Raw genomic sequence first — 192360 nt, forward strand, 5'->3', positions numbered from 1 at the left:
CTGCCAGGGAGCGCCCAGCGCCGACGCCACCTTCCCATACTGCTGCGACGCTTTTCGCACGATGGCGATATCGATCTCCCCGTCCTCGGCCAGTGCTTTCAGCGCTGCAATCACAATGGATGCACGATCCACCTCGAAGAACTCGCGCAGTGCCTGACGCGTGTCGCTGCGACCGAAGCCGTCGGTGCCGAGCGTCACGTAGCGACGCGGCACGTAAGCGCGGATCAGTTCGGGCACGGCGCGTACATAGTCCGTTGCCGCGATCACCGGGCCGCGCGATGCAGACAACATGGTGCTCACATACGGCGCCGGAGCCATCTCGCCGAGACGCGCAAGCCGTTCAGACGCCATGCCGTCGCGCTGCAATTCGGTGAAGCTCGTCACGCTCCATACCGCTGCCTCAATGCCCCAATCGTCGCGCAACATTTTCTGCGCCGCGATGACCTCGACGAGTATCGCGCCGGCGCCGAGCAACTGCACCTGCGCCGTCGCGTCCGGTGCCGTCGCGAGCGGATACATGCCTTTGAGGATGCCCTCGCGCAGGGTCTCGAGGTCGCCGCCGGGCACCGATGGCTGCGCGTAATTCTCGTTCATCACCGTGACGTAATAGAACACGTCGCGTTGGCGCTCGACCATCTCGCGCATGCCTTCGTCGACGATAGCCGCGAGCTCATAAGCAAACGCGGGATCGTAGGCGCGGCAGTTCGGTATCGTCGATGCCACCAGGTGGCTGCTGCCATCCTGATGCTGCAGCCCTTCGCCGCCAAGCGTGGTCTTGCCCGCAGTCGCACCGATCAGGAACCCGCGTGCGCGCTGGTCCGCCGCGGCCCAGATGATGTCGCCAATGCGCTGAAAACCGAACATCGAGTAATAGATGTAGAACGGCAGCATGGGCAAATCGTGCACGCTGTACGACGTCGCCGCGGCAATCCATGACGACATTGCCCCCGCTTCCGAAATGCCCTCTTCAAGAATTTGTCCTTTGGTGTCCTCGCGGTAATAGAGCATGGAACCGAGATCTTCCGGTTCGTACAACTGCCCGAGCGGCGAATAGATGCCGACCTGTCGGAACATGTTCGCCATGCCGAAGGTGCGCGCTTCATCGGCGACCACGGGCACCACGCGAGGGCCCAGCGTTGCATCCTTCATCAGCGTACCGAACATGCGCACGATCGCCATGGTGGTCGACATCTCCTTGCCGGCCGCGTCGATGGCGAACTGGCCCCAGGTTGTCATCGGCGGGACGATCAGCGCCTCCGACGCCACTCTCCGCCTTCTGGGCAGATAACCTCCAAGACCTGCGCGCCGTGCGTGCAGGTACTGCATCTCCGGACTGTCTTCCGCAGGTTTGTAGAATTTGACCGCTTCGACATCGGCGTCCGACAGCGGCAGGCGAAAACGATCGCGGAACGCCTTCAGGTCATCGAAGCCAAGCTTCTTTTGCTGGTGCGTCGTCATCCTGCCCTGACCCGATGTACCCATGCCGAAGCCTTTCATCGTCTTGGCAAGGATCACGGTTGGCTGGCCTCGATGACCCAGCGCCTTCGCGTAAGCCGCGTGCAGTTTGCGCACATCGTGGCCGCCACGGCGCAAGCCGTCGATATCTTCATCGCTCAGATGCGAAGCCAGCGCGGCGAGTTCGGGATTCTGGCCGAAGAAGCGCTCGCGGTTATAACCGCCATCGTTGGCCGAGAAGGTCTGGAACTGGCCATCGACCGTATGGGCGAACGCACGCAGCAACGCGTTCGTCTGATCGCGTGCGAAGAGCGCGTCCCAGTCGGAACCCCACAGGACCTTGATCACGTTCCAGCCCGCGCCAATGAACTGCGCTTCAAGCTCGTCGATAATGCGGCCGTTGCTGCGCACCGGTCCGTCGAGCCGCTGCAGATTGCAGTTGATGACGAACACCAGGTTGTCGAGTTGTTCGCGCGCAGCGAGGGATAACGCGCCAATCGATTCCGGCTCGTCCATCTCGCCATCGCCAAAGAAGCCCCACACCTTGCGGTCCTGCGTCTTCGCAAGGCCGCGGTTTTGCAGGTAACGCATGAAGCGCGCTTGATAGATCGAGTTGATCGGACCGATGCCCATCGAGCCCGTGGGGAACTGCCAGAAGTCCGGCATGAGCCACGGATGCGGATACGAACACAGTCCGGGTCCTGCTATCTCCTGCCGGTAATGCTCCAGATGTTCTTCGCTAAGAAAGCCTTCGAGGTACGCGCGGGCATACACACCCGGCGATGAATGCGGCTGGAAATAGACAAGATCGCCACCCGTGCCCACGCCCGCGTCCGGTGCAGCCGCGCGGAAGAAATGATTGAAGCCCACTTCGAAGAGATCGGCTGCGGACGCATAGCTCGCTATGTGACCGCCAAGCTCGCCGTAAGCCTTGTTGGCGCGCACGACCATCGCGAGCGCATTCCAGCGCAACGCGGCGGCGAGCCTTTCCTCGATCTCCAGATTGCCCGGATAACGCAGCTGCTCTGCAACAGGAATGGTGTTGATATAAGGCGTGACACGCGCACGTGACGACTCGATACCCAACGAAAGCGCATGCTCCGCGAGGCGGTCATAAAGGTATTGCGCGCGATCCCGGCCGACGTGTTCGGTGACTGCATCCAGCGCCTCAAGCCATTCGGCGGTCTCCTCAGGATCGGTGTCTTCGCGACCTCGGGATATCGACAGAATCTGTTCGCTTCCGCTGGATAAATCAGTCATGGCACGGCTCCGCATTGAATGGGGGAATAGCGTTGGCATTCAATACAGCTTAACTATTACGCCGCAGAATGTGCCTCTGATTTGCTTTTAATCAGGCTCAGGGATAGTGTATTTATTCCGCGTATGCCCATTTCCCCAGAATATTCGAGCTATGACCACATCGCCTAAACGGCTGGACCGCATTGACATCGGCATCCTGAACCAGTTGCAGCAGAATGCGCGCATCACCAATTCGGAACTGGCGCGGGCAGTCAACCTGTCGCAAACGCCTTGTTTCAACCGGGTTCGCGCGCTCGAAAAGCTGGGGCTTTTTAAACAGCAGGTCACGTTGCTGAATCCGGAACCGCTGGGGCTTCGGATCAACGTGTTCATTCAGGTGAGCCTGACGAAACAGGATGAAGACGCGCTGCGGCGTTTTGAAGAAGCGATCGGCGAGCGGCCTGAGGTCATGGAGTGTTACTTGATGACGGGCGACGCGGATTACCTGCTGCGCGTGATGATGCCGGATATCCAGGCACTGCAGCGGTTCATCATTGAACGGCTCACGAAGATACCGGGCATCTCGAACATCCGTTCAAGCTTCGCGCTCAAGCAGGTACGCTATAAGACGGCGCTGCCGCTGCCGCTGTCGGGGTTGACGTTGCATGAACCTGACGAGAATGCCGACGCGGAGTGGAGTTAGCTTCTAATAGTCTGTGGGTTTGGCGTGGAAAGCGTATCGAATGGCATTGACGCCGCAGCGCGTCCGGTTGCCGCTCTCTAAAGTCGGAGGGTCAACCACACCAAGGAGTACATGATGCGCGCTGCAGATATTCTTCCCGATCACCTCAACGAAGCCACGCTAAACGGCATCACCGTCCGCAAAGGCACCGTTGGTGCATTCCTCGCCAATGCGCGAGTCTGGATTGATCCTTTAACGACGGCGAATGAGCGTGCAGCAGCGGAGAACGATATTGTCGATGCCGTCCCCGCATTGCGCGCGCTTGGCGTGTTCGATGTGCTGGAGATTCGTGACGCCGGTTTACGGGCGCTGGTTGACTCGCACTAACGCGTAGCTACCTAAAACCGCGATGTGCCCGCAAGTACATCGCGTTCATCTTCACACTCATTTAATACAATAATAATTCAATTAACTTTCATTTTCTTTAATTCACCCACTTAACCGAAAGCTACCCGATTGATCCGTTGCGCGAAAAGCATCAAACCGCACCGGGGTTAATACCAATTTGGCGGATCGTTGCGAGCATTGAATTAAACAGCGGCGTACACTCCAACCTGCCGACACCAGCCGAGCGCCTTATTCGGCGCGGCGCAGAGAAGGCCTCGGTCACGTCGTCATGGTTGATCAATTACGCGAAATGGGGAGATTACGGTAATGAGCTGGACGCGAGAACAAAGAAACGTGACGATTGCGGCCTATTTAGGCTGGACGCTCGATGCCTTCGATTTCTTTCTAATGGTTTTCATATTGAAAGATATCGCCACTGAATTCAATACGAAGATTCCGGCAGTCGCTTTAGGTATTACGCTGACACTCGCGATGCGGCCTATTGGAGCGCTGATCTTCGGCCGTCTCGCCGATAAATACGGCCGGCGTCCAACGTTAATGGTCAATATCGCCATCTATTCGCTGCTGGAATTGCTGTCGGGTTTCTCGCCGAATCTCTTTACGTTGCTCGTGCTGCGCTCGCTGTTCGGTATTGCAATGGGCGGCGAATGGGGCGTGGGCTCTGCCCTCACCATGGAGACCGTGCCGACCAAAGCGCGCGGCTTCGTCTCGGGCCTTTTGCAAGCGGGTTATCCGAGCGGCTATTTGCTGGCGTCTATTGTGTTCGGCCTCGCGTATCAATACGTCGGCTGGCGCGGTATGTTCTTCATTGGCGTGGCGCCCGCATTACTGGTTTTATATGTGCGCGCACACGTGCCTGAATCGCCGGCATGGAAGGCCATGGAGAAAAAACCACGGCCCGGTTTGCTGAAGACGCTCAAGCAGAACTGGAAGTTGTCCGTCTATGCGATTGTCCTGATGACCGCGTTTAACTTCTTCTCGCATGGCACCCAGGATCTTTATCCGACCTTCCTGCGCGAACAACATCACTTCGATCCGCACACGGTTGCGCTCATCACGATCGTCCTGAATATCGGGGCAATCTGCGGCGGGCTGTTCTTCGGGTCGATGTCGGAGAAAATCGGGCGCCGCTGGGCAATCTTTATTGCCGCGTTGATCGCGCTGCCGGTATTGCCGCTGTGGGCGTTCTCGAGTGGCCCGGTAGCCCTGGCCGCCGGAGCGTTCCTGATGCAGATCTCGGTTCAAGGGGCCTGGGGCGTGATCCCGGTTCACCTGAATGAGATTTCGCCCGACGAAATTCGCGCCACCTTTCCCGGCCTTATTTATCAGTTGGGGAATCTGCTGGCTTCGGTCAATGCCACCATGCAAGCGTCTATCGCCATCAAGAATGGCAATAACTATGGACTTGCCATGGCGCTGGTCGGCGGCACGGTTGCCGTGGTGATCGCGGGGCTTATTTTCTTTAGCCGAGAACGGCGAGGTATCGATATGACCGAATCCGCCAAGCAGGTCGCGGCGACCAGTACGGTTTAAGTATTTTTTATCCGATGGAGACGCGCTCGCGTCTCCATTTTTCCACTCGATTCAACTCTGTTTGCTCCCTCCCCGCGCACGATCGTTCTCTTTCTAGAGAGCACGCTCCATGAAATGGCTTGTGGATACGCCCAAAGCTTTTTATCTTGATTAGAACGCCCGTTTTAATTAAAGGCTTTACTCGACCATTCCCAGAATGTGGACCGCCGCCGCGGTCCCGGAGACGCTAGTGCCAACCCGTTCCACGCTCGCCGCATCTAGCCGCCCATCGAGTCGTCCAACATCGCGCACGGCCGGCGATACGAAAACCCGCTTGCTCGACGCCGCCGAATCGCTGTTCATCGACGCCGGTTACGAAGGCATGTCGATGCGGCTCATCACCGCTCGCGCCGACGCCAACCTTGCCGCCGTGAACTATCACTTCGGCGGCAAGGACGCACTGATCCACGCGATGCTCACGCGCCGGCTCGATGGTCTTAACCAGAATCGCCTGGCCCTGCTCGAACGCTTCCAGTCGTCATTGGGTTCGCAACTCACTTGCGAGCACATCCTCGGCGCACTGTTTATCCCGGCGCTGCAGCAATCGCGCTGCGTCGAGAAAAGCGGCCCTGCTTTGCTGCGCCTGCTCGGCCGCGCTTACACCGATCCGTCGCCGTTCATCCGTAACTTCCTGCGTGGCATTTATGCGGATGTCGCCGAGCGCTTCTTCCATGCGTTTCAAACAGTCCTGCCTCATTTGCCTCGCGAAGAGCTTGGATGGCGGCTGCACTTTTGCATCGGCTCGCTTAGCGGCATTCTGGCCGGCGCCGATACGAGCAGCCTTATCGCCGATTTCACGCAGGGCCAGCGTCTGGAGGACTCGCAATTAATCGCCCGTGTCGCGCTCGTCATGGTGGCCGCGCTCAAAGCGCCCTTGTCTGCGCCAAACGGTGTGTGCCCGTTCGCTTCCATGTTCTTCGAGCGCGAAACGGCATCGGATGGCGCGTTGTGTGCGAGCTCTGTGAACACAAATTCGTTCGCGCTGGATACCGCGTCGCAACATGCCACTGCCTGAATCAAAAACGGTGAGGACGCGCGCGCCGGGAATGTAATGTGCTGAACAATAAGCTGCCGATGCACGCCGCCTCCGTCCCGTTCCAGCGCACACTATCGAACAACAACAGGAGAGGTCGTCATGACAGCCAGCTTCGTGGTCGCACTGTTTATCGTGAGCGGTGCTCTGCTGTATATGCAAGCGCCCGCCGCCGCGTGGCTCGCGTGGACAGTGATCTGGGTGGCTATCGGCTGGTTCGCGGGCGTGACCGGAGCGGTCGTCACCGCGCTCCTTGCGATCGTCTTTGTGCTGCCCGCGCTCGTGCTTGCGATCAAGCCGCTGCGCCGTGCACTACTAACTAAATCCATCTTCGACCTGTTCCGCAAGATCCTGCCCGAGATGTCGCCGACCGAACGCGATGCAATTGAAGCCGGCACGGTCTGGTGGGATGCATCGCTGTTCTCAGGACGTCCAGAATGGGACACGTTGCTCGCGCTCGGCGCACCGGTGCTCACGGCTGAAGAGCGCGCGTTCATCGATACGGAATGCACGCAACTCTGCGATCTCGCGAACGACTGGGAAACGACGGCGGTCTGGCAAGACCTGTCACCACAAACGTGGCAGTTCATCAAGTCGAAGGGCTTCCTCGGCATGATCATCCCGAAGCAGTACGGCGGCAAGCAATTCTCCGCGTACGCGCATTCGCAGGTCATCATGAAAATCGCCACGCGGTGCTCTGCGGCAGCGGTTTCGGTGATGGTGCCCAACTCGCTCGGCCCTGCCGAATTGCTGATGCACTACGGGACTGACGCGCAGAAGAATCACTATCTGCCGCGTCTCGCTCGCGGCGATGAAATCCCCTGCTTCGCGCTGACCAGCCCCTACGCGGGCTCGGACGCGGCTGCGATCCCCGATGTTGGTATCGTTTGCAAGGGCTTGCACGACGGCCGCGAAACGCTCGGCTTTCGCGTGACATGGGAGAAGCGCTACATCACGCTTGGGCCGATCGCCACCGTGCTCGGCCTCGCGTTTCGCGCGCTCGATCCCGATCATTTGCTTGGCGCCAGCGACGAAGCCGGCATCACGTGCGCGCTCATCCCGACGAATCACCCGGGCGTGAATATCGGCCGCCGTCACTGGCCCCTGAACGCGGTGTTCCAGAACGGACCGAACTGGGGCAACGACGTCTTCATCCCGCTCGACTGGGTGATCGGCGGGCGCGAGCAGGTTGGCAACGGCTGGCGCATGCTGATGGAATGTCTCGCAGCAGGACGCGCCATTTCATTGCCCTCATCGAACGTCGGAATGGCGAAGCTGGCCGTGCGCGGCACCGGTGCGTACTCGGCAGTGCGGCGTCAGTTCCGTACCGCCATCGGCAAGTTTGAAGGCGTCCAGGAAGCGCTCGGGCGCATGGGCGGCAACCTGTATGTGATGGACGCGGCACGCCGCTTGTCGGCACAAGGCGTTGATCTTGGCGAGAAACCATCGGTGATTTCGGCGATCGCGAAATATCACATCACCGAGCGCGCGCGCAAAGTAATCAACGACGGCATGGACGTGGTCGCGGGCAAAGGCATCTGCATGGGGCCATCGAATTTCCTGGCGCGCGCTTACCAGCAGGTGCCTATTTCAATCACGGTGGAAGGCGCAAACATCCTCACGCGCTGCCTCATCATCTTTGGTCAAGGCGCGATCCGCTGTCATCCGTATGTGCTCAAAGAGATGACCGCTACGCGCAATGCCGACCGCGCCCAGGGCCTGCGTGATTTTGACAACGCCTTCTTCAGTCACGCGAACTTCACCGCATCGAATGCGGTGCGCAGCTTCGTGTTCGCGCTGGGCGGCAGCGCGCTGATCCCCAAGCCTACCCGGGCCGACGCGCGTCTTGTGCCTTACTATCGCGCGGCCACTCGCCTCGCCACGGCATTCGCGCTGCTCGCGGATGTCTCGATGTTCGTCCTCGGCGGCGAACTAAAGCGGCGCGAACGCCTGTCGGCAAGACTCGGCGATATCCTCTCGCAGCTCTACCTGATCTCGGCCACGCTGAAGCGCTTCGAAGACGACGGCCGTCCTGAAGCCGATCTTCCGCTCGTGCGCTGGGGTGTCGAAGACGCGCTGCATCAAGCGCAAATGGCCTTCGAAGGCGTGCTTGCGAACTATCCGAAGTCGCTGGCGGCAGGCTTCGTGCGCGTGCTCGCGTTTCCATTCGGCATGACGCATCGCGTGCCGCGGGATCGGTTGGGAACGGCTATCGCCGAGTTGATGACCACGCCCAGTGACGCCCGCGAACGTTTGATTGCGGACTCGTACGCGCCGCCCGTGCATATCGATCCGCTTGGTTACGGCGAGCTAATGTTCGCGCTGAGTCCGCGCTACGCCGAGATCGAGCACAAGCTGCGCGATGCGGTCAAAGCAAAGAAAATCCCGCCGATGCCGCAAAACCTGCCCGATCTCGACGCATGGGCGGCGACCTGCGAAATGCAGGGTTTGATCGATGCAAGCGAACGTCAGGTACTCTCCGATTACGCGCGTTACGGCGTGGAAGTCGTCAAGGTCGACGACTTCGGGGCGGATTTCGGTATGCTCGATGCATTGAAGAAACGCCAGGAAGCATTGGCGAACGAACCTGAAGAAATCCACGCTTGAGTTTGTACCAAGCTCATTCAGGCCCCGCTCCCGGGCAAACGCTAAACCGCTTTTCAGGCAGGCATGAAAGATCGTTATCTCGACTTCGTCAATTCCCCTTTCGGCGCGAGCGTTGCGCGTTCTATCGGCTTGCCTCAGCCCGAAGTTCTGCGGCGGCATGCACAAGGCCGCGCGGAATTCGACGGTATAGCCGCAATAGGAGCCGGCCCCTCGCCCACGCTGTTCGAGCCGTTGATTACGCTGCTGACTGCTCTCGGCATGACGAGCGTCGCCCACGAAAGTGCGCTCGGGTCGTGGCTGCCCGTCGCGGCAAAACATAGCGCCATGAGCGGACGCTTCGAACCGCGCTCGGCCGGCGCGCCGCCGAACGACCGCGTTCAAGCGCTGATCTTCGACGCCACGGGTATCACCGACAGCACGCAACTGCATGCGCTTTACGGCTTCTTCCACGATGCAATCCGGTCGGTGGCGAAGAGCGGCCGTATCGTTGTGCTGGGACTGCCACCGCAATCCTGCGCGTCGCCGCGTGCGTGGACCGCGCAACGTGCGCTCGAAGGCATGACGCGTTCGCTCGGCAAGGAGGCGCGTGGCGGCATCTCGTCGAATCTGCTTCAGGTGGAACCGGGCGCCGATATTGAAGGAGCATTACGTTTTCTGCTCTCGCCGCGCTCGGCGTATGTATCGGGGCAAGTCGTGCATATCGATACCACGCCATCCACGCCGCCCGCCGAATGGAACCAGCCGCTCGCGGGCAAACGTGCGCTTGTCACCGGCGCGGCACGCGGGATCGGCGCCGCAATTGCCCAGGTGCTGGCCGATCGCGGCGCGCACGTGCTCGGGCTCGATGTCCCGCAGGCGCAAGACGCGCTCGACCAGACCATGCTCGCGCTGGAGGATGCGTGGCCGTCGCAAGGGGCGCACACGGCGCTCGTCGCGGATATCGCGGCACCCGAGGCGCCCGCGACCATTGCGGCCGCTCTGCTGGCCATGGGCGGTATCGATATCGTCGTACACAACGCCGGCATCACGCGCGACAAGACCATCGCGAAGATGACGGAAGCCGCGTGGGACAGCGTGATCGATGTGAACCTCTCCGCGCAGGAACGCATAGATGACCTGCTGCTCGATCAGAACGTGCTGCATGCGGGCGGGCGGATCATTGGGGTATCGTCGATCAGCGGCATTGCCGGCAATCTCGGTCAGACGAATTACGCGACCTCGAAGGCCGGCGTGATCGGCCGCGTGCAAAGCATGGCCGAAGCGCTGCGCGCGCGGGGCATCACGATCAACGCGGTGGCGCCGGGGTTTATCGAAACGCAGATGACCGCCCGGATTCCGCTCGGACTTCGCGAAGCCGGACGACGCATGAATTCGATGAGCCAGGGCGGCCAGCCCGTGGATGTGGCGGAGACCATCGCGTGGCTCGCCAGTCCTGCGTCCGCCGGCATCACCGGCAACGTGGTGCGCGTGTGCGGACAAAGCCTGATCGGAGCATGACCATGGGCATTCCGCCTCTGTCCAACTCGCCGTCAGGTTCATCCTCAAGCTCGGCACGCATGCGCACGGTGATCCTTGGCGCCCTGCCGCCACCGGCGAAACTTTATGGCCGTGCGTTGCAGGGCATTTTTAAACGGCCCGAAGCGGTCGATCAACTACCGCTGCTGCGCCTCGTTCGTCCAAACGTGGCACTCGATCCCGAACAGATCGGCCGCTATGCACGCGTATGCGGTTTTATCCCCGAGCAAGGCGTGCCTGTCACCTTCCCTCACGTGATGGCGTTCCCGTTGCACCTGATGCTGCTCACCGATCCCGCGTTTCCATGGCCAGCGATGGGTCTCGTGCATGTGTCAAACAGCGTACGCTTGCGGCGCACGCTGCACTCGGGACAGGCGTTGCGCATTGAAGTGGAAAGCGGTGAACTGGTGGCGCACGACAAGGGCCAGGCGTTCACGCTGCATACGCGAATTTATCGAGGCGGTGAGGCGGTCTGGGATGCGGACAGCGTGTATCTGAAGCGCGGCGTTGCGAATCACCATCACGTTTCCATTCCTCAAGCCGACACCACCAAGCCGACGCCGCCCTTGCTGATCCGTGAAGCGCGTTGGCAGCTTCCCGCGCAACTCGGCCGCGATTATGCAAAAGCGTCCGGTGATTTCAACCCGATTCATCTGCACGCCCTTTCGGCGAAAGCGTTCGGCTTCCGGCGCGCCATTGCGCATGGCATGTGGACACTCGGACGCACGCTGGCGGCGTTACAACCGTCAAAGCAACTCGATGCCGCGAATGTGCAGGCAGACTTCAAGTCACCCATCTTCCTGCCAGCCGAAACCACGTTATGGACAGCAGCTTTGTCAGCGACAGGACGCGACTTTGAAGTTCGAGATCTGGTGGGTGAACGCTTGCATCTGCGCGGCCGCTTCGAGTGGAAACTGCCATGATCGCGGCCCGTGTTTTATACCTGATCATACGGCGTTCTAAACAATTTACGCTGACCGAACCCGAGCCTGAAGCGCCCATGGTATCCCTCGACGAGACCTCATCATGACTGTGAGCGCCCTTCCCGCCGTGCGTCGCGTAGCCATTCTCGGCAGCAACCGGATTCCGTTCGCCCGCTCCAATACGGCGTATTCGACGGCATCGAATCAGGACATGCTGACGTTCGCGCTGCAAGGGGTGATCGACCGATACGACCTGCACGGCCTGCGTCTCGGCGAAGTCGCGGCGGGTGCGGTGATCAAGCATTCACGTGACTTCAATCTCACGCGCGAGGCGGTGCTGTCCACCACGCTCGCCCGGGAAACGCCCGCTTACGACGTCAGTCAGGCATGCGGAACGGGCCTTGAAACCGCCATCCTGGTCGCGAACAAGATCGCGCTCGGCCAGATCGATGTGGGTATTGCAGGCGGCGTGGATACCACTTCGGACGCACCCATTGGTGTGAACGAACGGATGCGCAAGATCCTGCTCGAAGCGAACCGCGGCAGGTCCACGGCACAGCGCATGAGCGCGCTGGCGAAGCTGCGGCCCGGCATGTTGCTCAAGCCCATGCTGCCGCGTAACAGCGAACCCCGTACCGGCCTTTCAATGGGCGAACATTGCGAACTGATGGCCAAGCGCTGGAAGATATCGCGCGAGGCGCAGGACGAACTTGCACTCGATAGTCATAGGAAGCTAGCGGCTGCGTACGAGCGCGGTTTTTTCAACGACCTGATGACGCCGTACAAGGGCCTTTCACGCGACAACATCCTGCGGCCGGATCTCACGCCCGAGCGGCTCGCTGCGCTGAAGCCCGTCTTCGACCGCGACGCCGGTACGCTGACGGCCGGTAATTCCACGCCGCTCACCGATGGCGCATCGGCGGTGTTGCTGGCATCGGAAGAATGGGCCGCCGCGCGCAACTTGCCCGTGCTCGCTTATCTCACGCTCTCAGCAACCGCGGCCGTCGATTTCTTCGACAAGAAAGAAGGCCTCCTGATGGCGCCAGCGTACGCGGTCCCGCGATTGCTGCAACGAGCGGGACTGGCGCTGCGGGACTTTGATTTCTACGAGATCCATGAAGCATTCGCCGCACAGGTGTTGTGCACGCTCGCAGCTTGGGAAGACGAGGAATACTGCCGCGCGCAACTCGGCCTGGACGGCCCGTTCGGCTCGATCGAGCGCAGCCGCATGAATATCAACGGAGGGTCGCTGGCAACGGGGCATCCGTTTGCGGCGACCGGCGGACGGATCGTTGGGACGCTTGCGAAGATGCTGGCGATGCCGGCGCAAACGCCCGGCGACTTGCAAACGCGCCGAGGTCTCATCTCGATCTGTGCGGCGGGTGGTCAGGGCGTTGTTGCCATTCTGGAGCGATGACGCAGGTGGCTAAACGAAGATAAACCCCGATAAAACAAAGCGCACTGGAATTTAAGCTCTCCGTGATCCGTTCTAACCTTCTGACGTTCTAACAAACGGAAATTTGTTCGCCGTGAACTGCGCGACGAATACGCAGCCCAAGCAACATAAACGGTCACGGAGAACTTCATGCATCGAGCACGAGCGCGTCGACAAAATAGCAAGCTGATCCGCGCATGCGCATGGGTCCCGGCTCTGCTGGCCGCCCTCGCCCTGTCAGCCGTGACCATGAGCATGCCCGCGAACGCACAGCAGGCAGCCAGCACGGCCATGGCCGCGCTGCCAACGTCCGCTGCCACCTCCGCAGCCGGTCCGGCGCTCTCCACCAATGCAACGAGCACGCCGCCGAAGACGCCCGCGGCGCAGGTCGGCAAACTCCCGCTCGACGGCCAGGTCCGCTGGCTGACCCACGCCGCGCGCAGCGGCATGCTCGCCAACATGAGCGACACGGCGTTGGTTTCGCTATTCAAATCGCTGGATCCGCTTACCGTGCCGCGCTATCTGAAGAATGGCCCGAACGGTTATCCGTCGTATGAGTTCAGCATGTTGCGGCGTGAACGCATCCACGGCATGTGGCCGAGTCAGGAAGACCACATGCTGGTGCGCGTGACACGCGACCCGCTGCGGGTCTACGCAAAATGGCTGCCCGATGGCGGACATGCGGGCCAGGAGATTCTCTACGACGAAACCGCGCGCCCCAATGAAATGTATGGGCATCTGGGCGGCCTGCTCAAGGTGATTGCGATCTGGACGTCACTCGACGGCTCGCTCGCGCGCTCGCAATCGCGGCATTCTGTCCGCGATCTCGGGACCGAATACATCACGCAACAATTCCTGGCCGAAGGCAAGAAATTCGCCGACGCCGGGGTTACGCGCGCCAACAACATCGAAGTGAAAACGATTGATGGCGCCCGCGTGGTCGCGTTCACTTACGAAACTCCTTCAGGACAGCCCGACTTCTACGCAAAGAAGGAGATCCTCGGACTGGACCTGAGGCGGCCGTATTTCCGGACGGCCGAATCCTTCGATAACGACGGCAAGATTTTCGAAAGCATCGTGTTCCAGAACATTGCGCCAAAGACGTTCGACGACGCCGCGTTCAACCCCAAGAACCCCGCTTACAATTTTTAACTTCTTCGATCACAATTTTTCGTCTCGCCAATCGTCCTCATAGCAGACGCACGCGTGGCATTTGGCCTGATTTTAAGTCTCGCCTAAGAGTTGATCGATACCCTTGCCCAACTTTATCGAAACTTCACGCGTTGCTGTATGGTGCAATCGACGCGCTGCACGACACAAAGACAAAGCATTAACGAAAGGAGTTCGTCATGAACCTCCGCAACGCATCGGCTCCGGTACGGGCCATCAAGCGATTACTCAGTCACCACGAAATCGCCACGCTGCTGTTGCTGCTGCACGCGCCGATCGACGCGATGGCCGCGCCCCCCGACGTTGCTTCGCTGAGCGAATACGGCTACGTGGAAATGGTGTCGCCTACGCCGGGCGAGTCCAAGTTCCGCTTGACCGATGACGGCAATGCAGTGCTGCGCGGCCTCGGCATCAGGTAACTCCGCTTTACTCACGCTTTAACCCGGCACCGCGATCTCTGGAATAATCGGTTAGTGACGCTCTCACTCAATCGAAAGGAGATGTGCAATGCCCGCTTCAATTTCTGCTTCGCTGGCTGGGTCTCTGCCTGGCTCCCGGCCCAGACTCGCACGCGTTCTGCTGACCAACGACGATGGTATCGACGCACCCGGCCTGGCCGTGCTCGAAGCGGTGGCCGCTGAAATCGCGGACGAAGTGTGGGTCGTCGCCCCCGAGCACGATCAAAGCGGCACGTCACATTCCATCAGCCTCCATTCGCCGTTGCGCGTGAGCGAGCATGGCAAGCGCCGCTTCGGCGTGCTCGGAACTCCGGGTGATTGCGTAGTCATGGCCGTGCGCCACCTGATGCAAGACGCGCCACCCACGCTGGTGCTGTCGGGCATCAACCGCGGCGGCAACCTGGGCGTGGAAACCATGTTCTCCGGCACGGTCGGCGCGGCCATGACGGCCTTGCTGCTCGGCTTGCCATCCATTGCATTGAGCCAGACCTTCAGCGACCGCGACAACGTGCGCTGGGATACGGCGCGCGAACTCGCGCCCGGTGTGATCCGCTCACTGGTCGACTTCGACTACGATGCGCCCACCTGCTTCAACGTGAATTTCCCCGATATTGACGCCGCGTTGGCCGGCCCGCTCACCGCGACTCGCCAGGGTGTGGGACTGGTCGAAGGTATCGAGGTACTGCCGCAAACTGATCCGCGTGGCTTGCAATATCACTGGCTGCGTTTTCAGCGCAGCGCGCGTGAGAATTCAGCCGACAGCGAGACGACCGTGGTCGGATCAGGACGCGTGTCGGTGACGCCATTGCAATTCGAACGCACCGACGAACGCACGTTCGCTGCATTGACGAAAGCATTGGCGTAGAAGTTAAGCGCGGCGAGAGCGTTATTCTCGCCGCCGTTCGCAACGTCCTAACCCACCACACGCGTTTCCGGTTCTTCATCGAAGATCTGGAATTTGCGCATTTTTTCCCACAGCACCTTGCGGCTGATGCCGAGGTTACTCGCGGTATCCTGGCGCCTCCAGCCATTCGCCTCGAGCGCGGCCAGCACGCGGTTGCGTTCGTTCATGTCCCACTTGCTGCGGTCGACCATCACTTCAGCGCTCAGCTCCGGCGGAACCGGCTGGGCAGTGCGGGCAAGCGCGAGCAGGCGCTGCAGCCGCGCGGTGTCCCAAGATCCCACTTGCCGCACGGTCACGCCTATGCGCTCCGCCAGATTGCGCAGTTCGCGCACGTTGCCGGGGAAATAACTATCGGCGACAGCATCGGCCAGCCAGTAAGGCAACTCGGGCAAGGTCGCGAGTTTTTCCAGCCCCACCACCTGCGCGATGAACGACTTGAACAACGCAATCTTGTCGACGGCCCCGCGTTCTTCCAGCGACGGAATCTTCAACTCGATCACCGCCAGCCGGTAATAAAGATCCGCGCGAAACTCACCTTCCTTCACCCGTTGCGGCAGGCTCTTGTTCGTCGCGGCAACCAGCCGGAAATCGACCTTCACTGGCGTAGCCGAACCGATCCGCGTGACTGCACTGTCCTCCAGCACGCGCAATAACTTGACCTGCTGATACAGCGGCATATCGCCGATTTCATCGAGGAAAAGCGTGCCGCCGTCGGCCTGCTCGAAGTAACCTTTATGCGCGATCACGGCGCCGGTGAACGAGCCTTTCGCGTGACCGAAGAACAGCGATTCGAACAGGCCATCGGGGATCGCGCCGCAGTTGACCGGCACGAACGGTCCCTCGGAATAACGCTTGTGCTGCTCGTGCAGCATCTGCGCAATGCGTTCCTTGCCCACGCCGGTTTCGCCATGCACGAGCACACTGGTATCGCAGTCGGCGAAGGTATGTACTTCGTGCAGCAAGGCCTGCATGCATTCCGCATTCGCTATCAGCGCACTCGGTTCCTGCGCTTGCTCGCCATGCGCGCGCAGTTGCTGGGCAAGCTTCGCCACCATCCGGCGCAACTCGGCGCCGGTGAAATCGAGCGGCAGGATATGCGAGTAGTCGGTGGGGAAAACGCTCGTGTCGCGTTCGCGCGGCGCGGCGCCCACCCAGATCACCGGCATGCCGCGATGCGCTTCCCAATCGCGCAAGGCGAACGCACCCGTATCGATCACGCTCACACTCACAATGGCGATTGCCTGGCGTTGCGAATCCTGGCCCGCGGCAATCTGCATGCCGTCGGCGCGAATCACATCGACTTCAAAACTCGACATGCAGTGCACCACCTGCTCGACGATATCCGCCTTGCCTTCCCACACGTAAATATCGAGGTCATCGATTTTTGTCGCTGGTCTCATTGCTTGAGTCTCATGGCTTTCGTTACTGCGTTAACGGCGCCCGCTAGTCGTGGGTTCACTCATCTATCAATACTGAAGCTGCGACTGACCACATGTCAGCGATAAATCGTGGATCGTGCTGACGCCGATCTGCACGCCCAAGAGTTGCAGGACCGGGACGAGGACCGAATCCAGTGCACCCAGTACCGGTGTCAGCAAACCGACGAGCGTGCTCAGCGTCGCGCTAACCAGGCCAGGGATCAGCAATTGAATCACCACATTCAGGATGGGCACGGGCGTATCCACCACCAACCCGCCTTGCGAGATCGCCGTGGAAAGATTGGTCAACGCGTAGCTGATGACGTGGCCCGCACGGTTCGAGTTCACCGTTTGATAATCATCGGCATTCCCTGCGATGCCATCGAATGACAGCGTGGAGAGGCTGTCCGCTGGAACAACGGCCGTTATCGGCGCTTTCACCGAGATGGTGAGAAGCGGAACTCCCGGAGTGAGGCTAGGTACGGAAACCAGCGTTGCGGCCTGCGAACAACTGAACGCCGCCGACGCGGACATGTTCGAAGGCGGATTGCCCACGCACACGTTGGCAATCCCCGGCTGCACGCCGACGACGCTATTGCTCGCGGCTGCCGTCGCGGCGCATTTAGTGGACTCGAGCCGGGCGGTTCCAGGCGCGACTTCAATTGATATCGGTAATTTCAGCAAGGGCGTCGAACCCAGGCCGATAAACGAACCGGGCACCGCTCCCAGGCTCACGAGGAGATAAGCACGTACCTGCGATGACGTCGCGGTGGTTCGCCACACGCCGGCCGGCGTCTGCCCGGCCTCGCCTATCGCCAGCACCGGGGGCTGGATCACCTGGACTTGCAACGAGGCGGCTGCGATACCGAGATTCAGGCCGGTGCTTACACTCACGGCAGATTTGCCCGCTTGCGCCATGTCGGCCATCACGAACAGCGCATCGAACGGGCTGATGGTCGCTTTCAGCGCGGATTGGGTATCGGCTAGTCCGACTTGCAGCAGACCCGCGGCGCCGTTCATCGCGCCGATTGAAATGGTCTGCGAGCCAGGAATATTTGCGTTCACGACAGCCTGCAGTGCACCAACCGCCACCGACAGATTGGCGTTCGCCACTTGCGTGTTCTGTAAGGCAGTGAGCATGTAATTGGCGAGTTGCGCCGCCGTGAGGTTGAGCGCGAGCAACTGGTCCACGGTACCGACCCCCGCCGCTGTCATCAGGTCGCCAATCTGGATTCGAGATTGCGCCAGACCGGCGTAACCCGCTGCCGATATCTGCAACGCGTTGATGTTCGTCCCGAGCATTGCGTTCAGCAAGCCGGTGATGACGGTCGGGTCGATGCTTGCCGTCGTCGTGCCAATCGTGAACGCCCCGACGTTGACCGCTTGCGCCAGTCCCGTCGCACCGACTGCACGTCCTTTACCCAGGAAGAAGTAAGGCACTTGCTTCGACACCGTCACCTGCACCGCATTACTCGGCGTAGCGTTCGCCGCGTAGTAGGCCGGACCGGCATAAAGCGTCGGATCCCAGCGCCCGCAGGTCGTGGTAATCGAACTGCCCGACGCCGACGCGTTGAAGCCGTTTGCACCTGCAATACCGAGCGCGGTGGCAGGGGCGCGCGAGCAAGCGTTATCGACGACCTGGGCACCCGCGTTCGCCGCCATGTCCGCGATGTTTTGCATCACACGCCGTTGATAAAACACGTTACCTACGTCGATTGCGGCAAGCGCTGCGACCGCTACGAGAAGCCAGAACACCGCCAACACGCTCGCCACGCCGCGCTGCCGTTTGCGGCTGGGCGGTATTGGTTTGCATGGCGCTGTCGGCAGGCGGTTCATGTCAGTTCGACGCTCCACTGCTTATCGCGCCGCCGACCGCGCCCACCGATGAATCCATATGTTCGGGAATCGGATGATCGAAGGACTTCAGATAACGCGCGTACGCGGCGCTCGCTTCCGCACCCAACATTGGCCGAGCAGGGGCTGCCAACTGGCCGCTTCGCTGCAACGCGAGCATCGATAGCGTGGCATCGCCGATCAAGGTGACATGACGGGTCCCGGCCGCTGTTTCTATCGGAGCCGGGGCTTGTGCTTGCGGTTGTACTCGCTGCTGGATCTGTAGCGCTGCCGGTGGTTCCTGCGACGTCAATGGTGTCTGCGTCTGAGCCGCCCCGCTGGTAGCGATCGCCATTGCACAAAACCCGACGATCAATGCTGCAGTCATGGCGGTCATCCTGTCAGGCCCTCGCCTCGTTCGATACTCGTGCATGGTTCGTCCCTCACCGTGCGACCGGTTGCGGTTGTTTGCCCGACATCGCGGTGGATTGATCGTAGGCCTGCGTCAGCGGCAATTGCGCGTTGAGCAGGGCGTCGACTGTTTGCGGTGCACGGACCATGGGAACGCGTGCGCTCTCGGTTGTCGTTGCCGCAACCTCAGCCGCCCGCGCGCGCGTGGCTTGTGTAGAAGCCGCCGCAATGCGCTGCGCATCCGCGCGGATCGCCTGCTGCACTTCCGGCGAAAATTTCTGCTGCGCGATCAGCCCTTGCGCAGCAGCAGCCTGACCGTCGGCGAGCAGGAACAGCGCGACGTTGCTCAGGATCTTGGGGTTGTCCTGCGCCAACTCCGCGGCTTTCATCAGCGGTACGCGAGCGCCCGCGACATCGCCCAGACGCAAGCGCGCGTAACCCAGATCCGATAGCGTGAGCGCATCCGTTGGCTGCCGGCGCGTGGCGGCATCGAACGATTCGGATGCCTTATAAAACTCTCCTGCTGCGCCAGCCAGCAAACCGAGTCCTCGATACCCCCGCGCCGCCAACGGCGTGTTCAGCAATTTTGTGTATGAATCAGCGCTGCCCTGGGCCTGGCCGGTCTGCCGCAAGGCATCGGCGCGTAGCAAAATTGTGTCGGGGGTCGAGCCGTATTGCTTCTCGTAGGCGTCAATGTGCGCGAGCGACGCATAGAACAAACCTTGCGCCTGCATCCGGTCGATCAGCGCGAGATACATGCCGGGCGTATCGGGCGCGTCCTGCTTCTGCTGCGATTGCTGTAGCGCGGCTTCGCGCTCCGCCTGTATGCCGACGCCATAACCGCTTTCCATCTTTGACGCACAACCGCCCAGGCCCGTTAAAACACTGCAGGCAAGCATCAGGGCCACAGCAGGCAGGCGGTTCTCGATTTCGATTGTTTTCATGAAATCACTCTCTTCAACGTTCATTTATGCATCGTGGACAGCGAATGGAACACGGCGATAAACCCCGGACCGGCCGTCATGATCAACAGTGCGGGCAGCAACGTCAGCACCATCACGCCGGTCATCTTCACGGTCAACGCGCCAATCCGTTCACGCAATGTCGCGCGGCGCGTTTCGCGCAGTCGGTCGCCGAACTGGCGGAGCGGTTCCTGTACCGCACCGCCGTGTTTGTCGACCTGGACCACCAGCCGCATCACTGCATTCAGGTCATCGCTTTCGTAGCTCGTCGCGAGCCGGCTCAACGACTGCTCGCGCGTGCGCCCGGTGGTGAACTGCCGGTGGGCCAGCGCGAGTTCTTGCGAGAGCACGGGCAGCACGGTCGCGAAATCGTTGATCATCACTTGCAGGCTCTGGTCGAGCGACAGGCCGACGCCCTGCAGCAAACGCAGCAAGTCGACGAACATCGGCAATTCATTTGCTACCGAGCGTTGACGCGTTTTCGCGCGGCGCTGCACGAACCATTTCGGCAACATGAAGCCCAGCACGAACGCGGTGATCATCCACAGGGTGAGGTGCGGTTCTCCATTGAACCAACCCAGCGCAAGCAACGGCAGCAACGCGGCGCACCCTATGCGCGCGGCGAAGAAACGCGCGCGCGTGTTGGCATCGAGGAAACCGCATCGGTCCAGCAATCGCCGGTCTTCGGGCGCCACGACAATCGCGCCAAGCCGCGTGTCCAGCCAACTTACTGCTACGCGGCTGAGTGCATCGGCGAGGCGCGACAGCGCGCTGCCTTTGGCCCGTCCCCGCTCCGCCTCACCTGCGTTCTTCGTGTCCTTCGCGTCTGTCATCTGCCGCGTCTCCCTACCCGCTGCAATCGCGCGCGCTGCCGAACTGGCCGCGCGTTGATCGAGCGCGTGGTCGAGCGTGCGCACGCCGCGCTGCATGCGCGCAAGGCCCATGAACGCGAGCACGCCCAGCAGCGCGCAGCCGATAGCGGCGACGAGCAGGGCAAGAGCGAACACAGTGTCAGCGGCCATGATCAATCCTTCAGGCGTGCGAGCCGATAAAGCAGGAAGGCGCCCAACATCTGCAACCCGAACGCCGAGTACACCAGGCGCTGGCCGAAAGGATCGGACCACATCGCCTGAAAATACGACGGGTTGGAGATCATCACGACGCCGCCCAGCAGCGCCGGCAATAACCCAAGCACCCAGGCAGACAAACGCGTCTCCGTGGACAGTGCAATTAATTCGCGCTCGGCTTGTTCGAGATCGCGCATCAGCACTGCCATGCGGTCGAGCATCACGTCGGAGCGCCCACCGAATTTCACCGATATCCGCAGCACGGAGCCAACCAGTTCCAGCTCGCGCACGCGATACACCAAAGCCACCTGCTTTAGCGCCACATCTATTTCGACGCCCGAACGCAACATCCGCGAGACCTGGTCGAGGCACTCGCGTAACGGCGCGTCGGTGGTTGTCAGGGCGGCCTGGAACGCGGCCGGCACGCTGTTGCCAATCGTGATGAGCCGCACGATGCCATCGAGAAATACGGGCAACTGGCGCGAGATGCGTTGATAGCGTTTTTGTGCGCGCCACGAGAGGAACGCAAACGCGCAGAGCATTCCGAAGGCGATGAAGCCCAGCCCAACGAGCCAGTGCGTACGTGCGCCGACCCAACACGCCGCCGGCAGGATCACCGCCCCGAGGCCCATCAAAAAGTTGCGCGGGCTGGCTATGCCTGCCCGGCTCATCAGGTTGCCAAAGGCATACGCCACGCGCATCTGTAGATGTCGCGCATTCTCACGAATACCTCGCTGCGCTGCATTCGATGACATCGCGGCAGAAGCGGCCGGGCGAGTGCGCTGACCGTTCCTGGCAGATGCCGAGCCTGCCGATGCACCCGACGTCGCCCCCGGCGTTGCGCCCTGTATGGACGCCACGCGCCGGTCGACAAAACGATCGGTCAGCGCGCGTTCGCGGTTGTCCTGTGCGCGCTGCCATAGCAGCAAGCCGCCGGCCGCGCAGAGCAGCGCAACGACCAGCACGAGACCGATACCGCTAGACATTGAAGCTCCCTCCGGAGCGTCCAAAACCACCACCGCCGCCACTGCCACCCCGTCCGAAGCCGTCGTTGAAGTTATCCCCGCTCCTGTCGTTGCCGAGGGATTGACGGTACTTGGCGAGCTTCGGCGAGCTGGGATGAATGCCGAGCGAGACCCAGTTATCCTGCTCCTCGCCGCCTTCCATGACCGGCTCGTAGCGGTACAACTCCTGGGTCGCGACAATGTTGTCCGAGAGTCCTGTCACTTCTGTCACCGACAGAATCCGCCGCCGCCCATTGGAAAGACGCCCGATCTGCACGATGAAGTCGATGGCATTCGCAATCTGCCGCCGCAAGCTCGACTCAGTGCCCTGAAAACCCGCGAAACCTGCCAGCATCTCAAGCCGGTAAAGACACTCGCGCGCCGAGCTTGCGTGGACGGTGCCCATCGAACCGTCGTGGCCGGTGTTCATGGCTTGCAGCATCTCCAGCACTTCGCCGCCACGCACTTCACCCACGATTATCCTGTCCGGACGCATCCGCAGCGTATTGCGCAAGAGGTCGCGGATGGACACCACGCCTGCGCCGTCGAACCCGCCTGGACGGCTTTCCAGCCGCACCACGTGCGGATGATTCAGCGAGAGTTCGGCGGTGTCCTCTATCGTCACCACGCGCTCGTGCTTCGGAATAAAGAACGCGAGCGCATTGAGCAGCGAGGTCTTGCCCGAACTCGTCCCGCCCGACACCAGCACGTTGCAGCGCGCAGCGACCGCTGCGTCGAGCAACCTGCAGATTTCCTGATCGAAGGTACAGTTCGCGAGCAAGTCGTCGGGGCGCAGCGGATCACGACGAAATTTGCGTATGGATACCACCGGCCCGTCGAGCGACAACGGCTCGATTACCACGTTCACCCGGCCGCCGTCGGGCAGGCGGGCATCCACCATCGGATTGGATTCGTCCAGCCGCCGCCCGATCGGGGCGAGGATGCGCCGCACGATCCGCAGCAAATGCGCGTTGTCTGCAAAGCGCACCGGGATCTTCACAAGCATGCCGTGGCGCGACACGTAGACATCGTCGAAACCGTTGATCAGGATGTCCTCTACGGCAGGATCCGCGAGCAGGTCTTCGATCGGCCCGAAGCCTGCCAATTCCTTCGTCAACGCCTCCGCGACCAGCCGCACTTCGCTCTCGTTCAGCGGAATGCGCCGCATCCGGACGAAGCCGTCGATCTCCAGGTCAACGAACTGCTGGATCGCCTGGCGCGACCAGCGTCCGAACTCCGCGCCCAGCTCTTCAATTCGCGTGAGCAGATGTTCGTGCGCTGCATTCTTGATGTCCTGGAACTGCTGCGTATGCGCGAACGCAGTTGCGTCGTCGGCGAACTCGATGTCTTTTTCCATCGTCTATGACCGCTTGGTGAAAGTGGGAAAGAGCCGCTTGATGAATTGTTTCGATCCGCCCGGCGTGTCGGTATCGGCTGGGTGTATTGCATCGGAGTCCGACGCATCTGCCAATGGCCCGGATGCGGACGTGATGCTCTCTGCTGCGGCGATCCTTTGGCCGCCGAGTCGCGCGACTAGCGGGTCCAAAGCCCGCACATAGGCATCGCGCTCAGCAACATCCGCCAGCAGGCGCCCCTGATTCACCGCGCGCCCAAGCGCCTGTGCACGTGCGGGCAATACCGCGAGCAACGGCAACCCAAGCCGCTCTGCAATCTGCTCGGCGCCAAATTGCAGCGCCGGATCAAATTTGTTCACGATCAGATGCAGCTTCTGCGGCGCTTCGGCGGCCTCGCGATCCTTGGGCAAGCGTGTGTTGGCATCGTGGACACGCAGGCCTTCCAGCAACTCCACGGCGGATACCACCGACGCCACGTTCGGATCGCACACCAGCCACACGTTATCTGCCGTGCGAACCATCTGCGCGACGAACTCGAGGTTCGTAAAACCACCGAGATCGATGATCTGGTGATCGAAGAAAGTCCGCAGCCGGTTCACCAGATTTACCGCCGATGCATACGACACCTCGCGCATCGCCGTGAGATCTGCGGGCAGCGTGGTCACCGCCAGGCCGCTGGCGTGGCGTCCGAAAGCGGTATGAACGAAGGTCTGGTCGAAGCGGCGCAGGTTACGCACGGCATCGACGAAATTGAATTCGCTTTGTGTGTCGAGCAGCACCGAACTGTCTGCCGCGGGAATGCCGAGGTCGAGCAGCGCGGAGGTCTTCAATGCAGCCGCGCCGCGTTTTTGCACCCTCACCGCCAGGTTCGCTGCCAGCGTGCTGACGCCCATGCCAACGCGCGCACCGAGCAGTACCGTCATATGGCCGTGGCGATTAGCAACGTGTTCCGTCTTCGTGGATCGGCTGGCTTGCTCGATTAATTGCTTCGCTATCCGAAGTGCTTCGCCGGGTTCGCCTTCAACATCGATAAAATCGCGCACGCCCGCGCGCAATGCCGCAATTGCGCTCGCCGACTGCTGCAGCGAACCGAGTGCAACGATGGCGACCCCCGGGAATGCATCGTGCACCGCGCTTGCCATGGCCGTTGCGCTTGCAATGCTTGATTCGGGCGCTTCAAGCGGTGCACGGGCGAAGTCAATGAACACCATCGTCGCGCCCAAAGTCGATATCTTCGGCATCAGCGCGACAGCATCGAACGGCACGTGCTCGATCGCGCCCAGCGCACCCAACGCGCGCGCGAGCCACGCCCGGCGCCCCGCATCCGAACAGACGCACAGGAACCGGACGCCTGAGGGGGCCGCGTCTACATCAGTCAAAGAGTGAACTCTTGCGTTCATTGCCGCTTTCTCCTGCCACATCTGCGCGAGCAGCGTTGCCAGCACATCTCATTGCATCCATCGCTTTGCCCGACCCGGCGTCCGTCATTTCGAGAATCCCGGCACCGCTTCACGCGATGCAAAACCACCGATGAACGAGCGCCACACCGGTCCGTCCCGCCGCTCGGATTGCTCGCCCGGCGTGGCCGGAAGTACCGCTCCTTTTGCAATCGGCGAGACCAGATGCGGCGTTACGACGATCACCAGTTCGCGATCGTTTTGCGTGTACTGCAGGGTCTTGAAGAACGCGCCGATAACCGGCAAATCACCGAGCATAGGGACCTTGTCGATGTTCGAGGACGTTTCGCGATCGATCAATCCGCCAATCACGAAACTCTCGCCGTCGCCGAGTTCGACCGTGGTATCCGCCCGCCGCGTAGTGATCGCCGGCACTGATATGCCGTTGATGGTCAACGCATGCTGAAAATCAAGCTGGCTTGCTTCGGGCGCGACTTTGAGCGCAATGCGGTTCGCTCCGAGCACGGTCGGCGTCACCGTCAGCCCGATACCGTAGGGTTTGTAGACAATGCTGATCGTGCCGAGCGACTGCGGCACGGGCACCGGAATCTCGCCGCCGGCGAGGAAACTCGCGCTCTGTCCGGACAACGCGACGAGCGTCGGTTCCGCCAGCACGCGTGCGAGGTTGTTCGATTCAAGCAGGCTGAGGTTCGCGAAAATACCCCGGGAACCCAGGTTCACAATCAGGTTGAAGGCGCTGCTGATAGGCGACGCGGACACAACCTGTAGATTGGTAGTCGCGCCGCCTGTGTACGACGACATCGATGAAGGCGCGAAGGTGCCGAACGCAAATGCGTTGTTCTGCTTGAAGAGATTAAAGCCCGCTTCCTTCAGCACGGACTTGCTGAACTCGACCACTTTCACATCAACCTGGACAACGGGACTGGTTGCTATCGTGGAGGCATCGAGGACCGTGCCTCCTTTCGCACCCTTGTCCCCTCCAGTAGCAAGCGGGTCAGATGAGCTGTCGTTTTGCGACCCGGCATCTTTGCCTTGCGACTCTGACGAGCCCGCACTCCTAGCGACCGATTCCTTCGCCACGGCCACGGCGAGCTGGTGTGATTCCATGCCCGCAGCGGACCCGGTGATCACCGCTGTGCGGCCAAGCACGTTGACCGCAGGGGTATCGCTGCCGAGCAACTCGCGGGCTGCTAGCGTGGTGACGTTGATCGTGTAAGTGTGCGGCGTCGCTTGACCGCGCTCCCACACCATCATCTCCGTGCGTCCCGCGCTTTTTCCGACCAGCAGCAAACCGCCGTTCGCGCCGCCATTGCTCTTGAGCCAAAGCACATCGGCGACCGAGGGGTCTCCCACGGCCACACGCTGCAACGTGCGTCCCATCGCAATTTGCTTCTGAGTGCCAACCACAATATCGATGATCCGCGACGCAGCAGAGTCGGTCGTGCCTGCTGCCGGCATGGAAGTCTTTGCACCGGCGAGCGGCGCTGCCGCGCACGTGCCTATCAGCGCGGCGAGCAACAACTGGCGCGCGCCAGACACACCGCGTCCTCGATAGAAACTCTTGGCTTTCATGATTTTTATATATCGACTACATACTGCGTTGTCGCCATACGGCGGCATGGCCCCGAACTTCCTTTTAATGCTTGCTACTCGTCCTTCTAACTTTGTTTACGGCGGCGCCATCGTTTTCAGTACGCCAATTTTTCCCTATGTGCACCACGAATCAACTCAAGATCATTCGACACCGCCTGAACACGCGGCGCGCGCGCCGCAGGCACGTAAGGCATGGCCGGTAACGCCGGAATAGAAGACGGGCGCGCCGACCGCTCACCGTGGGCACCCGCCAGCGCCTCCAGCGACAGCCCCGCAGCCGCACGCGATGCACCATCGTTCGACATCCTTTTCGATGCAAGAAGCGGCGCCATGGCGAGTGGTTCGGCTGTGTCTGTATCGGCGGGATTGCGCAGCGCCAGCACCAGGCGGCCTGCACCCTCCGCGAGGGTGAGCGCGTCGATATCCGCAGTGCGCACGGCCAGCACCGCCGTCCTCGCACCCGCGCTGCGCGAGGCGTTAGCCGCGTTGGATGCATTAGCCGCGACGTCCGTTGCGTCCGACGTGCCGGGAACGGTCGCGTCACCGAAACTGAGCACGCGAACCCTCGACAACAACAGCCGCGCTTGCGTTGCATCCACCTCTCCATTCGTGCCCAGGCCGGCGGACATATCGCGCTTGAGCATGAAAAATACATCGACGAAATTGCCGGGTCGCACCCGGTTGCCCACCGCATTACCTTCGTCCACTCGGACCGCGATAGCCCGTTCGCCGGACGCGATGGCATCGGCGAGTCCGGTCGTGAGGTTGGCCTCGGAGAGCGGCATATTGGCGCCGATCGCGGCCAGCGGCACGCGCCCGACGAGACCCGTTGCGTCAGCGAATTCACCGGTTCCACGCGATGGCGCCATCCGCAAGGTCAAGGCATCGGCGTCGATCGGTTTGCCGGCCGGCAGGTCGCGTGTCGCCACGACCACCGGAAAGCTTGCCTGCCCCTGCACGATTTGCGGTACCGGCGCCGGGGGACGACGCGAGATCGACCAAGCGAAAATGCCGAGCAGCACGGCAAGTGCGATCAGGGAAACAGCGAGGATGCGGGTAATGTTGGCCATGATCGTGTGGGTTATTTCAAGCGTGAACAACGCCTAAAACAGGTTCTCCGGGTTCAATTGCACCATCGCACTTGCCGTGAGACTTTTCGGCACCGGCAGCCCGATCAAAGGGAGTGACGGCACCAGCGGTCGGCTTGCGTAGTCGTAGTTGAGCGCCACCTCCACGCATTGCATCGACGTGTCGAAGCTGCATCCCGCGTACGTCGCCGTGCATGGAGCGCTGCTTGCGAGCCAGTTCACAAGACCCTTCGCCGTCGCGCAAGCCGCGCTCGCGCGCAACGCGAGCGCGGCGGTCGCGTTGGTCGCGCCGGGCTGGTAGCGCAACGCAGCGCGTGCTCCCTCCGATGCAGCCAGCGTCAGTGACTGCTGCGCGACGAAGACCATGCTGTAGGTGACGATCGCGTAGAACACCAGGAAGAACAGCGGAAACACAATGGCGAACTCCACAGCCATGGATCCTCGCTGCGTCCGCCGTCGAGTGTTCCTTGCCTTGGTATGGGCCGGGGAATGCGCGTGATCACGGCGGCTGGCGTCGGACGCGACGGGTCGCGCAGATTTGAGAGCGGTCATCGGGCGGCCTCGAAGACGTGCAGCGTCAGAATCCCTATCGCGGACACGGCGAGCAACGCGGCGTACGGTGTTGCGCGGCGGCCTCGAACACTAAAGGTGTATCGGGATGATCGTTCGGCTCTGCTCCCGGTCACGTCATGAGAGCGGTTCGGGTAGTCATCTGAATTTGATGAGGATTCCGATGAACTTTCTACACTCTCGCGCCTTCGCTCGATCACCGCCGACGCAAGCAAAACCAGCGCATGAATACCGGCGGCAATGCTGGCCATGATCCACAGCGCGGGTAATGCGTGAAAGCCGCACCATGCGCCTAGCGTGGCGAACACCTTGACGTCGGCGGCGCCCATCAGGCCAATCAGGTAGAACGGCAAGAGTGCAAGCAGTCCGGCTGCGAGACCCAGAGCGGCATCGAACAGGTCGATCTGAAATGGCGAATGGCCAATGGCGACAAGCACGCCAGCCGCCACCAGTCCCCCAATAACGAGCCAATTGGGAATACGGCGCCACCGGCAATCGAATAAAACGATCACGAGTGCCCAGCCAATGAATAACGTGGCGTTAGTCATGATATGAACTCGCTTCAACCAGGCAAGCAAATCCCGCCGACCGTTTTTTAAAGCGGTCGATTGAAGAGAGCAGGCATCACATTGACTAACCGCCGGTTGCCCACGCGCGAATTAATGCGACACGGCTTATCCAGCTATACCGGAGCAAATACCGGTATAAGCGTAAGCTGCCACGTGAGAAAAGTGTGAGCCTTCGAGCCAGCCGAGGCGATGCTTCAGGTTCCGCCGAGCGTGGTCACGATGGCGGTGAACGCCTTTGTCAACGCCCCGGTGAGCGAGCCTATCGACAACGCGAGTGCAGCCGCTATAAGCCCTGCGATAAGCGCGTATTCAATGGCAGTGACGCCGCGTTCGTCTTTGACGAAGCTCTTGATGAAATTAGACATGACGCATTCCCTCGGATATTTTTAATGGCCGCATGGCAAATGATCCGGCATTTTTTTGGGTCGCTGCCAGCGGGTTCTCTCTTCCCCGCGGGCGTTGCTCCCATGCCTGGATGCGCGTCGCTGCGCGCGATTTTCAATCGCCGTTTCTCTCAAGTTCTAGACGTGTAATCGATGCTGCTTCCAGCAGTCGGGATGTTAAATGATGCATCCCTGAAACGATTTATAGCCGAACGCTATCTCGAAATCAATGGGTACCGCGCAATAATTTCATCAGTTGTTACCCTTGATCGGTAAGCTTTGTGCGATAACAACGCTTTGTACTCAAACACTTACCAGCGTTCGTCAAATTTTGTTGGATTAACCGAGCGGTCTGTCGGCTAACAACTTGATGAACGAAAGCGCTCTCATTAACTTTTATAAAGTTTTATCTAGCGTGTACTCTCTAGTTCGTGCGCGTTATTTCGCTTGCTCAATGACGACGCCCTATTAGTCGTTGTTCGCACTGCCGTTGAATGATTGAATAGTGGGCACGCTAGAAACCCGCGGTTGTGATCACGGATCGCGGATCGCGAGTCAAGCATTGAACACGTTGCCGCACGCGTAACGGGTGTTACGGCGTGAGGCGTAACACTCTCAACCGCACGTTACGTTACGTGATACCTCAACGCGGCGTCGCTGCATTTCCTCCAGACCCCCAGACCACCGGCAAAGCCATGCCAGGCTTTATATCGTCTGGTTGGTAACGTGTGCATGCCGATCGTTCGTCATCCTCCATACAAATGGCACGCGTCCTGCAATAAGACGATGGCAGTTCTAAAAAGCAAAAAACTAAATCCATCCGAGGGCGTTATGAAAACCATCCATATCCAAAGCGGCGCTTTGCGCCTCACCTTCCTCACCGCTGCTATCGCGGCCATGTTGACCCTTGGCGCCTGCGGCGGCTCGGGATCAACCAGCAAACAATTAGGCAGTTCGGGATCCGGAGCAATACCGACCACTGGCGGCTCAGGTAGCGGCTCAGGTAGCTCAGGTAGCTCAGGCGGTTCAGGCGACGGCGGCGGAAGCACCACGGTCGGCGGTGGCACCGACGGCGGCGGCACTGGCACCGCTATAGGTGCGGGTGGTGGCGCGGGCACGGGCAGTGGAGGCGCAGGTGCTGGCGGCGGGACGGTCGTGGCCGGCGGAGGCACGGGCGGAGGAACTGGCGGTTCGGGTGGCGGCTCAGGTGGTTCAGGTGGTTCAGGCGGCGGTGGCGGAGGCGGAACAGGCGGCGGCACGTCGGTGATAGCTCCGGTTGCGGCCGTAGCTGGCGGCGCGGGTAACGTCGTATCGGCAGCGGGCAATGCAGTGACGGACGTAGGCACGGTAATCGGCGACGCGAAAATTCCCGGCGTCAGCTCCGCCACGACACAGGCAGCAGGCGGCGTCGTCTCGCATCTGGGCGACGCGGTCGATGCGCTGGGAACTGGTGTCTCGACGGGGCTCGGCCAGATTGGTTCGAGCGCTAATCCCGTAGGCACGACGCTCGCCAGCACCGGCAACGTGGTTCAACAAGCCGGCGCGGCCGTCAGTAGTACCGGCGATCTGGTAACCAGCGTCGGCAGCGGCGCCCTTTCCCCGCTCGCGCCTGTAACAACGCCATTGGGCAACGTGGTAGGCACCCTCGGCAACGCCGTCACGCAAACTGGCGGTGCACTTGGCACAACGCTTTCCACCGGCGTAGTCAACCAGGTCACGCAGCAGGCCAGCACGGCGATCACACCGATCACCGCGTTAGCCGGCGCGCTGACGCAGACCGTTGGCTCCGCAACCGGCCTCGGCGCACCCACCGACAATCTGCTCGCCATGCTCGGTGGTGTGTTGAAGTCGACGGGCGGCACGGTCGCTTCAACAGGCGACAATCCGCTTGCGACCGGCCTTGGCGGCATCGTGTCCACGACGGGCAGCACGCTCGCGTCGGCCGGCGGTCTTGTGAACGGCACACCGGGCAGCAACCCCTTCTCACCAGTCACCGGCATCCTCTCAGGCCTGACGGGGGCCGCAGGTGGGACAGGCGGATCGAGTGGCCCACTCGCGCCCGTCACGGGCCTCGTGAGCGGCTTGACGGGTGGTCTGACAGGCGTTGGCGGTACGGGCGCAGCAGGCGGCGCGCTCTCTCCGATAAAAGGGCTGGCCGGCGGCGTTGCAAGCACGGTCTCAAGCCTTGGCGCCGCACCGGGATCGGCCGGTCCGTTGGCGCCCATTGCGGGCTTGGTCAGCGGCGTGACGGGTGTCGCAGGCGGCGCCGGTTCTGCACCGGGTGCAGGTCCGACCGCGCCTCTTACCAGCTTGCTCGGCGGCTTGACGAACACCGTAGGCGCAGTGGCCACCAGCGTAACCACACCTGTAGCCGGCGTAGTAGGCGCCACCACGAGTGCCCTGACCGGCGCAACATCGGGCTCTGGGACGGGCGCAGCCAACCCGGTTGGCGGGTTGCTCGCATCGGTCACCGGAACAGTCGTTGGCGCAGGCGTAGGCGTGGGGGCCACGACGACGAAGTCGCCGTCGACGGGTGCAACGACAACCACCGCCGGCGCAGGCGTTGGAGTAGGTCTCTTGAGCACCACAAGCGGCGGTACGGCCGGCAGCGCGCTAAGCAATCCGCTGGGTGGCGTCACCTCGCTGCTGGGCGGCTTGCTCGGCGCGCATAACAAGTGATCTGACGCTGCCACGAAGCTTGGGCCTCGTTGCTTGTCACCCGGAGCGATAACTCGAGGCCATCGGGTCCGTGACCCGGACCGCCCCAAGTTCGGGTCACGGTTTGAAACATGCGTTCGTCACGTCCTCGCGACGAGGAGGTCGGGTACCGAAACCCCTCAACGATCCTTTCAGTGTCCGGTAAACATTTCGTCATCCCCGGCGCCGCCCTCGGCGCCGGGCTCGCTTCCGGCCGGACATTTTCTGCGTGCATTCAAAGACCATCCAAGACCACTAGGACAACCGATAATCCCGAATAGATCGAGCCAGCAACAAACAAAGCCAAAGGTTATTGCTACAAAGAGCCGTAATACAGAGGCATGCAATAGAAGCATTAGAAGTCGTACCCAGCATTAACGATGACGAACGCAGCAGGACCACGGGTCATGTCGATCCGGCCTCCTCCGCAGTTCTCACGAAAAAAACCACCGAGGGCCGTACCGTGAATATCAAAGAATGGAAATGGACGCTGCTGCTTGCGGCGGTGTCGGCGCATGCCGTCCAGGCGCAGACCAGCGGGCAGCTCGCGCGGCCCGCACTGGCGGGCAATCCACTGGATGCGTTGCCGCAAGTGAACGCGCCGCAAAAACCACCGGCCGTGACCGTCGATGTCCAGCCTCAGACCCCGCACGTCCAGGAACTTCTTGCACGTCATCTGACGCCACAGAAGATTGAAGTGGAAGGTGTAAAAGCCATTCCCTTCGATGAAGTCGCGCAGCGCTTCACTCCGCTCGTGGGCAAGGACGTCACCATCGGCGAATTGATGGAGACGGCGAGCGGCGTGACCGCGCTCTACAAGGAACGGGGTTACGCGCTCTCCTTTGCTTTCGTGCCCGCGCAGACCTTCGAAAACGGCGTCGTACGCGTCACCGTGGTCGAGGGTTACGTCGCCGATATCAAGATCAAGGGCGATCCCGGCACCGCTGAGAAACGCATTCGCGCGATTGCTGACCGGATTCGCGCAGACCGGCCGCTGCGGCAAGAAACCTTCGAGCGTTACGTCAATGTGCTGGGCCTCACGCCCGGCGTGAAGATCGCGGCGACCGTCGCGCCGCCGCAGACCACCGACGGCGCGACCACGCTCGATCTCGATGTCGAGCGCAAGCCGTTCAATATCGCGACCGGCATCGACATGAATCATCCCGGCGTGCAGGGCATTGTCACCGCGACGGAAAATGGCCTGCTCGGCCAGGGCGAAACGCTGGGGGTCTCCGCGCTACTGCCAAAGGGCCGCAACGATCAAACCTATTTCGATGTCAACGGCTCGCTGCCAATAGGCACCGATGGCTTCACCGTCAAGGCAGATGCTTCGCATTACTACGGACATCCCGTCGATAACCCCGGCCTGCCATCTTACGTCGAGCGCACGGTCGTCAATGACAAAGCGGGCTTGTCCGCGTCGTATCCGTTCGTGTTGAGCAACACGCGCAGCCTGATAGGCACGGTGGGCGCATACGCTTCGCACGATGAGGACCGCTACAAGAACACGATCACGGGCGCACAACTTGGGCAGCGCTCGCAAGTGCGTGTGACGACTTTGCAACTCGACTACACCGGCGTGGATACGGGAACTGTCCGGCGTGCGAGCTTGAACGTCGCGAAAGCGTTCGATGTACTTGGCGCATCAAAGTCGGCGGACACGAATATCCCGGGCGTTATTACGACCAACCCCGCATCGCTCACATTCGTGCGAACAGGTGCGACCGTTTCGCAGACCAATGAATGGCCGTTCAAGATCCGCACTTCGATTGCAGCAACCGGGCAATACAGTGCGAGCTCCTTGCCGACATCGGAACAGATTGCGTTTGGCGGCCAACGCTTCGCGCTGGGTTATCAGCCGGGAGAAGTATCGGGTGATTCGGGCTGGGCCGCGTCGGCGGAAATCAACCGGCCGTTTGCGATCGGACTGGCGTTCCTGAAGATCTTCACGCCCTACGTTACCGTCGACACCGCCCACACGTATCTTCACACCGCCGGTGCGAAACCAAGCCGCCTTGCATCAGTCGGAGTCGGTTTCCGGATCTCCGATGCCAAGTACTACAGCCTGGATTTATCGCTGGCGAAACCCGTTGGCGATGCACCGGTGGAAGGGAACGGCTCGCGCAGCCCGCGCGTCAACGCGACCTTCTCCTACCAGTTCGATTGAATGGGACAGGCTCAGGCGAACAACCTGTCCGACTAGAGGGTTTGTACAAAACGCTCCCCATGCTTTGTCGTATTCTGTCCGGCACGCGGCACCCGCGATAGCCGGCCACAGCCGGCAATAATGACGACATGGCCAAAGAAATAAGAGACGTTTTACCTCAAGGAGGAAGCATGACGGGATTTACCGAACGCGCGCATCGGCATGTGGGACGCATCCTGCTTGCCGGTGCACTACTCGCCTCAGGCGCAGCCAGCATGGCGCAGGCGGCATCGCCTGCGGGACTCTGGCAAACCATCGACGACAAGACTGGTCAGCCCAAGGCGCTTGTGCAAATCGTCCAGGACGGCGACGGCACGCTCACCGGCAAGATCCTCACCGGCCTCGGCAGCAATGACGACCCCACTCGCCGATGCACCGCCTGCACGGATTCACGCAAGGACCAGTTGATGAAAGGCATGACGATCATCGACGGCATGAAACCCGATGGCGATACGTGGGACGGCGGACAGATTCTCGACCCCGAGAACGGCAAGCTGTACAAATGCAAGATGCACCTGGATGACGGCGGACAGAAACTCGTGGTGCGCGGCTATATTGGCGTATCGCTGCTCGGACGTTCACAAACCTGGGTTCGGCAGCAGTAGACAGCAGGAACGCTGCGTCTGAATATGTAACGCATAAAGAAAACCCGGCTGGAGACGTTAAGTCTCCAGCCGGGTTTTTTATTCACGGGTGAGCGTCAAGCCGCGCGGCGCACACCGTCCCGCAGATATTCAACTGGTTCTGGGCTGAGCGGGCCGAGCGGAACGAGTGGCATAAGCATTGGCCTTGCGTCGCCATGCCACGCGGCATCTGCCGCAATCGCATGGCCGCCCAATCCCTCGGGCAACTCCGTTGGTACTCGCATGCGCGACGTCATCAACGAATACAAACCTTCACTCGCCACGCCGAACAACTGCAGCATCACCCGCCCGAGCACACCGGAGTCGTGCCATGCCTTGAAGCGCCGGTGACACGTCTGATACGACGGATATTTACGCGGTAACGTTGACCATGAAGCGCCGCTATACATCACCCAGAGCACGCCATTGAGCACTGCTCGCGTATTGGCGAGCGGGCGCCCGCGCAACTCGGAACGGGGCCGCAACTCTGGCAACAACGGCGCGACCATTTGCCATTCTTCGTCGGACATATCGCGGTAAGGCTTCATGGTTCTCTCCAATCACAAGTAAGTGATTAGAAGATACCGATCTGTCCGGTACCCCGGAATAAGACATGTCCGAATCTTGAAATACGCTCCAAAGCCTTACGGCAGTGAGCTCACGTCGAAATTATGAGTCTCGCATTGTCAATTCGGCCGTTCGGCCAACGCTAAGTCAATGAACCAGGTCAACGAGCTCAGGTCAGCGATGTATCCACCAGCCGGCGCTCCGACTCCAGATATTCCTTCGACTGCATCTCGGTGATGCGCGACACCGTGCGGGCAAACTCGTTGGCCATCGGACCTTCCACGTAGAGTTCTTCCGCCGGCACCGCCGCCGACATCAACAGCTTCACCTTGTGGTCATAGAACACGTCGATCAGCCACGTAAACCGCCGCGCCTCCGACGCATTGCGCGGCGACATCTTCGGTACCTCGGAGAGAATCACCGCGTGGAAGCGGCTCGCCAGTTCGAGGTAATCGTTCTGTGAACGCGGGCCGCCGCAGAGCGTCGCGAAGTCGAACCAGACCACGCCGTCGGCTTTGCGTAGCGCCTTCAATTCACGCTTCTCGATGCGCAAGATCGGGCTTTCGTCCGGCACGGCGGCCAGCTTCGCGAAGTCGGCACGCAGCGCTTTGTCAGCGGCCGCGCCCAGCGGCGTGTGATACGCCGTCACTTGCGACAAAGTACGCTTACGATAATCCGTGCCGGCATCGACGTTGATCACGTCCAGCTTCGACTTGATCAGCTCAATGGCGGGCAGCAACCGGTCGCGATGCAAGCCATCCGGGTAAAGCAAGTCCGGGTCATAGTTGGACGTCATCACGAACTGCACGCCGGCGCCAAACAAGCGGTCGAGCAGCCGATAAAGAATCATGGCGTCGGCAATATCCGAGATGTGAAACTCGTCGAAACAGATCAACCGATAACGCTTCGCCACGCGTCGCGCGAGTTCATCGAGCGGATCGGACGTGCCCTTCAACTCTTCCAGCTCACGATGCACCTCACGCATGAACTCGTGGAAATGCAGGCGCGTCTTGCGCTGAACCGGCACGACCGCGAAGAAGCTGTCCATCAGGAAGCTCTTGCCGCGCCCCACGCCGCCCCACATGTAGACGCCACGCGGCAAATCCGGGTGCGAAATCAGTTTCTTGAACGCGTTCGAGCGGCGCGCTTTGTAAGCGACCCACTCGTCGTAGCAGCGTTGCAAACGTTCGACCGCGGCCAGTTGCGCTGCGTCCGACTGATAACCCCGCGTCTGCAGTTCGTTTTCGTAGTATTCGCTAACGTTCATGATGCGGTTCATGGTGCGAGGTTTTTCAAGGCAAAGAAGCTAAGAAAGCTGAGGGCCGTGGATAAAACAAAGGCGAGCGGGAAAACTCCCGCCCGCCTTCGTCCTGCTGCTCAAACGATGCTGCAATTACATATTGAGCGCGCGTTTATCGACGGCGAGCGCTGCTTCGCGCATCACTTCCGACAACGACGGATGCGGATGGCAGATCCGGCCGATATCTTCCGATGCCGCCTTGAACTCCATCGCCACAACCGCTTCAGCGATCAGGTCCGACGCATTCGCCGCGATGATGTGGCAACCGAGCAGTTCGTCGGTCTTCGCATCGGCGATCATCTTGACGAACCCGTCCGCCTTGCCGATACCCAGCGCGCGGCCGTTCGCCACCATCGGGAACTGGCCGGTCTTGATCTCGCGGCCTTCAGCCTTGAGCTGCTGTTCCGTCTTGCCGACCCACGCAATTTCCGGTTCGGTGTAGATCACCCACGGAATGCAGTTGTAGTCGATATGCGGCTTCTGACCGTCGATGATCTCAGCCACCAGCACGCCTTCGTCTTCCGCCTTGTGCGCGAGCATCGGGCCACGCACCACGTCGCCGATCGCGTACACGTTCGGCACAGTGGTCGCGCAATGGTCATTCACAGGAACAAAACCGCGTTCGTCCGTCTTCAGGCCGATCGCTTCCAGACCGAGATTGTCCGTGTTCGGCACGCGGCCGATCGACACGATCAAACGGTCGGCGTCGAGCGTCTGCGCGTTGCCGTCCTTGTCCGTGTACGCCACCGAAACGCTTGAATCCGTCGTTTTCACTTCGCCGATTTTCACGCCGAGATGAATGTCCAGGCCTTGCTTCTTGAATTGCTTCGCAGCTTCTTTCGCGAGCGAGTCATCGCATGCGCCGAGGAACGCGGGCAGCGCTTCGAGCACCGTCACGTCCGCGCCCAAACGACGCCACACCGAGCCCAGTTCCAGCCCGATCACGCCGGCGCCAATCACGGCGAGCTTCTTCGGCACGGCATCGAACGACAGCGCGCCTTCGTTGTCCGCGACAATCTTGTTGTCGACCGGAATGCCCGGCAGATGACGCGCCTTCGATCCCGTCGCGATGATCACGTTCTTCGCCGTCACGGTTTCGGTTTCCGCTTCGCCGCTCACTTCGATCTGCACGCCGGCGTCCGTCTTGCCCGTGAACTTGCCATGACCCTTCAGCCACGTGATCTTGTTCTTGCGGAACAGGAACTCGATGCCCTTCGTCATCTTCTCGACAATGCCTTCCTTGCGGGCAAGCATCTTCGTGAGATCGAGCTTAACGTCGCTCACGTTGATGCCGTGATCGCCGAGGTGATGCAAAACGTTTTCAAATTCTTCCGACGATGCCAGCAACGCCTTCGACGGAATGCAGCCCACGTTGAGACACGTGCCCCCAAGCTTCAGGTTACCGGCCGGGTTCTTCCAGCCTTCAATACACGCAACCGACTTGCCGAGCTGCGCTGCACGAATCGCCGCGATGTAACCACCAGGGCCTGCACCAATCACGACGACATCAAATTCTTTGGACATGACTATCCTTCTCTTGTTGGATACACGACGCACCGGGCCTACCGAACGCGCCATGAGTCCCAAATAAGGTTTTACTGCCAGATTTAAAGGGCCAACAACGGCTTAGATGTCCAGCAACAAGCGAGACGGATCTTCCAGCGCATCCTTCATCGCGACCAGCGACAACACCGCTTCGCGGCCGTCGATGATCCGATGGTCGTAAGACAGCGCCAGGTAGTTCATCGGACGAATCACGATCTGGCCGTTCTCGACCACCGCGCGTTCCTTCGTTGCGTGCACGCCCAGAATGGCCGACTGCGGCGGATTGATAATCGGCGTGGACAACATGGAACCGAACACACCGCCGTTCGAGATCGAGAACGTACCGCCCGTCATTTCTTCGATAGACAGCTTGCCGTCGCGTGCCTTCACGCCGTATTCAGCAATCTTCTTTTCGATGTCAGCCAGGCTCAATTGATCCGCATTGCGAACGATCGGCACCACGAGACCACGCGGCGAGCCGACAGCGATACCGATATCGAAGTAACCGTGATAAACGATGTCGTTTCCGTCGATCGACGCGTTGACCAGCGGGTACTTCTTCAGCGCGTGGACAGCGGCCTTCACGAAGAACGACATGAAGCCGAGCTTCACGCCATGTTCCTTCTCGAACTTGTCCTTGTACTTGTTGCGCAGGTCCATCACCGGCGCCATGTTCACTTCATTGAACGTCGTCAGGATGGCGTTGGTCTGCTGCGATTCGAGCAGACGCTCGGCGATACGTGCGCGCAGACGCGACATCGGCACGCGTTGTTCCGGACGGTCCTTCAGCCATTGATCAGCGCCCGGCGCCTTCACGTCCGGCAGGGACGGCTTGGCGGCCTTGGCAGGAGCGGCGGGCTTTGCAGCAGGCGCGGAGACCGCAGCGGAAACAGCCGGCGCGCCTTGCGTGGCGGCCAGTGCATCGCCCTTCGTGATACGGCCATCGCGGCCCGAACCGGAAACCTGATCGCTCGAGACGTTCTTCTCTGCCAGGATCTTCGCAGCCGATGGCGAAGCCGAGGTGTTCGAAGCCGAAGCGCTCGCCGTTGCCGGTGCAGCTTCCTGTTGCGGTTGGGCGGCCGGTGCCGGCTGCACTTCGGCAGCGCCTGCGGCGGCGGCGACGGGCGCTGCGCCCGCTTTCGCATCCGTATCGATCGTCGCGATCAATTCTTCTGCCGTCACTATGTCACCGTCATGCTTGATCACTTGCCCCAGCACACCTGCAGCCGGTGCCGGCACTTCCAGCACGACCTTATCTGTTTCAACTTCGACGAGAATTTCGTCGATGGCAACAGCTTCGCCAGGCTTTTTCTTCCACGTCAGCAAAGTGCCTTCGGATACGGACTCAGAAAGCTGGGGAACCTTGACTTCTACGATAGACATTATGTTTTTTCCTGAATGTATCTGGGTACAACGTCAATTCCTGGAGAGTTCGACGCCGTCAATTTCTGGATGACCAGAGCGTGTCAATGCAGCGCGTCTAACCAATCAATGGCGAGCGCTGCTTGTGCATTCCACGTTCAAAATCGAAACTTGAATCACAGGACAGCGCGCGAAAAACCGGGGAGCCGCTAACAGCGGCGCTCCCCGGTCACAGCCGTTACTTCGAGATCGTCTGTGCGCCCTTCAACCGGCCAAACGCGCCTTCGATCAGCGCCTTCAGCTGCTCGTAGTGTTTCGCGTAATAGCCGACTGCCGGGGATGCCGATGCCGGACGGCCGCTGTACGCCAGCTTCTGTCCTTCACGCATGCCTTCACGCAGATGATGCTCGACGTAGAACCAGGCGCCCTGGTTCTGCGGCTCGTCCTGTGCCCAGACCACTTCGTTCGCATTTTCGTATTTCTTGATTTCCGCGTCGAACTGCTTGTGGGCAAACGGATACAACTGCTCGATACGGATGATCGCGACGTCGTTCGCCTTCGCTTCGCGACGATGCGCCACGAGGTCGTAATACACGCGACCCGAACACACGATCACCCGCTTGACCTTCTTCGGCTCGATCGTGCCGTCCACTTCGCCGATGATCGGCTGGAACGAGCCCTTCGCCAGTTCCGACAGATCCGACACCGCTTCCTTGTGACGCAGCAGCGACTTCGGCGTGGCGACGATCAGCGGCTTCCTGAACAAGCGGATCATCTGACGGCGCAACAGATGGAAAATCTGCGCCGGCGTGGTCGGCTGGACCACTTGCATGTTGTGGTCCGCGCAAAGCTGCAGGAATCGTTCGATACGCGCCGACGAGTGCTCCGGACCTTGACCTTCATAACCGTGCGGCAGCAGCATGGTGAGACCCGAAACACGACCCCACTTCACTTCGCCCGACGAGATGAACTGGTCGATCACGACTTGCGCGCCGTTCACGAAGTCGCCGAATTGCGCTTCCCACGCGACCAGCGTGTTCGGTTCCGCGGTCGAATAACCGTACTCGAAACCGAGCACCGCTTCTTCCGACAACACCGAGTCGATCACGGTGAACTTCGCCTGACCTTCAGCAATGTTCTGCAGCGGAATGTACGTGCCGTCGTTCCAGCGCTCGCGGTTCTGATCGTGCAGCACAGCGTGACGATGCGTGAACGTGCCACGGCCCGAATCCTGGCCCGTGAGACGCACGGCATAACCCGATGCCACCAGCGACGCGTAAGCCAGATGCTCGCCCATGCCCCAGTCGAGCTTTGCTTCGCCACGGCCCATCGCGCGACGATCGTTGATCACGCGCTCGACCAGCGGATGCACCTTGAAGTTATCGGGAACCGTGGTGATGCGGTCCGCGAGACGCTTCAGTTCAGCCAACGGAACGGCTGTATCAGCGGCGTCGGTCCACTTGCGGTTCAGGAACGGAACCCAGTCCACCGCGTACTTGCTCTTGTAGTTCGAGAGCACCGGATCGACCGTGTGATGACCATCGTCCATTGCCTGGCGATACGCCTTCACGTAACCATCTGCGTCTTCCGCCGTGATCACGCCTTGCTGCACGAGCTTTTCAGCGTACAGCGCGCGCGTACCCGGATGCTTCGCAATCGTCTTGTACATCAACGGCTGCGTGACTGCCGGCGTGTCCTGCTCGTTGTGACCTAACTTGCGGAAACAGATGATGTCGACAACCACGTCCTTGTGGAACTGCATGCGAAAATCGATAGCCAGCTGCGTGCACAGCACGACCGCTTCCGGATCGTCGCCGTTCACGTGCAGCACCGGCGCTTCGATCATCTTCGCCACGTCCGAGCAATACAGCGTCGAACGCGCATCGCGCGGGTCGGACGTCGTAAAGCCGATCTGGTTATTAATGACGATATGCAGCGTGCCGTGCGTGCCGTAACCGCGCGTTTGCGCGAGGTTCAGCGTTTCCATCACCACGCCCTGACCGGCAAACGCCGCGTCGCCGTGGATCTGGACCGGCAGCACTTGCAGGCCGTCGATGTCGCCGCGGCGATCCATCCGTGCCTTGGCCGATCCTTCGACCACCGGGTTCACGATTTCAAGGTGCGACGGGTTGAACGCGAGCGACAGGTGGACCGGGCCGCCGTCGGTTGAAACGTCCGACGAGAAACCCTTGTGATACTTCACGTCACCGGCCGGCAGGTCATCGACGTGTTTGCCTTCGAATTCGGCGAAGAGATCAGCCGGCATCTTGCCCAGCGTGTTCACCAAAACGTTCAAACGCCCGCGGTGTGCCATGCCGATGATGATTTCCTGCACGCCCGCAGCGCCGGCGTGACGAACGACTTCGTCCATCGACGCGATGAAACTCTCGCCGCCTTCCAGCGAAAAGCGCTTCTGGCCGACGTACTTCGTGTGCAGGAAACGCTCAAGCCCTTCGGACGCCGTCAGGCGCTGAAGAATGTGCTTTTTCTTGTCGGGGGAGAAATTCGGGGTGGAGCGGATCGATTCGAGCTTTTCTTTCCACCAGCGCTTCTGTTCCGGATCGCTGATGTACATGAACTCGGCGCCGATCGTGCCGCAGTACGTGTCACGCAATGCCTTCACGATCTCACGCAGCGATGCCTGCTCGAAACCGAAATACAGGTTCTGCGCATGGAACATCTGATCCATGTCGGCTTCGGTGAAGTCGTAGAACGCGGGTTCGAGCTCAGGAATAGCTGGGCGCTCACGGCGCTTCAGCGGATCGAGGTTGGCCCATTGGGAGCCGAGGAAACGGTAAGCGCCAATCAGCGACTGGACGTAGACCTGCTTGCGCGCGGTCGCCAGATCACCACTACTTTCGCGCGGCACGAAGCCGTTCGATTTCGCGCGTTGCGCGAACGATTCGACGATCGGGCCGTGGGCCACGTCGTTGTGATTCGTCCCATCCGATGCAGGCACGTTCTGCAACGCATCGAAATAGGTACGCCAGGTCTCGGGCACTGACGCGGGATTATCGAGATATGCCTCGTACTGTTCTTCAACATACGGGGCATTACCGCCGAACAAATAGGAGTTCAGCTGGGAATTCTTCATCATTTTTACGCTCACCTTTCTTCGAGTTTCTCGAGAAATAGCGGGTTACTCAACCTTCCGCAACACGGCCTGACCGTTTAGCGGATTGCGCGAATCAAGTCTGCTTGGAAGGACCTAAAACTGGCAATACTTTCTCTAGCATAGCACAGATCAATACGTCGACGCGCCGATAGCCGCACCCCGAATGCTTATCCAGCGGGCTTTCGAGGACCTTTCGCGAATAAGGGACACATGAAAAAGGACGTGCTCAGGACTCGCCGAGGCAATAAAAAAGCCGCCCGAAGGCGGCTTTTCCCAACACGCGGCTTCGCGTGAATCAGTCCACTGCGCCCTTGCGGCTGGCGCTACGACGCTCGTGTTCCTTCAAGTAACGCTTGCGCAGACGGATGGACAGCGGCGTCACTTCGACCAGCTCGTCGTCATCGATAAACTCAACGGCGTATTCCAGCGACATCTGGATCGGCGGCACGAGACGCACCGCTTCGTCCGTTCCCGACGAACGCACGTTGGTCAACTGCTTGCCCTTGATCGGATTCACGACCAGGTCGTTGTCACGGCTGTGAATGCCGATGATCATGCCTTCGTACAATGCGTCGCCCGGCGACACGAACATGCGGCCGCGATCCTGCAGCTTCCACAATGCGTACGCGACTGCGGCGCCGTCGTCCTGCGAAATCAGCACGCCGTTACGACGCTCACCCACACCGCCTTCCTTCACCGGCTGATACGAATCAAACGTGTGGCTCATCAGGCCCGTGCCGCGCGTGAGCGTCAGGAATTCCGACTGGAAGCCGATCAGGCCACGCGCCGAAATACGATACTCAAGACGCGTACGGCCACGGCCATCCGACGCCATGTCGAGCATTTCGCCCTTGCGGCGACCCAGCTCTTCCATCACGCCGCCTTGGTTTGCATCTTCCATGTCGACGGTCAGGTTTTCGTACGGCTCGTGCTTCACGCCGTCGACTTCGGTCATCACCACGCGCGGACGCGATACTGCGAGTTCGTAACCTTCACGACGCATGTTTTCCACAAGAATGGTCAGGTGCAACTCACCACGGCCCATCACTTCGAACGTGGTTTCGTCACCGGTTTCATTCACGCGCAACGCTACGTTGTGGTTCAGTTCCTTGAACAGGCGGTCACGGATCTGACGGCTCGTCACGAACTTGCCTTCACGGCCAGCCAGCGGCGACGAGTTCACCAGGAAGTTCATGGTCAGCGTGGGTTCGTCCACGGTGATCATGGGCAATGCTTCCGGGGTGTCGATGGCGCAAATGGTCACGCCAATGCCAATTTCCTCGATACCGTTGATCAGCACGATGTCGCCGGCTTCGGCTTCTTCGACCTGCACGCGCTCCAGGCCCTTGAACGACAGTACCTGATTGATCTTGCGGTTCAGGATCGCGCCGTCAGGACCCGTACGCACGGCGACAGCCATGCCCGGCTTGATACGGCCACGCGTGATCCGGCCAATGCCGATACGGCCAACGTACGACGAAAAGTCGAGCGACGTGATCTGAAGCTGCAGCGGCGCTTCCGGATCAGCCGGGCGAACCGGAACGTGTTCCAGCACGGCGTCGAACAGCGGACGCATGTCGCCTTCGCGCACGTCCGGGTTCAGGCCGGCATAACCGTTCAGGCCCGATGCATAGACGATCGGGAAATCGAGTTGTTCTTCGGTAGCACCCAGCTTGTCGAACAGGTCGAACGTCTGGTTGATCACCCAGTCGATCCGCGCGCCCGGCCGGTCGACCTTGTTGATCACCACGATAGGCTTGAGTCCCAGCGCCAGCGCCTTCTTCGTCACGAAGCGCGTTTGCGGCATGGGGCCTTCAACGGCGTCCACCAGCAGCAGCACGGAGTCGACCATGGACAGTACACGCTCCACCTCGCCGCCAAAGTCGGCGTGTCCCGGGGTGTCGACGATGTTGATATGCGTGCCTTCATACTCGACCGCGCAGTTTTTCGACAGGATCGTGATGCCACGTTCCTTTTCGATGTCGTTCGAGTCCATCACGCGCTCGACCACTTGCTGGTTCTCTCGGAACGTGGCCGTCTGGCGGAGCAATTGGTCGACGAGCGTAGTCTTGCCGTGGTCGACGTGGGCGATGATGGCGATATTGCGGAGGGCGCGAGTCATAGGAGGCTGAGGAGCTTGTACATACAGTTGAGCGCCGTGGGTGGGTGCAAGCAGCAGGCCATGGAATCAACTCAGAAAGAAATCTCCACGCCCCCCGCACTCGGCGCGATGGGAACCCGAGAGTGTAACACGCCGGCGTGTCCTCTTCCGCCCCATCGTGCAATAGGACATAACCCGGAAGCGTTTTCCTATTTCAAGACAGCCGAAAACCGGCGTCAACACCTGCCGTCACCCCTCAGCGGGCCTTGAGCAAATCTCAAAATAACAACACCTCGTGACAGAACTCACTAATTAAGAGAATTCTTAACGCGAAGGTTGAAGTCCTTGCCGTGTCAACTATGTGATTCTATAATCTTGCATAGTCAATTATTGCAAGCGCACGAGAATCCATGAGCGACACCCCCGAGCCGATTCCCGAAATCGCGGCCTACGAACTCAGCGAAAGCGTGGGTTACCTGCTTAGCCGGGTCCGCTCGACCTTGTGGAACAGCGTCACCCAGCTCACGATGGCCGATCTCGGCATCACGAGCACGCAAGCCAGCATCATGTTCATGCTGGCGAGCGGCAGGAGCCTTGCCGCTGCGGATCTCGCCCGCGAATATGGCATCGACGCCAGCGCCGTGACCCGCCTGATCGACCGTCTGGAAAGGCGCGGACTCATTACACGCTTGCGCAGCGAGGAAGACCGCCGGGTCGTCCGGCTGGCGTTGACCGAGGAAGGCCGCGCCCTTGCTGGACAGATTCCGGCCATCTTTACAGGGGTGCTCGACAGGCTGTTAAGCGGATTTACGCCAGAGGAAGTAGGCTTCCTGAAAAGCATGCTCCGTCGAATCCTACTGAATTCGGGCGACCCCGCCGCTATTGCGTTGCTCGGCCTGCAGGATAAATCCGCACCCAAACCCTCCTATTGATGACACGTCGCGCGCCGCTTGATGGTGCCCGCGCAATGACCGCACTTTCCGGTCGCGCGACCGGTATCGTAATAAAAATGAAAGAAATTAGTTGCAGCGTCCATCTTTACCCTCCCTATCAAAGAGCCGAGCGATGAAACTCTTTTATTCGTCCGCGTCCGCGCCTGTCGCTGCGCGCAGCGCCCTGGCTGCCGCCGTGGCGGCGTTCGCGCTGGCAGGTTGCGCAAATTACGCCGGCATCAAAAGCGACAAGCAAATCGCCCAGCCGCAAAGCGACGCGCTGCAAGCCGCGCAAAGCCTGCCGTCGCAAGGCGGCCAGTGGCCGTCACTCGACTGGGCCAAGCAGTTCGGCGATCCGCAATTGACGCAATTGATCGATGAAGCGCTGGCCGGCAGCCCGTCGATTGCGCAGGCGCAGGCGCGGATCGCGAAGGCGTCGTCCTATATCGAGTCGTCGCGCTCCGCGCTTTATCCGAAGGTGAACGGCTCGTATTCGTGGACACGCGAACTCTATTCCGCCAACGCGCTGTACCCGCCTCCGTACGGTGGGTCCTGGTATAGCGAAAACAACGCGCTCGTGAGCGCGTCGTGGGACCTCGATCTGTGGGGCAAGAATCGCGCACGGCTGGATCAGGCGGTCTCGCAGCAGAAGGCCGCCGAGGCCGACATGCAGCAGGCCCGCGTCACGCTGGCAGCGTCCGTTGCGCAGACCTATAACCAGCTCGCGTTGCTCTACGCTTTGCGCGACGTGGCTCAACGGGAGATCGCGAACCGGACGGATATCGGGCGCATCACGAACGGCCGGGTGCTGGCGGGCCTGGACACGAACGTGGAAAGCCGTACCGCCGAAGGCAATATTGCGACGAGCCAGACCAACCTGTCCGAACTCGACGGCCAGATCACGACTACGCGTTATCAGCTGGGCGCGTTGCTCGGCCAGGGTCCGGATCGTGGCTTGAAGATCACTACGCCGGTACTGAATACGAAGGTCGAGGTCACGCTGCCGGACAACGTGCCGGCCGATCTGATTTCGCGCCGTCCGGATATTGTCGCGGCCCGCTGGCAAGTGGAAGCGGCGACATCGGACATCAAGGAAGCGAAGGCCGAGTTTTTCCCTGACATCAATTTGTCGGCGGCAGCAGGCTTCGATGCGTTCGGGTGGGGCCGTTTCCTCAACTTCACCAGCCGCCAGTTCCAGGCAGGACCCGCCATCCATTTGCCGATCTTCGATGCCGGCGCATTGCGCTCGCAGTTGAAGGGCCGGTACGCGGATTTTGACCTGGACGTAGCCAACTACAACCAGGCCCTGATCAACGCGCTCAGCGAAGTTGCCACGCAGATCTCGTCGATCCGTTCGGTCGATCAGCAGACCAGCGACGCAGTGCGCGCACTCGATGCCTCGACGCATGCGTACCAGCTCGCTGTGATTCGCTACAAAGCGGGTTTATCGCAGCAACTGCAAGTGCTCACCGCCGATCAGAACCGGCTGGCGAACGAGCAGACCGTGACGAATCTGCGCATGAAGCGCCGCGACCTGCAAGTGGGTCTCATCAAGGCGCTGGGCGGCGGATTCGACGCCGCGGATACGAACCTGGCCATCGACGGGCAAGTGTCGAAGAGCGCACCGTCGCAGACCGCGTCGACTGCGCCCCAGACAGCCAACTGAATCTGAATCGACTAGCAGCAACCCAAGACAGAGAATACGGAGCCATTCATGAGCGACCCTCAACAAAACGCCGCAGCCGCGCCGGCGCCCAAGACCAACAACACCAAGCGCCGGGTGCTGATGAGCCTGATCGTACTGGTCGTGATCATCGCGGCGATTGCTTACGGGCTGTACTACTTCCTGATCGCGCGTTTCCACGAAAGCACGGATGACGCTTACGTGAACGGCAATATCGTGCAGATCACGCCGCAAGTGGTTGGCACGGTGATTTCGGTGAACGCCGACGACACGCAAACCGTGAAGATGGGCGACCCGCTCGTCGTACTCGATCCCGCCGACTCCAAGGTCGCACTCGATCAAGCCGAAGCGAATCTCGCGCAGACGGTACGCCAGGTGCGCACGCTGTTCGTCAACGACAACCAGTACGCGGCGCAAGTCGCGCTGCGTCAGTCGGATCTCTCGCGTGCACAGGACGACTTGCGCCGCCGCATGACGATTGCGCAGACGGGCGCGGTCTCGGGCGAAGAAATCTCGCACGCCAAGGACGCGGTCCGTGGTGCGCAAGCATCGCTTAACGCCGCGCAGCAGGAATTGCAGTCGAACCGTTCGTTGACGTCGAACACGACCATCGCCAGCCATCCGAACGTGCTCGCCGCTGCCGCGAAGGTCCGCGATTCGTACATCAACTTTGCCCGCAACACCATGCCGGCGCCGGTGACGGGTTATGTCGCGAAACGTTCGGTGCAGGTTGGCCAGCGCGTTTCGCCGGGTAATCCGCTGATGGCAATCGTGCCGCTGAACGGCGTATGGGTCGATGCCAACTTCAAGGAAGTGCAGCTCACGCATATGCGCATTGGCCAGCCGGTTGAACTCACCGCCGACGTGTACGGCTCGAGCGTTGTGTTTCACGGCAAGGTGATCGGCTTCTCGGCGGGCACCGGCTCGGCGTTCTCGCTGCTGCCGGCGCAAAACGCCACCGGGAACTGGATCAAGGTGGTGCAGCGTCTGCCGGTGCGCATCGGGCTCGACCCGCAGGAACTTGAGAAGCATCCGCTGCGCATCGGTTTGTCGATGAACGTGGACGTGACGATCAAGGACGAGAACGGCGGCCAGCTCGGCGCGGCGCCCAACACGGTGTATCAGACGGACGTGTTCGCCAAGTACGGCGATCAGGCCGACGCCGAGATCGCCCGGATTATCGAAGCGAATGAAGGCGCGTCGGGTCCGGGTACGGGCGGTTCGCAGAAAACGTCGAAGGAAAATGTTCAGCCGGCGACCAAGCAAGACCTCGCCAAGCTGATGTAAGCGCTCGCACACGTTTTCCGGAATCGTTATATGTCTCAACCCAACGCCGCTCATCCGCCGCTAGAGGGCGCGAAACTCGTGATCGGTACGATCGCGGTCTCGCTCGCGGTGTTCATGAACGTGCTCGATACGTCGATTGCCAACGTGTCCATTCCGTCGATCTCCGGTGACCTCGGGGTATCGTCGGATCAGGGCACGTGGGTGATCACGTCGTTCGCCGTCGCCAATGCAATCTCGGTGCCGCTGACCGGCTGGCTCACGCAGCGCTTCGGGCAGGTGCGCCTGTTCATGACGTCGATCGTGCTGTTCGTGCTCGCTTCATGGCTGTGCGGACTGGCGCCTACGCTGCCCTTCCTGCTCGCCGCGCGCGTGTTGCAAGGCGCGGTCGCCGGCCCGATGATCCCGCTTTCGCAAACCTTGCTGCTTGCAAGTTATCCAAGAGCGAAAGCGCCCATGGCGCTCTCCATGTGGTCGATGACCACGCTGATCGCGCCGGTCGCCGGGCCAATCCTCGGCGGCTGGATCTCGGACAACATTTCCTGGCCGTGGATCTTCTACGTCAACATTCCGGTGGGATTCGTCGCGGCCATTGCGACGTTCATGATCTTCCGCGACCGGGATTCGGTGATCCGCAAGGCGCCTATCGATACCGTGGGTCTCGGTCTGCTTGTCCTATGGGTCGGCTCACTGCAGATCATGCTCGATAAGGGCAAGGATCTCGACTGGTTCAACTCGACCACCATCGTGGTGTTGACGCTGATTGCCGTGATCGCGCTGGCATTCTTCATTGTGTGGGAGCTGACGGCGGAGCATCCGGTCGTCGATTTGTCACTCTTCAAGCTGCGCAATTTCACGGGCGGGACGATCGCGCTCGCGGTCGGCTACGGACTCTATTTCGGCAACCTGGTGCTGCTGCCGCTGTGGTTGCAGACCGATATTGGCTACACGGCGACAAACGCAGGTCTCGTCCTGGCGCCAGTCGGACTGTTCGCAGTCTTGCTCTCACCGGTGGTCGGCAAGTTCCTGCCGCGCATCGATCCGCGCAAGATCGCGACCGTCGCGTTTCTCATCTTCGCGCTCGTGTTCTGGATGCGCTCACGCTATACCACGGGCGTGGACACCTTCTCGCTGATGATGCCTACCGTGATCCAGGGGATCGCCATGGCTGGGTTTTTCATCCCGCTCGTGTCCATCACGCTGTCGGGGTTGCCGGGAAACCGGATTCCAGCGGCATCGGGATTGTCGAACTTCGTGCGGATCATGTGCGGCGGCATTGGCACATCGATTTTTTCGACAGCCTGGGATCATCGATCCAATGTCCATCACGCGCAACTCATGGAGCAGGCTAACGCGTATAACCCGACCTTCAATGCATCCATGCAGCAGTTCGGTGCGGCGGGCTTCAGCCAGTCGCAGGGGTATGGGCTCTTCAATAGCATGGCCACGCAGCAAGCTGCGCAGTTGGGCGTGAACGATTTGTTCTATATATCGGCAGGGATTTTCGTCGCGCTGATCGCGTTGATCTGGATCACGAAACCGGAGAGATCGGGCGGCGGGGATTCAGCGGCCGCAGCTTCGGCGGCGCATTGAAGCTCGGTTGATGTCAGTTGATCTGCAATAAAAAACGCCACGAAATTTCGTGGCGTTTTTTGTTCCTTGGCCGCTCTTCAAGCCGCCGATACCACCAGCCGCTCCGGCGCCAACACACCCTCGCCCGCTCGCGCTACGCCGAGCAAACGCTGGTCATCGAGCGCATAGACACGCACACGGTCCGCGGTCGCGGGTGCGTCCGCTATATCCGACAACTTCAGCCGCTGCCCTTGCGCGAATCGACGCGTGGCATCGGCGTCGAGATGAACTGCCGGGAACGTCGACAATAACGCATCCACCGGCTGCAGCCAGCTGTCGCGCTCGGCAGGCGCAGCGTCTTCAAGCGTGTCGAGCGTGATTGCATGTTCGAGCGTCAACACGCCTACGCCCGTGCGACGCAGCGCAACCAGATGCGCGCCACATCCCAGCTTTTCACCGATATCTTCAGCAAGCGTCCGCACATAAGTGCCCTTGCTGCATGTCACGCGAAACGTCACATCCGGCAACGCGCATGCAATCAGATCAAGCGCGTGAATGGTCACGTTGCGCGCTTCGCGCTCAACCGTCTGACCGGCACGCGCGTATTCGTACAACGGCTTGCCATCGCGCTTGAGTGCGGAATACATCGGCGGAATCTGCGCGATATCGCCGCGAAAATGACCCATCGCGTCCTGGATCGCGGCTTCGTCACAGGTCACATCACGCGTTTGCAAAGCTTCGCCTTCTGCATCACCAGTCGTCGTGCGCACGCCGAGACGCATGGTTGCTTCGTACGTTTTATCGGCCTCGAGCAAATCCTGCGAAAACTTGGTCGCTTCGCCGAAACACAGCGGCAGCAGACCCGTCGCAAGCGGATCGAGCGTGCCGGTATGCCCAGCCTTCTTCGCGAGATAGATTTTCTTGGCGCGAATCAGCGCGTCGTTACTCGACAGTCCGAGCGGCTTGTCGAGCAGCAACACGCCATCCAGTAAACGACGCGGAATCTTCGGACGGGTAGAACCGTTCATCGATCAGGCGCCCTTCTCGTCGTCTGTTTTGTTTTCTTCTTCGCCGTTTTGCTCAGGCGCTTCGTCGTCCAACGCACGCGTGGAATTCGCCTCATCGATCAGCTTCGACATTTCCACCGCCCGCACCACGGTCTGGTCGTAATGGAAATGCAGCGTTGGCACCGTATGAATATGCAGACGCTTGAACAACAGATTATGCAAATGCCCGGCTGCGTGATTCAACCCGGCTTCCGTTTCCTTCGGATCGCCGGTCAGCGTCGTGAAGTACACCTTCGCGTGAGCGTAATCGGGCGTCAGTTCGACGCTCTGAAACGTCACCATGCCAATGCGCGGATCTTTGACATCGCGCACCAGTTCGGAGAGATCGCGCTGGATCTGATCCGCAATCTGCACATTGCGGTTGGGTGAAGTACGTTTCTTGGCCATGATGTTTCCGTAAATTGGTATGCGCCGGACTCGTGTGGGCGCTCAAGGGCGCTCGCCCAGGAAATGCCCATGCAAATAAAAAGGGCGGAGCGGGCGTGAAGCCCCCTCCGCCCTCGAGTCCAGCGGTGAATCTTTTATAGCGTACGCGCGACTTCCGTCACTTCGAAGATCTCGAACTGGTCACCTTCGACCATATCGTTATAGTTCTTCAGCGAAATACCGCACTCGAAGCCTTGACGCACTTCCTTCGCATCGTCCTTGAAGCGCTTGAGCGAATCGATCTCCCCCGTGTGGACGACCACGTTGTTGCGCAGCACGCGCACCATGGAGTTCCGCTTGACGACGCCGTCAGTAACCATACAACCCGCGATCGCGCCAATCTTCGGCACACGGATGATCTGGCGAACTTCCATCATGCCGGTCACCACTTCGCGTTTCTCCGGCGCCAGCATGCCCGACATGGCTGCCTTCACTTCATCTACAGCGTCATAGATGATGTTGTAGTAGCGAATGTCGATACCGTTCGACTCCGCCACCTTGCGCGCCTGAGCGTCGGCCCGCGTGTTGAAGCCGATGATGACCGCCTTCGATGCCGTTGCCAGGTTGACGTCCGACTCGCTGATCGCGCCGACCGCGCTGTGCACGATCTGCACGCGCACTTCGTTGGTCGACAGCTTGATAAGCGACTGCACCAGCGCTTCTTGCGAACCTTGCACGTCGGCCTTGACGATCAACGGCAGATTCTGCACGTTGCCTTCCGTCATGGACTCGAGCATGTTTTCGAGCTTCGCTGCCTGCTGCTTTGCCAGCTTGACGTCGCGGAACTTGCCTTGACGGAACAGGGCGATTTCACGCGCCTTGCGCTCGTCCGGCAGGACCATGACTTCTTCACCAGCGCCCGGCACTTCCGACAAACCTTGAATCTCGACCGGAATCGACGGACCCGCCGACTTGATCGGCTTGCCGGTTTCGTCGAGCATGGCCCGAACACGACCAAAAGCCGAACCCGCCAGCACGATGTCACCGCGATTCAATGTACCCGACGTCACCAGGATGGTCGCAACCGGACCCTTACCCTTGTCGAGCTTCGCTTCGATCACGAGACCCTTCGCAGGTGCATCGACCGGCGCCTTCAGTTCCATGACTTCGGCTTGCAGCAACAGGTTTTCCAGCAAGCTTTCGATACCAGCACCGGTTTTCGCCGACACTTCGATGAACGGCGAATCACCACCGTACTCTTCCGGCACCACGCCTTCTGCAACCAGTTCCTGCTTCACGCGCTCAGGCGCCGCACCCGGCTTGTCGATCTTGTTGATCGCCACGACGATAGGCACGCCACCCGCCTTCGCGTGAGCGATGGCTTCCTTCGTTTGCGGCATCACGCCGTCATCCGCTGCGACCACCAGAATCACGATGTCCGTTGCCTTTGCACCGCGAGCACGCATGGCCGTGAAGGCCTCGTGACCCGGCGTGTCCAGGAACGTAATCACGCCGCGAGGCGTTTCCACGTGGTATGCACCAATGTGCTGCGTAATCCCGCCCGCTTCACCCGACGCAACTTTCGCGCGGCGAATGTAATCGAGTAGCGAGGTCTTGCCGTGGTCGACGTGACCCATGACCGTGACAACCGGCGGACGCGGCAGGCGTTCGCCCACTTCTTCCTGCGTTTCGCCTTCGGACAGCAACGCTTCCGGATCGTCCAGCTTGGCCGCAACCGCGCTGTGACCCAGTTCTTCGACGACGATCATCGCCGTTTCCTGGTCCAGCACCTGATTGATTGTGACCATCTGGCCCAGCTTCATCATCACCTTGATGACTTCCGAAGCCTTCACCGACATCTTGTGCGCCAGATCCGCGACCGACACGGTTTCCGGCACATGCACTTCCCGCACCACTGGTTCTGTCGGCGCTTGGAAGTTCGTCTGATCCTGATGCTTGCCACGACCCTTCGGGCCGCCACGCCAGCCGCGATCTACACCGCCGCTGGTGTCGCCACGCGTCTTGATACCGCGACGCTTGGCTGCATCGTCCTGCCAGCTGCTCTTGCCGCCGGCCTTCTTCTTGTCCGGTCCCAGCGACGGCGTGGTAGCCGCCGGTGCACCTGCAGCCGGCTTTTTAGCCACTGCCGGACGGGCAGGCGCCGAACCTTCCGGACGGGCTGGCTTGTGCAGCGTACCTTTGGCTTCCGCGGCCTTCGCGCCTTCCGCTGCTTTGGCGGCGACAACCGCTGCGGCAGCAGCAGCCACGGCAGCAGGCGACGGCTCAGGCGGTTTCGCCTGTTGAGCCTTACGCGGCGTGTTCATCATTTCGCGGATAGCACGCGCTTCGGCTTCAGCCGCTGCACGGCGTTTCGCGATCTGGTCGTGCTCGGCACGCGCCTTTTCGGTCGCGGCGCGCGCGGCGTCTTCCGCCTTCTTCGCAGCTTCGCGTTGCGCGGCACGTTCGGCAGCGGCCTTCTCGTCGACTTGCGGTGCGGCAACTTCAGCCTTTACCGGTTCGTCAGCGACCTGTTCCGTCTTTGACTCCGTGCGGGATTCCTTACGCGCTGTAGAAGCAGCACGCGAGATTTCCGCGGCTTCCGCCTGAGCGGCAGCGCGCTTCGCCTCTTCTTCCTCGGCACGGCGACGCTCGGCTTCAGCAGCCGCTTCACGCTCGACCCGCTCAGCCTCTTCGCGCTCGAAGCGTTCCTGGCGTTCCTTCAACTCCAGCGCTTCTTTCTCGAGCAATTCGGCAGCATGACGCGCCTCTTCGTCGCGACGCTGCAATTCAGCTTCGTCGACTTCATCTTCTTCGACGTGGTTCGCACCTTCAACGACCTGTTCAACACCGCTCTGATCGCGCTGAACAAACACGCGCTTCTTGCGGACCTCGACCTGAATGGTGCGAGCTTTACCCGTAGAGTCGGACTGTTTGATTTCCGACGTATGCCGGCGGGTCAAAGTGATCTTGCGTTTGTCGGCATCGGCGGAACCGTGCGACTTGCGCAAGTGTTCGAGCAGGCGCGACTTGTCCGTCTCGGACAAATCGTCGTCTTCGCTCGCTTTCGTGACGCCAGCCGCCTGCAACTGCTCGAGCAGGACGCCCGCAGGCATTTTGAGTTCCGCGGCAAATTGGGCTACGTTGTTACTCGCCATTCATTCCTCTTGATGCAAGGACAAATTCCCTGCTGTTTGATCGGGGTCATGCGGCCTAACGGCCGCGATATGTCAGTGCGCCATGGTCATTTCTCACTGGAACCAGTGTTCACGTGCTTTCATGATCAACGCCTTAGCGGCATCCTCTTCAATACTGGTCATCTCGACCAGTTCATCCACAGCCAGCTCGGCGAGTTCGTCGCGCGTCCGGATCTGGTGTTCTTCGAGCTTCGCGTACAACTCATCCGTCATACCTTCGAGGCTCTTCAGGTCGAGCGCAACACCTTCGACCTTCTCTTCATTCGCGATCGCCAGCGTCAGAAGCGCGTCACGGGAGCGGTTACGCAACTCGTGAACAGTGTCTTCGTCGAAGGCTTCAATTTCGAGCATTTCGTTGAGCGGCACGTACGCGATCTCTTCGAGGCTGGTAAAGCCTTCGTCGATGAGAATGTCGGCCACTTCTTCATCAACGTCGAGTCGCGCCATGAACAGGCTGCGTAGCGTGCCACGCTCTTCGTTTTGCTTCAGCGCGGACTCGTCCGGCGTCATGATGTTGATTTGCCAGCCGGTCAATTCGCTGGCAAGACGCACGTTCTGGCCGCTGCGGCCAATAGCAACCGCGAGTTCGTTCTCGTCAACGACGACGTCCATGGAGTGTTTTTCTTCATCCACGACGATCGACTGTACGGCAGCCGGCGCGAGCGCGCCGATCACGAACTGTGCGGGGTCCTCTGACCATAGCACGATGTCGACGTTCTCGCCACCGAGCTCATTTCGCACCGCCTGGACCCGCGAACCGCGAATTCCGACGCAGGTGCCAATTGGGTCGATGCGTTTGTCGTAAGCAATCACCCCGATTTTCGCACGCACGCCAGGATCACGCGCGGCCGCCTTGATTTCGAGCAGACCCTGCTCGATTTCCGGCACTTCCATTTCGAACAGCTTCATCAGGAACTCGGGTGCCGTGCGCGAGAGTTCGATCTGTGGACCACGTGCCGTGCGGTCAACCTTCGCGATATAAGCGCGAACCCGGTCGCCGACTCGCAGGTTTTCCTTCGGAATCAACTGGTCGCGGCGCAACAGCGCCTCCACACGGCCCGATTCGACGATGAAATTGCCCTTGTCCAGACGCTTGACCGCGCCGGTCATGATCTTTTCGCCGCGTTCCAGGAAGTCGTTCAGGATCTGCTCGCGCTCAGCGTCGCGAACCTTCTGAAGAATCACCTGCTTCGCAGCTTGCGCGCCGATCCGGCCGAACTCGATGGACGGAATGGGTTGCTCGATGTACTCATCGATTTGCGCGTCAGGCTTCTCTTCCTTCGCTTCGAACAGCAGGATTTCCTGGTCGGGTTCCTGCAGGCCGGCTTCGTCCGGCACCACTTTCCAGCGACGGAAGGTTTCGTGCTCGCCGCTTTCACGGTCGATTGCCACGCGGATATCCACGTCTTCCTCGAACAGCTTCTTCGTTGCCGAAGCAAGCGCTGCTTCGAGCGCTGCGTACACCACGTCCTTGTTGACGTTTTTCTCGCGCGCCAGCGCATCCGCCAGCATCAAAACTTCGCGACTCATTGTTTGCGGCTCCTAAAGTCAACTTTGGGGACGAGACGTGCTTTATCGAGGTCTGCGAGCGTGAAATCGAGCATCGCAGCGCCGCCGTCCTTCCCTTCGAATTCCAAACCAATCGACTCGCCTTCCGGGGCATGCAGGATGCCACGGTACGACTTGCGCCCGTCCAGCGGCTTCTTTAATGTGATAGTGACTTCGCTGCCTGCGAAGCGTTCGAAATCCGCCAATTTCTTGAGCGGACGGTCGAGACCCGGCGACCCGACCTCGAGCCGTGAGTAATCGATATTCTCCACTTCGAACAGATACTGAAGCTGACGTGTGACTTTCTCACAGTCTTCAATCGCGATGCCGGTGGGCTGGTCGATGGAGATACGCAGCAAACCGCCCCCCGCGCGCTCGATATCGACAAGTTCGTAGCCCAGGCCCGAGACCGTGGTTTCGATGATTTCCGTCAGTTGCACAGTGAAAGACTCCAAGATGTTCGCGCGCTCCACGCCGAACACCTGCGGACCGCGCCTTGAGCTGGCGCACTTTCGTTGCCCCAAGATGCTGAACCGAACGGCCAAAAAAAAATGGGCGCAACGCCCATCCTTCTGTACCGAGATCACATCCGGGCGGCGAAACAAACACCATGCCCAGCGACTTCGTGATTTTAGCCATTTTTCGGGATAAACGCAACCAATGCGCCCTGTATATAGCCATTTGACGGCCATTTACAAGGCAAATCGAAGGCACTCATCACGCTTTTACCGGACTTTCTCCGGGGCTAAAGTCATCGTGCTGAATTTAAGGGACGTCTCAGGCGGGCAATTTGGTCGCCCGCCTTTCGACCCTAGTCACATGCCGTGCCACGCAAACCTGCGAGTTGGCGCGACGTTTGACTCTTAGCGACCGCGCGTCCGGTTGCGCGGTGCCGGGCGAGCACCGCCGCGGCCTGCGCCGCCCGCGTTACCGCCGTTACCTTGCGGCCCGGCGCCGGCCGGACCCTGACCTTGGCGGCCGCCTTGGCCCGGGCGCTTGCCGCCGCCATTTGCCGAGCGTCCACCTGCGCCGTTGCCACTACCCATCGCGGGTGAACCCGGCGGACGACTCCCGCGCGGGCCGCCGGCGGAACCGCCTGGACGCGGCATCGCGCGATTGCCATTCGCTTCGCCGCCGCCTGCACGATTGCCGTTTGCTTCCCGGCCGCCGTTGCTGCCGCGCGCGCCGTAGCCACCGCCGCTGCCGCCGTTGCCTGCATAACCGCCACTGGAACCGCCACCGAACCCGCCCGGTGCGCCGCGCCTTCCGCCTGGACCGCCAGGACCGCCGCGTGTAGGCGTCGTCTGGGCGAATCGGCCGTGCGAACTGAGCACCGGCTCACGCGTGATGATGCCCATCGACGTTTGCAGCGGATCGGGCTGGATACGCGGTGCAGCGCTGCGCGCGCCCCGCTCTTCCGCCGGCGCCTTGAGTCCGACCGATGCGAGAAGACCACGCACTTCGTTGTCTTCAAGTTCTTCCCAACGACCGCGTTTGAGGCCCTTAGGCAAAGCGATCGGGCCGTGCCGGGTACGAATCAGCCGGCTTACCATCAGGCCGGCGGCTTCGAACATGCGGCGCACTTCGCGGTTGCGGCCTTCAGCAAGCGCCACGTGGTACCAATGATTCGTGCCTTCGCCGCCGCCATCGCGGATACGAAGGAAGTTCGCCGGGCCATCTTCCAGCTCCACGCCGTGCAGGAGTTTCTGACGCATGCCTTCCGACAACTCGCCCACCACCCGCACCGCGTATTCACGCTCGACGCTGTAACGCGGGTGCATGAATCGGTTAGCCAGGTCGCCAGACGTAGTCAGCAGCAGCAAACCTTCAGTGTTGAAGTCGAGCCGCCCGACCGCAAGCCATTTGGCTGTTTTCATCGGCGGGAGATTGTCGAAGACCGAAGGACGGCCTTCCGGATCGGCGTGGCTGACAATCTCGCCAGTCGGTTTGTGATACAGCAGGATGCGCGGCGGTTTGCTCGCGAGCTTCCGCTTGACCGGCTTGCCGTTGATGCGAACCTGGTCGGTCGGCATGATGCGCTGGCCGATATGCGCCGGCTCACCATTCACCGATACCCGCCCGGCTACGATCAGCTCTTCCATGTCGCGGCGCGAGCCCATGCCTGCTTCGGCGAGCACTTTGTGCAGCTTCGGCGTGTCGTCGTCCGCTTCGAGTACGCGTTTTTGCGGGGCGGGCCGGCCACGGCGCAACATCGGAGCGCGCAGGTCGCCCGAGGTGTTGTCGGCATCGAAGGCCGGCGATGTCACATACGCGAAAACATCGTCTTCGCTACCAGTTGCGGCTGCCGACACAGCCGGTGCTGCCGCGTCATCGCGGCGACCGCGTTTTTGACCTTGTCCGGGTTGAGCCGATTGAGCCTGCCGCGGCGGGCGACGGCCACCTTCACGCGGCGGCTGGCCTTCGCGAGCGCCTTCAGCCGAAGCTTCGCGCCCTTCACGCGGAACGCGGGGCTTGCCACCTGACCCGGTGCGTGCGCCGTCCGCGCTACCTGCGCCGCTGCGCGGTCCACGCGAGCCTGCGTCCTTGCGCGGCATGCGCACCTGCGCCGCGACCACGCCATCCGGAGGTGTCTCAGCGATTACGCCAGCCGGCGCCGGTAACAGCGTACCGTCGGCACCCTTGTTCTTCGCGACGGCGCGACGGCGGGCAATCAGGCTGCGAGGCCCGCGCCGCAATCCGCGACGCGGTCGTTCTTCGCCGTCAGCGGGTTCGTCGTTGCGTGTGCGTTCGCCTGCATCGGCCTGGCCATGTGCTTCATCGGCACGAACGGGGCGCTCGGATTCGGGCGAATCGCTGTCGTGGGAATGTGTCAAAACAACCTCAATTGTGTCGGGTCGCGCGCCTGTCGCAGGCGCGTCAAAAAATCCGGCCGATGGTGATTAGCAGCCGAATGAAGGTTCGGGCAAACAGGCCTCAGGCGCGGCGCGCAGTCTGGTCGTCCGGTGCGTTGAATTCGTCGGTTTCGTTTGCTTCGTCCGGCGCATTCGATGCGTCGAATAGCTTCGATGCATCCGGTGTATCCGCGTTGTCAGCGCCATCGGATTCATCTGCGGCGTGCGGTAATGCGTGTCGCGCAGCGTCGCTTGTCAATGCGCCGGCAACCGGCACCGCCTCGCGACGGTTGGCCGCGTCGCCGGGCGTTGTTTTTACTGAGTCCTGCCCGATATCCGTCGCCGCTTCGCGCGGTTCCGAACCGGTCAGGGGCACCGCTTGCTGCGGTTTGAATTGCACCGGGGCGTTCGTTCGCGCATCGGCGTTCTCCTCGTTCTCAGGCTCGTCAGCGCGAGCATGTGAAGGCAAAAACGGTTCGCCTGCAACGTGGACTGCTTCAGCCGCCGCGGGTTCCTGCGGATGTGACGACTGGGGCGCTTCATTCGTGTTCGGTGTATCCGGTGTATCTGCTTCGGCAGCATCGACAACCACTCCATGCTCGCCATTCGGCTCGCTGCCAGCGATAGCCGGCGCGGTTGTGGTCACGTCAGCGTCAGACAAAAGCGCGGATAATGGCGGTTCGTCCGCGTTCGATGTGTCCGGCAATAAAACAGGTCCGCCCTTCGATTCCAGCCCTTGCACCAGCGCAGCGCCGATGGCGGCAGCGTCGTCGCCGGGGAAATCGATCGCATGTTGCGCGAGCAGCGACGCTTCCAATTGCGCCGACGGGTTGTCGAGTGCGGGCAGCTCGTCTAGCGCGCTCAAGCCCAGGTCATCCAGGAACTGCTTGGTGGTGGCGTAGAGCGCCGGCCGGCCCGGCACGTCGCGATGACCGATCACCTCGATCCAGCCGCGGTCTTCCAGTTGCTTTACCACCTGCGTGTTCACCGTGACACCGCGAATTTCTTCGATGTCACCGCGCGTTACAGGTTGCCGGTAACCAATGATCGCGAGCGTTTCAAGTACGGCTCGCGAATATTTGGGCGGCTTTTCCGGGTGTAGCCGATCGAGATAGGCCCGCATTGCAGGTTTGCTCTGAAACCGCCATCCGGACGCCAGCGCCACAAGCTCCACGCCGCGTCCTGACCAATCCTGCTTCAGGGCGTCGAGCAAGGTGCGAACTGTGTCTGCCGATATATCGTCGGCGAAAAGCTTGCGCAACTCGGCGAGTTTCAGCGGCTCCTGCGCGCAGATCAAGGCAGTCTCGAGGACGATCTTCGCCTCTTGGGTATTCATGCAGCTAGATAGGACCCTGTATGGTCTATGAACCGGTCAAGTCAGGCCGAATCGAATGACGCCGACTACTCGAACCATTCGCTACGTTCAGACTGGAAAACCGTGGACGAGGATACTGACGACGCGCTCGCCCGATTTCTGATCGGTCATATTGATTGGGAGCACGCACCGGGGGGGAGGCAAAACACGGGATCAGATCCTGATCGCCGAGCTTTTCCCAGCCGGACGAAGTAGCGCTTTCCAAGGCGGAAGCACGTGACTGGACGCATATTACGCAAAAACAAACGATGCGTAAAGGTGAAACATAAGGTCGCCGCCAGACTCACGTCCGGCGGCCTTCTGGAGCCGAAATCCTGGCTTCCTGTCCCTGTTTATTCGCCCATTGCGCCGCGCCGCGTGCAACTCCGTACCGGTTTGGCCGCCAGCTTGGTCATTTACCCGGCCGCGTTTGCCTCCGGGTTTGCCTCCATGAACGCTCGCAGACGTGTGACCCCGGCGTCCAGGCGAGCGGTATCGCACGCGTAGCACCAGCGCACAAACCCCTCTCCTTCAGGACCGAACGCACTTCCGGGAGCGAGTCCGAGCGCGCTTTCGCGCACGAGCGCCTTGCACAACTCGAGACTGCGGTCAGCACCCGGCAGTTTGAAGAACAAGTACATGGAACCGGCTGGCGCCCGTACGTCGATACCCGGAATCCGCTGCAGTGCCGTCACGAGGTAATCGCGGCTAGCCCGAAGGTCGGCGACCAATGCTTGCGTAAATTGCTCGCCCTCCTTCACCGCGGTAATCCCGGCCATCTGGACGAACGACGGTGCGCAAGACGTGTTGTACTCAACCAGCTTGCCGAGATCCTCCATCAGGCGCTCAGGCGCCACGATCCAGCCGAGCCGCCAGCCCGTCATCAGCCACGCTTTGGAAAACGAATTCACCGCTATCACTCGTTCGTCGCGAGTCGCCAGATCAAGGAACGAAGGCGCGACCGTGGCGTCATCGCCGTAATAGAGGCGCTCGTAGACTTCGTCTGCAATCAGCCAGATGCCGAGTTGCCGGCATCGATCAAGCACGGCCTGCTGCTGCTCGCGTGTCATGACCCAACCGGTAGGATTGTTCGGCGAGTTGATCATCAACATGCGCGTGCCGGGTGTCAGAGCGGCCAGCAGTTTGTCGAGATCGAGCGTCCAGCCGTTCGAGCCATAGGTCAACGCGACCGTTTCCACGGTAGCACCAAGAATTTTGGGGATTTCGACCAGATTCGGCCACAGCGGCGTGACCGCGACCACGCGGTCACCTGCGCCCGCGACCAGTTGCGTTGCCAGCATCAGTGCATTGACCCCGGCGCTCGTCACCGCAATTTCAGCAGGCCGGGTGGCGCTATGCAGCTTGCCGACATAGTCAGCAAGCGCCTCGCGCAGCGGCGCGATGCCCAGGTTATGCGTATAGAAGGTTGCACCATCGGCGAGCGCGCGGCTGGCGGCGTCGCGGATGAACTGCGGCGTGACCTGATCTGACTCGCCAAACCAGAAAGGCAATACATCCGGGACACCGAAACCTGCATTGGCGACCTCTCGGATCTGCGACGGGCGCAGCGCGCGGACGGCGTCACGGGCATTCGGCGCACGTTCGCCTTCTGCCTGTGCGCTTGCTGCTGCGCTGGTGGGTGCATTAGTCAGCACACCAAGTTCCGAGATAACCGCCCCTTCTGACTCGCTCATTGCCGCCTCCGCCGATGGAAAGCGAAAGTCTAACGCGACGCCTTCCGAAAAGCGCTGTACGGCGCTCGCGTTAGCCATCAGGCCAGTTCTGGCGCGCTGGGTGGCGGGTCGATAGAGCAAAAGCCGAGGAAATCCCGCGACAACGGCCCGCACATTTAGCCCTCACGCGATCAAGCAATCGGCTAAGCCAGTTCTTCCACACGTTTTGCCAATCCGGCGACCAGCCCCCACACCGACTCGGCGGCAGGCGACAACGAACGGTCACGCCGTCGCACCAGTTCGACGGTTCGCTCGACGCGCGGCACCAGCGGCAACGCGACCAACGACGAATTCGCCGGCAATGGGAGCGCCAGCCAAGGCAGCACGCTAATGCCCACGCCCGCCTCCACCAGTCCGAACACCGTAGCGGAATGACCTAGTTCCTGCACCACGTCGGCGATAACGTGATGTTCACGGAGCACGGCATCGATAATCGGACGGCTTCCGGAGGCGTGATCCAGCATGACCAGGCGTTCGCCGGACAATGCGGCCCACGGCACTTCCCGCACCGCCGCCAGAGCATGGTCTCTTCGCACAACCGCACAAAACGAATCGGTCATCACAACTTCCCCATACAGGTCGTCATTGGCATACGGACCGATCGCCACACCAAAATCGACTTCGCCAGACTTGACCTTGCGAATGACGTCGCTCTGGAGGTCATCGCGCAAACCCAGCGAAATCAGCGGAAATTCACGAACACAAGACGAGATGACGAGCGGCATGAGACGGCAGGCCACCGTCGGACTGGCCGCGACAATGACCCGTCCACGCCGTTGCTGGCCGAGATCGCAAATCTCGCGAAGCGCTTCATCGAGATCGGACAACAGCCGTGACACGCTGCCCACCAGATTCGCGCCGACATCGGTGAGTTGCACTTCGCGCGTGGTCCGATCGACCAGTTTCAGGCCGATTTCCCCCTCGAGCTCACGCACGCAACGGCTTACCGCCGACTGCGTCAGCCCGATTTCATCGCCGGCCCGGCTGAAGCTTTGCAGCTTGGCGACTTCGATAAACACGCGCAGCTGTCGCAACGTCACATTGAGCGCCCGGCTCATACCATTTCCTCATCAATCCACTGCATAAATGCAGATTGTACATCGCCACGCTTAAGAAAACGGTTTCATCGAGCGGCACGCTGCGGTGCAGCAAAAATGCATTCGCGCACGCAGGATGGGCTTATTGCACTTGATTGGTGATTGTCCCGATTTCATTAACTGCACTTATAGCGTCTCATACGGGCCATGCTGGCATCGCGCCAGCCTACTGCCGCGAGGCTTTCCGACCGATCGATACACGCATGGCACGGTTCTCGCATTTACTTGTGCAGAGGTCGGCGCCATTGCAGTTCTAAACGCAAATCGTCCGTCGCAATGCTTGCTCCGACCTTACCTGGGTTCGATCTTCGAATTCCGACCAGAGTGCGCGGCGCGGGGCAGCGCACCGGGGTTAGCTTCGCTGAGGTGAAACATGATGTTCGACGATCTAAGAGATAACGAGTGGGCGCTGGTTGAGGCCTTGTTTTGCGCAGAACCGGCACGCAGCGAACGACGCGGTCGTCCGCGTGTGGAAGCACGCGCTGTCGTCAATGCCGTCCTGTGGGTCCTCTCCACGGGCGAAGGCTGGTCGAAGTTGCCGGGCCGCTATCCGTCGCCGCCGACTTGCCGTCGACGATTCGACGAATGGCAAGCTGACGGTACGCTTGCTGAGATCGTGAAACGGCTGGGCAACAACGGTCGCGAGGTGTCGTTGCGGGGCCGGATCGGTTCCACCGCTGCGAAGCCGCCTGCACCGCCGAGCCGCGATCGTCTGCGTGGCGCATTCTGGACGAATCCGGAATCGTGGCGCGCGCCGGTCAAGATGGCCTGACAGCCTGGAACAACGCGGTAACCGGCACGTTCTTCGGGCTATATCGATGATCGCTGCACGACCGCGTGTACCGCTAAAGTTACGCGAAGCACCCGCGAGCAGGTTTCCTGCGTTTTATCCCGGTTCCACCCGATGTAACTCCTCGGGTGATGAATCGACGGTCTGCGCTCGCAGGCCATTCTACTCAGCCAAAAAGTTGCCGGCAGGCGCTCGCCTTTCGTTCATCGAAAGGGAGCGCATGGGGTGCATGGCCTCCACACACAGTGACGTCGCGCTCCACGGGAGCGTTTGAACGTGCGACCTCCGACGGCTTGTCGCAGCCAATCAGGGCCGCGGGGAAACAACTCTTTACCAATATTTACAGCATCCTTTCGCATGCTGGCTTAGCTTAGGAACCTATAGCTAGCGAGCCAATATCGGTTCGAAGGGGAGTTTCGATCATGAAACCAATGTCACTGCTCGTGTGCGGCATTGTGCTTTCATCACTGAGTACGGGGCTGACAGTGCACGCGGAGTCGTCCGCGGGCAACTTCGCGCTGCGCCCGAATACACAAGTGAGCTTGCAGGACTGGAGGAAGGAACAGGTGCGTGGTGCGGAGCTGACCGAATCCGCGCCGCGTGGGGACTTGCGAGGCGATATCGCGAGCAATGCGCGCGCACGTCCCGAGCCGGATCGCGGAGGCCGCTCGCATAAGCATTGAGAAGACTGCGCATTGAGGAAACCGCGTAAGTTCAAGCGCGGTGAGTCATGAGGCGAGCAAGACCGCCGGAATGGCGCGGCTTCAAACCCTATTTGTGTCGATCGCGGTTCTTCCGGGAACCCTTCTTCATCGCGTCAGTCGGACGTTATGCCATGAGCACAGCGTGGCAGAAGTAGATCCGGTAAGCCCGTATCCTCGTGATACGGGCTTTTTTTGTCGGCGGTTGACCGATGTCGTGAGTCGGCCGCTTTCACAGATTACCCATTCGACGCAGAAATGGCGCTATTGCAGCCGCAACCGTTTGCCCGGCGTAAGACCACTAGATCTGCGCTGAAACGCTAAACCCTTTACTGCGAAAGTTGGAAGGGCTTCAGGCGCGCGCTTCGGCCAACGGTTCCTGAAGGACGGCCGGAGAATACGCTGCATTGCGATGCAGATCCCAGTCCATCGAACGCTCGTCACGGGCGAGACGGGAGAACTCCAGTTTGCCCCGCTCGGTCACTACCGCAATGTCCACGGGGGCGTGAAAACCGGGAGCGGGCGCTACGGTGCGCTGCCGGACCAGTTCCAGCAGGCCCAGGTCGCGTAGATGGCTGAAAACGTTTGGGCGCCTTGCCCACGGAACTTGACGATACTGAGCTCGCCGGAGCGCTTCAAGTACGGCTTCGTTTGAATACGTGGTCATCTCGTTATATCTTCCAGTGCAGCCGTGACGACGCCACATGGCAGTAACTGACTGCCAGCGGCACCGACTAAACGCGGCACGCCCCGAAACCAGTCAAGACGCCAACTTCGCGGCCCCTGACCGGAACTCGCAGCCGCCGCTTGCGCTAGGTGCTGCTTATTTCTGCTTACCGCTGCTTATAATTTCGAGCGCCCGTTAAACGCGCACTACACAACGCGTTCCGCAGTTCCGGCGATGCATTCCTATGAATGCGATGACCACGATGCGGATTATCTCGAAAACCTATACGTTACCTCAAACCAAATTGGTTCTTATAACTTTATTGCTGCTTTTCTTTGCACTGTTCGCAGTTTGGCGACAACACCGGCGTGCAGTCGCGCTTGTTTGCATCGTGCTGTTCTGGGCGCTGGGCGCAGGTTGGCTTTCCGCACCCCTGCTTCACCTTGCACAGCGCGGGTTTGAGGAGAAATCGACGCCACAGCAGGTGCATTTCGCATCGCGAACGACTTTTATCCTGATGGGCGGCGGCACGCGTTATGACATCGACAACCACCTGATTCCAAAACGCGATCCGTTCACACGTATTGTTGTCACAGCAGAGCTGTATCGCGATTGCCGTCGAGCGGGCGGTGCTTGCAGGGTGATCGTAAGTGGCGGCAACCCGCAGCATCACGATCAAGCTGAAGCCGACAACTATGGACCCTTCCTGCTGGCTCGCGGCGTAAGCGCGCGCGACCTCGTGCTCGAAAACGAAAGCCTCAATACGTACCAGAATGCGCGCAACGTTGCGAGCATCGTGCAGCCGGAACACGATGAAACCCTGGTGCTGATTACGTCCGCTTATCACATGCGCCGGTCATTGCTCGCCTTCAATGCCTTTGGCCTCGACACGCAAGTTTTCGTCAGCAATGTGCGGCAATCCACGCCGACCTTCTTTCCGCGCTTACGCGGTTTCGTCGATGCGGAAACTGCCCTGCATGAACTGATTGGCATCGCACGCTTTTGTGTGTACCGACGCATGGGGCTATATTGAATCGCATCGTGATTGCGAGCCGCTGGAATTGCGAGGCATGTGTCAACACCGTTACTCATCTCGAAATTCAGTACTAGAAACCAATGCGCTTCGCCGGTATTATCGCCGGCTCAGTCAATCGACTGGCCGGGCTGATGCTCTGTTAGAGTCAAACCGCAGGGTCATTGCTTAAATGTGACGGCACTGTAACTACATGTAACGATCCGCGAGCAGGATCGGTATTTGCTTCGCAGCGTGTAATGTCTCGCTAATCGGGACAGGCCAACCCGGGTTCAACGAGTCTATGGAGGTAACAATGAAGAAAATGTCCCTGGCAGTCTTGTTTTCCCTGAGCGCAATGACCAGTGCAGCATTCGCACAGTCCGATCAAGGCGTCACGATGAGTACGGATCCGGCCAAAATCTCGGATATCGAACAGCGCGCGCAGGACCTGCAATCGCGCCAATCGGCTATGCCGAGCGACATGCCAATGCACAAGGGCTCCACGCATCACAAGAAGGGCATGAAGCATTCGAAAGGCATGGCCGAATAAGCGATAAGGTTTAACCGTCGCAACGGCCCGCAAACGTTAGCGGTTGGCGAACCCGTTTGCCAACCATTCAACGAACCGCTCGCCCCAAAAAGCCGGATATGACGCACAAGGCGTTGTATCCGGCTTTTGTACGTTTGCGACGACTTCAGGAAACCTTCAGGAATCGATCCGTTCACCGGCGCGGCGTATGCTACATTCCGCGTCGATAAAATTGAATCGCACTCGTGTGCGGAGGATCGTATGAGCAACATCCAGCTGGATATCGAATGGACCGAAGCAGCATCACGCAAGATTGAAAAGCTGATGCCGCGCAACGCAAAGGACAAGGACGCGTATCTCGCGCTGCCGCCCGTGGAATGCCTGCCTATGGAAGGCGATGTGCTGTTCCTCGGCCCGGACGGCAAACAACAGCCGTTTATCGTGGCCGAGCGTCAGTATCATCATGACGGCGACGCCGACTGGACCATCATCCTGATCCTCGACGTACCGCACGAGACTCACTAAGTGCTGATGCGGTTTGGATGATCGGGCAGTCAGAAATGGCTACGCGGACGCAGTGACTTTTGCGCGGCCTGTTTAAGCGCTCAGAGCTTTGCCACTACGTTGATTTCGCCGTGTTCAATCAGGTCCGGCAGGGTTTTGCCGAGCGCCTGAATGTGCGGTGTTTGATTGTGCTCAGCCAGCGCCGCCTCGCTCTGCCAGCGCTCGTAGAATACGAATCGGCGTGGCTCCTTGATGTCACGATGCAGGTCATACTGCAGCGCTCCGGGTTCTTTGCGCGTAGGCGCCACGATGCCCTGCAGGACCTCCCTCAGCTTGTCTTCGTTACCCGGTTTGGCGACGAACGTTGCGACCACGGCGATTTCTGTCATGACTTGACTCCAGATTAAAAGGATCAAGCATAACGTCGACACTGCACGCTCGCTGAAACGACTTTTGAAACAACAAGAAAAAAGCCCGCGTCCCTTTTGGGGAGCGCGGGCAAAAGCCGTCGCCCTACGAGGATAGGCGACGGGGCCATCGAGATCCGCTTGGCCAGCGGATCACAATTCGTGAAAGAAAATTGGGTGACGTATGGTTGCGTGAAGCAGGAGGCAGCTTCGTCCAGGCGCCACGCAGATTACATGCCACACATACAATGTAATCCCTATGCAGTTGATTCCTATAAGCTTTCCCGCACATAAAAAACCAAAAACAGCGCCTGATGCGAACACGTCACTATCGGCTGTCACGTGACAGCGCCATCATGAAGGTTCGCCTACTTCCCTCTGATGTCTGTCGCCCGAAGCGTAACGCAGCGGTCGCATTCACTCGCGCGCGTTACCGCGCATTCGAATGCAAAAGGTATCTTCGAAACCCTCAACTAAACTCAGAGGTATAAAAAAACCCGCCTGAACTTCAGGCGGGTTAGTCGCGAACTTGGTCATTCCGCTCAGTCTTTCTGTGACATTCCGCTTACTGCCCACTGATTACGCTTATTGATTCAATTTGCTAAATCAGCCACGTGAACCACGTTTGCAGAAGGTCACTGCAGTTTGCCTCAACGCAATTGGTCGTCGAGCAAGCCCATGATCTGACGTGCTTGCGGCGAGGAATCGACGTCACCCTTGCTGTCGATGATCGACACACGCGTCTGCGTCTCTGTCAGCGCCCGCACGTTGATCTCGTAGTTCTTGGGTAGCTTCTCTTTCTTACCGTGGAACACCTGGCTCCAGAAGCCCTGCTCCGCCGACGTCAAGTCCTTCGGGTCGACATACCGGACGAAATAAATACCACGGCCACGATCCCGGTCATCGACAGTGAAGTTCGTCCGGTCGAGCGCCAGACCGACGCGCAGCCATGCGCGATCGTAGGGTTCCGGCAAGTTGAGCTCAACCGAATTTGCTTCAGGCACCACGTCTTCCTTGATCGGCGTCTGTGCCGAGAGCGCAACGTTCTGTGCCGCTCTCTGCGCTGACGTGGTGGCCGTGGGTGAGCTCCCTGCCGCGGCCGCTGCCATGGCAGCGTCGGTGGCGCCGGTCTGACCGCTAGCCTGGCGCGCGTCGGCCAGTGCGAGGTTCGCCATCAAGCGCTTCAGGTATTCACCTTCCAGGGCGGGGTCGTTCGGCTTGGCCTGCCACTGGCTTTGATCGTTGTTGGTTCCCGTCAGCGCTTCACGCATGCCCTTCTGGCTGATGAACACGTACGTGCCGCCGTTCGGTGCGGCCTCGAGGCGAGTGCGGTACTTGTTGCGTTCGGCTGCAACGTACGAGTTGCCCGTTGCTATTGTCAGCGTGTTGCGGATCAGCCCGTCTGAGATCGCCGGGTGGGTTTCGTTCCAGTCCGTTTCCATGACGCCCTTGGCGCGCGCGTCCACGACAAGCAGAAAGCCCTGTTCCTGCCAGAAACGGCGAATCTGCGGCCAGACCTGCTCCGGCGCCTTGGCGTCGATAACCAGCCAGCGCTCCGTGCCGTCACGCTGAATATGCATGCCAGAGACGGGCGGGATGACCGTGGGCGCGCTCGGCGCGGCCTTCTGCACCTGCTGGAGGTCCGAAAGCGAAGCCTGCCCGCCTTGAGGCGGTAACGAACGCTGATCCCCCGTTTCGTCGAGCAGATTGGGCGGGACCGCGAGCGATGCCTGTTTTGCGCGGCCATCGCTCTTGTAATTGATTGCATCGGGAGACGACGTACCGCATCCGGCAACAAGGCCTCCCACCATCAAGAGGGCCGCGACCTTCAAAGCCGGCTTGTTCACACGAAAATCTGTCATGTTTGGGAAATCCTTCCGCTACGCCACGGCGTTTTCCGTGGATCAACCAAGCATTTTACCGGTCCCGCGCGTCGCCGTGCAAAAACAGTGCCCCCGACGTCGTAATACCTGGACGACGCGGCCCGGGGAACGCCTCCCTTGCATGAATTTCAAGCAGGGAAATTCGCGCTGGTATTGCACGTCTGGATAGACGAATCAGGCCACGCTTGCAGACTTACCTGCATCCATTTCCCCCTCGCTTTCCGGCTTCATTTTCTCGCCCGCCAAAACCCACTTTTCATCTCATAAATCGCAGCTTCGATGACCGCGAAGACAATTTATGACATTTACTCTTGCTTTGTCCTAGTCTATTTTTAGCAACCAACACATTGTTTAATAAGCACTTTTAACTAATTTTCGAGGCGTTTTCAAAGGCCCTACAAGACAATTCCTATCTCGTTTTTTTAAAGCATATCTATCCTAAAATTAGTTCTCGATAACAAGAACGGCCATGAGAACGGAGTAACACCATGCCTCACTTCGAGTCCCTCGCCCCTCTTCGGGCAACCGCTGCCGCACTGTTGATCGCGGCAAGCGGATCGGCGCATGCACAACTTGGTAGCACCGTCGCGATCGCGGCATCGGGTACAGCAAGTTCGTCCAACGCAGCGGATGGCACTGCCCAGGTATTGCATCAGGCCGAGAACAGCGCAGCGCGCTGGCAGGAATCGACCGACGCCAATCAGATTCGCATGCGCCAGTACGTATCTTCCTCGGGCCAGGTCTATGCCGTCAGTTGGGACGGCCCGGCCATGCCCGATGTCGCAGCGCTGCTCGGCAACTGGTTCGATCGGTATAGGCAAGAAGCAAGCGCTGCGTTACCGAACGTAAGTGGGCTGCACTCATCGCGGGGAAACAGCAGCGATCTCATGGTGGAAACGGCAGTGCGCCTGCGCGATTTCAGCGGACGTGCGTGGCTTCCCAGCGCGTTGCCGGCCGGCGTCACGGCAGCAGACATTGAATAGGGGAAATCATGCGAAACCTGACTTGCGTACTTATCACGGCGATTGTTGCCGCTAGCGTCACGATAGCCGGCTGCGGCGGCGGCAGTGGCGGTAATGGTTCAACCGGCGGCGCAGCACCCGCGGCAAGTTCCCCGGCGGCCGCAAGCGCTCCGCTCGCGTCTAGCGGCGCTTCCGCTGCCAGCGCCCCTGTTGTCGCAGCTCCATCCGAACTTATCGCGCCAGCCAACACGGTGACTCAATCGACCACACCGAACGTGCAGCCCATTACCGTCGCGCAAATCGCGACCGGTACGCGCAACATGCTGCAAACCAGCGTGACGATCTGCGTTCCGAGAACAAGCACGTGCCAGACGATCGACAATATTCAGGTGGACACGGGATCGCAAGGATTACGCATTCTTGCTTCCGCGCTCTTGCCATCTTTGGCGCTACCCTCCGTGACGACCAGCACGGGTGCAACGGCGGCAAGCTGCACCGTATTCGGATCGGGCTACACATGGGGCTCGGTCCGCACTGCCGACGTGCATCTGGCCGGTGAGGTACCAGCGGCGACATCGATCCAGGTCATTGCGGACCCGGTTGTTCCGGCTGTGCCCACGGACTGCGGTAACTCGGGCCTGCCGATGCTGACCGCTACCGCTCTGCGCAGCAACGGTATTCTCGGCGTAGGCCCGTTCAGCGCCGACTGCGGCGGCGGCTGCGCCACGACCGCGCTGCCACGCTGGTACTACAGCTGCTCAACGAGCACGTGCGTGGCAACTGCGCTACCGGTTGCACAGCAGGTGACCAATCCGATCAGCCGATTCGCCACCGACAACAATGGTATTGTCATCGACCTTCCCGCCGTCGCCGCTACCGGAGCAGCGAGCGTTACCGGCACCATGACGTTCGGAATCGGCTCACAGTCGAACAATCTACTTGGCAGCGCTCAGGTCCTCCCGAGTAACTCGACGACAGGGTTTGTTTCGACAGCATTTCAAGGACAAACCTACAGCACGAGCTTCATCGACAGCGGCTCGAACGGCTTGTTCTTCGCACTGAGTTCCGCGCCAACATGAGGCTTCTGGTTCTGTCCAACCGCCGTGCAAAGTCTGGCTGCAACCGTTGCCGGCATCAATGGCGCGACAAGCAACGTAACGTTCACCATAGGAAACGCGACGTCGCTATTCGCAAGCGGCAACAACGCGCTCGGCAATCTGGCGGGACCGGCAAGCAACTATTTCGACTGGGGTCTGCCCTTCTTCTTCGGGAGACGGATCTTTACGGCTATCGAAGCGAGTGTGACACCCGCGGGCAATGGTCCTTACTATGCGTTCTAGGCCCTAAGCAATGTGCCGCGACGGCTCCTGATCAGCGAGCTGCCGCGGCAAACGTTGAAGGCTTCGTCACGATTCGCGCGTGCTCGAACTCTCCCGGTTCCGGGTGCTCGCGAACATGCATGTGCTGTGTTACCCGCAACAGCCCCGCTTCCAACGATCTCTCGCATCGATCTCGCTTTTTGCCACATCGATCCAGCATTGATCTCTGTAGCCAAAATAGTTGTCCTTGCGTTGATCCAGCTGGTCCAGTCGTGCTTGCAGTAGGTCCAGCGCCTCTCGAGGTTTATCGATTCGCCCATAGACGCTGCCCCAAGGCTGCACGGCCGCACCCGCTTGCGTGCTTTGCTGGGTGCCGAACCCCGTTTGCAGAACGGTAGGGTCCTGGATGCCCAGACTGTCACGCAGTTCCGTGTTGGCGCAACCCGCCAGCGTATAAACGCAGGCGGCGGCGAGGATAATGTTTTTCATGGTTCGACCCGGTGACATCCGGGGCATCAAGCTCCGTGGACTGGCTGTGCGTACCGCCCGTGACGGCGGCAAAGTTCAATTCGCTACGCGGGTCAACTGCCGAACACGTAACCCACGCCCGCACGCACGATGGTGCTGTTGCCACCCGACGACGACACTCCGCCATTGAAATTGATATTGCCCTTGTCATTCCAGCGCGAAACACCAATGCCCATCGCCGCCTGCCCGCGATAAGCTGCGACGCCTGCATTCAACGTCGTTCGCCCCGGCAGGTACGGCGTCACGACGTTGAGCGCCGACGCAGACGCAATCCCCTTGCGCGTGTTGCGATCGAGGTCGCGAATTTGTTGGTCGGTATTGTTGAAGCGCTGATCGGTATAGCTATTGGCCTGACTGAGCGTAGAACTGGCCGACTGGTTCAATTGGCTGAGGTTGACAGCGTCCGTTGCCAACGTACCGGCCGCAACATTCGTAATCTGCCGTTCGTTGCCCACCGCTCCCACCGATACCGACGACGCACGATCCGCCAGCGAGCCCGCCCCCAGCGCCACCGAATTGGCCGCGCTGGCTGTCGCGTTCGCCCCCATTGCGACGGCATGAGTGCCGCTCGCAGTGGCCGCTTCGGTTGATGTATCTCCGGCAGCGCTGTAAAGCGCGCTGCTCGATGTCACGAAGTTGCTGACATGAGTGACGATATCGTTCAACTGAGCCAGGTTCACGGCGTCGGTAGCGAGCGTCCCTGCCGCCACGTTATGGATTGTGGTGCCGCCTGCAATGCCCTGTCCGAGCGTGACATTGCTGAAATCCGTCGCGCCGCTTGCGTTCTTGTCATAGGAGAGTGCGGTGACTGCCTTGCCAGTCTGGTCGACCAGACCTGCGCTCTTCAGCTGCCCGACGTTGACCGCGTCGGTGTCGGCCGTGCCCGCCTGCACATTGGTAATCTGCCGCTCGTTGCCCGATGCGCCCACCGACACGCTGTTTACGCGATCCGCCACCGAGTTCGCGCCGATGGCAACCGTGTTACCGGCAACGGCTTGTGCGTTACCCCCGATCGCAGTGGCGTTGAGGCCGCTTGCGGTTGCTGCGGCAAGCGTTGTGTTCGATACAAAATATTTGAGCGCGGCGCCATTCTGAAGACCGTCGACAAGTTGCGCTGTCTGGAACAACTGGTCACCGTTGATTGCGTCCGTACTGCCTGCTTTTACGGCGCCAGCCGCCACGTTGTGCAATGCGACGGGCGACACAGCGTCCGAACCACCTAGCGTCACGCTGCTTCGATTAATCGCGCCATCCGCGTTAGTGTCATAGGTGATGGCCGAAAGCGTATTGCCCTTCGAATTGATCAACCCGGCGTCCTTCAGTTGAGCGACATTCACCGCGTCCTGATCCGCCACGCCCGCCTTCAGGTTCGAGAGGACAGTGCCGCCGGTTCCACCCAGCACGACATTCCATTTGGTGTCGCTCGTGTACGCAAGTTTCAACGGTTCCGCTCGAGTCAGCGTGGCGAGCGAGGTAGCTACGTCTTGAACGTTTGTATTGGTCGCGTTCAGTTGGGCACCGTTGACCGCGTCGCTGCTCTGCGTGCTCAACGCGCCCGCCTTGAGGTTCGTGATCGTCACGGCAGGCGCGGCTGCCTGCCCCGGCGTTCCCGGCAATGCTCCGCGCAGCGTAATCACATTTTTATCGACACCGTCATAGGCCACAAAGGCGTTGGTCATTGTGCCCAGTGCGTTCGTGGTCGCACCAAGCGCCTTTAGTTGACTCACGTTGACCGCGTCCGTTGCACTCACCCCAGGCGCCGCGTGCGCGATTCGCCGCTCCGACCCAACGTTACCCACGGATACCACGTTGGCTAACGAACCATCGCTGTTCGCGCCGAGCACGACGCTGTTATTTCCGCTTGCCGTTACATTGCTGCCAAGAACGAACGAATCTGCGCCAAAAGCCTTGTTACCGTTTCCCACTACGTAGGTTCCCGCTCCGCCCACGAAGTTGTCCTTGCCGATTCCTCCCGCGCCCGCGGAATAAACCTGCGTGGCCGAGCCAATTGCAAGTGAATCCGTGGCATCCGTGCTAACACTTGTGCGCCAGCCCATGGCAAGTCCATGGTCGGAAGATGCACTTGTGCGAACGCCGAGTGCAGTTGATTCATTACCCGTTGATGACACCCTGACTCCAACCGCCGCCGAGCCCGCAGTCGCGCTCACGTAAGAGCCCACCGCAACAGAATAATCCCCGGCCGCGTGAGCGTTCACGCCCATTGCGACCGCATTCGTGCCGACCGCGGTGGTAGGAGTCGAGCCGTCGATTGTCCCGGACACGATCAACTGATCCGGTGTAAGGCCGGACCCGTATAACGGGACCGCCGCAAGCCGGCCGGCACCTTCACTGCCCGACCCGGAGGCGCGTGGGGCAACAGCGCTCAATGCCTCGCGTACTTGCGATGAATAGACCCGAGCGCGTTCGTTCGAACCTTCGCCAGGTTATCGACAAGCACAGCCCTCGATACTTGCGGCATCAACATCAAGGAAACGGGGGCAAGCGCCAGGAATACCGCGGCGCCCATTCTCGTTCGCCGGCTGGAGCAAGCGATCTTCGAAACACCGGATAAGCTAGCCACACACAAGTCGACCGACACTTCATTTTGTTTCTTCACTACCACGCGCTGCGTCTTGTTCATTTTTTTTGCTCACTCAGGTCTTAGACACGCGGACGCGCCCTCGGAATCATTGGCATCGGGTCCCGGATAGTCGATCGATCGGGACCAGCGACTTTGAGCGTGCGCAGGAATGCACACAGCCATCGAATTGCTTCGGTAGCCAGCAGACGGTCTCAGTGCGGTTCCTGTCAGGCGGAAAGCCGCTAGCACGCTCGTGTGCCACTGTGACAGGTCAAGATAAATTTCCCCTATCAGCAAACTCATAAAACGATGGGAGATAGGCCATTCGATAGGGGTTTCGAGTCTTCAGTGTGCGGTATTTGTGCTTATTTTGATGTGGTGGTCAAGATGAGATATCCAGGATCGACCTCTCGCACGTATCCTGAATACGTTAATTTGCTAGGTGAAGTGAGTGAGCGGGCGTCAACCCCGCTACCCCAAATGCAAAGACGGCGGCGTGGTTCACCACGCCGCCGTCCTGATCAAACAACACCCAACCATCGTCTTATGAACCGTCACACATTGAGCATGGCGCTCAGCGAGCCCATGCTTGTCTCCGCCTTGCTCCTGAATTTCGTTTGTCCGTCAGGACGATCGCTACGCCGCGCGATCGTCCTCGTCAAAGATTTTTTGTGCCAGATGAAACGCCGAATTCGCTGCCGGAACACCGCAATAAATCGCTGTCTGCAGCAGCACCTCTTTGATCTCGTCGCGTGTGACGCCGTTGTTTTTTGCCGCCCGCAAATGCAGCGCGAGTTCTTCGCTGCGGTTGAGCGCGACCATCATCGAAATGGTCAAGAGGCTGCGGGTATGGCGCGGCAAACCGGGACGTGTCCAGATGTCGCCCCATGCGTAGCGCGTAATCAGGTTCTGGAATTCGGTCGTGAGATCCGTGCGGTTCTCGAGCGAGCGCGTGACATGCGCATCGCCAAGCACCTCGCGGCGTACGTTCAATCCCGCTTCGTAACGTTCGTCTTCAGTCATGTCAGGCACCCAGGAACTCAAGCAGCGTTTTCGTGTAAACGTCCGCTTGCTCGATGTTCGACAAGTGCGCGGCATCGAGTTCGACGTAACGTGAGTCTTCGATATATCCGGCCAGTTCGCGCCCTTGCGCAGCGGTCGTGGACTGGTCATGCGTGCCCGAAATAACCAGCACCGGCGCCTTGATGGTCTTCGCTTCTTCGCGTGCATCGGCATCCCGGATCGCTTCGCAATTCGATGCGTAACCTTCGCCGGAGGTGTGACGGAACACATCACGAATGCCCGACATGACAAGCGGCTGCGCGGCCATGAAGCCAGCCGTGAACCAGCGCGGCAGAACGGCGTCGGCCAATGCCGGCATGCCACCCTCCTCGCGGGCTTTGGCGGCCCGCGGCGTCCAGATTGCGTCCGAGCCGATCAGCGCCGCCGTATTCGACAAGACCACGCGTTCGAAGCGCTCCGGGTGGCGTGCAGCGAGCGCGATGCCGGTCAGCCCGCCCATCGACAGCCCGCAATAGTGCGCGCGCTTGACACCGAGTGCGTCGAGCAAACCGATCACGTCGCCGACGAGCTGGCTCAGCGTGTACGGCCCCTTGGGCACGTCCGATCGGCCATGACCGCGCGTGTCGTAACGCAACACGCGATATTTCGCCGCGAGCGTTTCGACTTGCGGCGTCCACATCGAGGCATCGGCGCCGAGCGAATTCGACAACACGAGCCAGGGTGCATCGCTGCCGGCGGTGGCATCGATGCGATAAAAAAGTTGAATACCGTTGACGGCGGCAAAAGGCATTACGAAAAACTCCTGGAGGAAGGGACTCGATGCAAACGCAGCGCGGCATCGACAAAAGCGTGCGCCTGGCCCACGTAGTTGGCCGGGTCGAGCAAGGCTTGCAGTTGAACAAGCGAGAGATGTTGCGTGACGCGTGCGTCGTTCGAGAGCACGTCGTAAAGCGTTGCGCCGGTTGCCACGGCTTCTTTCGATGCATGTTCGACGAGCGTGTGCGCGTCGAGCCTGCCAATTCGGTCACCGAGCGCGAGCATCACCGCTTCGCCGAGAATCAGTCCGTGCGTCAGATCCAGGTTGGCTGCGAGACGCCCGCAATTTACTTCGATGTTCGAAACAATCGCCGTGATCTGCGCGAGCGCACCGCCCGTCAGGCGGGCAAGATCTGGCAGCGCTTCCCATTCGGCCTGCCAGCCCCCGAGCGCGCGTTCATGTTCCTGGACCATGCCGCTGAACACAGTTGCGACCAGATTCGGCGCGCGCATGGCGGCTGTTAAAACAGCAGCGCAGCCCACGGGGTTGCGCTTATGCGGCATCGTGGATGAACCGCCCTTGCCCGCTGCGGCCGGCTCGGCCAGTTCGCCGACTTCCGTTTGCATCTGCAGCGATATGTCGCGGGCGATTTTTCCGAGCGTCCCGATCAGCATCCCGAAACATGCCGCCGCTTCCGCGATGCGATCCCGCTGGGTATGCCACGGCAGCGCAGGAAGTTGCAAGCCGAGGTCATCGGCAAGCGATTGGGCGACCGGCGGCGCCTTGTCCCTCAGGCTCGCCAACGTGCCCGCCGCACCGCCGAACTGCAACGCCAGCGCCCGCGAACGGCACTGCGCAACACGCTCGCGATGCCGCGTCAACGCGTCGAGCCATTGGGCGAATTTAAGGCCGAGCGTGACCGGCAACGCCTGCTGAAGCCAGGTCCTGCCGATCGCCGGCGTCGTCCGATATGTCTGCGCCTGAAGCGCGAGCGCGTCGCAAGCGTCATGCAAACCCGCTTCCAGCAAATCGAACGTGGCACGCAGTTGCAAGACAGTACCGGTATCGATAATGTCCTGGCTCGTCGCGCCCCAATGCACGTACTTGGCGGCATCGGCATCTTCAAGCTTGACCGCCGCGGTCAGCAGCTTCACCAGCGGAATGGCGAGATTGCCGCCGGACGCAGCGCCGGCCATCAACGCGTCAGCATCGATCAGATCGGCGTTGCAAGCGGCCACGATCGCCGCCACTGCACTAGAAGGAATCACGCCATGTTCAGCCGATGCCCGCGCAAGCGCCGCCTCCACATCCAGCATCGACTGGACGGTCTGACGCGCGGACCACACGGCGTTCATCTCGCGCGTGCCGCAGATCAGGTCCGTCAGCCGTCCCGACACCGCAAATGTCGGCTCAGACATCACACACGCTCGATAGCGATCGCAATGCCCTGACCCACGCCAATACACATCGTGCACAGCGCAAAGCGTCCCCCGGTCCGATGCAGCTGATACGTCGCGGTCGTCACCAGGCGTGCGCCGCTCATGCCGAGCGGATGACCAAGCGCAATCGCCCCGCCGTTCGGATTGACGCGTGGATCGTCGTCCGCAATACCGAGCATGCGCAGTACAGCCAAACCTTGCGATGCAAACGCCTCGTTTAGCTCGATCACATCGAATTGATCGATGGTCATGCCCAGGCGCTTCATCAGCTTCTGCGACGCGGGCGCCGGGCCAATGCCCATCACGCGCGGCGGCACGCCAGCAGTCGCAATGCCCAACACGCGCACACGCGGCACGAGACCGAAGCGCTTGGCGCTGTCTTCATCGGCGATAAGCAAAGCCGCCGCGCCATCGTTCACGCCCGACGCATTGCCTGCCGTCACCGTGCCATCGGGACGCACGACGCCCTTCAGTCTCGCGAGCGCTTCCATGCTCGTTTCACGCGGATGTTCGTCCAGCGAGACCAGCACCGGATCGCCCTTTTTCTGCGCGATGGAAACCGGCACGATCTCCTGCGCGAGCGTTCCGTCCTTCTGCGCGCGCGATGCTTTCTGCTGGCTGCGCACAGCAAACGCATCCTGGTCCTCGCGGCTCACCTTGTAGTCGGTCGCGACGTTTTCGGCCGTTTCCGGCATCGAATCCACGCCATACATCTTCTTCATCAGCGGGTTGACGAATCGCCAGCCGATGGTGGTGTCGAAGATCTCTGCCTGACGCGAGAACGCCGTGGTCGCCTTGCCCTGCACGAATGGCGCGCGGCTCATGCTTTCCACGCCGCCCGCGATCATCAGCGCCGCTTCGCCCGACTTGATCGCCCGTGCAGCCACGCCGATTGCATCCATGCCCGATCCGCACAAACGGTTGATCGTCGAGCCGGGAATGCCTTCAGGCAAACCGGACAACAAAGCCGACATGCGCGCGACGTTGCGGTTGTCTTCGCCCGCCTGGTTCGCGCAGCCGAAGATCAGGTCATCGACGGCGCTCCAGTCCACGTCCTTGTTGCGTTCCATCAACGCGCGCAGCGGCACGGCGCCGAGGTCATCGGCACGAACTGAGGACAACGCGCCGCCGTAACGGCCTACCGGTGTGCGAATCGCGTCGCAAATAAAGGCTTCTTTCATGCACTTCTCCTGATTACGCGTCGAGCGTGTTAGCCGCTTCGAGCGGTTCAAACGTCAGCGGCACTTGCGCCAGTTTCTGCAGTTCGTCGAACGACAAGCCTTCGATAATCTCCCGCACCACGAACCCGTTCGGCGTCACGTCGAACACGCCGTGATCCGTGTACACGCGATTCACGCAATTCACGCCTGTCACCGGATACGAACACTCGGGCACCAGCTTGCTTTCGCCTTGCTTCGTGAGCAGCTCCATCATCACGTAGACCTTCTTCGCGCCGATCGCCAGATCCATCGCGCCGCCGACAGCGGGAATGGCATCGGGCGCGCCGGTATGCCAGTTGGCGAGGTCACCCTTCGCGGACACCTGGAACGCGCCGAGCACGCAGATATCGAGGTGGCCGCCGCGCATCATCGCGAACGAATCGGCGTGGTGGAAATACGCGCCGCCGGTGAGCAGCGTCACGTGTTGTTTGCCGGCGTTGATGAGTTCGTCGTCTTCCGTGCCCTTCTCCGGCGCCGGCCCCATACCGAGCAGACCGTTTTCGCTGTGCAGGAAGATTTCGCGATCCGCCGCGAGATGGTTGGCGACGAGCGTCGGCACGCCGATACCCAGGTTCACATACGCGCCTTCCTGAATGTCACGGGCGACACGTTTCGCCATTTCGTCACGAGTCAGTTTTTTCATATCGATGTCCTTGCTTGATGCATTCGTTATTGCTGCCGGGCTAAGAGGCTTGCGCTCAAGCAGCGCTTGCTCAAGCCGCTTTATCCGCCGCCAGCGCTGCCGCGTGCACCGCTTGCGGCACCTCGATCACGCGCTGCACGAAGATACCCGGCGTCACGATGTCTTCCGGATCCAGCGCGCCGAGCGGCACGACTTGCGAAACCTGCACGATGGCCGTTTTGGCGGCCATTGCCATGATCGGCCCGAAGTTACGCGCCGTCTTGCGATACACGAGATTGCCCCAGCGGTCGCCCTTGAACGCCTTGATCAGCGCAAAATCGGCGTGCAGCGGCGCTTCAAGCACGTAATGGCGGCCATCGATAAAACGCGTTTCCTTGCCTTCAGCCAGCTTCGTACCGTAAGCCGTGGGCGTGAAAAATCCGCCGATACCCGCACCCGCCGCGCGAATGCGTTCTGCGAGATTGCCTTGCGGCACGAGTTCAAGTTCGAGTTCGCCCGCGCGATACAAACCGTCGAACACTTGCGAATCGCTCTGGCGCGGGAACGAACAGATGATCTTGCGCACGCGCTTCGCTTTTAACAGCGCCGCGAGGCCGGTCTCGCCATTGCCCGCATTGTTGTTCACGATAGTCAGTTCGCGCGCGCCCCGCTCGATCAGCGCATCGATGAGTTCTGACGGCATGCCCGCCGTGCCGAATCCACCGATCATCACGGTCGCGCCGTCCTGAACGTCCTTCACCGCTGAACTCAGTGAGCCGAAAATCTTGTTGATCATGCCGTGTCTTCCTTAATCAAAGCGCGCCGGGTGATTTGATTCCGACCGGCATTGCTTGCATTTTTAAGTTCGCTGTGCGAACATGGATTCGTTTAGCGAACAAACGTATGGTATTCCCGCATTCGTTGCGCTGTCAATGAACCTCGGGTTTGTACCGATGCATTGGCAATTTGCCTGACGGACAGGACCAAAAGGACCAGACAGCGATGACCACGTCCCCTGCTGAAGCCGATCTACCTGATCCAGAATCTCCTTCGCGGCCCGGCGATGCTTATGTGCAATCGTTCGCGCGCGGTTTATCGGTGATTCGCTCCTTCGATGCTACGCGCCCGGCGCAGACCTTGTCGGAGGTCGCCGCCGCGTCGGGGCTGACGCGCGCCGGCGCGCGGCGCATTCTGCTGACGCTCCAGGCGCTTGGTTACGTCGACGCCGACGGGCGGTATTTCACGCTGACGGCGAAAATCCTCGACCTGGGTTTTGCCTATCTGACGTCGATGCCGTTCTGGAATCTTGCTGAACCTGTGATGGAAGAGCTGGTGGGCCAGGTGCATGAAAGCTGTTCGGCAGCCGTGTTGAACGGCACGGAGATCGTGTACGTGTTGCGCGTGCCTACGCATAAGATCATCACGATCAACTTGTCTATCGGCAGCCGGTTGCCGGCGTTCTGCACGTCGCTCGGACGCGTGCTGCTCGCCGCGCTCGACGAAGACAAACTCGATGCCGTACTCGATGCCAGTCCGCTGGAAGCCCGCACGCCGCGCACGCTCACCGATAAAACCGCGCTGAAAGCCGCGCTGGCGGTGGTGCGCAAGCAAGGCTGGTCGATCGTCGACCAGGAACTGGAAGAAGGCCTGATTTCGATGTCCGCGCCCATCCGCGACCGGCAAGGACGCGTGATCGCGGCGCTGAACATCAGTGGCAACGCGCAGCGCAAGAACGCGAAGCAGATGGTGAAGGCATTCCTCGATCCGCTGCTGGACGCGGCCCAGCGTGTCTCCGAGATGGTCGCGAGACGTGGCTAAGCCCTGGCGGAGGCCGATCAGATCATGCCGATGAAACCCGGTGACCTCGCGCTGCACGAACTCGATCTGAACCTGATCCCGTATCTCGTCGCGATCGAGGAGACACGCAACGTGAGCCGCGCGGCCGAGCGGCTTGGCGTGAGCCAGCCGCGTGTCAGCACGGCGCTTGGCCGCTTGCGCGAGTATTTCAACGATCCGTTGTTCGTCCGGACATCGCGCGGCATGGAACCGACGCCGCGCGCCCTCGCACTGGTGCCCGCGGCACGCGAGGCGCTGAACCGGATCGAACGCGGCTTGCTCGACACGCAGCACTTCGATCCCGCCCTCACCACCGATACCTTCGCCATCGCGCTATCCGATGTGGGCGAAATCGTGTTCTTGCCGCGCCTGTTGCAGACGCTCGCCAGCGTCGCGCCACGGGCAAACCTGCGGTCGGTATCGCTGAAACACGATCAGGTCGAACGCGCTCTGGAAAGCGGTGACATCGATCTGGCCATTGGCTATTTCCCCGATCTCGCCGGCAACAACTTCTTCCAGCAGCGGCTCTTTTCGCATCGCTTCATCTGTCTGATGCGACGCGATCACCCCTATTCGCGCGGCCCGCTGACCCTTGAGCAATATGTTGAATGCGGCCACGCGGTCGTGCGCGCCGAGGGCCGAAGCCAGGAAGTCCTGGAAAATTTCCTGGAGAAGAAACGCATCCGCCGCCGCGCCGTGCTCGAGACGCCGCACTTCATGTCCTTGCCGTTCATTCTGTCGCGCACTGACTTGATCGCCACGGTGCCGCATGCCATCGGCTATGCGTACGCGGCTGAACATGCGGCCATTACGCTGGCCGAACCGCCGCTGCCCTTGCCGCACTTCGATCTGAAGCAGCACTGGCATCGTAAGTTTCACAACGATCCGCGAATCCTGTGGCTACGCGGCGTGGTCGCGTCGCTTTTCAACGATGAACTCGACGAGTGGCCCAAACGCCCCGAACAATCGAAGCGCGAAGATAAACGCCGGTAAACTGAGCACTTTCTTTCCTATCAGGAAAGTGTCATGGACGCTGAGATATGGATGCCGAGTCATGGACGCATTAACTAGTCTGCGAGTGTTCCGCGATGTTGTAGAAGCTGGCAGCTTTGTCAAAGCCGCCGAGCGGCTCGATATCTCCACAGCGATGACCAGCAAGCACGTTGCCAATCTCGAACGGCAACTGGGTGTTCGCCTGCTGAACAGGACCACGCGTCATCTGAGCCTGACGGAAGCTGGCAGTGTTTATTACGAGCAGTGCCGGGAAGCGCTGGATATCCTGCAGGCCGCTGAAGCCGCAGTCGGGTCACAAACCGATCAACCGCGCGGCGTACTCAAGATCACGGCGCCGGGCTGGTTTGCGACCGCGAAGTTCGCCGATATCCTGGTTGCGTATCGGGCCCGTTATCCGGAAGTACTGATCGATCTGCGACTGGAAAACCGCTTCGTCGATCTGGTGGAAGAAGGCTATGACATGGCGTTGCGTGCGACGTCGGAACCGTCGCCTACGATGATCGTGCGACCGCTCTGCAGAGTGCCGTTCGTGCTGGTGGGATCGCCGGATTATCTGAAGCAGCGCGGATATCCGCGGCATCCCAGCGAACTCGGCGAACGCCACGAAATCGTGCTGCCGACTTACACCAGCGTGGAGACGGTTGAGTTTTCCGGACCGGATGGTGTTTTCGCGGTGAAGAACAGCGCCGTGCTCAAGACCAACGACAGTTCCATGATGCTGCAGCTCGTGCGCGCTGGAATTGGACTTGCCTACTTCCCCGAATGGATCGTTGCGCAGGAGTTGGCATCAGGCGCGCTGACGCGTCTTTTCCCCGATTACACGACGTTCGCACCGCGCGTGTACGCCGTCTACACGAGCCGCAAATACATGACGACCAAGGTGCGTACCTTCATCGATTTCATCTCGGCAGCACTCGCCGCCGATGATTCCGTCGATGGCTCCATGCCGCGTCCAATAGCCCCGCCGCGCTCGCGGGTATCTTCGCCCGCGCCTGGAAAACTAGGATAAATCGTATTCAAATCACATTACCGCTCGTGTGAAGATCGCGCCGATGCGCTTGTTCGACTCTCCGAAATCGACCACCGATGGCCCTGCTCCTTCCACTACCAAGACTACCAAGCGGCGTGTGATGAATTTCCCCTGGTTTCCGTTGATCCTCAATTTCCTGCTGTTGGGGGCGTTTGTGTTTGTATGCAACACGCTGAACACCGGGCGTCGCGCCCCCGTGTTTAACGGCGCGCTGATTTTCATTGGCTTTTGCTGCCTGGCGATGCTGCTGGATTTCATTTTTGCTTCAGCTACCACGACCGATCGTGAGCGATATATCGATCTGTCGTCGTTGTCCGCTTGTGGCGAGCGCGCAGTGGCTTACGCCATTCCGTGCGTGGTTGCGGCTGTGATGGCGCTAAGGTTTCGCGCGAGGAACCGGAGTGCGGTCGAGCCATCGGTGACTATTCATACCTCTGATTACACGCAGTCCGAGTTGCGGTATTGAAGTTGCGAACTTCGGCGTGCCGCGCGCTGGCGGAATGAACGTCATTTGCGCGATGTAAGAGTGAAACTGACGGGCTTTTGCTTCGAAGATGCTCTCCAGGTTCTAAAACTTAAGAGTCTCTGATATACTCCTCCTTCTTTCGGGGCGTAGCGCAGCCTGGTAGCGTACCTGCATGGGGTGCAGGGGGTCGCAAGTTCAAATCTTGTCGCCCCGACCAAGACAGCAGTAATGAAAACAAGGACTTAGCTCTCACGGGCTAAGTCCTTTTTTCTTTGCTTCATGCATTCGTGCACGCTCCCACTCAGACGGAGTGCGTGCGAACGGTTGAATCGAAGTACGTCGTTTCAGCTCACAGACAGAGCGTCGATCCCAGCTCAACTCGCAATCAAAACGTCGACTCGCACATCACGGGAGATCTCGCCCATTGGCGCCACACCGCTGATCTGCTCATGCAGAGCGGCTAGCCGCAATTTGTCCTGAACCCGAAGTCCGGGGCGCGCTTGAAGCCCCTCTATATGCGTTGACCAATAGCTGCTTCGAATCAAGCGTGGACGTCGAACGAGCTCATTCAGCGTCTTTTCCACCATGTCGATTTCTGCGCTTACCGACTTCATTGCGATCTCCGGTCTAATAGGTAGCGCTCTGTATGACGACAGGAATCGGAAAAACTTTAGCTCAAGTACGATTTCGGGCGATGGAAACGGTAATAACGGACCTTTTAACCAAGGTTTTTTGCGCGCTCAAAAGGTTAACGCGAGTCCCAACGACGCGGAACCCTCGTAGCGATAGATCACGTACACTTTTATGGTTCGGGGAGGACGGACCATGGGAAATAGATATGAACGCTTTCGCATGTCGCGGCCGTTTACGTACAGGGGTGTCCAATACCATCCAGGATTGCTGGTGGTTCTTGCCGTGCAGTTGCTCTGTTTGAGTGCGTTCGCGTTTTCACCGCATAGTCTCGATCACAACAAGTGGCTGTCTGCGGCAATCGCATTCAGCCTGCTCTTCGGACTGATCCTGTCACTGGGTTTCTTTGGAACGTGGAATCAGTTCAGAGACGATGTCGGTTTTTGGACGTTCCTCAATACGAACCCGGTTGACTCTGCGGTCGCGATTGCCGCTGCCGGTGAGGTAGTCACGATCTTGTTGATACCGCTAGGCTGAGAGACTTCACGCAAGTCGACCCGCACACGACCTGCTAAATCGGCCCACTTTTTTACACAGGTATCCGAATCAATCTGCGTGATTTTGCCTCGAGGGCAAAGCAATTACTTACCGTGCGAAGTGACTTCCGATCTGATCCAATGCCAGCATCGCGTCAAACGTTTGCGTATCCACCGCATATGGCTTTAAGCATTCAATGACACCGGCGGCGGGAAAAATAATCATCGTAAAAAGCGAATTTTGTTGCACTGCACGCATCCGATTCCGACACCGCAGCGTATATATTCGGGATGACCGCATCGCTTGATGAAGCGGCATCTATAACCTGTTCAGCCGGGGCGCCGCGGAGACAAAATTACCCGTCTGAACACACTGCATCCAACAACTATAAAAAATTAACCAGCCAGGCGCGGATTGTTCTCGCCGCCGCTGCTCTGCTGAAACCGGGGTCACACACATGAGAGCCAGTCAACAAAGCCGGACACCAAATATCAAAGCCACTTTCGACACAAAGACGTGTTCCGTTCACGCAATGATCGTGTCGAGAAGCGCTTCGCATATTGCGAGCACGTTGTCCGAATCACAGCGTAACAACGCACTTGCCGAAGCTATCGCTGAAGTCAGGAAAGACTACGGCGACAAATCTGTCGAACCGTTTCTGGATGCGTTGAAAGAGTGGTTCAATCAACGCGATTATCGGGTGGCCGCCGAACTGACCGGATACTTTCAAAGGCACGGATGCCTGCCGGAAATCGAGCAGTCCGCATCGCCGCGACGCCGGATCGCTCGGGGTACATCGAAGGCGGAAAGCACTCTCTCGGCGCGTGCCGCCTGAATCGCGGCGTTATAAATCAGCGCTCTGAAATCGGGCGTCAAGCGCGCCGCCTATGCCGGGCGCGAAAACGCCCGGTTATCGAATCCGACAACCGGGCGTGTTGCTACATTTAGCGCCTAAAAATGCCTCAAGCCATCAACGCAAAGCGGAATAAGCCGTCGGCGACAGAAAGTGGTTTTCAATCCGCTCGACAATAGGCTGCTTCGCCTCCGTTTCCGCACGCTTCGCGATCCATTCAGCATCGGCCTGGAACGCGTTCCACTTGGTTTCGCGCTCAGCCAGGCTTTCCCATTTCAGCAGATAGGTCAGCGCGTGGTTGCTCGGACCGGCCAGCGTGGTCCAGAAGCCGATCGGTTCGATCCCGTATTTCTTGAAGAAGTCGAGCGTAATGTTGGTGAACCGGTCGTTCAACGCGGGCAGACGGCCCGGCGCGCAGTGATAAATACGCATTTCAACGATCATTTTTTCCTCATGGACATGAAGTAATGCAGCGATCAGAACCGCTGCGGTTGGAAATCGCCATGAGTGAATCGTACCGCGTTTGGCGCAGCCGGCTTGCGGCCAGGCGATCATCACCGGCCGCGAGCAGACATCAAGCGGGGATCACGCTTGTTTGACGGTGACGGAAGCCGTATCGAAATCCTCGGCGTCGACGTCATAACCCGACGGTTCCCATCGAATTGACAGCAGCGCGATCAGCCCGGCAAGGGGCGCCACCGCGATGATCCAGAATACCTTCGTGCCAAGTGCCGCTGAAAGGACGGGGAACAGGAACAACGAAACAGTCGAACTCGCGCGCATCAGCGTCTGGTTGAAACCCACGCCCACACCACGCAACGACGTCGGATAACTGAGCGACGCAAACGTCATGCTGTGCGAACCCGGACCAAAGCCCTGCCCCAGCAGGAAAATCGCGAGAAACCCGATCGCCAGAACGACTTGCGCGCCACCCGCGGGACGGCCGACCACCGCCAGTCCGATCAACGCCGTCAATTGGAACGCGTAACCCAGCACGGTCAGCTTCCAGGCGCCGACTTTCGGCACCGATCGCACGGCGATCAATCCGCCCACGAACGCAAAACACAGGTTCAACGCGAGCGAGGCGAGGATGGTGGTGAGCATCGACTGCGCGAGAAAGCTGGAAATGATGACCGGAAGTCCAAACGCCACGGCGTTGTACGCAAACGATGAAGCCACCGCGATGACCGTCGCGAGCACCGTGCGTCGCAGATACACGCCGCGCAGCAATGCGCCGTAGTTGCTCCATGCCGCTTTATGCACAGGTTGTCTAACGCTTTGCAGTGCGCCCGAATCGACCTCGACATCAATGCCATACGAGCGTTTCAAAATCTGCGCCGCGCCGCGCAAATCGCCCTGGTTCGCCGCCCAGACTGGCGACTCGCTGATATAACGGCTGCGAATCGCGATGATCACAAGCGCCGGCAACGCGCCGAAACCCAGCGTCAGCCGCCACAGCCAGCCCGAATGGCTGGCCGGCAAGACCGCGTACAACGCGAGCACGAGCAAATAGGACACACTGATGGCGGCATACCACGTCGGGCACCACATCGCGATGCGCGCCGCCTTGTTGCCGCGTCCGTTCAGCCGCGAAAATTCGGCGAGGAACGCCATCGCGACCGGCAAGTCGATGCCAACGCCCAGTCCCATCACGAATCGCGCCCCGCCGAGTACCCAGGCATTGGGCGCCAGCCCGCACGCGATGGCCGCGACCACGAAGAAGAACATATCGGCCATGAAGACGCGATATCGGCCGATCTTATCGGTCAGATAGCCGCCCAGGAACGCGCCGATGATCGCGCCAAACGTAATAGCTGATGCGACAAAACCGGTCGCCGCCGGCGTCAGCGAAAACTCGCGGGCGATATCCTTCACGCCGAACGCCAGCGCGCCGAGATCGTAGGCGTCGAGGAACACGCCCCCGAGTGCGATGGCGATGACGATGCGCGCGTCGCTGCCGACTGCGGCACCGCGATTGACGAGTTGCGAGACATCGGCCGCGCTGCGAATAACGGGCCGCGCGGTGGCGCCGGTGGACGCGGATACTGCCGCGACGGCGGGCTCGGGCGCAAAGGAAATCGACATGGGAGGTGCAATGACAAAGGCTGCGGAACGCGCGATGCTACCGGCGTACGCCCGTCATCCCAAATTCATTTTTGTTATTTGTCGAATGACGGCGGCGCCGCGGACAGGTTCGACATTCAAATACGCGGCGCCCTGCTAATCATTGAAGCAAACTTCTGACATTACGTCGGCATCATCTTGGCCATGCCTTCGCGGATCTCACCTTCGGTCAGATCGCGCATATGCGTCGCGAGAGACCAGCGATGGCCGAACGGGTCTTCGATCTGGCCGTAGCGGTCGCCCCAGAACATATCGGTGACGGGCATGGTGGCCTTTGCACCGGCTGCGACGGCTTGCGCAAAAGCGGAATCCACGTCTTTCACATACAAATGCAGCGTGACGGGCGAGCCTTTCAGCGTCAACGGTCCGCTATGGCCGCAATTCGGGAACTCCTCGGCAAGCATGAGCGTCGAGTCGCCAATACCCAGCATGGCGTGCATCACCGATCCATCGGGACCGGGCAATCGCGATTGCTCGACCGCGTTGAATGCTTTTTTATAGAACTCGATGGCGTCGGCCGCGCCCTTGCAAACCAGGTGAGGCGTGATCGTATGCATCCCTTCCGGGATCGGTTTGACAGCTGCATTGGACATTGCTTTGCTCCTGGATGTAACAGGTTGACCAAATAACTTGAGAGAAAGCGCTGAATACGCGCCCTCTGTCGACACGACGTGCGATCGGCCCGCAAATCGACACGTCGGGCGGACTTTTTTTATGCGCTCGAAGGCGTCGGTTCGACTGTCCATTGTCCTGTAACGACCCGGCTATTTCTTTGACAGCGCACAGCGGAGAGTCCGTTTTAAGACTCGCCTCGATGGCTTATTTGCGCTTGCGCCCGGCTTTTTGCTATTCGATCTGCACCCAGCCATTCGCCTTCGACGATGCCAGCACCGCATCCACGATGCGCGCCGAGCGCCAGCCGTCGTCGAATGTCGGCAGACCTTCGCGCGTTTCGCCACGAATCACCGCGTAAGTGTCCGCCACGAACGCCTCGAAACATTGCGCATAACCTTGCGCGTGGCCGGCCGGCAGCGTCGCCAGGCGACGCTGCTCCGCGCTTCCTCGCGACGGATCTCGCACCAGCAGCCGCGTGGAATCGCGTTCGCCGACCCACAGCCGCTCCGGATCCTCCTGATCGAATACAAGGCTCGCCTTCGCGCCATCGATTTCGAACCACAACCGGTTCTTCCTCCCCGCCGACACCTGGCTGACCGTCAGCGTAGTCAGCACGCCGGTTTTAGTGCGCAGCAAGGCACCAGCGATATCTTCCGTGCCCACCGTTTGCGTCGGACCGCCCTTCTCTGCCGACGTAAACGACTGCACCGAACCAGCGGGCCGCTCAGCGACCGTTGTCTGCAAGCTCGCCACAACTGAATCGAAGCGCTCGCCGCCGATCCATTCCACCAGGTCGCACCAATGCGAGCCGATATCCGCAAATGCCCGCGATGGACCACCCAACGCTGCATCGACGCGCCAGTTGGTATCGTCCACGCCCAGCAGCCAGTCCTGCAGATAACTGCCGTGGATCAGTTGCAGCGCCCCCACGCTGCCGTCCTGCACGAGCGCACGCGCTTCACGGACCATCGGGTGATAGCGATAGACGAACGGAACCGTCGCGACACGACCCGCTTTGCGCGCAGCCAGCGCCAGCGCTTCGGCATCGCTCGCGCGAGTTGCCAGCGGCTTCTCGCAGACGACATGCTTGCCGGCATCGAGCGCGGCCATGGCTTGCGAAAAGTGGCTGGCGTTCGGCGTGCAAACGTGAATAACCGATACAGAAGGGTCCGCAATCGCCTCTTCCACCGACGCATAAGCCCGTTCGATTCCCAAGCGAGCGGCCGCCCGCTCCGCGCGGCTTTTATTCGACGACGCGACTCCGCACACCTTCGCGCCAGCCAGCCGTATCGCTCGCGTGTGAACCTCGCCCATCATGCCAGCGCCGATAATCGCAACCCCCAATGTCTCCGCCATGCTCCACTCCCTCCTCGTTGTCTCGAAACACGATACCCGCTGAGCGTGGAATGGAGCAATCGGGGGATTCGTGTCGTCATGTGTTATGTCCCCGTTTTGCGCTCGTCTGCCCCTGTTTTGCTTGTGTACACTCTTGCTCCGGCGCGTTTTCGACAACGTCGAGACGACCGCGCGACGACTTCCCCACAAGTTTCGGCGCTCACCTATTTTCGCCAGATTCACCCTAAAGTTTTTTTACCCGCTGCCGAAAGCCCTTCTATGGACCACGAAATCAACCAACCAGCCGACTCAAACGATCCCACCTTCCAGAGGGCGCGAGCGTTGAGTCTGAGCGTCGGCGCAATCCGGAAAGCGCAGGGGAAAAAATGCCCCGGCGATTTCCCGGTTGGCACTATTGAATGGCATGCGGTGGTTGAGGAATTTGCGAATGATGTACTGAAAGCGATGCTGTCAGAACCGGATTTGCCGATCCTGGAACTCAAGCGCGACAACGCTCGAAAATAACAGCCTCGGGCGAAGTTTAAAACTCGTAAAACCGCACCCGTTCCCGCTCGAATCAAAAATGAAAAAGGCGTCGCCGATTAAATCAACGACGCCTTTTTGCTTGAGTTTCTGCTTGATTCTGACGAATCGTCAACCGCCCAGTAAATCGATCACTTGCAGAATCTCCTTACGCAATTGATCGACATCGACCGACACATTTGCTTGAGGAACCGCGCCGCCTTCCTGCGGATCTTCGATATCACCGGCCGAACCGTTCGGGCGACCATGTGAATCGAGACGATTGCGCGCACCGTTGATTGTAAAACCCTGCTCATAAAGCAATTCACGAATGCGCCGGATCAGCAGCACTTCGTGATGCTGATAATAGCGGCGATTGCCCCGGCGCTTGACAGGCCTCAGTTGCGTGAATTCCTGTTCCCAGTAGCGCAGCACATGCGGCTTGACGCCGCACAGCTCGCTCACCTCACCGATGGTGAAGTAGCGCTTGGCTGGAATCGGAGGCAGGACGACTTTTTCCATCGTCAATCAACCAATAGGGTGAATGTCGCGAATGGGGCTAATGTCGCTAATAAGCGGAGAGGCGGCACTTGGCAAATGCCCGTCACTTCAGCGGCCGAAACTGTTTTCAGCACCGGCTTCCACCAGCGCTTTCAACTTCTGACTCGCATGAAACGTGACAACACGACGCGCCGCGATGGGAATCGCTTCCCCCGTTTTTGGATTACGTCCGGGACGTTGCGGTTTGTCGCGTAACTGAAAGTTGCCAAAGCCAGATAGCTTGACACTGTCGCCGCTTTCAAGCGCGTCGCGAATGACCTCGAAAAATGCTTCCACCATATCTTTGGCTTCGCGCTTATTCAACCCGACATGGTCAAATAGCATTTCGGCCAATTCGGCTTTTGTCAGCGTAGGCGTTTCTGCCGTTGCCGCACCGTTCGAAGTGGGAACATCTCGGATCATGGCGCTGCGTTGCGCCGAAAGAAGGGCTTCGAAATCACTCGAGTTCATTTGGTTCATATCGAAAAAATGGCGTAACGATGAAGACGGAGGGGGCCAACTGCAGGCTATCCGCGCAATCGCGCGCCATGTACTCGAGCCAAGCGTTCCACCAATGTTTTGATGGCCGTTTCGACCGTTTCGTCCTGAAGCGTCCCGCCAGTATCTTGCAACGTTACACGGAAGGCAAGGCTTTTCTCATGCGCGTCCAACCCACCGGAAGTGCTTGATTTTGGACGAAATTCGTCGAATAAAGCAACCCTGGTGACATGCTTGCAGGCGGCCTCGGAACGGGCGCTTTCCAGCTCGTCGATAAGCGCCTGCACTTCCACTTTCTGGTCCACGACAATCGCGATATCGCGGCGAACCGGCGGGAATTTCGGCACTTCTGACGGAACCGGCAACGCGCGCTGCATCAGCGCTTCAGCGTCGATTTCGAACAAAACCGGCGCGTTCGGTAAATCGTATTTCTGCATCCAGCGTGGATGCAGATCACCGATCCAGCCCACGGCCCGGCCGTCAATTTCGATTCGCGCGCTACGCCCCGGATGCAACGCCGGATGTTCGGCTTTCACGAAACGCGGGACGACCGGCGCGAACAGCGCTTCCACGTCGCCTTTCACATCGAAGAAATCAACGGTGCGTAACGGTTTCGTTCCCCATTGCTCTTCGAGCGCGGGGCCGTAAGCCAGGCCGCCTATCATCTTCGGCTGGTCAAAACCTTCAATAGCCAGTTCGCCTGCTTTGATCGCCGGATCGTGCAGGAACACACGGCCCGCTTCGAACACGCGAATCCGGTCTGCGCGCCGGTTCAGGTTGTAACGCAGCACGCTGATCAGGCTGCCGAACAACGTGGTGCGCATGACCGAAAGCTGGCTGGCGATGGGATTCAGCAATTTCACAGGATTCGTGTTGCCGGCGAAATCCGCTTCCCACTCGGCATCGACGAAACTGAAGTTCACGGTTTCCGCGTAATCGCGTGCGGCCACGGCGTGGCGCAGCACGTGAATCGAACGCTTCGTTTCGTTGGTCGGACGCATTTCGCTCGTCGCGACCGGCGGCCGCGCCGGGATCTTCTCGAAGCCGTAAATACGCGCAACTTCCTCGATCAGGTCTTCTTCAATCTCGATATCGAACCGATACGGCGGCGGCGTGACAGCAAACGTGTCGCCTTCGCGCGTGAAGGTGAGGCCTAAACGCGTGAAAATCTGCGCGATTTCCTCAGCGCCAATAGCCACGCCGATAATCCGGTTCGCCCGCGACACGCGCATGCTCACCGGTTCGCGCGTGGGCACGTTCAGCGTCTGGTCATCGACGGGACCGGCGTTACCGCCGCAAATATCGAGGATCAACCTGGAAATACGCTCGATATGCTCAACGGTCGTCGAATAATCCACGCCGCGCTCGAAGCGATGCGCCGCATCCGTAGAAAAGTTGTACCTGCGCGCGCGGCCACGAATGCTGTCCGGCCACCAGAACGCGGCTTCCAGGTAAATGTTGGTCGTCTCGAGCGAGACGGCGGTGCTGTCACCACCCATGATACCGGCGAGGCTTTCGACCTGATGGTCATCGGCGATCACGCCGACGGTTTCATCGAGTTCCACGGTGTTGCCGTTCAGCAGCTTGAGCGTCTCGCCCTTCTTTCCCCAGCGCACTTCGATCCCGCCGTGGATCTTGTCTAGATCGAATACGTGCGTCGGGCGGCCGAGTTCAAGCATCACGTAATTCGAGATATCGACGAGCGCAGAGATGCTGCGCTGACCCGAACGTTCGAGACGTTCGACTATCCAGTGCGGCGTTTTCGCGTGCGCGTTCACGCCGCGAATCACGCGGCCTGAAAAGCGTCCGCACAGGTCCGGCGCCAACACTTTGACCGGCAGCACTTCGTTAATGGTGACGTCAACCGGCGGCATCTCGAGCGCATGCAACGGCGCGCCCGTGATCGCAGCGGTTTCCCGCGCGACGCCGAATACCGACAAACAATCGGCCTTGTTCGGCGTGAGCTTGATTTCGAAAACGGTGTCGTCGAGATTGAGCGTCTGGCGAATGTCCTGGCCAATCGGGGTATCGGCGGGAACGATCAGCAAACCGCTGTGATCTTCCGACAGCTTCAATTCGCGCGCCGAACACAACATGCCCTGACTTTCGACGCCGCGCAGCTTGGACAACTTGATTGCGAACGGTGCACCGCCCGCTTCCGCCGGCGGCAATTCGGCGCCGACCAGCGCGACCGGCACCTTGATGCCCGGCGACACGTTCGGCGCGCCGCACACAATGGTCAGCGTCTCGCCGGTACCGGCGTCGACCTGACACACGTTGAGCTTGTCAGCGTTCGGATGCTTCGCCACTTCCAGCACCTGCCCGACGACGATCTTCGTGGTCGGCGGCGCCACGGGCGCGAGCCCTTCCACCTCGAGACCCGCCATGGTCAGCGCGTGCGAGAGTTCATCGGTCGAGAGCTTCGGATCGACGAAAGTTCTAAGCCAGGATTCCGGGAATTGCATGTGTGTCTAGTTTCGAAATGAGGTTCGACATAAGTCGTGTCTGCGTCCGGACTGTTAAATCTCTATGTCCGGACAACGGCCCGCAGCAAGTTGCATTCAGGCAAATTGCTCGAGGAAACGCAGATCGTTTTCGAAGAACAGGCGCAAGTCCTGCACGCCATAACGCAGCATGGTCAGGCGTTCGAGGCCGCTGCCAAACGCAAAGCCGATATACCGCTCCGGGTCGAGTCCCATGTTGCGGATCACGTTCGGATGAACTTGTCCCGAACCCGAGATTTCGAGCCATTTACCGGCGTTCTTGCCGTGCTCGAACATCATGTCGATTTCAGCGGACGGCTCGGTGAACGGGAAATACGACGGCCGGAAACGCACGAGAATATCGTCGCGCTCAAAGAATTTCTTCAGGAAGTCCGAGTACACGCCTTTCAGGTCGGCAAAGCTGATGTTCTCGTCGATCCACAAACCTTCGACCTGGTTGAACATCGGCGAATGCGTGGCGTCGCTATCCACCCGATACGTCCGGCCCGGCACGATCACCTTGATCGGCGGTTTATTCATGCGCGCGTAGCGCACCTGCATCGGACTGGTATGCGTGCGCAGCAGCAGTTGCCGGCCATCCGCATCCTTTCCATCGATATAAAACGTGTCCTGCATCGAGCGCGCCGGATGGTTTTCCGGGCTGTTCAATGCAGTGAAGTTGTACCAGTCCGTTTCGATTTCGGGGCCATCGGCCACATCGAAACCAATCGTGCTGAAAATTTGTTCCACGCGTTCCCACGTGCGCATCACCGGATGCAGGCTGCCGGCGCCGAGACCGCGGCCAGGCAACGTGACATCGATCGATTCCGACGCAAGACGCTGATTCAGCAACACGTCCGCCAGCGCCTGACGGCGCGCGTTCAGCGCTGCTTCCACCTGCTGCTTGGTCGCATTGATGCGTGCGCCCTCGGTCTTGCGGGCTTCAGGATCGAGTTTGCCCAAGCCTTTCAGCAGATCCGTGAGCACACCGGACTTACCAAGAAAGCGGGCCTTTTCGTTTTCGAGCGTAGCCGCATCGGCGGCATTTTCGAAGGCATTTCGCGCGTCGGCGACAATCTGGTCCAGATCCATTGATCCCATCATTTCCGCGTCAAAGTTCTTCTGATCGTTCCCGGGCCGATGTTTGCGCAAACGGTGCTTTGTTGCGTTTCAGCCCAGCTTCACCGGCTTCACCAACAAAAACGGGGCTCGACAAGAGCCCCGTTTTCTGTCGCTGCGCTGTCCGGTTAGAGACAGCGCTACGACGAACAATGCAATACCAATCCAGCTAAATAGCTCGATCAGGCTGCAACGGCGGCTTTTACCTGCTTGACGATCGCAGCAAAAGCAGCCTTGTCGAACACAGCCATGTCGGCCAGCACCTTGCGGTCGAGTTCGATCGAAGCCTTCTTCAGGCCGTTGATGAACACGCTGTACGTCATGTCGTGCTGACGCACCGCCGCGTTGATACGCGTGATCCACAATGCACGGAACACACGCTTCTTGTTGCGGCGATCGCGATAGGCATATTGCCCGGCGCGCATGACCGCTTGCTTGGCGATGCGATAGACGTTATTGCGACGGCCGCGGTAACCCTTGGCCAGCTTGATAATCTTCTTGTGACGGGCCCGTGCGGTAACCCCACGTTTGACTCTAGGCATAATGCGCTCCTGTGAGTGTCAGTTAAGGGTTAAGCGAACGGCAACATTGCGCGCACGGAGTTCATATCAGATGCATGAACAGCCGTGGAACCGCGCAAATGGCGTTTGACCTTGGTGGTCTTCTTGGTAAGAATGTGACGCTTGAAGGCTTGACCACGCTTGATGGTACCGCCCGGACGCACCACGAAGCGCTTTGCAGCACTCTTCTTGGTTTTCATCTTCGGCATGAAACTACTCCAGTTTATTAGATGGATATGGGTGTGCGGTCGATCCATTCGATCCTGACCCGCCCTTCGAAACCCACATGCCACTTATGAGCGGCAGACTTTTGACAGCCACCGCTTTTTCATGAGCACCGCCATTATCCGGTGATGCCCTGAAACCTGCTCAAACGATGCCGCGCTGACCTTTGATGCTTTCCGGCCGCGCGATCCATCGCCTAATTCTTCAATTACTTCTTTTTCTTCGGGGCCATGACCATGATCATCTGGCGCCCTTCCATCTTCGGCATTTGCTCGACTTGACCATGCTCTTCGAGGTCGGTCTTCAACCGCTCGAGCACGCGCATGCCGATTTCCTGGTGAGCCATTTCCCGACCGCGAAAACGCAACGTGATTTTCGTCTTGTCGCCATCTTCGAGGAAGCGCGTGAGATTGCGCAATTTCACGTTGTAGTCACCGTCGTCGGTGCCCGGCCGGAACTTGACTTCCTTGACCTGAACGATCTTCTGCTTGAGCTTGGCCTCGTGCTGCTTCTTAGCTTCCGAGTACTTGAACTTACCGTAATCCATCAATCGGCAAACAGGCGGAACGGCCTGCGGCGCGATTTCGACGAGATCCACGTCCTGCTGTTCCGACATGCGGAAAGCATCGGCCAGTTTCACGATTCCGAGTGGCTCGTTGTCCACTCCGACCAAGCGCACTTCCGGTGCAGTAATTTCCCCGTTGATGCGATGTGCAGACTTATCAGTAGCGATGTTACGTTTCCTCTAAAAATCTAAAAAAACTAGCCGCGCTGCGGGTGGGCTTACTTGTACGCCTGCACGTCCTGCTGCAGACGCTCAAGGAATGCATCGACCGGCATCACGCCAGCATCGATACCGCCACGAGCACGCACGGCTACGGTTTGTGCCTCACGCTCCTTGTCCCCGACGACCAGCAAATACGGGACCTTCTGCAGCGTGTGCTCTCGTATTTTATAGCTAATCTTCTCGTTGCGCAAATCGCTCTCTACTCTAAGCCCTTGTTTTTGCAACGATTGGGTCACTTGCAGTGCATATTCCGCCTGAGTTTCAGCGATATTCAGCACCACAGCCTGCACCGGCGCGAGCCAGGAAGGCATTGCACCAGCGTAGTGCTCGATCAGAATGCCGAGGAAACGTTCCATGGATCCGACGATTGCACGGTGCAACATCACCGGGCGCTTGCGGCTGTTGTCTTCCGACACGTACTCCGCGCCGAGGCGTTCCGGCAGCACCATGTCGAGCTGCAGCGTTCCGCATTGCCACGATCGGCCGAGCGCGTCCTTGATGTGGTACTCGACCTTCGGACCGTAGAACGCACCCTCGCCCGGCAGTTCTTCCCATGTGAGACCGCACGCCGTCAGCGCTTCGCGCAGGCCCTGTTCGGAGCGATCCCAGGTTTCGTCGGTACCGGCACGCGCGTCGGGACGCAGCGACAGCTTGATGTCGATCTGATCGAAGCCGAAATCCTTGTAGATGCTCATCGCGAGCGTATTGAACGCGATGGACTCTTCGATGAACTGGTCTTCCGTACAGAAAATGTGGGCGTCGTCCTGAACGAAACCACGCACGCGCATCAGGCCATGCAACGCGCCCGACGCTTCATTGCGATGGCACGAGCCGAATTCCGCGTAACGCAGCGGCAGGTCGCGGTATGAACGCAAGCCATGATTGAACACCTGCACGTGGCCAGGACAGTTCATCGGCTTGATGGCGTAATCGCGCTTCTCCGACTCCGTCGTGAACATGTTTTCACGATAGTTCTGCCAGTGGCCCGACGCTTCCCACAACGAGCGGTCCATGATCATCGGCGTCTTGATTTCGAGGTAACCGACTTCGCTCAGGCGACGGCGAATGTATTGCTCGACTTGTTGCCAGATCGCCCAGCCCTTCGGATGCCAGAACACCATGCCCGGCGCTTCTTCCTGCAGATGGAACAGGTCGAGTTGCTTCGCGAGCTTGCGGTGATCGCGCTTCTCGGCTTCCTCGAGCATGTGCAGATACGCTTCCTGGTCTTCCTTCTTCGTCCAGGCCGTGCCATAAATGCGCTGCAATTGTTCGTTCTTCGAATCGCCGCGCCAGTAGGCGCCCGCGACCTTCATCAGCTTGAAGACCTTCAGCTTGCCCGTGGACGGCACGTGCGGGCCGCGGCAAAGATCGGTGAAACCGCCGTGTGAGTACAGCTTGATGTCGTCGGTGGACGGGATCGATTCAATGATCTCCGCCTTGTACTTCTCGCCAATGCTCTTGAAGTAGTCGACCGCTTCGCCACGCGTGACCACGCGGCGCGACACCGGCTCGTCCTTCTTCGCGATTTCGGCCATGCGCTTTTCGATCTTCTCGAGATCTTCCGGCGTGAAGGGACGGCTGTACGCGAAGTCGTAGTAGAAGCCGTTCTCGATCACCGGGCCAATGGTCACTTGCGCGTCCGGATACAGATCCTTGACGGCGTAAGCCAGCAAATGCGCCGTGGAGTGGCGAATGATGTCGAGACCGTCAGCGTCTTTTTCCGTGACGATAGCGAGCGACGCGTCGTGATCGATCAGCGTGGATGTATCGACGAGCTCGCCGTCGAGCTTGCCGCCCAGCGCAGCCTTCGCGAGTCCCGCGCCAATCGACGCGGCGACTTCCGCAACCGTCACAGGGTGGTCGTACTGTCGAACCGACCCGTCAGGCAAACGTATCGAAACCATTTCGTTCTCCAAGACGCCGGCGGCCGGCGCCCAAGTTCATTCAACAATGCCTTGCAAACGCCAGGTCAACCGCGCGAAGGCAAAAAAAATGCGGCCCCACATTTTGAGGGGCCGCATTCACTTTTCCTACAACTGCAAAGGCGAAAGTGGTCCTCGACTAGCGTCGCTCCGAAGTTGTTTCGGTCAACGTTCGCGGTGCCATCTTGTTCATTTGCCTTTCGCGCCAAGACGCTTGCTGCAGTTCTGAAAATCCAGCGTGAACCGGATTTTCACTTTCGTTGGTAGGCTCGATTGGACTCGAACCAACGACCCCCACCATGTCAAGGTGGTGCTCTAACCAGCTGAGCTACGAGCCTGAAGAAGCGAAATTATATGGAGCGTTTTGAATCTTGGCAAGTGCTTTCCTGCGATGACACTGCAGATATTCGTCGATACGTTTAAGAAGCATCAACAATGCGCTTCAAATTCAACGCGTTATGGGCGTATCAAGCGTGTGCGGCAGCAAGTGTTTTTCTCGCGAGCCCGCAACTCAGGCCCGTCGCGACGCGCTCACCACACCCTGTACTTCACTCAGCAACGAGCACGCGCGCTGAATTTGCGCGGCGCTCGACACCTCTACCGTAAATTGCATGTACGCTACGTTGCGCCGGCTTTGCGTCTTCACGCCGGTCACGTTCATCTTCTCGCGTGCGAAGACTTCCGAAATATCGCGCAGCAGGCCTTGCCGGTCGTTCGATTCCACGGCGAGATCGACCGGATATACCGACGATCCGCGCCCGTTCATTACGTCGGCCGACCACGCTGTTTCAAGCACGCGCTCAGGCGAACGCTCGGCCATGCGCTGGAATGTCGGGCAGTCACTGCGATGGATCGACATGCCCTTGCCGCGCGTGACGAAGCCCGCGATGCGATCCGGCGGAGCCGGACGGCAACACCTTGCCAGTTGCGTCAACAACGCGTCTACGCCGACGACCAGCACGCCGGTAGACGCACCTTGCGCCACGCTTTGCCCGCTGCTGCGCTTCTCGAATTGCGCGGGCGCTTCGGGCTCCGGTTCCGGCGGCGGCGTGTCGTGCAGCGCCTGCTCGATGTTGCGCAGGCTGAACTCTTCCTTGGCGACAACCGCGTACAGATCTTCTGGTGTCTTGAAGCCGAGCTTCGACGCCAGCTGGTCGAGGTTGACCGAAGTCTTTCCCTCACGCTGCAGCGTCTTTTCAACCAGCGCGCGCCCGTTCGCGATGTTTTCTTCGGAATCGACCGCGTTGAACCACGCGCGCACCTTTTGCCTGGCACGCGGGCTGTGCAAATAGCCGAGCAACGGATTGAGCCAGTCGCGCGACGGGCCGCCCTCCTTCACTGCGACGATCTCAACCGTCTGGCCATTTTGCAACGGCGTGTTGAGCGGCACCATGGCCCCGTCGACACGAGCGCCACGGCAACGATGCCCAAGCTCGCTATGCAGGTGATACGCGAAGTCAACAGCGGTCGAGCCTTGCGGCATGGCGATCACGCGTGCTTGCGGCGTGAGCACGTAGATATGGTCGTCGTCGAGCGTGGCCTCGCGCAAATGTTGCCACGGCTGCGCACCCGGCTGATCGCCCTCGGATACGTCCTCTTTCCACGCCAGCAACTGACGCAACCACGCGATCTTTTCGTCGTATTTGTCACTGGCCGTTACCTGGCCGCCATAAGCGCGCGTGCCGGCTTCCTTGTAGCGCCAGTGGGCCGCCACGCCGTATTCGGCGAAACCGTGCATTTCCTGCGTGCGGATCTGGACTTCAAATGCTCGCCCGTCATCGCCTACCACGACGGTATGCAGCGACCGGTACCCATTCGCTTTTGGCCGCGAAATGTAATCGTCGAACTCCCGTGGCACCGGTTGCCACAAGTTATGGACGATACCAAGCACCGTGTAGCAATCCTTGATGTCGTCGACGATCACACGAAACGCGCGCACGTCATTCAGCTCGGAAAAATCCAGTTCCTTGCCGCGCATCTTTTTCCAGATGCTGTAGATGTGCTTCGGCCGGCCGCTCACTTCCGCCCGGATGTTCGCGGTGGCCAGCTCCTTCTGCAAGCGTGCGATAGCGTCAGTCACATAGGCTTCGCGCTCGACACGTTTCTCGTCAAGCAACTTGGCGATACGCTTGTAGGTGGGCGGTTCCTCGAAGCGAAACGCGAGGTCCTCCAGTTCCCACTTCAATTGCCAGATGCCCAGCCGGTTCGCAAGCGGCGCATAGATCTCAAGTGTTTCACGCGGCACATCGGGCGAAGGCTCAAGCTTGTTCGCGGCGTAGTAGCGCAATGACTGCAGCCGTGAAGCCAGCCGGATCAACACCACGCGGATATCTTGCGCGAACGCGAGCAGCATCTTGCGCAGTGCTTCGACCTGCGCACGGCGCGCCGCCTGCGCGTCGCGTCCCGTCTCCGGCAACGTTGCCTGGGTAGCCCGTGAACTGAGCGAACCCAGCCGCCACAACTTGCGGACATCGGCGACGAGGCCTTGCACTTCCGCGCCGAACCGCTCGCTGATGACAAGCTCCGGATTGTCGATGTGCGGCGCAATGGCAAACAGCGCCGCCGCCACGATGGCCGCCGGATCGACATTCAAGGTCTGCATGATGCGCGCCGTGCCGGCAGCGTGCTCGACCAGCAATTCCCCGTTCGTCAACCGCGCGTCTTTCGCATGTTCGCGGACGTACGCGAGCGCGTCGTCGATGGACGGCGCCGGGTTCAACGCAGGGGGAACGGCGGGATCAGGCATACGGGTTAATCTATTGCTCGCAATGTTTCGGGCTTAGCCAAGCACGGCAGCAACGACCACCACTTCCACGAGGCAAGCCGGATTCGCAAGCTTCGCTTCCACGGTAGCGCGCGGCGGCGCATTGCCTTCCGGTACCCACATGTCCCACGCCGCGTTCATGGCGGCGAAATGGACCAGGTCGGCGAGATAAATCTGCACTGACAAAAGCTGCGTCTTGTCGCTGCCGGCTTCTTCCAGCAAACGGTCGATATGGCCAAGAACTTCGCGGGTCTGGCCCGTGATGTCCTGGTCGGTGTCTTCAGCGATCTGGCCCGCGAGATAAATGGTGCCGTTGTGGATCGCGATTTCCGAAAGACGCGCGCCAACATGGTGACGAATGACTGCCATGAGTGTTCCTGAGTGAATGGTCAAAAAATCCGGACGAAGCTCAATATTATGCCTCGGACGTTTCAGTATCGAGGAAGAACCGGTACGCAATCTCAATCTGATCGGGCGCCAGGAACGCCGGCGCGTGACCCACGCCCGCGATCTCCCTGGCCGTCACGGCGTGCCCGCTCGCGACCATTTTTTCGACGGTCTCGCGTGACAGCAAGTCCGAATGCTCACCCCGCACGACCAGCACCGGATGCTGAATGGACGCCAGCGAACGCCACAGGATCGCCTCGCCGAGCGAGGCCGCGTTCGCGTCTGCCGCAGCGAACGGGACCGCGATCTTCGGGTCGTATCGATACCCCCAGCGCCCTTCGCGCTCCTGCATCAACGGCATGTTGATCGCCCGCCATTCGTCGGCGGTCAGCGGCCCGAACGACGCGGCGAGTTGCGCCGCGTTGTCGATGCCTTCCTGCAGCGTGGCAAAGGTTTCGCCGCGGCCGAGATACGTGCCGATACGTTCCAGCGCCACCGGTTCAATATGCGGCCCGACGTCATTGAGCAGCATTTTCCGGATGGGTGAATTCGGCAATCCGGCGAGCCCAAGGCCGATCAGTCCGCCCATGGACGTTCCAAACCAATCCACCGTTTCAACATTCAGCCGTGCAACGAGCGCGACCATGTCGCACACGTACTGGGGCACGCCGTAATGCTTGGGATCAACCAGCCAGTCCGATAGACCCCTTCCGACCACATCCGGACACACCACCCGATACTCGCTGGCGAACGCCTTCGCGACTTCGTCGAAATCCCGGCCTGAGCGCGTCAGCCCGTGCACGCAGACAAGCACGCGCGGGTTCGCCGGATCACCCCATTCGGTATAAGCCATGCGATGCAGGCCCGACGGGCTGATGCACTGCACGTGGCGCTGGCGTGGCGTGGGAACAAACGAAGGCGCAGCTTCGACGATAGACGCGGACATAAGATTTTCCTCGGTGCGATGGCGCTGCGGCAGTCGGATAACTCAACTGAAATCGATTGTAAACGCTTTGCCGAATGCGCTTCGGCGCGATGCCGCAGCGTTAGCCGAACGGTCTGAACAAAGGCGCCATGTGCGGCCTCAAAACGCGAACCGCAAGCCCGGTTACGGCCCGATCGGCCTGTAGCAAACGCAGCAAGCCAAAAATAAAAAACCGTTCCGACTCACATCGGAACGGTTCAATTCGGCTGATAAAACAACCGTTGCGAAAAACCTTACTTGACGCCGCTCACATCTAACCGAGCGCCCGTTTTCTGCTGGATCTCTTCCACGCTGACGCCCGGCGCGAGTTCGACAAGTTTCAGTCCGGCATCGGTGACATCGATCACGCCAAGATCCGTAATGATCCGGTCGACCACGCCAACACCCGTCAGCGGCAACGTACAGGCTTCGAGAATCTTGTGCTGATCGCCCTTCGCCACATGCTCCATCAACACGATCACGCGCTTCACGCCCGCGACCAGATCCATCGCGCCGCCCATGCCCTTGATCATCTTGCCAGGGATCATCCAGTTGGCCAGGTCACCCGTCTTGCTGATCTGCATGGCGCCCAGGATGGCCAGGTTCACGTGGCCACCACGAATCATCGCGAACGAATCCGCCGATGAAAAAATCGACGATCCCGGCAGCGTGGTCACCGTTTGCTTGCCGGCATTGATCAGGTCGGCATCGACTTCTTCTTCCGTCGGCGACGGCCCGATGCCGAGCAGGCCGTTTTCTGATTGCAACCACACTTCCATGCCTTCCGGCACAAAGTTAGCCACCAGCGTGGGCAAACCAATGCCCAGATTCACGTAAAAACCGTCCTGCAATTCCTTGCCCGCCCGCGCGGCCATCTGGTTCCGGTCCCATGCCATGATCAGTCTCCTTTTGCGCGCACGACGCGTTGTTCAATGCGTTTTTCCGGATGTGCGTTTAGCACGATGCGCTGCACGAAAATGCCCGGCGTGTGAATAGCGTCGGGATCGAGCGCGCCCGTTTCCACGATTTCCTCCACTTCGACCACCGTGATCTTGCCTGCCATGGCGCACATCGGGTTGAAGTTGCGGGCTGTGCGGCGATAAATCAAATTGCCCGATTTATCGGCTTTCCACGCTTTCACCAGCGCGACATCAGCGGTGAGTGAATGTTCGAGCACGTAGTGATTCTCGCCAAATTGACGCGTTTCCTTGCCGTCCGCGATCACCGTGCCATAGCCCGTGTTGGTAAAAAACGCCGGAATACCCGAGCCGCCCGCGCGCAACTTTTCGGCCAGCGTGCCTTGCGGCGTGAATTCGAGTTCGAGTTCGCCGGCCAGATACTGGCGCTCGAATTCCTTGTTCTCGCCGACATACGACGAAATCATCTTCTTGACCTGACGGGTTTCGAGCAGCAGCCCGAGTCCGAAGCCGTCAACGCCCGCGTTGTTGCTGATGCAGGTGATGCCCTGAACGCCCGTGTCGCGCAATGCCGCGATCAGCGCTTCGGGAATGCCGCACAGACCAAAACCGCCCACGGCAAACGTCTGCCCGTCCTTCACGATGCCATCGAGCGCCTCTTTCGCGCTGGGATAGACCTTGTTCATCTGTTTGTCCCTTCCTGATCTGGATGAAATTTGTTTGTTTAGCCGTCTACGCGACTGATTTGCTTGGCGCGAGACGACTTTCTCACGTGGCGAAAGAGTACGACGCCGGATCGATCCGGCACAATACGCAAAAATACATAAGTAGTAGCCGTATTGAACAGATTGAAATAGTTAAACCCGACACGTGCGAGCCAAATGCGTCAACTGGATTACCAAACAGCGTTTCATCTTGCGCCAGTCGGACTGGTGTTGTCACGAGAACGGATCATCGAAGACTGCAATGCGCAGCTCTGCGCAATTTTCGGTGTCGCGCCGGAAGCTTTGCTGGGCCAGTCGTTCCAGGTGCTGTATCCGTCGCCCGTGGAGTTCGAGCGGATCGGCGAGCGCATCGCCGCGTTGATGCATCGCCAGGGCAGCTACGCCGATGACCGCATCATGAAACGCGCAAACGGGGAATTGTTCTGGTGCCACGTGACAGGGCGCTCGCTCGACCTGAGCGCGCCGCACGCGGCCGGCGTATGGACCTTCGAGGACCTGAGCGCGACGCGGCGGGTAGCAATCGAACTGACGCCCCGCGAGCGCGAAATTGCCGCGCAACTCGTTACCGGCAAGACCAGCAAGCAGATCGGCCGCGCGCTTGATATCAGTTCGCGGACCGTGGATATCTACCGGTCGCGGCTCATGCGTAAATATGACACGGGCAACGCGACCGAGTTGCTGCAACGGCTGTTAGGCGACTAGACGGGCGTTCCCGCTGTCTCGATGGCATGGCGCAGCAGATCAGGAATCTGCACCGATTTCGCCGCCGCGTAGTCGATCCACACGCATTTCGCCGTGCCCCGGGCATAGAGCGTAGCGGGATCGTCGGCGCGATAGAGCTCGAAACGCGTGTCGAAACTGCTGCGGCCCGGCGGCCCCACGAACATGCTGCCGATCACGTCGCCGGGATAGTGGAGCTGCCGCAGGAATTCCATCGATGCATTCACGATCACCGGCCCCTGCCCTTCAACGTTGGCGCCGGCCAAGGCCAGTTGCCGGAACCACGAGATCCGCGTTTCTTCCATGAACCGGAAGTAGACCGTGTTGTTCACGTGGCCGAAGGCGTCCATGTCGCCCCAGCGCAGCGGCATGGGCAGATCGATGACACGATGAAAACCGGCTGTCGCGCTCGTCTGATCGAGAACCTGGCTCATAGGCCAAACCCGTCGTCGGCGGCGATTACCGAGCCGTTGATGAACTGTGATTCGTCGGCGGCCAGCAGCAGCAACAAGCCATCAAGGTCTTCAGGCGTACCCACCCGGCGACGCGGCAGCATGGACAGCAGTTTCTGGCCAGCCTCGCTTTTCCAGTGATGGTGATTAAGCTCGGTATCGATATAACCCGGGCAGATCGCGTTCACATTGATGCCGTGACGCCCCCATTCCTGCGCCATCGCCTTCGTCATATGAATGACTGCGGCCTTGCTCATGGAGTAGATGCCGATCTGCGGCAAGGTTTTGAGCCCCGCCATGGACGCGATATTGATGATCCGGTAGCCCGGTTTGGTCGTGCCGTTGCCGCGCATGATCATCCGTTTGGCGACTTCCTGCGCGACAAAAAACGCGCCGCGCGTATTGGTATCGAATACGAAATCGAAGTCGGACGGCGTCACATCCGTCAATTTTTGCTGCGTCGAGACGCCCGAATTGTTCACGAGGATGTCGATCGTGCCGGCCTCCGTCTCCGCGTGGGCGACGGCCGACTTGATGCTCTGGTAGTCCGTGACGTCGAGCGACACGACGTGCGCCGCGCCGCCGGACGCCTCGATCTCGGCGCGCAATTCCTTCAGGCGCTCGGTGCGTCGGCTTGCCAGCACGACCCTTGCGCCCGCCTGCGACAGCACTTGCGCGAAGCGCTTGCCAAGTCCGCTGGAGGCGCCGGTGATCAGCGCGCATTTGCCTTCCAGGTTAATCGAACGGCCCATTGTTTTTCCTTGGTTGAAAGCGATTGAGGTGCCCGGATCGAACTGGCTTTACGTTGTCCGCCCTAAGGTTCGCTCCACGATTCGCCCTAAATAAGCATCGAACAGCGTCGAATCCAAACAGCCGATATGCTATCCTAAAATAATACGGTCGTGCTAATTTCAGGATCGCCGGTTGCACCCCGCGAAGGGTTCCCTGACAATACGCGATCCCCAAAAAAGCATTCTAACGTTAGACAGGAGCATTGGATGACCCCGGAGAGTCTCATCGAGCAGTACGGTCCCCGTGAATCCATGGAGTACGACGTCGTGATTGTGGGCGGCGGTCCTGCGGGGTTATCGGCGGCTATTCGGCTGAAGCAGCTGGCGCAGGAAAAAGGCGTGGAGCTGGGTGTCTGCGTGCTGGAGAAAGGCTCGGAGATCGGTGCGCACATTCTGTCGGGCGCCGTCATGGACCCGCGCGCGTTGAGCGAATTGCTGCCCGACTGGAAGGCTCAAGGCGCACCGCTCAATGTAGAAGTCGCCGAGGATCGCTTCCTGTTCTTGTCGAAGGACAGTGCAAAACAGGTGCCGAACTGGCTGCTTCCCGACAACTTCAAGAACCACGGCAACTATGTCGTGAGCTTGGCGAACGTGACGCGCTGGCTGGGGCAACAGGCGGAAGCGCTGGGCGTCGAGATCTTCCCGGGCTTTCCTGCAGCCGAAGTGCTCTATACGGAAGACGGCGCCGTGCGCGGCGTGGCGACGGGCAACATGGGCGTGGGCAAGAACGGCGAGGCGACCGGCAACTTCCAGCTCGGCATGGAATTGCACGCGAAATACACCCTGTTCTGCGAAGGCGCGCGCGGCAACCTGGGCCGCCAGCTCATGGATAAATTCAAGCTCGGCCGCGATGCCGATCCGCAGGTCTACGGCCTTGGCATTAAAGAGCTCTGGCAGATCGATCCGTCGAAACATAAGCCGGGCCTGGTGATCCACACCGCCGGCTGGCCGCTTGAAACAGATACCTACGGCGGCTCGTTCCTCTATCACATGGACGATAACCAGGTGATGGTCGGCTTTGTCGTCGGTCTGGGGTACTCGAATCCGTACCTCTCGCCGTTCGAGGAATTCCAGCGCTACAAGACGCATCCGGCGATACGCACGTTCCTTGAAGGCGGCAAGCGTGTTTCGTATGGAGCGCGCGCGATTACGGCCGGCGGGTTGATGTCGCTGCCGAAATTGGTGTTCCCGGGCGGAGCGCTGGCCGGCGATGATGCCGGGTTCCTGAATGCATCGCGGATCAAGGGCAGTCATGCCGCGATCAAGTCCGGCAAAATGGCCGCCGAAGCCGCGTTCGACGCCGTGCAAGCCGGTCGTCAAGCAGACGAATTGAGCGCCTATCCTGAAGCGTTTAATAGCTCGTGGCTCAAGACGGAGCTATATCGCGCACGCAATTTCAAGCAGTGGATGAGCAAGGGCCTGTATCTCGGCACGTTCATGGTCGGGCTCGAGCAGAAAGTCATGGGCGGCAATGTGCCGTGGACGCTTCATCATCAACACGCCGATAACGAAACACTCAAACCTGCGTCGCAATGCAAGCCGATCGTGTATCCGAAGCCGGATGGGAAGCTGACGTTTGACCGGCTGGCGTCGGTGTTTATATCGAATACGAATCACGAGGAAAACCAGCCTCCGCATTTGACGCTGAAGGATGCATCGGTGCCGGTGGATGTGAACTTCAGAACGTATGCGGGACCGGAAGGCCGATATTGCCCGGCGCAAGTGTATGAGTTCGTGAAGAACGACGACGGCAGCGAGCGCCTGCAGATCAACGCGCAGAACTGCGTGCACTGCAAGACGTGCGATATTAAAGACCCGACGCAGAATATCGTGTGGGTACCGCCAGAGGGCGGCGGCGGGCCGAATTATCCGAACATGTGATCGTTCGGGTTTTTCTTGAAAAATAGCGCCGGTTCTTATGTCCAGAACCGGCGCTATTTTATTTGGCGATATGCGCAGCGATGTGAGGCGTCGTCGTCACCACATCGCCATTTTGCGCACGATGCCGTAACGCATGATCGATCAGTACGAGCGCGAGAAGCGCTTCGGCTATCGGCGTCGCCCGGATGCCAACGCACGGATCGTGACGGCCGAAGGTTTCGACGGTGGCCGAATGGCCGGCTTTATCGATGGATTCACGCGGCGTGCGGATGCTCGACGTCGGTTTGATCGCAATCGATACCGTGATGTCCTGCCCGCTTGAAATGCCGCCCAACACGCCGCCGGCGTTGTTCGCCGCGAACCCCTCTGGCGTCATTTCGTCGCCGTGAACCGAGCCGCGTTGCGCGACGCTCGCGAAACCCGCGCCAATTTCAACGCCTTTCACGGCGTTGATGCCCATCATCGCTTTCGCGATGTCGGCGTCGAGGCGGTCATAGAGCGGCTCACCCAGCCCGGCCGGCACGCCCGTCGCAATCACGCCGATGCGCGCGCCGATGGAGTCGCCGTCCTTGCGCAGCGCGTCCATATATTCTTCGAGGCGCGGCACGATCTCCGCATTCGGCGCGAAAAACGGGTTTTTGCGCACGTGTTCCCACGCAACGAACGGAATCGGGATCTCGCCAAGCGCGCCCATGAAACCGCGTGTTTCGATACCCATACGCTCACGCAGCCATTTCTTCGCCACCGCGCCGGCAGCCACGGTCGGCGCCGTCAGCCGCGCCGACGACCGACCGCCGCCGCGATAATCACGGATGCCGTACTTCTGCCAATAGGTGTAATCGGCGTGCCCGGGACGAAAGGTCTCGACGATATTGCCGTAATCCTTGCTGCGCTGATCCGTATTGCGGATCAGCAACGCGATAGGCGTGCCGGTCGTCTTCCCTTCGAACACGCCGGAAAGAATCTCGACCTGATCGGCTTCCTGACGCTGCGTCACATGCCGCGACGTACCCGGTCTGCGCCGATCCAGTTCGATCTGGATATCGGCCTCCGAGAGTTCCATTCCCGGCGGGCAGCCGTCGATCACGCAGCCGATCGCGGGACCGTGCGACTCGCCGAAGTTCGTGACGGTGAAAAGCGTGCCGAGTGTGTTGCCGGACATGAGCGTCGTCCTGAAAAAGCGAAAGAGCCAATATTATGCCAGCCGAGCGTGGATTAAGCCCCCGGGCGCGGGGGCGTTCGGCTGCTCCGTGCTGCGCGAGGCCCTACTCGCGCCCTATTTGCGGACGCCTCGCAGCGTCGAGACCACTTGTTGCAGATGCTCCGGCGTGGCATCGGCGGGATCGATCGGCTCACCGACTGCCAGCGTCAAGCGGCTCATCACGCCGCGATGAATGGGACGCGGCCAGCGGTTGTCGTCGTGGCGCGAAAAAACGCTGCCCCACAAACCGCGTAAAGCGATGGGCACCACCGGGGCCGAATGGCGCTTGAGAATCTCTCTGATGCCATGGCGGAACGGGTTGATATCGCCAGTTCGGGTGAGCTTGCCTTCCGGGAAGATGCAGACCAGATCGCCGTCGGCGAGCGCACGGCCGCAAGCGTCGTAGGCTTTTTCCAGCAGTTTTGCGTCTTCGTGAGCAGGCGCAATGGGAATGGCCTTGACGTGACGGAACAGCCAGCCGATCAGCGGCGAGCGGAAAATCCGATGATCCATGACGAAGCGGATCGGGCGTGGACTTTCCGACATGATCACGATGGCATCGACGAAACTCACGTGATTGCACACCAGCACGGCGGCTCCGTGTTCGGGAATGCGCTCGGCGTTCACAAGCCTGATCCGGTAGAACGTATGCACGAGAATCCACGCGAGAAAACGCAGCAGGAATTCGGGCACGAGCGAATAAATATATGCGGCCACCACGATGTTCAGCAACGCCGTGGTGAGAAACAGCCCCGGAATGCCGACGCCCGCGGACGTCAGGCCAACCGCCATCAGCGCCGACACAATCATGAAGAACGAGTTGAGGATGTTGTTCGCGGCAATGATGCGCGCACGGTGCGTCGGCTGGCTGCGCGACTGGATCAGCGCGTAGAGCGGCACGCTGTAGAAACCGCCGAACATGGCGAGCAGGAACAGGTCGGCCAGGATGCGCCAATGCACGCCTAGTTGAAGAAATTCACCGACGCCCATCAGATGGCCCGCCGGCGTGATGCCGTGACTGGCAAAAAACAAGTCGATGGCAAAAACGCTGATGCCAATGGACCCGAGCGGCACAAGTCCGACCTCGACACGGCGATTGGAGAGCTTTTCACACATCATCGAACCGATGCCAATACCAATCGAAAACGTGCCGAGCAACACGGTCACCACATCCGGATTCGCCGACAGGACGTCCTTCGCGAAGTTGAAGAACGACGTAAGAAAAGTCGCGCCGACGAACCACAGCCACGAAATCCCAAGCAAGCTCAGGAACACGGTACGGTCCTGGCGCGCGAGCGCGAGGTTGCGCCACGTCTCGCTGAACGGATTCCAGTTGATCTTCAGATCGGGCTGCAGCGCCGCGGTTTTCGGCACGAAGCTTGATGCAACGCGTCCGATCAGCGCGACCGTCAGGCAGGACGCGGCGAGCAAAATGGCGCCGTGCTCGGCCCAACCTGCCGCCGCGCCGCCCATGATCGTCCCGATCAGGATCGCCACGAACGTCCCCATTTCGACCAGTCCGTTACCGCCCACAAGTTCCGATGGCTGGAGATGCTGCGGCAAATACGCATATTTCACCGGTCCAAACACAGTCGAATGCACGCCCATGAGGAACGTGCAAACGTAAAGCAGCAGCGCGCTGTGCCATATGAATCCCGCGCCGCCAATCAGCATCACCACGATTTCGAACGTCTTGACGAAGCGCGTAAGTGTGGCCTTATCGTATTTATCGGCGACCTGGCCTGATGTCGCGGAAAAAAGCACAAAGGGGATGATGAAGATGGCGGAGATCAGAAAGGCGGCGGTTTTCGGATCGACGCCCGAAAAGCGTGCAGCCTGAAACGTGACTAGCGATGTAAAGCCGACCTTGAAGACGTTGTCGTTGAGCGCGCCGAGAAACTGCGTCCAGAAGAACGGTGCGAAACGGCGTTCACGCAACAAGCGGAACTGACCGTCGCCATGTTCGGCGCCGGCCTTTTTCGCGCGGGCTGATGGGGATGTTTCGCTCATGGATTGTTGGAGTTGGCAGCTGAGAGAGTGGTGATCTGGTGAAGAGGCGAAAAAAAAGCGCGCCGCTCGGGCGCGCATTTTGTGCGTGATGTTGTGAGGCGCTGTGCGTTTCGAGCGGGTTAGTGCTAACGGCGCTACTCGCGCGGCACCCCGATCAACGCGCCTCTTCTTGCTGCTCCGGCCAGTCGCGGATATACGCCTTGAGCATCTTGTTCTCGAAACCCTGCTCTTCCACTACGGCCTTGGCCACGTCATAGAAAGAGATCACGCCCATCAACACGTTCTTTTCCATGACCGGCAGATAACGAACGTGATGCTCGAGCATCATCCGGCGCACTTCGTTCACGTCCGTTTCCGGTGTACACGTGATGGGGTGGTCGTCCATGACCTTGCGGATAGTGGACGTGCCCACGCTGCCGCCGTTTTCGCTCAGCGTGAGAATAATCTCGCGGAACGTCAGCATGCCGGCGAGATCGCCGTATTCGATCACCACGAGTGAACCAATGTCGTGTGACGCCATTGTGTTGATTGCTTCATGCAGCGGCGTATCGGGTGTCACCGTAAAGAGCGCGTTGCCCTTGACGTTCAAAATGTCGCTGACTCGCATGATTGTCTCCTCGCGAAAAGCCTGAATATCTATCGATCCTAGCGGAAAGGCACTTAAAAAGAAAGCGCGCAGGAACCCCGTGTTTTGTCTGTAAAAGCCAAGCGGGGCGGGCTTTTGCACCGGGTCGGCGCGTGCAGCGCCAAGGCTGCCCTTGCGCTGCATGGCCGCGCGCCGGCCCAAACGCCGGCGCTGGCGTCTACCCCAAGTTTGTCGGAACACACCCGATGTTACGATAAATGACTCTTTTCCATGGTAGCCCGCCCACGATGCCCGCCAACCGCTTCGACACGCTCGTGCTGCACGCCGGCGCTGCGCCCGACCCCACCACCGGCGCCCGCGCCACGCCGATTTACCAGACCACGTCTTTCTCGTTCCGCGATACCGACCACGCTGCTTCGCTCTTCAACATGGAGCGCTCAGGACATGTCTACTCGCGCATTTCGAACCCGACCGTCGCCGTTTTCGAGGAGCGCGTAGCCGCGCTGGAAGGCGGCGTGGGCGCGATCGGCACCGCCAGCGGACAGGCCGCGCTGCATTTGGCGATAGCAACGCTGATGGGCGCGGGTTCGCACGTGGTGGCATCAAGCGCGCTCTACGGCGGCTCGCATAACCTGCTGCATTACACGATTCGGCGCTTCGGCATTGACACCACCTTCGTGCCGCCGCACGACCCCGACGCCTGGCGCGCCGCCATTCGGCCCAACACGCGGCTGCTGTTCGGCGAAACGCTGGGGAATCCCGGACTCGATGTTCTCGACATTGAAACCATTGCGGACATCGCCCATTCGAACCACGTACCGCTGCTGGTGGATTCGACCTTCACCACGCCGTATCTGCTGCGTCCGTTTGACCATGGCGCTGACTTCGTCTACCACTCGGCGACCAAGTTCCTGGGCGGCCACGGCACGACAATTGGCGGCGTGCTGGTGGACGGAGGCACGTTCGACTTCACATCAACCAGCCTCTTCCCCGAATTCACCGAACCCTACGACGGTTTTCACGGCATGGTCTTCGCCGAAGAAAGCACTGTCGCACCGTTCCTGCTGCGCGCCCGTCGCGAAGGCTTGCGCGACTTCGGAGCCTGCCTGCATCCGCAAGCTGCATGGCAACTCTTGCAAGGCATTGAAACCTTGCCGTTGCGGATGGACCGGCACGTCGCCAACACCCGCAAAGTGGTCGAATTCCTGCTTGCCCACCCTGCCGTGGAAGGCGTGGCTTATCCGGAACTCGACAGCCATCGCGACTACGCGCTCGCTAAACGCCTGCTGCCTCGCGGCGCGGGCGCCGTCTTCAGTTTCGACCTGCGTGGCGACGTAGCGGCAGCTCGACGCTTCATTGAAGCGTTGACGCTGTTCTCGCATCTCGCGAACGTCGGCGATGCACGCTCGCTTGTCATCCACCCTGCTTCGACCACGCATTTCCGCATGGACGCCGTCGCCCTCGCCGCAGCGGGTATTGCACCGGGACGTATCCGGCTGTCGATTGGCCTGGAAGATCCCGACGATCTCATTGATGACCTCAAGCGCGGCCTGAAGGCATCGCAGAAGGCTGCATCGAGCGCTCCCCGGAGTGGCGACGGGAGCCGCGCATGATGCTCGACGTCGAGGGCGCACCGGCCTACGCCTACACTGGCGGTCACGCGTTCGAGCCTGACCGTCCGGTGGCCGTATTCGTGCATGGCGCCGAGCACGATCACAGCGTCTGGGCATTGCAGACGCGCTACTTTGCGCATCACGGCATGAACGTGCTCGCTGTGGATCTTCCCGGTCACTGCCGCAGCGCAGGCCCGGCGCGGCGAAGCATCGCAGCGCTCGCGGACTGGCTGGTGGCGTTACTCGACGCCGCCAAGGTCGACAAGGCGATGCTGATCGGCCACAGCATGGGCACGCTGATCGCGCTCGATTGCGCCGCGCGTTATCCGTCCCGCGTCACCCGTGTTGCGCTGCTCGCTACCGCCTTTCCAATGACCGTGTCCGATACGCTTCTCGATGCCGCGCTCGATCGCGAACCCGATGCCATTGACATGGTCAACCAATGGTCACACTCGTCGATCGCGGCAAAACCTTCCTGCCCCGCGCCGGGCTTCTGGCTACATGGCGCCAACCAGCGCCTGATGGAACGAGTGACCACTCGCGGTGAATCCGGCCTCTTCCATACCGATTTCAATGCCTGCAACGCGTATGCAGACGGACTGGAACGAGCAGCGGCGCTACGTTGCCCGGTGCAGGTCATTGCGGGTCGCCTGGATGCCATGACGCCACCGCGCGCCAGCCGCACACTGATCGACGCGATGAAGCAGGCGGGCGTATCTGTTGAAACAGTCATGCTGGACGCAGGCCACGCACTGATGAGCGAGCAACCCGATGCAACTCTCGCCGCATTATTCCGTTTTGCGATGCAACCGGCTTAAGTGACAGATCACGTTTCCGTTCATCAACTTAGTTCATGAATCAAGCTTAACTGCCCTCTTCCCGCTCCGCCACTAGCCGGATGGGAGGGGGTCTCAAACTTTTTCCAGGTCCGAATGAACGCAGTTGCGCGGCGGGCTCAATCGCCGGAGAATGAATCTTGCTGAGCCAACGCTGCAACCTGCTCGAAGGAGACTGTCATGGCCCAAACCGCGCATTCGGATCACTTCGCGAGCTTCGCCGAGTTCTATCCGTATTACCTCGAAGAGCACCGTAACGTGGTGTCCCGCCGGCTGCACTTCATCGGTTCTCTGGGTGTCATTGGCTGTCTTGCAATGGCCATTGCCACGGGCGATTGGCTCTGGCTTCCGGCCGCAGTCATTTGCGGCTACGGCTTCGCCTGGGTCGGCCATTTCTTCTTTGAGAAAAACCGCCCGGCCACCTTTCGTCATCCGCTCTATAGCCTGATGGGCGACTGGGTCATGTTCAAGGACATCTGTATCGGCAGGATTTCGCTTTAGGGGCGGTCACCCTCAGGGGCGGTTTTTCAGGCAGCTTGATGCGGCATGGACGTCACCGCTTGTGCCGCGGGAGCACCTTCCTGACGAGATGCTGCGCGCGCCGCCAGCAGGGTCGCCAACGTAATCTCAAGTTTCTCGTTGCTCAGCGCATTCATTAACGCGGCGCGGTCAATGTGCGAGGAATCGAGTCGCAACTGATAGTCCAGCTCGTCGCGTTCAATCACGAACAAATCAAACAGACTTGCTACCGTGATCTGTTGCGGATTGGAGATCAGCACATAGCGCGGCACCCGAAGGTTCTCCAGCCTCGCAATCCATTCCAGAGAGTCGAGCTTGCGAACCAGGCGCATGGATGTATCCACGTCACAACGCAACATCCGTGCGAGCTCGAGGCCGGTGTAACCTGGTAGCCCGGCTTCACGCGCTTCCGCAAGGCGAGCGAGTAATTCGAGGGCATCGAGCAGATCGCTCCCCGGAAAATCATTTCGATGAAACTGGCCAATCCGGATTGCCGGCAACGCGGACGTGAGCATTGCACCGATCAGTGTGATCATCCAGCACAAGTAGACCCATAGCAGGAACACGGGCAACGCAGCGAACGCGCCATACACAGCTGTGTAAGTTGGGATACGGCGCACGTAATAACCGAAACCGCGCTTCGTCAGTTCGAATGCGATAGCTGCCACGAGTCCGCCAACGAGCGCGTCGCGCCACTCCACTTTGCAATTCGGCAGGAACACATAGAGCATGGAGAACGCCAGCATGGTGAACGGCAGCGTCGCGCTGGCGAGCGCCCACTCGATCACCGGTGGCAAAAGATTATGCGAACCGGCAAATGCGATGGATTGCGCAAACAGGTAAGACGACATCGACAAGCTCACGCCAAACAGAATTGGGCCGAGCGTGATGATGGCCCAATACACCAGGACGCGTTGAGCAAATGGCCGCGATTTGCGCACGCGCCAGATCACGTTGAACGCGGACTCGACGGTCATCATGGTCATCACCGACGTGACGAACAAGATGATCATGCCGACCGTGGTCAACCCCTTCGCCTTCGACGCAAACTGATTCAGGTACTTGAAGATCTGGCTGTTGATCTGCGACGGCATCAGGTGCGCGGCAAGGAAATCCTGCAACGACATCTGGAATGAAGCGAAGATGGGAAACGCGGTAAAGAGCGCGAACGCGACCGTCGCAAGTGGCACGAGCGACAGCACGGTGGTGAACGTCAGACTGCCGGCCACCTGCGGCACTCGATCCTCACCCGTACGACGGGCGACGAAGCCGGCAAGCCGCTTCGTTGTGTCGAGATTGATGGGAAACTTCAGCAAGAACCTCTCTCCTTGAAACATGACAACAGATCCGCAAGGCGGCTTGAACAGCCAAGCAAAAGCACGCCAAATGCCACGTCCACGCACCCGATCCTTATAATACCCGTTCACCGAAAAGGCTCATGAACGACATTCTCGTGCTCTATTACAGCCGCAACGGCGCCACCCGCGAGCTCGCCCAGGCGATCGCTCAAGGCGTTGACAGTGTGCCCGGCATGCAGGCGCGCGTGCGTACCGTGCCCACTGTCTCCACCGTCTGCGAAGCTACGCAGCCGGATATTCCCGTCGATGGCCCACCCTACGCCGAAGTGCGCGACCTTGAAGAATGCGCCGGCCTGGCGCTCGGGTCGCCCACGCGGTTCGGCAACATGGCGGCATCACTAAAATATTTCCTCGATGGCACTTCGCCGCAATGGTTGTCCGGCGCGCTCGCCGGCAAACCCGCGAGCGTCTTCACTTCCACGGGCAGCTTGCATGGCGGGCAGGAAAGCACCCTGCTTTCCATGATGCTGCCCTTGCTCCACCACGGCATGCTGATAGTGGGCATTCCGTACACCGAGCCGAAGCTGACCACTACCCAAACCGGGGGCACGCCTTATGGCGCGTCCCACTTCGCCCGCGCTGAAACGGCCGGCAGCGGCATCTCTGCGGACGAGAAAGCATTGGCCGTGGCGCTCGGCGCGCGTCTGGCCACGACCGCGCTTGCCCTTGAACGCGGCGCCTGATCGATGACCACTACGCCCGTCCCGGACGCAGCCAACACCCAACCCGGCTTTGCACGCGGAGCCCTGCTGAGCCTGATTGCGCTGATTGCATTGTCGATTGCGTGGGAGCTTTGGCTCGCGCCGCTGCGACCGGGTGGCTCCGCGCTTGCACTCAAGGCAGTTCCGCTGCTGTTCGCGCTGCGCGGCACGCTCCGGCGCAACGTGTACACGCTGCAATGGGCGTCGATGCTCGTGCTGCTTTACCTTGCCGAAGGCATCGTGCGCGGCATGACCGACGGCGGATTGTCAGCACGCCTTGGCTGGCTCGAAGCATTGCTCGCCCTTGTGTTCTTTGTCTGCGCGCTTGGCTTTGTTGCACCGTTCAAACGCGCTGCGCGCGCCGCGAAGCGAGCAAGGGCCGCTGCCGTCTCAATACCGGACTCAACGCCAGACTCATCGTCAACCGGAAATCATTTGTAGCACGGAATATTCCGCGCCGACGAGACCTATGCCGTCCGGCCAGGGTTCGCCCGGCCGAACGTTACGCGATACTGTGCCACCTGTCGTCCACGCCAACGCTTTTCGAAACCCATGACCGCATCCGATCGTTCACGTAACTTTGTTGAAGCCTGCATCGAAGCAATTGGCGCCGCCCACGTGCTGACCAACGCTCATGACACCGCGCCGTTTCTCACGGACTGGCGCAAGCGCTATCACGGTCAGACGTGTGCCGTGGTGCTTCCCGGCACGACCGGGCAGGTCGCCAAAGTGGTGCAGCTCGCGCGGGAATTCCGCTTCCCTATCGTGCCGCAAGGCGGCAACACCGGACACTCCGGCGGGGCAACGCCAGACGCCAGCGGCACACAGGTCGTCATCAGTTTGCGCAGACTGAGCCGGATTCGCGATGTCGATCCGCTTAACAACACCATCACGGTGGAAGCGGGCGTCATCCTTGCCGACCTCCAGGCGCGCGCCGAGCAGGAACAGCGGCTCTTTGCCCTGAGCCTCGCCGCCGAGGGCAGTTGCACCATCGGCGGCAATCTTTCAACGAACGCCGGCGGCACTGCCGTTCTGCGCTACGGCAACACGCGCGAGTTGTGCCTCGGGCTGGAAGTGGTGACGCCGCAGGGTGAAATCTGGGACGGCTTGCGCGGGCTGCGCAAGGACAACACCGGCTACGATCTGCGCGACCTGTATATCGGCGCGGAAGGGACGCTCGGCATCATCACCGCGGCGGTAATGAAACTGCATTCGGCGCCTGTCGCTCGCGTAACGGCACTGGCAGCGCTCGCCTCACCGCAAGCCGCGCTCGATTTCCTTGCTACCGCGCAACGATATGCAGGCCCGTTGCTGACGGGCTTTGAACTGATGTCGGACTTTTCGCTTCATCTCGTCACTACGCATTTCCCGCAGATGCGTTATCCGTTCAGTCAGAAACACGGCCAGACCGTGTTGCTCGAATTGTCCGATAGCGAAAGCGAGGAGCATGGCCGCGCGTTGTTCGAACGGCTCATGGAACATGCAATGGAACAAGGACTGGTCAAGGATGCAGTGGTTGCAGAGAATTTGTCGCAGTCAAAGGCGTTCTGGAACTTGCGCGAACACATTCCGCTCGCACAGGCCGCGGAAGGACTCAATATCAAGCACGATATTGCGGTGCCTATTTCCCGCATCGGGCATTTCATCGAAGCGACCGACGCGCTCATCGCCCAAGCCATTCCAGGTGTGCGCATGGTGACCTTCGGCCATCTCGGCGACGGTAATCTGCACTACAACGTGCAGGCGCCGGAAGGAGTCGATCCCAAAAGCTTTCTCGCCGAATTCCAGGCCCCGGTCAATGCGCTTGTGTATGAAAGCGTGCACGCGCATCGTGGCAGTATCAGCGCCGAGCATGGCTTGGGACAATTGAAGGTGGCCGAAGCAATGCACTACAAATCACCGGTTGAGGTGCGGCTCATGCGCGCGCTCAAGGCAACGCTCGACCCCGAGAACCTGATGAATCCGGGCAAGGTCCTGCCGGACGTGCGTGCGCCGGGCGCGTCGCACACGTTTTCACAGTAGTAAGGAGATAAGTGCCGTGAAGATTCGCGTTCTGTCCGACCTGCATCTAGAGCACGACGAACCCCTGGCCATTCCGTATGCGGAGGCCGATCTCGTCGTGCTTGCCGGCGACATCCACAATCATGCGGAGGGTCTGCGCTGGGCGGCGGAAAACTTCGGTTCGCAGGTACCCGTGGTTTATGTGCCGGGCAATCATGAATATTACGACGGCGAATTCGGCGCACTCGAAAGCGCCATGCAGGACGCCGCGCGCAGTTTGCCCAACGTGCATTTCCTGAACAACACCACCCTCACTGACCGATACGGGAAATGGCGCGTGCTCGGCACTACGTTGTGGACAGATTTCGCGCTGTTCGGCGCGAGCGATGAAGACATGCGCGAGTCCATCGCAGCGTCGGAGCGGGTAATGCTCGACTACCGTGGCGTGATCCAGGTCGCGTGGCCGGAGCCGGAAGACGAGCCGCGTTCCTTCAGTCCCAGCGACTCGCTGGCGCTCCACGGGCAAGCGCGGGCCTGGCTTGCGGATGAGTTGGCAAAGCCCTTCGATGGCAAGACGATTGTGGTCACCCACCACGCGCCGCTCAAGCAAAGTCTGGCTGAGAAGTTTGCGACGGACCGGGCATCGGCGGGTTTTGTGAGCGATCTACCTTCGCTCGTGCGTGAACCGGTCGCGCTGTGGGTTCACGGCCACACGCATACCGCATTCGATTATTTCGTAGGAGACACGCGCGTGATCTGTAACCCGCGTGGATATCGGGATAGGCGCACGGGTGCGCCTGAAAATTCGTCGTTCAAATGGGACACCGTGGTCGAGATCTGAACAAGCGAGGCGCGAAAGACGCGTTTTCGGAGGGCGGCGATACAGGCATGTCTGACCGGTGCAAACTAACCGGCCAAGAAGCAACCGTTCGACCGATCAGCGTGATGACTAAAAACGGGCTAAAAACGCCCGTTCCAGGACGAAAAATCCCAAACGTCAGACGCGCACTAAACCAGCGGCCGACAGCCGGCGAGATACAATTTCCCCGGCGCAGGTCCAAAAACACTGCGCCATAAAAAAACAAAAAGACCGATAGCTCGGTCTTTTTTCTCAACGATCCGAAGAATCGCGCGATTGACGGTTCTTACGTTCATTGATACGGATCGGGATCAGGCGCGCGCGTTTCGCGTTTTCGCGGGCCGTACGCAGCAGTTCGCGGGTGGCAGGCACGGCGATCAGAGCCAGCAGTGCATAGATGGCGATCATCAGCGGCGTATTCATAACTTCCTCAGATATTGTCGAATCGGTAAAAAGTGAATCGGTGAAGCTAAAAGACAGACTACAAGCTATCAAGATGCAGCCGAAATAGACGTAAGCAAGTGTTGCATTGCGACAACTATACAGCATCGATAAAAGCACATTAAGCAGCCGCACGTTAACCAGCCCCTTAACTACCTCATTACCGGCTTAGCCCATTGTCCTGCTCATAAGCTTATGACGCCACAAATTCTTGCAGGGATTTTTCATCGGCGGCGAGTGCGGCAGGCAACTCAGCACGCAAATACTCGACCCAGGTCCGGATCTTCGCGTCCAGGTACTGACGCGAGGGATACAACGCAAACAGATTGAGCATCTGCATGGTGTATTGCGGCAAGACACGCACCAAGGACCCCGCGCGCAACGCAGGCAGGGCCGATGAAGTGGGCAATATTCCCACGCCCATACCCTCGCTGATTGCCACTGCCATGGCTTCCGCCACATTCACCGTGAAGGTCGATGGCCCGAGGGTGACGGTTTCCTGTCCGTTCGGACCATCGAAGGTCCATTTGTTCGGCGGAAACGCGGGCGTAATGAGTTGCAAACACGTGTGCCGCACCAGATCGGACAAGACATGCGGCACACCGTGTTCCTGGATATAGCCCGGCGACGCACAAGCGATGCTGAACGCGCTTCCCAGGCGCTGGGAAACCAGCCCTGAATCGGGCAGCTCGGTCCCAAGCACAATAGACACGTCAAAACCTTCATCCAGCAGGTCGGGCACGCGCTGCGCAAGCGTCAGGTCGATCTGCACCGATGAATGCAGTTTTCGGTAACGCGAAATCATCGGCACGATGTAATGCTGGCCGATACCCGCCATGGCGTGCATCTTGAGCTTGCCGGCCGGGCGCGCGTGCGCGTCGCCGGCTTCCGCTTCCGCCTGATCCACATACGCCAGAATCTGCTCGCAGCGCTGCAAATAACGCTCGCCGGCTTCGGTCAGCGCGATCCGGCGCGTCGTCCGGTTGAGTAAGCGAGTGCGCAAGTGCGCTTCGAGATCGGAGACGGCGCGCGATGCGTAAGCGGTGGTCGTGTTCAGTTGCTGAGCCGCGGCAGTGAAGCTGCCGGCTTCAACAACCCGCGAGAACACGCGCATGGTTTGAAGCGTATCCATGAGCCTTGGGTCTCGTTCCGGTGATCCCGCATTGTTACGCCATAAGCAACGATGATTACATCAAAACGCGTAACAATGCTTTTCATTTTTGCCAGTTACTCGCCAATCGAGGCAAAAATATAATTCTGGCCTGTGTCTCAATCCGATTTGAGAAATAATTTTGCGAATTCGCACGATCAGAAAAACCATCGTTCCGATGGTTCTTACATTAATTTTAACAATAGCAGGCTGCGCGAGCACGAAAAACGTCAGTCCCGAAGATACGCTTCAGGACACGTCGTCGCTCGATGCCGGCGCGACGCTGCGTGCGGCCAACACCGACGCGGCGTGGCCGGCGTCGACATGGTGGCGCGCCTACAACGACCCGCAACTCGACGCCTGGGTTGCGCGCGCGCAAGCCGGGAATCCGACGCTGGCGCTGGCCGCCGCACGCGTGCGCGAAGCCCGTTCGATGGCCGGCGTGGCGCAAGCCGCGCTCGCGCCTCAAGTCGATGGATCGATGGCGATCAACCGCCAGCAGTGGCCGGAAAACGGCTATTACGGTCCCGGCCCGTACAACAACGTCAACACCTGGGACAACACGGCCGCGCTGCAGCTCTCGTACAACCTCGACCTCTGGGGCCGCGACGGCAACGCGGCGGAACGCGCGCTGGATGCCACCCACGCGCGCGCCGCCGATGCCCGTGCAGCACAACTCGAACTCGAAGCGAACGTGGTGCGCGCGTACATCGGTTTATCGCAGGGATTTGCGTTGCGCGACATCGCTCAATCCACGCTCGACCAGCAGCAGAAAATCGCGGCGCGTGCGCGTCGGCGGCTGCAGGGCGGGATTGGAACGCAGCTTGAAGTGGCGCAGGCGGAAGCGTCGTTGCCGGATTACGAGCGCCAGGTCGAGACCTACGATGAAGCGATCGCGCTCGCCCGCAATCAGCTTGCGGCGCTCGCCGGCGCGGGCCCGGGTGCGGGCGATTCGATCACGCGTCCCGTGCTGTCGCTCGCAACGCCTCTTGGCTTGCCATCGGCTTTGCCTGCTGAACTGATCGGACGTCGACCGGATGTGGTCGCCGCACGCTGGACTGTAGCCGCTCAGGCGCGCGGTATCGATGTCGCGAAGGCGCAGTTCTATCCGAACGTCAACTTGATGGCGTCGCTGACGCAAATGTCCGCGGGCGGCGCGCTGCTGACCTTCCTCACCGGTAACGGTAGCGGCTGGACTGCGGGACCTGCCATCACGCTGCCTATCTTTGAAGGCGGCCGGCTGCGCTCGCAACTCGGGGCGGCATCGGCGCAATACGATCAGGCCGTCGATCACTACAACGCCACTCTGGTTGCAGCATTGCGCGACGTCGCCGATCAGGTCGTACGGCTCCAGTCGCTCGATCGCCAGCTCGACTCGTCCGGCCGCTCGGTCGCCGCCGCGCAGAAGAGTTATCGGCTGGCTGACGAGGGGTATAAGCGCGGCTTGACCGATTACCTGAACGTGCTCGTCGCACAGACGCAATTGCTGCGCGCCCAGGACGGCGAGGCACGCGTGCGCGCCGAACGGCTCGCCGTGTATGCGACGTTCTCGGCGGCGTTGGGCGGCGGCATCGACAGTTCCACCGATAGCCCCGCGAGCAGTCCCACAGACACGCAGATGAAACCGGCGAAGCATATCGGGCCGTTCGCCGAGCACAGAAACGCGTCATCTGGCGAGCGGAGCGAGTGAGCATGTCGACGCCCTCCTCCTCGCTGAACCGACCTCATTCGCTGCTGGCAGACTGGGCAGCGACCGACGGTCTCGCCTGGATTCACATCTTCAAGGCGGCGTTGGCAGCGTTCCTCGCGCTGTGGATTGCAATGCGTCTCGACCTGCCGCAACCACGCACCGCGATGACAACCGTGTTCGTCGTGATGCAACCGCAAAGCGGCATGGTGCTGGCGAAAAGCTTCTACCGTTTCTGCGGAACGCTCGTCGGCCTCGTAGTGATGCTCGCGTTGATCAGCCTGTTCTCGCAACAGCCGGTTTTGTTTTTATCGGCGACAGCGCTCTGGGTCGGCATCTGCACCGCGGGCGCGGCACGTAACCGTAACTTTCGGTCGTACGGGTTTGTGTTGTCGGGCTATACGGCCGCGCTCATTGGCATACCGGCTGCGCAGCATGCGGACGCCTCGTTTCTGTCGGCGATGACGCGCGTTGCCGAAGTATCGTTAGGCATCCTGTGTTCAGGCGCAGTCAGCGCGCTCGTGTTTCCGCGCCATGCCGGCGCGCAAGTCCGGACCTCTGTGCGCACGCGTTTCACCGCGTTCGTGGATTACGTGTCGAAGGCGTTGGGCGGCGGTATTGAACGTTCGCAAATCGAGCGCATCAATGCGGCATTCGTCGCGGACATCGTCGGGCTTGAGGCTGCGCGGAGTGTGGCCGTGTTCGAAGATCCCGACACACGCATGCGCAGCGGCCGGGTCGCGTTACTGAACGCCGAGTTCATGAGCGTTTCGACACGCTTTCACGCGCTGCATCAGTTGATGAACCGTCTGCGCGTCAACGGTGCAGCAGCGACGGTCGACGCTTTGGAACCCTATTTCCGCGAGGTCGCGCCGTTGCTGAGCGCAGCGGGCGGGCCGGTGGAGAAAGCCGCCGATGCAGCTCACGCCGCCGCGCAACTCGATACCTTCAAGGCCTGGCTGCCCAAGCGTATCCGCGCAACGCGACGCGCGCTTGATCCTGCAATCGATCTGCTCGAATTCGATACCGCCGCCGAGTTGCTGTATCGCTTCGTGGATGACCTGCATGCCTACACGCTGACTTACGCGTCGCTCGCGGTGCCCACGCACGAGCGCGAGCACCGCATCACGCGTTATGTGCCGAAGACCAGCTTGCTCGCAGCCGGCGTGTCCGGACTGCGGGCGTTCGCCGTGATCCTGGTCCTGAGCGGCTTCTGGATCATATCGGCGTGGCCGAGCGGCGGCACGGCCGTGCTCGACGCGGCAGCGGTGATTGCGCTCGCCTCATCGTCGCCGCGACCTACGCAAATGGCCTTCCAGATGGCCGCAGGCACGGCGCTCGCGACCGTCGCCGGCATGATCGTGGTGTTTGGGTTGTATCCGCATATCGATGGATTCTTGTTGCTGTCGGCCGCGCTCCTGCCGTTCCTGATGCTGGGCGTCTTCATCAGTACGCGGCCCGGCATGATGGGCGTCGGCGTCGGGTATTGCATCTTCTTCTGCTTTCTAGCGGGTCCCGACAACGTCATTCAGTACGATCCGTCGGGCTTTATCAACGACGCCATTGCGCTCGTCGTTTCCATGCTTGCTTGTTCGATGGCCTTTGCCGTGCTGCTGCCCACCGACGCGCCATGGCTGCGCCGTCTGCTGTTGCGTGAACTGCGGCGGCAGGTGGTGACAGCGAGCCAAGGCAGCCTGACCCGGCTCGCGATGCGCTTTGAAAGCGGTGCGCGCGATTTGCTTTCGCAGATCGACGCGCTTGCAGCAGGTCGTGAGGATCTGCAGCGCGAAGCATTGCGCTGGCTGTTCGCGGTGCTTGAAGTGGGCCACGCGGTGATTGACCTGCGTACCGGGTTGAGCCGCGCGGACAGCGATACCGGCGCTACCGCGCGCGCGTCCAAGGCGTCGATCACACAGGCATTGCATCAGGTAGCGCGCCTCTTCGATCATCCCACCACTCCGCGCTTCGATGCCGCGTTGTCGGCGACCGCGGTGGCTATTGAACATCTGCGGGCGCAGCTCGATACCGTGCATGAGCCGCGCGAAGAAAGCCATCGGCTGCATCGGATGTCGAGTCATCTGCATTTCATTCGTACGGCCTTGCTCGATCCACAATCGCCGCTGGGCCATCTCAGCCAGCGCGAACGCCCGCAAGAAGGAGCGCCCCATGCCGCGTGATATCGCAATTCTCGACGCCTACGTACCGACGATCCTGCTGCTGTTTATCGCAGGCGGCTTGCTGACGTGGTTTGTTGATCGGCTACTGGCGCTCACGGGCTTGTATCGCGTGGTGTGGCATCCCTCGCTCTTTCGCGCGTGCCTGCTCGTGTGCACCTGCGGGCTGTTTGGGCTCGCGGTGTATCGCTAAGCCGTCGCTGAACATTATTGAAGGATTAAAACCGCATCATGATCATCAGGAAAATTTTCGGGCTCTTCATGACCGCGCTCATTTTCTGCGCGGCCATTCTGATCGGGCGCGTGCTGTGGGTGCATTACATGGACCAGCCGTGGACCCGCGACGGACGCGTGCGCGCGGACGTGATCAACGTCGCGCCGGATGTCTCCGGCGCGGTCGTGACCATGCCGGTCGCCGATAACCAGCTCGTCCACAAAGGCGACCTGCTGATGGAAATCGACCCGTCGCATTACAAGATCGCCGTCGAACAAGCGCAGGCTACCGTCGCCGCGCGCCAAGCGGATCTACGCATGCGTCGCGACGACGCTGCGCGCCGCGCCGATATGGACAACGAGGTGGTGTCGAAGGAGTCACGCGATAACGCAAGCCAGGCCGCATCCGGTGCCGCAGCGAACTTGCAGCAAGCGCAGGCAGCGCTCGATGCCGCCGAGCTGAATCTGGCGCGCACGAAAGTGTTTGCGCCGGTGGACGGCTACGTGACGAACCTGAGCGTACATCGCGGTGACTACGCGACAACAGGCGCAGCGAAGCTCGCTATCGTCGATAGTCATTCGTTCTGGGTCTACGGATATTTCGAGGAAACGAAGCTGCCGCGCGTGCGTATTGGCGATAAGGCCGAGATGCGGCTGATGAGCGGCGGCGTGTTGAAGGGCCACGTACAGAGTATTTCGCGCGGCATCTATGACCGCGACAATCCGCAAAGCCGCGAGCTGCTCGCCGATGTGAACCCGACGTTCAACTGGGTCCGCCTCGCGCAACGCGTGCCGGTGCGGATTCATATCGACGAGGTTCCAGCAGATGTCGTGCTGGCTGCGGGGACGACCTGTACCGTGGTCGTGGCCCCTACTAGCAAGCAGAGCAACTTATAACGAATCGAATGTTTCCTGAGTCGTATCGATAACCATAAGCCCAGCTCTCAAGCCCGGCTTGACCGTCGAATTCGGAAACACGATGCGCTCCTCGTCTTGCAGCACTTCGTACGCGTAATCGCCATCTTCGGCGAGCACCGTGCCGCGCGCGAACGGCGTGAAGTTCGCGACATCGCCGGCTACGTGCAGCTTGAACGCCTCACTCTGTTTGTTGATTTGTCCGACGACGGTGAACACTTTCAATGTCTGGCCAGACGGTGCGGCCGGCGCAAGCCCGGCAATCAGCCGCCGCAACGCGGCGTCTGATGCCGCGAAACGCGATAGATCGTTGTGCCCGAACGCCCGAACCTTGCCAAGCTCCAGCGTGCACGCGAGCGCCCCGCATTGCTCTGCAGTGAAATGCGTGAACGTGTTCGACTTCTCCTTGTGCAGCAATACCGCCGACAACCCCGCATCTTGTAACCAGTCGAACATCGCGCGCGACAAAGGCTCAGCCGTGTAAGGCAGCAGCGCAAACTGCTCGAACACAGATGGACGGATAGCCGTGTGCATATCGATGTGCCACTTCGCGTGAATAGCGTCGCCCTCGGCTTCCGCGAAAAACGCCCGAGTGACATTCTCAAGTTCCGCTGCGCGCTGCGATTCATGACTCGCAGCGAGCTCAAGATAGCGGCCATTGAACAGCCGGTTGAGATCGTCATCACGATACCGGCACGACGCACGCATCGCGTCAATGTTGCCAAAGATGACCAGCACGCGGCTCTTCAACGCCGCTTTGCCGCTCGCGATATCCGCGACGAGCATCGACAGCATTTCGATCGGCGCGGTTTCATCGCCATGAATTCCCGCCGATGCCACCACGCTTTGCAACGTCGCGTCCTGTGGTTCGAAGCGAACGATGCCGTCGCCGAGCCACGTCCACTTCACGCCGCTCGGCAACGTGCCTTCAGTCAGTGCGGGCTTTTTTCCATCGAGCACAAAGTCGAGAAAGTTCGCGAACATGGCCGCCTCAGCGCTGGAAGTCATAGATAGCACCAAGCTTGAGAATGCCAGTCAACGCATCAAGCGCCGCGCGTGATTCATCGAGAAGTTTCAGGTCGGCGAGATCGCCGGGTGCAATACGGTCCCGATAGTGCGTGTCGATCCAGGCATCGAGTTGGGCGAACAATGCGTCGTTCATCCACACGCCGGGGTTGACTATGCCCCGCTCCGTGTCGTTGAGCACTACACGAAGGCGCAAGCACGCAGGACCACCGCCGTTCTTCATGCTTTCGCGAAGATCGAAGACGAGGACATCGTCAATGGACGTGGCGCGTCCTTTCAATGAATCAAGGTATTTGGCGACCCGTTCGTTTTCGCGGCACTCCTGCGGCACAACCAGCACCTGCCGGCCGTCTGGCCGCGTCAGCAACTGGCTGTTGAACAGATACGACGAGACGGCATCGGCCACACTGACTTCGTCTTCCGGCACTTCAATAGCGGTGAACGCTCCGCCATGCGTTTCGAGTTTCGCCCGAAGCTGGTCGTACACACCGGCTTGATCGAGGAACGCGCGCTGGTGGCAGAACAGCGTGTTGCGGTTGCCCACGGCGATCACGTCGTTATGAAACACGCCGGCGTCGATCACATCAGGAAGCTGTTGGGCGAACACAGTCGCGTCATCCGATAGCCCGTGAAGGCGAGCGACCGCGCGGCTTGCTTCAAGCGTTTGGCGTGCTGGAAAACGCTTCGGTTCTGCCGTACCTTGAGCGTATTCGCTGCGTCCGTAGACGAAAAATTCCACGCCCTTCTCGCCATACTCGCTGCAAAAACGCGTGTGGTTTGCCGCGCCTTCATCGCCCAACGCAGGCGTACCGGGCAATGCGTGATGGATCTTGAAATGTTTCTCATCGGAGAAAATGGCCGAGAGCGAACGGCGCGTTTCTTCATGCTCGATCGCCCGATGCAACTTCGTGCTGAGATTGGCCGGCGTGAAATGCGCGCGGCCATCGTTCGTATCCGCCGATGGACTCACCGTCGCCGCGTTCGCCGTCCACATGGCCGAAGCGGAGCTCGCAGCGGCCAGCAACTCTGGCGCTTCACGCGCAGCGCGTTCGACGACCGTAGCGTCGTCACCGGTGAAACCCAGGCTGCGCAGCAACTTGAGCGACGGGCGCTCGAGCGGTGGCAATACACCTTGATGAAACCCAAGGTCGGCCAGTTGCTTCATCTTGCGCAAACCCTGCTTCGCTGCGGCCTTCGGATTGGCAGCCGATTTCTCGTTGTTGCGCGACGCGACGTTGCCGAACGACAGCCCCGCGTAGTTGTGCGTCGGGCCGACCAGCCCGTCGAAGTTCGCTTCGAATGCTTGCATCGTGGTTCCTCAGAACTGAAGGCCGGGCGAGACGCTCGCGGGCATTTGCAACTGGGTACTTTCGACGGACGCCATAGGATACGAGCAATAGTCCGCTGCGTAAAAGGCGCTCGGACGCTGGTTGCCGGAGCGGCCGATACCACCGAACGGCGCCGCTGACGACGCGCCGTTAGTCGGCCGGTTCCAGTTCACAATGCCGGCGCGAATGGTGCGCTGGAAGTGCGTCCACGCCGCTTCGTCGTCGGCTAACAGGCCCGCGGACAAACCGAACGCGGTGTCGTTGGCGCGCTCTATTGCCTGATCGAAACTGCTGTAGCGCGTGAGTTGCAGCATCGGGCCAAAGTGCTCTTCGTCGGGGACGTTGCGCGCATTCGTCACGTCGATGATCGCAGGTGTAACGAAACCAAGCTGCGCCGAGCGTTGCGTCATTTGAAGCAACGGCTTGCCGCCCGCTTCGATCAACTGCGCCTGAGCCTGCACGAGCTTTGCGGCTGCGCGTGCCGAGATCACCGCGCCCATGAACGGTTGCGGGTCTGCGTCGAAGGCGCCCGTCTTGATCTTCGACGTCACATCGATCAGGCGCTCGGTGAAGCGCTCGCCGAACGCATTGTCTGGCACGAACAACCGGCGCGCGCACGTGCAGCGCTGCCCGGCTGACAAATACGCCGACTGGATCGTGTGATGCACGGCGGCATCAATGTCCTCGACTTGAGCCACGACCAGCGGATTGTTGCCGCCCATTTCCAGCGCGAGCACGATCTCCGGACGGCCGCCGAATTGCCGATGCAGCAACGTGCCGGTATCCGAGCTGCCAGTGAAGAACAGTCCATCGATCTGCCGATGATTCGCAAGCGCAATGCCGGTGTCCTTCTCGCCTTGCACCAGGTTCAGCACGCCGGCGGGCAAGCCGGCTTGCGCCCACAAATCCACCGTCAGCGCGGCGACACCGGGCGCGAATTCCGATGGTTTGAACACGACCGTATTCCCCGCGATCAACGCCGGGACAATATGCCCATTCGGCAAATGTCCCGGGAAGTTGTACGGGCCAAACACGGCCACCACACCATGCGGACGATGCCGAAGTACGGCTATGCCGTCGGCCATTTCCTGGCGTTTCTCGCCGGTGCGTTCGTGGTACGACTTGACGGAGATATCGACTTTAGCGGACATCGTCGCAACTTCGGTCCGCGCTTCCCACAACGGCTTGCCCGTCTCGAGGCCAATGGTATGAGCCAGCGTTTCCTTGTGCCCGGTCAGCAACGCCGCGAAACGCCGAGTGATGGCTATGCGTTCGTCCAGCGTCAACGCGGACCACGAAGCGAAAGCGCGTCGCGCTGAAAGCACGGCGTGCTCGACGTCCTGAACCGACGCGCTCGCGCCTTCCCACACCACGTCACCATTGCCCGGATTGCGCGACGCGAACGGGGCGCCCGTGCTCTCGGTCCACGTTCCGTCGATAAACAATTGAGTCGAAATCTTCGTCATGATCCTTGTCCTTAACTTGCTTTCTTTGAGCGCGGCTGCGATGCCAAGACGCGCACCGTATCGCCGGCTTGCACGCGAAGCGCATCGGCTTCTTCAGGCGTCAGCAAAAAGCTGCCGTCTTCGGGCACGCCGAACGTCGCGCCGCAGCGGAAGTCGTCCAGCGACGTATTCGATACCAGGCTGCGAGCCTCGCCGTGCACTGCACGCTCACCCACGCGCACCGTCATCAGCACGCTCTCGCGCACCGTGCGCAAGTCGGCTACGTGGCATTCGAGGACCGGGCCGGCATCGAAGATATCGACGTGATTTTCATAGCGCAGCCCTTCCGTTTCGAGCATCTTGCGGGCAGGCATGGTGTCGCGATGCGTCAACCCGACCGCCGCTTGCGCGTCTTCCGGCAGCATGGCGAGATAGACCGGATATCGCGGCATCAACTCGGCCAGGAACGACTTCTTGCCGTGCGAGCTGAGATAGTCGGCAGCGTTGAAATCGATCTGGTAAAAGTGCGATCCCACTGCCTGCCAGAATGGCGATGCGCCGCTTTCGTCGAAGTGACCGCGCAGTTCGGCGCAAAGACGCTCCGGAAAGCGCTCGCGGAATTGCGCGATAAACATGAAGCGCGAACGCGACAGCAAACCGCCCACGCCGGCCGTGCGATATCGCGGGCTTAAAAAAAGCGAACAGACTTCGGCATAACCGGTGAGATCGTGTGAGATGTTGAGCAGCGACATCTTGGTCCACACGCCCAGGTCGCGGCTCGCATGCACGACCGTCGACACGCGATAGTTATAAAACGGCTGCTCCAGTCCGACTTCCGTTTCAATACCGCACACGCCCGCAATGTCGCCGGTGGCCGTGTCTTCCATCGCAAACAGATACCCTGCTTCGAAGGCTGCAGCTTCGTCGGCAAGCGTGCGTCGTGCACGTTCAACGCGCGCGGTCAGCGCATCGCGATCGGGCTTGAAGGTGGTGAGTCCCGGTCCGGTCTCGTGCGCGAGCGCGACAAGCGCGTCGACATCTCCAGGCTGCACGCAGCGGACAACGATCATTGCAATTCTCCCGAAGCCTGATGAAGTGGCACACAACGCACCGTATCGGAATCTTTCACGCTTAGAACCTCGCACAGCTCGGCGGACAAGGGCGCACCGCTCACACGCGACGACGGCAAATTGACCAACGCGCATCGAAACGCGTGCGCGCCGCCGGCTGCGATCAGGTACGGCGTGCCCGACGTGCCCGTGTCGTCCTGAGCCGCTCGCACGGCGCGAACTTCGTTCGCCAACACGGACGCACTGCGTTCAACCGCGACGGTCAGAACAGGGCCTGCATCGAAGATATCGACGAAACGATCCGGCTCGAAACCTTCCTCAAGATGGATGTCATACGCGAGCAACGCGCCGTCGTCCGGTTCGCCCAGCACGCGTTGTGCTTCGGGCGGCAACAAAGGCACGTAGAGCGGATAACTCGGCATGACTTCTGCGATAAACGTACGGCTGCGGCCGCCCGATTCCAGTTCAACCTGCTCGAAATCGCGGCCAAAGAATTTCCGCCCAACCGCTTCCCAGAATGGCGACACACCCGCTTCGTCGGTGACGCCGAGCATGAGCGAGAAGATGTCGTCGGAGAAACGCTTGCGGTTCGCGGCCACGTACATCATGCGTGCGCGCGAAAGCAGATGTGCGGCGGCATCGTGCGTGGCCTCGCGCACCGACGGGTCAATATAGAAACCCGTCAGACGGCTCTTGCCCGTGAGTTCATGCGACATGGTGAGCGCGTGGATCTTGCGGTTCACCTTGAGCTCGCGCGACGCGTGGATCAGCGCGTCATTGCGGAACGCGTAGAACGGTTCCGAATATCCCGCCGATGCCACGATGCTCGAACTGCCAAGCAACGCACCGTTCGTGGTCTCTTCGAGCACGAACAGGTAAAACTCCTCGCCCGGAAACTCGACTTCCGCGCGAAACGAGTCTTCGGAGAGCGCGACGCGCGTTTCCAGCACACGGCGGTCGCGCGGCAACGAATGCAGCACCGGATGCGCGGCATTCGCCATCCGTTCGAGCGCGTCGAGATCGGCGAGTCTTGCGGGGCGGACGATTAACATCGGCGGTTCCGTTGGTTGAAAGATTTGACCGAAGCCCGCACGCTCAATGCGCCAACTCGGCGATGGCCTTTTCGATGCGCGCAAACCCTTCGTCGAGATCTGCCATGGGCATGATCAGCGACGGCGCGAAACGCAGCACGTTCGGCCCTGCAATCAGCATGATCACGCCGTTTTTCGCGGCGGCGGTGAGCACGTCCTTGGCGCGGTCCTTGTAGGCATCGGCGAGTTCGGCGCCAATCAAGAGACCCTTGCCGCGGATCTCCTTGAACACCGAGAAACGGTCATCAATGCGCTTCAAATGTGCCTTAATCGCGGCGCTGCGTTGCTGCACGCCTTCGAGCAAGGCGGGGTCGCTGATCAGTTCAACCACCTTGTCCGCGATAGCCGCGCCCAACGGATTGCCGCCGTAGGTCGTTCCGTGCACGCCGACCTTAAAATGCGCGGCGATCTTATCCGTGGTCAGCATTGCGCCGATCGGGAAACCGTTGCCGAGCGCCTTCGCGGTCGTGAGAATGTCCGGCGTCACGCCGTAGCCCATGTACGCGTAGAACGTGCCGGTACGGCCCACGCCCGTTTGTACCTCATCAAAAATCAGCAGTGCGCCATGCTGGTCGCAAGCCTCGCGCAGACCCTGGAGGAACGCGGGATCGGCGGGCAGCACGCCGCCTTCGCCCTGCACCGGCTCGACGATCACCGCGCAGGTTTGCGGTCCGATCGCGGCACGCGCGGCAACGAGGTCGTTATACGGGAGATGCGTGATGCCTTGCGGCGTCGGGCCGAAGCCTTCCGCGTATTTCGGCTGGCCGCCCACGCTGACAGTGAACAACGTCCGGCCATGGAACGACTGCGTGAAGGAGATGATTTCGACTTTCTGCGCACCGGTGTTGTCGATCGCGTAACGGCGCGCGAGTTTCAGCGCGGCTTCGTTCGCTTCCGCGCCGGAGTTGGCGAAGAACGCGCGGTCGGCGAAGGTCAGGTTGGTGAGGCGAGTGGCGAGGCGCAGCACCGGTTCGTTGGTGTAGCCATTGCCGATATGCCAGAGTTTCTGACCTTGATCGTGGAGCACTTTCAGCAATTCGGGATGCGCGTGACCCAGCGCCGTTACCGCGATACCGCCGGCGAAATCGACATAGTCACGACCTTCCGTATCCCACACGCGGGAACCAAGTCCGCGATCCGGCACGAAATTCGCCGGGGAGAAAAGAGGCACCATCACTTCGTCGAACGTACCGCGCGTTACATTGAGATCCGTCATGAACCGCTCCTTAGCTTGTTCGGGTAGTCAGCTTATGTTCCACCATATACATCGTTCTCAGATGGTAGGCGCGCCCGGGCGCCGCGTCTTGCGGGAACGCGACAAGGTTTCATGGTATTCGAGGGGATTGACGCTCGAAAGTCAGCCGAAAGGCCTGGGCGTGCGGAGCGATCACGCCGATCGCCCCGCCTAAGCTATGTAACCGCGCCGATAAGCCCAGCCTTACTTGAGGCTTCCAGAGAGGAACTGCTTCAGCCGCTCGCTCCTGGGCGTGCTCAGCACTTCAGCCGGCGCGCCCTCTTCTTCTGTGCGGCCCTGGTGCAGAAACATCACATGATTCGATACATTGCGCGCAAAGCCCATCTCATGCGTCACGACGATCATCGTGCGGCCTTCTTCAGCCAGCTTCTGCATGACCTTGAGCACTTCGCCCACCAGCTCGGGATCGAGCGCGGACGTGGGTTCATCGAAGAGCATCACGTCGGGATGCATGGCGAGCGCGCGGGCAATGGCCACGCGCTGCTGCTGCCCGCCCGACAAATGCGACGGATATTGTTTCTCCACCTTGGGCGCCAGTCCGACCTTCTCGAGGCATTCCCGTGCCCGTTCGCTTGCTTCCTTCTTCGATAACCCCAGCACGTGCATCGGCGCTTCCATGACGTTTTCAATCGACGTCATGTGTGCCCACAAGTTGAAATGCTGGAACACCATCGCGAGCTTCGTGCGCACGCGCTGCAACTGCTTGTGGTCGGCGACTTCGAGATTGCCCATGCGGTCGGTTTTCGTGCGCACCGGCTCGCCGTCGACGATGATCTCGCCCGCGTTCGGCCGTTCGAGAAAATTGATGCAGCGCAGGAAGGTACTTTTGCCCGAGCCGCTCGAGCCGATGATGCTGATCACATCGCCGGCGTTGGCCGCGAGCGAGACGCCCTTGAGCACCTCGTTCTCGCCGAAGCGCTTGTGGATATCGCGGGCGACGAGTTTGACCGCGGCGTTCTGCGCGGCGGCCGATGCAGCATTTTGTGCGGATGATTCCAACGCATTCTCCCCGGAAGATGGGTCTGGCGGGCTTCATGAGCCTGATAGCCCGCCCTATGTCGATCATGGCTGCGGATTCTACCGAAAGCCGCCGGCGAGCAGGCATAGGGACAAACGCCCTCGCCCGGCGGCGGCCTGACGGTCACCTGAGAGTCACTCGTTTTCAGCAGGTGCTGGCGTGACAGCGCGCACTTGCTGCGCCACGCGCCCATTGGCGATCGCAATCTCGGGACTGGTTTGGAGCAACGGGAGGTATTGGGCGTCGAAAGCAGTATGGCGATCCTTCGCGCCGAACATGGCCGTGACCGCGTGCGCCATGTCGATACGGCCGTCCGGCGTGGCTTCGTCGTCATCGAGCACGTCGTCAAGCGCGGCAATCAGGGTGGAGAGCGCGCCGAGCCATTTGTAAGCGCTGCCGTTAATCACGATCTGCAGGAACTCGCCCGGCGACACCGCGCCAAATTCGGCTTCGTGGCGGGTACGCAATTCGTCGAGGATGCTACGGTGCAGCGCCAGCAGCGGATGGCGCACGTCCTTGAGAAACGTGGTTGCAACCGGATCGGTCATCCTGATGATGGTCATGGTCCTTGCCCCGAAGTGGAAATGAGGCAAGCCTACACCGTCGCCGGACCACGTCCTACATAGCGAATAAAATCCGGCGCCGTCAGCGGCGCGGAAAATAGCCAGCCTTGCCCGAATTGGGCGCCGCGCGTGCGCAGGTAACACGCCTGCTCCTCGCGCTCGATCCCTTCTGCAACCACCTGGACATGCAGCGTCAGCGCCATGTCGATAATGTGCGACGCCACGCTACTGGATGCCGAATCCTGATCGATGGTATCGACGAAAGACTTGTCGATCTTCAGCGCATCCACCTGGAAATTCTGCAGGTGCGAGAGGCTCGAATAACCCGTCCCGAAGTCGTCGATATACACCGGATGCCCGGCATCGCGGAACGCCTGGATCACTTCCTTGGCGGCATCGGCATCGAGAAAACAGCGCTCGGTCGCCTCGATCCGGATCTGCTGCGGCGCGATCTTCGCCGCCTCGAGCGCGGGTGTCAGGCGCTCCAGGAACCGCCGCGATGTCAGGTCCGGCGCGCTCAAGTTGATCGATACATAGAGCTCTCTGTAGCGCTGCAGGAACTCACCAAGCTCGAGCAGCACCGTATCGAATACCTGGTCGGTGATGGCCTGGATCAAGCCACGATGTTCCGCGAGCGGAATGAAATGATCGGGACGGACGATGCGATTCTGGTGCTTCCAGCGCACCAGCGCTTCGGCGCCAATACAGCGGCGGGTGGCGAGATCGACAATCGGCTGATACGCGACGATGAATTGATGCCGGCGCACGGCATCGCTGAGCTGCCCGGTTGGCGAGAGGCGACGCACCATCAAGAGGCCGAGCCACGCGGAAAGCGTCAGGCCGCTCGCGATGCCCGCAAGCAGCCAGGTCCATGGCAGCGCGCGCAGCCGTTCAGTGAAAGTCGCATCCGATGTGCGCGCGACGTTCGTCGTGTTGACCACGCTGGCTGATTCAAAGCCGCTACGGGGCGTATCAAGATTCGTGGGATTCGCGGGCATCACCGCAGTGGCGAATCCGGGTAGCGGAAACTGCGCAAATAACCGGGACGGTGCGGCCACGACGGGCGTGTTTGCAATCAGGCGGATCGCACCGGTGTCGACCATGCGCACAACATAGCTTTCGATCGCAGCGGCTTCCCGCGCTGCTGCGACCCGTTCATCCACGCCGGGCGCAAACAGGACGCACAATACGCCGGGCAACAACGCCACGATCAGCACGATGCCTGCCAGAAGCGCCATGCGCCCGCTGTGTTTGAACGTGCTCATCGTGCGCTCATTTCGCGACGCCTTTGCGCCGGATGCGCGCTGAATGATGGATTTTAATGAGGCACCTGTTGACATCTGCGTCGATTTTGTCAAGGTTGGGTGGCTCGCGCCTAGTGCGCCGTCAGCGCTGTTGATAGTGGTCCGGTTGTTCAGGCCGTATCGTGTCCGCTTGGCTGACAACCGTATCCCTGTTTCCTTGCATGGTCCCTGCAAACGGCCCAGTTTAGCGGCGAGATACACTGGGCTTCAATGCTTCGTGGCTCACGAAATGCCCGCTTTGGTGGGCTGGCGCACGCCGGCTCAATGCTTTTCCGGCACGCGTGCACAGACGTCTTGGAATTGGCGGATGAGTCCGATAGTCGTGAGAAAATCAGACCTTTGGCTGATGACATTTCTCGTGACCGTCCTTGGCCATCATTGGCCTCATGATTGGCTGATTAACACTTAAACCACGGAGGCACTCGATGGCATTGCACGAAGCCGGCGCTCTCACGATCCGCGACGCGAACGCTACCGATTTCGAAACGATCATCCGCATTTATGCTCATTACGTGCTGCATGCTCTTGCGACGTTCGAGGAAACGCCACCGGGTATCGACGAGATGCGTCAACGGCACGCGACCATCACCGGTACGGGCCTGCCCTACCTCGTGGCGGAGATGGATGGCGTAGTGGTGGGTTACACGTATGCGACCACGTATCGGCCGAGATCGGCGTACAGGCACACCATAGAAGATTCGGTTTATATCGCCGATGGTTTCGCTGGACGGGGTCTCGGTCTCGCGCTGCTCACGGCGCTGATCGAACGTTGCGTTGCAGGGCCGTGGCGTGAACTGGTCGCCGTGATCGGCAACAGCGGCAACGCCGGATCGATTGCGTTGCATGCGCGTCTTGGTTTCGAGCATGTGGGCGTGTTGCGCAAGGTCGGCTACAAACATGGCCAATGGGTGGACACAGTGCTGATGCAACGATCCCTCGGCGAAGACAAGGCGTTGATTCCGCAGAAATAAGCCATATAAGTTGTACCGGAGGGTGTGCGCGGTTCATCGCCGCATAGTTCGCAGCGTTGTTCGCAGCGACGCCGCTTTCGCCCTACCATTGCAATGCTTCGCGACCCTCTCGTCACCTCTCTTTCAGCCTGAGCTTTAGTTGCCCACTTACACCCTCGCCGCCGCCGTCAGTGCAGAAATCGACATTCGCAAAAGCCGTTTTATCGCGTTGGCGATTCCTGTGGCCGATCGCGCGGCCGCGATGCTCGAACTCGACGCACTGCGCGCTCAGCATCCCAGTGCCACGCATGTCTGCTGGGCGTTGCTGGCGGGCGGTGAGTCCGGCATGTCCGACGACGGTGAGCCTTCCGGCACCGCCGGCCGGCCGATTCTGGAAGTGCTGCGGCATCACGAAGTGGATGGCGTGCTGGCCGCCGTGGTGCGCTACTACGGCGGCATCAAGCTGGGCGCCGGAGGCTTGGTCCGTGCGTACACGGACGCTATTGCAACCACGATGCAACTGGCCGAGCGCATAGAACGCGTGGCGCTCAGCGTGCTGCAAGTGGAAGTGGAATACGCCGATGAAGCGCGCGTGCGCCGCTGGGTCGAACAGGAAGGCCATGCACTCGATGAACCCCGCTACGGCATGACCGTCAGCCTGTCGATCCAGATGCCGCTTGCCGTGCGCGACCAGGCCGCCGATGTTATCCGCGACCTGACCCACGGTCGCGCAGTCATTACCAAAGCGCCCTGAGCATCATGAGCGCCGCCGGCCTTCCACGCTCTTTTACGATCACGCTGCTGCCTTCGCAGCGCACGTTCGCGTCAACCGGGCAAACCACGATCCTTGAAGCGGCCGCGCTGGCCGGGCTGCGCCTGTCGAGTTCGTGCCGCAACGGCACGTGCCGCGCTTGCTTGTGCCGTCTGCTCGATGGCGCCGTGCAGTATCGGATCGACTGGCCGGGTTTGAGTGCGGACGAAAAGGCCACGAGCTGGATTCTGCCGTGCGTGGCGCTGCCTACGTCCGACTTGACGATCGATCAAGTGGATTTCCTGGAAATTCCGAATTCCACCGACACAAAACGACCTCGCGGCCGGGGTTTTTGAGCGCGTGAATCGGCCTCGGAATGCGTCCTGCGCAAACCGTCGGCGACCCCAGGCCGGCACCCGGGTAATCCGGGATTGTTGTCTTTTATCAAAGACATACGATGACATTCCCGAGCGGCGAAGCGCGTCCGATTGTTCCGCCGCCTGTAATCAAGGCGCCGAAAAGTGTACAATTGCCTTTTACCCAATTTTCTGGCAGGGCCAGACCAACTGAGATATCAATGACAAAAGTATTGTTGAAAGAGAACGAGCCTTTCGACGTCGCCATGCGCCGTTTTCGTCGCACCGTCGAACGTACCGGCCTGATTCAGGAACTGAAGTCGCGTATGGCTTATGAAAAGCCGACCACCGAGCGCAAGCGCAAGAAAGCTGCTGCTGTTGCTCGCCTGCGCAAGCAGATCCGCCGCGCGCAATTGCCCAAGAAAATGTATTGATGGTGTTGTACGTCTGAACGGCAGCTTGCGGGTCGACCCAGTTCGATCGAAGCGCCGAGTAGCCGGGAGCTTGTTCGATCGGCCCCGGTGTAGGCCAGATAAGTGCGAGGTAATTGTCCGACACACGGACGACCCTTGATACGAATGCGAGCGTCCAAATCCGTGGCCCGCGATTCGTGGCTCGATCCGCGAATAAATCATAGGCACTGCGCCCATCGAGGCGAAGCTTGAGCGGCAGCCGCATTCAGCACCGTCTAGCGCGCCCTTGCTGAATCGAGCATGCCGGATTGACCGCATGAAGCCATCGACAGATCGTGCGGAAATAGAAACCGCACTCCACGCTTGGCTTCCGTTGAAGGCTCGAAGACAACGAGTGCTGATAACTGTATCGGCCCTGTCCCTCGCATCCAGAATTCGAAACCTGCGCGATTTATATCGTGTGGGATTTTTGTGCCTGACGAATAGTCACGAACAGTCACCGAAGCACTTTTCGACCGTGCACGACCGTAAACGCATAAAGCCCGGTTAGACCGGGCTTTATGCGTTTAATCTTTGGTTGCGGGGGTAGGATTTGAACCTACGACCTTCGGGTTATGAGCCCGACGAGCTGCCAGACTGCTCCACCCCGCGAAAAAGATTATAGCGCTAAGGGTATGTCAGGTCAAACCGAATCGAAGAATATTGTGAATGAATGCGAGTGCGTTGACGTTATTGCATCGATGCCGGCTTTGCCGGAAACGGATCTGTCCCACTACGTACCACGTCCACACAACGCCGACGTTCTCGCGACAAGCGATTTAACAGCGGCAGCAAAATAATGGCGACGGCAGCCCCGCCGGCCGCGAGCCAGCCAAGTCCGAAAAATAGCTTCGTATAAAGCGGCAGCGATTGCAGCGAACTCAGGTCGTTGGACGGCATGCGCGCGAAGTTGGCGACCACGCTGCCCAGATACTGCGATACCCCGGTCGCGACGTAATACGCGCCCATCATGAAACCGCTCATGCGTGCGGGCACGTAGTGGGCGATCATCGCAAGGCCCAGCCCGGACACCAGGAGTTCGCCAAGCGAATAGAGCCCGTAGCCACCGACCATGAACCACGACGACACGCGGCCATCGACGGCATATCGGCCGCTGAACGCGAACACGCAAAATCCCAGCGCCACCACCATGAAACCCAGCGCGTACTTTGCGGCGATGGGGACGTCGTGACCACTATTCGCGAGGCGCGTATACGCGATCGCGAGGAACGGACTCAGCAGCATGATCCACAGTGGATTCAACGCCTGGAATTGGGCCGCGCTCCATGAGAACAAGGTCACGTTGAAGAGCGTGAACGATGCGTCCACGTTGCGCAGCGCGAACAAGGTCAGCGACGTGCAAATCTGCTGATAAAAGATGAAGAACAGTATGACCTGCAGCGTGAGGATCAATGCTGCGAGCAAACCAGCGCGCTCGCTTCGATCGCATTTCAACTGCATCCAGCCAAAGATCATGAGCACGGCAACACCTGCCCCGTATACGCAGATCGCAGCCACCCGTTCGTTCTGCAGCACGAACACTGTCGCTAGACCCAGGGCCACGCCGCCCAATGCGACCACGGCGAAGCGGCGCCACTTGATCGGCTCGTCGTCCGGCGCGGAGCCGATGTGCCCGACCGTACGCCGCATCAGCATGAAGTTGATCAAGCCCAGCACCATGCCCGCGAAACACACGGCGAAAGCCGCGTGCAAGCCCCAGTGATCCTTGATCCACGGTGTTGCGAGCATCGAGATGGTCGAGCCGATATCGACCGACATATAGTAGATGGTGAACGCGCTGTCGAGCCGCGCATCATCACCTTCGTAAATGCGCCGCACGAGATTCGCCGCGTTCGCCTTGAAGAGGCCATTGCCCACCACGATCACACCCAGCGCCGCGTACAGGTATCCCGATGAATCGAACGGAATGGAAAGCATCAGATAACCCGATGCCAAAACGCACGCGCCGAAGATCATCGTGCGCCGCGCACCCAGCACCTTGTCGCCAATCCAGCCGCCAATTGCAGGCGCCGAGAACACGAGTGCGGTGAATGCGCCCCACGTGAGGTTCGCGCGCGAATCGGCGAAACTAAGTTTGTCGATCATGAACAGCACGAGTAACGCAGCCATGCCGTAATAACCGAAACGCTCCCACATCTCGATCAGGAAAACGGTCGTGAACGAACGCGTCTGAGACGCGCCGGACGGATGTGGAGTCATGGGTCATTCTCGTTAAGGGTGGACGTCGCCTCCTGCCTTCGAATCGTTCGCACCGCGTGGCGGCCGATTCATTAATACAGGAGTCCGATACATGGGAAGCCGGGATTATCCCAACACTTTCGGGGAATGTGTGGCAAAGGCTTGCACATACAGCGTTCAGTTTTTTGAGATTAAGGACGCGGTTGAAAATCAGATGGAGCTATATTTTCGGATTGGATACGTTTTTTATTCCACTAATCATTTCGTATAACGATCTATTTAATTTTTTGGCATGGGACAGCAAGCTTTTTGAAACTCATGATAACTTTGTGTCTTTAATCATTCTCAGGTTTACGTCGATATGAACACTATCAAGGCGATTCTCACCGGCCACACACGCGGTCTCGGCGCGGCGCTGGCCGACCTCATGCTGTCACGCGGCATCGAGGTGCTTGGGGTATCGCGTACGAGGAGCAGCACGTCCGCTTCGTCCCTCTTGCGGGAAGTCGAACTCGATCTCACGAATTCCGCTGCGTTAGGCGAATGGCTTCGGACTGAAACGCTCACCCGGTTTATCGATGGTGGGCATACCGTCCTGCTGATCAACAATGCCGGCATGTTGCAACCGGTTGGCCCAATTGAAGCGCAAGACGTGAACGCGATCGGGCGATCCGTGAGCCTGAATGTTGCCGCGCCGCTGATGTTGTCGGCAGCAGTAGCAGCAGCAAGCCACGCGGCTTCTGATCGACGGATTGTGCATATCTCGAGTGGCGCGGGCCGCAACGCCTATCCCGGCTGGAGCATCTATTGCGCGACGAAGGCGGCGCTCGACCATCACGCGCGCGCAGTCACGCTGGATCGCAACCGGGCGTTGAAAATCTGCAGCGTGGCACCGGGTGTAATCGATACCGACATGCAGGCCGAGATTCGTGGCACGGGTCTGGAGCACTTTCCGTTGCGGGAAAAATTCGATGAACTCAAACGCAGCGGTCAACTTTCCACCCCAGCCGACGCTGCGCGAAAAGTGCTCGACTACGCGTTAAGCGATACGTTCGGCGACACGCCCGCGGTGGACGTGCGCGATCTTTCGTGAATGTCCGCGTCAAGCGCATGAGGATCGTGGCGAACGGCGTGCTGCGAAAGCGCATCGGCGGCGGCGTTGCGGGCGCGGGGAATCCACTGAAGGCGAACATCGGCGAGCTGGGCGATCAAAGCGCGCGCCTGCGCCGCGTAAGTGCTTAGCGCGGGCGCACTACTGGCTTCATCGCGGAGCACGTCTTCAATGACGACCTGACTGTCGCCATGAATCACCAGCTTGGCCGGCGCCGGCTTTCGCGCTACCGCGGCTTCGAGCACCGCGATCAACGCAAGATATTCCGCTTCGCAACTGTCGCCATGACCGGCGCGCGCGCTGATTTTCACAACCTCGCCGTCAGGACTCTCCAGCATGCCGCCAATGCCGATCTTGCCAGGATTCGGATACGCGGAACCATCGAACCACGCATGCCAGGCAGCGGCATCACGGACAACGGGCCGGACTTTTCGGGCTGCGCGTGCGGCTGCACGTTCTTGTTCACGATGGTGTCGCGCCTGCTCAGCTGCGACCCTTTCCCGATGCCGTGCGCTCACGAGCTCCGCGAGCGTCCTTGTGCCGGCGGATTTTTCCAGTGTCTGCGTCAAGGCAGCGTGAGCAGAGAGCGAAGTGAGCTTCGACAAACGCCGGCTCGTCGCGCGCTCCTTTTTGTAGGCAATAAGCAATAGCTCTTCGAACTCGAACATGCCGGGCATTGAGGTCAAATGATGTGATCGAATGCCGAGCTTAACAAGTTTTTGCAACGGGTCGAAAATCGGAGCGCAGAGAACCTTGGCTGCTGATATCAAGCACCTATGGCGATGGCGCCGCGATCACCACGCTGGCGTGCCGATTCTCCGAGCCTCGGGCGTCGTCGCGTCCGGTCAGGTCAGTCGCGCCCGATGTTGAAACAATCCGCGCTTCCACCACGACCTCATGTTGAGCCGACAGTGTCGGTTGCGTCGACGGCGAGCGAGTCATCGAGAACGATCGTAGTCGGGAGCTCACCTGCAGTTAGTCGACGCTCAGCGGGTCGGCTCGCTCGGCGGCTACGGCAAGATCGACGGCTCCGTTATCAAACGAAGGCTTGATTGGTATAGGCAACGCGCTGCCATCGCTTGCCGCGGGCCCCGATGCCGATTTTGCAGTCGCCGGAAACCTCGACAACATCGGCACCATCGCCATGTCCAACCGGGTCGCAGGCGATCGCATGACCGTCTCGGGAGGCACCTACACATCCAGCGGCGGCAAGCTGCTCATCGATACCGTGCTCAACCAGGGCGGTGCGGCATCGAGCTCCGACATGCCGGTCGCGGACAGCACCACGCTTGGCACAAAGGGCCCAACGCAAGTGGTCGTCAAGAATGTCGGCGGCGCGGGCGCGGTGACCTTCGGCAATGGCATCGAGGTGGTCCAGGTCACCGACCCCACCCACTCGGCCGCCGGCGCATTCACGCTGCTCGGGCGCGTGGTCGCCGGTCCGTATGAATACAAGCTGAACCAAGGCGGCGCGCAGAGCGCCGATGGCAACTGGTATCTGAGCTCGGAGCAGGCCCCCCACGCCTCCGGATCCACCTACGCCACCTACCCCCCCGGACCCGCCCACACCACCGGCGCCGCCCACGCCGCTCTATAGGTCGGAAGTCGCGGCTTATCTGGCTAACCAGCACGTGGCCGGGCAGATGTTCGTGCGCAGCCTCGATGACCGCAGCAGCGGCGGCAACGGCGCTCCTGCGCTCGCGCCCAGCCTGTCTGTCCTCCCCGAGGATGTCTGGATACGCGCTGTAGGCAGCAACGAAGGCACCAACAGCAACAGCGGCGTCTTCGGCGTCAGCACCGACTCCTTTCTCATGCAAGGCGGCATCGAGGCATACCAGGCAAGACTGGCCGGCAGCGCCGATCTCCTGCATATCGGGCTGCTCGCCAATTACACCACGGCCAGAAGCGACGCTCAGGCCGCCGGCAATCCGGCGAGCGCCCACGGCGACGTGCAAGGCTATGGCGTCGGCGCTTATGCGACCTGGTACCAGAGCGAACAAAGCCGCCTGGGCCCCTACGCCGATACCTGGACCGAATACGGCTGGTTCAACAACAGCGTGACCGGCGACGAGCTGCGCACCGTCAAATACAACGCCCGCGGCTGGGCCATATCGGGCGAGCTCGGGTACGCGGTGCCCCTGATCGCCGATTGGGTGCTCGTACCGAAGGGCCAGATTATCTATGTGAACTATAAGGAAGACGCCATCACCGAGCCTAACGGCACCCAGGTCAGCGGAGCCAATTCCAGCGGCGTGCTCACCCGGCTGGGCGCGCGCCTGCAGCTCACCGTGAAGTTCAGCGCCGACAAATCCGCCCAGTTTTAGCCACCGCCCACTGGTGGTACACCAACACCAGCAGCACCGTTTCGTTCACCCAGTTACCCGAGGGCGGCCTTTATCCCGCCAATCGATACCAGCTCAAACTCGGCGTCAACGGCAACCTGGGCAAACACTGGAGCGCCTGGAGCAATCTCAGCGGCGCATGGGGCGCTCAGGACTATCACGAGTACATCGTGCGCGCCGGGCTGAAATATGCCTGGTAGCCTATGAAAAGCGGGCGCGCGGTTAAAGCCCCGCCGTGCCCCGCCATTCATCCCTTATCCCCGCTTGGGAATGTTTAAGCCCTTCTCTACTGCTGGACGCGCCACAAACGCATCGAGCGCACGCCTGACATTCGGAAAGTTTTCAATACCCACCAGGTCGCCCGCTTCGTAAAAGCCGATCAGATTTCGTATCCACGGAAAGCTGGCTATGTCGGCGATCGTGTACGTGTCGCCCATGATCCATTCGCGCCCTTCCAGCCGTTGCTCAACCACCGCAAGCAGACGTTTCGCCTCAGCCACGTACCGGTCGCGCGGGCGCTTGTCTTCGTAGTCCTTGCCGGCGAATTTGTTGAAGAAGCCGAGCTGGCCGAACATCGGGCCAATGCCGCCCATCTGGAACATGACCCACTGGATCGTCTCATAGCGGTCGGCCACATCGTGCGGGATGAACTGGCCGGACTTGTCAGCGAGATAAATCAGGATCGCACCGGACTCGAATAACGGCAGCGGCTTGCCGTCCGGGCCATCGGGATCGATGATTGCAGGGATCTTGTTGTTCGGATTCAGCGATAAAAACGCCGGCGACATCTGGTCGTTGGTCTCGAAGCTCACCAGATGCGGCTCGTACGGCAGCCCGGTTTCCTCCAGCATGATCGAGACCTTGACGCCGTTGGGCGTCGGCAGCGAATAAAGCTGAACCCGGTCAGGATGCTGCGCAGGCCATTTTGCTGTGATGGGGAAAGCGGACAAATCAGTCATGGTTATCCTTTAGACAAAAGCGTGAAGAGCGTGGCAATCAGGCTCGCCGGGGCAGTTTATGGGTCCGTTTCAGCGTACAGGACAACAAATATAGTCACTCCTGTAGATCTTGTCTTGGCGCACTGCGGCTGGGTATTGAGGTGGTCGCCTATGCCGGAACCGGATCAAAGCAACCAAGAAGCGTTAACATGTCACTACATCGCTGCAAGGCGGCGAACGCTTTACGCGGACAGAATACAAACGAGCCGGAGTTACCTATGAGTCAAATGATCAAGCGAAACGGATTGCAGGTCGCAGCCGAGCTTAGCCAGTATGTCGATGACGAAGCGCTGTCGGGAATTGGTATAGAGAGCGAAACGTTCTGGAAAGGCTTCGATTATCTCGTCCACGATCTCGCGCCGAAGAACCGCGCGCTGCTCGCCGAACGTGACCGGTTGCAGACGGAGCTGGACCAGTGGCATCGAAAGAATCCGGGACCCGTGCGTGATCTGAAGGCGTATCGCGCGTTTCTGAAAGGTATTGGTTACATCGTGCCTACAGAGGCGGCCGTGCAGGCCACGACCCAGAACGTCGATACGGAAATCGCCGAACAAGCCGGGCCGCAACTCGTCGTGCCGCTGTCCAATCAGCGTTACGCGCTCAACGCCGCGAACGCGCGCTGGGGCAGTCTTTACGATGCGCTCTACGGCACCGACGCGATTCCCGACACGGATGGCGCCGAACGTACCAAGCAATTCAACCCGGCTCGCGGGGCAGCGGTGATTGCCCGCGCTCGCGCGTTCCTCGATGAAGCCGCGCCGCTCGCCAACGGTTCTCATGTCGATGCCACCGCGTATCGCGTAGAAGGCGGCAAGCTTGTCGTTGCGTTGAAAAACGGCTCATCGGAGTTGAAATCGCCGGGGCAATTCATTGGTTTTCAAGGCGATGCGGGCTCACCTTCCGCGGTCCTGCTCAAGCATCACGGCCTGCACTTCGAGATCCAGATCGATGCGACCAACTCCATCGGCAAAACCGATGCCGCGCATGTGAAAGACGTGTTGATGGAGGCGGCGGTCTCGACCATCATTGATTGCGAGGATTCGGTTGCAGCCGTCGATGCCGTCGATAAAGTCCAGCTCTACCGCAACTGGACCGGCCTGATGAAAGGCGATCTGTCGGAACAGGTCACCAAGAACGGGAAGACCTTCACGCGCCGCCTGAATGCCGATCGCGAATACACCGCACCCGATGGCTCGACGGTCAAGCTGCATGGCCGCTCGCTGCTGTTCATCCGCAACGTCGGGCATCTAATGACGAATCCGGCTATTGTCGATCGCGACGGGCACGAGATTCCAGAAGGCATTCTCGATGCCGTGATGACGTCACTCGGCGCGCTGCACGACCTTAAAAACAAGCTCAATTCGCGCACGGGATCGATTTACATCGTTAAGCCGAAGATGCATGGCCCGGCGGAAGTCGCGTTCTCCGATGAACTGTTCGGGCGCGTGGAAGACCTGCTCGGCCTGTCGCGCCACACGATAAAGATGGGCATCATGGACGAGGAGCGGCGCACGAGCGTCAATCTGCAGGCGTGCATTGCGGTGGCATCGGCGCGGGTGGCGTTCATCAACACGGGCTTCCTCGACCGTACCGGCGACGAGATGCACAGCGCCATGGAAGCCGGTCCGATGATGCGCAAGGGCGACATGAAATCGTCGGCGTGGATCACGTCTTATGAGCGCAATAACGTGCTCGCCGGGTTGAGCTCGGGACTGCGTGGGCGCGCGCAAATTGGTAAAGGCATGTGGGCCATGCCCGACTTGATGCACGCGATGCTCGAGCAGAAGATCGCTCATCCGAAAGCGGGCGCGAATACGGCGTGGGTGCCCTCGCCCACCGCCGCGACGCTGCATGCACTGCATTACCATCAGGTCGATGTGCAAGCCGTGCAGCAGGAGCTGGAAAAGACCAGCTACGCCAGCGCACGCGATGAGCTGCTCGATGGTCTGCTGACGATTCCTGTCGTGGAAAAGGCGCAATGGCCGGAGGAGGAAATTCGCCAGGAAATCGAGAATAACGTGCAGGGGATTCTGGGTTACGTGGTGCGATGGATTGATCAGGGCGTGGGATGTTCGAAGGTGCCGGATATCCACGATGTCGGCCTGATGGAAGACCGCGCGACGCTGCGGATTTCAAGCCAGCATATTGCGAACTGGCTGCATCACGGGGTGGTGTCGGCGGCGCTGGTCAACGAGACGTTCGAGCGCATGGCGACAGTCGTGGACAAGCAGAACGCCAACGACCCGCAGTATCAGCCGATGGCCGGGCACTTTGAAACGTCACTGGCTTTCAAGGCGGCGAAGGCGCTGGTTTTTGAGGGCCGCGCGCAGCCGAGTGGGTATACGGAGCCGTTGCTGCATAGGTTCCGGCTGGAAGTTAAGCAGCAGCACGGTTGAAAGATCGGAGGCTGATTCTCGCTGGATATACAATACACGAACGTATATCCAGCGAGGCAGTCATGCAAGTATCCAAGTGGGGAAACAGTCTGGCGATCCGCCTCCCTGCGGCGGTAGTGGAAGCGCTTGAATTGCACGAAGGCGACGACGTGGAAGTTGTTATCGCGGGTGCTCGCGAATTCCAGATCAAGAAGAAGCCGACTGGCCGGGCATTGCTTGACCGGCTCCGTCAGTATCGTGGGCGCCTTCCCGCTGACTTCACGTTCAACCGCGACGACGCCAATCGCGATGGCTAAGGTCTTTCTGGATAGCAACATCGCGCTGTATCTTCTATCCGGGGACGCGACAAAAGCAGACCGTGCCGAGGGTTTGATGGCCGAAGGCGGAGTCATCAGCGTTCAAGTGCTGAATGAAATCGCCAATGTGACCCGGCGCAAGCTGGCCATGTCGTGGAACGAGACAAACGATGTGCTGGACGCGGTTCGGGCGGTGTGCACGACCGAGCCACTGACGATGGAAACCCACGACACCGGTCGACGGATTTCAGAGCGATACGGGCTGTCCGTGTATGACGCGATGATTGCGGCAGCAGCGTTGCTTGCCGGATGCGACGTCCTTTACTCCGAGGACATGCATGATGGGTTGGTCATCGAGGAGAGGTTGCGGATTGTTAATCCGTTTGCTGCAGGGGGCTGGCACAGCCCCGGGAGTTTGCTATAATCCGCGACTTGCTGGAGAGATGGATGAGCGGTTTAAGTCGCACGCCTGGAAAGCGTGTTTAGGGTCAAACCTAACCGGGGTTCGAATCCCCGTCTCTCCGCCAGAATAAACAGATAAGCCCATGATTTCATGGGCTTTTTTGTTTTTAAGTGTAGCCCGATATACACTTCAGACTACACTCTAACCGATGGTTTTGCAGCGCTCTAACGCTACATTCCCATATCAAATAGCGGACTAACTTGCGAAGCCGACGCGCCCAAACGCGTGGCCACGGCTGCCGCCGTCGATGTGGGGGATTGGCCAGGCTGCTGCGTCAGTTGGATATGGAACTGCCGGTTGTCATTGTTCGCACCACCACCAACAGAAGGCACGTATTCGGGCAGTGGTGGCGGCACAGGGCTGCCCTTGTTCTGCCCTACCGGTGGCGGAACAGGGACGCCCTTGTTCTGCCCTACGTCCGGCGCCATCAAATGGGCCATGCCGTAATCCCAGGCGCTGCCGATCATGCCGAACGTTGCCTTGATGACGTGACCAACCATTTCGATAGGCTTCAGCATCATTTCGAATGCGCTGGCGATTACGCCGCCGACAGCCATCCCAGCCTGGCCAAAAGCCTTCGTCGTTTCGCTTGCCTTATCGATTGGCTTCAGCAGTTCGCCAAACCAGCCAATCGCGCTTTTAACCCAGCCACCAATGCCGCTAAGGATTGGCATTACGACGGGCGCAATCACGCTAACAACCGGTTCGAACGCACCAGCAATAGCGGCCCTTATCGGCGCAACGCCAGCAGCGAATCCACCCCATAGGCCGCCGAAAAACGACTTCAGCGGTTCCCAATACTTATAGATCAGCAGGCCGCCCGCCACTACCGCGCCGATGACGGCGGCCACTGGCATGCTGATAGCGCCCAGCGTTGCGCCGATCCCCTCGATGGCGCCCATGGCAATGGTCCCGGCGCCACGAATCGAAGAAAACGCCCGGCCTAGCAATCCGACCGATGACGCACCTTCACCAGCGGCGGATGTAAATTTGCTGAAGACAAGCGCAGTCAGGGCGAAAGAACTTACGGCAGGCGCTAACGCAAATAGCGCAGTTCCGAGTGCGCCCAAGCCGACAGCCAGGCCAGCAGCCCCAATCGCAATTGCCTTCGTAAGCCGTGGGTTCCGCTCCATGAAGCCGTTCAGGCGTTCAAGTGCGCCCGTGGCCAGTTCAAGCCCCCGCGTGTATAGCGGCAGAATGTCCAGACCCATACGCAGCTTCAGATTTTCAACCTTGGCTTTGGCGTCCAGTTCCTTACCGCCCGCAGTTTGCTTGCCAGCGGCAAACGTCTGGTCGATATCGTATGCGCCGCGATTCTTGTGCTCGTCCTTATCGATCAGCTTCTGCTGCATAACCATTGCGGCCAGCAGGTCGGCGCCCTTCTTGTTCGAAACAAAGCTGCCGATCACGTCCACGATTTCTTTCTGGTCAGTGATGCCCTTCTTTTCCAGCGTCGGCAAAAGGACTTGCTTAACCCATTCGAATTGCGATTCGCGGAACAGCTTAGAGCCCAGCAACGCGCCAGGGTTTAGCTGCGAAATCTGGCCTACCTTGTCGTTTTTTACTTTCGACTTATCGCCAATGAGCCCGTACTTATCCAGATTTTCAGCAGCGCGCTTCGTGGTGCGTCCCTGGTAAAGCGACGTATAGGCAGCAGATATTCCCGTGCCCACCTTGTCGCCGCCCATCATTTGCACGAGCGGTTCAAGCTGGTAATAGAACGCGTCGTCGCGCATCAGCTTCGCAGCCGTGCCGCCAGTCGAAATGACGTTGCGCCATTCGTCCGCGCCCACGCGCCCGCCAGTGGCCGAAACCACCCGCTGGACCATGTTCGCCTGTTTATCGAAGTCTTCCCGGCTGTTCGCCCCGCCGCGCAGTTCAATGACTTTCAGCATATCCATGAACTTGCTTTCGTTGTCCGCGCCGTGCTCGCTGCCATAGAACGCAGCATTGCCGAATTTCATTTTAGCGAGTGTCGGGACCGCGAATTCCGTATGGTGCATGTCCGTAAAAATAGACAGCGCATCGCGAGTAAGCGTCAGGTTTTCTAGCTGTGACGTGCCGAACGTCTTCAATGCCGTTGCAAACTCGAAAGCTTGTTTATTCACCTTGTCACCCAGGCCAAGGGCCGTCAATCGCGCTGATTCGCTTTGATACGACTTGGCCTCTTTCACAGCCATGATGGACGGGGCAGCCAGAACCGCGCTCCCAATGCCCGCAGCCACGGCTGCGCCGCCTATCTTGTGGCTCGCCTTCGTCAGTGTGTTGTAACGGCTTTGCGCCGTGCTCAGACGGTTCTGTGCGGTCCGCAGGCGGTCAATGGTCCGGATAGACTCGGCGTAGCTGGTACGCAAGCCGTCGACCTGCAAACGCGTGCTGCCGGTGACTTTGCCGAACGCCTGGATTGTCTTCCCAAGCATGACCTGCCGTTTTTCGGTCGCGCGAATCTCGGCGCCGATCTTTTTAAGCCCGTCAGTGGCCGAACCAAAGGCGGACTTAAGGCTGCTCGAAATCGAACCGCCGATGGCAATTGTGGCGTTTAGCCGTTTGTTTTGCATATGGATAATGTGAGTAGGTAGAAAAACAAAAAGCCCCATACAGGTAACTGCGTTGGGGCTGTGCCATGAATGCGTCCGGTTGTGGGGAAGGTTGCCACCGATATTTCCGGCGTCGGTGGCCAGCGCGAGTAAAACCTAAGCTGCGTCCCTCTCGCCCATCGCGGGGGACTGTCGTTCCGCTCGCGCCAGGCGATCCCTATCTTTCTTTTCTATGAGGGCTCGCAGTGTCAGGGCCTTAGGATCGTGCCGACGCGCCTCGATACGATCCCTGCGCCCATACCGTTTGACGATCATTGATTTCATGGCGTTTAGCTGGCATTGACCGTTTCCAGGCCGCGACGCATGAGACTGGTGGCGGCCTGGCTCATCGTGACGCGCAGGCCGGTGGCCGATTCAATGCGCTGCTTGTGCGCCTCGATGGAGTTCATCAAGTCCGGTTCAGCGATTAGAACAAGCCGTTCCTTTCGCGCCGACACCATCGTTTCAAGTGTGTTTGTTTGCATGGTTCTCAGTCCATCCGAATTGGAAAGCCACTTTCTTGCGATCCACCAGAAACCCAATTTCGTTTCGGTTTTCCGGGTCGATCAGTCGTTCTCAGCGCCGTCTGCGTCCCAGCTTTTACGTAGCCAAGAAAGCGTGCAACCTGGCGGGCGTTTAGCTCAGGAAACGCCCGCTCTACGCGCTGCTGTAAGTCGTCCGCGACGATGAAATTTCCGAGTTGAGGTGCCGACATCATCACGCGCGGGCCGTCTATCGGATCGGCCGTCCGCAGCACGTAAGTGGCCACAACCAGGCAGTCTTCGACATGGCGCGGAAGAATGTTTGTCGGCTTCGGCGCCGCTTTTTCCTTCGGCGGTTTGTTTTTCCAGATTCCCATCACTTGCTGCCTTTGGCAATGTGGACGCGTGGTCCGACGCTGTGAGTGCCAACGAGAGCCTTAGACCAGTCGCGACGACTTTCAACACGCACGGCAGCGGCGCTGCGGTTCATGGCGGGGCCGCCTTTGCCGTTCCGTTCGGCGTCTACGGCAGCGGCCTGGCGCGCCACTGCAATCTCTTTCATCAGTTCGTCGGCGTTGCTCATGCTGTCACCGTCCAGAAGCGCGAGGTATCCGGCAGCAGCGGCTGAAACGCAGCCCATGCAGTTACAGCCAGCGAACCGTCTAGATTGGTGCGTGCAGCGATCACGTCCACGTCGCTGCGGATCATGATGGCCGATCGGGCGAACGTGCCGACGATAGTCGCGGCCATATCCGGCGTCAGTTCGGCCTGGATTCCAGCAGCACGCAACACGCCGTTTTGGTCGATCGCGGCGCCGTGCGCTGCTGTACCGACCAAGCTGCGTAGTTCAGACATACGAACACCAGCGGCAGCAGCGGCAGCCAGGGAAAAGGCGGCAGGCGTTGCGGCGACGATTGCGGTCAGCAGGACTGCATCGGCAGTGCGTGCCAGACCCGCGATAATGGCGTGCATGATCGACGCTTCGATGGAGGGGTAAGCCTTCAACGTGCCTCGGGAGAACTCGAACCGAAGTCCATAGACGCCGGTGTTGGTTTCCGGCCCACCTGCACCGTCCATATGAATACTTGCGCGATTGATCGGCAACGGCGTCACGGTAACGTTCGCCCCGTCTGCGACCAGCGAGAAAGGCGCGGCCTCCACCGTGGTGAAGTATGACGGGATGCTCTGCATTGCCACGTCGCCCAGCGTACCGGTTGAAATAGCAGTCGCCGGGTCTTTAAAAACGATGACTTCGGCCCCGGCTTGTGCAACCAGTGATTGGCGAATGATCGACGCCTCAATCTTGCTGTGTTCGACGGCAGGCGTCGCCAGCGGCAGGCGGTAATGCAGGCCGTCAGCCGTCGTCAGCTTGTCAAGCTGCGAGCCTTTCAGATCGATCACGCCACGAACAGCCGAACTACGCGGGACCGTGCCCCGGTGATTTTCGTTGTGGTCGTAAAAGTGAACGTCGCCTGGCGCGGTACGGGCTGCTTCTAAAAGCTCTTTGAGGTTCATATGTGTTAGGTATCTCTAAGTTGTACTTACTGGTTACGGTGTACCCATTATTGCTTTTGGTGCACCTTCATTCCACGGTGGGGTTTTTACATGCCGCAGAAGGAAATAGCGGCGCCGATGGATGCTAAGAATTCTTCGTGTGTCAGCCCGTTGCGCTCAAAAATTCCGGCGCCTGCCGCCAGGTCGTCGGCGTCGAACGTCATATCAACGCCGATAAGCCAGCCAATGCCCATCACGACATGCGGTTTCAGCGGATTGGGAAGCTGGCTTGTCGCATTCAGGCCGCGAAGCAGGGCAAGAAGCCAATGGACGTCATGCATGCCGAATGGCAGGCGGGGCAGCATGCCTTGCTGGGCGTAGCTCTCAATAACAGAGGCGTCAATGGCGAACATGCGAGCAAGGGTAGACACGGGCATGGCGTAAGGCGGAATTTCAGGAGCGATGCTTTCAATGGTTGCGGTATTCATGATGGTTGGCCTCAGAGATTTATTTTAGTGACACTACTTCTGTCGATTTATTAAAACTATCGAAATCAAATACTTGATTGTCAAGATATAGTGCTTGGACTGAATTTCAAAATTGGCGCAGAAGTCAAATAACGCGGTGCCATGATCCCCGCAGGCGGGCCGTCTCAGGGAGGACCCGTAAATCCTGGGGTGCACAGCCTTGGTGCATCATCGGCCATCCTGGCAGCCCTACAGGCATGCCGTGCTGGTCAGCCTAAGGCCGACGCCGTGGCTCCCTGATCCCTCGACCCCATCGATACCAAAGCCTTTGGCGCCCCAGACGCTGCCTTCCCACTGACTTAGGCCACTGGCAAACGACTCAGCAGCAACGATGCACCCGCATGCCATCCATGCGCATACATCACCGGGTCGCGTAATTCGCAACATTTGCATATGCCGCATGCCCAATGCGTCTCGCTTTTCAAAGTAGGCGTTATTCGATTCATTATTCATTCGTAGACTGTTTCTCATGTGTGCTGAGGTCTTCGATACTAGATGTGGCATTTGCATAATGCAAATCGCCCTAAGTGGCCTCATTCTGTTTCCATAAGAAAACATTTTAGGAAGCTAGAAGCAGCACGGATTTTTATAAGCTATTGATTGAAAATGGTTTTCGAAAAATATGAAAATTTCAAAAATCCGGCATCGCCGATGGATCGTATAAAAGTTTATTTTCATCGACTGTCTAAATGATGTTTTCCTGCAACACCGCATACAGGGAAGGCGAGATTCAACGCGTCGGGCTGATCGCTGCTCCCTGTATGCGCCTTTCAAAACCCTCAATTACCCCGGTTACTCGGTTATTCCCACGTTTTTAGCCGTAACCGCCGTAACCCTTGCCAGATAAGGCTTCGAGCGAAAGGTTACGATGGTTACGTCAAAAACGTCGTTTCTATACTTCTATCTGGAATACCTATTTCTATATCTTTTATCGAATAGGTCGTAACTGGTAGTAACTCGTAACAAGCCATATGCAGCAACGATTTCGAAGTTACGATCTGTTCCGGCAGTTCGTAACAAACAACGTAACCAGACAACGATCAGGGAGTCACGGCTGATTTGTAGCTCCCCGGCAAACGCTTAATAATGCACGTCGGGCGCAGGTGAATTGCGAGCCCAAACGCGTAAGCATTTCCCTCCACGCTTCACAACCTTGACCGAATAGCCTACTGCGCTTAATGCTTTGGCTGCTCGCATTTGTTCGGCGCGGCCCTGTTTCGCTAGCTCAAGTCCCACGGCGTGAACCAGCACGTCCGACAGGGTGACTTCGCTAAGCATGGCGCAGTAGTCAGAAATAGCGGCTTCCCATGCATCATCCTCGCGCCGCATTTCGGCCTGTTCGCGATGCGCTTCGATCGGCATTTCCCACCAGGTCGCGCCGTCCCGGAAAATCTCCGCAGCTTCAGCGAAAAGCTGTTCGCGGTTTTCTTCGAGCCAGTCCAGATCAATCCTGACGACTCGCAGCGGCCAGAAACGCCGTGCGCCGGTCGCGTCGCGCAGGTAGTGGCTCTCGTTGGTCGTGCCAGCAAAGACGGTGCGACGTGGCGCGTCGATAGCATGGCGACCATATGGCGGGCGGAAACGATCGACCTGGGAACTGAGAACTTGCTTGATGCGCGTTACGTCGGACCGCTTGAACGCGTCCAGTTCTGCGATTTCGACCAGCCAGCGGCCCTGAATCGAAACCATAAAATCTTTATTGTCCAGCGATTCGGTTAGTTCCGAATAGAAGTCACCGCCAAGCGTCTTCAGCAACGTGGACTTGAGCACCCCTTGCTCGCCTTCAAATACAGGCATGGTGTCCACCTTGCAGCCAGGGCGAAGGCCGCGCGCTACCATCGACAGAATGAAATTGCGGCCCAAAGCGGTGTGATATTCGTCCTGCGGTGCGCCGGTCGCGCGTGACAGCCAAGTGTCCAGGCGGGGTTCTTCATCCCAGCGCAAGCCTGTCAGCCAGTCTTTCAATGAGTCGCGCTGGTTCCGGGTCATTAAAACTTGAACCGCCTGTTCGACTAACTCAGGGGTGAATTTGACCAGCCCCATGTCACCTTGCAACACGTCTGCGATTGCCAAGCGGTCCACGTCTGCCCAGGCCCGTGGTTCGTCGCAGTCCCAATTCGTGAACATTTTCTGGTGAAACGTATCCAGCCAGAAGCTATCTTTGAATCGATAGTGCCTTTCCAGAACTTCGCGGACATTCGCCACGTTGCCAAGGGGCTCGTTACGCGCGCCAGCTTGCAGGTTGATGCCCATTTCAGCCAGGCGGGCGCCAGCCAGGGAAGGATCTACGCCGGTCGTTCCAGCCTTGCGACGGGACGCCAGGTCGATCGCCAATGCCACGGCGGCTTCTCTGCTGCGCTTTGCTGCGGCGTCGATGTTGTTATCGGCCATCTTGCCCCGCCAGGTGTGCTGCATTGGCAACAGCGAGCGCAATTTCTGCGTCCGGAACAGCCTCATGCCGGATCGACGGGATTTTGTTCAGAAGGCAAAGGTCAGAAGTGATGAAGCCAACACGTTCAGGTGTCGCACCATAACGCTTGAAATAAAAGCTCGCAGCTTTCCAGACGGCAGCCAGGCGCGTTTCCCTGTCTCGGGCCTGCAACACATGGAAAAAATTTCGGACTACTGATGGACATGCATTAAAATAGGACATGTATTCGTCTTTTGGGGCACTCATTTATTTGGGAGCCCCTTTTTTATTGTCCACGCGATGCGCGAACGCGTTCATCGATCCAGGCTTGCACTTCGCTGGCTATCCAACCAGCCGCACGCGGGCCAAGTTTGATTTGCTTCGGGAACGTACCAAGCCTGGCATTCAGGTAGATGGTTGGGATTGCCATCCCCGTCATTTCGCTTACCGATTGAATGCGCAGGATGCGGGCAGGGGTTTGTGTGGTTTGCATCTAACGTCCTATGTATAAGAATCGATAGCTGCAATTTAAGGGCGATAGCTTCCCGATTCCACGGTGGGGTTTTCGGAAATATAAAAGCCCGACAAACGGGCTTTTGGGTTTGCTAGACAGAATGCTTGGCGCAGTAGGATGCCCAGGCATCCATCATTCTGCCCCGCTTGGCCAGCAGGTCGCCGCGCTGATAGGCCGCCTCTACTTCGCTGCGGACGGCATGCGCCAGGGCTTTCTCTGCCAGTTCCCTGGGGAAGTTTGTCGTTTCCGCCGCCCACGTGCGAAACGTGGAGCGGAACCCATGCACGGTCAAGTCCGCGCGCTCCATTCGCTTCAGTACAGCAAGGAGGGACATATTCGATAGCCCCTTGTCTTTCTTCAATCCGGGGAACACAAAATCATCCTGCCGAACCTTCTCCATCGCCTTCAGAATTGCGACGGCGCGGCCACTTAGCGGCACGCGATGTTCCTTTTTCATTTTCATCCGTTCGGCTGGAACCGTCCACAATTTCGCTTCCAGGTCGATTTCGTCCCACTGCGCGCCGATGATTTCGTTTGTCCGCGCGGCAGTGTAGATACAGAATTCCAGCGCCTTCGCGGCCACGCCTTCCATTGCCCTAAGGGACTCCATGAAACCTGCGATTTCGGCGTAAGGAATTGACGCGTGGTGTTCGTCTCCCTGAACCGCGCTTGGCTTAGCCAGCAAGGTATCCAGGTGGCCTTTCCAGCGCGCCGGGTTTTCACCTGATCGAAGGCCACGCGTCGCCGCCCAGGCCAATACCTTCTCGATGCGGCCACGGACCCGGGACGCGGTTTCGTTCTTCATCGTCCAGATAGGTTCTAGGATTTGCCGCACGTCGGTTGTGTCCACCAGCGCAACGTCCTTTGTTCCGATGACCGGCGCCGCGTATGTTGTCAGCGTGTTCGTCCACTGCTCCGCGTGTTTAGCGTTCTTCCATCCAGGGGTTTGGGCTTCAATGTATGCGGTCGCGCACTGCGTGAAAGTCATTTTCGCAGCAGCCTTTGCCCGTTCGGACAGACGGATTTCCTTTGGGTCCTGGCCGTTGCCGAGTACCTGGCGCATCGATTCGGCTTTGGCTCGGGCCGCTTCGAGGGAAACATTCAGGTATGCGCCCAGGCCGATCCAGTGCGCTTTCTTGTTACGGGCGTAACGGAAAATCCAGGACTTCGAGCCCGTAGGCCCCACGTCAAGGTAAAGGCCGCCGCCGTCACTGTAATATCCAGGCGTCTTTTCCTGCCTTACTTTGACTGCTGATAGCTTTTTTATGGGTCGCGCCATTCTGTCCGCCTAATCGTCTGGTCTACACTTCAGTCTACACTTGATGGCCGCATGATAGCATCCGTTAATATCGACTGTTATAGACTAAACCCAGAACCGACAAGGCTTTCAGAGGTTTTATTATTTTTCTATATTCTTAGCTATTGCTTGAAAAGGCGGACCGTCTCTCCGCCAAGAATACGTTTCACATTGTTGAGCAGCACCCGAAACCCGCATCGCGCCTTGTGTCGACGCGGGTTTTTTTGCGTTTCTTCCCCTCACGGATGCCGAATATAATCCACCAGCGCCCTCGTATACGCATCCGGTTTCCAGTCAAACAAACTCACCGCCACCGCCACGAAAAACCCCGCCGGCACCCCAAACACCCCCGAACTGATCGACTCGATCCCAAACCATCGCCCGCCCGACCACCCCGTCATCTGCGTGAAATACGGATACGTCGACAGGATGTAATAGACGCACACGCTCAAGCCCGCCAGCATCCCCGCGACCGCCCCGAGTTTCGTCGTCCGCTTCCAGAACACCCCAAGCACCAACACCGGAAACAGACTGGACGCCGCCAACGAGAACGCCGCCCCCACAAGAAACAAAATATTCCCGGTATTGAGCGAAGCCACATAAGAAGCGAACAACGCCACGCCCAACAACAATATCTTCGATATGGTGACCCTCCGCTGACTGCTCGCAGTCTTATCGACCATGCAGTAATAGACATCGTGCGAGAGCGCATTCGCAATCGTCAGCAGCAAGCCATCGGCGGTAGAAAGCGCTGCGGCCAACGCGCCCGCCGCGATCAAGCCCGACATCACATACGGCAACCCCGCAATCTCCGGCGCGGCGAGCACGACCATGTCCGGCTGCATCTGGATACCGGACCAGCGCACGATGCCATCGCCGTTCACATCGCCGATATGAATCAGATACGGCTCCACCTTGCGCCATTGCATGACCCACGCAGGAAGATCGGCGAACTTGTGCCCGACGATTCCCGTCAGCATTTCATACTTGATCAGCACCGCGAGCACGGGCACGGTCACATAAAACAGCGCGACAAAAAACAGCGTCCATCCAACCGAGCGCCGCGCGGAAGCCACCGATGTCGTCGTGTTATAGCGGGTCAAAATATGCGGCAAACTCGCCGTCCCCAACGACAAACACAGCAACAACGACAAGAAATTCCGCCTGTGCAGGCGCGCGCTTTCATCGTCGGAAGGGGGAAATGCTTCGGCCACCGGCACCGGTGGCGCGGCGCGTTCAAGCATCGCATCGCGGGCGCGGGTCCATTGCACGTTCGCCTCGGCAGGCGTCTTCGGGAACGACGCCAGTTCGCGTTCCCGCTCGTTGATATCGCGTAACGGCCCGTTATGCCGGCGCAAGTCCGCGATCTCCTCCATCAACTGAGCTTGGCCCGTATGAAACGACGCGGGCAATTCATCAATCTGCGTCTGGATCTCCTGCGCCTGACGCCGGTAATCGTCGCGGACCCTGGCTTCTTCAGGCGAGTGTTCAACCGCGCGCTCCAGCACTTCCACGCGCTCCAGCAAGCGCCCATACGAAAGCTGCGGCAACCAGCCGAGCCCCTCGCGATGCGCGATCATCGAAACAGGAATCAGCATGGCGCTGATCAAGATGATGTACTGCGCGACCTGCGTCCACGTGACCGCACGCATGCCGCCAAGGAACGAACATACGAGAATGCCGGCGAGTCCGCAGAAGATCCCGATCGCGAAATCGATACCGATAAACCGCGACGCAATCAGCCCTATGCCCTGGATCTGCGCGACGAGATAAACGAACGAACACAAAATGGCCGCGAACGCCGCGATCCCTCGCACGAGGTTGCTCGAAAAACGCGTACCGAGAAAGTCGGGGATGGTGTACCGAGCAAGCTTGCGCACATACGGCGCGAGCAGGAACGCGACAAGACAGTAGCCTCCGGTCCAGCCCATCATGTAGGCAAGGCCGTCGTATCCGGTCGCGTAGATGGACCCCGCCAGCCCGATAAACGACGCCGCCGACAACCAGTCCGCGGCGGTAGCCATGCCATTGAACGCGGACGGCACGCGCCGCCCGGCGACGTAATACTCGACCAGATCCGACGTCCGCGACAACAAGCCGATCACGGCATACACGGCGATCGGCACGAACAGGAACACATAGCCGATCCACATGCCTGGCCCGGTCACGCGCTCGATCCGCGCCATCACGTAGATGAACAGGAAGAAGCCGAGCGTGTAAAGCGCGTAGGCCCGGATGAGTCGATGGGTAAGCTTCATCGGCAGTTCATGGCTCGAGCGTATCGATGGCCCGCACTGCAAGCCGCGCAAGGATCCGTTGCAGACGGGCATCGGCGAATTGCATCAGCACGATATACACCACGATCAACGCGACATAAACAAGGATTGCGCCTTGCGCGCCGAAGTAGAACGGCAACGGAAAGCCTGCGAAACGCACGTGATCTAGCTGCGTTGCCATGAGCGGAATGCCGAACGAGACGACGAATCCGATCAGCATCAGCACCGATATCACTACAAGGTTCATTCGCCAGTACACCCGATGCGCGTGCGCCATCGCCTCCGTGACGGGCGGTGGTCCGGCAAGACTCGAAGCAGGCGGTGGAATTGAAGACATGTGCTTATCTACCAAATGCTTTGAGAAGCGGCAATCGGGATCGACATCGTGTGCCGGCTGAAACTACAGGCTCGCGATGCAAAAACGGCTCCCTGAAACAGGGAGCCGTTCGTTCAAGCCCGATGATACTCAAGCCAAATTAATGCGCTTCGCCGAGTTGATCGAGGATCGCGGGATTCTCGAGCGTCGAGATGTCTTGCGTAATCTCCTCGCCCTTCGCAAGCGATCGCAGCAAGCGCCGCATGATCTTGCCCGAACGGGTCTTGGGCAAGTTCTCGCCGAAGCGAATGTCCTTCGGTTTGGCGATCGGACCGATCTCCTTGCCGACCCACGCGCGCAGTTCATTGGCGATCTGCTTGGCTTCATCGCCTTCAGGACGCGGGCGCTTCAGCACGACGAACGCGCATACCGCTTCGCCGGTCGTATCGTCGGGACGGCCAACCACTGCAGCCTCCGCCACGATCGGATTCGACACCAGCGCCGACTCGATCTCCATGGTCCCCAGCCGATGCCCCGACACGTTCAGCACGTCGTCGATACGGCCCATGATCGTGAAGTAGCCCGAGTCCTTGTCGCGTACGGCGCCGTCGCCGGCGAGATACAGCTTGCCGCCAAGCTCTTCCGGAAAATAGCTCTTCTTGTAGCGGTCCGGATCGCCCCACACGGTGCGCAACGCCGACGGCCACGGCCGCTTGATCACCAGAATCCCGCCCTGCCCGTTCGGCACGTCCTGACCGGTTTCATCGACGACAGCAGCCATGATGCCGGGCAACGGCAGCGTGCAGGAACCGGGCACGAGCGGCGTTGCGCCCGGCAGCGGCGTGATCATGTGACCGCCGGTTTCGGTCTGCCACCACGTATCGACGATAGGACAAATACCCGCGCCCACGTTCTCGTGATACCACATCCATGCTTCCGGATTAATCGGCTCGCCGACGGTGCCGAGAATGCGCAGCGATGTCAGATCGAAGCTCTTCGGATGCACTTTCGCATCGGCTTCGGCCATCTTGATGAGTGAACGGATCGCGGTCGGCGCGGTGTAGAAAATCGTGACCTTGTGCTTTGCGATCATGTCCCAGAAGCGCCCCGCGTTCGGATAGGTCGGCACGCCTTCGAACACGACCTGGGTCGCACCGATAGCAGTCGGACCATACGCGATATAGCTATGCCCCGTGATCCAGCCAATGTCGGCAGTACACCAGAACACGTCGTCCGGCTTGGCGTCGAAGGTCCACTTCATGGTCTGCGCGGCCCACAGCAAAAAGCCGCCCGTGCTGTGCTGCACGCCCTTCGGTTTGCCCGTGGAACCGGACGTGTAGAGAATGAACAGCGGATGTTCGGCGCTGACCCATTCCGGCTCGCATGTGTCGGCTTCATGCTCGACGAGCTCGTGCATCCAGAGGTCCCGGCCTTCGTGCCATTGCGTCTTGCCGCCCGTGCGCTTGTACACGATCACGCTCTTGACCGCATCGCAACCGCCGGCTGCGATGGCTTCATCGGCGATGCTCTTCAACGGCAGCGCTTTACCGCCGCGCATTTGTTCGTCCGACGTGACGAGCGCAACGGCGCCCACGTCCACGAGCCGCTCGTTAAGCGACTTCGACGAGAACCCGCCGAACACGACCGAGTGCGTCGCACCGATCCGCGCGCAGGCTTGCATGGCGACGACGCCTTCAATCGACATCGGCATGTAGATCACCACGCGGTCGCCCTTCTTCACGCCGCGCTTCTTCAGCGCATTGGCGAAGCGGCAGACGCGCTGCAAAAGATCCTGGTACGTGACGTTCACGACAGTGCCGTCATCGGCTTCGAAGATGATCGCGTTCTTCGCGCCGTGACCGGCTTCCACATGACGGTCGATGCAGTTGTACGACGCGTTGATTTCGCCGTCTTCGAACCACTTGTAGAACGGTGGATTCGATTCATCGAGCACGGTGGTGAACGGCTTGTGCCAGCTAAGCGTCTCGCGTGCGAGTCGCGCCCAGAAGCCTTCGTAATCGCGTTCGGCCTCGGACGTCAAGGCCTTGTACGCGTCCATGCCGGAGATCGCTGCACCGGCCATTGCTTTGGCCGATGGCGGGAAAATACGGCGTTCCTGGAGTACGGATTCAATCGCAGACATCGACAACCCCTTCTTTGATGGTGAATCTGATAGCCGCGATTCCGGAGCGCAGGCTCCAAAACCGCTATGTCTTCAGGCGTGGACGACATGCGCGTGCACTACGCGTCGTGCCGTGTCTCCTGCCTCTGTGCGTGGCCTGCTCGTACAGCGCAGCATACGCGCGCCAGGCTTCATACCCGGACGATAAGCCGCGCGCCTTACCCGCTACTTACGCAACCCAGTCAATATCCACGGGGTATACACGTAGGGGCAGGCACTTTTACAATGCGGCCTTTTCGACCCCTTACTACAATGATGCGCCTTGCTCTTGCGCGCTGCTTCGCTTGGGCGACTTCCATTGAGCGAGATCAATGATGCGCCATGCCATGTTAACTGAACTCGTCGTCCGGATTCCAGCTTGAATCGTTACGCGCTCTACCTCATCGCAGCCATGCTGCTGGTTGGAAGCAATGTCGGCGTCGGCAAGTCGGTGGTTGCGTTCATTCCCGTCTCGCTGTTCGCGTTGCTGCGTTTCGTCATTGCAATGGCGGTGCTCTGGCCGTTGTTGCGTCCCGCGAAGATCAGGCGGGTCAAGCGCGGCGAGTGGGCCAACTTGTTCCAGCAAGCGTTCTTCGGCACCTTCATGTTCACGCTGCTGATGCTCAACGGCGTGCAGCGCACGAGCGCCGTCGCGGCGGGCGTGATCACCAGCACGATTCCGGCTGTCGTCGCATTGTTCTCGTGGTTTTTCCTGAAGGAACGCCCGAACGGGCGTGCGTTAATTTCCATCGCGCTCGCCATTGTCGGCGTCGTCGTGATCAACGTCGCGCAAGGGACGGCCGGCGCGCACGGAGCGGGCGGCGCGTCGCACGATGCGTCGCTGCTCGGCAACCTGATGGTGCTTGGCGCGGTATGTTGCGAGTCGTTCTACGTGATCCTGTCGCGACGCCTGACGCAGACGCTTCCCGCCATCGATATCTGCGCCTATACGCATTTCTTCGGTTTCTTGCTGATGCTCCCGCTCGGGTTGTCGGCGCTCGTCAGCTTCGATTACAGCAGCGTCAGCCTGAGTGTCTGGAGCCTTGTGCTCTGGTACGGGCTTTCGGCGAGCATCTTCTCGTTCTGGCTGTGGATGAAAGGCATCCGGCACGTGGACGGCAGTCTCGCGGGGGTATTTTCCGGGCTATTGCCGATCGCAGCAGCGCTCTACGGCATTGTGTTTCTTGGCGAACGTCCGACGATTGCGCATGGAATCGCGCTGGCGTGCGTGGTCACCGGCATCGTCCTCGCGAGCATGAAGTCGAAAACCGCGCCGCCGATGATTTCCTGACCGGTTTCACGCGCGCGTCTGAACTGCCGCTGACCAGGTATTGGCGCCCGCGGCGCGTTCGGACTTCCTTAAGGGTTGACCCGCAACCCGTCGGCGGCGTCGCGCTACAATAACGAGCTTTCTCAAAAATGTGCGCGAGGTCCATTTTCGCGCGGTTAGCCTCATCGTTTCGTCTCATTTCACCCGTTTCGCGCTCTCCACGACCAAAGCAGTTACTGGATTCAATCAACCCTCCACGACCCGGCACCGCTCATGTCCGTATCCCCGAACATCCCCGGCACCCGTCCTCCCCGCCCTTCAATGAAGCCGCTTCCCGCCGTCATTTTCATGAGCCGCTGGCTTCAGGTGCCGCTCTATCTCGGCCTGATCGTGGCGCAAGGCGTGTATGTCGTGCTGTTCCTGAAGGAGGTCTGGCACCTCGTCACCCACATGACGACGCTCGACGAGACCAACATCATGCTGGTCGTCCTCGGCCTGATCGACGTGGTGATGATCTCGAACCTGCTGATCATGGTGATCGTGGGCGGCTATGAAACCTTCGTCTCACGACTCGGCGTGGAAGGTCACCCGGATCAGCCCGAGTGGCTCGATCACGTGAACGCCGGCGTGCTGAAGGTGAAACTTTCCATGGCGCTCATCAGCATCTCGTCCATCCATCTGCTGAAAACGTTTATCAACCCGGACCAGTACTCCGAGCACGCCGTGATGTGGCAAGTGATCATCCACGTGGCGTTCCTCGTGTCGGCGCTTGTCATGGCATGGGTCGACCGCCTGACCACGCATACGCATCCGGAGCATTTTCACGAGCCTTCCGGCACGCCCGCGAAGGCGCACGAGTAAGCAGCAGCACAACACCTGAGCGCTTTTTAAAGCGCCGCAAACAGTCCCAATAACGCACCGTTCCCCCACGTTCAAGCCATGACCATCATCAAGCAGGAAGACCTGATCCAGAGCATTGCGGATTCGCTGCAGCACATCAGCTATTACCATCCGCTCGACTACATCCAGGCACTCGGCCGCGCGTACGAACTCGAAGAGAGTCCTGCTGCAAAAGACGCCATCGCGCAAATCCTGACGAACAGCCGCATGTGCGCGGAAGGCCATCGGCCGATCTGCCAAGACACCGGCATCGTCACGGTGTTCGTGAAAGTAGGCATGGACGTGCGTTGGGACGGTGCGACCATGGGCGTCACCGACATGATCAACGAAGGCGTGCGCCGCGGTTACCTGAATCCGGATAACGTGCTGCGCGCGTCCATCGTGAGCCCGCCCGAAGGCGCGCGCAAGAACACGAAAGACAACACGCCGGCGGTGATTCACTACGAGATAGTCCCCGGCAATAAAGTTGATGTCCAGATCGCAGCCAAGGGCGGCGGCTCGGAGAACAAGACGAAGTTCGCGATGCTGAACCCATCGGATTCGATCGTCGACTGGGTGCTCAAAACCGTGCCGTTGATGGGCGCCGGTTGGTGCCCGCCCGGCATGCTCGGAATCGGCATCGGCGGCACGGCGGAGAAGGCGATGGTCATGGCGAAGGAATCGCTGATGGACGCCATCGACATTCAAGACATCATCGCACGTGGACCGCAAGACTGGATCGAAGAGCTGCGCGTGGAGCTGCACGAAAAGGTGAACGCGCTGGGTATCGGCGCGCAGGGTCTGGGCGGCCTTTCCACCGTGCTCGATGTCAAGATCATGGCCGCGCCCACGCACGCGGCATCGAAGCCGATCGCGATCATCCCGAACTGCGCGGCCACGCGTCACGCGCATTTCACGCTCGACGGTTCAGGCGTGGCGCAACTCGATGTGCCTTCACTCGATGCCTGGCCGAAAGTCGAATGGGTCGCGAATACGGAGACGAGCCAGCGCGTGGACCTGAACACGCTGACGAAGCAACAAGTTGCCGCGTGGAAGCCCGGCCAGACGTTGCTGCTGTCGGGCAAGATGCTGACAGGCCGGGATGCCGCGCACAAACGTATCGCCGACATGCTCGCCAAAGGCGAAAAGCTCCCCGTCGATTTCACGAATCGCGTGATCTATTACGTGGGTCCGGTGGACCCCGTCCGCGAGGAAGTCGTTGGACCGGCTGGTCCCACCACGGCTACACGCATGGACAAGTTCACCGACATGATGCTGTCGCAGACCGGCTTGATCTCAATGATCGGGAAGGCCGAGCGCGGCCCGGTTGCTATCGAGGCAATCAAGAAGCACAAGGCCGCGTACATGATGGCAGTGGGCGGCGCGGCGTATTTGGTCTCGAAGGCGATTCGGGGCGCGGAGGTGATCGCGTTCGAAGACCTGGGTATGGAAGCCATCTATGAATTCGACGTGCAGGATATGCCGGTCACCGTTGCCGTTGATTCGACCGGGACCTCTGTCCATCAGACGGGTCCGAAGGAATGGCAAGCAAAGATCGGCAAGATTCCGGTCGCGACGGTTTAAACTACCGCCCTAGCAATACGCGCTGACAAGAGCCGGGCCACGTGCCCGGCTCTTTCATTTTCGAGCTATTGCGCAGAGAACCATTTTCATTCTCATTCCACTGCGCAGAAATACAAAATCTCCGCCAAATAGCGGGGAAAACACCATTTTTCATCTTGGCTTTTTAAACTTGAGCGGTTATGTTTGAAAAGCTGAAACGCCCACACAAGGAACTTACATGCAAGGCGATATCAAAGCCCTCGAATACCTCAACCAGCAGCTGAAGAATGAGCTGACTGCGATCAACCAGTACTTCCTGCATGCACGCATGTACAAGCACTGGGGGCTGGAGAAGCTCGGCAAGCATGAATACGATGAGTCGATCGGCGAGATGAAGCATGCCGACTGGCTGATCCAGCGTATTTTCATGCTCGACGGCCTGCCGAACCTTCAGGATTTGCACAAGCTGCTGATTGGTGAAGAGACCGAAGAAATCCTTAAGTGCGACTTGAAACTCGAACAGATTTCACAGAGCACCTGCAAGGAAGCAATTGCGTATTGCGAATCGGTTCGCGATTTCATCTCGCGTGAAATCTTCGTGAAGATTCTCGACGATACGGAAGAGCATATCGACTGGCTGGAAACGCAGATCGATCTGGTGGCGAAGGTCGGCATCCAGAACTATCAGCAGACCATGATGGGCGAGAACGAGTAACCTACCGGCCACAATGCCCTTCGACGCCCTTCGTTCAGCGGGTCGCTCCGCTGTCATTTCTGCTGCTGGTTCCCCCGTCAGTTCCTCTCTCGAGGCGCCAGGTTCGAGCGCGCCCGTTGCCATTTTCGATTCGGGCCTCGGCGGTTTGTCCGTGTTGCGCGCAGTGCGCGCCGCCTTGCCGGACGAACGGCTGATCTATGTGGCGGACTCGTTGTACGCGCCGTATGGCGAACGCGATGACGACTTTATCGCCGACCGGACGCTTGCGATTGGCGAATGGCTGGTGTCGCAGGGCGCGAAGACGCTGGTGGTTGCCTGCAACACGGCGACCTCGCAATCCATCGCTCAAACCCGGGAACGCTTGTCCATTCCAGTGATCGGCGTGGAACCGGGTATCAAGCCGGCGGCGCTCACGTCGCAAACGCGCGTGGTGGGCGTACTGGCAACCGCCGTTACGTTACGCAGCGCGCGCTTTCAAGCTCTGGCCGAACGCCATACCAGTGATTGCCAGTTCATCCTGCAACCGGGGCACGGCCTCGTGCAGGCAGTGGAACGCTGCGACACGAATTCGCCAGAACTTGTTGCGCTGCTGCGAAGCTACGTGCAACCCATGCTCGACGCCAACGCAGACACGCTGGTGCTTGGCTGTACGCACTACCCCTTTCTCGATGAAGCCATCCGCTCCATTTCCGGCGACCGGCTCAAGCTGGTCGATACGAGTGTCGCGATTGCGCGGCAACTCGAACGGCAACTGGACTCGTTTGGGCTGCGGGCTGCGCCTGCTCAGGCTCAGGCAGTCGAATTGCCGCGCTTTTACTCCACGAACGATGGTCGGGCTCTGCGGCAACTCGCAGCGTCGCTACTCGGACTGGATGTGACCGTAGAACGCGTTGTGATCCCTTCACGGCGAACGCTGGAACTGGAATCCGATCCGGTCTGAGGCCGCGACTCTCCGTCTGTCCCCTCGCGCCGCCCTCATCAAAGTCACAAAAACCCTGCTTGAGCGGCTAAAAAAGCCCCTTCGAGGCACGCGGTTTCAGTTGCTTGCACAGGTATGGCGCCTTACGCGACAAGCCTCCGCGTCCCGCCCCTTTTTCCCGTCCGCTTCCTGTCGAAAAAAACCGCTCACCCCTATTGCCAACCAACGCATAAGGAATGATAATAATTCGCATTAACGTTAGCTATTGCGGTTAATCATGATCGTCTGTGTGTGCAAGTCAGTGTCGGACAGAAAGATTCGCGCCTCGATTGCGGAAGGCGTTGCTACCTTCGACGAACTGCAATTCGAACTGGGTGTTGCCATGTGCTGCGGCAAATGCGAAGACACCGTGCGCGACGTGATGCTCGAAAGCGGTTGCGCCTCGCATTGCGCTACGCGTGGCGATCAGCATCAGGCGGTACCGCTGACGTTCTACGAACGCAAGGCCGCGTAAGCACGCTCCGATTCAACGGGGATTCGCCCAGCGCGGACCCCTGGCGTGTTACTGCCCTGCAATGGCTACGTAACAGCTCCAACGCTTGATTTTAAGCCGATCGTCAACGGTCGCAGCGTTACCAAGTGTAATTCGCAGTCCCCGCTTCTCCGCCCGCAAGCCAGGTCACTTTGAGCCAGCCCGCCAACCCCCGTTCAAGGAGGGAATGATGGAATTGCTGATCGGTTTCGTGGCCACGCTGTTTATTTCTCTGCTCATCTTTCGAAAATGAAGTCCTCCAGTCTCACATGCTGCATGGGCTTTCGCTGTTCGTACGGCGTCACTGCCGTAGAACCACGCTGATATGCCGTCTCCCCTGATTTCGCCCGGCAATTCGGCTGCGGCGCTTAATGCTCACTCCTCCCGTTCGATCGAATCCTCTGGCCTCAGTCCGCGTGTGATTGCAGCGAGCGTCGCTGTGGTGGCGATTCACGTGGCCCTGCTCGCGATCGTCCTCACGATGCGAAATGAGCCGCCGCCGCTTGCGATCGAATCGAAGACGATTACTGCCGAACTGATCAGTCCTGCGCCGCCACAACCTGTTGCAGCGCCCGTGGCCATTCAGTCAGCGCCCGTGCCGACGCCGCCGAAACCGGTTCCACCGAAGCCGCAACCAAAACCCAAGCCCGTCATTCAGCCGCACGTGAAGGCCGCGCCAACGCCGTTGCCGCAAACCACGGCGCCCTCGCCCGTTGCGGCAGCCGCGCCTGAGCCCGCTCCTGCTCCGCCCACGCCGCCCGTTGCGGCGGCGCCCGCTGCAGCGGCGCCGGCTATTGGGCGTCCGACGATGGAGCTGAACGCGCCGAAGGACGTCGCGCATCTTGAATGCAACATCGCGGTGCCGGACTACCCGGCCATGTCGCGTCGTCGCGGGGAATCGGGGACGGCGCTGGTGAAATTCGTCGTCGGGCTGACGGGGAAGATCGAGAACATCGAACTGAAGAAGAGCAGCGGTTCGTCGCGACTGGATGACGCCGCGCTCGACGCCATGCGTTCAAGCGCATGCAAGCCCTATAAGGAAAACGGCGTGGCGATCCGCGCTGCGTATTCCCAGCCGTTCGTTTTTGGCCTGAACGACTAGCGCGGCCGTTGAGACCGATACAACGGCTGGCGGATAAAACAAAGAACTCGACCTAATTTTAGATATCTACAGGAACTGCAATGCAAAACTACGGCTTGGCGCATGTCTGGGCGCAAGGGGATTTCGTCACGCGGGGTATCGCGCTCGCGCTGGCGATCATGTCGATCCTGTCGTGGACAGTGATTGTCGTGAAGGGACTGAACGTGGTGCGCCTGAAGCGCCTCACGAAGAATGCCGAGCAGGCGTTCTGGCATTCGGACGATTTCGCCGACGGCATCAAGAAGCTCAGCAGCCATTCCTCGAACGCGCAGGACAATCCGTTTCTCGCTCTCGCCCTCTCGGGTCAGGACGCCGCCGATCATCACCATCAGACGCAACCGCATCTGCACGACCGCATGGACGTGTCGGACTGGATCACGCGCTGCCTGAAGGACACCATGGATGAAGGCGTCGGACGCATGCAAGCGGGGCTCGCCGTGCTCGCATCGATCGGCAGCACGGCGCCATTCGTCGGTTTGTTCGGCACGGTGTGGGGGATCTATCACGCGTTGCTGACCATTGGCGCAACCGGTCAGACCTCCATCGATCAAGTCGCGGGACCTGTTGGCGAGTCGCTGATCATGACGGCGTTCGGCCTGTTCGTCGCGATTCCGGCAGTGCTCGGCTACAACGCGTTGACGCGCGGAAACAAGACCATCGTCACGAAGCTGAACCGTTTCGCGCATGGCTTGCACGCATTCTTCGTGACGGGCACCAAGCTCGCATCCAGCAAACGTGGCGACGGCCTGCGCCTCGCCACGCAATATGCTGCGAGCGCTGCGGCAACTGCCGGGTCGACGTCTGGATCCAAGCAGCCTGCATCGCGTGTGAGCTAAGGGGACGTCGCCATGGCCATGAGCCCTTTCTCCAGTGACGAGGACGACGGCATGATGAGCGAGATCAACATGACGCCGCTCGTCGACGTCATGTTGGTTCTCCTGATCATCTTTCTCGTCACGATTCCCGCGATCAACCACGCGGTAAAAATCGATTTGCCGAAGGCGAGCAGCCAGCCGCAAGACACGAAACCGGCGCACGTGGACGTTGCTGTCGAAGCAGACGGAACGGTGCTTTGGAATGACCAGAAAGTGGACGATGCCGCGCTGCAGTCGCGCATCGTCGACGCGTCGAAGCAAACGCCGCAGCCGGAATTGCGTTTGCGCGCGGACCGCAAGGTGCCGTATGAGCGTGTTGCCGATGTGATGTCGGCGGCGCAAGGCGGCGGGTTATCGAAGATCGGCTTTGTCACCGAGCCGAAGGCGGGCGGGAAGTAGCGCGGCACGATTTGCCCGCGGAACCCAAGCCCCAAAGTAAAAGGCCTTCATCGCAATGATGAAGGCCTTTTTTTGTGTGCGCGCCGGCACATTCGGGCTAGCGATTACTTTGGCGTCGAGACATTCGAATCCGCAGTATCGCTGCATGCGACAGCCGTGCTCGACACGGACAGCGCGATTAGCCCTATCAGGCCTACTATAAAAGTGGCCGTGAGTTTTCGCATAAGCAGCTCCTTAGCGAAGAGATTTCAATATAGCGCCGGAGCACAGCACGTTCAAGGCGATGGCGATTGAATCTGACCATCACAAGCGCGCGCTTCAATGTCAGAAACTTACACATCCGGCGCGATTAGTCACACTGTTTCGCGAGCGGCCTCTGCAGGGAGAGGACATTCTCCCGGGAAGCGATTGCTGTCATTGATCGACTCGACAAGAAAATCGACGAAAGCACGAATTGCCGGCACCATGCCCTGCCGCGATAAAAACACCGCATAGAGTTGCGGCGCCGGAAAAGTCCACCCGGGCATCACCGGCGACATCTGGCCTGTGCGCAGCGCAGCACCGTACATCATCTCAGGCAACGCGGCGATACCCACGCCCCGCAGCACCGCTTCGCGGATCATGCCAAGGTCCGCGGTGACAAGGCGCGGTTCATGCTCGAACTCGTGACGCGTGCCGTCGGGCGCGATCAGGCGATACACGTGGCGGCCGTCGGTAGCGGGGACGTCGATGGTATCGAACTGCGCCAGTTCCGACGGCGTGAGCGGCGGCGCGTTCGGTTTGAGCAGCGAGGGCGCCGCGACAAGCATCTGCTCCGTGCGCCACAGCGGGCGTGCAACGATGGTCGAATTGACCGGCGGTTCCGAGCGCACGCGCAATGCGACATCGACCGCATCTTCGAACAAATCGATCACGCGATTCGTCACGCTCAGCACGACACGGACGTCGGGGTATCGATGCAGGAAATCGGGCATCACCTCCGACAAGAACGTCTGCGCGATCGTCACCGGCACGCTGACCCGCACACTGCCGCGCGGCGAATCACGCAGGCTATGCACGATATCGACAGCCGCCTGGGCCTCGGAAAGCATCGCCTTGCAATGCTGATAGAAAAGCTGGCCGGCTTCGGTGAGCGCGAGTTTTCGCGTGGACCGCTGCATCAAACGCACACCGAGCGACGTCTCAAGCTCCGACACGCGCCGCGACAAACGCGACTTGGAAATACCCAGCACCCGCTCCGCCGCCGAGAAACCGCCGTGCTCGACAACGTACGAAAAATACATCAGGTCATTGAGGTCATGCGAATCAGGTTTCATGCGGTCAAGTCTTTCATCGGGTTTTCGTTCAAATTTCGTTGTTCTACAGGTGGGACAATCCATTGCGGTTTGACGGCTTTTTACGCGAAATATCGTCCATATAATAGCGCTATGTTTTAAATTTGGCGCTAATGCCTCACCCGTTTCATCGGCCACGCTGGCCTACCCACGCGAGGACAAAATGGAAAGCACACGCAGTATTGAACGCACGATTGCCGCGCTCCGCACCGTGGAGGGTGGCGGTTTTGTCGTACATCGCCCGTTTCCGACACGGCTCTTGATGGATTTCGACCCTTTCCTGCTCCTCGATGAAATGGGCCCTGTCGACTACGCGCCCGGCGAGGCGAAAGGCGCGCCCGATCATCCGCATCGGGGCTTTGAAACCGTGACGTACGTGCTCGACGGCCAGTTCGGCCACAAGGATTCGGCGGGACATTCCGGCACGCTGCGTCAGGGCGACGTGCAATGGATGACAGCCGGCGCGGGCGTGGTTCACAGCGAAATGCCCGATCCCGAATTCACGCGCACCGGCGGTCGCGTACACGGCTTGCAACTGTGGGTGAACTTGCCCAAGCGCGACAAGATGATTCCGCCGCATTACCAGGAAATCGCGTCGGAACAGATCCCGGTCGCGACCAGCGATGACGGCCGCGTTCGGGTGAAGGTCATCGCGGGTGAAGCGCTTGGCGTCAAGGCCGTGATCGAAACGCGTACGCCCATTCTTTATCAGCATTTTTCGCTAGAACCGGGCGCATCGGTCGTGCATCCCGTGCCGCGTGACTTTCGCGTGTTTGGGTATGCGTTGTCGGGCAACGGCTTATACGGCGAAGCGAAACAAGCCGTGCCGGCGCAGCAGATGATCGTGTTTGCGAACGATGGCGACACAATTACCTTCGCCGCCGGCGATGAGCCCCTCGAGTTGCTGCTGATCGGTGGCGTGCCGCTGAAGGAGCCCGTGGTCCGCTACGGCCCGTTTGTGATGAACACGGAGGAAGAGATCCGCCAGGCCGTGGTCGATTACCAAGCGGGCCGCATGGGCGCAATCACCCACTAGGCAGGCTCGCCGCAGTTGGGCGGGCATGATCAGACCGTGCGTTTCACCGGCGCGGCACGAATGACACTATTTGCGTCACAATAGTCGTTCGTGCCGCGCCGTTTTATCGTCTGCTTTTATTGCCCGCACTGTCTGCCCATTTACTCACTCCGGGGTACCGCATGTCCGAAAAGTTTGTGACGCCGGCTGTTACCGCCCACATCGATGCGACGGATTTTCAGGTTTCGTTAAGCGATGGCCAGCACGACTGGATCGCCGACGAACCGTCGTCGCACGGTGGCGCGGATACCGGTCCCACTCCGCACAGCTTGTTGCTGTCGAGCCTGGGCGCATGTACGTCGATCACGCTGAAGATGTACGCAAAGCACAAGGCATGGCCGCTTGAAGCAGTGCACGTGACGCTTAACCTGGATATCACGCCCGAGGGTACTCTGATTGACCGCCAGATCCTCTTGACCGGCGAACTCGATAACACCCAGCGGGAACGGCTTTTGCAAATTGCCAATGCGTGCCCGGTGCACAAGATTCTTAGCGGCACGATCATGATTCAGTCGGGCCTTACATCTGCATAAGCGCCGCGCTGTCCCGCTAATTACGCAATTGAACAACTAAGGAAACTGTCGTTTTGAATTTCGAACACCTCATCCAGATCAACGACCCGCTCAATCCATTTGTGGAATCGATGACCCGCGAACAGGTCTGGCATGGACTTGTACTGCGTGTGGAGCAGCCGCAATTGTTTGTGATCGGCCTGGATCGCTGCGTGATCCTGTCCCGTGTTGGTGACGTGCTCGAACGCGAACTGCACTACGGTCAGGCGCTTGTGCGTGACCGCGTGACGCTGATCCCCGAAACCAGTGTTCGCTACGACATCCTGCCGACCGCCGAACACGTCGGCGGCTCGCTGACCATGGCGATCGAGCAACCGGACGAGCTTCAGTTGTTCCTGCGTTTCACCTACGCCACCACCCTGCCTGTAGCCGATGATCCCCACGCGAGCCCCGAGGTGCTTCAGACGCAGGAGATCGTGAAGTCGGCGTATCGGGAAGCGGATATCGACACTGTGCGGATCATCCGGCAATTCGCGCACGGCAATCTCGAAGGTCCGCTGCACTAAGGCATCAGACCGTTTCGATAGCCAGACAGCCAATGACTATCGAAACGTGTAATCGATGAAAACTTCGTTGTTGTAAATGGGAATGGTTATCATTAAGATTACTCCATCGATTCAACGAACGGATTCTTCGACATGACCGACCTCCTGCGCTCCAACACGCTTCGGCTACGTCGCCCTGTCGAACGCTCCGCGGCAGCAACTATTTCGCGGCCGCGGACGTCGGCTGTAACGACCGCACGTCCTGCGCCGCCGGGCAGCGGGTCGGAGAGCGGTGAGCGTTCGCTAAGGAGCGACACGTTGCTGCAAGGTCATAGCCATATCAGCATCATGCATAACGGTGAAACGTATCAACTGCGCGCAACGCGCCTCGGCAAGTTGATTCTCACGAAGTAACACGCAGAAGCAGGACAGAATTTCAGTACCGGGTATTGTGGGGACCACCTCTTCGAGAGGTGTTTGGCACTAGCCAGCAATGACGGCTTGCACGCGAGACTTTAGACCCCTTCGTGCAAACACCAGCCAGTCGTCGATAGCCAGCGAAGCCGCTTTTTTTGATCCCAATCGTGTGCTTTGAAAAGCACCGTCAGTTAAGCAAAAAGCACGTTTTCTCGCGAAAACGTGCTTTTTTAACTTTTAAGCTTGTTCCAATCGCGCAGCGCTTAAACGCTCTCGATCCCCAATGCCGCAATACCCGCTCGCGCCACCGCTGCGTCCTGATCGGACTTCACGCCCGACACACCCACTGCGCCCACGATAGCCGTTCCCACCACGATCGGCACACCGCCTTCCAGCATGGCGGTCATCGGGGCGCTCAAGAACGCGGTGCGGCCTTGCTTGATCATGTCTTCGTACACTTTCGTTTCGCGCCGGCCGAGCGCGGCGGTGCGCGCCTTGCCCGCCGACATCTCGGCCGTGCTCGCGCCTGCGCCGTCCAGCCTGTGCAGGTGAAGCAAATGACCGCCGTCATCGACGATAGCAATCGCCACGCACCACTTGTTCGCCAGCGCATGCGCTTCAGCTGCGGCCGCGATGGTCTTTATATCGGCGTCGGTCAATACGGGTTTTGTTCTCATTTCATCACCTAAGGATAGTCGTTGCGTCGGTTGCGTTGATAAGGAAATTGGCTCGATACCCGCAACGTTACCGCGAAAAGCCCCAGAACATCAGGTACCAGGCGCTATCGACGACGGCGAGTGCGGCGATCACCCACAGCATCGCAAGGCCTTGTGCCACAAATCGCCCAGGTGCATATCGGCCGATAACGCGCCACGCGAGCCACGCGCTCCACAGGTTTGCGAGCCCGAGCAAGCCCAGGCGGACATCGGTCACCCACCAAAGCGGCAAATGCTCGGCGCGCAGCAACGACACCGTCGTCGCCGATAAACCCAGGAACACGCCGGCGCCCGCCACGGGAATCAGCGCCTGCGTCAGGTGATGCAAGCGGGTGAAACTGAACCGGCCGAGCATGCGCGTGCCGGCGGCCAGCAAGGCAAGGAGCGCCGTGCCATACACGAGCCCCGTCATCACGATATAACCCACGACCATCCCGCCATCGAGCCACGAGAAGACATCGTTTTGTTCGGGGTAGTGCGTGAACAGGAACCAGGGCGCGTTGGTATCGAGCGGCCAGAGGATATTGCGATCGATCAGCCACGACGCAAAGATCTGCTTCAGGTCGACAAACCACGTGCTCACGGTCCAGTGAAAAGCGCCAATAGCAATGCCCAGCAAGCCGTACAGAATGAGCGCGGTGTCCCACGGATTCGCTTGTTTATCGCCGAGTTGCACGACTTCGGCCGAGGGCGAACGCCACTCGAGAGAAATGGCATCCCGATGCCCGTTGCAACGACCGCACATATGGCAATCCGACGCGCCTTTCATGGCGCGCAGCGGCACCAGCGGCGCGCAGTTGACGGGGATCACGCGATGCCCGTGCTCACCCTCTTTATACGAGCGGCGCCATGCATCCTCGTTGACCTTGTAGTGAAACGGCGCGAGCCGCGCCAGAAGCGAAAATACCCCGTTCACGGGGCAGAGATATTTGCACCACACGCGTTTCTCGCGCCCGTATAACACCCCAACAATCATGGCGCCGAGCGTCGAGCCGCCGAGCACCAGCAACACGGCTTTCGGATATTGATAAACGCTGACCATCTGGCCATAAATGGTGGTGATGCCAAACGCGACGAACGGCCAGCCGCCCCAGCGCAACCAGCGTGGAATCGCCCAGCCGCGCCCGAACTTGCTCGCAAACTCGGTCAGCGCGCCCTCGGGACACAGCACGCCGCACCACACGCGCCCGAGCATCACCATGGAGAGCAGGACGAAGGGCCACCAGATGCCCCAGAACACAAACTGCGCGGCCAGCGTCAGGTTGGTCCAGAGATGCGCGGTATTGTCCGGCAGCGGCATGACCGCCGGAACGAGAATCAGGAACGCATAAACGGCAACGACGACCCACTGAATGCCGCGGATCGTGCTGCCGTGTTGTTGCATCCATTGGCCGGCTTGCTGCAGCCGGCCGGGCCGATTCATCACGTCGCTCATGCCACCCTTCTCGCCGATTTTTGCGCCATCTGGTTTTTCGATCGGCGCAGCAGCAGGAAAATCACGGCCCAATACACCGCATAGGCAATCAGGTTCATACCGGCCGGATGCGCACGATACCCCGTGAGCGTGGCGACCAGCGAACCGAAGGTGCTGGAGTCATCGAGCAGCCAAGACGTGTTCCATACCTGATTCATGACGACAGGCAGAATCTCCTTGTCGATGAGTTTATCGACGCCTGTTTCGAACAATCCCGCCGCGAGAAACAACAGCATGATTTCCGTCACGCGGAAGAAAAGCCGCCACGAGAAAATCTTGCCGCCAAGCTGCAGCAGATAAAACGTCAGGAACGCCAGCGCCAGGCCGATCGCGACCGCGAGATACTGCATCGGATCAACGTGCCCCGACTGTCCGAAGCCGAGTCCGTAAAGGAAAATGACCGTCTCGCTGCCTTCACGCGCAATCGCGAGCGCGACCAGCAGCGTCACGCCCCACCAGTTCGCGTCCTGCTTGCTCCTTTGCAGCGATGCTTCCATGTCGCGTTTCATCGACCGGCCGTGGTGCTTCATCCACAGCACCATTTGCACGATCAGCACGCACGCCACCAAGACCATGCCGGTCTGGAAATAATCCTGTGCATCGCCTGACAGCACTTCCGTGAATCCGACCAGCGCCGCGCCCAGCGCGACTGCGGCCAGCAACCCCACTGCCACGCCAGCCCACAAATACGGTATGCCGCGACGCGCGTCGGCGTCGCCATTTTTCAGCCATGCGTACAGGATGCCGACGACCAGCAGCGCCTCGACACTCTCCCGCCACACGATGAAAAGAACCTGACCCATTACTTATCTCCCGCTCTTGCAGACCAAAGTGGTTAGCGCGTAACGCCGAGCGGACAGCGCGCCAACCAGCCGAGTGATTTCACTTCGCGACGATGACACCCTGCGCCGACTGATGAAAATCATCGAAGAACTTGTATTCGCCCTTGTCCAGCGGCGCGATCACGACGAACGAATCGGCACCCGGCGCGAGCACTTTTTCCTTGCGCAACTGGATGCTTTCGAATTCAGCCGCACCCTTGCCGATGTTGTGCACTTCGATCTTGATGCGCTGCCCCGCCGGCACTTCAATACGCGTGGGATTCAGCTTGCCGTCGTTCATTTCCAGCCTGAAGGTCGGCAGGTCGGCGGCTTGGGCCGCGGCGGCACTGGCGAACCATCCAGCCGCCAAGGCTAGCGAGGCGGCGACCAACTTGGTTTTACGTTGCATGCATACTTCCTGGCTGCGACGCCCGGCGGGACGTGTCACTTCACGCTGGTCTACGGCTTGCCGGACGCCTGATTCGACTATCGACTACTTAGTAACCGCCCTTCTTGCCGATACCGGCGAACGGGAAATCGTATTCGATCGTGTACGGCTTGAACCACGGACCCACGCCCGTTTCCTTGTCGACGTGACGGCCGAAGGCCATGTGGCCGGTTTGCATCGGCGGCGCGATGTTGAGTTTCAGGTGGTATTTACCCGGGCCGAAAAGCTTCACGTTGTCGCCGTAATGCGGGCCGTCGTTGGCGACCATGCCCATCATGTCGCCCTTGATGGTTTGCGTCGTGCCGACCTTGGTCAGCTCGTACGTCACTTGCAGGTAAGGCATCCAGTCGCCTTCCGCAAAGCCGTTCGGATTGTTCTTCACGGCGTGGATGTCGGCTTCGAGGTGCACGTCCGAATCCGAGGCCTTGCGCATCATGCCTTCCGGTTCCATGGTGATCGGCTGCAGGTACACCGCGCCAACCTCCATGCCGTTCTCGATATGCTGCTTGCCGATCGGATATTCGGCAGCCGATGCCGACGCCATTGCCGCAAGCGCAATTGCAGCTACCGAGCCGCGTACGAAAGTTGAAACCTGCATCCTTCACTCCTTCTTGTTATTGAACGGCCACGCGCTGCGCGCTCGCTCTGGTCTTGGTCAGTTCACCGATCAGTGGGCGTCGATGATGGGTAATCGGAATGAGAACGCAACAAACAACGTTAATACGAACCATTCTCAATGAGTAGAGAGTTTAGCACCGATCACGGGGCCGGACAATTTGATGGGAATCAACAAGCCTTGTGCCTGCTGGGTTTTTGGGATGACGGAACACTTTTCGAGCTGGAATTTCATGCAAAAAAAACGCGGCGAACCCTTCCGGGCCGCCGCGTCCTGTCCTGAAACCCTTACATTCAGTTGATACCCGTAATGTGATCACCCACGTTTGCGCCAAACACGCGCTGCCTCAGAAGCGACAGTTGGTCGCGCGTTTGCGCAGCTTTCTCGAATTCGAGGTTCTTCGCGTGATCCATCATCTGCTTTTCGAGCCGCTTGATTTCCTTCGATATCTGCTTTTCCGACATATCTTCGAACTTCGCGCGGGTCTGGGCTTCCTTCAGTTCGGCGCGGGCATCGTCGGCGTTATAAACACCGTCGATGATGTCCTTGATCCGCTTGGTCACGCCACGCGGGGTGATGCCCATCGCGAGATTGTGCGCAATCTGCTTCGTCCGACGCCGTTCGGTCTCGCCGATAGCACGTTTCATCGAGTCCGTGACTTTGTCGCCATAAAGAATCGCCTTGCCGTTCACGTTACGCGCAGCCCGGCCGATCGTCTGGATCAGCGAGCGCTCCGCGCGCAGGAAACCTTCCTTGTCGGCGTCGAGGATCGCGACCAGCGACACCTCCGGAATATCGAGCCCTTCTCGCAGCAAGTTGATCCCGACCAGCACATCAAACGTGCCGAGACGCAGGTCGCGGATAATTTCCACGCGCTCGACCGTATCGATGTCGCTATGCAGATAGCGCACTTTCACACCGTGATCCGCGAGAAACTCGGTTAGCTGTTCGGCCATGCGCTTGGTCAGCACCGTCACCAGCACACGCTCGTGCACCTTGACGCGCGCATTGATCTCACCGAGCACGTCGTCCACCTGGGAACGCGCTGGACGCACTTCAATATCGGGATCGACCAGGCCGGTCGGACGCACCAGCTGTTCGGCCACCTGCCCCGACGTGCGGTTTTCGTAATCGGCCGGCGTGGCTGAAACGAAGATCGCCTGGCGCATCTTGCGTTCGAATTCGTTGAATTTCAGCGGCCGGTTGTCCAGCGCCGACGGCATCCGGAAACCGTAATCGACGAGATTCTCCTTGCGCGCCTTGTCGCCGTTATACATGCCGTTCAGCTGGCCAATCAGCACATGCGACTCGTCAAGCAACATGAGCGCGTCGGGCGGCAAATAATCGACAAGCGTTGGCGGAGGTTCACCCGGCGCTGCACCGGAAAAGTGCCGCGAATAGTTCTCGATGCCTTTGCAAAAACCCAGTTCCTGCAGCATTTCCAGGTCGAAACGCGTGCGCTGTTCGAGCCGCTGCGCCTCCACCAGCTTGCCGTCCTTGTGGAAGAACTCGAGCCGCTCGCGCAATTCCAGCTTGATCGTCTCGATAGCGCGCATCACCGTGTCGCGTGGCGTCACGTAGTGCGACGACGGATACACGGTAAAACGCGGAATCTTGTTTCGCACGCGGCCGGTGAGCGGATCGAAGAGTTGCATCGACTCAATTTCGTCATCGAATAGCTCGACGCGCACCGCCATTTCGGCATGCTCGGCCGGGAAGATGTCGATGGTGTCGCCGCGCACGCGAAACGTCCCGCGTGAAAAATCGGCTTCATTGCGGCTGTACTGCATCGCGATCAGGCGCGCGATGATGTCACGCTGCCCCATTTTGTCGCCGGTACGCAGCGTCAGAATCATCTTGTGATATTCCGACGGATTGCCAATACCGTAAATTGCGGACACGGTCGCCACGATCACCACATCGCGCCGCTCCAGCAGGCTTTTGGTCGCCGAGAGCCGCATTTGCTCGATGTGCTCATTGATCGACGAATCCTTCTCGATAAACAAATCGCGCTGCGGAACGTAGGCTTCCGGCTGGTAATAATCGTAGTAAGAAACGAAGTATTCAACGGCATTGCGCGGGAAAAACTCGCGGAATTCCGCGTAAAGCTGCGCGGCGAGCGTCTTGTTCGGTGCGAACACAATGGCCGGCCGTCCCATGCGCGCGATCACGTTCGCCATGGTGAACGTCTTGCCCGAGCCCGTTACGCCAAGCAAAGTCTGGAACGACAAGCCGTCCTCAATGCCTTCCACGAGCGTTGCGATCGCCGTCGGCTGGTCGCCAGCGGGTGGATACGGTTGATAAAGCTGGAACGGTGAACCTTCGAAAGTCACGAATTTGGATTCGTCGAGGGTTTCGGTGGTTTCGAGTAGCGGGGTATCGGACATGAGGAAGAGGTGCCTTGGCCGAGAGCAAACACCCATTCTAGCGGTTCGCGCTGGAGCGGGTTTGGACGGCGAATCAGGAATGTTGGAACAGGTTCAGGGCAGTTAGCGCGAGGTTTTCGCGCAATGCCCAATGTTTCCAAGATGGGGCGACGCCCCGAAATCGCAAGTGATTGTATTGGCTGATGAAAGCTTGGGAATATTGTTTAGGCACGCGGCCCTCCGTCGTCCTGGTTTTCGTGGAAAGTTAGCAAAATGCCGGAAAAAAATGGCCAAATCCTGCATTTCTTCCGTTTCGCCAAGCCGAAAAGCGGCGGCCGATTCGTTACAATGCCGAACTGGGGTTTTCATCGATGGGACGGAGTTTAGTTGGCTCTTGTTGGCTCCTTGAGGCCCGGTTTGCGCCGCTTTTAGCGATTGAGCAGCCGATTTCCCATCCCGATCGCCCGTGCCGCCTTTCCACTACCGTCGATAAATCATGTCTCTTTTCTCAGCCGTCGAGCTTGCCCCCCGTGACCCGATTCTGGGCCTGAACGAAGCCTTCAACGCCGATCCGCGCACCACCAAGGTCAATCTCGGCGTGGGCGTGTATTTCAACGAAGAAGGCAAGATTCCGCTTCTGCGCGCTGTTCGCGAAGCCGAAAAAGCGCGTACGGAACTCGCCGCGCCGCGTGGTTATCTGCCTATTGAAGGTATCGCTGCGTACGACGCAGCCGTACAAAAGCTGCTGCTCGGTAATGATTCGCCGTTGATCGCAGACGGCCGCGTGATCACGGCTCAGGCGCTGGGTGGAACGGGTGCGCTCAAGATTGGCGCCGACTTCCTGAAGCGGCTGAATCCCACGGGCAAAGTCGCCATCAGCGACCCGAGCTGGGAAAACCATCGCGCGTTGTTCGAATACGCGGGTTTCGACGTGTTGAGCTACCCGTACTACGACGCAGCCACGCACGGCGTGAAGTTCGACGCCATGCTGGAAGCTTTCAACAGCTATCCGGCCGGAACGGTCGTCGTGCTGCATGCGTGCTGCCATAACCCGACCGGCGTCGACCTGACCGCTGCGCAGTGGCAACAAGTCGTGGAAACGGTGAAGGCGCGCTCCTTGGTTCCGTTCCTCGATATCGCCTATCAGGGCTTCGGCGAGAACATCGACGCTGACGCTGCGGCCGTCCGTCTCTTCGCCAAGGCAGATATCAACGTATTCGTGTCATCGTCGTTCTCCAAGTCGTTCTCGCTGTATGGCGAACGTGTGGGCGCACTGTCGATCATTACGAGCGCCAAGGAAGAAGCCACGCGCGTGTTGTCGCAACTCAAGCGCGTGATCCGCACGAACTATTCGAATCCGCCGACGCACGGTGGTTCAGTCGTCGCCGCCGTCCTCGCTTCGCCTGAATTGCGCGCTACGTGGGAACAGGAACTCGGCGAAATGCGTGACCGCATTCGCGCCATGCGTAACGGCCTGGTCGAGCACATCAAGGCAGCAGGGGTGCAGCGCGACTTTGGCTTCGTGAACCAGCAGCGCGGCATGTTTTCGTACTCGGGCCTGACCTCGCCGCAAGTCGATCGTCTTCGTGAGGAGTTCGGGATCTATGCCGTCAGCACGGGCCGCATCTGCGTGGCCGCGTTGAACACGCGCAATCTTGAAGTGGTGGCCAACGCCGTCGCAACCGTGCTGAAGTAAGTTTGGGTTTTATGGTCTCTTTTGTGGCCTAAAAAGCGGCGCTCCGTGTGAGCGCCGTTTTTTTGCAATGCGGGTGTGTTGCAGACAAGAACGTCCACGCGCTAGTTGCGCCCGTCGCGATGAATATCGTGTGTGATGAAACCCGCGTCGTTGTTGGGCATATCCAGCCAATCGCGATGCGAGAGCGTGCCGCGAATATCGGACAAGCCGCTTTCCCAGTGCTCGCGCATGGTCGACAGCCCAAACTGAAAGTCCTTATAGTTCCCTTCGTACTCCTTGTGCCGGTAGATAAGGTGGATCACGTTATAACGCTTCGAACACGCAAGTTCCTGGGCCGTCTTGCACCACGGATCGCTGTTGCGGATGTCTACCGGCACTTTGTCCAGCACTTCCCTCAATACGTTCCTAAACCGCTGTGAACGCTGCATCGCATCGGTAACGAACCGCGTCCGGCTGGAGTATTGAATGTCCTTCACGCGCCCCATTACGTCGACAATACTGTCCGGCACGGGTCCACGCGCGCTCCACAAATCGACCTGGAACGCGAGTGTGTCACGACGCGGCGTAGCCTGCACAATCTCGTAAAGCGGCGTGTTGGACATCAGGCCACCGTCCCAGAAATACTCGCCATCAACTTCGACAGCCGCAAAACCCGGCGGCAACGCCCCCGAAGCCATGAAATGCTCCGCACGCAACTTCATGTGAGTGTTGTCGAAATACGCGAAATTACCGGTAGCAACGTTTACCGCACCCACCGACACCCGTGTATCACGCGAGTTGATCCGATCGAAATCGCAAAACCGTTCGAGCGTCCCCTTGAGAGGACATGTGTCATAAAAGCTCGCCGTGTCCGGCTCTCCTGCAGCCAATGGTGAGGGCGGCGGAAAACGCGGGATGAAAAACCCTTTCTGTCCTTCGACCAGCGCGCCCATGGCCTGCATGGCGGTGAAAGCCTTGCGGATCTCATCGGTGGAATTAAAGAACGCGTGTTCAACAAAAGCGGGCAACGGCGGCATGAAAGCGGGCTGGCAGATCGTCTCCCAAAACTCCAGCAAACGTGGCACACGATCCTCGAGCGCATTCCCGGCGATGATCGCCGTGTTCAACGCGCCAATCGAGATTCCTGCAATCCAGTTCGGGTGAATGCCAGCCTCGTTCAACCCCTGATATACGCCCGCTTGATAAGCACCGAGCGCACCTCCGCCCTGCAACATCAACGCGATGGTTTCATACGGCGGCAACTTGATACGCTTCTGCGCTTCAGGGCCGCCCGAGACACTTGCCTCAGGTGATTCCCCAAGGTCCAGCGACGTCACTTTGCGAGGTTCTTTCGTCCGTTTCATTCCTTTTGTCTCATTCTGTCTGCGTGCAATGCCCGTTCGCTCTGCCATCGATACTCCTGTTTGAAGGCTTATTGCATGTACCAGCCATGACTCACCACGATCGATTGACCCGTGAGCGCGGCCGTGGGGAAAGCTGCGAGGAACAGAACCGTTTGCGCCACGTCTTCCACCGTTGTGAACACGCCGTCGACAGTACCGCCCAGCATCACGTTCCGGACTACGTCTTCTTCGGTGATGCCCAGCTCCTTGGCCTGCTCCGGAATCTGCTTGTCGACCAACGGCGTACGTACGAAACCCGGACACACCACGTGGGAGCGAACGTGGTGCTTCGCGCCCTCCTTCGCCAAGACACGGGCCAGTCCGAGCAACGCGTGCTTGGCCGTGACATACGCGGACTTGAGCGCCGACGCCTCATGCGAATGCACCGATCCCATGTAGATCACGACACCGCCGCGATCGTCCTTGTACATATGCTTGAGCGCAGCTTTCGTCGTCAGAAATGCTCCATCGACGTGAATGGCCTGCATCTTCTTCCAGTCGGAATACGCGTAGTTTTCGATCGGATTGACGATCTGCACGCCGGCATTCGACACCAGGATATCGACTGAGCCGAATTCCGCCGCCACTCGGTCAATACCGGCATTCACCGCCTGTTCGTCGGTAACGTCCATGACCACGCCTAGCGCCCGGCCGCCCTGCGAGCGGATCTGCTCGGCCACGGCGTCGGCGGCGTCCTGCTTCAGGTCCGCTATGGCGACCGCTGCGCCCGCCTCCGCAAAGCTCAGGGCGATTTGCTTACCGATCCCGCTCGCCGCGCCCGTGACCACCGCCACCTTGCCCGCCAGACTCGTATTCAGTGATGTCATTTGTCGCCTCTCCTTCGTTCAGGTTCGGGACAATGAAACCACGCAACGCCACGCCGATCAACCTCGATAAATGTCATAGGCCGTTCGGTCAGCTATTCGATGCCCTCCGGCCGCGCTATCGTTCAAACACGCATCCAATGAACGTAAGGGCTAGCCAAGTCGTGCATGGCCACGCGAATCCCGAAATCGGATTAAGCTTTGAAACCGCTTGAAGCAGCTCAAACCGAAAACTGGAGATCACGAATATGAACTATCGTCGGCTAGGACGTTCCGGCTTGCAGGTCAGCGAATTGTCGATCGGCTCGTGGGTAACCTACGGCACGCAGGTCGATCATCGCGCGGCGCGCGAGTCGCTCGCTGCCGCCCGCGATCACGGTGTAAATTTCTTCGATAACGCCGAGGTTTATTCCAAAGGCAAGTCCGAGGAAATCATGGGCCGCGCGCTAAAAGAACTCGCGTGGCCGAGGGTCAGCTATGTGGTGTCGACCAAGTTTTTCTTCGGTATCAACGAAGGGCCGAACCAGCAGCAAACGCTCAGCCGCAAATACCTGCATAACGCCATTGACGGGTCGCTTGCTCGCCTGCAACTCGATTACGTCGATCTCGTGTTTTGTCATCGGCCCGATCCGCATACGCCGATTGAGGAAACCGTATGGGCAATGAGCGACATCATCGCGCGCGGTAAAGCGCTGTATTGGGGCACATCGGAATGGAGCGCCGATGAGATTCGCACGGCGTACGACATTGCTGAGCGGCACCATCTGCATAAACCCGTGATGGAGCAGCCGGAGTACAACTTGTTGCATCGCAAGCGGGTCGAGAACGAATACAAGCGTCTCTATGAAGACATTGGATTGGGTCTGACAACCTGGAGTCCGCTCGCGTCAGGCTTGCTCACCGGCAAGTATCGCGATGGCGTTCCGTCGGACAGCCGCGCACAGCTTCAAGGTTACGAGTGGTTGGCCAAAAAGCTGACCGACACGGGCGCGAATAATATTGTTGCGCGGCTTGCGGAAGTTTCCGACGAGCTTGGCTGCTCGGTTTCACAGCTTTCACTCGCCTGGATTTTGCTCAATCCGAATGTCAGCACAGTCATTACGGGCGCCTCAAGGGTTGAACAGATTCACGAGAATATGAAGGCCATCGATGTCGTGCAGAAGATCACGCCGGTGGTAAAGCAGCGCATCGAGGAAATTGTGGGCGACGCGTTCGTCTGACGGTCTTGTCTGGCTTGTCTGGCTTGTCTGGCTTGTCTGACGCGTTAGCCTTGACAAGGAGGGGCGTCGGCTACAATAACGACCCTGCCGCGTGCGCCTTGTGGTGCCGTAGAGCGCCTTTACATCCTGGCGCTCAGGTACTTTCTTCGTCCGTCTGGCTCAGGCCGCGCTCATTCTCGTCTCGCTCACTCATTTTGCCATGCTCAGTTATCGACACGCCTTTCACGCAGGCAACCACGCAGACGTCCTGAAACATTCGGTCGTCGTGCAGTTGCTGCAACACCTTGCCCAGAAGGACAAGGGGTTCTGGTATATCGACACCCACGCGGGCGCCGGCGTGTATTCGCTGACCGACGGATTTGCGACCAAAACAGGCGAGTTCGAAACAGGCATTGCCAAGATTTGGACCAAGCGTGATTTGCCAGGATTGCTGAAGGATTACGTCAAAGAGGTAAAGGCGCTGAATACGGACGGCAAACTGCAGTTTTATCCCGGCTCGCCCTATCTTGCCTGGCGAGTGATGCGCGAACAGGATCGCATGCGGTTGTTCGAGCTGCATTCCACCGAAATCGACGTGTTGCGCCACAATTTCCGCGACGCCGGCCGGCGTGCGGTGCTCTTCGAAGGCGATGGTTTCGATGGCATCATCAAGCTGTTGCCGCCACCGCCGCGACGTGCGCTCGTCCTGATCGATCCGTCGTACGAAGACAAACGCGACTACGCACGCACGCTGAATTGCCTTGAGGAAAGCCTGAAGCGCTTCGCGACCGGCACCTATGCAATCTGGTATCCGCAAGTGACGCGGCTCGAGTCACAGCGTTTCGCCGAACAACTGAAGCGCGTTCAACCCAAGAACTGGCTTCATGCGTCATTAACCGTGAGCAAACCACCCGTGGATGGCTTTGGCTTGTTCGGGAGCGGGATGTTCATCGTAAATCCGCCGTATACGCTTGCGGCTGAATTGAAAGAGACGCTGCCCTATCTCGTCGAAGCCCTCGGCCAGGATAGCAAGGCCGCGTTCAAACTTGAACATCGCGGTGACTCAACGCCCCTGAGCCGTTCGCCGTTAATCTAGCGACGTGGTAACCGCACCGGTTACCGTATGCGAGTCCGACGATCGGTTTCGGTTTGGCCCGGTCGAAACGGGGCTAGGTGTTGCGACCGATTTCGGCGTTGTAACGAGTATTGGTGTGATTATTGGAGGCTGCCCGGGTGACTGTCGCCCTTGCGGCACTCCAGGCTTGGTCGGAGCCGGGGCCTGAGTTTGAGTGCCGGTTGGCACCCCGTAAGATGCGCTGGAATGAGGTGATGTCGAACGTGGCCTACGGCGGTTAGTGGACGGCGCCTGCTGTCCGCCCGAAGAGGAACCGTACCCTTGCCCGCCATGATGTCCGCCCTGCTGAAGATCGATATAAGGCGAAACAACGATCGTCTGCTGATCTTGCTGCGTCAACTCGGGCAACTTGGCCATCGGATGTGCGGGCACCATGCCCGATTCATTCAACGGACCTGTCTGCAAAACCGTACCGCCGGCGCCGCTTTGAATTCCTGTCTGCGTACCCAAAATTAGCGGCTGACCACCCGCCTGGGCGAAAGCGTTCACCGTCGCCAAACCCGAAACCAGGCATAGCACCGCAATCACCGCACATTTGATAGGTCGAAGTTCCGGACTCACAGAGCCCCCGTTTGTCGAATAAATGGTCGCCGATACGGATATCGGTCCGATTCATTTCATATAAAAGCGCTTTACCTTACCGCGATGGCAAGCTTTAAGCTAGCTCTCCCGAAAGTCGACATTCAAGGAGATTCGATGACGTTCCCGAAAACCTTCCTCGCCGACGCAGCCGCGTTCGCAGTCTCACTCGCTGTCTCGATGCCCGCTGCGTTTGCACAGACGCCGGCATCTTCTGCATCGATGGCAGGCATGGATATGTCAGCCGCGAACGGCAACCAAGGTGATTCCGCCTCGACAAAGGAATTCCAGGCAGCCGATCATTCGATGATGTCCGGCATGTCTGGCGTCGAATACACCGGTGACGCCGATCACGATTTTCTCGCGCACATGATCCCGCACCACGAGGGCGCCGTTGCGATGGCAAAGATCGAGCTGAAGTACGGCAAGGACGCCAGGTTGCGGGCCTTGGCCAAGGAGATCATTGCTTCGCAGGGCAAGGAAATCACCTTCATGAAGCAATGGCTAGCGGCGCACCCGCAGAAAAAGTGACCACAATGACCTGAGCGGCGAACGTAGCGCAGAAATGACAAAGCCCCGTACGCGGGGCTTGATCAATTTTTCAACCGGGTGTTTTCGGTGAAATTACAGCGAGTAGCCTTCGGTTTCCAACGAGCGGATACGCTTTTCGAGTTGGACGATATCCGACGATTGGGCCAGATATTCTTCGCGACGATTACGTTCGGCGGTTTCAAACCAGACACTGACTTTTTCGAGCAAGAATGCAAACATGATTTTTTCTCCAAGGATTTCAAATGAATCCCCGGCGGTTCGGGTCAGGGATATCCCTCGAAAGGGTTAACCCGAATTATAGAGGAACCGCGCTGGAGGTGTTAGTGAAATGCCTGCATTGGGTGCATTCTTATTTGGAATGGTGCATGCACCGCCACAGTACAAGTGGTTGATTTATCTAGAGTTCCTGGAAATTTCCAGAATTGACTGTTGTTCTTGCACATCTATAGTGCGCAATCGGCCGAACAGACCTGTTCGTACGCACCAAGTTGTTCACTCAGCCAATCTTTCCAGAATGGGACAATCAGGCCGGCCATCACCGTGGCAATTAACCGCCAAATGAGCGAGCGTGTCCCGCATATCTGTCAGTTCCGCAATGCGCCTATCCAGTTCCGCGACATGTTCCAGCGCGATTGCCTTGACCTCCGCGCTGGCACGCTGCCGGTCCTGCCACAGGGCCAGAAGTTTGCGAATATCGTCGACCAGAAAGCCGAGCCGACGTGCTTGACGAACAAAACGTAGCGCGTGAACCTCGTGAGTCCCGTACATTCGATACCCCGATGTTGTCCGGTCAACCGGCGGCAAAAGGCCAACACTCTCGTAATACCTAATCATCTTGGCTGTCACGCCGGACGCGCGAGCCGCTTCGCCGATATTCATCGCAGATACTCCTAAATTTTCCATAAGACTCTACACCTTCCAACCATAGGAAGGTATAGCATGGTTCGCTCTTACAAAACTCTAGGCAAGGAATTGATATGGCTGAATTTCAGGTAGAAGGCATGACCTGCCAGCATTGCGTCGCCGCCGTCACGCGCTCGATCCACGAAATCGACGCCGCCGCGCAAGTTCAAGTGAATCTCGAACTTGGACGGGTTGTGGTGGTATCGACTGAAACCGTCGATGCGCTCAAGGACGCGATTGATGAAGCGGGTTACACAGTCATATCGGCGAAGGCCGCATGACTCGCGGGCCGCATTTCAGGGTTGCATTAATTGGCGCGTCCGGCCTGCTCGGTCGCGCTGTTGCAAAAGAACTTGCCAGGAAAGCAGGATGGCAGGTGATACGAACCGCGTTTCGTCATGGCGACGCGAATACCATCACCCTCGATATCCGCGACGAGGGTGCTGTCCGCCAGTTCATCGCTGACCAGGCGCCTGACGCGATTATTGTGGCCGCGGCGGAACGGCGTCCGGACATTTGCGAGAATGATCCGATGCTCGCGCGAGCGTTGAATGTTGACGCGTTACGTTTTATCGTGAGTGCCGCACAAGAACTTGGTTCGTGGATCCTATCTATCTCGACTGACTACGTCTTTGATGGCACGCAAGCGCCCTATCAGCCGGAGGACGCGCCGAATCCCCTTAACGCATACGGTCGCAGCAAGCTTGAGGGCGAGCAGGCGCTGCTGCAATCCGGAGCGCGGTCGTGCGTGCTGCGTTTGCCGCTCCTCTATGGTCCGGTGGTCAACTGGGATGAGTCAGCAGTGACGAGCTTGGCGCCGGCGATTGTGGAATCGGCGCGCGGCGCAGTTCCAGCGGTGATGGACGCTTGGGCAACGCGCTACCCCACCTTCACGCCTGACGTGGCGGTCGTGATCCGACAGCTATTGGAACGTCATGAAATTGGTGAGGCAATATCCGGCGTGATGCACTGGTCCGGCGATGAGCCCATGACAAAGTTCGACATCGCGCAACAGATCGCGCAAGTGCTAAACATCGATGCCCGCATCACAGCACAACAAACGCCGATCGATGCTACCCCCCGTCCGCGAAATTGCCATCTCGCTTCGAATGCGTTGGAGGTTTTGAATATAGGACAACGAACGCCTTTCGATACCGCAATCCGCACCGTGCTAAAAAACTGGCCGTACCCGACAAACCCGTGAATCGCTACGAATCTCGGGCATAGCCAACCAAGCTATGTCCGAATGACACGGCTCGTCTACATTTTGGGTGCTTACCGAATATTTGAAGCCAACCAAGGCTGTTAGTTTGGCGTCGGCCTGAGTCTATTGATGGTCTCGCTCGATTGAATTGGCCCGCATCGCAGATTGAAGGGCGATGGTCATAACAAGCGATTGATCGAAGCGAGGAACTTCACGACAAGCCGAGTCCGAAACGCAAAAACCCCACCTTTATGGGGTGGGGTTTTTGTTTAGCTGCCAAGCGGGTGAGTTGCTTGGTGCAGCGCATGGGGAGCCTGACGATTACCTACTTTCACACGGGTATCCGCACTATCATTGGCGTGGAGTCGTTTCACGGTCCTGTTCGGGATGGGAAGGGGTGGTACCAACTCGCTATGGTCATCAGGCATAAAGGGGGTGTTGTAGCGCTGATGGGCGTTACAACCAATCTGGGGAAGAAGTAGTCGAGTTCACTCTTTGAGGAGCGCCTCGTTGTTACTGGTGAAGCTTAGGGTTGTGTTTGCTACTACTTATATCAGGCACAACATGATCTCAACCTGAGCGGTTCTGGGTTGCTCTTGCACACCCGAAACACACTGGTTATA

175 protein-coding genes, 4 tRNA genes, 1 rRNA gene and 3 pseudogenes are annotated in these 192360 nt (G+C 59.7%); 76 read left to right on the forward strand and 107 right to left on the reverse strand.

Going from position 1 to position 192360, the window contains the following annotated elements:
* Nucleotides 1-2715 (reverse strand): alpha-ketoglutarate dehydrogenase (gene mdeB, locus ACMX25_RS17550; RefSeq protein WP_414951278.1); only part of this gene is annotated, 2715 nt, incomplete at its 3' end.
* Nucleotides 2716-2866: 151 nt separating this feature from the next.
* Between mdeB and ACMX25_RS17555 the strand changes: the two genes are divergently transcribed.
* The 11 genes from ACMX25_RS17555 (at nt 2867) to surE (ending at nt 15362) form a co-directional block, all read left to right on the forward strand.
* Nucleotides 2867-3397 (forward strand): Lrp/AsnC family transcriptional regulator, encoded by a 531-nt coding sequence (locus ACMX25_RS17555; protein ID WP_414951279.1) that lies wholly within the window; start codon nt 2867-2869, stop codon nt 3395-3397.
* Nucleotides 3398-3511: 114 nt separating this feature from the next.
* Nucleotides 3512-3763 (forward strand): hypothetical protein, encoded by a 252-nt coding sequence (locus ACMX25_RS17560; RefSeq protein WP_414951484.1) that lies wholly within the window; start codon nt 3512-3514, stop codon nt 3761-3763.
* 327 nt (nt 3764-4090) lie between these two features.
* Nucleotides 4091-5317: an MFS transporter gene (locus tag ACMX25_RS17565; RefSeq protein WP_414951280.1), complete on the forward strand. Its 1227-nt coding sequence runs from the start codon at nt 4091-4093 to the stop codon at nt 5315-5317.
* Between the two features lie 229 nt (nt 5318-5546).
* On the forward strand, nt 5547-6371 hold the full coding sequence (locus ACMX25_RS17570; protein WP_414951282.1) for a TetR/AcrR family transcriptional regulator: 825 nt from the start codon (nt 5547-5549) through the stop codon (nt 6369-6371).
* 120 nt (nt 6372-6491) lie between these two features.
* Complete coding sequence (locus ACMX25_RS17575; protein ID WP_414951284.1) at nt 6492-8996, forward strand: acyl-CoA dehydrogenase; 2505 nt, start codon at nt 6492-6494, stop codon at nt 8994-8996.
* 63 nt (nt 8997-9059) lie between these two features.
* Nucleotides 9060-10493 (forward strand): 3-oxoacyl-ACP reductase, encoded by a 1434-nt coding sequence (locus ACMX25_RS17580; protein WP_414951285.1) that lies wholly within the window; start codon nt 9060-9062, stop codon nt 10491-10493.
* A gap of 2 nt (nt 10494-10495) precedes the next feature.
* A complete protein-coding gene (locus ACMX25_RS17585) occupies nt 10496-11434 on the forward strand; it encodes a MaoC family dehydratase (protein ID WP_414951286.1) in 939 nt (312 codons plus the stop codon).
* A gap of 103 nt (nt 11435-11537) precedes the next feature.
* On the forward strand, nt 11538-12851 hold the full coding sequence (locus tag ACMX25_RS17590; RefSeq protein WP_414951287.1) for an acetyl-CoA C-acetyltransferase: 1314 nt from the start codon (nt 11538-11540) through the stop codon (nt 12849-12851).
* Nucleotides 12852-13019: 168 nt separating this feature from the next.
* The gene (locus ACMX25_RS17595; RefSeq protein ID WP_414951288.1) at nt 13020-14021 is read left to right on the forward strand and encodes a DUF1571 domain-containing protein; all 1002 of its coding nucleotides are present in this window, start codon (nt 13020-13022) and stop codon (nt 14019-14021) included.
* Nucleotides 14022-14218: 197 nt separating this feature from the next.
* On the forward strand, nt 14219-14458 hold the full coding sequence (locus tag ACMX25_RS17600; protein WP_414951290.1) for a hypothetical protein: 240 nt from the start codon (nt 14219-14221) through the stop codon (nt 14456-14458).
* Nucleotides 14459-14546: 88 nt separating this feature from the next.
* On the forward strand, nt 14547-15362 hold the full coding sequence (gene surE, locus ACMX25_RS17605) for a 5'/3'-nucleotidase SurE (RefSeq protein WP_414951292.1): 816 nt from the start codon (nt 14547-14549) through the stop codon (nt 15360-15362).
* A 47-nt stretch (nt 15363-15409) separates the two neighbouring features.
* Here surE and ACMX25_RS17610 read toward each other — a convergent pair whose 3' ends face one another.
* From ACMX25_RS17610 to ACMX25_RS17670, 13 genes are all read right to left on the reverse strand, one after another.
* A complete protein-coding gene (locus tag ACMX25_RS17610) occupies nt 15410-16801 on the reverse strand; it encodes a sigma 54-interacting transcriptional regulator (protein WP_414951294.1) in 1392 nt (463 codons plus the stop codon).
* A gap of 66 nt (nt 16802-16867) precedes the next feature.
* The gene (locus tag ACMX25_RS17615) at nt 16868-18655 is read right to left on the reverse strand and encodes a TadG family pilus assembly protein (protein ID WP_414951296.1); all 1788 of its coding nucleotides are present in this window, start codon (nt 18653-18655) and stop codon (nt 16868-16870) included.
* A 1-nt stretch (nt 18656) separates the two neighbouring features.
* The gene (locus ACMX25_RS17620) at nt 18657-19040 is read right to left on the reverse strand and encodes a DUF3613 domain-containing protein (protein WP_414951298.1); all 384 of its coding nucleotides are present in this window, start codon (nt 19038-19040) and stop codon (nt 18657-18659) included.
* A 55-nt stretch (nt 19041-19095) separates the two neighbouring features.
* Complete coding sequence (locus ACMX25_RS17625; RefSeq protein ID WP_414951300.1) at nt 19096-20007, reverse strand: pilus assembly protein; 912 nt, start codon at nt 20005-20007, stop codon at nt 19096-19098.
* 20 nt (nt 20008-20027) lie between these two features.
* Nucleotides 20028-21047, reverse strand: a complete 1020-nt coding sequence (locus ACMX25_RS17630) for a type II secretion system F family protein (RefSeq protein ID WP_414951302.1) — start codon at nt 21045-21047, stop codon at nt 20028-20030.
* Nucleotides 21048-21049: 2 nt separating this feature from the next.
* Complete coding sequence (locus tag ACMX25_RS17635) at nt 21050-22078, reverse strand: type II secretion system F family protein (RefSeq protein WP_414951304.1); 1029 nt, start codon at nt 22076-22078, stop codon at nt 21050-21052.
* On the reverse strand, nt 22071-23453 hold the full coding sequence (locus ACMX25_RS17640; protein ID WP_414951306.1) for a CpaF family protein: 1383 nt from the start codon (nt 23451-23453) through the stop codon (nt 22071-22073). The genes ACMX25_RS17635 and ACMX25_RS17640 overlap by 8 nt, the downstream gene beginning before the upstream one ends.
* Nucleotides 23454-23456: 3 nt before the next feature.
* Complete coding sequence (locus ACMX25_RS17645; protein ID WP_414951307.1) at nt 23457-24851, reverse strand: fimbrial protein; 1395 nt, start codon at nt 24849-24851, stop codon at nt 23457-23459.
* Nucleotides 24852-24935: 84 nt separating this feature from the next.
* Nucleotides 24936-26327, reverse strand: a complete 1392-nt coding sequence (locus ACMX25_RS17650) for a type II and III secretion system protein family protein (protein ID WP_414951486.1) — start codon at nt 26325-26327, stop codon at nt 24936-24938.
* A 230-nt stretch (nt 26328-26557) separates the two neighbouring features.
* A complete protein-coding gene (gene cpaB, locus ACMX25_RS17655; RefSeq protein ID WP_414951309.1) occupies nt 26558-27532 on the reverse strand; it encodes a Flp pilus assembly protein CpaB in 975 nt (324 codons plus the stop codon).
* A 33-nt stretch (nt 27533-27565) separates the two neighbouring features.
* A complete protein-coding gene (locus ACMX25_RS17660; protein WP_414951311.1) occupies nt 27566-27985 on the reverse strand; it encodes a TadE/TadG family type IV pilus assembly protein in 420 nt (139 codons plus the stop codon).
* A gap of 113 nt (nt 27986-28098) precedes the next feature.
* Complete coding sequence (locus ACMX25_RS17665; RefSeq protein WP_414951313.1) at nt 28099-28668, reverse strand: A24 family peptidase; 570 nt, start codon at nt 28666-28668, stop codon at nt 28099-28101.
* Nucleotides 28669-28883: 215 nt separating this feature from the next.
* Complete coding sequence (locus ACMX25_RS17670; protein WP_414951315.1) at nt 28884-29054, reverse strand: Flp family type IVb pilin; 171 nt, start codon at nt 29052-29054, stop codon at nt 28884-28886.
* Nucleotides 29055-29903: 849 nt separating this feature from the next.
* On the opposite strand from ACMX25_RS17670, the gene ACMX25_RS17675 reads away from it, so the two are divergent.
* The 3 genes from ACMX25_RS17675 to ACMX25_RS17685 all read left to right on the forward strand — a co-directional run bounded on the left by ACMX25_RS17675 (nt 29904) and on the right by ACMX25_RS17685 (nt 34580).
* On the forward strand, nt 29904-31751 hold the full coding sequence (locus tag ACMX25_RS17675) for a collagen-like triple helix repeat-containing protein (RefSeq protein ID WP_414951317.1): 1848 nt from the start codon (nt 29904-29906) through the stop codon (nt 31749-31751).
* A gap of 481 nt (nt 31752-32232) precedes the next feature.
* A complete protein-coding gene (locus ACMX25_RS17680; RefSeq protein ID WP_414951319.1) occupies nt 32233-33936 on the forward strand; it encodes a ShlB/FhaC/HecB family hemolysin secretion/activation protein in 1704 nt (567 codons plus the stop codon).
* A 170-nt stretch (nt 33937-34106) separates the two neighbouring features.
* The gene (locus ACMX25_RS17685) at nt 34107-34580 is read left to right on the forward strand and encodes a DUF2147 domain-containing protein (RefSeq protein ID WP_414951321.1); all 474 of its coding nucleotides are present in this window, start codon (nt 34107-34109) and stop codon (nt 34578-34580) included.
* A 95-nt stretch (nt 34581-34675) separates the two neighbouring features.
* Here ACMX25_RS17685 and ACMX25_RS17690 read toward each other — a convergent pair whose 3' ends face one another.
* From ACMX25_RS17690 to typA, 6 genes are all read right to left on the reverse strand, one after another.
* Complete coding sequence (locus tag ACMX25_RS17690) at nt 34676-35146, reverse strand: transposase (protein WP_414951322.1); 471 nt, start codon at nt 35144-35146, stop codon at nt 34676-34678.
* Nucleotides 35147-35334: 188 nt separating this feature from the next.
* Entirely contained in the window at nt 35335-36432 is a 1098-nt protein-coding gene (zapE, locus tag ACMX25_RS17695; RefSeq protein ID WP_414951324.1) for a cell division protein ZapE, read from the reverse strand.
* A gap of 126 nt (nt 36433-36558) precedes the next feature.
* Nucleotides 36559-37989 carry a dihydrolipoyl dehydrogenase gene (lpdA, locus tag ACMX25_RS17700; RefSeq protein WP_414951326.1) on the reverse strand — a complete coding sequence of 477 codons (1431 nt, stop codon included), beginning with the start codon at nt 37987-37989 and terminating at the stop codon, nt 36559-36561.
* 102 nt (nt 37990-38091) lie between these two features.
* Entirely contained in the window at nt 38092-39393 is a 1302-nt protein-coding gene (gene odhB, locus ACMX25_RS17705) for a 2-oxoglutarate dehydrogenase complex dihydrolipoyllysine-residue succinyltransferase (protein ID WP_414951328.1), read from the reverse strand.
* Nucleotides 39394-39610: 217 nt separating this feature from the next.
* Nucleotides 39611-42469 carry a 2-oxoglutarate dehydrogenase E1 component gene (locus ACMX25_RS17710; RefSeq protein ID WP_414951330.1) on the reverse strand — a complete coding sequence of 953 codons (2859 nt, stop codon included), beginning with the start codon at nt 42467-42469 and terminating at the stop codon, nt 39611-39613.
* 313 nt (nt 42470-42782) lie between these two features.
* Nucleotides 42783-44609 carry a translational GTPase TypA gene (gene typA, locus ACMX25_RS17715; RefSeq protein WP_414951332.1) on the reverse strand — a complete coding sequence of 609 codons (1827 nt, stop codon included), beginning with the start codon at nt 44607-44609 and terminating at the stop codon, nt 42783-42785.
* A gap of 389 nt (nt 44610-44998) precedes the next feature.
* Here typA and ACMX25_RS17720 point away from each other — a divergent pair, with 389 nt between their 5' ends.
* From ACMX25_RS17720 to ACMX25_RS17735, 4 genes are all read left to right on the forward strand, one after another.
* On the forward strand, nt 44999-45520 hold the full coding sequence (locus ACMX25_RS17720; RefSeq protein ID WP_414951334.1) for a MarR family winged helix-turn-helix transcriptional regulator: 522 nt from the start codon (nt 44999-45001) through the stop codon (nt 45518-45520).
* Between the two features lie 133 nt (nt 45521-45653).
* Nucleotides 45654-47186 carry an efflux transporter outer membrane subunit gene (locus tag ACMX25_RS17725; protein WP_414951335.1) on the forward strand — a complete coding sequence of 511 codons (1533 nt, stop codon included), beginning with the start codon at nt 45654-45656 and terminating at the stop codon, nt 47184-47186.
* Nucleotides 47187-47234: 48 nt separating this feature from the next.
* A complete protein-coding gene (locus ACMX25_RS17730; protein ID WP_414951337.1) occupies nt 47235-48491 on the forward strand; it encodes an HlyD family secretion protein in 1257 nt (418 codons plus the stop codon).
* A gap of 30 nt (nt 48492-48521) precedes the next feature.
* Nucleotides 48522-50081 carry a DHA2 family efflux MFS transporter permease subunit gene (locus ACMX25_RS17735; RefSeq protein WP_414951339.1) on the forward strand — a complete coding sequence of 520 codons (1560 nt, stop codon included), beginning with the start codon at nt 48522-48524 and terminating at the stop codon, nt 50079-50081.
* Between the two features lie 77 nt (nt 50082-50158).
* Here the strand turns inward: ACMX25_RS17735 and truB are convergent, their stop codons facing one another.
* The 9 genes from truB to ACMX25_RS17780 form a co-directional block, all read right to left on the reverse strand.
* Complete coding sequence (truB, locus tag ACMX25_RS17740; RefSeq protein ID WP_414951341.1) at nt 50159-51088, reverse strand: tRNA pseudouridine(55) synthase TruB; 930 nt, start codon at nt 51086-51088, stop codon at nt 50159-50161.
* Between the two features lie 3 nt (nt 51089-51091).
* Complete coding sequence (gene rbfA / locus ACMX25_RS17745; RefSeq protein ID WP_414951343.1) at nt 51092-51514, reverse strand: 30S ribosome-binding factor RbfA; 423 nt, start codon at nt 51512-51514, stop codon at nt 51092-51094.
* Nucleotides 51515-51648: 134 nt separating this feature from the next.
* Nucleotides 51649-54648, reverse strand: coding sequence for a translation initiation factor IF-2 (gene infB / locus ACMX25_RS17750; RefSeq protein WP_414951345.1), 3000 nt, complete (start codon nt 54646-54648; stop codon nt 51649-51651).
* A 93-nt stretch (nt 54649-54741) separates the two neighbouring features.
* The gene (gene nusA, locus ACMX25_RS17755; protein WP_414951347.1) at nt 54742-56217 is read right to left on the reverse strand and encodes a transcription termination factor NusA; all 1476 of its coding nucleotides are present in this window, start codon (nt 56215-56217) and stop codon (nt 54742-54744) included.
* Entirely contained in the window at nt 56214-56675 is a 462-nt protein-coding gene (gene rimP / locus ACMX25_RS17760; RefSeq protein ID WP_414951488.1) for a ribosome maturation factor RimP, read from the reverse strand. Before rimP ends, nusA begins: the two co-directional genes overlap by 4 nt.
* A gap of 423 nt (nt 56676-57098) precedes the next feature.
* A complete protein-coding gene (gene rluB / locus ACMX25_RS17765) occupies nt 57099-59069 on the reverse strand; it encodes a 23S rRNA pseudouridine(2605) synthase RluB (RefSeq protein ID WP_414951349.1) in 1971 nt (656 codons plus the stop codon).
* 100 nt (nt 59070-59169) lie between these two features.
* Nucleotides 59170-60423 carry an SMC-Scp complex subunit ScpB gene (scpB, locus tag ACMX25_RS17770; protein ID WP_414951351.1) on the reverse strand — a complete coding sequence of 418 codons (1254 nt, stop codon included), beginning with the start codon at nt 60421-60423 and terminating at the stop codon, nt 59170-59172.
* 434 nt (nt 60424-60857) lie between these two features.
* On the reverse strand, nt 60858-62135 hold the full coding sequence (locus ACMX25_RS17775) for a pyridoxal phosphate-dependent aminotransferase (RefSeq protein WP_414951353.1): 1278 nt from the start codon (nt 62133-62135) through the stop codon (nt 60858-60860).
* Nucleotides 62136-62317: 182 nt separating this feature from the next.
* Nucleotides 62318-63232: a LysR family transcriptional regulator gene (locus ACMX25_RS17780; RefSeq protein ID WP_414951355.1), complete on the reverse strand. Its 915-nt coding sequence runs from the start codon at nt 63230-63232 to the stop codon at nt 62318-62320.
* Nucleotides 63233-63644: 412 nt separating this feature from the next.
* Here ACMX25_RS17780 and ACMX25_RS17785 point away from each other — a divergent pair.
* Nucleotides 63645-64040: pseudogene (locus ACMX25_RS17785) on the forward strand (transposase); the annotation flags it as partial.
* 443 nt (nt 64041-64483) lie between these two features.
* Nucleotides 64484-64744 (forward strand): hypothetical protein, encoded by a 261-nt coding sequence (locus tag ACMX25_RS17790; protein WP_414951357.1) that lies wholly within the window; start codon nt 64484-64486, stop codon nt 64742-64744.
* Nucleotides 64745-65114: 370 nt separating this feature from the next.
* Here ACMX25_RS17790 and ACMX25_RS17795 read toward each other — a convergent pair whose 3' ends face one another.
* Entirely contained in the window at nt 65115-65429 is a 315-nt protein-coding gene (locus tag ACMX25_RS17795) for a hypothetical protein (RefSeq protein ID WP_414951358.1), read from the reverse strand.
* 244 nt (nt 65430-65673) lie between these two features.
* Here ACMX25_RS17795 and ACMX25_RS17800 point away from each other — a divergent pair, with 244 nt between their 5' ends.
* From ACMX25_RS17800 to ACMX25_RS17810, 3 genes are all read left to right on the forward strand, one after another.
* The gene (locus ACMX25_RS17800; protein WP_414951360.1) at nt 65674-66462 is read left to right on the forward strand and encodes a YdcF family protein; all 789 of its coding nucleotides are present in this window, start codon (nt 65674-65676) and stop codon (nt 66460-66462) included.
* A gap of 295 nt (nt 66463-66757) precedes the next feature.
* Nucleotides 66758-66994, forward strand: a complete 237-nt coding sequence (locus ACMX25_RS17805; protein WP_414951362.1) for a hypothetical protein — start codon at nt 66758-66760, stop codon at nt 66992-66994.
* 240 nt (nt 66995-67234) lie between these two features.
* Nucleotides 67235-67498, forward strand: coding sequence for a hypothetical protein (locus ACMX25_RS17810; protein ID WP_031358965.1), 264 nt, complete (start codon nt 67235-67237; stop codon nt 67496-67498).
* Nucleotides 67499-67578: 80 nt separating this feature from the next.
* On the opposite strand, the gene ACMX25_RS17815 is transcribed toward ACMX25_RS17810, so the two are convergent.
* Nucleotides 67579-67866 (reverse strand): putative quinol monooxygenase, encoded by a 288-nt coding sequence (locus ACMX25_RS17815; RefSeq protein ID WP_414951364.1) that lies wholly within the window; start codon nt 67864-67866, stop codon nt 67579-67581.
* 668 nt (nt 67867-68534) lie between these two features.
* The gene (bamC, locus tag ACMX25_RS17820) at nt 68535-69746 is read right to left on the reverse strand and encodes an outer membrane protein assembly factor BamC (protein ID WP_414951366.1); all 1212 of its coding nucleotides are present in this window, start codon (nt 69744-69746) and stop codon (nt 68535-68537) included.
* Between the two features lie 509 nt (nt 69747-70255).
* On the opposite strand from bamC, the gene ACMX25_RS17825 reads away from it, so the two are divergent.
* Together ACMX25_RS17825 and ACMX25_RS17830 are read left to right on the forward strand one after the other, a co-directional pair.
* On the forward strand, nt 70256-70750 hold the full coding sequence (locus tag ACMX25_RS17825) for a DUF2844 domain-containing protein (protein ID WP_414951367.1): 495 nt from the start codon (nt 70256-70258) through the stop codon (nt 70748-70750).
* Nucleotides 70751-70758: 8 nt separating this feature from the next.
* Nucleotides 70759-72069, forward strand: a pseudogene (locus ACMX25_RS17830) (DUF3443 domain-containing protein).
* A gap of 129 nt (nt 72070-72198) precedes the next feature.
* Here ACMX25_RS17830 and ACMX25_RS17835 read toward each other — a convergent pair.
* The 9 genes from ACMX25_RS17835 to ACMX25_RS17875 form a co-directional block, all read right to left on the reverse strand.
* A complete protein-coding gene (locus ACMX25_RS17835) occupies nt 72199-72537 on the reverse strand; it encodes a hypothetical protein (RefSeq protein WP_414951368.1) in 339 nt (112 codons plus the stop codon).
* 92 nt (nt 72538-72629) lie between these two features.
* Entirely contained in the window at nt 72630-74963 is a 2334-nt protein-coding gene (locus ACMX25_RS17840; protein ID WP_414951370.1) for a YadA family autotransporter adhesin, read from the reverse strand.
* A complete protein-coding gene (locus ACMX25_RS17845; RefSeq protein ID WP_414951372.1) occupies nt 74960-75217 on the reverse strand; it encodes a hypothetical protein in 258 nt (85 codons plus the stop codon). Before ACMX25_RS17845 ends, ACMX25_RS17840 begins: the two co-directional genes overlap by 4 nt.
* Before the next feature lie 576 nt (nt 75218-75793).
* Complete coding sequence (gene pcaC / locus ACMX25_RS17850; RefSeq protein ID WP_414951374.1) at nt 75794-76180, reverse strand: 4-carboxymuconolactone decarboxylase; 387 nt, start codon at nt 76178-76180, stop codon at nt 75794-75796.
* Nucleotide 76181: 1 nt separating this feature from the next.
* Entirely contained in the window at nt 76182-76970 is a 789-nt protein-coding gene (pcaD, locus tag ACMX25_RS17855) for a 3-oxoadipate enol-lactonase (RefSeq protein ID WP_414951375.1), read from the reverse strand.
* On the reverse strand, nt 76970-78355 hold the full coding sequence (locus tag ACMX25_RS17860) for a 3-carboxy-cis,cis-muconate cycloisomerase (protein ID WP_414951376.1): 1386 nt from the start codon (nt 78353-78355) through the stop codon (nt 76970-76972). Before ACMX25_RS17860 ends, pcaD begins: the two co-directional genes overlap by 1 nt.
* Nucleotides 78355-79557 (reverse strand): 3-oxoadipyl-CoA thiolase, encoded by a 1203-nt coding sequence (gene pcaF, locus ACMX25_RS17865; protein ID WP_414951377.1) that lies wholly within the window; start codon nt 79555-79557, stop codon nt 78355-78357. The genes ACMX25_RS17860 and pcaF overlap by 1 nt, the downstream gene beginning before the upstream one ends.
* A 13-nt stretch (nt 79558-79570) precedes the next feature.
* Nucleotides 79571-80239: a 3-oxoacid CoA-transferase subunit B gene (locus ACMX25_RS17870; protein WP_414951378.1), complete on the reverse strand. Its 669-nt coding sequence runs from the start codon at nt 80237-80239 to the stop codon at nt 79571-79573.
* Nucleotides 80240-80309: 70 nt separating this feature from the next.
* On the reverse strand, nt 80310-81014 hold the full coding sequence (locus tag ACMX25_RS17875) for a 3-oxoacid CoA-transferase subunit A (protein ID WP_414951380.1): 705 nt from the start codon (nt 81012-81014) through the stop codon (nt 80310-80312).
* Nucleotides 81015-81220: 206 nt separating this feature from the next.
* Between ACMX25_RS17875 and ACMX25_RS17880 the strand changes: the two genes are divergently transcribed.
* The 5 genes from ACMX25_RS17880 (at nt 81221) to ACMX25_RS17900 (ending at nt 84781) form a co-directional block, all read left to right on the forward strand.
* Entirely contained in the window at nt 81221-82036 is an 816-nt protein-coding gene (locus ACMX25_RS17880) for an IclR family transcriptional regulator (RefSeq protein WP_414951382.1), read from the forward strand.
* 51 nt (nt 82037-82087) lie between these two features.
* A complete protein-coding gene (locus ACMX25_RS17885) occupies nt 82088-83047 on the forward strand; it encodes a LysR family transcriptional regulator (protein ID WP_414951489.1) in 960 nt (319 codons plus the stop codon).
* Between the two features lie 61 nt (nt 83048-83108).
* On the forward strand, nt 83109-84077 hold the full coding sequence (locus ACMX25_RS17890; protein ID WP_414951384.1) for a LysR family transcriptional regulator: 969 nt from the start codon (nt 83109-83111) through the stop codon (nt 84075-84077).
* 121 nt (nt 84078-84198) lie between these two features.
* Nucleotides 84199-84564 carry a hypothetical protein gene (locus ACMX25_RS17895; protein WP_414951385.1) on the forward strand — a complete coding sequence of 122 codons (366 nt, stop codon included), beginning with the start codon at nt 84199-84201 and terminating at the stop codon, nt 84562-84564.
* A 140-nt stretch (nt 84565-84704) separates the two neighbouring features.
* Nucleotides 84705-84781, forward strand: a tRNA-Pro gene (locus tag ACMX25_RS17900).
* Between the two features lie 157 nt (nt 84782-84938).
* Here the strand turns inward: ACMX25_RS17900 and ACMX25_RS17905 are convergent.
* Nucleotides 84939-85178 carry a hypothetical protein gene (locus tag ACMX25_RS17905; protein ID WP_414951386.1) on the reverse strand — a complete coding sequence of 80 codons (240 nt, stop codon included), beginning with the start codon at nt 85176-85178 and terminating at the stop codon, nt 84939-84941.
* A gap of 211 nt (nt 85179-85389) precedes the next feature.
* Here ACMX25_RS17905 and ACMX25_RS17910 point away from each other — a divergent pair, with 211 nt between their 5' ends.
* Together ACMX25_RS17910 and ACMX25_RS17915 are read left to right on the forward strand one after the other, a co-directional pair.
* Nucleotides 85390-85731 (forward strand): hypothetical protein, encoded by a 342-nt coding sequence (locus ACMX25_RS17910; protein ID WP_414951387.1) that lies wholly within the window; start codon nt 85390-85392, stop codon nt 85729-85731.
* Nucleotides 85732-86269: 538 nt separating this feature from the next.
* Nucleotides 86270-86566 (forward strand): hypothetical protein, encoded by a 297-nt coding sequence (locus tag ACMX25_RS17915; RefSeq protein ID WP_414951388.1) that lies wholly within the window; start codon nt 86270-86272, stop codon nt 86564-86566.
* A gap of 135 nt (nt 86567-86701) precedes the next feature.
* Here ACMX25_RS17915 and ACMX25_RS17920 read toward each other — a convergent pair whose 3' ends face one another.
* The 4 genes from ACMX25_RS17920 to ACMX25_RS17935 all read right to left on the reverse strand — a co-directional run bounded on the left by ACMX25_RS17920 (nt 86702) and on the right by ACMX25_RS17935 (nt 90679).
* The gene (locus ACMX25_RS17920) at nt 86702-87028 is read right to left on the reverse strand and encodes an NIPSNAP family protein (RefSeq protein ID WP_414951389.1); all 327 of its coding nucleotides are present in this window, start codon (nt 87026-87028) and stop codon (nt 86702-86704) included.
* Between the two features lie 141 nt (nt 87029-87169).
* Entirely contained in the window at nt 87170-88669 is a 1500-nt protein-coding gene (locus tag ACMX25_RS17925; RefSeq protein ID WP_414951390.1) for an MFS transporter, read from the reverse strand.
* A gap of 161 nt (nt 88670-88830) precedes the next feature.
* On the reverse strand, nt 88831-89301 hold the full coding sequence (locus ACMX25_RS17930) for a VOC family protein (RefSeq protein ID WP_414951391.1): 471 nt from the start codon (nt 89299-89301) through the stop codon (nt 88831-88833).
* A gap of 253 nt (nt 89302-89554) precedes the next feature.
* The gene (locus tag ACMX25_RS17935) at nt 89555-90679 is read right to left on the reverse strand and encodes a Gfo/Idh/MocA family protein (RefSeq protein ID WP_414951392.1); all 1125 of its coding nucleotides are present in this window, start codon (nt 90677-90679) and stop codon (nt 89555-89557) included.
* A 258-nt stretch (nt 90680-90937) separates the two neighbouring features.
* On the opposite strand from ACMX25_RS17935, the gene ACMX25_RS17940 reads away from it, so the two are divergent.
* Nucleotides 90938-91183 (forward strand): hypothetical protein, encoded by a 246-nt coding sequence (locus ACMX25_RS17940; RefSeq protein ID WP_414951393.1) that lies wholly within the window; start codon nt 90938-90940, stop codon nt 91181-91183.
* Between the two features lie 129 nt (nt 91184-91312).
* On the opposite strand, the gene ACMX25_RS17945 is transcribed toward ACMX25_RS17940, so the two are convergent.
* The 14 genes from ACMX25_RS17945 to ACMX25_RS18010 all read right to left on the reverse strand — a co-directional run bounded on the left by ACMX25_RS17945 (nt 91313) and on the right by ACMX25_RS18010 (nt 105032).
* Nucleotides 91313-91702, reverse strand: coding sequence for a MerR family transcriptional regulator (locus ACMX25_RS17945; RefSeq protein WP_414951394.1), 390 nt, complete (start codon nt 91700-91702; stop codon nt 91313-91315).
* 87 nt (nt 91703-91789) lie between these two features.
* The gene (locus ACMX25_RS17950; protein WP_031359001.1) at nt 91790-92200 is read right to left on the reverse strand and encodes an integration host factor subunit alpha; all 411 of its coding nucleotides are present in this window, start codon (nt 92198-92200) and stop codon (nt 91790-91792) included.
* Between the two features lie 47 nt (nt 92201-92247).
* Nucleotides 92248-94683: a phenylalanine--tRNA ligase subunit beta gene (pheT, locus tag ACMX25_RS17955; RefSeq protein WP_414951395.1), complete on the reverse strand. Its 2436-nt coding sequence runs from the start codon at nt 94681-94683 to the stop codon at nt 92248-92250.
* 96 nt (nt 94684-94779) lie between these two features.
* A complete protein-coding gene (gene pheS / locus ACMX25_RS17960; RefSeq protein WP_414951490.1) occupies nt 94780-95793 on the reverse strand; it encodes a phenylalanine--tRNA ligase subunit alpha in 1014 nt (337 codons plus the stop codon).
* 209 nt (nt 95794-96002) lie between these two features.
* The gene (gene rplT, locus ACMX25_RS17965; RefSeq protein ID WP_007585475.1) at nt 96003-96362 is read right to left on the reverse strand and encodes a 50S ribosomal protein L20; all 360 of its coding nucleotides are present in this window, start codon (nt 96360-96362) and stop codon (nt 96003-96005) included.
* Between the two features lie 29 nt (nt 96363-96391).
* Nucleotides 96392-96589 carry a 50S ribosomal protein L35 gene (gene rpmI, locus ACMX25_RS17970; RefSeq protein WP_165091903.1) on the reverse strand — a complete coding sequence of 66 codons (198 nt, stop codon included), beginning with the start codon at nt 96587-96589 and terminating at the stop codon, nt 96392-96394.
* A 224-nt stretch (nt 96590-96813) separates the two neighbouring features.
* Nucleotides 96814-97338, reverse strand: a complete 525-nt coding sequence (gene infC, locus ACMX25_RS17975; protein ID WP_075643994.1) for a translation initiation factor IF-3 — start codon at nt 97336-97338, stop codon at nt 96814-96816.
* A gap of 50 nt (nt 97339-97388) precedes the next feature.
* Complete coding sequence (thrS, locus tag ACMX25_RS17980; protein ID WP_414951396.1) at nt 97389-99296, reverse strand: threonine--tRNA ligase; 1908 nt, start codon at nt 99294-99296, stop codon at nt 97389-97391.
* A 279-nt stretch (nt 99297-99575) separates the two neighbouring features.
* A tRNA-Val gene (locus tag ACMX25_RS17985) sits at nt 99576-99652 on the reverse strand.
* A gap of 173 nt (nt 99653-99825) precedes the next feature.
* Nucleotides 99826-102060: a RelA/SpoT family protein gene (locus ACMX25_RS17990; RefSeq protein ID WP_414951397.1), complete on the reverse strand. Its 2235-nt coding sequence runs from the start codon at nt 102058-102060 to the stop codon at nt 99826-99828.
* A 33-nt stretch (nt 102061-102093) separates the two neighbouring features.
* Complete coding sequence (locus tag ACMX25_RS17995) at nt 102094-102447, reverse strand: RidA family protein (protein ID WP_414951398.1); 354 nt, start codon at nt 102445-102447, stop codon at nt 102094-102096.
* Between the two features lie 46 nt (nt 102448-102493).
* Nucleotides 102494-103411, reverse strand: a complete 918-nt coding sequence (locus tag ACMX25_RS18000) for an alpha/beta fold hydrolase (RefSeq protein WP_414951399.1) — start codon at nt 103409-103411, stop codon at nt 102494-102496.
* Between the two features lie 272 nt (nt 103412-103683).
* Entirely contained in the window at nt 103684-104325 is a 642-nt protein-coding gene (locus tag ACMX25_RS18005) for a CoA transferase subunit B (protein WP_414951401.1), read from the reverse strand.
* Nucleotides 104326-104327: 2 nt separating this feature from the next.
* Nucleotides 104328-105032 (reverse strand): CoA transferase subunit A, encoded by a 705-nt coding sequence (locus tag ACMX25_RS18010; RefSeq protein ID WP_031359011.1) that lies wholly within the window; start codon nt 105030-105032, stop codon nt 104328-104330.
* 195 nt (nt 105033-105227) lie between these two features.
* On the opposite strand from ACMX25_RS18010, the gene ACMX25_RS18015 reads away from it, so the two are divergent.
* Complete coding sequence (locus tag ACMX25_RS18015) at nt 105228-105773, forward strand: LuxR C-terminal-related transcriptional regulator (protein WP_414951402.1); 546 nt, start codon at nt 105228-105230, stop codon at nt 105771-105773.
* Here ACMX25_RS18015 and ACMX25_RS18020 read toward each other — a convergent pair.
* Both ACMX25_RS18020 and ACMX25_RS18025 read right to left on the reverse strand, forming a co-directional pair.
* Complete coding sequence (locus ACMX25_RS18020) at nt 105770-106162, reverse strand: acyl-CoA thioesterase (RefSeq protein ID WP_414951492.1); 393 nt, start codon at nt 106160-106162, stop codon at nt 105770-105772. The genes ACMX25_RS18015 and ACMX25_RS18020 overlap by 4 nt on opposite strands.
* Before the next feature lie 59 nt (nt 106163-106221).
* Nucleotides 106222-106995, reverse strand: coding sequence for an SDR family oxidoreductase (locus ACMX25_RS18025; protein ID WP_414951403.1), 774 nt, complete (start codon nt 106993-106995; stop codon nt 106222-106224).
* A 246-nt stretch (nt 106996-107241) separates the two neighbouring features.
* Here ACMX25_RS18025 and ACMX25_RS18030 point away from each other — a divergent pair, with 246 nt between their 5' ends.
* The gene (locus ACMX25_RS18030) at nt 107242-108915 is read left to right on the forward strand and encodes an electron transfer flavoprotein-ubiquinone oxidoreductase (RefSeq protein ID WP_414951404.1); all 1674 of its coding nucleotides are present in this window, start codon (nt 107242-107244) and stop codon (nt 108913-108915) included.
* Between the two features lie 58 nt (nt 108916-108973).
* On the opposite strand, the gene aroC is transcribed toward ACMX25_RS18030, so the two are convergent.
* The 3 genes from aroC to ACMX25_RS18045 all read right to left on the reverse strand — a co-directional run bounded on the left by aroC (nt 108974) and on the right by ACMX25_RS18045 (nt 112733).
* Nucleotides 108974-110077, reverse strand: a complete 1104-nt coding sequence (aroC, locus tag ACMX25_RS18035) for a chorismate synthase (protein ID WP_414951405.1) — start codon at nt 110075-110077, stop codon at nt 108974-108976.
* 114 nt (nt 110078-110191) lie between these two features.
* Nucleotides 110192-112126 (reverse strand): MFS transporter, encoded by a 1935-nt coding sequence (locus ACMX25_RS18040; protein WP_414951406.1) that lies wholly within the window; start codon nt 112124-112126, stop codon nt 110192-110194.
* Between the two features lie 154 nt (nt 112127-112280).
* Nucleotides 112281-112733, reverse strand: coding sequence for a CBS domain-containing protein (locus tag ACMX25_RS18045; protein WP_031359018.1), 453 nt, complete (start codon nt 112731-112733; stop codon nt 112281-112283).
* Nucleotides 112734-112999: 266 nt separating this feature from the next.
* On the opposite strand from ACMX25_RS18045, the gene ACMX25_RS18050 reads away from it, so the two are divergent.
* The 3 genes from ACMX25_RS18050 to ACMX25_RS18060 all read left to right on the forward strand — a co-directional run bounded on the left by ACMX25_RS18050 (nt 113000) and on the right by ACMX25_RS18060 (nt 115662).
* Entirely contained in the window at nt 113000-114325 is a 1326-nt protein-coding gene (locus ACMX25_RS18050; RefSeq protein WP_414951493.1) for an O-acetylhomoserine aminocarboxypropyltransferase, read from the forward strand.
* Nucleotides 114322-115143 (forward strand): alpha/beta fold hydrolase, encoded by an 822-nt coding sequence (locus tag ACMX25_RS18055; protein ID WP_414951407.1) that lies wholly within the window; start codon nt 114322-114324, stop codon nt 115141-115143. Before ACMX25_RS18050 ends, ACMX25_RS18055 begins: the two co-directional genes overlap by 4 nt.
* A gap of 198 nt (nt 115144-115341) precedes the next feature.
* Nucleotides 115342-115662: an Mpo1-like protein gene (locus ACMX25_RS18060; protein ID WP_060819075.1), complete on the forward strand. Its 321-nt coding sequence runs from the start codon at nt 115342-115344 to the stop codon at nt 115660-115662.
* Between the two features lie 26 nt (nt 115663-115688).
* Here the strand turns inward: ACMX25_RS18060 and ACMX25_RS18065 are convergent, their stop codons facing one another.
* Nucleotides 115689-117017, reverse strand: coding sequence for a YihY family inner membrane protein (locus ACMX25_RS18065; RefSeq protein WP_414951408.1), 1329 nt, complete (start codon nt 117015-117017; stop codon nt 115689-115691).
* Between the two features lie 101 nt (nt 117018-117118).
* Here ACMX25_RS18065 and wrbA point away from each other — a divergent pair, with 101 nt between their 5' ends.
* The 4 genes from wrbA to ACMX25_RS18085 all read left to right on the forward strand — a co-directional run bounded on the left by wrbA (nt 117119) and on the right by ACMX25_RS18085 (nt 120581).
* A complete protein-coding gene (gene wrbA, locus ACMX25_RS18070) occupies nt 117119-117721 on the forward strand; it encodes an NAD(P)H:quinone oxidoreductase (protein ID WP_414951409.1) in 603 nt (200 codons plus the stop codon).
* 3 nt (nt 117722-117724) lie between these two features.
* Nucleotides 117725-118180, forward strand: a complete 456-nt coding sequence (locus ACMX25_RS18075) for a DUF2069 domain-containing protein (protein WP_414951410.1) — start codon at nt 117725-117727, stop codon at nt 118178-118180.
* Nucleotides 118181-118291: 111 nt separating this feature from the next.
* Nucleotides 118292-119761 (forward strand): FAD-binding oxidoreductase, encoded by a 1470-nt coding sequence (locus tag ACMX25_RS18080; RefSeq protein ID WP_414951411.1) that lies wholly within the window; start codon nt 118292-118294, stop codon nt 119759-119761.
* A 16-nt stretch (nt 119762-119777) separates the two neighbouring features.
* Nucleotides 119778-120581 carry a metallophosphoesterase gene (locus ACMX25_RS18085; protein ID WP_414951412.1) on the forward strand — a complete coding sequence of 268 codons (804 nt, stop codon included), beginning with the start codon at nt 119778-119780 and terminating at the stop codon, nt 120579-120581.
* Nucleotides 120582-120851: 270 nt separating this feature from the next.
* Here the strand turns inward: ACMX25_RS18085 and ACMX25_RS18090 are convergent, their stop codons facing one another.
* On the reverse strand, nt 120852-121022 hold the full coding sequence (locus ACMX25_RS18090) for a hypothetical protein (protein ID WP_160172471.1): 171 nt from the start codon (nt 121020-121022) through the stop codon (nt 120852-120854).
* Between the two features lie 211 nt (nt 121023-121233).
* The gene (locus ACMX25_RS18095) at nt 121234-122172 is read right to left on the reverse strand and encodes a LysR family transcriptional regulator (RefSeq protein WP_414951413.1); all 939 of its coding nucleotides are present in this window, start codon (nt 122170-122172) and stop codon (nt 121234-121236) included.
* Between the two features lie 196 nt (nt 122173-122368).
* Between ACMX25_RS18095 and ACMX25_RS18100 the strand changes: the two genes are divergently transcribed.
* Genes ACMX25_RS18100 through ACMX25_RS18115 form a run of 4 tightly spaced genes read left to right on the forward strand, consistent with a single transcriptional unit; the run spans nt 122369 to nt 127161 of the window.
* Nucleotides 122369-123880 carry an efflux transporter outer membrane subunit gene (locus ACMX25_RS18100; RefSeq protein WP_414951414.1) on the forward strand — a complete coding sequence of 504 codons (1512 nt, stop codon included), beginning with the start codon at nt 122369-122371 and terminating at the stop codon, nt 123878-123880.
* A gap of 2 nt (nt 123881-123882) precedes the next feature.
* Nucleotides 123883-126054, forward strand: coding sequence for an FUSC family protein (locus ACMX25_RS18105; RefSeq protein ID WP_414951415.1), 2172 nt, complete (start codon nt 123883-123885; stop codon nt 126052-126054).
* Nucleotides 126044-126244, forward strand: a complete 201-nt coding sequence (locus ACMX25_RS18110) for a DUF1656 domain-containing protein (protein WP_414951416.1) — start codon at nt 126044-126046, stop codon at nt 126242-126244. Before ACMX25_RS18105 ends, ACMX25_RS18110 begins: the two co-directional genes overlap by 11 nt.
* A gap of 38 nt (nt 126245-126282) precedes the next feature.
* Nucleotides 126283-127161 carry an efflux RND transporter periplasmic adaptor subunit gene (locus tag ACMX25_RS18115; protein WP_414951417.1) on the forward strand — a complete coding sequence of 293 codons (879 nt, stop codon included), beginning with the start codon at nt 126283-126285 and terminating at the stop codon, nt 127159-127161.
* Here ACMX25_RS18115 and astE read toward each other — a convergent pair.
* From astE to ACMX25_RS18160, 9 genes are all read right to left on the reverse strand, one after another.
* Nucleotides 127156-128187, reverse strand: a complete 1032-nt coding sequence (gene astE, locus ACMX25_RS18120) for a succinylglutamate desuccinylase (protein ID WP_414951418.1) — start codon at nt 128185-128187, stop codon at nt 127156-127158. The two genes, ACMX25_RS18115 and astE, sit on opposite strands and share 6 nt — an antisense overlap.
* Nucleotides 128171-129514 (reverse strand): N-succinylarginine dihydrolase, encoded by a 1344-nt coding sequence (gene astB, locus ACMX25_RS18125; RefSeq protein WP_414951420.1) that lies wholly within the window; start codon nt 129512-129514, stop codon nt 128171-128173. Before astB ends, astE begins: the two co-directional genes overlap by 17 nt.
* Nucleotides 129515-129523: 9 nt before the next feature.
* On the reverse strand, nt 129524-130999 hold the full coding sequence (gene astD / locus ACMX25_RS18130) for a succinylglutamate-semialdehyde dehydrogenase (protein WP_414951421.1): 1476 nt from the start codon (nt 130997-130999) through the stop codon (nt 129524-129526).
* A gap of 11 nt (nt 131000-131010) precedes the next feature.
* Nucleotides 131011-132048: an arginine N-succinyltransferase gene (astA, locus tag ACMX25_RS18135; RefSeq protein WP_414951423.1), complete on the reverse strand. Its 1038-nt coding sequence runs from the start codon at nt 132046-132048 to the stop codon at nt 131011-131013.
* Nucleotides 132045-133100: an arginine/ornithine succinyltransferase subunit alpha gene (aruF, locus tag ACMX25_RS18140; RefSeq protein ID WP_414951424.1), complete on the reverse strand. Its 1056-nt coding sequence runs from the start codon at nt 133098-133100 to the stop codon at nt 132045-132047. Before aruF ends, astA begins: the two co-directional genes overlap by 4 nt.
* Before the next feature lie 43 nt (nt 133101-133143).
* Nucleotides 133144-134355, reverse strand: coding sequence for an aspartate aminotransferase family protein (locus ACMX25_RS18145; RefSeq protein ID WP_414951425.1), 1212 nt, complete (start codon nt 134353-134355; stop codon nt 133144-133146).
* Between the two features lie 222 nt (nt 134356-134577).
* Nucleotides 134578-135393, reverse strand: coding sequence for an ABC transporter ATP-binding protein (locus ACMX25_RS18150; protein WP_414951426.1), 816 nt, complete (start codon nt 135391-135393; stop codon nt 134578-134580).
* Nucleotides 135394-135546: 153 nt separating this feature from the next.
* Nucleotides 135547-135975: a hypothetical protein gene (locus tag ACMX25_RS18155; RefSeq protein WP_414951427.1), complete on the reverse strand. Its 429-nt coding sequence runs from the start codon at nt 135973-135975 to the stop codon at nt 135547-135549.
* Nucleotides 135976-136007: 32 nt separating this feature from the next.
* A complete protein-coding gene (locus ACMX25_RS18160) occupies nt 136008-137240 on the reverse strand; it encodes an EAL domain-containing protein (RefSeq protein ID WP_414951428.1) in 1233 nt (410 codons plus the stop codon).
* Nucleotides 137241-137704: 464 nt separating this feature from the next.
* On the opposite strand from ACMX25_RS18160, the gene ACMX25_RS18165 reads away from it, so the two are divergent.
* From ACMX25_RS18165 to rpsU, 4 genes are all read left to right on the forward strand, one after another.
* Nucleotides 137705-138250, forward strand: a complete 546-nt coding sequence (locus ACMX25_RS18165; RefSeq protein ID WP_414951430.1) for a GNAT family N-acetyltransferase — start codon at nt 137705-137707, stop codon at nt 138248-138250.
* Nucleotides 138251-138389: 139 nt separating this feature from the next.
* Entirely contained in the window at nt 138390-138983 is a 594-nt protein-coding gene (locus ACMX25_RS18170) for an IMPACT family protein (protein WP_414951431.1), read from the forward strand.
* Nucleotides 138984-138988: 5 nt separating this feature from the next.
* Nucleotides 138989-139336 carry a 2Fe-2S iron-sulfur cluster-binding protein gene (locus ACMX25_RS18175; protein ID WP_414951432.1) on the forward strand — a complete coding sequence of 116 codons (348 nt, stop codon included), beginning with the start codon at nt 138989-138991 and terminating at the stop codon, nt 139334-139336.
* Nucleotides 139337-139557: 221 nt separating this feature from the next.
* Entirely contained in the window at nt 139558-139770 is a 213-nt protein-coding gene (gene rpsU, locus ACMX25_RS18180; RefSeq protein ID WP_165093256.1) for a 30S ribosomal protein S21, read from the forward strand.
* Nucleotides 139771-140323: 553 nt separating this feature from the next.
* Here the strand turns inward: rpsU and ACMX25_RS18185 are convergent.
* Together ACMX25_RS18185 and ACMX25_RS18190 are read right to left on the reverse strand one after the other, a co-directional pair.
* Nucleotides 140324-140400, reverse strand: a tRNA-Met gene (locus ACMX25_RS18185).
* Between the two features lie 78 nt (nt 140401-140478).
* Nucleotides 140479-142008, reverse strand: a complete 1530-nt coding sequence (locus tag ACMX25_RS18190; protein ID WP_414951433.1) for a peptide MFS transporter — start codon at nt 142006-142008, stop codon at nt 140479-140481.
* A gap of 340 nt (nt 142009-142348) precedes the next feature.
* On the opposite strand from ACMX25_RS18190, the gene ACMX25_RS18195 reads away from it, so the two are divergent.
* A complete protein-coding gene (locus tag ACMX25_RS18195; RefSeq protein WP_414951434.1) occupies nt 142349-143080 on the forward strand; it encodes an SDR family oxidoreductase in 732 nt (243 codons plus the stop codon).
* Here ACMX25_RS18195 and ACMX25_RS18200 read toward each other — a convergent pair.
* Together ACMX25_RS18200 and ACMX25_RS18205 are read right to left on the reverse strand one after the other, a co-directional pair.
* The gene (locus tag ACMX25_RS18200) at nt 143020-143775 is read right to left on the reverse strand and encodes a ribonuclease HI family protein (RefSeq protein ID WP_414951495.1); all 756 of its coding nucleotides are present in this window, start codon (nt 143773-143775) and stop codon (nt 143020-143022) included. The genes ACMX25_RS18195 and ACMX25_RS18200 overlap by 61 nt on opposite strands.
* A gap of 97 nt (nt 143776-143872) precedes the next feature.
* Nucleotides 143873-144040, reverse strand: a complete 168-nt coding sequence (locus ACMX25_RS18205) for a hypothetical protein (protein WP_414951435.1) — start codon at nt 144038-144040, stop codon at nt 143873-143875.
* Between the two features lie 106 nt (nt 144041-144146).
* On the opposite strand from ACMX25_RS18205, the gene ACMX25_RS18210 reads away from it, so the two are divergent.
* Together ACMX25_RS18210 and ACMX25_RS18215 are read left to right on the forward strand one after the other, a co-directional pair.
* Nucleotides 144147-144695: an autotransporter outer membrane beta-barrel domain-containing protein gene (locus ACMX25_RS18210; protein ID WP_414951436.1), complete on the forward strand. Its 549-nt coding sequence runs from the start codon at nt 144147-144149 to the stop codon at nt 144693-144695.
* 10 nt (nt 144696-144705) lie between these two features.
* Nucleotides 144706-145422, forward strand: a pseudogene (locus ACMX25_RS18215) (autotransporter outer membrane beta-barrel domain-containing protein); the annotation flags it as partial.
* Between the two features lie 272 nt (nt 145423-145694).
* On the opposite strand, the gene ACMX25_RS18220 reads toward ACMX25_RS18215, so the two are convergent.
* Nucleotides 145695-146399, reverse strand: a complete 705-nt coding sequence (locus ACMX25_RS18220) for a glutathione S-transferase N-terminal domain-containing protein (protein ID WP_414951438.1) — start codon at nt 146397-146399, stop codon at nt 145695-145697.
* Between the two features lie 257 nt (nt 146400-146656).
* Between ACMX25_RS18220 and ACMX25_RS18225 the strand changes: the two genes are divergently transcribed.
* From ACMX25_RS18225 to ACMX25_RS18240, 4 genes are all read left to right on the forward strand, one after another.
* On the forward strand, nt 146657-148834 hold the full coding sequence (locus ACMX25_RS18225) for a malate synthase G (RefSeq protein WP_414951439.1): 2178 nt from the start codon (nt 146657-146659) through the stop codon (nt 148832-148834).
* A gap of 62 nt (nt 148835-148896) precedes the next feature.
* Nucleotides 148897-149130: an AbrB/MazE/SpoVT family DNA-binding domain-containing protein gene (locus ACMX25_RS18230; protein ID WP_062092026.1), complete on the forward strand. Its 234-nt coding sequence runs from the start codon at nt 148897-148899 to the stop codon at nt 149128-149130.
* Nucleotides 149123-149554, forward strand: coding sequence for a PIN domain-containing protein (locus ACMX25_RS18235; RefSeq protein ID WP_414951440.1), 432 nt, complete (start codon nt 149123-149125; stop codon nt 149552-149554). Before ACMX25_RS18230 ends, ACMX25_RS18235 begins: the two co-directional genes overlap by 8 nt.
* Nucleotides 149555-149567: 13 nt before the next feature.
* Nucleotides 149568-149657, forward strand: a tRNA-Ser gene (locus tag ACMX25_RS18240).
* A gap of 106 nt (nt 149658-149763) precedes the next feature.
* On the opposite strand, the gene ACMX25_RS18245 is transcribed toward ACMX25_RS18240, so the two are convergent.
* From ACMX25_RS18245 to acs, 13 genes are all read right to left on the reverse strand, one after another.
* Nucleotides 149764-152151 carry a phage tail tape measure protein gene (locus ACMX25_RS18245; RefSeq protein ID WP_414951441.1) on the reverse strand — a complete coding sequence of 796 codons (2388 nt, stop codon included), beginning with the start codon at nt 152149-152151 and terminating at the stop codon, nt 149764-149766.
* Nucleotides 152152-152459: 308 nt separating this feature from the next.
* Nucleotides 152460-152654 (reverse strand): hypothetical protein, encoded by a 195-nt coding sequence (locus tag ACMX25_RS18250; protein ID WP_414951442.1) that lies wholly within the window; start codon nt 152652-152654, stop codon nt 152460-152462.
* A 5-nt stretch (nt 152655-152659) separates the two neighbouring features.
* Nucleotides 152660-153028, reverse strand: coding sequence for a hypothetical protein (locus tag ACMX25_RS18255; RefSeq protein ID WP_414951443.1), 369 nt, complete (start codon nt 153026-153028; stop codon nt 152660-152662).
* Nucleotides 153028-153234: a hypothetical protein gene (locus tag ACMX25_RS18260; RefSeq protein ID WP_414951444.1), complete on the reverse strand. Its 207-nt coding sequence runs from the start codon at nt 153232-153234 to the stop codon at nt 153028-153030. Before ACMX25_RS18260 ends, ACMX25_RS18255 begins: the two co-directional genes overlap by 1 nt.
* On the reverse strand, nt 153231-154166 hold the full coding sequence (locus ACMX25_RS18265) for a hypothetical protein (protein WP_414951445.1): 936 nt from the start codon (nt 154164-154166) through the stop codon (nt 153231-153233). The genes ACMX25_RS18260 and ACMX25_RS18265 overlap by 4 nt, the downstream gene beginning before the upstream one ends.
* 86 nt (nt 154167-154252) lie before the next feature.
* Nucleotides 154253-154633: a hypothetical protein gene (locus ACMX25_RS18270; protein ID WP_414951446.1), complete on the reverse strand. Its 381-nt coding sequence runs from the start codon at nt 154631-154633 to the stop codon at nt 154253-154255.
* A 1119-nt stretch (nt 154634-155752) separates the two neighbouring features.
* Nucleotides 155753-157063, reverse strand: a complete 1311-nt coding sequence (locus tag ACMX25_RS18275; RefSeq protein ID WP_414951447.1) for a virulence-associated E family protein — start codon at nt 157061-157063, stop codon at nt 155753-155755.
* Nucleotides 157053-157349, reverse strand: coding sequence for a hypothetical protein (locus ACMX25_RS18280; RefSeq protein WP_414951448.1), 297 nt, complete (start codon nt 157347-157349; stop codon nt 157053-157055). The genes ACMX25_RS18275 and ACMX25_RS18280 overlap by 11 nt, the downstream gene beginning before the upstream one ends.
* A 19-nt stretch (nt 157350-157368) precedes the next feature.
* Entirely contained in the window at nt 157369-157575 is a 207-nt protein-coding gene (locus ACMX25_RS18285) for a helix-turn-helix transcriptional regulator (RefSeq protein WP_075359881.1), read from the reverse strand.
* Between the two features lie 112 nt (nt 157576-157687).
* Complete coding sequence (locus ACMX25_RS18290) at nt 157688-158875, reverse strand: tyrosine-type recombinase/integrase (protein ID WP_414951449.1); 1188 nt, start codon at nt 158873-158875, stop codon at nt 157688-157690.
* A gap of 257 nt (nt 158876-159132) precedes the next feature.
* Complete coding sequence (locus ACMX25_RS18295) at nt 159133-161151, reverse strand: sodium:solute symporter family protein (RefSeq protein ID WP_414951450.1); 2019 nt, start codon at nt 161149-161151, stop codon at nt 159133-159135.
* Nucleotides 161152-161158: 7 nt separating this feature from the next.
* A complete protein-coding gene (locus ACMX25_RS18300; protein ID WP_414951451.1) occupies nt 161159-161506 on the reverse strand; it encodes a DUF4212 domain-containing protein in 348 nt (115 codons plus the stop codon).
* Nucleotides 161507-161645: 139 nt separating this feature from the next.
* A complete protein-coding gene (gene acs, locus ACMX25_RS18305) occupies nt 161646-163628 on the reverse strand; it encodes an acetate--CoA ligase (protein ID WP_414951452.1) in 1983 nt (660 codons plus the stop codon).
* Nucleotides 163629-164025: 397 nt separating this feature from the next.
* On the opposite strand from acs, the gene ACMX25_RS18310 reads away from it, so the two are divergent.
* From ACMX25_RS18310 to ACMX25_RS18350, 9 genes are all read left to right on the forward strand, one after another.
* Nucleotides 164026-164937, forward strand: coding sequence for a DMT family transporter (locus ACMX25_RS18310; RefSeq protein ID WP_414951453.1), 912 nt, complete (start codon nt 164026-164028; stop codon nt 164935-164937).
* A gap of 252 nt (nt 164938-165189) precedes the next feature.
* A complete protein-coding gene (locus ACMX25_RS18315) occupies nt 165190-165777 on the forward strand; it encodes a TIGR00645 family protein (RefSeq protein WP_414951454.1) in 588 nt (195 codons plus the stop codon).
* Between the two features lie 78 nt (nt 165778-165855).
* Nucleotides 165856-167379, forward strand: coding sequence for a fumarate hydratase (locus ACMX25_RS18320; protein WP_414951455.1), 1524 nt, complete (start codon nt 165856-165858; stop codon nt 167377-167379).
* A gap of 217 nt (nt 167380-167596) precedes the next feature.
* Nucleotides 167597-168073 (forward strand): bacterioferritin, encoded by a 477-nt coding sequence (gene bfr, locus ACMX25_RS18325; protein WP_089158863.1) that lies wholly within the window; start codon nt 167597-167599, stop codon nt 168071-168073.
* Between the two features lie 13 nt (nt 168074-168086).
* Nucleotides 168087-169013 (forward strand): glutamate racemase, encoded by a 927-nt coding sequence (gene murI, locus ACMX25_RS18330; RefSeq protein ID WP_414951456.1) that lies wholly within the window; start codon nt 168087-168089, stop codon nt 169011-169013.
* 256 nt (nt 169014-169269) lie between these two features.
* On the forward strand, nt 169270-169506 hold the full coding sequence (locus ACMX25_RS18335; protein WP_414951457.1) for a (2Fe-2S)-binding protein: 237 nt from the start codon (nt 169270-169272) through the stop codon (nt 169504-169506).
* 343 nt (nt 169507-169849) lie between these two features.
* Nucleotides 169850-170626, forward strand: coding sequence for an energy transducer TonB (locus ACMX25_RS18340; protein WP_414951458.1), 777 nt, complete (start codon nt 169850-169852; stop codon nt 170624-170626).
* Nucleotides 170627-170706: 80 nt separating this feature from the next.
* Entirely contained in the window at nt 170707-171501 is a 795-nt protein-coding gene (locus ACMX25_RS18345; RefSeq protein ID WP_414951459.1) for a MotA/TolQ/ExbB proton channel family protein, read from the forward strand.
* Nucleotides 171502-171513: 12 nt separating this feature from the next.
* Nucleotides 171514-171939, forward strand: a complete 426-nt coding sequence (locus ACMX25_RS18350) for an ExbD/TolR family protein (RefSeq protein ID WP_414951460.1) — start codon at nt 171514-171516, stop codon at nt 171937-171939.
* Between the two features lie 353 nt (nt 171940-172292).
* Here the strand turns inward: ACMX25_RS18350 and ACMX25_RS18355 are convergent, their stop codons facing one another.
* On the reverse strand, nt 172293-173255 hold the full coding sequence (locus tag ACMX25_RS18355; protein WP_414951461.1) for a LysR substrate-binding domain-containing protein: 963 nt from the start codon (nt 173253-173255) through the stop codon (nt 172293-172295).
* A 181-nt stretch (nt 173256-173436) separates the two neighbouring features.
* Here ACMX25_RS18355 and ACMX25_RS18360 point away from each other — a divergent pair, with 181 nt between their 5' ends.
* From ACMX25_RS18360 to hemP, 4 genes are all read left to right on the forward strand, one after another.
* Nucleotides 173437-174309, forward strand: coding sequence for a pirin family protein (locus tag ACMX25_RS18360; protein ID WP_414951462.1), 873 nt, complete (start codon nt 173437-173439; stop codon nt 174307-174309).
* A 161-nt stretch (nt 174310-174470) separates the two neighbouring features.
* Entirely contained in the window at nt 174471-174881 is a 411-nt protein-coding gene (locus ACMX25_RS18365; protein ID WP_414951463.1) for an OsmC family protein, read from the forward strand.
* Between the two features lie 53 nt (nt 174882-174934).
* Nucleotides 174935-175426, forward strand: coding sequence for an SRPBCC family protein (locus ACMX25_RS18370; protein WP_414951464.1), 492 nt, complete (start codon nt 174935-174937; stop codon nt 175424-175426).
* Between the two features lie 132 nt (nt 175427-175558).
* The gene (gene hemP, locus ACMX25_RS18375; RefSeq protein WP_414951465.1) at nt 175559-175819 is read left to right on the forward strand and encodes a hemin uptake protein HemP; all 261 of its coding nucleotides are present in this window, start codon (nt 175559-175561) and stop codon (nt 175817-175819) included.
* A 266-nt stretch (nt 175820-176085) separates the two neighbouring features.
* Here hemP and ACMX25_RS18380 read toward each other — a convergent pair whose 3' ends face one another.
* The 6 genes from ACMX25_RS18380 to uvrB form a co-directional block, all read right to left on the reverse strand.
* Complete coding sequence (locus ACMX25_RS18380; protein ID WP_414951466.1) at nt 176086-176499, reverse strand: GlcG/HbpS family heme-binding protein; 414 nt, start codon at nt 176497-176499, stop codon at nt 176086-176088.
* Nucleotides 176500-176566: 67 nt separating this feature from the next.
* On the reverse strand, nt 176567-177973 hold the full coding sequence (locus ACMX25_RS18385; protein WP_414951467.1) for a 4Fe-4S binding protein: 1407 nt from the start codon (nt 177971-177973) through the stop codon (nt 176567-176569).
* A complete protein-coding gene (locus ACMX25_RS18390) occupies nt 177970-178815 on the reverse strand; it encodes an FTR1 family iron permease (protein WP_414951469.1) in 846 nt (281 codons plus the stop codon). The genes ACMX25_RS18385 and ACMX25_RS18390 overlap by 4 nt, the downstream gene beginning before the upstream one ends.
* Before the next feature lie 79 nt (nt 178816-178894).
* Complete coding sequence (locus tag ACMX25_RS18395) at nt 178895-179242, reverse strand: cupredoxin domain-containing protein (RefSeq protein WP_414951470.1); 348 nt, start codon at nt 179240-179242, stop codon at nt 178895-178897.
* 88 nt (nt 179243-179330) lie between these two features.
* On the reverse strand, nt 179331-179879 hold the full coding sequence (locus tag ACMX25_RS18400; RefSeq protein ID WP_414951471.1) for an iron transporter: 549 nt from the start codon (nt 179877-179879) through the stop codon (nt 179331-179333).
* 311 nt (nt 179880-180190) lie between these two features.
* The gene (gene uvrB, locus ACMX25_RS18405; RefSeq protein WP_414951472.1) at nt 180191-182284 is read right to left on the reverse strand and encodes an excinuclease ABC subunit UvrB; all 2094 of its coding nucleotides are present in this window, start codon (nt 182282-182284) and stop codon (nt 180191-180193) included.
* A gap of 475 nt (nt 182285-182759) precedes the next feature.
* On the opposite strand from uvrB, the gene ACMX25_RS18410 reads away from it, so the two are divergent.
* Nucleotides 182760-183959, forward strand: a complete 1200-nt coding sequence (locus ACMX25_RS18410; protein WP_414951474.1) for an amino acid aminotransferase — start codon at nt 182760-182762, stop codon at nt 183957-183959.
* Between the two features lie 101 nt (nt 183960-184060).
* On the opposite strand, the gene ACMX25_RS18415 is transcribed toward ACMX25_RS18410, so the two are convergent.
* Together ACMX25_RS18415 and ACMX25_RS18420 are read right to left on the reverse strand one after the other, a co-directional pair.
* The gene (locus tag ACMX25_RS18415; protein WP_414951475.1) at nt 184061-185302 is read right to left on the reverse strand and encodes a DUF3734 domain-containing protein; all 1242 of its coding nucleotides are present in this window, start codon (nt 185300-185302) and stop codon (nt 184061-184063) included.
* 68 nt (nt 185303-185370) lie between these two features.
* Nucleotides 185371-186168 carry a 3-hydroxybutyrate dehydrogenase gene (locus tag ACMX25_RS18420; protein WP_414951476.1) on the reverse strand — a complete coding sequence of 266 codons (798 nt, stop codon included), beginning with the start codon at nt 186166-186168 and terminating at the stop codon, nt 185371-185373.
* A 245-nt stretch (nt 186169-186413) separates the two neighbouring features.
* Here ACMX25_RS18420 and ACMX25_RS18425 point away from each other — a divergent pair, with 245 nt between their 5' ends.
* The 3 genes from ACMX25_RS18425 (at nt 186414) to copM (ending at nt 189609) form a co-directional block, all read left to right on the forward strand.
* Nucleotides 186414-187385 carry a potassium channel beta subunit family protein gene (locus tag ACMX25_RS18425; protein ID WP_414951477.1) on the forward strand — a complete coding sequence of 324 codons (972 nt, stop codon included), beginning with the start codon at nt 186414-186416 and terminating at the stop codon, nt 187383-187385.
* A 199-nt stretch (nt 187386-187584) separates the two neighbouring features.
* Nucleotides 187585-188460: a 23S rRNA (adenine(2030)-N(6))-methyltransferase RlmJ gene (locus ACMX25_RS18430; protein WP_414951478.1), complete on the forward strand. Its 876-nt coding sequence runs from the start codon at nt 187585-187587 to the stop codon at nt 188458-188460.
* Nucleotides 188461-189195: 735 nt separating this feature from the next.
* Nucleotides 189196-189609: a CopM family metallochaperone gene (gene copM, locus ACMX25_RS18435; protein ID WP_414951479.1), complete on the forward strand. Its 414-nt coding sequence runs from the start codon at nt 189196-189198 to the stop codon at nt 189607-189609.
* A 93-nt stretch (nt 189610-189702) separates the two neighbouring features.
* On the opposite strand, the gene ACMX25_RS18440 is transcribed toward copM, so the two are convergent.
* Nucleotides 189703-189849 (reverse strand): DUF3563 family protein, encoded by a 147-nt coding sequence (locus tag ACMX25_RS18440; RefSeq protein ID WP_086382270.1) that lies wholly within the window; start codon nt 189847-189849, stop codon nt 189703-189705.
* A 273-nt stretch (nt 189850-190122) separates the two neighbouring features.
* Nucleotides 190123-190509 carry a Cu(I)-responsive transcriptional regulator gene (gene cueR / locus ACMX25_RS18445; RefSeq protein ID WP_414951480.1) on the reverse strand — a complete coding sequence of 129 codons (387 nt, stop codon included), beginning with the start codon at nt 190507-190509 and terminating at the stop codon, nt 190123-190125.
* Nucleotides 190510-190607: 98 nt separating this feature from the next.
* On the opposite strand from cueR, the gene ACMX25_RS18450 reads away from it, so the two are divergent.
* Nucleotides 190608-190814: a heavy-metal-associated domain-containing protein gene (locus tag ACMX25_RS18450; protein WP_414951481.1), complete on the forward strand. Its 207-nt coding sequence runs from the start codon at nt 190608-190610 to the stop codon at nt 190812-190814.
* The gene (locus ACMX25_RS18455; protein WP_414951482.1) at nt 190811-191737 is read left to right on the forward strand and encodes a dTDP-4-dehydrorhamnose reductase family protein; all 927 of its coding nucleotides are present in this window, start codon (nt 190811-190813) and stop codon (nt 191735-191737) included. The genes ACMX25_RS18450 and ACMX25_RS18455 overlap by 4 nt, the downstream gene beginning before the upstream one ends.
* A gap of 312 nt (nt 191738-192049) precedes the next feature.
* Here ACMX25_RS18455 and rrf read toward each other — a convergent pair.
* Nucleotides 192050-192162: ribosomal RNA gene (rrf, locus tag ACMX25_RS18460) — 5S ribosomal RNA — on the reverse strand.
* Between the last annotated feature and the right edge of the window lie 198 nt (nt 192163-192360).

The sequence above is a fragment of the Caballeronia eucalypticola genome, assembly GCF_047608185.1.
Lineage (GTDB): Bacteria > Pseudomonadota > Gammaproteobacteria > Burkholderiales > Burkholderiaceae > Caballeronia.

Coding starts and splice junctions, on each gene's coding strand:
- ACMX25_RS18235 (WP_414951440.1), top strand. CDS start 149,123: ATGGCTAAGGTCTTTCTGGATAGCAACATCGCGCTGTATCTTCTATCC.
- aruF (WP_414951424.1), bottom strand. CDS start 133,100: ATGTTAATCGTCCGCCCCGCAAGACTCGCCGATCTCGACGCGCTCGAA.
- zapE (WP_414951324.1), bottom strand. CDS start 36,432: ATGAACGTTAGCGAATACTACGAAAACGAACTGCAGACGCGGGGTTAT.
- ACMX25_RS17640 (WP_414951306.1), bottom strand. CDS start 23,453: ATGGAAAAAGACATCGAGTTCGCCGACGACGCAACTGCGTTCGCGCAT.
- ACMX25_RS18250 (WP_414951442.1), bottom strand. CDS start 152,654: ATGCAAACAAACACACTTGAAACGATGGTGTCGGCGCGAAAGGAACGG.
- ACMX25_RS17735 (WP_414951339.1), top strand. CDS start 48,522: ATGTCTCAACCCAACGCCGCTCATCCGCCGCTAGAGGGCGCGAAACTC.
- ACMX25_RS18350 (WP_414951460.1), top strand. CDS start 171,514: ATGGCCATGAGCCCTTTCTCCAGTGACGAGGACGACGGCATGATGAGC.
- ACMX25_RS17940 (WP_414951393.1), top strand. CDS start 90,938: ATGGACCACGAAATCAACCAACCAGCCGACTCAAACGATCCCACCTTC.
- pcaC (WP_414951374.1), bottom strand. CDS start 76,180: ATGACTGAAGACGAACGTTACGAAGCGGGATTGAACGTACGCCGCGAG.
- ACMX25_RS18230 (WP_062092026.1), top strand. CDS start 148,897: ATGCAAGTATCCAAGTGGGGAAACAGTCTGGCGATCCGCCTCCCTGCG.
- ACMX25_RS18025 (WP_414951403.1), bottom strand. CDS start 106,995: ATGGGCCGTTCGATTAACCTGGAAGGCAAATGCGCGCTGATCACCGGC.
- ACMX25_RS17560 (WP_414951484.1), top strand. CDS start 3,512: ATGCGCGCTGCAGATATTCTTCCCGATCACCTCAACGAAGCCACGCTA.
- uvrB (WP_414951472.1), bottom strand. CDS start 182,284: ATGTCCGATACCCCGCTACTCGAAACCACCGAAACCCTCGACGAATCC.
- ACMX25_RS18315 (WP_414951454.1), top strand. CDS start 165,190: ATGTCCGTATCCCCGAACATCCCCGGCACCCGTCCTCCCCGCCCTTCA.
- ACMX25_RS17620 (WP_414951298.1), bottom strand. CDS start 19,040: ATGACTGCAGCATTGATCGTCGGGTTTTGTGCAATGGCGATCGCTACC.
- ACMX25_RS18195 (WP_414951434.1), top strand. CDS start 142,349: ATGAACACTATCAAGGCGATTCTCACCGGCCACACACGCGGTCTCGGC.
- ACMX25_RS17775 (WP_414951353.1), bottom strand. CDS start 62,135: ATGAGCGAGTCAGAAGGGGCGGTTATCTCGGAACTTGGTGTGCTGACT.
- ACMX25_RS17720 (WP_414951334.1), top strand. CDS start 44,999: ATGAGCGACACCCCCGAGCCGATTCCCGAAATCGCGGCCTACGAACTC.
- bamC (WP_414951366.1), bottom strand. CDS start 69,746: ATGACAGATTTTCGTGTGAACAAGCCGGCTTTGAAGGTCGCGGCCCTC.
- ACMX25_RS17670 (WP_414951315.1), bottom strand. CDS start 29,054: ATGTCTAATTTCATCAAGAGCTTCGTCAAAGACGAACGCGGCGTCACT.
- ACMX25_RS18420 (WP_414951476.1), bottom strand. CDS start 186,168: ATGACATCACTGAATACGAGTCTGGCGGGCAAGGTGGCGGTGGTCACG.
- ACMX25_RS18365 (WP_414951463.1), top strand. CDS start 174,471: ATGTCCGAAAAGTTTGTGACGCCGGCTGTTACCGCCCACATCGATGCG.
- ACMX25_RS17835 (WP_414951368.1), bottom strand. CDS start 72,537: ATGAAAAACATTATCCTCGCCGCCGCCTGCGTTTATACGCTGGCGGGT.
- ACMX25_RS17815 (WP_414951364.1), bottom strand. CDS start 67,866: ATGACAGAAATCGCCGTGGTCGCAACGTTCGTCGCCAAACCGGGTAAC.
- ACMX25_RS18265 (WP_414951445.1), bottom strand. CDS start 154,166: ATGAACCTCAAAGAGCTTTTAGAAGCAGCCCGTACCGCGCCAGGCGAC.
- ACMX25_RS18260 (WP_414951444.1), bottom strand. CDS start 153,234: ATGAGCAACGCCGACGAACTGATGAAAGAGATTGCAGTGGCGCGCCAG.
- ACMX25_RS18190 (WP_414951433.1), bottom strand. CDS start 142,008: ATGACTCCACATCCGTCCGGCGCGTCTCAGACGCGTTCGTTCACGACC.
- ACMX25_RS17555 (WP_414951279.1), top strand. CDS start 2,867: ATGACCACATCGCCTAAACGGCTGGACCGCATTGACATCGGCATCCTG.
- ACMX25_RS18075 (WP_414951410.1), top strand. CDS start 117,725: ATGACCACTACGCCCGTCCCGGACGCAGCCAACACCCAACCCGGCTTT.
- ACMX25_RS18380 (WP_414951466.1), bottom strand. CDS start 176,499: ATGAGAACAAAACCCGTATTGACCGACGCCGATATAAAGACCATCGCG.
- ACMX25_RS17685 (WP_414951321.1), top strand. CDS start 34,107: ATGACGGGATTTACCGAACGCGCGCATCGGCATGTGGGACGCATCCTG.
- ACMX25_RS17935 (WP_414951392.1), bottom strand. CDS start 90,679: ATGGCGGAGACATTGGGGGTTGCGATTATCGGCGCTGGCATGATGGGC.
- ACMX25_RS18095 (WP_414951413.1), bottom strand. CDS start 122,172: ATGGATACGCTTCAAACCATGCGCGTGTTCTCGCGGGTTGTTGAAGCC.
- ACMX25_RS17920 (WP_414951389.1), bottom strand. CDS start 87,028: ATGATCGTTGAAATGCGTATTTATCACTGCGCGCCGGGCCGTCTGCCC.
- ACMX25_RS17790 (WP_414951357.1), top strand. CDS start 64,484: ATGAAACCAATGTCACTGCTCGTGTGCGGCATTGTGCTTTCATCACTG.
- ACMX25_RS17905 (WP_414951386.1), bottom strand. CDS start 85,178: ATGAAGTCGGTAAGCGCAGAAATCGACATGGTGGAAAAGACGCTGAAT.
- ACMX25_RS17565 (WP_414951280.1), top strand. CDS start 4,091: ATGAGCTGGACGCGAGAACAAAGAAACGTGACGATTGCGGCCTATTTA.
- ACMX25_RS17945 (WP_414951394.1), bottom strand. CDS start 91,702: ATGGAAAAAGTCGTCCTGCCTCCGATTCCAGCCAAGCGCTACTTCACC.
- hemP (WP_414951465.1), top strand. CDS start 175,559: ATGACCGACCTCCTGCGCTCCAACACGCTTCGGCTACGTCGCCCTGTC.
- rplT (WP_007585475.1), bottom strand. CDS start 96,362: ATGCCTAGAGTCAAACGTGGGGTTACCGCACGGGCCCGTCACAAGAAG.
- ACMX25_RS17870 (WP_414951378.1), bottom strand. CDS start 80,239: ATGAAAAAACTGACTCGTGACGAAATGGCGAAACGTGTCGCCCGTGAC.
- ACMX25_RS17595 (WP_414951288.1), top strand. CDS start 13,020: ATGCATCGAGCACGAGCGCGTCGACAAAATAGCAAGCTGATCCGCGCA.
- ACMX25_RS18015 (WP_414951402.1), top strand. CDS start 105,228: ATGCGTCAACTGGATTACCAAACAGCGTTTCATCTTGCGCCAGTCGGA.
- ACMX25_RS18300 (WP_414951451.1), bottom strand. CDS start 161,506: ATGTCTTCAATTCCACCGCCTGCTTCGAGTCTTGCCGGACCACCGCCC.
- ACMX25_RS18010 (WP_031359011.1), bottom strand. CDS start 105,032: ATGAACAAGGTCTATCCCAGCGCGAAAGAGGCGCTCGATGGCATCGTG.
- lpdA (WP_414951326.1), bottom strand. CDS start 37,989: ATGTCCAAAGAATTTGATGTCGTCGTGATTGGTGCAGGCCCTGGTGGT.
- ACMX25_RS18390 (WP_414951469.1), bottom strand. CDS start 178,815: ATGGGTCAGGTTCTTTTCATCGTGTGGCGGGAGAGTGTCGAGGCGCTG.
- ACMX25_RS18275 (WP_414951447.1), bottom strand. CDS start 157,063: ATGGCCGATAACAACATCGACGCCGCAGCAAAGCGCAGCAGAGAAGCC.
- astE (WP_414951418.1), bottom strand. CDS start 128,187: ATGACTTCCAGCGCTGAGGCGGCCATGTTCGCGAACTTTCTCGACTTT.
- bfr (WP_089158863.1), top strand. CDS start 167,597: ATGCAAGGCGATATCAAAGCCCTCGAATACCTCAACCAGCAGCTGAAG.
- ACMX25_RS18105 (WP_414951415.1), top strand. CDS start 123,883: ATGTCGACGCCCTCCTCCTCGCTGAACCGACCTCATTCGCTGCTGGCA.
- ACMX25_RS18040 (WP_414951406.1), bottom strand. CDS start 112,126: ATGAGCGAAACATCCCCATCAGCCCGCGCGAAAAAGGCCGGCGCCGAA.
- ACMX25_RS17860 (WP_414951376.1), bottom strand. CDS start 78,355: ATGTCTGAGCCGACATTTGCGGTGTCGGGACGGCTGACGGACCTGATC.
- ACMX25_RS18155 (WP_414951427.1), bottom strand. CDS start 135,975: ATGACCATCATCAGGATGACCGATCCGGTTGCAACCACGTTTCTCAAG.
- ACMX25_RS18165 (WP_414951430.1), top strand. CDS start 137,705: ATGGCATTGCACGAAGCCGGCGCTCTCACGATCCGCGACGCGAACGCT.
- rbfA (WP_414951343.1), bottom strand. CDS start 51,514: ATGGCCAAGAAACGTACTTCACCCAACCGCAATGTGCAGATTGCGGAT.
- ACMX25_RS17690 (WP_414951322.1), bottom strand. CDS start 35,146: ATGAAGCCTTACCGCGATATGTCCGACGAAGAATGGCAAATGGTCGCG.
- ACMX25_RS18160 (WP_414951428.1), bottom strand. CDS start 137,240: ATGAGCACGTTCAAACACAGCGGGCGCATGGCGCTTCTGGCAGGCATC.
- ACMX25_RS17610 (WP_414951294.1), bottom strand. CDS start 16,801: ATGAGACCAGCGACAAAAATCGATGACCTCGATATTTACGTGTGGGAA.
- ACMX25_RS18355 (WP_414951461.1), bottom strand. CDS start 173,255: ATGAAACCTGATTCGCATGACCTCAATGACCTGATGTATTTTTCGTAC.
- ACMX25_RS18060 (WP_060819075.1), top strand. CDS start 115,342: ATGGCCCAAACCGCGCATTCGGATCACTTCGCGAGCTTCGCCGAGTTC.
- ACMX25_RS17585 (WP_414951286.1), top strand. CDS start 10,496: ATGGGCATTCCGCCTCTGTCCAACTCGCCGTCAGGTTCATCCTCAAGC.
- murI (WP_414951456.1), top strand. CDS start 168,087: ATGCCCTTCGACGCCCTTCGTTCAGCGGGTCGCTCCGCTGTCATTTCT.
- ACMX25_RS17650 (WP_414951486.1), bottom strand. CDS start 26,327: ATGCCGGCAGCAGGCACGACCGACTCTGCTGCGTCGCGGATCATCGAT.
- astB (WP_414951420.1), bottom strand. CDS start 129,514: ATGCAAGCATTCGAAGCGAACTTCGACGGGCTGGTCGGCCCGACGCAC.
- ACMX25_RS18410 (WP_414951474.1), top strand. CDS start 182,760: ATGTCTCTTTTCTCAGCCGTCGAGCTTGCCCCCCGTGACCCGATTCTG.
- copM (WP_414951479.1), top strand. CDS start 189,196: ATGACGTTCCCGAAAACCTTCCTCGCCGACGCAGCCGCGTTCGCAGTC.
- ACMX25_RS18005 (WP_414951401.1), bottom strand. CDS start 104,325: ATGGCATGGGACCGGAACCAGATGGCCGCGCGGGCGGGCAAGGAATTG.
- ACMX25_RS18050 (WP_414951493.1), top strand. CDS start 113,000: ATGCCCGCCAACCGCTTCGACACGCTCGTGCTGCACGCCGGCGCTGCG.
- ACMX25_RS18065 (WP_414951408.1), bottom strand. CDS start 117,017: ATGTTTCAAGGAGAGAGGTTCTTGCTGAAGTTTCCCATCAATCTCGAC.
- ACMX25_RS17780 (WP_414951355.1), bottom strand. CDS start 63,232: ATGAGCCGGGCGCTCAATGTGACGTTGCGACAGCTGCGCGTGTTTATC.
- ACMX25_RS17890 (WP_414951384.1), top strand. CDS start 83,109: ATGGACGCATTAACTAGTCTGCGAGTGTTCCGCGATGTTGTAGAAGCT.
- ACMX25_RS18415 (WP_414951475.1), bottom strand. CDS start 185,302: ATGAAACGGACGAAAGAACCTCGCAAAGTGACGTCGCTGGACCTTGGG.
- cpaB (WP_414951309.1), bottom strand. CDS start 27,532: ATGGCCAACATTACCCGCATCCTCGCTGTTTCCCTGATCGCACTTGCC.
- ACMX25_RS18245 (WP_414951441.1), bottom strand. CDS start 152,151: ATGCAAAACAAACGGCTAAACGCCACAATTGCCATCGGCGGTTCGATT.
- rpmI (WP_165091903.1), bottom strand. CDS start 96,589: ATGCCGAAGATGAAAACCAAGAAGAGTGCTGCAAAGCGCTTCGTGGTG.
- infB (WP_414951345.1), bottom strand. CDS start 54,648: ATGGCGAGTAACAACGTAGCCCAATTTGCCGCGGAACTCAAAATGCCT.
- ACMX25_RS18220 (WP_414951438.1), bottom strand. CDS start 146,399: ATGACTGATTTGTCCGCTTTCCCCATCACAGCAAAATGGCCTGCGCAG.
- truB (WP_414951341.1), bottom strand. CDS start 51,088: ATGAACGGTTCTACCCGTCCGAAGATTCCGCGTCGTTTACTGGATGGC.
- ACMX25_RS18270 (WP_414951446.1), bottom strand. CDS start 154,633: ATGAATACCGCAACCATTGAAAGCATCGCTCCTGAAATTCCGCCTTAC.
- pcaF (WP_414951377.1), bottom strand. CDS start 79,557: ATGAAAGAAGCCTTTATTTGCGACGCGATTCGCACACCGGTAGGCCGT.
- typA (WP_414951332.1), bottom strand. CDS start 44,609: ATGACTCGCGCCCTCCGCAATATCGCCATCATCGCCCACGTCGACCAC.
- ACMX25_RS18000 (WP_414951399.1), bottom strand. CDS start 103,411: ATGTCCGCGTCTATCGTCGAAGCTGCGCCTTCGTTTGTTCCCACGCCA.
- ACMX25_RS17990 (WP_414951397.1), bottom strand. CDS start 102,060: ATGCCTGATCCCGCCGTTCCCCCTGCGTTGAACCCGGCGCCGTCCATC.
- thrS (WP_414951396.1), bottom strand. CDS start 99,296: ATGGTTTCGATACGTTTGCCTGACGGGTCGGTTCGACAGTACGACCAC.
- ACMX25_RS17600 (WP_414951290.1), top strand. CDS start 14,219: ATGAACCTCCGCAACGCATCGGCTCCGGTACGGGCCATCAAGCGATTA.
- ACMX25_RS17995 (WP_414951398.1), bottom strand. CDS start 102,447: ATGGCAGTCATTCGTCACCATGTTGGCGCGCGTCTTTCGGAAATCGCG.
- ACMX25_RS17810 (WP_031358965.1), top strand. CDS start 67,235: ATGAGCAACATCCAGCTGGATATCGAATGGACCGAAGCAGCATCACGC.
- ACMX25_RS18335 (WP_414951457.1), top strand. CDS start 169,270: ATGATCGTCTGTGTGTGCAAGTCAGTGTCGGACAGAAAGATTCGCGCC.
- wrbA (WP_414951409.1), top strand. CDS start 117,119: ATGAACGACATTCTCGTGCTCTATTACAGCCGCAACGGCGCCACCCGC.
- ACMX25_RS18385 (WP_414951467.1), bottom strand. CDS start 177,973: ATGAGCGACGTGATGAATCGGCCCGGCCGGCTGCAGCAAGCCGGCCAA.
- odhB (WP_414951328.1), bottom strand. CDS start 39,393: ATGTCTATCGTAGAAGTCAAGGTTCCCCAGCTTTCTGAGTCCGTATCC.
- ACMX25_RS18080 (WP_414951411.1), top strand. CDS start 118,292: ATGACCGCATCCGATCGTTCACGTAACTTTGTTGAAGCCTGCATCGAA.
- ACMX25_RS18225 (WP_414951439.1), top strand. CDS start 146,657: ATGAGTCAAATGATCAAGCGAAACGGATTGCAGGTCGCAGCCGAGCTT.
- ACMX25_RS17910 (WP_414951387.1), top strand. CDS start 85,390: ATGGGAAATAGATATGAACGCTTTCGCATGTCGCGGCCGTTTACGTAC.
- aroC (WP_414951405.1), bottom strand. CDS start 110,077: ATGTCCGGCAACACACTCGGCACGCTTTTCACCGTCACGAACTTCGGC.
- ACMX25_RS18455 (WP_414951482.1), top strand. CDS start 190,811: ATGACTCGCGGGCCGCATTTCAGGGTTGCATTAATTGGCGCGTCCGGC.
- ACMX25_RS17895 (WP_414951385.1), top strand. CDS start 84,199: ATGAATTTCCCCTGGTTTCCGTTGATCCTCAATTTCCTGCTGTTGGGG.
- ACMX25_RS18430 (WP_414951478.1), top strand. CDS start 187,585: ATGCTCAGTTATCGACACGCCTTTCACGCAGGCAACCACGCAGACGTC.
- ACMX25_RS18440 (WP_086382270.1), bottom strand. CDS start 189,849: ATGTTTGCATTCTTGCTCGAAAAAGTCAGTGTCTGGTTTGAAACCGCC.
- ACMX25_RS18020 (WP_414951492.1), bottom strand. CDS start 106,162: ATGCCGCTGCGCTGGGGCGACATGGACGCCTTCGGCCACGTGAACAAC.
- ACMX25_RS18145 (WP_414951425.1), bottom strand. CDS start 134,355: ATGACGGATCTCAATGTAACGCGCGGTACGTTCGACGAAGTGATGGTG.
- ACMX25_RS18280 (WP_414951448.1), bottom strand. CDS start 157,349: ATGAGTGCCCCAAAAGACGAATACATGTCCTATTTTAATGCATGTCCA.
- ACMX25_RS17580 (WP_414951285.1), top strand. CDS start 9,060: ATGAAAGATCGTTATCTCGACTTCGTCAATTCCCCTTTCGGCGCGAGC.
- ACMX25_RS18100 (WP_414951414.1), top strand. CDS start 122,369: ATGGTTCTTACATTAATTTTAACAATAGCAGGCTGCGCGAGCACGAAA.
- ACMX25_RS18115 (WP_414951417.1), top strand. CDS start 126,283: ATGATCATCAGGAAAATTTTCGGGCTCTTCATGACCGCGCTCATTTTC.
- ACMX25_RS17795 (WP_414951358.1), bottom strand. CDS start 65,429: ATGACCACGTATTCAAACGAAGCCGTACTTGAAGCGCTCCGGCGAGCT.
- ACMX25_RS18345 (WP_414951459.1), top strand. CDS start 170,707: ATGCAAAACTACGGCTTGGCGCATGTCTGGGCGCAAGGGGATTTCGTC.
- ACMX25_RS17800 (WP_414951360.1), top strand. CDS start 65,674: ATGAATGCGATGACCACGATGCGGATTATCTCGAAAACCTATACGTTA.
- acs (WP_414951452.1), bottom strand. CDS start 163,628: ATGTCTGCGATTGAATCCGTACTCCAGGAACGCCGTATTTTCCCGCCA.
- astD (WP_414951421.1), bottom strand. CDS start 130,999: ATGACGAAGATTTCGACTCAATTGTTTATCGACGGAACGTGGACCGAG.
- pcaD (WP_414951375.1), bottom strand. CDS start 76,970: ATGCCTTTTGCCGCCGTCAACGGTATTCAACTTTTTTATCGCATCGAT.
- ACMX25_RS18030 (WP_414951404.1), top strand. CDS start 107,242: ATGACCCCGGAGAGTCTCATCGAGCAGTACGGTCCCCGTGAATCCATG.
- ACMX25_RS17845 (WP_414951372.1), bottom strand. CDS start 75,217: ATGAACAAGACGCAGCGCGTGGTAGTGAAGAAACAAAATGAAGTGTCG.
- ACMX25_RS18340 (WP_414951458.1), top strand. CDS start 169,850: ATGCCGTCTCCCCTGATTTCGCCCGGCAATTCGGCTGCGGCGCTTAAT.
- scpB (WP_414951351.1), bottom strand. CDS start 60,423: ATGAATACCCAAGAGGCGAAGATCGTCCTCGAGACTGCCTTGATCTGC.
- ACMX25_RS18200 (WP_414951495.1), bottom strand. CDS start 143,775: ATGCCCGGCATGTTCGAGTTCGAAGAGCTATTGCTTATTGCCTACAAA.
- ACMX25_RS18450 (WP_414951481.1), top strand. CDS start 190,608: ATGGCTGAATTTCAGGTAGAAGGCATGACCTGCCAGCATTGCGTCGCC.
- ACMX25_RS17575 (WP_414951284.1), top strand. CDS start 6,492: ATGACAGCCAGCTTCGTGGTCGCACTGTTTATCGTGAGCGGTGCTCTG.
- ACMX25_RS18285 (WP_075359881.1), bottom strand. CDS start 157,575: ATGCAAACCACACAAACCCCTGCCCGCATCCTGCGCATTCAATCGGTA.
- ACMX25_RS18045 (WP_031359018.1), bottom strand. CDS start 112,733: ATGCGAGTCAGCGACATTTTGAACGTCAAGGGCAACGCGCTCTTTACG.
- ACMX25_RS17635 (WP_414951304.1), bottom strand. CDS start 22,078: ATGTCTAGCGGTATCGGTCTCGTGCTGGTCGTTGCGCTGCTCTGCGCG.
- ACMX25_RS17630 (WP_414951302.1), bottom strand. CDS start 21,047: ATGGCCGCTGACACTGTGTTCGCTCTTGCCCTGCTCGTCGCCGCTATC.
- ACMX25_RS18425 (WP_414951477.1), top strand. CDS start 186,414: ATGAACTATCGTCGGCTAGGACGTTCCGGCTTGCAGGTCAGCGAATTG.
- ACMX25_RS17925 (WP_414951390.1), bottom strand. CDS start 88,669: ATGTCGATTTCCTTTGCGCCCGAGCCCGCCGTCGCGGCAGTATCCGCG.
- ACMX25_RS18290 (WP_414951449.1), bottom strand. CDS start 158,875: ATGGCGCGACCCATAAAAAAGCTATCAGCAGTCAAAGTAAGGCAGGAA.
- ACMX25_RS18320 (WP_414951455.1), top strand. CDS start 165,856: ATGACCATCATCAAGCAGGAAGACCTGATCCAGAGCATTGCGGATTCG.
- ACMX25_RS18360 (WP_414951462.1), top strand. CDS start 173,437: ATGGAAAGCACACGCAGTATTGAACGCACGATTGCCGCGCTCCGCACC.
- pheS (WP_414951490.1), bottom strand. CDS start 95,793: ATGGATCTGGACCAGATTGTCGCCGACGCGCGAAATGCCTTCGAAAAT.
- nusA (WP_414951347.1), bottom strand. CDS start 56,217: ATGAGTCGCGAAGTTTTGATGCTGGCGGATGCGCTGGCGCGCGAGAAA.
- ACMX25_RS17665 (WP_414951313.1), bottom strand. CDS start 28,668: ATGACTAACGCCACGTTATTCATTGGCTGGGCACTCGTGATCGTTTTA.
- ACMX25_RS18055 (WP_414951407.1), top strand. CDS start 114,322: ATGATGCTCGACGTCGAGGGCGCACCGGCCTACGCCTACACTGGCGGT.
- rpsU (WP_165093256.1), top strand. CDS start 139,558: ATGACAAAAGTATTGTTGAAAGAGAACGAGCCTTTCGACGTCGCCATG.
- ACMX25_RS17590 (WP_414951287.1), top strand. CDS start 11,538: ATGACTGTGAGCGCCCTTCCCGCCGTGCGTCGCGTAGCCATTCTCGGC.
- ACMX25_RS18255 (WP_414951443.1), bottom strand. CDS start 153,028: ATGGGAATCTGGAAAAACAAACCGCCGAAGGAAAAAGCGGCGCCGAAG.
- ACMX25_RS18295 (WP_414951450.1), bottom strand. CDS start 161,151: ATGAAGCTTACCCATCGACTCATCCGGGCCTACGCGCTTTACACGCTC.
- astA (WP_414951423.1), bottom strand. CDS start 132,048: ATGATCGTTGTCCGCTGCGTGCAGCCTGGAGATGTCGACGCGCTTGTC.
- ACMX25_RS18400 (WP_414951471.1), bottom strand. CDS start 179,879: ATGCAGGTTTCAACTTTCGTACGCGGCTCGGTAGCTGCAATTGCGCTT.
- ACMX25_RS18090 (WP_160172471.1), bottom strand. CDS start 121,022: ATGAATACGCCGCTGATGATCGCCATCTATGCACTGCTGGCTCTGATC.
- ACMX25_RS18395 (WP_414951470.1), bottom strand. CDS start 179,242: ATGCAACGTAAAACCAAGTTGGTCGCCGCCTCGCTAGCCTTGGCGGCT.
- cueR (WP_414951480.1), bottom strand. CDS start 190,509: ATGAATATCGGCGAAGCGGCTCGCGCGTCCGGCGTGACAGCCAAGATG.
- ACMX25_RS17805 (WP_414951362.1), top strand. CDS start 66,758: ATGAAGAAAATGTCCCTGGCAGTCTTGTTTTCCCTGAGCGCAATGACC.
- pheT (WP_414951395.1), bottom strand. CDS start 94,683: ATGCAATTCCCGGAATCCTGGCTTAGAACTTTCGTCGATCCGAAGCTC.
- ACMX25_RS17725 (WP_414951335.1), top strand. CDS start 45,654: ATGAAACTCTTTTATTCGTCCGCGTCCGCGCCTGTCGCTGCGCGCAGC.
- surE (WP_414951292.1), top strand. CDS start 14,547: ATGCCCGCTTCAATTTCTGCTTCGCTGGCTGGGTCTCTGCCTGGCTCC.
- ACMX25_RS18205 (WP_414951435.1), bottom strand. CDS start 144,040: ATGACTCGCTCGCCGTCGACGCAACCGACACTGTCGGCTCAACATGAG.
- ACMX25_RS17710 (WP_414951330.1), bottom strand. CDS start 42,469: ATGATGAAGAATTCCCAGCTGAACTCCTATTTGTTCGGCGGTAATGCC.
- ACMX25_RS17930 (WP_414951391.1), bottom strand. CDS start 89,301: ATGTCCAATGCAGCTGTCAAACCGATCCCGGAAGGGATGCATACGATC.
- ACMX25_RS17615 (WP_414951296.1), bottom strand. CDS start 18,655: ATGAACCGCCTGCCGACAGCGCCATGCAAACCAATACCGCCCAGCCGC.
- ACMX25_RS18175 (WP_414951432.1), top strand. CDS start 138,989: ATGAGCGCCGCCGGCCTTCCACGCTCTTTTACGATCACGCTGCTGCCT.
- ACMX25_RS17625 (WP_414951300.1), bottom strand. CDS start 20,007: ATGAAAACAATCGAAATCGAGAACCGCCTGCCTGCTGTGGCCCTGATG.
- ACMX25_RS17875 (WP_414951380.1), bottom strand. CDS start 81,014: ATGATCAACAAGATTTTCGGCTCACTGAGTTCAGCGGTGAAGGACGTT.
- ACMX25_RS17730 (WP_414951337.1), top strand. CDS start 47,235: ATGAGCGACCCTCAACAAAACGCCGCAGCCGCGCCGGCGCCCAAGACC.
- ACMX25_RS17880 (WP_414951382.1), top strand. CDS start 81,221: ATGACCACGTCCCCTGCTGAAGCCGATCTACCTGATCCAGAATCTCCT.
- ACMX25_RS18110 (WP_414951416.1), top strand. CDS start 126,044: ATGCCGCGTGATATCGCAATTCTCGACGCCTACGTACCGACGATCCTG.
- ACMX25_RS17660 (WP_414951311.1), bottom strand. CDS start 27,985: ATGGCTGTGGAGTTCGCCATTGTGTTTCCGCTGTTCTTCCTGGTGTTC.
- ACMX25_RS17825 (WP_414951367.1), top strand. CDS start 70,256: ATGCCTCACTTCGAGTCCCTCGCCCCTCTTCGGGCAACCGCTGCCGCA.
- ACMX25_RS17950 (WP_031359001.1), bottom strand. CDS start 92,200: ATGAACCAAATGAACTCGAGTGATTTCGAAGCCCTTCTTTCGGCGCAA.
- ACMX25_RS17645 (WP_414951307.1), bottom strand. CDS start 24,851: ATGAACGCAAGAGTTCACTCTTTGACTGATGTAGACGCGGCCCCCTCA.
- ACMX25_RS17675 (WP_414951317.1), top strand. CDS start 29,904: ATGAAAACCATCCATATCCAAAGCGGCGCTTTGCGCCTCACCTTCCTC.